Source organism: Janthinobacterium sp. HH102 (assembly GCF_001758625.2).
Lineage (GTDB): Bacteria > Pseudomonadota > Gammaproteobacteria > Burkholderiales > Burkholderiaceae_D > Janthinobacterium.
In genome coordinates, this window is record NZ_CP062062.1 from 1664554 (window position 1) to 1884609 (window position 220056).

Genomic DNA, 220056 nt, shown 5'->3' on the forward strand with positions numbered 1-220056 from the left:
CGTGGCCGTGACCAGGTAGCCCGCTTGCGGCACGCTCACGCCAAACGAGGCGGCCAGCATGGACGTGAGCGGCTGCACATAGTACAGACTGGCGACGAGCACGCCGGCGGACAGGGCGAACAACAGGATGCGGGTGGAGCTCAGCAGGGTGCTGGCGTCGACATTCGATGGTGCGGATTTCATGCGGTACAACTTTCTTGGAATGATGCTTTTGGATGAGCATGATAGCGGGGCTGCGCATTTCTTGCCGGGCGCGGCCGATTTTGTGACTGGACGCGAGCAAAAAAATCCCGGCGATCGTTGCCGACGGCCGGGAAAAGGGTATTTGGGGAAATACCGAGGAAGACAGTGAAGTTACTGCGCGCGCGCCAGCTCCGCATGCACTTGCGCCGTGATTTCATACGAGCGCAGGCGGTGCTGGTGCTCGAAGATTTGCGAGGTGATCATCAGTTCGTCGGCGCCCGTTTCGGCGATGAAGGCGGCCATTTTCGCCTTCACCGTGTCCGGCGCGCCGATGGCCGTGCAGGACAGGACGGAATCGAGCATGGCGCGTTCCTGCGGGCCCAGTTGCTCCAGGTAGCCGGGCACGGGCGGTTGCAGACGGGACGGGCGGCCCGTGCGCAGGTTGACGAATGCCTGTTGCATCGACGTGGCGCGCAAGTGCGCCTCGGCATCCGTGTCGGCGGCGAAGACGTTAAAGCCCAGCATCACGTACGGTTTTGCCAATTGCTTCGACGGCTTGAAGTGTTCGCGGTAATAGGCCACGGCTTGCATCATCATTTGCGGCGCGAAGTGCGAGGCGAACGCATACGGCAAGCCCAGGTGGGCGGCCAGCTGGGCGCCGAACAGGCTCGACCCGAGTATCCATACAGGCACTTTCGCGCCCTTGCCGGGCACGGCCAGCACGCGCTGGCGCGGCTCGTCGGACATATAGTCGATCAATTCCAGCACGTCCTGCGGAAACTGTTCCGCGTCGGACTGCAGGTCGCGGCGCAGGGCGCGCGCCGTCGTCTGGTCGGAGCCGGGCGCGCGGCCCAGGCCCAGGTCGATGCGGCCCGGGTGCAGCGCTTCCAGGGTGCCGAACTGTTCCGCGATGACCAGCGGCGAGTGGTTCGGCAGCATCACGCCGCCCGCGCCCACGCGGATGGTCTTGGTGCCGGCCGCCACATGGGCGATGACGACGGCCGTGGCGGCGCTGGCGATGCCGGGCATGCCGTGGTGTTCGGCCAGCCAGTAGCGGTTGTAGCCCCAGCGTTCGCCGTGCTGCGCCAGGTCCAGCGTGTTCTTGAACGACTGGCTGGCGTTGCTGCCTTCGGCGATGGGCGCGAGGTCGAGTATGGAAAATGGAATCATGGTAGCGATATCGGGACGTGGTGGAAAATCACAATGGACGATTTGTCTATCCCCTGACGACAATAGGGTCGGCCTTGAAAGCGGCAGGGATGACAGGCTGTGCACATGATAATGCGAATCGGGAATTTGCGTACTGATCGGTAAAAAACTCGTCACGACGGGAAACCGGTGTTGAGCAAACCTGGTAAATATTTGCAGACTGTGGAACTTTTGTTGCCAGTGCCAGTCTTAAGAATTCGCGTCTTAAGATTGTGAAACATCATGTATTGCAAGCAACTTGCCAAGCCCGACGGGCGCCAGCTGAGCCTGTACAGCCGGCGTCCCATCGTCGTCGCCGGCGTTGCACCGAGTCCCTTCCCCGAGCCGCAGGAGGCCAATCCGCACTTGCGCTGGCATCCCTTGCGCGGCGAATGGGTGGCGTATGCGGCTTACCGCCAGGGCCGCCCCTTCCTGCCGCCGGCCCGGTACAACCCGCTGGCGCCCACGCGCGATGCCGCGCAGCCGACGGAATTGCCTGCCGGCGACTACGATATCGCCGTCTTCGACAACCGCTTTCCCACCCTGGCGCCGCATGCCCATGATCCGCCCGACTTGACGGTCGCCACGGCGCCCGCCCGCGGCCATTGCGAAGTGGTGGTGTTCGCGCAGGATGCCGGCGCCTCGCTGGGCACGCTGGCGCCCGGCCACATCGCCTTGTTGCTGCAGGTGTGGGGGGAGCGCACGGCACAGCTGGCCAGCCGGCCAGGCATCGCGTACGTGCTGCCGTTCGAGAACCGCGGCGCGGAAGTGGGCGTGACCCTGCACCATCCGCATGGCCAGATCTATGCCTACCCCTTTGTGCCGCCCGTGCCGGCGCGCATGCTGGAGCAGGAACACGCATATTTCGCCAGCCATGGCCAGGCCCTGCTGGTGGACATGGCGCGGCGCGAAGCCGATGGCGGCGCGCGCCTGCTGTACCTGGGACCGGAGGCGATCGCCTTTGTGCCCGCCTGCGCCCGCTATCCGTATGAAGCGTGGGTGATGCCGCTGCAGCAGACGGACAGCTTCGCGGCCTTGTCGGCATTGCAGCGCGACGACCTGGCGCGCGCCCTCAAGACCGTGCTGCTGAAATACGACGGCTTGTGGCAGCGCGCCATGCCTTATCTGATGGCCTGGTACCAGGCGCCGCCGGACGGCCGCGCGCATCCGGAAACGCAGCTGCACGCACAGTTTTATCCGCCGTACCGCACGCGCGAACGGCTCAAATATCTGGCCGGCACCGAGCTGGCCGCCGGCATGTACGCCATGGATGCCCTGCCCGAGGAATCGGCGCGGCAGCTGCAGCAAGTGCGCGTGGCATGGGAAATGGCAGAGGAAATCGCATGAACTGGAATGTCGAACTGGAAATTGCGCACAAACTGGCGCAGATGCGTGGCTGGCTGGAACAGGAAAAGGCCGGCGCGTTGCGCCTGCGCGGCGTGGACTGGTTCGCCTGGGCCACGGCCGGCGCGTCGGGCAGCACCTGCCAGACGGCCGAGTGCGGCTGTGCAGAGGTGCTCGTCACGCGCGATGCGGCCTACATCCTGACCGATGCGGCCGAGGCGCAGCGGCTGCGCCAGGAAGAGGTGCGCGGCTGCTGGACCTGGCAAGTGACGCCGTGGATGCAGCCCCGGCTGGCCGAATTGCGCGAGCATTTCGTGCAGCATGCGGCGCAGGGGAGGCCCGTGCTGTGCGACCGGCCCGGGCTGCACGAGCGCTGCCTGCCCGTCGCCCTGCGCGAGGAGCGCTTGCCCTTGCTGGCGCCGGAACAGGCGCGCTACCGCGAAGTGGGGCGGCTGGCCTCCGCTGCCGCCAGCGAGGCGCTGCGCGCCGCGCGGCCCGATTGGAGCGAGCAGGAGCTGGCCGGCGCCTGCGCCCGCGCCCTGTGGTCGCGCGGCCTGCATGCCGTGTACGTGCTGGCGGCCGGCGCCGAGCGCTTCGAGCGCTACCGGCGCGCGCCGCCCGCTGCGTCGCCGCTGGGCGAACGGGCCGTGCTGGCGCTGTGCGCGCAAGGTTTCGGCCTGTGCGCCAGCCTGAGCCGCCAGCGCCGTTTCCGTCCCGCGCGCGACGGCATCGGCGAAGCCGACGCGGCCATCCTGGCGCTCGAAGCGGTGGCGCTCGATGCCTGCGTGGCGGGGCATGCGCTGAGCATGGTGTATCACGCGCTCGATAGCGCCTATGCCTATGCGGGCCAGCCCGATACGGTGCAGGAATTCCGGCAGGGCGGCATCGCCGGCTACCGCGCGCCCGAGGTGGCCGCCGGCGCGCATACGGAAATCGCCCTGAAGGACGGCATGGCCGTGGCCTTCCATCCCAGCCTGCCCGGCAGCATGGTGGAAGACACTTTCCTGCTCAGCGGCGGGCGCCTGCACAACCTGACTTGCGATCCCGACTGGCCGGCGGCAACGGTGCAGGGACGGCGGCGTCCGCTGACCCTGGAAGTGCAATGATCACCCCCGACGCGTATTTCGGCGCCGTCCCCGTGGTGGCGGCCTCGGCGCCCGGACGGGTCAACCTGCTGGGCGAGCATACGGACTACAACGATGGCTACATGCTGCCGTGCGCCACGCCGCAGCGCACGCGGGTGATGCTGGCGCTGGCCGCCGACGGGCACCACCAGTTCTATTCCGCCACCCTTGACGAACTCGTGCGTTTCGAGCGCCAGAGCGCCGCACCGCCCGGCTTTGGCCGCTACCTGGAAGGCTGCATACGCCTGCTCGAGGAGCGCGGCGTCGCGGTGCCGGCCGTGCGCGGCCATATCGATTCGGACGTGCCGCCGGGCGCCGGCCTGTCGAGCAGCGCCGCGCTGGAGATCGCCATGCTGCGCGCGCTGCGCCAGTTGCTGGGACTGCAGATCGATGACGTGTCGCTGGCGCTGATGGGGCAGCAGGCGGAAATCCGCTACGCGCAGGTCAATTGCGGCGTGATGGACCAAATGGCATGCAGTCTGGCCGACGAACATCACATGCTGCTGCTCGACGCACGCACCCTGCGCCATGAACTGCTGGCGCTGCCCCATGACAGCGAGGTGCTGGTCATCGACAGCGGCGTGCCGCGCACTCTGGCCGGCAGCGCCTACAACGTGCGGCGCGCCGAGTGCGAACAGGCGGCGCGCCTGCTGGGCGTGGCGGCACTGCGCGACGTGCGCGAGCCCTCCGTGGTGGAAGGCTTGCCCGAGCCGTACCGCCGCCGCGCGCGCCACGTGGTCAGCGAAAACCTGCGCGTGCTGCAGGCTTGCGGCCAGCATGGTCCCGTGCGCTTCGGCCAGCTGATGGCGCAGTCGCACGCCAGCCTGCGCGACGATTACGAGGTGTCGCTGCCGGTGCTCGATGCGCTGGTGGCGCTGCTGTCGGCGCAGTCGGCCGTGTACGGCGCGCGCCTGACGGGCGCCGGTTTTGGCGGCGCTTGCGTGGCCCTGTGCCGCAAGCAATGCGCGGCCAGCGCGGGGCGTACGGTGGTACAGCGCTTTAACGCTTTGGGACGCCACGCACGCATGCTGGTTCCGCTCGACTGAGCATGGTTTGATCCTGCTCATGCATCACCGCCCAAGCCCCATACGGCGGAACTTGCCCCATGCCGCATGCATCCAATTGGCATGCTCGATGACCATCTCTCCCCACCCCATACGAATGACGGCCTGGCCGGTACTGCCCTGCCTGGCGCGGGCGGCTTTGCCTATCCCCGTCCGCAGATGGTGCGCGAGAACTGGCAATCGCTGAACGGCGCCTGGCGTTTCACCTTCGACAATGAACGGCGCTACCGCCTGCCCGACGGCGGCATCGGCTGGACGCACGAGATCATCGTGCCGTTTCCGCCGGAATCGCAGGCCAGCGGCGTGGGCGACCGCGGTTTTCACCGCGTATGCTGGTATCAGCGCGACTTCCTGCTGCAGCCGGGCGGACCCTGCGTGCTGCTGCATTTCGGCGCCGTCGACTACCATGCCAAGGTCTGGCTGAACGGTCACGTGGTGGCCGAGCATGAGGGAGGCCACACGCCGTTTGTCGCCAACATCAGCCATGCCCTGCTGGCCGACGGGCCGCAGGTGCTGACGGTGCGCGTCGAGGACGATCCGCACGACCTGGCCAAGCCGCGCGGCAAGCAGGACTGGCAACTGCTGCCCCATTCCATCTGGTATCCGCGCACCACAGGCATCTGGCAAAGCGTGTGGATCGAGCGCGTGGCCACCACCTACATCGGCAAGCTGCGCTGGACGCCCGTGTTCGAGGGCTATGAAATCGGCTGCGACGTGTTCGCCATGGGCGAGCTGCACGACGATCTCATCGTGGGCGTGCGCATCTGGCATGGCGACAATCTGCTGGCCGACGACCAGTACAAGCTGATCGAAAACGAAGCGAGCCGCAAGATCGCCCTGTCCGATCCCGGCATCGACGATTCGCGCAACGAACTGCTGTGGAGCCCGGAGCGGCCCATCCTGCTCGATGCCGAAGTCACGCTGCGGCATGGCGACGCCTTGCTCGACACGGTCAGGTCGTACACGGCGCTGCGCTCGGTGGCGATCAACCGCGACCGCTTCATGCTCAATGGCCGGCCGTATCCGCTGCGCCTGGTGCTGGACCAGGGTTACTGGCCCGACACCCTGCTGGCGGCGCCTTCCGATGCGGCCTTGCGGCACGACGTGGAACTGGCCAAGGCCATGGGTTTCAACGGCGTGCGCAAGCACCAGAAGATCGAGGACCCGCGCTACCTGTACTGGGCCGACCGCCTGGGCTTGCTGGTGTGGGAAGAAATGCCGTCCACTTACCGTTTTTCCGGCAAGGCCATCACGCGCATGGTGCGCGAATGGACGGACGTGATCGAACGCGACTACAGCCACCCGTGTATTCTCGTCTGGGTGCCGTTCAACGAATCGTGGGGCGTGCCCAACCTGACGGCCATCCAGGCCCACCGCAACGCCGTCGAGGCGCTGTACCACCTGACGCGCACGCTCGATCCCACGCGGCCCGTGATCGGCAACGACGGCTGGGAAGCGTCGGCCACCGACATCCTCGGCATCCACGACTACGACTGCGATCCGGAACGCCTGCAGGCGCGCTATGCGATCAGCGATTCGGCCCGCACCACCTTGTTCGACCAGCGCCGCCCGGGCGGACGCATCCTCACGCTCGACGGTTTTCCGCACCGGGGCCAGCCCATCGTCCTCACGGAATTTGGCGGCATCGCCTTTGACCGGGAGCAGGGGGAAACCGATACCTGGGGCTATGCGCGCGTCGGGAACGAGGCGGCCTTCCTCGACCTGTACCGGCGCCTGATGACGGTCGTCAATACGGCGCAAATGTTCAGCGGCTTTTGCTACACGCAGTTCGCCGACACGTTCCAGGAAACCAATGGCCTGCTGACGGCGGACCGAACGCCGAAGGCCGCGCTGGAACTGCTCAGCGCGGCCACCCGCAATATCCGGCTCAATTGAACGCAAGCCGGGCCTGACAAGTTTCATCTGGTCCCTACATTAACAGGAGCAGGCATGGCCGATACCGATGGCGCGGCAGCGCCGTTTTTGACTTACTGGCAGGCGGGCTACGAGGGCGCCGACCACGTCACGCACGGCGGCCAGGCGCTGGACATGAACCGCGCCACGGGCCACCTGGACAGGGTGCGCGAAGACTATCTGCTGCTGCGCCAGTTCGGTATCCGCAGCGTGCGCGAAAGCATAGGCTGGCGCCTGGCCGAACGCGATGGCCGTTTCGATTTTTCCTGCATCGAGGAGCGCGCCGCCGTGGCGCGGGAACTGGGGCTGCAGGTCAACTGGACCTTCTGCCACTACGGCTGGCCGCCCGACGTCGACCTGTTCTCGCCGGACTTCGTGCCGCGCTTTGCCCGCTACTGCAGGGCGGCGGCGCAGTTTCTCGCGCCCTATGCGGGCAGCAAGCCCGTGTATTCGCCCGTCAACGAAATCTCGTTTACCAGCTGGGGTTTGTCGGTGCACATGTTCCAGTGCCTGAACATGCAGCGGCCGGACGCGGGTCATGAAGGCAAGCGGCAGCTGGTGCGCGCCACCGTGGCCGGCTGCGACGCCATCCGCGCCGTCAGCCCGCATGCGCGTTTCCTGCAATGCGATCCCCTGATCCACGTGATCGCGCCGCCGGGACGGCCGGACTGGGTCGACCAGGCGGCCGCCTGGCGCGCTTCGCAGTTCGAGGCCTGGGACATGCTGTGCGGCCGCCGGGCGCCGGAATTGGGCGGCGCACCGCGCTACCTGGACTTGATCGGCCTGAACTACTACCACAGCAACCAGTGGGAAAGCGGCAGCAACCTGCGCCTGTGGTGGCACCTGGGCGAGCCGCGCCGCATGCCCCTGTATCAGCTATTGCTGGAAGTGGGGCGGCGCTATGGGCGGCCGCTGCTGCTGGCGGAAACGAGCCACGTGGGCAGCGGGCGCGGCGCCTGGATACGCGACGTGGCCGCCGAGGCGGCGCTGGCCGTCCAGCATGGCGCGGACCTGCGCGGTATCTGCATCTATCCCGTCATCGACCGCCCCGACTGGGACGATGCCAGCCACTGGCACCGCAGCGGCTTGTGGGATGTCAGCCTGGAAGAGGCGGGAGGGGAGCGGCTGCGGCGCATCCTTTCGCCGCCTTACGCGGCGGCACTACGGCAGGCCCAGCGCCTGACCGCACACCTTTGTTCAACGTTTGCCCCGGCGGGGCAGAAAGGAACTGACATGCGAACCATTATCGTCTTTTCACACCTGCGCTGGAATTTCGTGTATCAGCGGCCGCAACAGCTGCTGTCGCGGCTGGCTCAGTTCTACCGCGTGGTCTTCATCGAGGAACCGGTCTGGCATGACGGGCCGGGCACGCTGGAGCTGTCCACCCCGGCGCCGAACGTGACCGTGTGCCAGCCCCGCACGGCCGTGCGGGCGCCCGGCTTTCACGACGACCAGCTGGCCGTGCTGCAACCGCTGCTGGCCCAGATCACGCCCGCCGACGACCCCATTGTCTGGTTCTATACGCCGATGGCGCTGCCGCTGCTGCCGGCCCTGCACGCGGGCCTGGTGGTGTATGACTGCATGGATGAACTGGCCGCATTCAAAAATGCTCCGCGACAATTACTGCAGCGCGAAACGGCCCTGCTGGCGCGCGCCGAACTGGTGTTCGCGGGCGGCCCCAGCCTGTTCGAGGCGAAACGCACGCGCCATGCGAACGTCCATTGCTTCGCCAGCAGCGTCGATACCGTGCACTTCGAACAGGCGCTGGACCGCCACAACGGCCATCCCGCGCAAGCGGAGATCGGACGTCCCAGGCTGGGCTATTACGGCGTGATCGACGAGCGTTTCGAGCCTGCCCTGGTGGCGGCGCTGGCCGATGCCCATCCCGACTGGCAAATCGTGCTCGTCGGCCCGATCCTCAAGATCGATCCGGCCAGCCTGCCGCAGCGGCAAAATATCCATTACCTGGGCCAGCAGCCGTACCAGGCGCTGCCGCACTTCCTGGCCGGCTGGGACGTGTGCCTGCTGCCCTTCGCCCGGAACGAGGCGACCCGCTTCATCAGTCCTACCAAGGTGCTGGAATACATGGCGGCGCAGTTGCCCATCGTTAGCACTTCGATCACCGACGTGGCCGTGCCGTATGGCGGCATCGTGGCCATCGCCGACACGCCCGATGCCTTTGTTGCCGCCTGCGAGGCGGCGCTGGCCGCGACGCCGGAGCAGCGCGCGGCCATGGCCGCCGGCATGCGCGCCATCGTCGAGGGTACCTCCTGGGATGCCACGGTCGAACAGATGCGCCACTTGCTCGACACGACGCCGCCGGCGCAGGGGGCCCGCCAGGCGGTGCCCGCCGTCAGCACGGCACAGGCTGCCGCACCGGGCGCCGGCGTCAACCTCCTGCATCCGCCCGGTGCGCCGCAAGCCGTGGCCTGCGCCATCATTGGTGCCGGCCCGACGGGCTTGAGCGCCGCCTATCACCTGGGCGCCGATACCTTGTTGCTGGACAAAAATGCCACGGTGGGCGGCTGGTGCCGCTCCATCGTCGACCGGGGGTTCACTTTCGACCATGCGGGCCACATCATGTTTTCCAACGATGACTATGTGCTCGACATGTACCGCACCTTGCTGGGCACCAACCTGCACTGGCAAAACCGCGAAGCCTGGGTGTACAGCAAGCAGGTCTACACGCGCTATCCTTTCCAGGGCGCGCTGTACGGCTTGCCGCCAGCCGTCATCAAGGAATGCATCATGGGAGCCATCGAGGCGCGCTACGGCAAGGCGCCTGCCGTGTCGGGCCATGCGGCGGCGGGGGCCTGCGCCGTGGAAGACTGCTGCGCCGACGGCGGCACGGGGCTGGAACAGGCGCACGATGCCGTGGCGGCACCGCCCCAGGCGGGGCTCAATTTCGAGCAGTTCATCCATCAGGTATGGGGCAGCGGCATCGCCCGCCATTTCGCCATTCCCTACAACAAGAAATTATGGACTGTACCGCTGGCCGAGATGGAAACGTCGTGGCTGGGCGGGCGGGTACCGTTGCCGAACCTGGAAGACATCATCGAGGGCGCGCTCGAACCGGTGGCCAGGCCGATGGGCCCGAATGCCCGCTTCGGCTATCCCTTGCGCGGTGGTTTCCAGGCATTGATGTCGGGCTTCCTGCCGCATCTGCAAGGCCAGCTGGAGCTCAACGCCGAGGTGGTGCAGATCCTGCCGCGCCAGCATGTAATCGTGCTGGCCGACGGCCGCCGCTTCCGCTACCAGCACTTGCTGAGCACCATGCTCTTGCCGGAACTGGTGCGCCTGAGCGGCGAGCAGGCGCCGCAGCAGGTACGGGCGGCGGCGCACGCCTTGCGGCATATTTCCGTGCGCTGCGTCAACCTGGGCGTGGCACGTGAAAACATCAGCGAGAAACACTGGATTTACTACCCGGAAGAGACGATATTCCACCGCATTTTCCTGCAAGGTAACGCCAGCCCCCACTGCAATGCGCCGGGCGGCTTTGGCTTGACGTGCGAGATCAGTTATTCGCCCTGGAAACCGTTGCCGCTGGATGGGCAAGCCCTGATCGACCGTTGCATGGCCGATTGCATCGCCGTGGGCTTGCTGCGCGACGACGACCGGCTGCTGGCTGCCAACCAGGTGGACATGCCTTACGCCTATGTCGTGTACGACCACGCGCGGGCCGCCAATGTGGCGCTGGTGAAGGCCTGGCTGGCCACGCAGGATATCGTGCTGGCGGGGCGCTACAGCGAATGGGAATACTACAATTCCGACCATGCCTTCCTGGCCGGGAAAAAAGCGGCGGAACAGATCGCCGGGCTGGCGGCCAGCCGGCGCAAGGTGAGCATGGTGGAATAGGCGCTTGCGCCGGGGGAGCCAGGAACGGCGCTCCCGGCGCAGGATGGATAGGCAAACAGGGAAAAGGCGCAAACAGGGAAAAGGCGCAAATGGGGAAAGGCAGGGAAAGGCGTAGACAAGAAAAGGCAACACGCAACAGGCGCAACAGGCAACAGGCAACAGGCAACAGGCAACAGGCAACAGGCAACAGGCAACAGGCAACAGGTAACAGGCAACAGGCAACAGGCAACAGGCAAGGCAGATGAAATTCAACAGGCAAGGCGGATGAAATACCGGCCTTGCCTGTCTCACAACGCTGGCGGCGCGGTGTCGCGCTGGCGTTCAGCGTCCGGAACGCCAGCCCCGGACGCTATCGCGCATGGCGACGCGGTATGCCTAGTAGCGCTGCAGCAAGCCGTTGACCACCTTGACGTGATCGCCGATCTGGTAGCTGGGCTGGGAGTTTTGCATGAGGGTTTGTGTGCTGCCGTCGTCCAGGCGCAGGGTGACCCGGTACTGCGTATTGCCCGAGGTGCTGCCCGCTGTGCCGGAACTGCCGGATTGCATGTCGCCGCTGCGCTGATCCATTCCGCGCGGCACTGGCTCGATCGACTGTACCGTGGCAGAGGCGATGCTGACACCCGTCTGGCTGCCGTCCATGTTCATGGCGTTATTGGCCGAGGAGGTACGCGTGTCGGCGCTGCCGGTGCCGGCATTGCTCATCGTGCTGCTGGTGCTGGTCCCGGTCCCGGTTCCGGTCGAAGTGCTGCCCGTCCCGGCCGTATTGCTGTAGCTTTCACCGCTGCGGCCATTCGTACTGCTCATGCCGGTGTTGTTCGGATTCGAATTGCAGGCGGCCAGCGTACACAGCAGGCCGGCCAGCGCCATGGTTTTTTTTGCTCTCATCTTGTTCTCCTCTTGGTCTGACAAAGTGGTAACCCGGTTTTCAGGGTGTGGCGGAGGTCAGCGTCAATGGCGCATGCCAGGCATGGCCGTAACTACTGCTAGTAAGAGAGCAGGGAAGGAAAGATGTTCGATCCTTGTTATTTCACATTGAGATACATCAAGCGCTTCAATTGTCGAGCTTGGTATAAAAGACATTCTTGTACGAATGTGCACAGCGTCAGCGCTGTCCCGCTGTCCTTCCCGCTGCTTATCTCAGGAGAATAAATGGCTTCCGATTCCACTAGCGTCAAGCTGATCAATGAGTTGGTGATTGCGGTGTATGGTGCGCCGGGCACGGCGAACGATATGCGCGCCCGCCATGCGCTGACCCAGGCCCTGCATGCCTTGACGAGGTTGTCACGGTCGGAGCAGTTGATGGAAATGCGGCGCGATGCGGCGCGCGCGGCGGGAGCGCACGGCCGGCGCGAGATGCATGCGGCCTTGCGCCGCATCGCCGGCCGGGCCGCGGCCGGGCAAGGCCAGTTGCCCCTGGCGCTGAGCGCCGGCGACGGCGCGGCGCCCTGATCAGCCGCGCGCCTTCTTCAGCGTGGCGGCGGCCATGCCGGGCCAGAGGAAGTACAGCGGCAGCACCACGGCCGTGGCGGCCGTGATATCGACCACCCAGTCGCTGACGGCGCCATGGCGGTAAGGCAGGAAACTCTGGATAAATTCGTCCAGCGCGCCCATGGCTGCCACCATCAGCACCGACAGCAGCGCCCGGCGGGCCATGCCGCCGGCCGTGCCGCTGAACAGGATCAGGGCCAGCACGCCATAGCCGAACGAGTGCAGCACGCCGCCCGATGCATATTGGCCCACGTCCGCGCGCACGCCGGGGATGTCGCCGATCAAAATCACCAGCACATACAACAGCAGGGCCGTGCGGTAGCGCAGGCGTTCGTAGCGGTCGGCAAAACAAAGTTCGGACAAGGCTGCAGGCATGATGCGTCAGGATGGGTGGAAAGGCAGTCACAATATCATGTGCGTGGCGGGGCACCGTGTTTTTGCGCAAGAGCTTGCCGGACAGGAAAAAAAAAGGCCCGCGGGGGCGCGGGCCAAAAACCCAAATGAAAGGGTCAAGAGTTGAGAGTTGCTCGGTACTTACCCTGTCGCGCGCCTTGCCGGCGCCCGCCACGGTCATGAAAGGGGAGTGGTGTGCCATGGCGGCACACCTGTCTGTAGTCAGGCATATCGGTTGCCTGTACAGCAGATGAAGCAAGTATAGGGGGCGAAAATGACGGGCTGATGACACGCCGCAACATTTTTTTGCGGCAGACAGAATGAACGGGTAGATTGTGAGAAATGGCAAGAATGGCCATGTTGCAGCAGCAATAGCAAAAAAAAAGCCCGCTGGTGAAAGCGGGCTTAAAACTATTTTCTTGGAGGAGAATAGTGGAGACAGGTGCATTATGCTGCGTCGCACGATATGTGTCTAATGATCTTTTTAGATATGCATTATTCTTTTTTGATATAACTCGCCTGTTTCACTCTTTCACGGCCACCGTGTAGTTGAGCGCCATGCGTCCGCCATCGACGTAGATGGTCTGGCCCGTCATGTAGGTGGCGTCGTCGCTGGCCAGGAAGGCGGCGATGCCGGCCACTTCTTCCGGCTCGCCGCAGCGGCCCAGCGGCGTGCGCGACAAAATCGTGTGGCGCGCCTGCGGGCTCGACAGCACTGCCTGCTTGGCCAGTTCCGTCAGGATGGTGCCCGGCCCGATGCCGTTCACGCGCACGCCGTGCGGCGCCAGGTTCAGGGCCATGACCTTGGTCAGCTGGTTGATGGCGCCTTTCGACACCACATACGGCACCTGGTTCGGGATCGCCAGCTCCGCATTCACGCTGGACATATTGATGATGCAGCCGCTGTTGCGCTTGACCATCTCGCGCGCCACGGCCTGGCCGCACAGGAACATCGATTTCAGGTTGATGCGCATGACCCGGTCGAAATCGTCTTCGCAGACGTCGAGGAAATCGGCCGCATGCGTGACGCCCGCATTGTTGACGAGGATATCGATGTGCCCGAACTGCGCCAGGGTTTCTTTCAGCATGGCATCGACGTCCGCTTTCTGGCTGACGTCGGCGCAAAAGAAGCGTGCCTGCGGGCCGAGGGCGGCGGCCGCCTGCGCGCCTTCTTCCTTGATGTCGACCAGCATCACTTGCGCCCCTTCGGCGATCAGGCGGGTGGCGCAAGCCAGGCCGATGCCTTGCGTGGCGCCCGTGACGATGGCGGTTTTATTGACTAATTTCATGTGTGCTCCTCGGCGGGTGGGGGCGCCGCCATGCTGCGGGGCCATGGCGGATTGTAATCCCTGGGCAGGAATCAGAGGAGGATGGGTTCGTTCGGCAACTGGTTGCCGCGCGTCCCATTGGCGGGGAAGTGGCTTTGCAGCAAGGTATTCAGCTGCTGCAAGGCATCGAGCGTGCTGTCGTGGTAATTGCCGTCCTTGAACCCTTTGGTCATGGTGCGGCACACGGCTTCCCACTGCTCCGGCGTCACGCGCCGGCCCACGTTGCGGTCGGCCACGATATCGACCTGGTGTTCGGCCAGGTTGATATAGATCAGCACGCCAACATTGTCTTCCGTATCCCACACGCCATATTGGGCGAACAGTTCGCGCGCCCGCTCGCGGTTGCTCACGCCGTGATAGGCCATGCCCGGCGTCAGGGCCGCTTCGACGATCAGGCGCACTTCGGCCCGGTGCATCGTTTCACCATCGGCAATCGCCGTTTCGATGGCTTTCAGGGTGCGCTCAGGAAAGGCTTGGCGCGCCGTCGCCGGCGTGCCCCGCAAATGTTTCAGGGCCCGTCCGCAGCGTTGTCCGAATGTCAGTTGTTTCGTCATTACCAATCTCCCGAGGCGCCGCCGCCGTCAAAACCGCCGCCGCCGCCACCGAAACCACCGCCGCCACCGCCACCGCCAAAACCACCGCCACCGCCGCCGAAGCCGCCACCGCGGTTGTTCAGCGCCTGGTTCAAGATGCTGCCCAGCACGACGCCCGTGGCGCCGCTGGACCAGTTGCTGCCGCGCTGCAGCCGGTTCGGCCCGCCACGCGAGCGGAACACGGTCACGAGCACAAGAAAGCCGAAGAACAGCAGCGGCAGCCAGAAGGTCATGCCGCCCGCTTCCACGGTCGCCGGGGCCTGTTTTTGCGCCGGTGCGGGAAATTGCTCCTGGTTCAGCAAGGTAGCGATGGCGCCAATGCCGGCCACCAGGCCGCCGTAATAGTCGTTTTGCTTGAAATGGGGGGCGATCACGTCTTGCAGGATGCGTTTCGATTGCGCATCGGTCAGCACGCCCTGCACGCCACGGCCCGCCTCGATGCGCAGGCGGCGCAAGGACGATGGGTTGTCCTTCGCCACCATCAGCAGCACGCCGTCATCGACGCCCTTGCGGCCCAGCTTCCAGGCATCCGTCACGCGGATGCTGTATTGCTCGATGGCTTCCGGTTCCGTGCTCTTGACCAGCAGCACGGCGATCTGGCTGCCCGTCTTGGCTTCGTAGTCGGCCAGCACGCCTTCCAGCGCCGCTTTCTGCTTGCCATCGAGCATGCCGGCGTTGTCCGTCACGCGCGCCGCCAGCGGCGGCACAGGCTGCAAGCCCTGCGCGCTGGCGGGCAAGGCTGTCCACAGCAGCAGCGCCGTCGCCAGCGCCGCCAGATAAGACCAGGCTTTCATCTTATTTGCCGAAGTTGACGGTCGGCGCGGTCGAAATGGCTTTTTCGTTTTCCACCGTGAACGAAGGCTTGACCTTGTAGCCGAAGATCATCGCCGTCAGGTTGTTCGGGAAGCTGCGCGCATGCACGTTGTAATCTTGCACGGCGGCGATGTAACGCTGGCGCGCCACGGTGATGCGGTTTTCCGTGCCTTCCAGCTGCGACTGCAAGTCGCGGAAGCTGGTGTCGGCTTTCAGATCAGGATATTTCTCGGACACCACCATCAGGCGCGACAGGGCCGACGACAGCTGGCCCTGCACCTGCTGGAATTTTTCGAAGGCGGCCGGGTCGTTCAGCACTTCGGGCGTGATCTGGAAACTGGTGGCGGCGGCGCGCGCCTTGGTCACCGCTTCCAGGGTTTCGCGCTCGTGCGTGGCATAGCCCTTGACGGTGTTGACCAGGTTGGGGATCAGGTCGGCGCGGCGCTGGTACTGGTTGACTACTTCGCCCCAGGCGGCCTTGGTGGCTTCGTCCTTGCTCTGGAAGTCGTTGTAGCCGCAGCCCGTCAGGATGCCGGCCAGGACGGTGACGCTCAGGGCCAGGCGCAGCCATTTGGTGAATTGATTGGTGATTTGCATGATGGGTTCCGTGCAGAGTAAAGGAGGTGGGGCAAATATACCTGAAACGGCCCGCCATGTCGGTTTAATAAGCGCCGGCCGCCGCCTCAGCCTGCCTTCCCTGGCCAGCGCCGCGTTACAATACGGGGTTTGCAACTGAATATAGAGAAGGTGTGCCGTGAATTTCATCAATAAATTATCCGCCGCATGGACGGCCAATAATTCCCTGCTGTGCGTGGGACTGGACCCCGACCTGGCGAAACTGCCGGCGGACCTGCGCGACTTGCCCGATGGAATCACCACCTTTTGCACGCGCATCATCGATGCCACGGCCGACCTGGCCTGCGCCTTCAAGCCGCAGATCGCCTATTTTGCCGCGCTGGGCGCGGAAAAGCAGCTGGAAGACATCTGCCGCTACGTGCGCGAAAATTACCCGCACATCCCGCTGATCCTCGACGCGAAACGGGGCGACATCGGCGCCACAGCCACGCAATACGCGCGCGAAGCGTTCGAACGCTACGGCGCTGACGCCGTCACCGTGAACCCCTACATGGGCGAGGACTCGCTCGATCCCTACCTGGCGTGGAAAGACCGCGGCGTGATCATCCTGTGCCGCACTTCGAACCCGGGCGGCTCGGACCTGCAATTCCTCGACACGGACGGCGAACCGCTGTACCAGCGCGTGGCGCGCCTGGTGGCCGAGAAATGGAACAAGAATGGCCAGTGCGCGCTCGTCGTCGGCGCCACCTTCCCTGAAGAGCTGGCGCAAGTGCGCGCCATCGTGGGCGACATGCCGCTGCTGGTGCCCGGCATCGGCGCCCAGGGCGGCGACATCGCCGCCACCGTCGGCGCTGGCCAGACGGCGAACGGCATGGGCATGATGATCAGCTCCTCGCGCGCCATCATCTACGCCACGCCGCAGGACGGCGAAGACTGGGCCGACGCGGCGCGCCGCGTGGCGATCGAAACGCGCGATGCGATCAATCAACACCGCGCAGCGTAGGTCGGATTAGCGGCGACGCCGCGTAATCCGACACTACCACGCTCGGGCCAACAATGTTGTCGGATTACGCTCTACGAGCTAATCCGACCTACGGCCGTATTGGTGGTTCAATGAGTAGGTCGGATTAGCGGCGTAGCCGCGTAATCCGACAATATCGGTAACGTCAACAATGTTGTCGGATTAGCGGGGCCTTGCCCCGCTAATCCGACCTACCCGGCTGGGCCGACGCGGCGCGCCGCGTGGCGATCGAAACGCGCGATGCGATCAATCAACACCGCGCAGCGTAGGTCGGATTAGCGGCGACGCCGCGTAATCCGACACCACCACGCTCGGGCCAACAATGTTGTCGGATTACGCTCTACGAGCTAATCCGACCTACGGCTAATCCGACCTACCCGGCCTGGTCCTTCAGTCGCGCATGGGCGCCACCATCTCCGCGTAATCGTACAGCTCGCCCAGAATCTCTTCCCCCCGCTCATCGACCGACTCCGACAGCAGGTCGATTTCCGTAAACAGCATCTCGATGGTGCGGGCGCCGCCGTCGCCGTCGAATAATCGGGCGGCGCGGTGCTGTTCCCAGCGCAGGCTTTCCGCCTCGCTCAGGGTTTGCGGGAAATTGCGGGCACGGTAGCGGAACAGCAATTCCTGCAGGCGCTCGTCGGCAAACGAGGGGCGGGCCGTGGCCAGCTTGGCCGGCGTTTCGCGACGCAAGGATTCGAGCAGGCGGCGGTCGTCGTTGCTGACGAAACCGTTGTACAAATCCTCATCCACGTCCAGGGCCGTATTGGCGCCCGGGCGCTGGAACACTTCGGCCCAGATGGCATCCATGTTCGGCGCCGCGGCGGCCAGCTGGGCGTTGATCTTCGCCGCATCCACGTCGATGCCCCATTGCGCGGCCATGGCCGGCGACAAGGTCTTTAAATTGCCGACCAACATGGGCGACTTGTTCAAATGGACGCTTTTCACGGGCAGGCGCGTCATCCCTTCGGGCATCGCTTCCTTGCGCGTGAACAAACGCGTGCGGATGGTGTCGGCGTCCAGCTCGAACAGTTCGCGCGGGTCGTAGGCGCAATCCCAGACGAGGATCTCGTTCTTGTTGCTCGGATGCGTGGCCAGCGGCCAGACGACGCCCAGGCAACCCCGTTCGGCGGGGAACATGCCCGACACGTGCAGGAAGGGCTGGCGCTCTCCGGCGGCCAGGTGCATGCCCATTTCGCTGGCGACCCTGTCCTTCTTGTGCAGGGCCAGGCAGAATTCGAACAGTTTCGGCTGCTTTTCGCGGATCAATCGTGCCAGGGCGATGGTGGCGCGCACGTCGGACAGCGCATCATGTGCCGCTTCGTGGGCCAGGCCATTGGCCTTGCTCAAGTGTTCCAGTTTGAAACTGGTCTGGCCATCGTCGCGCTTCGGCCATAGAATACCTTCCGGGCGCAGCGCGTGCGTCATGCGCACCACGTCGAGGATGTCCCAGCGGCCGCAATGGTTCTTCCATTCGCGCGCATACGGGTCGATCAGGTTGCGCCAGAACAGGAAGCGCGTGACTTCATCGTCGAAACGGATGGTGTTGTAGCCGACGCCGATGGTGCCCGGTTCCGAAAAGGCCGCTTCGATGGTGGCGGCGAACTGGTGTTCGGGCACGCCCAGCTGCAGACATTGCTGCGGCGTGATGCCCGTGATCAGGCACGATTGCGGGTCGGGCAGGAAATCATTTGCAGGCTGGCAATACAACATGATCGGTTCGCCGATCTCGTTGAGTTCGGCATCCGTGCGGATCGCGGCGAACTGGGCCGGGCGGTCGCGGCGCGGCTGGGCGCCAAAGGTTTCGTAGTCGTGCCAAAGAAAGGTCTGGTTAGTCATTGATGGTCGTAACTTAATGTTGCTGAATGGGTTATCCGGGCCGCTAAAAACAAGCCGCCGCTTCAGTTTTCTGAAAACCTGCCGATACTACACGAGAGGATGGTCATCATCGCGTTTCCCGCATGGTGGCATACATTGTCCGTTCAAGGAGGTCTATCGTGTCAATTCCCATCGCCGCAGGCGGCAATTCCACCCCTTCCGTGACTTCCGTCAGTCCGGGCGTTGCCGGCAAGGACGATAAAGTCCAGCAAAAGGACGGCGTCAACGCTGAAATGAGCGTGAATGACCGCAGCAAGCTGCAATTGAACGCGTCCATCATGCAGGCGTCGTTGAACGTGTCCATCGGTTCCGAGAATGAACCGCTGGCGCTGCTGTACAAGACGGCCATCACCAACATCAATGAAGCGCTGAAAGGCCAGTACGGCGACGATGCGATCCAGAACGCGGCGTCGCAGGACAACAGCGCCGAAGCGACGGCGAGCCGCATCGTCTCGCTGTCGACGGGGTTTTTTGACGCGTTCAAGAAACAGAATCCCGGCATGGACGACGATACGGCCCTGACCAAGTTCATGGATACCATCAGCGGCGGCATGGAAAAAGGCTTCAAGGAAGCGCGCGACATCCTGGGCGGCTTGAAAGTGCTGAACGGCGATATCGCCGGCAATATCGACAAGACGTATGAGCTGGTGCAGAAGGGCTATGCGGATTTCATCGCTGCGCACAGCAGCAAGAAGGATGATGCGGCCAAGCCGGATGCTGCCAAGCCGGCCGACAGCAAGGCTGCCTGAGCTACAGCATGACCCGGTTGCGGCCGCCGGCCTTCGCGCGATACAAAGCCGCGTCGGCCGCCGCGATCAGCGCTTCGTCGTCCTGTTCGGCCGCCAGGCTGGCCACGCCGAAGGAACCCGTGATGTGCGGCAGCGCGCTGCGCATATCGGCGAAGATGACGGCTTGCTGCATGCGTTCGCACAAGCGTTCGGCGACCCGCAAGGCCACGTGTTTGCTGGTATCGGGCAAGATCACCATCATTTCCTCGCCACCATAGCGCACGGCAAAATCCGTGGGCCGCAGGGCCGCGCCCAGCACTTGTGCGGCAATGCGCAGCGCCTGGTCGCCCGCCTGGTGGCCGTGCGTGTCGTTGAAACGCTTGAAATGGTCGAGGTCTATCATCACCAGCGACATCGGCGAGCCGCTGGCGTGGGCCGTGACTATCATGGTCGGCAATAAATCGGTGAGCCAGGCGCGGTTGTACAAGCCTGTCAAGCTGTCGACCATCGACATCTGGCGGTAGAACTCGCCCAGCTTCTGCCGGCGGCGCAGCAGGGCGTTGGCGGCGCGGATGCGGAAAGACAGCAGCCGCAGCAGGTTGCGCGCCAGGCCGTTCGATTGTTCGATCAATTCCCAGACGACGGCCGCGTCGATCACCAGCAAGTCGGTTTCTTCCAGGGCGGAAATGGCGGCCAGGTTGCTCGCTTCATCGAGCACCGATTGTTCGCCCACGCTTTCGCCGGGCAAGACCTTGCTGACGGTGCCGTCATCCATGCCCGTGTGGATGTCGGCGGCCACGGCCAGCGAACCGCGCAGGACGATATACAGGCTGGTGCCCTGTGTGTCGGCAATGGCTTCGCCCGCTTCGAGGCGCATGACGGGGCAGGGCGCCAGCATGGCGGCCGTCTGGCTATCCGCCCCATCGCGAAATAGCTGTAAATCGCCGATGTTGCAGCCTGAAGCGCCGAAGTTGCCGATCTGTTCCACAATCACACTTTCAAAAAGCCGGCGCGCGCGAGCAGGGGGCCGGTAGCTTCATGATAGCGTAAAGCGGCCTTGGCTGTAACGACAAAGGCTTGCTTGGTGTCACTTTCTGTGGGAAATACGACAATTATTTCATTGCCGTGTTAATAAGTTGAAATGCTTGCTGTTCTACTATGGATGTTGTCGCGCAGGAAGGTGGCTCCAGATGTGCAAAGGCAGCCTTGAACGGCTGCCTCAGTCTCTGGAAATCCTGCAGGAGGGGAGTTACTCGGCGGTTTCTTCCGCTTCGGCCGTATCGATCACGGCATTCTTGCCGGTGGCGTGGCGCTTGCTGTCTTGCAGGCGGCCCAGAGCGCTATCGATGGCGCGTTTCAGTTTGTCGGTGGCGCCGGCAACGGATTGATGCACGGTGGCGTTTTGTTCGGTCACGGCAATCGGTTGATAGCCAGCAACGCGTGCTTCCATGACGCAGCGGATATCGTCGGCGCCGCCTTTCGGGCCATTCGTGTCGCTGATATGGACTTCGATGCGGGTCAGGTTGTCGCGGAAGCGGCTCAGTGCGCTTTCAAGTACGGATTGCACATGTTCGTTCAGTCCAGCGGTGTTGGCGATGGTGCTGTCGGTATGAATATTGATTTGCATATGCTTACTCCTGTCAATTCAAAAAAAACCCATCTCAGGCGTGCTGCGGCCTGGTTGCTGCCTCATGCACATGACGTCTGTGCATGGAACTTATCTTACTCCTCTTTCCAGTATTTCAAGAGGGTGCGCACGATTAAGATGAGCTTAACCCTACACCCAGGTCAAGTTTCCTCGCGGAATCTTTTCAAGCCGGCGCCAGCTTTATCCATTGATGAGGCCGGCCGCGATATTGATCGACAGCCCCAGTACGACCAGGTTGAAGAAAAAGCTCAGCACGGATTGCCCCAGCACGATCTGCCGCATCAGCCGCGTCTGTACGGAAACGTCCGACGTTTGCACGGCTACGGCGATGGTGAAGGCGAAATACAGAAAATCCCAGTAATCGGGGTTTTGCTCGTCGTCGGGAAACTTCAGGGGGCGTACTGCGGGGTCGGCCTGGTAATACAGGTGGGCATAGTGGAAGCAGAACAGGGTGCCGACGAGGAACCAGGAACCGACCAGTGTCAGGATTGTCAAGCCGTAATGCAGCGCGCGCTCGTCGGGCGCCATGTCTTTCATCGAAGACAGTTGCGAGACGATGGCCACCAGGCTCATCACGGATGCGACGGACAGGGCCGACAGCACCGTGGTGGCCCGCTCATCCTGGCGCGCCGCCATCACCTTGACCTTGTGATGGTTGGCGCGCATCATCATCCAGGCCATCGTCGCCAGGTAGAACCAGACGGCGACATTCCACGCCGTCAGCAAACGCGTCATCTGTTGCCAGGAAGAGGGCAACAGCAGGCCGACCGCCACGCCGATGGCCGTGGCCATGCTCAGGTGGGGGCGGCTGCGGATGAAGCCGTGCAAGGGAAGCGTGATTTTCATGGTGCAAGTTCGTCAGTGGCAATAGCGCATCTTAGCCTTTAGTTTGCGGTCGCGGTGGGCGTCCTGGCGGCCGCTTCCTTTTCGTGGTGGGGGAAGCGGTCCATGCGCGACAGCACGGGGAACAGCACGGCCCACACGCCCGTCACGGCCAGGGTGGCGGCGCCCCCGAAGAGCACGGCGCGCACCAGGCCGAACCAGCCGGCCGTCAAGCCCGATTCGAATTCGCCCAGTTCGTTCGAGGCGCCGATGAAGACGGCGTTGACGGCGCTGACACGGCCGCGGATTTCGTCCGGCGTCTCGAACTGCACCAGCAGGTGGCGGATGTAGACGCTGACCATGTCGCCGGCGCCCATCAGGAACAGCGCCGCCAGGGCCAGCGGGAAATAGCTGGTGCTGCCCAGCACCAGGGTGCCCAGGCCGAAGACGGCCACACCGCCGAACATCCAGGCGCCCACCCGGCGCGTGATGGGAAAGAGGGCCAGCGCGATCGAGCACAGGGCGGCGCCGGCGCCGGGCGCCGTGCGCAGCAGGCCCAGTCCGCTGGGGCCGATATGCAGCACGTCGTGCGCGAGCGCCGGCAGCAGGGCCGTGGCGCCGCCGAACAGCACGGCGAACAGGTCGAGCGAAATGGCGCCCAGCACGATGGGTTTCGACCAGACGAAGCGCAAGCCTTCGAGCAAGGTATGCCAGCTGACGGGCTCGCGCTTGACCACTTGCGGCGCCGGCGTGGTGGCGCGCATCAGCAGCACGGACAGCACCAGCAAGGCCGACGAGATCAGATACACGACCTTGGGGCCGAAGTAATACAGCAGGCCGCCCAAGGTCGGTCCCAGGATGATGGCCACGTGCGAGCTCGACGAACTGAGCGCGAGGGCGCGGCTGAAGTGTTGCGTGGGCACCATGTTGACCAGCACGGCTTGCGTGGCCGGCATCATGAAGGCGCGCGCGCTGCCGAACAGCACCAGCACGGCGAACACGGGCCAGACGATGGAAATATTGCTTAACGTAAACGCCAGCAGGGCCAGCGCGCAGGCGAGCTGCGCCGTCAGGCACCAGGCGATGATGTTGCGGCGGTTGTAGCGGTCGGCCACGTGGCCGGCCGGTAAAATCAAGACGAGGAAGGGGGCGAACTGCGCCAGGCCGATCAGGCCCAGGTCGAACAGGCTGCCCGTGATCTGGTACACCTGCCAGCCGATGGCCACGCTTTGCATCTGCACGGCGACCGTGCCCAGCACGCGGGCGGACAGGTAACAGGCGAAGTTGCGGTGACGCAGGATACTGAAGCCGTTGCCGGCAGAAGCGAGAGACATGACATTTCCAGGAAACAGCGGGGTGGGGCGGGTGACGGCAGCGGATGCCGCGCCAGCAGCACCCCGCTGTCTGGATGCTTACTTGGCCAGGTCGGCTTCCGTCGTGAAAGCGTCGGCGTAGAACTCGTCGGCTGGCAGCCGGCACAATTGCACGAAATCGCGGTGGGCCGCATCGACCATCACGGGCGCGCCGCAGGCATACACCTGATATGCGGACATGTCGGGCAAGTCGGCGATGACGGCCTGGTGCACGAAGCCCGTGCGGCCGCGCCATTCGTCTTCCGGCAAGGCTTCCGAGACGACGGGCACATAGGTGAACTGCGGCAAGTCGGCGGCCCACTGGCGGCACAGCGCGTCCATGTACAGGTCGTGCGGACGGCGGCCGCCCCAGTACAGGGTGATCGGGCGCGTGGAGCGCTCGCTGATCATGTGCTCGACGATGGCTTTCAGCGGGGCAAAGCCCGTGCCCGAGGCCAGCAGCACGACGGGCTTGTCGGAGTCTTCGCGCAGGAAGAAGGTGCCCATCGGGCCTTCGAAGCGCAGGATGTCGCGCTCCTTCATCGTGCCGAACACCTGGTCGGTGAACAGGCCGCCCGGCAGGTGGCGGATGTGCAGGGTCACGGGACCGCCTTCGGCGGGCGCGCTGGCCATGCTGTAGCTGCGGCGTTTGTTGTCACGCAACATGATTTCGATATACTGTCCGGCGCGGTAGTTGAGGCGCTCGCTGGCCGGCAACTGCAGGGTCAGCACGACGACGTCGGGGGCGACCTTCTCGATGGTGGTCACGCGCGACGGCATTTTCTTGATCGGGTAGTCGCTGCTGCCCGCCACTTCGCGCGCTTCGATGACGAGGTCGGCTTCCGTGGTGGCGCAGCAGAACAGGGAAAAGCCGGCAGCTTCCTCTTCCGGCGTCAGGGCGCGCTGCTGGTGCGCCTTGTGCTGGACGGTGCCGGCAAGCACTTTGCCCTTGCACGAGCCGCAGGCGCCATTTTTACAGCCATACGGCAAGCCCACGCCGGCGCGTATCGCCGCCGCCAGCACGGTTTCGTCCGCTTCGCAGCTGAACTGGTGGCCGCTGGGCTGAACAGTAACTTGAAAAGTCATACAATCCTTGAGATGAAAAATATGTTAATGCACTCTTTGCGCAAGCCGGTGGGCCTGCCGCGCCTGCTGATCCTCGGTTGCGGCGACGTCGGCATGCGGCTGCTGCCCCTGCTGCGCGCGCGTTTTCGCGTCTTTGCCGTCACCAGCCAGCCGGCCCGCTGCGCGCAGCTGCGCGCGGCCGGCGCCGTGCCCATCGTGGCCAATCTCGACGACCGCGCCAGCCTGAAACGGCTGGCGGGACTGGCGCCGTACGTGGTGCACCTGGCGCCGCCCCTGTCGTCGGGCTTGCTGGACCGGCGCACGCGCAATCTGGCCGCCATTTTACCCGAGCATGCCCGCATGGTGTATGTGAGTACCAGCGGCGTGTACGGCGATTGCGGCGGCGCCTGGGTCGATGAAACGCGGCCTGTGGCGCCCGCCAATGCGCGCGCGAAGCGGCGCGTCGACGCCGAACAGGTCTTGCGTGGCTGGGGCGCGCGCCGCGGCGCCACGGTGGCCATCCTGCGCGTGCCGGGCATCTATGCGGAAGACCGCCTGCCCCTGAAACGTTTGCGCGAAGGCACGCCGGCCCTGGCCGCGGATGACGACGTGTACACCAACCATATCCATGCCGATGACCTGGCGCGCATCATCGAACGGGCCTTGTGGCATGGCAAGCCGGGACGCGTGTATCACGCCAGCGATGACAGCGAACTCAAAATGGCCGAGTATTTCGATGCCGTGGCCGATACGTTTGGGCTGCCGCGCCCGCCGCGCCTGCCCCGTGCCGAGCTGCGGCAAGTGGTCACGCCGATGCTGCTGTCGTTCATGTCCGAATCGCGCCGCCTGCACAATACGCGCATCAAGCGCGAGCTGGGCGTGCGCCTGCGCTACGCGCGCGTGGCCGATGCCTTGCAGGCGCTGGCAGCCGGCGGGGGCCGCATCGGGTAAAATGGCCGGTTATCTGCGCACTTTGCTGGGCCGGCGCGCAGCGCGCCGTTCCCGCGTTGCGCCACTCACTTAAGGAAGACAGCATGAGCACCCTCACTTACGAAGCATACCTGGACGAGGTCACCACCGTCCTGACGGAATTGTACGACCTCGATGACGATGCCGCCATCAAGCTGGTCGTGGCGGCGCAGGACGCCGAATTTTTTGTCCCGCACGATGCGCATGAGGAAATGCGTACCGTGGAGCAAGCCAAGAAAGATGCGGTCGCCCTGTTCGAGCGCAAGCAGAACCGTCAGCAAACGCAGGAAAAACAACAACAGCGCGTGCGTCAGCAAAAGAAATAAAAATGGCGTGCTGTGCCTCTGGCCGTCAGGTCGCGGGGCAGCACGGGCTGCGGCGCAACGCCGGGACCGTGCCATTTGATGCAGCGCAAACGTGTCATGGCGCGCTGGCGATATGGTGAGCAATGTCGTCACGCGTCCGGGCTCTTGTGGCGGGCTCGGCATCTACAATTAGCGCGACGCTGTTTCCCGTCAGCAGGAGCGAGCCATGCGAGCTACGAGTCACCCCAGCAAGGAGCAGGTCCGCGCGTATATGCGCCGGCGCGAACGTGCGCTGCAGCCGCCGCCGCCGCCCGATGAAATTCGCCGGCAACTGGCCTGGTGCCGCATCGACGATTTTTCATGCAACTGCCTTTTGGCCACCCCGGCCGGCGTGGTCGCGCAAGGCTGGCATTTATCGACGGAAATCGCTCGCCTGGGCGCCCTCATGGCGATTGCCTGGCTCATGCGCAGCGGCGTTCCTCATTGTAAAAATTGATGACTTGCAGCAAATTTTTCCGATTTGGGTTATCCTCTAGCACATTCCAAGTGCGTCAATTCTCTTCAATTATCACAATTTTGCTTTAAGTTACGCAAAAATCAACAATAGCGTGTATTATATTGTTTGTGGCGTAAAAGCCGCATAAGTGATGGCGCTTTTTAGTGTGTTTACCCTGAATTATAGCGAAAGAGGCATTCGGCTTCTTTTTGCTCTAATACAACAAGTACGGATTTTTGATCATGTCTCTCAAACAAATTACTTCTTTGCCTACCTACAACCCGAATCGCGTCCTCGATGCGATCATCGACAAGCTGCAACTGAAAAACGATGCCGCCTTGTCGCGAGCTCTGGAAGTGGCGCCACCTGTTATCAGCAAGATTCGTCACAACACCTTGCCGATCGGCGCCACGATCCTCATCCGCATGCATGAAATCAGCGATTTCAGCATTCGTGAACTGCGCGAGTTGATGGCTGCCTAAGAGCGCCTGACAGACGGCAAACTGAGAGGTGCCGTCTGGGTAAGTCAGGCTTGCCGCGTGCGGCAGCCACATCTGTTTTCCGCCGTTCTATTGCGGGTCGCGGTTCAGTACCGGACGATCGACATAGAAGCGCCCCAGTTCCAGGCCAGTCGAAGACGATTTGACCACCGCTGCGGTCAGAGAGGCCGGCGCGCTGGAAAACGCGGTGCTGGCAGCGCCCGTCGCGCGGCCCGAATACGCCGTCGCCTGCACGGCCGCACTGGAAAACGCCGTCTGCACGGCCCGGCCCGAGTAAGCGGTGGCCTGTACCGCGGCACTGGAAAATGCTGTTTGTACCGCGCGTCCCGAATACGCTGCCTGTACCGCACGTCCCGAATACGCCGCCTGTACGGCGCGCCCCGAATACGCCGTTTCTGCGCGGATATAATCTTCTCCGAACGTCTGCTCATACAACTGCTTCATGCGCTCGCCCACGCGATGGTGCGCCGCTTCGTCGTCTTCGCCGCGCAAGCCGATGTACGGAAAGTGATGGAGGAAGTAACCGAACACCTGCTCGCAGTCCGCCGCATATTTCAGGGTGTCGAGGATGTGGTAGTGCCAGAAAGTATCGACATCCATCAGTGGCGCCGTTTCTTCCTCCGGAAACTGTTTCATCAGGATCAGGAAGCGGCGGTATTCAAATTCCACCGCATTTGCCTTTTCCAGGCTCCATCCTTCGCCTGACTCCCGGTGCATCAGCTTGACCTTGATCGCGTCCAAATTCAAATCGGCAATTGCTTTGAAACTGTCGTTCGTATCCATGAATGTCCTTTTGTAAAGAGCGTTGTGGGAAATACGGTGAAACAAGGGAAGGCGGCGGGTGTGTACTCCTGGCAAGTAGTCGAGGAATGCCTGCCCATGGCGGGCGGGCGCTGAGTTGTTCAACATCAATATTGCATCTAATTACGAAATATGCAAGCTGAGCTTGCTTCATGCGGGCGGGCGCCGATCAACTGCTGGCCCGGCTTTCTTCCTGGTAGGGAAACGCGGTGGCGTCCGCGCCCAGCGGTACGCTGACGTGTACGCTCATGCCGGCGCCGGGGCTGCTTTCGATGTAGAAAGTGCCGCCCAGCAACTTGATGCGTTCCTCGATGCCCACCAGGCCAAACGAGCCCAGCTTGTTGCGCCCGTCGATGGCCGCGCCCACGCCGTTGTCGCTGATGCTCATCGATACCGTATCGCGGCACTTTTCCAGCTTGACATGCACGCGGCTGGCATTCGCATGCTGGGAAATATTGCTGAGCGACTCTTGCAGGATACGGAACAGGGCCGTCGCGCACTGGTCGCTGAGGCAAATGTCGCCATGGCTTTCATGCACTTCGCAGGCGATGCCCGTGCGCTGGCGAAATTGCGCCACCTGCCATTCGACGGCCGCATTCACGCCCAGGTCCAGCACGGTAGGGCGCAAGTCGTTGATGATCTGCCGCACGCTCTTGATGGTGGCGTCGATCTGCTCCAGGGTCGAGCGGGCGCGCGCGTTCAGGCGCGGGTGGCGGCGCTGCGTGCGCGAGGCCAGCATGTCCGCATCGATGCGCAGCACCAGCAGGTTTTGTCCCAGGTCGTCGTGGATTTCGCGCGCGATGCGCTTGCGCTCTTCTTCCTTGATCTGGTCGGCGTGGGCCGCCAGCCGGCGCAGTTTCTGGTGCGACAGCTGCAGGCGGATCTGGCTGGCGCGCAATTCCTCCGTCATGCCCGTCGCCATCTGGATGGCGCGCCGGCGCGACGACGCCAGCGTGTGGAACAGCATGTACAGCAGCATGGCGCTGGCAAAGCCGATCAGCAGGGCCAGCCATGGCAAGAAGGCGTCGAAGCGCGTATACAGGTCGCTCTTGCGCACGCTGAACAGCGCTTGCCAGACGCGGCCATTGTGTTCAATCAGCATCGTGCTGCTCAGGTAGCGGCCCGAACTGCCGGGCAGCCACCACGGCGCATGCATGCCCGCCGTCGTGCTGTCGAAGATGGGACGCATGTCGTGCGGCAAGTTCAGTGCTTCGCGCGCCTGGGGGCCGATATCGAACAGGGTCAGGCGCACGTTACGCACCGGCATGTCGGCCAGCGCGCTGCGCATCATTGTCACCAGGTCGTAGCCGATGCCGACGGAACCCTGGTAAGCGGCGCGCCGCTGCTCCACCGTATCGACCGGCATGCCGTAGCGGTACACGGGCAGGCGCATGGCCATGCCTGTCAATTGGGGCCGGCCTTCCATCGGCACGGGCACGCCGGAATTGCTGACCTGCCCGGAATCGCGCGACTGCGCCAGCATTTCCGCGATCAGGGGGCGCGCGGCGATGTCATTGCCATACTTTTCCGGGGCGCTGGCAATCGGCTCGATGTACACCAGCACGGAATAACGGGCGCGCGGGGCGGGTGGATGGATGGCAAACGCCGGATAGCCGTCGCGCCCGGGCGGATAGTCGCGCTGCATGGCCGCTTCGAAGGCGCTGCGCTGCGCGTCGTCGAGTTCCTGGCTGTAATTGAGATTCATCACGCCCGGGTAGTTCTGTTGCAGGGCAATGTTTGCCACATAGCGGTGGAATTGCTCCCGGCTCACGTGTTCGTTGGCGTGGAACAGGCTGGCCGTGCCGCGCAGCAGGTTGGCATACGACTTGACGCGCGATTCGATGTTTTTCCGCGTATTGCGGGCCAGATTGTCGAACAGCTCGCTGGCGTCGTTTTCGATCGACAGCGAGGCAGCCATGTAGAACAGCAAGCCCACCACCATCGACATCACGAAGCCGAGCAGCCAGAGCGGTCTTTTTTCAGCAGATAAGGGGTGTTCGCTGGCAGTAGAAGACATCGCCATCCGCATCAGGAAGAGGAATCGGGGGCCGCCTGGGCGACTGTGTTATACAAGCGCTATTGAAATTGCAAATTGCTCAATAGCTGCCTAATATACAAAATTATCGTGAATGTAGTCAACAGGCAATATTCTGGGGTGACATATGTTCTTGAAACGAAAAAAAACCGCCGCAGCGGTTTTTTTGTGGGTCGTCCGGCGCCTTATTTTGCGGGCTGCCAGCTGTCTTTCAGGGTGACGATGCGGTTGAAGACGGGCTTGCCAGGCTGGCTATCGACCCGGTCGGCCGCGAAGTAGCCGTGGCGCTCGAACTGGAAGCGCTGTTCCGGCTGGGCCAGTTCCGCGCCCGGTTCCAGCCACGCCTGCACCACTTCCTTGGCCAGCGGGTTCAGGGCCAGCTTGAAGTCCTTGCCGCCCGCGTCCGGCTGCGGGTCCGTAAACAGGCGGTCGTACAGGCGTACTTCGGCGGGAATCGCCGTCGGCGCGCTGACCCAGTGCATATTGCCCTTGACCTTGTAGTTGGCGCTGCCTTCCGTGCCAGACTTGCTGTCCGGGAAATAGTTGCAATGCACGGCGATGACCTTGCCTTCGGCATCCTTGTCAAAGCCCGTGCACTCGATCACATAGCCGTAGCGCAGGCGAACCTTGCTGCCCGGCTTGTCGTCGATGGGCGGATACAGGCGGAAATAGCCCTTGTTCGGCACTTCCATGAAGTCGTCTTCCTCGATCCACAGCTCGCGCGAGATGGGGAAGGTGCGCAAGCCCCGTTCCGGGAAGTGCGGGTGCACGGGCGCCGTGCACTCGACGCTCTCGTTTTCGGGGAAGTTGTCAATAATCAACTTCAGCGGACGCAGCACGGCCACCGTGCGCGGCGCCTTCGGGTCCAGGTCTTCGCGTAAACAGCCTTCGAGCACGCTATAGTCGATCCAGCCGTCGGATTTCGTCACCCCCGTGCGTTCGCACATCAATTGGATCGCTTCCGGCGTGTAGCCGCGGCGGCGCATGCCCACCAGGGTCGGCATGCGGGGGTCGTCCCAGCCGTCGACGATGTGTTCTTCCACCAGCTGGCGCAGCTTGCGCTTGCTGGTGACGATGTACGTCAGGTTCAGGCGCGAGAACTCGAACTGGCGCGGCACCGGTTGCTGGAAGAAGCCGCCGGCCGACAGGGTTTCCAGCAGCCAGTCGTAGAACGGACGGTGGTCCTGGAATTCCAGCGTGCAGATCGAATGCGTGATGTTTTCCAGCGCGTCCGAGATCGGGTGCGTGTAGTCGTACATCGGATAGATGCACCAGGCGTCGCCCGTGCGGTGGTGATGCGCGTGGCGGATGCGGTAGATGGCCGGGTCGCGCAAGTTCATGTTCGGCGAACTCATGGCATCTTCGCTCATCTTCGCGCGCAGGATGTGCTCGCCATCCTTGAACTGGCCCGCCTTCATGGCGCGGAACAGGGCCAGCGATTCGTCGCGCGGACGGTCGCGGAACGGCGAATTCTTGCCGGCCTGGCCGAAATTGCCCCGGTTGGCGGCCATGTCTTCGGCGCTCTGGCTGTCCACGTAGGCAAAGCCGGCCGTGATCAGGTACTCGGCCATCGCGTACAGCTGGTCGAAATAATCGCTCGCGTAGTGCAGGTGGCTCTGGCCATCGGCAGTCTTCGGCTCCCAGTCAAAGCCCAGCCATTTCACGCTGTCCATGATGGTGTCGACGTATTCCTGCTCTTCCTTGGCCGGATTGGTGTCGTCGAAGCGCAAGTTGCACTGGCCGGCGTAATCGCGCGCCAGGCCGAAGTTGACGCAGATCGACTTGGCGTGGCCCACGTGCAGGTAGCCGTTCGGCTCCGGCGGGAAACGCGTGATCACCTGGGGCAGGCCGGGACGCACGTGCGCGCCGGCAGCCAGGTCGGCTTCGATGATGTTACGCAAGAAATTGGGCGCCAGCGCTGGCGCGGCGGTATTCGGTTTATCGTTGCTCATTGATCAATGCGGAAGAGTGACAGTAAAAAGCATTTTACCGTACCGCAAGCGCTTTATAAGCACGTATTTGGCCCCATATCCCAGCATGCAAGCGACGCGGGCGCCGTTCTATAGGATAATTCGCCTTTAATTAGCAAACAAAACGTGACCCCGGAGCCATTTATGGAAAATTTGTATAACGTCCTCGGTGTCGCGCCCAATGCCAGCGACGATGAAATCAAGAAGGTTTACCGTTCGCTGGCCATGCGCTTCCACCCCGACCGCAACCAGGCCCCCGGCGCCGAGGCGCGCTTCAAGAGCGTCACCAAGGCGTATGAAATCCTGGCCGACCCGGCCAAGCGCGCCGAATACGACCAGAGCGTGAACCACCGCATCATCATCGATCCGGAAGCGGAAGCCTATGCCCTGTGGTGCGGCGTGTTCCGCCTTCACGGCACCGTGCTACCGGCCGATTGAGGGAGTCTCACATAACCTACTGCGCGTCGTGATTTGCGGCCTGCGATGCTCACCGTACTAAAGTACGGTTGCGCTTCTTAGGCCAACGGGGGCGCCGAGCCTCACTGCCGCTCGCTACGGTTCTGTGAGACGCGGTACAGTCCGGATGATTTTAAAAACAACAACAACGGCGCTTTTAATGTAACAGCGCCGCGCATCACATTGGAAAGCACAGCATGAGAAGAGTACACCCTGAATTCGCGTACCAGTCGCGCGAGCTGGAAGGCCAGATCGACGGCATCCTCGGCGACCCGCCGAACCGCAAGAACTACAAAAGCATGGTCGACGCACTGGTGAGCGAGTACGCGAGCGGCGGCGGCATCGAAGACGTGAACATGCTGGCCTTCGCGCTGGTCGATCACATCACCTTCAGCGACCCGAAGGGCTTGCTGGCCGAAAGCGAAGACTACGAGTTCGGCGACCCGGCCCGCGTGTTTTCCATGGCGACATGCGCCGCGCCGGAAGCGGCGAAGATGTACGCCGCCATCGAAGAAAGCTTCCCCGACCTGGCGCGTCAGGCCATCATCACGGCCTTCCTGCACAAGAATCCGCGCCTGTGGGACGACGACGACCAGTCGCTCGACCAGCTGGCTGCCAATGACGACGGCGACGACGAGCACGATGAAGACGAAGCCACCGACGATTTCGCCCAGATGTTTGACCAGGATGGAGATGACCATGGCCGATAACAAGCATGAACAAAAAAGCAACCTGCCCGCGCTGACGAAGCAGGTCACGGAATTGGTGCTGTCCGGTTCGCTGGGCCACGCCGAGCAGGCGTTTGCGGACGCGGCCGACCAGTACGGCGACCTGGCCGTGGTGGAAGTGCTGAGCGCCATCCCGCCGCAAGTGACGGCCCTGCACCTGGCCGGCTTCGACGGCGGCAAGATGTCGCTGGCCACCTTGCTGGTGCCGCCGAAAGCCTGGGCCGACAGCCTGGCCTTCATCGCCGCCACCTGGAGCGACGACCAGATCGAGGATGATCCGGAACGCATCGCCGAAGCGCTGTTCGCGCACATCCACGGCGTGGTGTTTTCCACCGACGACGCCGAGCGCCGCCGCGAGCTGCTGCTCGAAGCATCCGCCACCGACTGGGGCGCCACGGCGTTCGCCATTTTGTTCTCGATGGCGCCGAAGGAAATCCTCGAAGTGGCGGGAGAGATCGTCATCAAGGGACCGTACGTGACGGGCGTGACTTCGTCCGACAACGATATCGTGCCGCTGGCCATCGAACTGGCGCAAGCGAATGAAGACGGCTGGGACCGCTCGCTGTTCGAACTGTTCCCCGACTTCCGCCACAGCGCCGACCTGGCCGACGCGGAATACTCGGACGATCCGGATGAAGAACCGACCATGTTGCAGCGCAGTACCAAGGAATTGCTGTACCGTCTGCGCAAGCAAGTGCCGAGCACGCGCAGCGCGCCGCGTTCCAGCACGCGCCGCAGCCTGGGCACGGGCATCTTCTCGTAATGAAAGCAGGGAATCACTAATGCTGCCAGCAATTGTTGTAGAGAATCTTCCGCGCCTGGTGCGCGCCATCAAGCTGTTGCCGGGCGACCCGCGCGAAGACGCGGCGCTGAACCTGGCCGACGAATTGACGGGCATCACGGCCATGGTGGCCGAGAAGTTCACGAATGAACGCACGGCCGACGGCATCCAGAAGGCGCTGTACCTGACGGTGGGCGGCGTGTCGCTGGGCCTGGAGCAGGCCGTCACGCATGAAGGCGACCAGGCCGCCCTCGATTTCCTCGTCGAGCACGGCGCCGAGCACGCGTTCCAGGTGGGCTTTCGCCTGATCAAGGACCTGTCGCAGCTGCCCGAAGACGCCCTCGTCGGCGAATACGACCAGGACCCCGTCTACCTTGCGCGGCGCCTGCGCGAACTGTTCATCGATATTTGCCAGGCCGACCCGAACCAGAACTGGGCCGGCTATGAAAAGTATGCGTTGCAGTTGCAACAGCGCAAGGAAGTGCAAGCCGTCGTGCGCCTGGCCGGCTGGCTGCGCCGTCACCACGACAACGGCCCCGTCAGCGACAGCGACTTGAATGCCGAGGGTGTGATCGCCCTGGCCATCATCTTCGCCATCGAAGGCGGCGGGCGCATCGTCGCGCGCACGGGGCAAAAGGAGTTTGAACGCTTTGTGCGTTCCGTGCGCAAGAACAAGCCCGACTTCGAGGAAGGCTGGGCCGCCCTGGTAGCCAAGGTGCCCGTGCAGCACCATCCGGTGTTGCTCGACCGCATCGCTTCGTACCGCCGCAGCTGCACCGTGGTGCAGAAAATCCTCACGCGGGCCAGCATGAAGAGCCTGTTCGAGGACCTGGAGAATTACGCGGGTTCGGAGCTGGATGCGGATTATTCGTAATCCAACGCTGTTGTCGGATTACGCGGCGTGCCGCCGCTAATCCGACCTTGTATTATTCCCCTCATGCCGTTCGTGGTATTGCGAACGGTATCGACCGCTGTCAAAATCTTGGTAGGCATATCAAGACCGGGTAACTGGATGCCGTATCCGCCCTTAGGCCCCGAGCCAGCTCCGTAGATCTCGCACCAGTTACCCATCCTCCATGTCAAGATCGGACAGTATCTTTGGCACCGGCATGCCGGTTAGCCCGCATTTGCAAGGTAGATCGCAAGAGGACCACAGCATGTTTAATTTAGGAATCGACGTTGCCAAGGCCAAGCTCGACTGCGCGCTGCGCCTGCCCAACGGCAAGCATCGTAACAAGGTTGTCGAGAACAACCGTCAAGGATTCACCGCGCTCCACGCATGGCTGCTGAAGCATGCTGCCGGCAGCCCCAGGGTGTGCATGGAAGCGACGGGCACGTATTGGGAAGGGGTTGCCGAATATCTCGCTGGACTTGGCATGGTGGTCAGTGTCATCAATCCAGCCCAGATCAAGGCCTTCAGCGCTTCACGCCTGGTGCGCACCAAGACCGACAAGGTCGACGCACAGCTGATCGCCGACTTCGCCCATGAACGCCAGCCAGAGCCCTGGCAGGCGCCATCGCCGGCCGAGCAATCGCTGCGCGCGCTGGTGCTGCGCCTCGATGCCTTGCAAGCGATGCGCCAGCAGGAAAGCAACCGGCTTGAAGTGGCGCGCGCGGCGGTACGCCAGGGTATCGAGGATCATATTGCCTGGCTCGACGCCGAGATCAAGGCGCTGATCCTGGCGATCCGCCGTCATATCGATGACGACCCGGATTTACGCGGCAAGCGCGAATTGCTCGATAGCATCCCTGGCCTGGGCGAGCGCACGATTCCCGTGCTGCTGTCCTACTACGCCAATCCTGAGCGCTTCGACAGCGCCAAGCAGGCGGTGGCGTTTGCGGGCCTCGATCCGCGCCAGCACGAGTCAGGTTCCAGCGTGCGTGGCAAGCCACGCATGTCGAAGGTCGGCCACAGTTTCCTGCGCAAGGCACTGTACATGCCGGCCATGGTGGCAGTGCATAAGACGCCTTGGGGCAAGCGCTTCGGTCAGCGTCTGCGTGACGCCGGCAAAGCGCCCAAGCTGATCATCGGCGCCATGATGCGCAAGCTGGTGCACGTGGCATTCGGCGTGCTCAGGTCGGGAAAAATATTTGATCCGGCCTTGCACGCCGCTTGACGGGGATAACAGTATCTACGACGGCGCGCGTTCCGTAGGTCGGCTTAGCTGCGGCACAGCCGCAGCGTAAGCCGACATTGCAGCCTACGCTCCCCCTTCCAGCGCCGCTTCCTCGGCCAGCTTGACGAATGCCGCCACCAGCGGCGACGTCTCTTCTTCCCGTTGTGCCAATAACAGACTGGTCGTCGCCTGCGGGTCGGCGATGGGGCGGTAGCACACGCCATCCATGCGGATGCGGTCGAACGAGGCGGGCAGCACGGAAATGCCGCAGCCGGCCGCCACCAGGCCGATGATGGTCGATGCTTCGCCCGCTTCCTGCGTGACCTGGGGCACGAAGCCGGCGGCCTTGCACAGTCGAAAAATCTGCGGATAAATCCCCGTGCCCGCATCCCTGGGATACATGACAAAGCCTTCGCCCGCCATGTCGGCAATCGCGATGCTGTCCTTGGCCGCCAGCGCGTGGGCGACGGGCAGCACGAGGAACAGCGGGTCCTGGCGCAATTCGGTCAGGCGGATGTCGTCCGGGTACGTCGTTTCCGGCGGGCGCACGAAACCCAGGTCCATCGTCCTGCCCGAGATCGCTTCCAGTTGATGCAATGTCGCCATTTCATGCAAGGTCAAGGTGACGTGCGGGAATTGCTGGCGGTAGCGGTTGATGACGGTCGCGAAGTAGGGTGTGAACGGCGTGGAAAAGGTAAAACCGATGCGCAATTCGCCCGCTTCGCCCCGCTGTGCCCGGCGCGCCGTGACGGCCGCCTGTTCCGACAGGGCCAGGATGCGCCGCGCATCGTCGAGAAACAGCGCGCCTGCCTGCGTCAGCCGCACGGAGCGCTTGTTGCGCTCGAACAACTGCGCACCGAGTTCCGCTTCCAGCGCCTGGATTTGCTGGCTCAGCGGCGGCTGGCCGATGTGCAGGCGCTCGGCCGCGCGCGTGAAATGCAGCTCTTCGGCAACGGCGACAAAGTAACGGAGGTGGCGCAGTTCCATATAAGTAATATTTTAAAAGTATGAGTTGGGCCTTGAATATATATTGGACGATATGAGTTGGCAATCCTAAGATGAAGACTCGCTTCCTTTCCGAAACACGGCCATGTCTGATTCATCGCTTGCCTTTGCCCCCGCCGCCTCTTCCGCCATTCCGGTTTCTCCCGCCGCACCCGCGCCCCGCACGGCCATCGCCAAGGGCTCGATCGAATTCAAGCGCAGCAACCGCGCGCTGTTCTTTGGCGGCTTTTCCACCTTCAGCCTGCTGTATTGCATACAACCGCTGTTTCCGCTGCTGTCGCACCAGTTTCATCTGACGCCCGCGCAAAGCAGCTGGTCGCTGTCCGTGTCGAGCGGCTTGCTGGCCATCTCCTTGGTGCTGCTCAGTGCCGTCTCGGACCGGGTCGGGCGCAAGCCGCTGATGGTGGCATCGATGTTTTCCGCCGCGATATTGACGATCTTGTCCGCCTTCGCGCAGGATTATGCGCAACTGCTGGCCATCCGCGCCGCGCTGGGCATTGCCTTGGGCGGCATGCCGGCCGTGGCCATGGCTTACCTGGGCGAGGAAATCGAGGGGCCGTCGCTGGGACTGTCGATGGGCTTGTATATTGCAGGCAGCGCGTTTGGCGGCATGTCGGGACGCTTGATCGCTTCCATGCTCAGCGATTTCCTGTCGTGGCGCTGGGCCTTGGGCGTGCTGGGCGTGGCCGGCGTGCTGGCGGCGGCGGAATTCTGGCGCAGCCTGCCCGCGTCGAAGAATTTCGTGCCCACAACCCGAGGCTGGAATGCGCTGCCGCACGCGATCAAGCAACATTTTTCCGACCAGGGCTTGCCATGGCTGTTCTGCCTGGCTTTCGTGCTGATGGGCTGTTTCGTCAGCCTGTATAACTACATCGGCTACCGCCTGCTGGCCGCGCCATTTGGCTTGCGCCAGAGCACCGTCGGTTTGCTGGCCTTTCTGTACCTGATCGGCATCTTCAGTTCCGTGTGGGCGGGCCGCCTGGTGGACCGGCTGGGGCGCCGGGGCGTGCTGTGGATCATGCTGTCGGTGATGCTCAGTGGCATTGTATTGACCCTGTTCGACTCGCTGCCGCTGATCGTCATCGGCATGGCGCTGGCTACCTTCGGTTTCTTTGCCTCGCACTCGATCGCCAGCAGCTGGGTTAGCCGCCGCGCCCGCGCGCCGCAGGCGCTGGCCTCGGCCTTCTATCTGCTGTTCTATTATTTGGGGTCAAGCCTGATCGGTTCCGCCTCGGGCATGATGTGGGGCTTCGACGGCTGGACGGGCGTCATCATCATGCTGGGCGTATGCCTGGGCGGCGGCGTGCTGATCGCCTTGCGCCTGCGCCATCTGCAGCCGCTGGGCGCGCGCGAAGCGGTGGGCTGAGCCCGGCTATTTGGGGCAGTTGCCGATCATCGTTTCCCCCTGCTTGCCCGCGCGCGTGGTCACGCACAAGGTGCCCAGCGCGCTGGTGATTTTATACGTGCGGCTGCCCATGGCCTCATTCGCGCCCACTTCCTCGATTTTCGATGCCTCGTACCATTTCGGCGGCACGGCTGCGTAGGCTTCGGCAAAGCCTTGCTGCATGCGCTTGAAGGCGGTGTCGTCCAGTTTCTGTTCTCCCCGCTTCGGGAATTCCTTGCGTAAATCCTTGTCGATCTTGCCCACGTCGCGCTTGGCTTGCGCCAGGATATCGGCGGCGCTGGGCGCTGGCGGCGCCGTGATCGCTTCCGCCATTGCCGGTGCTGGCGCCGGCTCGGCGGCGGGCGGGGGCAGGGGGCGGCTGACGGGTGCCGGTATGGTTCGGCGCGGCACATGTTCAGCGGCCGGTTTTGCGCTGCGCAAGGCTATCGGCTTGGGCGGCGCAGGGGGCGTGTGGCGCAGCCAGGCGATGGCCGGGCCCTGCGGCAAGTGCTCGTCAACGGCAAGGCGGGGGCGCGACTGCAGGATCACATAGGCCAGCCCCGCGTGCAGCAGGACGATCAGCAGCAGGCCGGGAGCGCGGCGGGGCAGGGGTGGCAGCGAGGTCATGGAGGGCATGGTGGTTCAGGTACGCCAATGTATCTGAAGGATTTGATAATTATCTAGAATGTCACAAGCGCTTACAAAAAAGTGCACCATGGAAATTTCAACGCCATGGCGCGTGGCGGGGAACCTTGGGCCGGCCTGACGATCCAACTCTCGATACCATGGGAGGACAGATCATGATGCAGGTAAAGGAAGTGGCACGGCGCTTTGGCGCCATCGAACACGCGATCGGCCAGGCGGCCCAGTTGTGCGGCAAGCAGCAGGGCATGCCGATGGACTTGAAGGATTGCATCAATCAGCTGGACCAGCAAAAGAGCGCCGTGCGGCAAGCCATCGACACGCAGGACGATGCGCGCATCCGCCAAGCCGTCGACCAGATGGAATCGCTGGGCGACCGCGCCAAACGGGCGTGCGGCACGGCGACCAGCGTGACGCCGGAAATGAAGAGCGCCGTGCTCAAGGTCCACGATGAACTATCGGACCTGAAGCATCAGCTCCACTAGAACCTGGCTCCTGCGCGCTACATCTGCCGGAACAGATGGGCATATAAAGGGCTGACACGCAGTTGCGCCGGATGCTGGCGTAGGGTCAGCGACAGCTTGCCCGCCTCGTCGCGCACGGCCGTGGCGATGGCGCTGGCATTGACGATGGTGCCCCGGTGGATTTGCCAGAATTGTTGCGGGTCCAGCTGGGGCAAAAGTTCCTTCAGGCTCGTGCGTATCAGCGCTTCGCTGTCCTGGCACACGACGTTGATGTATTTGTCCAGCGCCTCGAAATACACGACGTCGGCCAGCGCGATCATGCGCACGCTGTTGCCTACGGCCGCCCGTATCATTTGCAGGCGCGGCGCGGGCGGCACCATGGCCTGCAACTGGGCCAGCAGTCGGGCCAGGTTGTCGTCGCTGGGGGCCGCTGTGACGGTTGCCACCACCGGCGCCGCCGCAGTGGCTGCCGCCGCTGCCGCCGCTGGCGTTGCTCTCCCGCTGGCGCCGGCGCTGTCGCGCAGGCGTTGCTGCAAGCGTTCCACCGTCTTGGCCAGGCGCGCATCGTTGACGGGTTTTAAGACGTAATCGGCGGCCGCGTGCTCGAAGGCGGCCAGCGCATATTCGTCGTAGGCGGTAACAAACACGATGTGAGGGAACGCGATGCCGTCCGGCCACTGTTCGGCCAGCTCTTCGGCCGCTTCCAGGCCCGTCTTGCCCGGCATCTTGATGTCGAGAAATAGAATGTCGGGCTGCAGCGCCAGGCCTTGCTGCAAGGCTTCCACGCCATTGGCGCAGGTGGCAACGATGTCGAGTTCCGGCCATAGCCGGCGCAGGGCATGCGCGAGGGCGGCGGCGAGTATGGGTTCGTCTTCGGCGATCAGGGCGCGCGGGGGGGAACTTGTCATGGCGTGGGGCTCGCGGTGGTGGAGTGTATCGGTAATTGAAGGCGGGCGATGACGCCTGCCGGTGTGTTGGGGGCCAGCGACAGGCTGGCGGCATCGCCATGCATGCCGTGCAGCCGTTCACGGATATTCGCCACGCCCAGCTGCGTGCCCTTGGTCTGGCCCGGATGGTCGAGGCCCAGACCATCGTCGCTGACGGTCAGCACCAGCGCGCCGCCGTCCGTTGACGCCTGCACGTGGATATGGCCGCCTTCTATCTTCGGTTCCAGGCCGTGCTGGATGGCATTTTCCACCAGCGGCTGCAGCAGCATGGGCGGCACCTTGATATTGCGCAAGGCCTCGGGCAAGTCCAGCGTAAAGCGTAAGCGCGCACCCATGCGTATCGACATCAGTCCCAGGTAGGCTTGCATCAGGGAAAACTCCTGCGCGAGGGTGGTGGACCCGGCGCGCGAGGAACTCAAGGTGGCGCGCAGATACTGGATCAGCTGGTCGAGCAGCAGCTGGGCGCGGTCCGGATCAAAGCTGATCAGGCCCTGCAGGTTGGCCAAGGTGTTGAACAGCATGTGCGGCTCGATCTGCGCCTGCAGCAGTTGCAGCTGCGCCTGCATGGCCTGGCGCGCCACGGATTCGGCGCGGGCCTTTTCCTCGGCGGCCACCATTTGCAGCCGGGCAATCTTTTCGCGGCTGGAGAAAAACAGCACGGCGCCGCCCGTGGCCAGCAGGGTGAACACGAGCGTGCCCATCATTTGCGTGGGCAACAGCTTGTCGAAGCCGCCCACGTCCACGCCCGTCAGCCAGCCGAACAGAACCAGGCCCAGCATTTGCGCCACGGGCACGGATAGCAGGATGATGAGCATGAAGGGCAGGAGTCTGGGCCGCTGGTCCGCACCCCATAAAGTCAGGCGCATGCCGTCGATCAGCAGGAATGCGATCGTGCCGATGCACATCGAGGCGATCAGGTTTTGTCCGAAATGGCTGCCCGGATTGAGGATGAAGGTAATGACCAGCGCGCAGATCGCGTTCAGCACCAGCGCATAGCGAGAGTCGAGCAGCATGCGGTAGTAGGGAAAGCGGCGTCTGGCGGGGGCGTCGGCGGAAGGGGCGTCTGAGTTCATGGAAGTGTCTGCTGGTAGCGATGGGGCATTGTGTGCCAGCGCAGGCCAGGGCGCAACAGGGCTGCGACGAAACGGGGCCGGCGCGTCGCCATTCGCAGCGTCGCGCCGCCAAACGGGGCCGCTTTACTTTTCGCGATGGGCGCGGGATAGTATGGCAAGACAGTCTTTGCTATAAAGGATTCCTCATGTGGCCCTATCCACGCACCCTGGCGCACCGCGGCGGCGGCACCCTGGCGCCTGAAAACACCCTGGCCGCCCTGCGCTGCGGCCTGGCCTACGGCTACCGCGCCGTGGAATTCGACGTCATGCTGGCGTCCGACGGCGTGCCCGTCGTCGTGCACGACCCCGAGCTGGGCCGCACGGTGGCCGGCAGCGGCCACGTCAACGATTACACGGCCGCACAGCTGGGAACGATGGAGGCGGGCGCCTGGTTCGGCCCGCAGTTTGCGGGCGAGGGCGTGCCCACGTTCGAGGCCGTGGCGGCGTATTGCAAGGCGCAGCACATCTGGATGAATATCGAGATCAAGCCGGCGCCCGGCTTCGACGTGCCGACGGGCGAGACGGTGGCGCAGGCCACGCGCGATTATTTTGCAAAGGAAATTGCTGAAGGAGAGTTATTGCCCTTGCTCTCGTCGTTCAGCATCGCCGCCCTGGAAGCGGCGCGCCAGGCGGCACCGGAACTGGCGCGCGGCTGGCTGGTCGAACGGATACCGGACGATTGGGCGCGCACGGTGAAGGAACTGGATGTGGTAGCGCTCCATTGCGACCACACGCAACTGACGCGCGCGCTGGCGCTGGCAGTCAAAGAGGAGGGATTGGGACTGTTCTGCTACACCGTCAACACGCCCGAACGGGCCAGTGAGCTGCTGGCCTGGGGCGTGGATGGGTTTTGCACGGACAGGATAGATTTGATCGGAGCGACGGAATAATGCGATGCATACTCAGCGGAAATCCGGGGGCAGTCCCTTCGGGAGTGGAATTTTCCCCATTGGAAAAAATTCCCCCGGACGGGTCTGACCCCAGCAGTTGTCCGGACCATGGTGTTGTCGGCTTACGCGCTTGCGCGCTAAGCCGACCTACGTTTCAAGCAGCTTAGAAAGTCACACGCATGCCGACGGTGACATTGCGCCCCGTCAAAGGCGCCGCATTCTTGATGAATGAAGTGTGGCTGTACGCCAGTTCGTTCGTCAGGTTGTTCGCCTTGATGTAGAACTGGGCCGGCGTCGTGCCGATGCGCGTGTCGTAGTTGGCGGACAGGTTCAGCATGTTGTAGCCCGGGGTTGCCGTTTCGAACGCGGCCACCTTGTCTTGCTTGCCCACACGGTAGAACTCGGCCACGCCGCTCCATGCCTGCCAGTTGGCATCGACCTTCACGCCAAAACGCTGGGCCGGAATGCGCGGCAAGTTGCCACCATTGTTGGCCAGCTTGGCCCGCACGTAGTCGCCGAACACGCTGGCGCCGAACATGGGGTTCAGTTGCTGGCGCACTTGCCCTTCCACGCCCGTGAACGTGGCGTCGCGCTGGGCGTACTGGATCAGCTGGAAGCCTTCATGGCTGTCCAGCGTGCTGCCGAAGATGTAGTTGTCGACCTTGTTGCGGTAGGCGCTGGCCGAGAAGGTCGTGGCGCCCGCATATTTGCGCAAGGTCAAGTCGATATTGTTCGACGTTTCCTTGCCCAGGTTTTGATTGCCCAGTTCATACGTGGCCGTGGCCATGTGCACGCCGTGCGCATACAGTTCCTCGGCGCTGGGCAGGCGGTGGGTGCGCGAAATGGTCGAACCGAGCGAATACTGGGGCGCGAATTTCCACACGGCGCCCAGCGAGACCGACGTGCCCTTGGCGCTGCGGTCCTGCAAGGTGGCGCTGTCGACCGCGATGTCTTGCCATTCGTGGCGCAAGCCCGCCTCGAAGCGCCATTGGTCGAGCTTGTATTCCTCCACGAGGAAGGCGGCGTGCTTCTTCGTGACCGTCGGCGCCACGTAGGCTTCCTCGCCCAGGGCGGAGAAATCGCGCTTCGACGTTTGCAGGCCGACCACGCCGCGCCAGCCGAAGACGGGATGGTGTTCCATTTCCAGGCGCGCGTCGTGGCCCTTGTTTTTAAATGTGGTGGCGATTTGCCTGCCTTCGATTTCATCGTGCTTGTAATCGGTAAACGACGCGCGCAGGCGCAGCTTGGCGAAGCCGGGCACGGGGTCGCGCAATTCGCCGCGCACATCCCAGCGCTCGCTCTTCAGTTTCACGTAGGGCACGCTTTCATGCTCGTGATCGTGGTCATGTTCCTCTTCGTCGCCGTGGCCGTGGCCTTCATGACCGCCGCAGTGCAGGTGGGTGCCATGCGGGTGGCAGCTCTCGAATTCATGGTTGTGGCCAGGCAAGCCGTATTCCGCATGCTGGCTGGTGAAGGCCAGGCCCAGGAAGCCGCGTTCACCCACCCACGACACGCCCACGCTGCCCGTGTCCGTCTTGTTGTAGCTGCCGGCCACTTTGGAGCCGCCTTCCCAGCCGCTGCCGACCTTGTATTCCTTCGCGTCGCGCTTGACGCCTTCCGCGTGGAAGGCGATGTTGCCGGAGCCGCCAGTCACTTCAAAGGCGCCCGCCTTGTCGCGCGCGGCCGAGTTGGCGCGTACTTCCGCGCTGCCTTCGAAGCCTTTGGCTGGCACGCGGGTGGGGATTTTCTTGTCGATCACATTGACGACGCCGCCGACTGCGCCGCCGCCGTAGGCCAGCGCGGACGGGCCGCGCAAGACTTCAATCTGTTCCGACAGCATCGGTTCGGCCGCGACGGCATGGTCGGGGCTGATGGTCGAGGCATCCTGCACTTCGGCACCGTCGGACAGGATCTTTACACGGGGGCCATCCATGCCGCGGATGATGGGGCGGCTGGCGCCGGCGCCGAAATGGCTGGACGTGATGCCGGGCTGGCCGGCCAGGGTTTCGCCCAGGGTCGCTTCGCGGGCGCGCACCAGTTCCTCGCCTTCCAGTACGGTCACGGGGGTGCTCATGTCGTCGCTGCCCAGGGCCAGCGCGCTGGCCGAAACGGTGACGGCAGGCAAGGTGGCTGCCTGTTGCGCCAGGGCGCTGGCGGGGGCGGCAAAGGCCAGCATGATGGCCAGCGCGAGGGGAGTGGGTTGGTGAGGACGGACGGACATGGGCACGAATTCCTTTATCAGCTATCGGTGTTGGCAGGGTTGGGGCAGCGCATGAACAGGAAATAGCCTGCCCTAAGATGATAATGATAACCCATTATCATTAATGTGTGGCAGTTTTTCCGGGCAGTAGATACAGGCGGATGGTGTATTCTGTCGGCTATGGAACGCACAACACGTCAAAAAACCGCTATTCAAGCCGCCATCGAGTCGGCCCAGCGCCCCCTGTCGGCGCAGGAAATCCTCGAACAGGCCAGCTTGCAGGTGACGCAACTGGGCATCGCCACCGTTTACCGCAACTTGAAGTCCTTGGTGCTGGAGGAAAAGGTGCACGTGGTGACCTTGCCGGGCGAAAACCCGCGCTACGAGTCGAACACGGCCGCCAATCACCACCATCACCATTTCCAGTGCACCACGTGTCAGCGCGTGTTCGATGTGCATGATTGCCCGGGCGACTTGAAGCGCATGGCGCCGCAAGGCTTTATTGTCGAGCGCCACGAACTGACCCTGTACGGCCGCTGCGCCGATTGCAATGCGGCCGCCGGCGCCAGTGCGGTCGCCGCCGGTGCCGCCCCGCACGCCTGCGCCAGCGGCCACGACCCGGCCTGAGCGGGCAGGCTGTCGATGTTGGCACGTGCGCAACAATGCCCGTGCCGGCCGTCAATGCCGCACCCCATATCACGTATAATCTTCCCTTTAAAGCTGCCGCCACTCTTTGCCAAAAAAACATGAAATCAACTGAAATCCGCGACAAGTTCCTCAAATTTTTCGAGTCCAAGGGCCATTCCATCGTCCGTTCCAGCTCCCTGGTGCCAGGCAACGATCCGACCTTGCTGTTGACGAACAGCGGCATGGTGCAGTTCAAGGATGTGTTTACGGGCACGGACAGCCGTCCGTACACGCGCGCCACCTCCGTGCAGCGCTGCGTGCGCGCCGGCGGCAAGCACAACGATCTGGAAAACGTCGGCTATACGGCGCGCCACCATACGTTCTTTGAAATGCTGGGCAATTTCAGCTTCGGCGACTATTTCAAGCGCGACGCGATCCAGTACGCGTGGGAACTGCTGACCAAGGTGTACGGCTTGCCTGCTGACAAGCTGACGGTCACCGTGTACATCGAAGATGACGAAGCGTACGACATCTGGGCCAAGGAAATCGGCGTGCCTGTCGAGCGCATCATCCGCATCGGCGACAACAAGGGTTCGCGCTACGCGTCCGACAATTTCTGGCAGATGGCTGATACGGGCCCATGCGGTCCATGTACGGAAATCTTCTACGACCACGGCGCCGACATTCCTGGCGGCCCGCCGGGCTCGCCTGACGAAGATGGCGACCGCTTCATTGAAATCTGGAACCTGGTGTTCATGCAGTTCAACCGCGACGAAGCGGGCGTCATGCACAAGCTGCCGAAGCCGTGCGTCGACACGGGCATGGGCATGGAGCGCCTGGCCGCCGTGCTGCAGCACGTGCATTCGAACTATGAAATCGACCTGTTCCAGCACCTGATCAAGGCTGCCGCGCGCGAAACGGGCGCCACGGACCTGGAAAACAAGTCGCTGCGCGTGATCGCCGACCACATCCGCGCCGCCGCCTTCATGATCGTCGACGGCATCATTCCGGGCAGCGAAGGCCGCGCGTATGTCTTGCGCCGCATCATCCGCCGCGCCCTGCGCCATGGCCACAAGCTGGGCCAGACGAAACCGTTCTTCTACAAGCTGGTGGCCGATCTCGCCATCGAGATGGGCGGCGCCTATCCCGAGCTGGAAGAAGCGAAGGACAACGTCGCCAACATGCTCAAGGCCGAGGAAGAGCGTTTCGGCGAAACCCTGGAAACGGGCATGAAAGTGCTGGAAGCGCAGCTGGCCAAGGATGCTACGGGCATCGACGGCGCCACCGCTTTTACTTTGTACGAAACCTACGGCTTCCCGCCGGACCTGACGGCCGACATCTGCCGCGAACGCAACATCACCTTCGACCAGGTGGGCTACGACGCAGCCCTGAAAGAAAGCCAGGAACTGTCGCGCAAGGGCGGCAAGACGCACAAGGACAGCAAGGTCGAGTACACGGGCGAGAAAAACAAATTCGTCGGCTACGACCAGTTGACGTTCAGCAGCAAAGTCGTCGCGCTGTACGCGGCCGGCACGCCCGTGCAGGAACTGAAAGCCGGTGAAGCGGGCATCGTCGTGCTCGACACCACGCCGTTCTACGCGGAATCGGGCGGCCAGGTGGGCGACCAGGGCGTGATCGCCTCGGGCGCGGGCAGCTTTGCCGTCAGCGATACGCTGAAAATCCAGGCCGACGTGTTCGGCCACCACGGCGTGCTCGAATCGGGTGTGCTGAAGGTGGGCGACGCTGTCTCGGCCGAAGTCGATACGGCCAAGCGCGCGCGCACCATCCGCAACCACTCGGCCACGCACCTGATGCACAAGGCCTTGCGCGAAGTGCTGGGCAGCCACGTGGCGCAAAAGGGTTCGCTGGTCGACCCAGATAAAACCCGTTTCGACTTCAGCCACAATGCGCCGATGACGGCGGAGCAGATCGCCGCCGTGGAAACGATCGTCAACAAGGAAATCCTGGAAAACCGCGCCACGCAAGCCCATTTGATGTCGTTTGACGATGCCGTCAAGCATGGCGCAATGGCACTGTTTGGCGAGAAGTACGGCGACGAAGTGCGCGTGCTCGACATCGGCAGCTCGAAAGAGCTGTGCGGCGGCGTCCACGTGCAGCGCACGGGCGACATCGGCCTGTTCAAGATCATCGGCGAAAGCGGCGTAGCCGCTGGCATCCGCCGCGTGGAAGCGGTGACGGGCGAGGGCGCGCTGGCGCTGGTGCAAACCATCAACCGCCGCCTCGTCGAAGCGGCCAGCGCCCTGAAGGCGCAGCCGGAAGAACTGACGGCCCGCATCGTCCAGGTGCAGGACCACGTGAAGGCGCTGGAAAAGGAACTGGCCGCGCTGAAATCGAAACTGGCGTCGGGCCAGGGCGATGAGCTGGTCACGCAAGCCGTCGATGTCAACGGCATCAAGGTGCTGGCGGCCGTGCTGGAAGGCGCCGACGTGGCCCGTCTGCGCGAAACCATGGACAAGCTGAAGGACAAGCTGAAAACGGCCGCCATCGTGCTGGCCAGCGTGGCCGACGGCAAGGTCAGCCTGATCGCCGGCGTGACGGCGGACGCGACTTCCAAGGTCAAAGCGGGCGAGCTGGTGAACTTCGTTGCACAGCAAGTGGGCGGAAAAGGCGGCGGACGCCCCGATATGGCGCAGGCTGGCGGCACCGATCCGAGCGGCCTGGCGAACGCCCTGGCCGGCGTGCCGGCCTGGGTCGGCGAACGCGCAAAATAAGGCGTAAGCTAGAAGGCATGCGGGGTTTTCGCCCCACAGCCCCTTGAAAACGGCCCGCAGACGGTGTTTGCGGGCCGTTTTGCCGTGTGGAATCTCGTTGTGACACCACAACAGCCGATGAACTATTTTGGTGCAGCGCGTCAATGCCCCTGATTTAGAGTAGTATGTCGAAAATCAGTACAACAAAACAATGGTGGGATATTGATGATGAGCGACACACTACTTGATACCGAGATTATGGAATTTCACAAAGAACTCGACGCGCGGGGCTTGAATTGCCCGTTGCCGATTCTGAAGGCGAAAAAGGCTTTGTCAGAGCTGCAGAGCGGGGAAGTGCTGCGCATCATGGCAACCGATCCCGGTTCCGTGCGCGACTTCCAGGCTTTCGCCAAGCAAACGGGCAATGCCCTGCTGTCGCACGTGCAGACGGGTACCGAATTCGTCTTCCTGATGCAACGCAAATAATTCTGCCAGCCGGGGCCGCCGTGGCGCGGCCTGGTTTTCCTTCCCGAACCAGCCCTTTTGCTGCCCTGCAGCGTAGCGGCGGACCCCCTTGAAATTCCCGAAGCTGGACAGTTTAGATGGATTGCTCTAACAAAAAATCGCACGATCGTGCTTAAATTCGGTTCAGGATTCAAATTTCTCTTATAATCGAACGCACAATCAGCACTTGATCCGTCATTTTTATAATTTCCCAAAGGCATAGCTATGAAAGTCTTGGTACCCGTCAAACGCGTGGTCGACTATAACGTCAAAGTCCGCGTCAAGAGTGACGGCACTGGCGTCGATACCGCCAACGTCAAAATGTCGATGAACCCTTTCGATGAGATCGCGCTGGAAGAAGCGATGCGCCTGAAAGAAGCCGGCAAGGTCACTGAAGTGGTCGCCATCTCCTGCGGCGTGACGCAGTGCCAGGAAACCCTGCGCACGGCCATGGCCATCGGCGCCGACCGCGGCATCCTGGTGGAAACGACGACCGACCTGGAACCGCTGGCCGTGGCCAAGCTGGTCAAGTCCCTGGCCGAGAAAGAACAGCCGCAACTGATCATCCTGGGCAAGCAGGCGATCGATGACGACAGCAACCAGACGGGCCAGATGCTCGCTGCCCTGCTGGGTTGGCCGCAAGCCACGTTCGCTTCGAAAGTCGTGCTGGAAGATGGCAAAGTCACCGTCACGCGCGAAGTCGACGGCGGCCTGGAAACCCTGGCATTGACCTTGCCAGCGATCATCACCACCGACCTGCGTCTGAACGAGCCACGCTATGTGACCTTGCCGAACATCATGAAGGCAAAGAAAAAGCCGCTCGAGACCGTCAAGCCGGAAGACCTGGGCGTCGATGTTGCGCCACGTCTGAAGACCCTGAAAGTCGTCGAGCCAGCCAAGCGCTCGGCCGGCATCAAGGTGCCGGACGTCGCCACCCTGGTCGCCAAGCTGCGTACCGAAGCCAAAGTCATCTAAGCGGCTTTGCCGTCACTCCAGAACAATTACAGGACATATCATGGTCGCATTAGTTATTGCTGAACACGACAACGCTACCTTAAAGGGCAGCACCCACCACACCGTGACCGCAGCTGCCCAGTGCGGCGGCGACGTGCACGTACTGGTCGCAGGTTCGAACGCCTCGGCTGCCGCCGCTGCCGCCGCGCAAATCGCCGGCGTGACGAAAGTCATCGTGGCCGACGCGCCATACTTTGCCGACGGCCTGGCCGAAAACGTGGCCGAGCAAGTGCTGGCCATCGCCGGCAACTACAGCCACATCCTGGCGCCAGCCACCGCCTACGGCAAGAACATCCTGCCGCGCGTGGCCGCCAAGCTGGACGTAGCGCAAATCTCGGAAATCACCAAGGTCGACTCGCCTGACACCTTCGAGCGCCCGATCTACGCCGGTAACGCCATTGCCACCGTGCAATCTGGCGACAAGGTCAAGGTCATCACCGTGCGTACCACCGGTTTCGACGCCGCTGCCGCCACCGGCGGTTCGGCTGCCACGGAAACCGTCGCTGCCGTTGGCGACAATGGCAAATCGGCCTTCGTGGGCCGCGAACTGGCCAAGTCCGACCGTCCTGAACTGACCGCCGCGAAAATCATCGTGTCGGGCGGCCGTGGCATGGGTTCGGCCGAGAACTTCCACATCCTGGAACCGCTGGCCGACAAGCTGGGCGCCGCTATGGGTGCTTCGCGCGCCGCCGTCGACGCCGGCTTCGTGCCGAACGACTGGCAAGTGGGCCAGACGGGCAAGATCGTCGCGCCATCGCTGTACATCGCCGTCGGTATCTCGGGCGCGATCCAGCATCTGGCCGGCATGAAAGACTCGAAAACCATCGTCGCCATCAACAAGGATCCGGAAGCGCCGATCTTTGCCGTGGCCGACTACGGCATCGTGGGCGATCTGTTCGAGATCGTGCCGCAACTGGTCAAAGAACTGGGCTAAGTCTTACCCATTCAGGTTTTGTATATCACGAAGCCACGCCGGCCCGCCCCACACGGCGAGCCGCGCGTGGCTTTTTTCTTGGAGAAATAGATGAGCTATCAAGCCCCGCTGAAAGACATGTTGTTCGTGATGAACGAACTGGCCGGCCTGGCCGAAATCCATACTTTGCCTGGCTGCGAAGACGCCACGCCCGACACGGCCGAAGCCGTGCTGGAAGAAAACGCCAAGTTCTGCGGCGGCGTGGTGGCCCCCTTGAACGGCCCCAGCGACAAGGAACCGAGCTTCTGGCACGACGGCCAGGTCACGACCTCGAAAGGCTTCAAGGAAGCGTTCAAGGCGTATGGCGAAGCGGGCTGGCAGGGCGTGCAGCATCCGACCGAGTTTGGCGGCCAGGGCTTGCCCAAGCTCTTGGCCACGCCCTGCATCGAAATGCTCAATTCGGCCAGCATCTCGTTTGCCCTGGTGGCCCTGCTGTCGGACGGCGCCATCGAAGCGCTGCTGACGGCCGGCAGTGACGCGCAAAAGGCCACGTATCTGGAAAACCTGGTCTCCGGCAAGTGGACGGGCACCATGAACCTGACTGAGCCGCAAGCGGGGTCCGACCTGGCCGCCGTGCGCACGCGCGCCGTGCCGCAGGACGATGGCACCTATAAAGTGTTCGGCACGAAGATTTTCATCACGTACGGCGAGCACGACATGGCGGAAAACATCGTCCACCTGGTGCTGGCCCGCACGCCGGACGCACCGGCCGGTGTGAAAGGCATTTCGCTGTTCATCGTGCCGAAATTCCTCGTCAATGCGGACGGCAGCCTCGGCGCGCGCAATGACGCGCACTGCGTGTCCATCGAGCACAAACTGGGCATCAAGGCCAGTCCCACGGCCGTGCTGCAGTTCGGCGACCACGGCGGCGCCATCGGCACCCTGGTGGGCGAGGAAAACCGCGGTCTCGAATACATGTTCATCATGATGAACGCGGCCCGCTTCGGCGTGGGCTTGCAAGGCATCGGCCTGGCCGAGCGCGCCTACCAGCAGGCCGTGGCGTTCGCCAAGGACCGCGTGCAGTCGCGCGACCTGGCCGGCTCGCCTGGTCCGGTCTCCATCATCCACCACCCGGACGTGCGCCGCATGCTGATGTCGATGCGCTCGCAGACGGAGGCGGCGCGCGCGCTGGCCTACGTGGGCGCGGCCATCAGCGACGTGGCGCACCACCATCCGGACGCCGACGTGCGCGCGGAAAGTCTGGCGACGTACGAATACCTGGTGCCCGTGATCAAGGGCTGGGCCACGGAAATGTCGCAGGACGTCACGCGCGACGGCGTGCAAGTGCACGGCGGCATGGGTTTCATCGAAGAGACGGGTGCCGCCCAGCATTACCGTGACGCCAAGATCCTGACGATCTACGAAGGCACGACGGCCATCCAGGCGAACGACCTCGTGGGCCGCAAGACGGTGCGCGACGGCGGCGCCGTGGCAAAAGCCATCATCGCCCAGGTGCGCGCTACGGAAGCCCAGCTGGGCGAACTGACCGGCGCCGACTTCCAGGCCATGCAGCGCCACCTGGCCGAAGGCAGCGCCGCGCTGGAAGCCGTGGTCGAGTATGTGGTGGCGAACATGAAGACGGACATCAAGGCCGTGTTCGCGGGCAGCGTGCCCTACCTGAAGCTGGCCGGCATCGTGCTGGGCGGCTGGCAAATGGCGCGCGCGGCCATCGTGGCGCAGCAAAAGCTGGGAGAGGGCAGCGGCGACGCATCGTTCTACAAGGCAAAAATCGCCACGGCCCGCTTCTTTGCCGACCACATCCTGTCTCAGGCACCGGGCTTGCGCGCCACCATCATCGACGGCAGCGCCGGCGTGATGGCCTTGTCGGAAGAGCAGTTTTAACCGGGGTCAGACCCCCCCCCCTCGTCCGCTAACGCCGAGTTTGACGTTGGCATTAGCGAGGGTCTGACCCCAGCAGTGTGCTGAAGGCCCGCAGAGGCAAAAAAAGCGCTGGAGATCGCTCTCCAGCGCTTTTTTTAACCACAAAGACAAATGCCGGGGTCAGACCCGCCGGGGGAATGTGCGCCAATGGCGCGCATTCCGATCCCACAGGGACTGACCCCAGATTTACTCTGCATTCTTAACGGCGGGCGATGCCGTTGCCGGAATTGCGTACCAAATCGCCAGCGGCCAGGCCAGGGTCCTGGTCAAACGCGAAGTCAGCTTTGGCGCCCGTTTCGTATTGCACGGTGACGGTCCAGGTCTTGGCGTTCTTCATGTGGCCTTCGACTTGCTTGCCCGCGTAGGCGCCGCCAGCGGCGCCGGCCAGGGTGGCCAGGTCCTTGCCGCGTCCGCCGCCGACCTGGCGGCCCAGCAGGGCGCCGGCCACGCCGCCGCCGATCATGCCCAGTGCGCCGCCTTCACCGGCTTTTTCAGTAACGTTGACTGCCAGTACCTTGCCGCAATCGGCGCAAATCTGATGCTGCGGCTGCTTGGAAGGCTGGCTGGCGTAGGAGTTGCCCGCCTTTTGCGCGGCCTTGGCATTGATGATGGCCTGGTCGTATTCGCCCTTGGCGTCGCGCAGGCATTGCATGCGGGCTTTCGAGCTGCTTTCTTCTGCGCACAATTTCTTGTCGTCCGCATAGCGGGTGTTGGCTTGCTTCGTGTCGTACGCGTATTGCGCCTTCGGCGACAGGTTTTGCGCGAAGGCGGATGTGCTGAACAGGGCCGTGACGGCGACTGCGAGGATGAGTGGGCGACGAATCATGATCTTCTCCTAGGGGGTGTTAAATGAGCCAGTAATGTCGGCATTGTGAATGCAGTATAGAGGAAAATCATGATTGCTTACCAACACTTACATGTGCGTGCGGGGCGACGGATTGATGTAATTTCCATGCGGAAATTAACCGTAGGCGCCGCCTGTGTACAGCAAGTCGAACAGGCGCGCCATGGTGGCGATCAGCACGCCCGCGCCTAGCATCAAGGTAGCGACCAGCACCACGGCCAGGGGCCAGCCCGTGTCCGACGCGCGGCTTGATGCGGCATTGTAGCGGGCGTCCCACTTGTCGTCCGGCATCAGGCCCAGCACCAGCGCTTCCAGGAAGCCGCCCAGGGCGGATAGGGTCAGCGGTAATATCTGATAAAACCAGTCCGCCTCGGGAAACAGCTGATGCAGCAGCGCGCTGGCGGGCAGGGCGGCCAGGTGTAGCCAGCCCCAGCGGTCTTTGGCGCCGTGCAGGTAGAAGCGGTGCGCGCCCAGCGTGCCCAGCAAAAAGGCCAGCAAGGTGGTGAATGCCTTGTTCTTGTGCGACTGTTGCAAAATGGTAGCGGTGGTCATGGGACTCCAGAGTTGCTCATCAGTAAAGATTGCCAGTATCGGTCATTGCCTCGCACAACGATAGCACTTTCCTGTGGCGTTTATGCAATGATTTCGCCTGAGTTCAAGCCATGGCCGGCACGATAGACGCAGACGCCTATTGCGTCTTCGGCCCTGACTGGTCATAATGTTTGATTAGCCCAAATTACACGCCCGTCATCATAACGCTTGCTGCCTGGCGGTAAAGCGCGCTATAATTTGCGGCTTTTTCCGCCTCAGCACACTTTTTGGAAATATTATGGTCGTTATTCGTTTAGCTCGTGGAGGCGCCAAGAAGCGCCCGTTCTTCAACATCGTCGCTACTGATTCGCGCAATCGCCGCGATGGTCGCTTCATTGAGCGTATCGGTTTTTACAACCCGATGGCGCAAGGTGGCGAAGTTCCACTGCGTATCACCGCAGACCGTCTGGCCTACTGGCAAGGCGTTGGCGCACAATTGTCGCCAACCGTTGCTCGCCTGGTAGCCAGCAACAACAAAGCAGCAGCTTAATTAGATCACTGGTTTGACGGTCAAGACTGCATCCGGGGTGAAAGTCCCCGATGACCTGGTACAGGTAGGCTATGTCTCCGGTGCTTATGGCATTGCTGGCGGGGTCAGGATCACTCCTTTCTCCGACGATGCGGATGCATTATTAAGCGTCAAAACCTGGTGGTTTGATAAACCGACCTTGCATGATGTTCAAGTCAGGCAAGCGAAGTTACACGGCGGCGACGTCGTGGCCCAGCTGGTGGGTGTGGTCGGGCGGGATGCCGCAGAAGCGCTGAAAGGCGTGTCTGTGCAAATTCCGCGTAGCCATTTCCCGACGCTGTCGGCCGATGAGTTTTATTGGTCCGATCTGATCGGACTGACAGTCGAGAATTTGCAAGGCGAGTGCCTCGGCACAGTGCACGACATGATGAGCAATGGTCCGCAGTCGATCTTGCGCGTTACGCCCGTCGCCAGTGCCGATGAGACCGTTGAAAAGGCGCCTGAGCGCCTGATCCCGTTTGTTGGCCAGTTTGTCATTAACGTTGACAAGGCTGCCAGCAAGATCACGGTCGACTGGGGCCTCGATTATTAAACCGCCTGCGCATGACTTTGCGCCGGGCAAACGTTGCAGGATGGTGAACGATGCAATTTGATGTCGTGACCCTGTTCCCGGAAATGTTTGCCGCGCTGACGCAGTCGGGTGTGACCCGGCGCGCCTTCGAGCAGGGGAAATGTGGCTTGTCCTTGTGGAATCCCCGTGATTTCACGACCGACAATCACCGTACCGTGGATGACCGCCCGTATGGCGGCGGCCCCGGCATGGTGATGATGGCCCGTCCCCTCGAAGCGACAATTAATGCCGCCAAGCAACGCCAGGCCGAATTGGGACTGGCGGCGCCCCGCGTGGTGTTCATGTCGCCGCAAGGCCGTCCGCTGACGCACGCGCGCGTCACGCAGCTGAAAGCCGAGCCTGGCCTGGTGATCCTGTGTGGCCGCTATGAAGCCGTGGACCAGCGTTTGCTGGACCGTTGCGTCGACGAGGAAATCAGCATGGGCGACTTCGTCCTGTCGGGCGGTGAATTGCCCGCCATGGCGCTGATGGATGCGGTGATCCGCCTGTTGCCCGGTGTCTTGAACACGGAGGCATCGGCCATCGAGGACAGCTTCGTCAATGGCTTGCTCGATTCGCCGCACTACACGCGGCCGGAAACATACGAAGGCATGGCCGTGCCGCCCGTCTTGATGGGTGGCAATCATGCCGAGATCGTCAAGTGGCGCCGCCAGCGCATGCTGGAAGCGACCGCGACAAAGCGGCCTGACCTGCTGGTCAGTGCGCGCGCCGCCGGCTTGCTCAGCAAGACCGACGAAAAATTCTTGGCCAGCCTGTAAGCCGTCTCCGGACGGCCGGCAGGGTGGCCAGTAGTGCCGGGCATGTTGCCCATATTGTGTTACCCATCCTCTACCGGGCGGATACTTGCTATCCACAGTGCGCCGGCATGATGGTTTTCGGAGTTATAAAAATGGACTTGATTCAACAATTAGAGCAGGAAGAAATTGCTCGTCTGGGTAAAACCATTCCTGAATTCGCACCAGGCGATACCGTTATCGTCAGCGTCAACGTAGTCGAAGGCACGCGCAAGCGCGCCCAGGCTTACGAAGGCGTCGTTATCTCCCGTCGTAACCGTGGCCTGAACTCGAACTTCATCGTTCGTAAGATCTCGTCCGGCGAAGGCGTTGAGCGTACGTTCCAACTGTACTCGCCGCTTATCGCTTCGATCGAAGTGAAACGCCGTGGTGATGTTCGCCGCGCCAAGCTGTACTATCTGCGTGAGCGTTCGGGTAAATCGGCGCGTATCAAAGAAAAATTGCCAAACCGCCGCGTTGTGGCGAAAGCAAGCGCGTAATATCAGCGTCTGCGTTGGGAAAAGGGGTACCGTATTGGTGCCCCTTTTTTTATTTAGAATTGCTAATGGGATAAGCTGCCATGGCCACCATCGCATTTGATCCAAAACAACTCGCCATCGATTCGATCGCCGGCGAGGCGGCGCTGGACGCCGTGCGCCTGACGCCGGACTGGCTGCGCCAGCGCCTGGCCGAACAGCCTGACTGGCAGCCCGAGATCACCCAGGATTTCCTCTCCGCCCGCGCCGTGCCCGTGCGCGCCGCCGTCCTCATTCCTCTGGTGCAGCGGCCGCAGGGCTTGACCATTTTGCTGACCATGCGCACGGACCACCTGAGCAGCCATGCGGGCCAGGTCAGCTTTCCCGGCGGTCGCAGCGAGCCGTTCGATGGCTCGCCCGTGGCCACGGCCTTGCGCGAAACGGAAGAAGAAGTGGGCCTGGCGCGCGAGCACATCGAAGTGCTGGGCTGCCTGCCCGACTACCTGACGGGCACGGGCTACCAGGTCACGCCCGTGGTGGGCCTGGTAACGCCGCCGTTCGAACTGCGCGCCGACCCGTCCGAAGTGGCGGAAATCTTCGAAGTGCCGCTGGCCTTCCTCATGGATGGCCTCAACCATCAGCGCCTGTCGGTGGAATTGCCGGGCGGACGGCGCTCGTTCTACGCCATGCCGTACGAGCGCTTCTACATTTGGGGCGCCACGGCCGGCATGCTGCGCAATCTGTTTCACCTGCTGCGCGCGTAAAATGGCGCCGCGCACGTAATAAGTTTGATTCCAGCACGGCACTGCGCTATCGTAGCGGGCATTGCGGTATTGCTGAAAAAGACAAAAAGGACGTTTGATGACATTTCTCTCCATACTTTGCGCATTGCTGATCGAGCAGCTCAAACCTTTGCGCGCGGACAATCCGATCTACGCCGAAATCAAGAGCCTGGCGATGCGCATGGAGACCTGGTTCAATGCCGGCCACGCCAGCCACGGCCGCATGGGCTGGTTCCTCATGATCGGCGCGCTGATGGTGCCGACGGCGGGCGTGTACTGGATCTTGCTCCACTACCAGCTGACCCTGCTGGCCTTTGCCTGGAACGTCCTCATCGTCTACCTGACCCTGGGCTTCCGTCATTACAGTCATTACTTCACCTCGATCCAGCTGGCCCTGAGCGCCGGCGACGAAGCGACGGCGCGCACCTTGCTGGCCGACTGGACCAAGCTTGACACGGTGGGCATGGAAGCGAGCGAGATCGCCCGCATCGCCGTGGAAAAAGCCCTGATCACCACGCACCGCAATGTGTTTGGCGTGTTCTTCTGGTTCCTCATGCCGCTGGGTCCTGCCTGCGCCGTGATGTACCGCGTGGCCGAATACCTGGCGCGCGCCTGGAACGAGCCCGAGCACATGCGCAATGAAGCGTTCGGCCAGTTCGCCGCGCGCGCCTTTTACTGGATCGACTGGATCCCCGTGCGCCTGACGGCCGTGGCGTTTGCCGTGGTCGGCAATTTCGAGGACGCCATCTACGCCTGGCGCAATTTCGCCCAGCGCTGGCAGGACGAGTCCATCGGCATCATCCTGACGGCCGGCGGCGGCGCCATGGGCGTACGCCTGGGCACGCCAGCGGAAACGGCCGCGCGCGTGCTCGTCACGCCCGACATGGCCGTCGACGACAGCGACAGCGAAAGCGATATCCTGCCGGGCGAAGAGCCGGGCGCGCGCGCCTTGCAGAGCACGGTGGGCCTCGTCTGGCGCGCCTTGCTGCTGTGGATGCTGTTGCTGCTGTTGATGTCGGGCGCCGTTTTCCTCGGCTGACGCGGGCGCACATGCGCCATCCATGCGCCTTGCGCGTGGAACAAGGTTAAAATAGGGGCTGGCGCGCAAGCGTGCCGGCCCCTGTTTGCATCGTCAGGGCACATCGAGGTAGAACCCAAGTCTTCTATAAGATATAATACTGGCTTACCGCAGCAAACGTAGTTGACTACCAGCCCGGCTTACCCGCCGGGGCCATTCACGCAATCCAGTCCCGACAAGCCACATGGCCGAGTTATCTCAAAAAACAGGGGAACTCTCAGACGAGTTCTTCATCCTTGGTCTCACCAGCAATGGCAAGCAATTCCGACCCAGCGATTGGGCCGAGCGCCTTTGCGGAGTGATGTCCTGTTTCAATCCCGACGGCGGCGGGCGCAATGCGCACCTCCAGTATTCGCCCTACGTGCGCCCGACCGTCGTCAATGGCGTCAAGTCGGTGGTGGTCAACACCAAGCTGCGCGAGATCGAGCCGATGGCGTTTCACTTCGTGCGCGAATTTGCCAAGGATAACGACCTGCAGATCGTCGAAGCCTGCTTCTTGCCGCCCCCAGAAGAAAAGTAAGACCGTTTCAATTGATTTGCCTCAAACCCGCCACGGCGGGCTGGCGTAGCGTGGACACTCTGCCTCAAACGGAGTGGCGACATGCGCATCGGCGACATCTGTACCCTGCACACCATCCATTGCCAGCGTGACACCAGCGTGCAAGACGCCGCGCTGCTGATGCGCCAGCACCACGTGGGCGACCTGATCGTGGCCGAACAGCCGAACGGCGAACGCGTCCCCATCGGCATCCTCACCGACCGCGATATCGTTATTTCCGTCATCGCCCTCGGTCTCGACCCCGCCAGCCTGCTGGTGGGCGACATCATGAGCGCGCAGCTGCTCACCGCCAGCGAAGACGAAGACGTCTACGACATCATCGAACGCATGCGCGTCAACGGCATCCGCCGCCTGCCCGTGGTCAACAGCCTGGGCGCGCTTTCCGGCGTCGTCAGCATCGACGACTTGCTGGCCTTCCTGGCCCAGGAAATGGCCGAGCTGGCGCGCATCAGCAGCGGCCAGCTGGTCCACGAAAAGCGCACCAGAAAGTAAGCGCGTATTGCGCAATTCCGGTCAAGCCACGGCTTGCTGAAAATGCTACAGTCGCTGCTCGTTCAACGGGAAGCGTTCATGCACTATCTGGCCAAGGCACTCTGGTATATCGAATCGCATTATGCGGACGATCTCTCGCTCGGCGATATCGCCCACGTGGGCGGCGCTTCGCCATGTCATTTGACGCGCGCGTTCGGCCTGGCCACGGGCCACTCCGTGATGCGCTATGTGCGGGCGCGCCGGCTCAGCGAGGCGGCGCGCGCGCTGGCCCAGGGCGCGCAAGACATCCTTGCCGTCGCCCTGGAGGCCGGCTACAGTTCCCATGAGGCATTTACGCGGGCCTTCCGCGACCAGTTCCACGTCACGCCGGAAACGGTGCGGGCCCAGCGCCACGTCGCCAACCTGGCGCTGGTGGACGCCATCAAAATGGATGTGGCGCCGGGCGTGCCTTTGGCGCCGCCCCGTTTCGAGCAGGGCCCCGCCTTGCTGGTGGCGGGCCTCGTTGAGCGGTATTGCGCGGAATCGTCTGCCGGCATTCCCGCCCTGTGGCAGCGCTTCCTGCCCCATGTGGCGCCCGGCCAGCTCGTGTATGGCGTGTGCTGCAACAATGACGACGCGGGCAATTTCGACTACCTGTGCGCCATGGCGGTGGCCGACTTTTCCCAGGCTCCCGACGGCTGGGCGCGGCTGCGCATCGCGCCGCAGCGCTACGCCGTGTTTCATCACCGCGGCCACATTTCCACCATCCGCGCCACCTGGCATACCGTGTGGAACGAGTGGCTGCCGCAGTCGGGGCTGGAAGTGGCCAACGCGCCCGACTTTGAACGCTACGACCGGCAATTCGATCCCGCCAGCGGCGTCGGTGGCGTGGAAATCTGGCTTCCCCTGAAAGCATGAGCATGCCCGATACCTTGTCTGCGCCCATCCTGTTCGCCGGCACCACCGCGCTGCGCCGTCGCCTGTCGCAAACCGCCGCCGCGCTGGCGGCGGGCCTGCCCCTGTACTGGGTGCTGGGACCGCAGCCGCTGGGCCCGCTGGCCTGGTGCGCGCCGTTGCCCGTGCTGTGGCTGGCCCTGCGCGCGTCGCGCCGCGATGCGGCCTGGATGACCTTCCTGGCCACCGTGCTGGGTCTGTCATACAACTTCAGTTATTTTCGCCTGCTCATGCCCTTGCCGGCCGTGCTGGCCGTGATCACCGTCAAGGCACTGCTGTGGCTGCTGGTAGTGCTGGCCACGCGGCGCCTCGTGCTGCGTTACCGGGCGTCGTGGACGGTGCTGGCGTACCCCGTGCTGTGGGTGGCTATCGATACCCTGATGGCGGCCTTGCTGCCCGATGGTAACTGGGGCAGCCTTGCGTATTCGCAAGCGGACAATGTTGCCATATTGCAGGTAGCGGCCCTGGCCGGCGTGCCTGGCCTGCTGTTTCTGCTGTGCCTGGCGCCGTCCGCGCTGGCCTTGCTGCTGGCCGGCGGACGTGCGTATGCACCAGCGGCGGGGGCAACGTTGCTGCTGCTGGCGGCTGCGTTTGGCGGTGGCGCCTGGCGCGTGCACGGCGCACCGGCAGCAAGCGGGCCACTGGCGGGACTGGTGGCCATCGACGACTTCATCGGCCCGGCCACGCCGCCGGCACGCGCGCAAGCCGTCTGGGACCAGTACGCGCGCCACGTGGTGCAACTGGCCGGGCAGGGCGCCAGGCTGGTGCTGTTGCCGGAAAAGATAGCCGTGCTGGCGCCCGCGCAGGCGGATGCCGTGCGGCAGCGTTTCCAGGCGCTGGCGCGCAGCACGGGGGCGTGGATTACCCTGGGTATCGGCGTGCAGGATGCTGCCGGCCGGCGCAACCTGGCCTGGCTGTTCGCGCCCGATGGCGCCGCGCCCGTCAGCTATCAAAAACATCACCTGGCGCCGCCCGAGCGCGATTTTCTTGCCGGCAGCGCGTATGCCGTGCAGCCGGTGGCGGGGCAAGCCATGGGCCTGGCCATCTGCAAGGACATGCATTTCGCGCCCCTGGGGCAGGCGTATGGCGCGGCCGGGGTGCAGGCGATGCTGGTGCCGGCCTGGGATTTTCAGCTGGACGGCTGGATGGGCGCGCGCATGACGGTGGTGCGCGGCGTGGAAAACGGTTATGCCGTGCTGCGCGCGGCGCGCGAGGGGGTACTGACGGTCAGCGACGCGTATGGCCGCGTGCTGGCGGAACGGGCCAGCAGCGCCATGCCGGGCAGCACCTTGCTGGCGCCGCTGCCGGCGCACCCGTCCGTCGCCACCTGGGCTGGCTGGCTGGGGCCGCTGTTCGGCTGGTTCTGCGTGGCACTGGGCGTGATGCTGCTGTGTGCGGGACGCCGCGCCATGCCTTCTTCCTGATGGGAAAAGTCAGATTTTGCTGCAATGCGCAAAAACGCATTGCGCAGCCCTTTTTATATTCTCCGTACGCAGGTCACATAATCGCCGCCGATTCATTCGCCATGGCCGTGCATATAATAGGCGTGATGGCGGCATATATATTGCACTGCAATAAATGGTGTTATCTGGTATTCGTGAAATGCGGCGATTGGTATTAATTGGTACTTAATTCAGCCACGAAGTCATACATATCGCCGCGGAAGTAGGAGCGGCAAAATTCCACGGCGCGGCCATCGCGCAAAAAGCCCAGCCTTTCCACCGACAAGCCCGCGTCGCCTTCCTCCGCCTGCAGCAGGCTGGCCTGCTCGCCCGTCAGCAACAGCGCGCTGAGGCGCTGCAGGGCGCGCACGGGCCGGTTGCCCGCCTGTTCCAGCGCGTCGTACATCGACACGTCGACGGCGTCGAGCGCCGGCAGGCAACTGGCGACGATGGTCGCGTATTCCAGGCACATCGGTATTTCGTCCGCATAGCGGATGCGGTGGAAGCGGTACACGGGCGCGCCCGGCGACAGCCGCAGGCGCAAGGCCTCTTCCGGCGTCACGGTGCCCTCTGCGCGCTTGAGCCACACACTGCGCGGCGTGCGTCCGCGCGCCCGCATGTCCTCCGAAAAAGAGGTCAGTTTGGCGAAGTTTTTCTCGATGCGCGTATTGATGAAATTGCCTGAGCCGGGGCGCCGCACCAGCAAGCCTTCGTTGACGAGGCCATCGATGGCCTTGCGCACGGTGATGCGCGAGACGGCCAGGTCGCTGGCCAGCTGGCGCTCGGCCGGCAGGGCTTCGTCGGGGCCGAGGATGCGCTTGTCGATCGCTTCGCGCAGCGCGCGCTGCAGTTGCTGGTACAGGGGCAGGCTACTCGTCTGCCCCAGGCCTTGCATGATGTGAGCCAGGGTTGTCATACGCTGAAGGTCTCCGTTACGGCGCGTTGCAGACGCGCTCTGTATCTGTTTTATGTCGCTGGATAATACCAAAAAAGACCGTTATAAAACCAATTTGAATTATCAGGGCGGCAATTTATGCCTGCCCTCGCTGGTATTTACCCCGCTCATACGGGCTACAAATTGATTTCGCTGAAGTGGTCTGTGTGATTCAAACAACGTTATAAAAAAAAAGTTGCAACTGGTAGTGTTCTGGTATTGGATAGTAGTATATTGGCGTTGAATTGGTTTTGTAAGTGGTTGTGCCGAAGGGTCTGCAGCATGCCGCAGTAGTAGGCGGGCTGGAAAGAAGACCTACGTTAAAAATGAAAAGGTTCCAATCCTGGAGCCTAAATCAAGGGGGAGTACATGAAACGCAATTTGACACCTGCAGCTGCCGTCGTGAAATCCGGTTCGCGTAGCCGTACGCCGATCGCTGCGGCCGTTGCCGTGATGGTCGCCGGTCTGGCCTTATCGGCGCAGGCGCAGGAAGCGCCGGCCGACGACGTGGCCACCGTGGTGACGGTGACCGGCGTGCGTGCCTCGCTGGAAAAATCGCTGAAGCAAAAACGTAATGCGGATTCCGTGGTGGAAGTGGTGACGGCCGAAGATATCGGCAAGATGCCTGACCGTAACGTGGCTGACGCGATCCAGCGCCTGCCAGGTGTGAATACCCAATCGTCTGCCGGTGGCGAAGGCGGCTTCGGCGAAAACGATCGCGTCAGCCTGCGCGGCACCAGCCCCAGCTTGCAGCAAACCCTGTTCAACGGCCACGCCATCAGCACCGGCGACTGGTTCGTGCTGAACCAATTCGGCGGCAACGTGGGCCGCAGCAGCAGTTTTTCCTTGCTGCCATCCGAGCTGGTGAGCTCGGTAGTGGTGAAAAAGAGCGCCACCGCTGATCTGGTGGAAGGTGGCGTGTCCGGTGCGATCGACGTGATCACGCGCCGCCCCCTGGAGTTCAAGAACAAGCTTACGGCTGAAGGCTCGATTCAGGCCAACTACAATGACCTGTCGGAGAAAACCCAGCCGCAATTCTCCGGTATGGTGAACTGGAAAAACGACGACAATACGCTGGGGATCATGGTGCAGGGTTTCTCGCAAAAGTCGGAAGTGCGTCGTGATGGCCAGGAAATCCTCGGTTACACGGCGATTTCGGCCGACAAGGCTGCTGCGCAGGCGCATCCTGAGCTGGTGGGCGTACTGGCCCCTACCTTCATAGGCGCGAGTTTCTTCCAGCAAAAGAAAACCCGCGAGGGTGGTGCGTTTGACATCGAGTTCAAGCCGAATAAGGATCTGACGCTGGATTTGAATGGATTCTATTCGCAATTGAAGGCGCCGCATTCGAATACCAACCACCTAGCCGCGCCGAGTGGCTCGATCAATGCGGGGATGGTGCCGACGTCCTACACGGTGCGCAATAATACGCTCGTGGCGGCGAACTTCACGAAGAATGCCGGTGAGGTCGACAATATTTATCGCCCGGACGCAGGCGGTGAAACGTACTATCTGGACTTCAACTTCAAGTACCGCGCCAGCAAGGACCTGACCTTCACCGGCAAGCTGGGCAAGACCCATGGCGTGGGCTACGACCGTGATGATGTGTACTACCAAAACAAGGTCGATGGCGGTATGAACTATGCGCTCAATGGCATGAGTCCGGCTACCGTTTCCTATCCGGGCGGCACGACCACGGCGCCATTGGGTACGGCGTGGATCGGTGGCGGGGAATCGCAGTCGGTCGACAAGGAACTGTATACCCAGATTGATGGCGAATTGCGCCTGTCGAGCGGCATTTGGGATTCCATCAAGTTTGGCGCACGCTTCACCGACCATAAACGTACCGCCGAGCACCCATTTGAAACGGGTCCTGGCGCGACAGGTCTGGACAGTGCCGGCCCCATCTGGAACGGTACGCAGTATCCGGGTAATTTCGCTTCCAACCTGGGCGGCAATTTGCCTACCAACTATTTCCGCTATGACGGCGATGCCCTGGCAAAATGGGCGGCGATTCCGGGCAACCGCAATCCTGACCGCGTCGCTCGCCACAACTGGCGCGATGAATTCAAGCTGCAGGAAAAAACCCAGGCAGTCTACGGTATGGCCAATCTGACCGGCGATAACTGGAGCGGTAACTTCGGCGTGCGCGCCGTCCATACCAAGCAGTCCACGACGGTGAATGCCAGCGGCGGTCCGATCACAGGTTCCGCATTTGGCGCCTACTCGCAAAACACTTATGATCGCAGCTATAACGACTTCCTGCCTAGCGCCAACATCAAGTTTGATGTCCGCAACGATCTCGTTGTGCGCGCGGCATTGGCCAAGACCATTGCGCGCCCTGACTATAGCGCGTTGGGCGGCGCCGTATCGCTGAATGAGGATTCCCTGAGTGGTACCAAGGGCAACATTAACCTCAATCCTGTGCGTTCGAACAATGCCGAAGTCAGCGCCGAGTGGTATTTCGCGCCAAAATCGGCGGTCTCGGCCGGCATCTTCTACATGGATTTGAATTCGATCGTGGCGCAACGTAACGTCAACGCCACCTATTTCAATACCAAGGTTGGTGCTGACAGGGTGTTCCAGGTGACCGAGTCCTACAACACCAAGGGCAAGAACAAGGGCGTCGAGTTGAGCTATCAGCAACCGGTGTTCGGTGATTTCGGCGTGCTGGCCAACTACACCTACGCCGACGGCAAGCTGAACGATGGCAGCGAATTGCTGAACGCGTCGAAAAACACCTATAACCTGACCGCTTTCTACGAAGCACACGGTTTTAGCGCGCGCCTGGCCTACAACTATCGCTCGGCCTACAAGGCCGGCGTGGACCGTGGCGCCAGCCAGCACGTCGACGACAGCAGCACGCTGGCAGGTTCGCTCAACTACAAGATCAACGAGCACTTCACGATCACGTTCGATGCGCTTAACCTGACCAACGAAACCATCAAGATGTACGCCGAAAACAAGGATCAGCCACGCGCGTTCTACAGCAATGGCCGTACCTTCTATCTGGGCCTGCGCGGCAAGCTGTAAGCAAGACGATCCGGCCTGATGCACCCGCGTCAGGCCCGGTCTTCCTCGGTCTTTCAAGGCAAGTTCCTGTTTCAGGGGCTTGCCTTTTTTTTCGGCGCTCCCGCTGATCTTTGTCGCTTTCTGCTGCACCCCGTCGTTTGCCGTCTGTACTCATCCATAAAACCGTCCCGCCAGCGCGGCGGGCATCCATAACGAGGAGTCTATGAACAGCCGTTTGCATCCCGTATTACATCCCATCGCCGCCGCCGCAGCCTTGCTGTCCATGAGCATGGCTGCCCAGGCGCAGCAAGCCCCCATGCAGGAAGTGGTCGTGACCGGCATCCGCGCCTCGCTGGAGCAATCGCTGAGCCAGAAGCGCAACAGCGATTCAGTGATCGACGTCGTCAGCGCGGAAGACATCGGCAAGTTGCCCGACAAGAACGTGGCTGACGCCGTGCAGCGTGTGCCTGGCGTCAACATTTCCTCGTCGGCCGGCGGCGAGGGCGGCTTCTCGGAAAATGACCGGGTCAGCATCCGCGGCACCAGCCCCAGCCTGACGCAAACGCTGATCAACGGCCACGCCGTGGGCACGGGCGACTGGTTTGTCACGGACCAGGTGGGCACCGTGGGGCGCAGCGTCAGCTTTGCCTTGCTGCCGTCGGAAATCGTCAGCCGCGTCACCGTGCAAAAGAGCGCGCAGGCGGACCTGGTGGAAGGCGGCGTGGCCGGCTCCATCAATATCGAGACGCGCAAGCCCCTCAGTTTCAAGCAGCCGTTCACGGCGGAATTGGCCGTGCAAGCCATCTATGCGGACTTGCCGGGCAAGACCGATCCGCAGATGAACGCCCTGTTTAACTGGAAGAACGAAGCGAAGACCATGGGCGTGCTGTTCCAGGTGTTTTCCGAGAAGCGCCACGAGCGCCGTGACGGACAGGAATTCTTCGGGTATGGCGCCATCGACGCCGGCAGCCCTGCCGCGCAGAAATATACGGAACTGGCGGGTGTGCTGGCGCCGCTGGGCATCAACTCGGCCCTGTTCGAACAGGTACGCAAGCGCCAGGGCGGCAGCATCGACCTGCAATTCAAGCCGACGTCTGATTTGATGCTGGACGTCAACGGCTTCTATTCCAAGCTGGACGCAGCCAATTACAACCGCAGCTTTTATAACCAGCCCGGCGCTAATCTGAATGCCGTCGATAATGACGGCAAGCATGTGGGCGTGATTCCCAGCGCGTTTACGGTCAAGAACAACACCCTGGTGGCAGCCGATTTTCCCGCGTCGCAATTTCCTGCCGCGAATGCCACCACGCCGTACAACGGTCAGCTGTATCCGGCCCTGGTGGACCAAATCTACCGCCCTGGCTCGAATTCGTCGACCGCGTATGTGGACTTCAACGGCAGCTACCGCGCCAGCGAGCGCCTGCGCATCACGGGCAGCCTCGGCTACACGCGCGGCATCGGCGAAACACCCGTCGACCTCGGCTATGAGGCGGGCTTGACCGGTGTGGGCGTGTCGTACCAGCTGAACGGCCTGTCGCCGGCCAGGCTGAATTTCCCCGGTCTCGATGTTTCAAAGTTATCGAATGCGGTAACGGCATCGGCCTGGGGTTCGCATGTGGAAACCCTGGACACGGAAAAATACGGCCAGGCCGATGGCGAGCTGAGCATGGATTATGGCGTGCTGGAATCGCTGAAGTTCGGCGCGCGCTACGCGGAACACCACCGCAATGTGTCATGGCCGGAAAACCGCAGCTGCGCCGTGTGCGACGGCACGACGAATGCGCCCTTGCCGACATGGAATGGCGGCACCTACCCGGGCGACTATGGCAAGGGCCTGGGCGGCAATGCGCAGGGACGCTACTGGCAGCTCGATCCGGCCGACCTGGTGGCGTGGGCCAACAAGTATGACAATACGGGCGGCCCGAATTCGCGCAACTGGCCGGCTGAACTGGACGTGAAGGAAAAGGATAGCGCGGCCTACATCATGGCCAACCTGGCAGGCAACAAGTGGCGCGGCAACGTGGGCGTACGCGTGGTACGCACGCAGCAGACGACGGTGACGAACGTGCCGGGCGGCGAGAACCCGATCGGCCAGGAAAACATCTTTGGCACCTACACGCCCACCGTCGTCAAGCACAGCTACACGGATGTGCTGCCGAGCGCGAACATCAAGTTTGACCTCAGCAAGGACCTGGTGGCCCGCGCGGCGGTGGCGAAAACCATGGCGCGCGCCGACTACAGCGCCCTGGTGGGCGCCGTCAACCTGAACGACCAGTTGCTGACGGGAACGGGCGGCAATCCGGATTTGAAACCGATACGCTCGACCAACTACGACGCCACCCTGGAATGGTACTTCGCGCCGAAAGCCATGCTGTCCGTGGGGGCCTTCTACATGGACATGAAATCGTACGTGACGTTTGGTACGGCGCCCGTGAGCTACTACAATAATACCTTCAAGAAATTCAACACCTATGTGATCCAGTCGCCGACGAATATCGGCGCCAAGAACAAGGGTGTGGAACTCAGTTACCAGCAGGGCTTGTGGGGCGGTTTCGGCGTGGTGGGCAATTACACCTATACGAATGGCAAGGCCGACGATGGCGCCGCCGTGGTCGGCAGCTCGCGCGGCACCTACAACCTGGAAGGCTATTACGAGGACGAGCGGCTGAGCGCGCGCCTGGCCTATACCTACCGCTCCAGCTTCCTGGCCGGCCTGTTCAGCAGCTCGCCTCAGTATGTGCATGGCGTGGGCAACCTGGCCGCATCGCTCAACTACAAGATCGACGAGCGCTATTCGCTGACCTTCGATGTGCTGAACCTGAACAATCCGGTGCTCAAGTATTACGGCGCCAACCAGGACCAGCCGACGGCCCTGTATTCGAACGGCCGTCAATTCTATTTTGGTCTGCGTGCCAAGTTGTAGTGGATAACGCCTGAGCAAACCTGCCGAGTGGCGGTTTGTTCAGGCGGCGTCATTTTTCAGGCCTTCCGCCACAAGCGGTGGGCCTGCTTTTTTATTTGGAATTGTTTGACCATGACTATTGCTTCTCAACGCTACCTCGCCCTCGACGTCCTGCGCGGCCTGACCGTCGCCCTGATGATCGTCGTTAATACGCCTGGCGACTGGGGCGCCGTGTATGCGCCTTTCCTGCATGCCGAATGGCATGGATTTACCCTCACGGACCTGGTCTTTCCCAGCTTTTTGTTTGTCGTCGGCAATGCGCTGGCCTTTGCGCTGGGCAAGTATGAATACCTGGGACACGGCGCCGTGCTGGCCCGGCTGTGCAAGCGCAGCGCGCAGATCTTTCTATTGGGCTTTTTGCTGTACTGGTTTCCCTTCTTCAAGATCGACGACGCGGGCCAGTTCGCCTGGTCGCCGTTGTCGCACACGCGTATTCCCGGTGTGCTGCAGCGTATCGCCGTGTGCTATCTGGCCGCCGCCCTGATCCTCCATTACGGGAAGACGCGCGGCGCGCTCGTCTTCAGCGCCTGCGCCTTGCTCGGCTACTGGGCCATCCTGGCCTGTTTTGGCGACTACAGCCTGCACGGCAATGCGCCGGCCAAGCTCGACCTGTTTCTGCTGGGCGACAGCCATTTGTACCATGGCGAAGGCATCGCCTTCGACCCGGAAGGCGTGCTGGGCACCTTGCCGTCCATCGTCAATGTGATTGCCGGCTACCTGGCGGGGAGCTTCGTGCGCCAGGCGGCGCCGACGCAATGGCGTTCCAGCCTGGTTCGGCTGGCCGTGGCCGGCGCCATGTGCGTGGCCGTGGCCCTGTGCTGGAATGAAGTGTTTCCGATCAATAAGAAGCTGTGGAGCAGCTCCTATGTGATGCTCGGTATCGGCCTGGACTTGCTGCTGCTGGCGCTGCTGATGTTCATCATTGACGTGCGCAAGATCACGGGCTGGACGTATTTTTTTGAGGTCTTCGGTAAGAACACCCTGTTCATCTACCTGGTGTCGGAAGTGCTGGTGATCATCGCGTTTACCGTGCGCATCGGCGGCGGCAACCTGTACCAGTGGCTGTACCAGCACTGGTTTACGGGCTGGGCGCCGGCGCGCGTTGGCTCGCTGCTGTTTGCCGTCAGCTTCATGCTGCTGTGCTGGCTGATTGCCTACGCCATGGACAAGCGCAAGATCTACATCAAGGTCTAAAATTTTAATTTCAGCCCGTAACGCGTGGCCAGGGCAGTGAAGAACAGCATCAGGGCGGTGACGGCGGCGGCATTCCACAGGCCGGCCGCGCCGCCCGTTTCCCAATACGGCCACCAGAAGCGCGGCAGGTGCAGCACGGCCGCCAGCTGCTGCCACAGGTCGGGCACGATGTAGGCGAACAGGGCATTGGTGCCGGCCGGCACGAGCACCACGGCCCAGGCGCGCCAGCGCCACACGTCGATGACGATGTAAAACACGAGGAACAAGGCCAGGATGAGGGCGCTGCACACGAGCGTGTAGGATTCCGTCGCGGCGATCTTGTTGATGTGGTGATACGGCCGCAGCAGCATGCCGGCCGCGAACATGCCCAGCGCGAACCACGCCATGAAGCGGATGCGCTGCCCATGGCGCAGGGCCGCGCCGCGCAGGAACAGCTGGCCCACCACGGTGCCGGCCAGTACATTGGCGGCCGTCGAACCGAGCACTTGCGGCACGTTGACGAAGGCGTTGACGCCTGCCGGCAGGAAATCGAGGCTGCCCGCCGTGCCGCCCATGTACAGCATGAGCAGCAGGGCGAACATGCCCATCAGGGCCGTGCCGCTGCCCCGGCACCCCAGGTACAGCAGGCTGCACAGCAGGTAGGACCAGCCTATCATGCCGAGGATGCCCCACCAGGACGGCTGCAGCCAGGTGCTGGAAAATTCGCTGTTCAGCTCTCCGCGGAACGTCGCCAGCAGGAACAGCATCAGCGCGCCGCCCACGGCCAGCTCCAGCTTGCCCGCGCCCTGGCGCCACAGCAGCATCATGGCCACGTAAAACAGCAGGAAATACAGGGCGTGCGGCAGCGGCGCCGCCTGCGCATCGTAGCGGTAGGCATTCGCCAGCACCACGCCGGCCAGCATCAGGCTGGCGGAGCGCCACAGCAGGCGTCCCAGCAGGGCGGGCGTGACGTGGCCGCAATGGCGCTGCAAGGCCAGCGGTATGGCCATGCCGACCATGAACAGGAAGCCGGGAAAGACCAGGTCGGGCAAGGTGATGCCGTCGGCGCGGGGCCCCGCGTGTTCGAGCCACCAGGCGATGCCGGGCATGCCGGCCAGATAGTTGACCCAGATCATGACGACGATCACGCAGCCGCGGAACGCATCCAGGCTGGTCAATCGTTCAGGTGCAGGTGCGGGAGCGGTGGCTGGCGGCATGGGTCAATGAAAAAAGGTCGAAAAAAAAGCAGCCCCGGCGTGAGCCGGGAACTGCCTTGCGCATGCTGGCGGGAACAGGAATTACTGTGCCGCTGCTGCCGGTGCCGCCGCTGCCGTGGCAGGACGGTTCAGCCACAGGATCCAGTAGCGGGCCAGATCGCCCACGCCGTCGCCGCCCTTGACCGTTTCCAGGACCTTGATGGCGTCATCTTTCTTGCCAGCCATGGCGTAGGAATAACCGAGGCGCAGCTTGGCGTCTTCAGGACGCTTCAGGCCGCCCTTGGCGATGCCTTTCTGGATCAGGTCGATACCTTTGTCGAACTGGTCCATCGTCACGAAGGCGTAGCCGAGGTTGATCAAGCCCGTGCCATCCTTGCTCTTCATGGCCGACGCTTCGCCGCTGGCGATGTTCTTCGCATCGTCGGCGGCAGCCTTGTTGGCCTGGTCGCGCAGTTTCTTGTGCTTGGCGGCATTCGCGCCCGTGCCCAGCACGCCTTTGGCAAAGCCCGCGTCCAGCACTTTTTTCGCTTCCGTCGGGAAGGCGTTCTGCAGAGCGATTTCAGCCATGTCGCTGTAATCTTGCGGCGGCATGGTGCCCACGGCCTTGAATTGCAGGCGCAGCACGTCGAGCGCGAAGCGGTCGGAATAGCCGGCCTTGCCTTGCGTGCGGCTCAGCAGATCGCTCCAGTAGTCATCCGACGGGTAGTAGCGCACCAGGTTTTCCATGGCGACCAGGTAGGTGGCCGGGTCCTTGCTTTTCGAACCCGTGTTGGCCAGCAATTGCAATTCTTCGATGGTCGGCGTCTTGCCCGCTTGCTGCTTGGCTGTCAGGTCGGCCATCAGTTCCTGTTTCGCGCGCGCGAAATCATTGCTGAAGTAGTAGGCGCGGATGATGTACGGGCGCATGGTGGTCACGTCGCCTGTTTCCGTTTGGTAACGGGTGAACCACTTGATGGCGTTCGGATAATCCTTGGCGTTGTAGTGGTAGTTGGCCAGCGCCTGGATGAAGTCGCCCTGGGCTTTCTTGTCCAGCTTGCCTGATTCGATGACCGCTTCCAGCGCCGTCATGGCCATCGGTGCATTGTTGGTGGTCGACGCCAGCGCCACGCGCAGGCGGTTCAGCACGAACGTTTCATACGGCGTCAGGGCGGGAATGGCGGCAGCCTGGTCGATGCGGCTTTGTACGTCGGCGTAGTTTTTCGCATCCATCGATGCCTTCACGGCAACCGGATCGAGCAGCTTGAACACTTCGGGACGTACCGAATCGGCTGGCGCGGCAGCGGCGGCGGCTGGCTTGGCATCCTGCGCGTGCGACAGGGCTGGCAGGACATTGAGGCCGATGGCGGCCAGGAGCAAGCTAAGACGGGCAAGACGGAATTGGGACATGGGTTATCCTTCAATCAATAACAAAAATACGCTCCGGTACTGGTTGCCGCAACAGGGTGCGGCGGCATTTGCCGGGGGCAGGGAATCTAAAAAAACACGTATTCTGCCATCCTGACCGCACAAGTCAAAGGGCGGCAGCATGGTAAACAACGGCTATTGTCACATAAACGGCTGGGCTGGAGCGCCAAACGTGCGCGCCAGGGCTTGCCCTTTTGCATCGAACAGCAGGCAGCGCTGCGGCGGCAGATGCAGGCGCATGGCGTCGCCCGCCTGGCGCAAGCCTTCCTCGGCCGGCAGCTTGACGGCCAGCATCTCGGTCACGCTCCGCATGCTGGCGTAAACGATGGCCACGTCGCCCAAGTATTCGACATGGCTGACGGTGGCGTCGACGACGTTGTTGTTCGCCGTCGCCCCATCCTGCAGGCTGACATGCTCGGCCCGCACGCCCAGGGTCAGCTGGTTGCCCGGCGCCACAGCGTCACCTTGCGCCTCGATGTCGATCACGGCGCCGCCAGGCAGACGCACGGCCACCGAGCCGGGGCCGCAGGCGACGGCCTCGCAGGCGATGAAGTTCATCTTCGGCGCGCCGAGGAAGCCGGCGACGAACAGGTTGCCGGGATTGTTATACAACTCGTGCGGACTGCCCACCTGCTCGATGCGCCCGCCGTTGAAGACGACGATGCGCTCGCCCAGGGTCATGGCTTCGACCTGGTCGTGCGTGACGTAGATCATGGTCGTCTTCAATTCCTGGTGCAGGCGCGAAATTTCCACGCGCATCTGCACGCGCAGCGAGGCATCGAGGTTCGACAGCGGTTCGTCGAACAGGAAGACCTTGGGCTTGCGCACGATGGCGCGGCCGATGGCCACGCGCTGGCGCTGGCCGCCCGACAGGTCCTTCGGCTTGCGTTTCAACAGTGGCGTGATCTGCAGGATGTCGGCCGCGCGCTCGACGGCGGCGCGCACCTCGGCCTTTTTATGTCCGGCCAGGGAGAGGGCGAAGGCCATGTTCTCGTACACCGTCATGTGCGGATACAGGGCGTAGCTCTGGAACACCATGGCCAGGCCCCGCTCGGCCGGCGCGATATCGTTGGCCAGCTGGCCGCCGATATGCAGCTCGCCGTCCGTGATGTCTTCCAGCCCGGCGATCATGCGCAGCAGGGTCGATTTGCCGCAGCCGGACGGCCCCACGAAGACGACGAATTCACCGTCGCGGATATCGAGGTCGATGCCGTGGATGACGGGGTGCTTGTCGTCGTACAGCTTGACGATATTCTTTAAAGCGATGTGTGCCATGGGTTGTGCGATTCCTAGCTGGCGCTGGCCGGCGCGGACGTGGCGCCGGCGTCAGACGGGTCGGAGGTATCCTTCGGGCCGATGCGCATGAAGCGCGACAGGATCAATACGGGCACGGCCGACACCAGCACCCACAGGAAAAAGGTCTTGTAGCCAAGCGCCGTCTGGATATCGCCGCTGATCATCTTGAACAGCACGAAGCCCAGCTGCATCACGCCGGTGGCGAACGCATAGTGGGCCGTCTGGTACTTGCCGACAGAAACCACCTGCATCATGAACAGGATCAGACCGACGAAGCCGAAGCCATAGCCGAACATCTCCACGCTGAGCGCGGCCGTGATCAGGGTCAGGTCGGTCGGTATGCTGTGGCTCAGGTAGTAAAAAACCAGGTTCGGCAAGTTCATGGCCAGGATCAGGAAAAACATGGCGCGCTTGAGGCCCAGCCACGACGTGAAGTAGCCGCCGCCTATGCTGCCCAGCAGGAAGGCCACGGTGCCGGCCGTGCCGTACACGGCGCCCACTTCCGTCGTCGACAGGCCCAGGCCGCCCAGCTCGCGCGCTTCACGCAGGAACAGCGGGCCGATGGTCTGCACTTGCGCCTCGCCCGCGCGGAACAGGATGATGAAGGCGATCATGCCCCAGATGCCGGGCTTTTTCAGGAAGTCCACCAGCACGTCCCACAAGGTGCGGCTGATGCCGGCCACGCTCTTGTCGGCCACGGCCGCGTTGCGCACCTGCGGCAGCGCCCACAGGTGGTAGGCGGCCAGCGACAGCATCATGGCGCCGATGATCAGGAAGATGACCGACCAGGCGGGCTGGATGCCGATTTTTTTCTCCAGGTAGCCGGCCAGGATCACCAGGCCGCCCAGCGAGATGAATTTGCCCGCGTTGAAGAAGGCGCCTTGCCAGCCCGCGTAGGCCGCCTGCTGCTTGTCCGACAGGCTGGCGATGTACAGGCCGTCGCAGACGATGTCGTGCGTGGACGAGGCCAGCGCGGCGACGAACAGCACGGCGACGCAGGCGGCAAACCACAGCGGCGTCTGCAGGGCCAGCGCGATCAGGCCCAGGCTCAGGCCGCCGAGGAACTGGAACAGCACCACCATGGTCTTCTTGCTCGACGCCAGTTCCAGGAAGGGGCTCCACAGCGACTTGAAGACCCAGGCAAAGCCGATCAGGCCAGTCCAGCGGGCGATCTGGTCGTTCGGCACGCCCATGCTCTTGAACATCAGGCCGGCCACCAGGGCCACGGCGTAGAACGGCAAGCCCTGGGCGAAGTACAAGGTGGGCACCCAGCTGATCGGGCTGCGTACTTTTTTGTTGATGTTGATGTTGGTGCTGATGCGCGTGTCGTGCATGGAGGCTTCCTTATCGAGAGACGTTTTCATTTGACTGCGCCGTCCATGCCGCGCATGAAGAAGCGTTGGGTAAACAGGAAGGCGAGCAGGGTCGGCACGATGGTGATCAATGTGCCGGCCGCGATCACGCGCGTGCTGCTGCCGAAGGTGCCGCGCAAATACAGCACGCCCACCGACAGCGGGAATTCATCGGGCTTGCTCATGACGATGGAAGGCCAGATGTACTCGTTCCACGATTCGACGGCCGTCAGGATGCCGACGGTGGCCAGCCATGGCGTAATCAGCGGCAGCATGATGCGGCTGAAGATGACCCACTCGGACGCGCCATCGACCCTCGCCACGTCGATCAGGTCTTGCGGCACTTCCTCGAACGCCTGCTTGAGCAGCAAGATGGCCACGGCCGTCACCACGTTGGGCAGGATCACGCCCGTGTAGGTGTCGACCAGGCTCATTTGCGTGATGGTGATGAAGTTGACGAGAAAGTTCACCTCCGACGGCAGCACCAGGGTGGCCAGGATCAGGCCGAACACGAGTTTGCGGCCACGGAATTTCAGGCGCGCCAGCGGATACGCGGCCAGGGAACACAGCAGCAGTTTCCAGAACACGGTAAACACGGCGATCAGCACGGAGTTCTTGAAGAACGACCAGATGGGAATCGCATTGAACACTTCGATGAAGTTGTCCAAAGACGGCGCCTGCGGCCAGAAGGTGGGCGGGAAGGCGAAGATATTGCCTTGCGTGGAAATGGCCGTCACCAGGGTCCACCAGAACGGGAAGACGCAGACGAGGGCGATCGCGCACAGCACGGCATAGTGGCCCAGTATGTGCAGGCGCTTTTTCAGGGGGCGGGAACGGGTTGTCATGGTCATTGCCCTGTCAGCGGTGCTTCGGTTTCAGATAGCGCAGGCACAGCAGGGCGATGGCGATGCAAAACAGCGAGACGACGAAGCTGGCCGCCAGCGCGCGCGGCAGTTTCAAGTGCTTCAAGCCCTGGTCATACGCGTAATACAGCGCCGTGAAAGTGGAATTCATCGGGCCGCCCTGGGTCAGCACGTCGACTTCCTGGTACGCCTTCAGGGCCGCCAGCACGGACAGGATGGAGCACAGCATGATGGTCGGGCGCAGCATCGGCACGGTGATCTTCCAGAAGCGCTGCCAGCGGCTGGCGCCGTCGAGCATGGCCGCTTCCTGCATGTCCGACGGTATCGATTGCAGGGCCGCCAGGTACATCACCATGTACCAGCCCAGGCCGCGCCACAGGGTGACGAACATCACGGCAAACAGGGCCAGGCTGTCGTTCGTCAGCCAGCCCACGGGCGCGTTCACCAGTTTTAACGTCATCATCACGTAATTGAGCGCGCCCTGTTCGTGGAACATGAAGCCCCACATGATGCCGACCACGGACACGGTGGTCACCACGGGCACGTAGAAGGCGGCGCGGAACAAACGGATGCCGGGCAGGCGGTTGTTCACCAGCACGGCCAGCGTGATGGCGCCCACCTGCACGAAGGGCACCATCAGCAAAAACATCAGCGAGTTTTTCAGGCCCGAGACGAACATCTCGTTGTTGAAAATGTAGCGGAAGTTATCGAGGCCGACGAAGCGCGTCTCGCGTATCAGGCTGTAGTCGGTGAAGGCCAGCACGGAGCCGTAGCCGACGGGCCAGAAGGAAAAGGCGGCCAGCAGCAGCAGGGCCGGGGCGAGGAACAACCAGGCTTGCACGGTATGGCGGTGGGCGAGTTTCATGGTGTCCTTAGTGGCGCGGCAGGGTGGCCAGCTTGCGGTTCCAGATGGCGACGGCCTGGTCCAGCGCCTGCTTCACGTCCTGCTTGCCCGTCACGCCCGCCTCGACGGCCTTCACCAGCGAGCGGCGCAGCTCGTCGTAGTCGTCGATGCCGGCCACGTACAGCGTGCGCGAGTGGCCCATCGACAGGGCGCCGGCGGCCACCGCTTTTTCGGCCGCGCCCGCGTTTTGCGGCGTGGACAGAAAAAACGGGTCGGCCGCTGCTTTCACGGTGGTGGGGAAGACGCTGGCCTGGCGCGCGAACGCCAGCTGGTTTTCGTCGTTCGTCAGGAAGCGCGCGAACTTGCCCACCGAGGGCAGCTGGCGCGCCGGCACGCCTTTCGGGATGGCGAAGTGCACCAGCCAGCCGCCGTCGGCGATGCCGGTGGGACCCAGCGGCGCAGGCGCCACGTCGGTGATGGCGTAGATATCTTTCGCGTCGCCGCGGATGCGCTGCATGGCCGTGGGCGGCGCCAGCAGCATGCCCAGGCGGCCGCCCTTGTAGGCGTCGATCACGGCGGGGAAATTGTCTTCGGCGAACAGGCTTTCCTTCAACAGGCCGCCGACCTTGTAGGTGTCGGCCAGTTTCTGCACCAGCGCCACGTGCTGCGGCGAATTGAAGACGGCGCGGTTGTCGGTGATGACGGCCAGGCCCTGCTGCATGAACAGGCCGTCGATCTTCGAGAGGGCAGGGGCGATGCCGGCCTTGCCCGTGCGTTGCGCGATCTGGCGCGCGAATGCCAGTTGCTCATCGAGGCTGGCGGGGCCGCGCGTGAGCCCGGCCTGTTTGAAAATGACGGTATTGAAGGCGATCACCGCGACATTGCTGTACATGGGAAAACCGTAGGTGCGGCCCTTGAAGCGCAAGTCGTCCAGGGCGCTGGGAATGTAGCTGGCGCGCGCAGGCGCGATCAGGCCATCGACTTGTGTGAGCAAGCCGTCGCGCGCAAATTCGTCGGCCCAGGGCACATTCAGGCTGACCAGCGCGGGCGGCGTGCCGGCCACGATGCGCGTGACCAGCTTGGTCTGGATGACGTCCCACGGGAAGTCGATCCATTCGATTTTGACACCGGGATTCTGCGCCTCATAGCGCGCCACCACCGCATGGAAATACGGCGTGAACTTGGGCTTCATGCTGAAGGTCCAGAATTCGATTTTCTCGGCAGCCCATGCCTGCGGCGCGAGCAGGCCCGCGCAGGCAAACACTGCCAACAGTCTCTTGATCATTATTATTATCCCTGCCAGTGGCCCCGCAAGTGCCGGGGTCGGACCCTCAGGGTCCGACCCCAGTCTTCGCTTTCGGGTTGGGTATTGCTTAGTTTGTTTTTGTTACTTTGCTCAAGTGACGCGGCGCATCCGGGTCCATGCCGCGCGCGGCCGACAGTTTTGCCGCCATCACATAGAAGGACTGGATGGCGACGATCGGGTCGAGATCGGGCGTGGCCGCCACGGGCAGGGTCAGGTCGCGTTCGGCCACGTCGGCGGGGGCCGCCAGTAGGACCTTGGCGCCGCGGCCGCGCATTTCCGTGGCCAGCTGCAGCAGGCCGGCCTGGGTCGGGCCGCGTGTGGCGAAAATCAGCAGCGGGTAGCCGTCTTCGATCAGGGCCATCGGGCCGTGCTTGATTTCGGCGCCGCTGAAGGCTTCGGCCTGCAGGGCCGAGGTTTCCTTGAATTTCAGAGCCGACTCCAGCGCCACGGGGAAGCTGATGCCGCGTCCGACGACCATGATGTTGCGGGCCGGCGCCAGCACGTCGATGGCGGGCGACCAGTCGACGCGGGTCGCTTCGAGCAGCGCTTCGGGCAGCGCTTCCAGCCCTCCCAGCAGCTCGGGATCGTTCTGCCACTGGGCCACCATGCGCGCACCGGCGACCAGGCTGGTGATGAAGCTCTTGGTGGCGGCGACGCTCTGTTCCTTGCCGGCGCGCAGGGGCATGGCCCATTCGGCGGCGTGCGCCAGCGGCGAATCGATGTCGTTGACGAGGGCCACGGTGGTGGCGCCGCCGTCGCGGAAGTAGCGGATCGGTTCGACCACGTCCGGGCTCTGGCCCGATTGCGAGATCGAGATGGCCAGGGTGTCGCGCGTCACCAGCGGCGATTTGTTCAGGGTCACGAGCGACATCGGCAGGGATGCCACGACGCGGCCCAGGCGCGCCATGATCAGGTAGGCGACGTAGTTGCAGGCGTGGTCGGAGCTGCCGCGCGCGATGGTCAGCGCGGTCGAGAACGAGGTGCTCCTCAATTTGCGGCCCAGTTCCGCGTAGCGTTCCGTGTCGCTGGCCAGTTGCAGGGCGACGCATTCGGCGGCGGAAACGGCTTCTTTAAGCATCATTGAGGTCACAGATTTCTCCTTCTATATACACAGCTTTGAGTTTGAGATCGCGATCGAGTACCACCAGATCGGCGTAAGTGCCGGGGGCCAGCCGGCCGCGTTCTTCCAGGCCCAGGTAATCGGCGGCATTGGTCGACACGCGCTTGGACGCGTCGGCCAGGTCCAGTCCCAGTCCCACCAGGTTGCGCAGCGCCTGGTCCAGGGTCAGGGTGCTGCCCGCCAGCGTGCCGTCGGGCAGGCGCACGCCGCCCATGCATTTCTGCACGGCGTGGCGGCCCAGCATGTATTCGCCGTCCGGCATGCCGGTGGCGGCGGTCGAATCGGTGACGCAGTACAGGCGCGGGATGGCGCGCAGGGCCACCTTGATGGCGCCCGGATGCACGTGCAGCAGGTCGGGAATCAGCTCCGCGTATTCGGCGTGCGCCAGGGCGGCGCCGACCATGCCCGGCTCGCGGTGATGCAGGCCGCTCATGGCGTTGAACAGGTGCGTAAAACCCATGGCGCCGTGTTCCAGTGCGGCCACGCCGTCTTCATAGGAGCCCAGCGTGTGGCCGATCTGCACGCGCACGCCGGCGTCGGCCAGGGCGCGCACCAGCTCCAGGTGGCCGGCGATTTCCGGCGCCACGGTGATGACGCGCAGCTTGGCCAGGGTTTGCAGGCGCTCGATTTCCGCCAGCGTGGCGGCGCGCGCGTAGTTCGGCTGCGCCCCGAGCTTGCCGGAATTGATGTACGGGCCTTCCAGGTGGGCGCCCAGCACGCGCGCCGTGTTCGGGCGGCGGTGCCTGGCGGCGATGCCGATGGCCGTCAAGGCCATGTCGATGTCTTCCGGCGGCGCCGTCATGGTGGTGGCCAGCAGGCTGGTGGTGCCGTGGCGCGCATGGATGGCCGCGATGGTGTAGACGGCTTCGCCGCCTTCCATGATGTCCTTGCCGGCGCCGCCGTGCACGTGCAGGTCGATGAAGCCGGGCAGAATATAGTCGTCGCTGTTGCCCGACGGGTGGACGGAATCACCGGTGATGCTGTCGACTTTTTCGCCGAAGGCGATGGCGCCGTGGATCCAGCCGCCGGGGGTAAGGATATTGCCTTTGATAGTGCTGCTCATCTGCGCGACTCCGCTACGAATTCATAATAATCACTGCGGCAATACGAGTGGGTCAGTTCCACCGCTGCGCCGTTGTCGAGATAACTGACACGGGTGATGTGCAGCATGGCTTCACCCGTCTTGATATTGGCCAGCTTGGCCTGTTCCGCCGTGGCGTTGACGGCGCGGATATGCTGCAGCGCGCGCATCGGGATGGTGCCGCGCGACTCCAGGTAGCCGTACAGCGAATCGGTCACCTGCTGCGGGTCCGGCATGTACAGTGCGGGGATGGTGGTCGTCTCGATCGCCATCACCACTTCGTCGGCCGTGCGCAGGCGGCGCAGGCGCGCCACCGGCATGTGCGGCGACAGTCCCAGCGACAGCAGTTCCAGCGGCGCGGCCGAGCCGATGTCGCGCTGCAGCCAGCGCGAGCCGGCCGTGAAGCCCCGCTGGCGCAACTCTTCCGAAAAGCTCGTCAGGCGCGACAGCGGCTGTTCCAGCTTGGGCGTGATGTAGGTGCCCGAGCCGCGCTTGCGCGTCAGCATGCCCCGGTCGCACAGCATGTCGATGGCCTTGCGCGCCGTGACGCGCGAAATTTCGAGGAGCTCCGACAGCACGCGCTCGGAAGGCAAGGCCTGGTTGGCGCGCCAGTCGCCGCTGGCGATGCCGTCCGACAGCATGTTCGCCAGCTGCATATAGAGCGGCGTGTCGCTGGCGGGATTCGGTTTGAAGGCGGACAGTTTGGCCAGCATGGTCATTGCTCCTGCAAGTGCTTGCGTATCAGGCGCAGACCGCCCGCGGCCGAGTCGCCCTGTGCCGGCACGACCAGTTGCAACAGTTCCGCCGGCAGGTAGCTCGACAAGGGCGCCGCCAGGCCGCCGCACAGTGCCACGGGCAAGGCGCCGGCCGGATCGAGCGCCCTGGCGATGAGGGCGATCTGCTGGCCCGCGTCGGTCAGGATGCTGCGCGCCACGGCATTGCTGGCCGCGTGTTCGAGCACCAGGCGCGCCAGTTGCGCGAAATTGGTCTGGCTGGCGGCGGCCAGCCACACTTGCATGGCGTCGCGCTGGCCGCCGCAGGCGTCGATGACGGCCGTGGCGAAGGCGCTGCCGGGCACGCGGCCGTCGACCACTTGCTGCGCATGGTTGATGGCGCGCATGCCGATCCAGGCGCCACCCGCTTCGTCGCCGGAAGGGAATCCCCAGCCGCCCACTTCATGGCGGCTGTCGTCCGCGTGCAGCACTTCGCCCACGCTGCCGGTGCCGATGGCAACGATGGCGCCCGGCTGGCCCGCATGCGCGCCCAGCAGGGTGGTCAGGGCATCCGATTCGAGTGCGACTGCGGCATAGCCGGGATTGTGTTCGACGAAGCTGGCGGCCCACTGCTTGTTGTGCACGCCGGCCAGGCCCAGGCCGATGGCCATGCGCTGCAAGGAGGGTTGTTCCAGGCCGGCCGTGCGGAAGGCCAGGGTGACGGCATGCGCCACGGAGGTCCACGCCCGTTCGATGCCCAGTCCCAGGCCGGATGGGCCGCTTTGACCCTGTGCCAGTTCCTGGCCGTCGAGGCGCGCCAGGCGTACGCGGGTACCGCTTCCCCCGCCATCGACGCCGATTATGTATTCGATCATGTTGTGCAGTCCCGCATTTGGTTGAGTGCGCCTGTCTCGGTTCTTTTATTTGTCGGGCGGCGAAAAAGCTGAAGGCACTATATTGTCGCCCCGATGGCTTGTCAACAGGTATTTAAGTGGTATTAACAAATGCGTTGCGCGATGACGCGCCATGCCCGAGGGTGTGATTGCAAGCGATTGTTAATAAAGGAGTTTTTGTGTTTCGTGAATGGTATTGAAATTGGCCTTGTTTAATGCCAATTTTTTCCAACTGGTCTGTTGTTGGCGATGCGGTATTGCTTGCATGCATGCTTGGCAAGGGGCGCCATGAAGAGTAAAGTCCGGCTTTTACACCTGAGTTGGAAGAGCATGATGAACGACAAGGCAGCAAAGAGCGAGTACTGGGACGACTGGCAGCAAGAGGCGCTGGCCGCCGGTGTGTCGGCGCCGCTGGCCGCGCTGGGCATGGAAATGATGCGCACGCACCGCAAGAACCGCTGGCCGAAGGATTTCCTGGGCCGCGAAAGCGATGGCCCGGTCATGATCGAAATGTGCCTGGAAGATGAGGCGGAAACGGAATTGTTCTTTATCGAGAACCTGTATCCCTACGATGCGGCGCTGATCGAAAAGACGCGCCGCCGTCTGTGCCTGCACTGATCGTACGCTGACGTGTGACTGGAACGGCCGCCTTGCGCGGCCGTTTTCACGTCAGTTACTGAATTTTTCGCTGCTCGTGGTGGCTCTGGCGCGCATGCGCAGGCTCAGCAGCACGATGGTGACCAGCAGCAGCGAATGTGTGCCCGGTTCATGCGAAGCGGGGGCGTGCAGGCTGGCGTCTTGCGACTGGAAACTGGCCAGGCGCGTGGCCAGGGTGGCGGGTGCCGCCTGGTAGCTGGCCTTCTGAACCGGCGCCGTGCCCGCCGCATGCGTGCTTCCAGCGGTCCAGAGCGACAGGGCCGCGCCCAGCAAGATCATTGTTCTCATCATATTCTTTATTTCCGCCGAGGGCTGTCAATCGATTACACATGGTCCCGCCGTATGCCGGCCCATGTACTGTCCTGTCCCCAGTTTGTATGCTTTCCGGCGTTGCTTATAGTGCACCGGAATGATATCTATTTATAAATTTCGTGTATTAAAACATAATAAAACAAAAATGCAAACGTCTTTTTGCAAATAAGTGCATGCGCTGCCTGTGCTTGCCGGGTGCGGTCTGTCTATTGCATAGGGGAAATGACGTGGCATTTTCATGGGGGAGTGTCATAATGGCCCAGGCATTTCCGCCCAGGCATGGAGTAGATGATGAGCAAGGCACAGGACAGCAAGAAAGAAGCCAAGAAAGAACCGGCCAAGACCATGAAGGAAAAGAAGGAAGCCAAGAAGGTCAAGAAAGAAGAGCGCAAGCGCTGATCATGCGCGTGCGCCGTTCATTGACGCGCCCGTGGCGTGCGCCGGCCCTGCTGGCGGCGTTCGCCCTGCTGGCCGTTGGCCTGCCCGTGTCCGGCGTGCTGGCGCAGCAAAAGCCGGCGCCGTCCACGTTCGGGCAGGTGGTGGGCAATGCCGTGCTGTGCATCGACCAGATCGACAACAAAGCTTTTTATGCGTATTTGCTGACGGCCTTCGGCCCCGCCTACAAGCATGAAGGGGGCGCCTACTGGTTCCGCACGGACGCCACCTTGTGGGGCGCGCCGATTACCGACGTGATCGTCAGCGACGACACCAGTCCCCTCGTCTTCATGGGCGTGGTGGCGGACGCGACGCCGGAAAAGCTGGAGCCGGCCATCCGCGGCTCCTCGGGCCTGCGCTTCAATAAACTCGACAATTCCGCCTTTCCTGTCCGTGGTTCAATGCCTGGCAGTAAAATCGTCTACTTCCGTAGCAAGGCGAAAGTCTATTGCGCCAAATACAAGCCGTTGCCGCCCGCCCGCACCCGCTGAGGGTCTCGGCTTGCCGCCGCGCATTTTGATTGTTTCATCCGCAGGGTCTCCATGTACACGCATTATTTCCAGCTCAAGCAATCGCCGTTTTCGATCGCGCCCGATCCGCGCTACCTGTTCATGAGCGAACGCCACCGCGAAGCGCTGGCGCATTTGCTGTATGGCGTGGGCAGCGGCGGCGGCTTCGTGCTGCTGACGGGCGAAATCGGCGCCGGCAAGACCACCGTGTGCCGCTGCTTCATGGAGCAGATTCCGGAAAACTGCCAGCTCGCGTATATCTTCAATCCGAAGCTGTCCGTCGAGGAATTGCTGCTGTCGATCTGCGAGGAATTCCGCATCGCCGTGGCGCCCGGCGTGGCCAGCGTGAAAGGCTATGTCGACGCCATCAATGCGCACCTGCTGGCCAGCCATGCGCAGGGCAAGAACAATGTGCTGATCATCGATGAAGCGCAAAACCTGTCCGCCGCCGTGCTCGAACAATTACGTTTGCTGACCAATCTGGAGACGAGCGAGCGCAAGCTGCTGCAGATCATCCTGATCGGCCAGCCGGAATTGCGCGCCATGCTGGCCCGGCCCGAGCTGGAGCAGCTGGCGCAGCGCGTGATCGCCCGTTATCACCTCGGTTCGCTGACGGAGGACGAGACGGCCAGCTATGTCCGCCACCGCCTGGCCGTGGCGGGCAGTACGGCGCAGACGCCGTTCGCGCCCCGTTTGATGGCGACCATCCATTCCTTGAGCAAGGGAGTGCCGCGCCGCATCAACCTGCTGTGCGACCGCGCGCTGCTGGGCGCTTACGTGGAAAACCAGCCGCAGGTGACGCGCCAGATATTGCGCCGTGCCGCCGAGGAAGTGTTTGCGGAAGAGGGCAAGCCGGCTGCCGGACGGGGCTTGCGCTGGCCGCACGTGGCCGCTGGCGTGCTGGCTGGTGCGCTGGTCACGGCCGCGCTGGCCTGGCATTTCATGCCACGCACGCCTGCCACAGTGGCCGTGGCGAAAGTGCCCGTCGTGGTGGCGTCGGCGGCGCCCGCTGCGACACCTGTCCCCGCGTCCGCGCCCGTCAGCGTGCCTGACCGCAACGCCGTGCTGCGCCAGCTGGCCAGCCTGTGGGGCGAGCAGTTGCCGGCCGGCGACGCTTGCCAGGCGGGCGCCCGCGCCGGCCTGCGCTGCCTGCACAGCCGGGGCGGCATCGCCGAGCTTCGCGTGCTGGACCGTCCCGCCATGCTGGCCTTGCGCGATGCGGGTGGCACTGAACAGCTGGCGCTGTTGACGCGTCTGCAGGATGATACCGCCACCTTGATGCTTGATGGCAAACAGCAAAGCCTGCCGCTGGCTCAGCTGGCGCAGCGCAGCGATGGCAGCTTCACGACCTTCTGGCGCGCTCCGCGCAGCTGGCGCGACGAAGTGCCGCTGGGCGCGCGCGGCGCCGACGTGGATTGGTTGGCGCAGCGGCTGGCGCAACAGCGGGGCTTGCCGGCGCCGGCCGCCAATCTGCCGCTCGATGCCGAGATGCAAAGCCAGCTGCGCGCTTTCCAGCAAAGCCAGAGCCTGCGGGCCGATGGCCTGGCGGGCCCGAAAACATATATACGCCTGATGCAGCTGGGTGACAATGCGGAGCCGCGCCTGAGCAGCGCGGCTCCTGCCGTGGCGGCGCCCGCTGCGACGGCGATGGTGGCGGGGAAATAAAGATGTCCTACATACTTGAAGCACTGAAAAAATCGCAGGCCGAGCGCCAACTGGGCGAGTTGCCCTCGATCCACGCACCGCAAGTGCAGCTGCACGATGCGGCCGCGTCCGGCGCTGGGCGGCGCGCGCCCGTCTGGCTGGCGCTGGGCGGCGTGACGGTGGCCGTGGCCGCCGCCCTGTTGTTCTGGCAGCCCTGGCAGGCAGGCACGGCTGCACCTGCGGCTGCACCTGCGGCTGCACCTGCGGCCGCTCCTGCCGTGCTGGCCCAGGCTGCGCCCGCGCCGCTGCCGGCAATCGTGCCGCCGGCAGTCCCTGTCCGTGTACCGGTATCCGCGCCGGCCCCCGTCACGCAAGTCACGCCCGTGCCGCCAGCGGCCACGGCCGCGCCCGTGCACCATGCCAGGCCTGTGGCGGAACCGAAGCAGGAAACGCCAGGCCAGGCGCTTCCCGTCGTCCCGGCTCCGGCTCCGGCCGTGCCGCCGCCGGCAGCCGAAGATGCCGTGCCCGGCATGCGCGACCTGCCCGAGCCGATACAGCGGCAAATCCCCCCGGTCGCCATCGGCGGCTATATCTATTCGAAGAATCCGGCGGACCGCCTGTTGCTGATCGACAAGGTCCTGCGCCACGAAGGCGAGGAACTGGCGCCCGGCCTGGTACTGGAAAAATTGCAGCCGAAAGCGGCCATCTTCAGTTTCAAGGGTTACCGCTACCGCGTGCCGTATTGAGTTGTTGTGCATCAAGGCCGGGCCCCCATAGCTGAACCATACTGGTTTGGCCTGGTCGAACCAGGGTCGCTGCGACCGTGTGCGCGGCCGGGGAGTTCCGATGATTGCTGCCGCAGCTGGTGAGGGTGCTTTTGATGCGCATGGCCTGGGTAACCTGGCGCGCATCGACCATATCGTCGTGCTGATGATGGAAAACCGTTCCTTTGATCACATGCTCGGCTACCTGAGCCTCGAAGGCGGGCGCGCCGATATCGATGGCTTGCAGGCCAGCCATGCCAACGTGCATGCGGGCGTCCGCTATCCCGTGCACCATTTGCGGCGCACGGCCTTTGGCCCGCAGCAAGACCCGTCGCATACGGGCACGTCGGTGGCGCAGCAATTGCAAAATAATAATGGCGGCTTTGTCGACGACTATGCGCAAACGCATCCGGGCGACCCCGACATCGACCTGGCAATGGGCTATTACAATGGGGCCGACCTGCCCATGTACGATTTCCTGGCACAGCAGTTCTGCGTCTGCGACCGCTGCTACAGCTCCGTTCCTGGCGCGACCTGGCCCAACCGCCTGTATGCGATCAGCGGCAAGGCGGCCGGCAGCCGCGACAGCAAGCGCGTGCCCCTGTACACGAACAAATCCTTCGTGCGCCACCTCGACCGCGCCCAGGTCAGCTGGAAATTTTATTCCGCCTGGAAGCCCTGGAGCCTGGCGCTGACGGACGACCATTACCGTTCGTCCGAGCTGTACGAACCGTTCGGATCGAGCGCGCTCCGCTATGGCTTCATCGGCGATGCGCTGGCGGGCGCCTTGCCCTCGGTCAGCTGGATCGATCCGCATTTCTTTGAAAACGACGACCACCCGCCGACCGATATCCGCGCCGGCCAGGCGCTGGTGGCGCAGGTCTACCAGGCCCTGTCGCGCGGCCCCGCCTGGGCGCGCACCTTGCTGATCCTCAGTTATGACGAGCACGGCGGCTTTTTCGACCATGTGCCGCCTGGCCCCGCCATCGACGACGACCCTGCGTTTCGTCAGTACGGTGTACGCGTGCCCATGCTGCTGGTGTCGCCGCTGATCGCGCCGGGCAGCGTCAGCCACGAGGTATACGATCACACGTCGATCATCAAAACCATCCTGCAGCGTTTTTGCCGCGCCGCCGATGGCAGCTTGCCCCCCATGGGCGCGCGCGTGGCGGCCGCCAGCGGTCTGGGCGCCGTGCTGACCCTGGCGCAAGCCCGCGCTGCACCCGCCGTGCCCGCCGCCGTCGTGGCGCAGCGCGCCGCCTGGGAGGCCGATGTGCGGGCGCAGGATTTCGCCCCCCCGACGCCCGCTTGCCAGTCTGATGGCGAGCTGGCCTCCGCTGCCGCCGTCCCCTTCCAGTCCGATGCCGAGGCGGGCGCGATCGCCGCCCACCGGCAATTGGCGCGCACGGCCAGGAATGCACATGCGCTAAATGGCAAAGCAGCGGGCAAAACAGCGGGTAAAACGGCGGGTAAAACGGCGGGCGCGGCAGCGCCGAAGTCGTCGGGACGGCGCCGTCGGCAAGGCGGCAAGCCGGCGCCTCTTGCCGACGGGAATGGCGAAAAACCTGGAGTCGCGTGACTTGGATGAAGAGCTGGACGATGCACCGGGTCTGCGCCGGCGGTCGCGCCCGTGGGGCTGCGTATAATCATTCCTTCTCAATCAAGGAGTGACCATGCACGATGCGATGCCCCCACACCCGGTACTCGGTGTGATCGGCCGTTCCGGCAGCGGCAAGACGACCCTGCTGGAATTTGTGGTGAAGGAACTGGCGGCGCGCGGCTTGCGCGTCAACCTAGTCAAGCACAGCCACCATGACCTGGCGCTGGAACCGCCGCAAAAGGACAGCGCCCGCCTGCGCATGGCGGGGGCGGCGGAGGTGCTGGTGGCGTCGCCGTATCGGTTTGCCATCGTGCATGAGCTGCGCGGGGCTCCTGAGCCGAGCCTGGCGCAGCAATTGGCCCGCATGGGGCCGGCAGACCTGACCCTGGTCGAGGGTTTCAAGACGGACCCGATTCCCAAGCTGGAAGTGTTCCGTCCGGAAGTAGGGCAGGCGCCCCTGTATCCGCATGACCCGCATGTGATCGCCGTCGCCTCCGACAGTCCGGCGCCGGCCGACTTGCGCGACGGCGTGCAATGGCTGGACTTGAATGCCCGCGAGCACGTGCTGGCCTGGTTGCTGCACAGGCTGGAAAAATAAGCTAAAGGTTTGCCGGCGGCATCCGTTAACAAGAGTAGAACCTCATTGGAGAAACGTATGGACGTCGGAAGCATTGCTCAACTGTCAACCACGATGGCGGAGACAGGCACGCGGCAAGCCGTTGGCTTGACTGTCCTGAAAAAAGCTCAGGATATCCAAAGCTCGACCGCCACCGCCTTGCTGGCAGCGTTGCCGCCGGTACAATCGGCGCCAAGTCTGCCGGCTCATCTCGGTAACCGCATCAACACGACAGCCTGAGCGCGGTCCCGCGGCGCCAGTCCGGCGCTCGCCATAGATACGCCCACACCACCGTCATCGACGGTGGCGCGTGGGCGTTTTTGTCTGTCGTTTCGCCATCCTTTTCGCCGTCCTCCCGTCTCCGTTCGCCATGACCCGGCCGATTCAGTAGAATGACGTCCATCACCTCGCGTTGTCCATCGTGCAGCCCGGGGCGTGCCCACTTTACTTTGACCCATGCAAGAGGAATCCCCATGAACAAACGTCAAGCTCTCATCGCCGCCGCCCTCGCGGGCCTCTGTGCCGGTACTTCCGTCAATGCGGCCGCCCACGATGGCCCCGCCCCGGGCGACAAGGAAAAATGCTATGGCGTGGCCAAGGCCGGGCAGAACGATTGCGCTTCTTCCGATGGCGCGCATTCCTGCGCGGGCCAGGCGGAGGCGGACAACTTGCCCACAGAATGGGCGTATGTTGCCAAGGGGACGTGCGAACAGGCGGGCGGTTCCGTCAAGCCCATCAAGGCCGGCAAGACGGCAAAGCCGGCCACGCAGCCGTAAGCGTCCGCCGCCTGCCCATGCCGCCGCCCATTCAGGCGCTTGCCGGCGTCGGCCTGCGCGCCGCGCACTACCGCGACTTTCTGGCGCGCCGGCCCCAGGTTGGCTGGCTGGAAGTGCACACTGAAAATTATCTGCAGCCGTCGGGCTGGGATAACCATGTGCTGCAGACTCTGCGTCAGGATTACCCCATCAGCCTGCATGGGGTGGGCCTCGGCCTGGGATCCGCGCGCGGCTTTTCCGAGAGTCATTTGCAGCGCGTGCGCGCCGTGGTCGAGCGTATCGAACCTTCCCTTGTGTCGGAACACCTGAGCTGGGGCGCCGTGGTGCAGCAGCAACTCAACGATCTGTTGCCGCTGGCCTTGAATGGCGCGGCCCTCGATTTACTGTGTGCAAGAGTGGGGAGGGTGCAGGATGTGCTGAAAAGGCCGATCTTGCTGGAGAATGTCTCCACTTGCCTGCGTTTTGCCGACGATGCCATGAGCGAGGCGCAATTCCTGGCGGAACTGGCGCGCCGCAGCGGTTGCGGGCTGCTGCTCGATATCAATAACCTGTATGTGAACCAGTGCAACCACGGCGAGGACGCCATGCTTGCGATGCAAGCCATCGCGCCGGGCAGCGTGGGCGAACTGCACCTGGGCGGCCATCTGCTGACGCCGCACGCCGTGATCGACCACCATGGCGCCGCCGTGGCCGATCCCGTCTGGGAGCTATATGCGGCCGCCTTGCAACGCTTTGGCGCCATTCCCACCCTCGTCGAATGGGACACGGATTTGCCGCCGCTCGATATCCTGCTGGGCGAAGCGGACAAGGCGCAAGCCATGCTGGCGCGCCATGCGCCGCAAACGCCATCATGGCAGGCAGCGTCGCCGCCGTCCCCGCCGCTACCCGCGTCGCTTGACGCGCTGGTCGCTGGCCAGCAGGCATTTGCCATAGCCTTGCTCGATACCGGGGCAACATTGCCATCGTTCGCCGGAGGGGCGGTGCCGCAGCGTTTCGCGCTGTACCGCGGCAACTTGAGCGCCACCTGGCGCCGTACCCTGGGCCACGCCTATCCCGTCGTGCTGGCGCTGGTGGGCGAGGATTTCTTTGGCGGCCTGGCGCGCGCGTATGGCCGGCAGATGCCATCCGATAGCGCCGATTTGAACCAGTTTGGCGCCCGTTTCGCCGATTTTCTGGCGGCTTTCCCGCCCGTGGCCGCATTGCCCTACCTGCCGGACATGGCACGCCTGGAATGGGCCTTGCACCTGGCCCATTACGCGGCCGATGCGCAAGCGCTGGCGCCCGAGTCGCTGGCCGCCCTGCATCCCGATCAGCTGGAAATGCGGCGTTTTACCTTGCATCCCGCTTGCACCTTGCTCGTGTCCGACTGGCAGGTGGCGGCCTTGTGGCAGGCGCATCAGGAGGAAGACGGTTCGGGGATGTTTCCGCAAGATCTGCAGGTGGCGAGCTGGGCGCTGGTCTGCCGGCCGCGCTGGAAAGCGCAGTTGCTGGTGCTCGATGCGGCTGCGCATGCCGCCTTGCAAGCCCTGCAGCAGGGGCAAACGTTCGGCGCCGCGCTCGATGCGGCGTTCGAGCTGGACCCGGCCTTCGACCTGACCGCGCACCTGCGCCAGTGGCTGGCGCATGCGGTCCTGGCAGCGTGACGGTTTATTCGAAGGCGCGCAGCAGTCGCGCTTCGCCCGTCTGATCGCGGTACAGGGCATTCGCGGCCAGGGTGGCATCCATCATGCGCGTGACTTGCTCTTCTTCAAAGCGGGCCAGTTCGGCCGTGGCCGCGACGAGGGCCAGTTGCAGCCTGGCGCGCGCGCTCTGGTACAGGCTGCTGGTGTATTTGTCTGTGTTACGCAGTAATTCTTCCGCGTTTTCTATTACCTGGCGCAAGTCGCCGATCAGGCGTTCCTGGCTGCGCGTACCTTGTTCGGGATGGTCCATGGCGCTTCCCTTCTGCAATCGATATTTATCTGACAATAACGACGTGTCGCAGCTTGACTTGGGCAGCCGGGCTGGCAGGAGTGCTGGCTGTACGCATGGGGCCGCTTTCGCGCCCCATGCCGGGGTCAGACAGGAGCGACGACCGTGATACGGATATCGCCCACACTGACGACCTGGCCGGCGCGGATCTTGGCGGTCTTGCGCAATTCCTTCTTGCCATCGACCTTTACCACGCCGCTATCGACCATGACCTTGCCTGCGCCACCGCTGTCGCACAAGCCGACCAGCTTGAGCAGCTGGTTCAGCTCGACGAACTCGGATGTTAAATCAAAGCTTACTTTTTGCATTGTATCCCTTATTGCAATGATGTGTTTTCAACACTTGATGACGACCTCAACTAATCCATAGTTTACCTGAAGCCGCCAGCAATGCAGGGTGTAAGTCAGCTTTTGTTGGGCCGCGTCATCTCCAGCGGCACGATCCATGCGCCGAATTGCTCTTCCGTCACAAAGCCCAGGGCCAGCGCCGCTTCCTTCAAGGTCGTGCCTTCGTGCTGGGCCTGCTTGGCGATTTGCGCCGCCTTGTCATAGCCGATGTGCGGCGCCAGCGCCGTGACCAGCATCAGGGAGCGTTCCATCAGTTCGGCGATGCGTGCGCGGTTCGGCGCGATGCCGTGGGCGCAATGCTCGTCGAAGCTGCGCATGCCGTCGCCGAGCAGGCGCGCGCTTTGCAGGAAGTTGTGTGCAATCAAGGGCTTGAAGACGTTCAACTCGAAATTGCCCGAGGCGCCGCCCACCGTGATGGCCACATCGTTGCCGAAGACCTGGCAGCACAGCATGGTCAGCGCTTCGCACTGGGTGGGATTGACCTTGCCCGGCATGATGGAGCTGCCCGGCTCGTTTTCGGGGATCGTGATTTCGCCGAGGCCGGAGCGGGGGCCGGACGCCATCCAGCGCACGTCGTTGGCGATTTTCATCAAGGCCGTGGCCAGGGTTTTGAAAGCGCCATGGGCGGCGACCAAGGCATCGTGGGCGGCCAGGGCGGCAAACTTGTTGCTGGCCGTTTCGAACGGCTGGCCCGTCAGGCGTGCCAGTTCGGCGGCGATGCGGCCGGCAAATTCCACATGGGCATTCAATCCCGTGCCCACGGCCGTGCCGCCGGCGGCCAGCTGCAGCAGCGGCGGCAACGCTGCCGTGATGATGTGCTCGGCAAAGTCCAGCTGCGCCACGTAGCCGGAAAATTCCTGCCCCAGGGTCAGCGGCGTCGCGTCCTGCAAATGTGTGCGGCCGATCTTGACGATGTCGGCAAACTCCGTGGCTTTCGCGTCCAGGGTGGCGCGCAGCTGGCGCAGCGGCGGCAAGACCGTGTTGGCGACGGCCAGCGCGGCCGCCACATGGATGGCGGTGGGGAAAATGTCGTTCGAGGACTGGCCCAGGTTGACGTCGTCGTTCGGGTGCAGCAGGCGCTCGGCGCCCCGCAAGCCGCCGATCAGCTCGGAGCCGCGGTTGGCCAGCACCTCGTTCATGTTCATATTGCTTTGCGTGCCGGACCCTGTTTGCCAGACGGCCAGCGGGAATTCTGCGTCATGCTTGCCGGCCAGCACTTCGTCGGCCGCCTGCGTGATGGCGATGGCTTTCTTGCCATCCAGTAATCCCAGGTCCAGGTTGACGTGGGCGGCCGCGCGCTTGACGGTGGCCAGGGCGGCGATCAGTTCGGGTGGCATCTTTTCCGTGGAGATATGGAAGTGCTCGAGCGAGCGCTGCGTTTGCGCTCCCCACAGCCGGTCGGCGGGTACGTCGATCGGGCCGAAACTGTCGCGTTCGATTCTGCTACTCATGGCATCCCTTTCATCGATGGAGGTGGATCGAGTGTACTCCAGACGTCAAAAAGGCACAGGATGATGCTGTATTGCATCATTTTTGCCCTGACCCATCTATATTTTTGCGATTTCCTGCCGTTAAAGACAGGCGAGTCCCCATTATTTATCCTGTTATCAAAGCGATCAGTCCATGCAGAGCAGCATCCTTCCCCGTTGGTCTTTGATCGCGTGCGCCGCCGCCAGCCTGGCCTTGCCGCCCGTCATGGCGGCCGAACTGGGCGACATGGCCGTCCTGTCGCACGTGGGCCAGCCCCTGCTGGCCGAGATCGAACTGACGGCCCTGGCGCCCGAGGAGGCCAATGGCGTGACCGTGCGCCTGGCTTCGCCCGATGTGTACCGCGGTGGCGGCATCGGCATGGACCCGGCCCTGCAGGCATTGACGATCAGCCCGCTGGAACGCGGTGGGCGCCACTATGTGCGCGTGAGCACCCGGCAAGCGATCCAGGCGGGGCATGTGCACCTGTATTTATTGCTGGGCAATGGCAGCGGCGCCGTCGTGCGCCTGGGCACCTTGTGGCTGACGCCGGCGCCGCCCGCCGCCGTACCCGCCAGTGCGCCAGTCCGGCCAGCTATTCCGTTGCCCGCGCCGGTCTCCACGCCTGTGCCGTTGCCACGCGCCGTACCCGTCGCGCCGTCGCCCGATGCCGCCGCGCTGGCGGCCCGCGCGCGGGCCGAGGGCCTCGTGCGTCCGGGGCGCGTGTTCGTGCCGCCGCCCGCCGCACCCAAACTGGCCGCCCCCGCGCTGCCGCGCCGCGCCGCAGCGCCCGTGGCCGCCTGCGCGCCGCAGGCGGAGACGGGGCAGGCAGCAGCGTGCGTGGGGCTGGACGAGAAAAACACGGCCCTGACTGAAAAGCTGGGCGAACTGGAAGGCAAGATCGGCGTCTTGCAAAAGGCGCTGGCCCTGCCTGCAGCCGCCGTGCCGCCCGCCGCCGCGCCGGCCGTGGCGGAAGCGCCCCATGCGAAACCGAAACCCCTGCACGCGGCGCCGGCAGTCGACAAGGAAAAGAAATCGGGCGGCATGCTGTGGCTCGGTATCGGCACCCTGGTCTTCCTGCTGCTGACGGCGCTTATCGTGTACATCGTGCGCAAGCGCAGGCAAGCGGCGGGTCCGGGCGCGCCGTCGAAATACTGGGTCTTGCTGCGCAAGCCGTTCGGCCGCAGGAAGAAGGATGTGCCCGTCTTGACGGAGGCGGTGGAAGAAGGGGCGGCGGCCGAACCGGAAACGGAGCCGTTCTCGCGTTAATGCTGCCGCAAGGCCGCCCACAATTTGATATAAAAAAAGATATTGAAAAAATACATGGAAACGCTTGCCAAGCACGTTGCCTGTTTCTTAAAGATGGTGCTATGATGAATTCAGTGGACTTGCTCTACGACAAAACAGCCCCAGCCTGGCGCAGTCACCAACGATAGTGTGGCGCGGCAAACCAGGTGTAGCGTTGCATAAACGCCTGGGTCTGGAAGCGGTTCGCGATGCCGACGATGTGCTCGCGAACGCCGGATGCAACCGGCAGCGAGGCGACGCCAGGAGATACCTGGGGCTCGCCTTCCAAATTCCCCCGCCTTGCCGTTTTGAGCGCCGCAGATGGCGCGCTCGCTGCCAGGGTGATAGACGTAAAAAAAGCACCCGCGGGTGCTTTTGTCGTTTCTGGCGCGGCAAGCTTCTTACATGCGGGCGCGCGAGCCTGGCATGGCGTTCGACAGCTGGGTCATCCACGGTTCCGTGATGGCGCGGATTTCGCGGTCATTGGCCAGGATTTGCTTGAGCAAGTCGATCTTGCGCAGGCGCGAGGCGCCGGCCAGGGCAGGCGCCTTGCCCGTCATGGTCGCGCTGGCGGCGCTGGCGCACTGGTTTTCCAGGGTATCCAAGCCATCCCAGTCGCTCGAACGTGCGGCCACGACCATTTGATTGGTCATTCCTGCAATATTTTCATACATCGAGAGAACGTCGTTGGAGGTCATGAGCACACCCGTAACTAGTGAATGGATTACCGCTTGTCTAGATTAACGGCGGGTCCAACGGGAACTTGAGGGTGTTTTTGAAAAAAAGTGAAAATAATTTGGATGTTTTTTTGCGGGCAGCCGGCATGCCCGCAAACCCGCATGCCTGCTCGGTTGGCGATGCGGGCAACGGCCAGCTTACTTGACGAGTTCTTCCAGGCCCGCGCTCAGTTCGGCAAGCGGCGGCATCCTGTCGACCAGCACGGAGGGCGGCAAACCGAGCGCTTCGGCCACCGCGTTGGGATAGCAGGCGATGATTTCTTCATTGCTCAGCTGGTTTTCATCGATGCGCGCGCGCCAGGCGGCCAGGTGGATGATGGCCGCCAGGCGGTTCAATGGTGGCTTGGCCAGCGGAGCGGGGAAGGCGGCGATGGCCTCGGCAAAGGCGGGCGGAAACTTCCAGCGGCGCGCCAGTTCGGCGCCCACCTGCGCATAATCGTAGCCCAGCGACACCCGCTCCGCGTCGAGCCGGCGCGCGTCGAGCGGCGGGGCGATCTTGTCGAGCTGCATTGCTTGCTCGGGCATGGCGGCATGGATCACCAGTTGTCCGATCGCATGCATCATGCCGATGGTGAAAGCCAGATCCTGGTTGTCGCCCGTCTGCTTCGCGATCCAGCGGGCAGATACGGCGCTGTGCAGGCTGTAGCGCCAGAACTGCGGCAAATTCAGGCCCGGCACGGCTTTGAAACCGCTGACGAGGCCCGAGCTGATGACGAGGGTGCGCACGGTCACAAAACCGAGCATCAGCACGGCATCTTCCACCGTGCCGATGCTGCGCGACACATGGTAATAGGCCGAGTTGGCCAGCCGCAGCAGCTTGGCGCTCAAGGCCGGGTCCGCTCCCAGCTTGCGCGCGATGTCTTCGGTGGCGATGGCGGGGTTGTCGAAACTGCGCACCAGTTCATCGACGATCTTCGGGGCGGCAGGCAGGGCGTGGGGATGCTGGAACAGCGCTTCCAGTTGCATGGCAATCTCCTTGGCGTTCGTGCGGTACGGGATGCGGTCGTGCCACTATATGCCGATTTTTTGTCCGCATGCAAAAAAGTTAGGGGATGCTTTTTCGCCCCAAAAAGGCAGGATTTTCAGGTTATGATTTTGGCTATTACATCGAAAGGATCGCCATGCACGGTTTGCGTTTTTCCTGGTCCCGGACGCCAGTCCAGGCCGCCATCATCCTCGCCTTGGCCGGCGTTTCGCTGACCGGTTTGCCCGCCCGGGCGCATGGCCAGCAAGGGGCCGCCAGCGCCGCCGCCCCCGCTGCCGCGAAGGCCTCGCCCGGTGACGATTTCTACGATTACGTGAATGGCGACTGGCTGCGCAGCACGGAAATTCCCGCCGACCGCAGCAGCTGGGGCTCGTTCGCCATCCTCGCCAACGCCACCAACGAGCGCATCATCGGCCTCGTCGAAGGTCTGGCGGCGGCGCCGCAGGCGGATGCATCGGCGCGCCAGGTCAGCGATTTTTACCGTTCCTGGATGGATGAAGCGGCTATCGAAGCGAAAGGCTGGGCGCCGATCAAGCCGCTGCTCAAGAAGATCGACGGCATACGCGACCAGGCAGGGCTGGCCCGCGCGCTGGGCGAGAGCCTGCGCGCCGACGTCGACCCGCTCAACGCCACCAATTTTTATACGGAAAACCTGTTCGGCCTGTGGGTCGCGCAAGACTTGAACGACACCACGCGCAATGTGGCCTACCTGCTGCAGGGCGGACTGGGCTTGCCCGACCGCGCGTTTTACCAGAGCGACAGCGCGCGCATGCAGGGCTTGCGCGCGGGCTACCAGGCGCATATTGCCGCCATGCTCAAGCAGGCCGGCTATCGCGATGCGCCGGCCCGCGCCGCGCGCGTGTTTGCGCTGGAACAGCAAATTGCCGCAAGTCACGCCAGCCGCGAGGATTCGGCCGATGTCGCCAAGGGCAACAATGCGTGGCGCGCCGCCGACTTCGCCAGCAAGGCGCCGGGACTCGACTGGAAAGCCTTTTTCCAGGCGGCAGGGCTGGGCCGGCAGAACGATTTCATCGTCTGGCATCCGACGGCCATGACGGGCAGCGCCGCGCTGGCGGCGAGCGTGCCGCTGGCCACGTGGAAGGATTTCCTCGCCTTCCACGCGATCAACCATTTCAGCACCATCTTGCCGAAGGCGGCCGCCGAACAGCGCTTCGCCTTCTATGGCAGCGCCCTGAGCGGCACGCCGCAGCAGTCGCTGCGCAGCAAGCGGGCGCTGGCCGCGACGAATGCGGCCCTGAGCGACGCCGTCGGCAAGCTGTACGTGGAACGCTATTTCCCGCCTGAATCGAAAGCCCGTGTGCAAGACATGGTGACGAATATCGTCGCCGCCTTCTCGCGCCGCATCGACAAGCTGGACTGGATGGCGCCGGCCACCAAGGCGCAGGCGCAGGAAAAACTCAAGACCCTGTACGTGGGCGTGGGCTACCCCGAACAGTGGGAAAGCTATGCGGGCTTGCGCGTGGTGCGCGGCGATGCGCTGGGCAATGTGCAGCGGGCGGAGCAGTTCCATTACCGGCAGGAACTGGCCAAGCTGGGCCAGTCGCCCGACCGCAAGGCCTGGGCCATGCCGGCGCAGCTGGTCAATGCCGTCAACTTGCCGCTGCAAAATGCGCTGAACTTTCCGGCCGCCATCCTGCAGCCGCCATTCTTCGACCCGCAAGCATCCGATGCGGCCAACTATGGCGGCATCGGCGCCACCATCGGCCACGAAATCAGCCACAGCTTCGACGATCAGGGCGCGCAGTTCGACGCCCAGGGCAAGCTGCGCGACTGGTGGACGCCGGCCGACCTGGCGCATTTCCAGGCGGCATCCAAGCAATTGGTGGAACAGTTCGCCGCCTACAAACCGTTCCCCGACCTGGCCGTGAATGGCCAGCTGACCCTGAGCGAAAACCTGGCCGACCTGGCCGGCGTGGCAGCGGCCTATGACGCGTTCACCTTGTCGCAGCAGGACAAGCCGGCGCAGGCGGGGGCGGACCGCGAATTCTTCATCGGCTACGGCGTCAGCTGGCGCAGCAAGGCGCGCGAAGCGGCGGCGCGCCAGCAAATCCTCACGGATGGCCATGCGCCGGCGCAATACCGCGCCGCCACCGTGCGCAACCTCGACGCCTGGTATCCGGCCTTCGACGTCAAGCCGGGGCAGCAGCTATACCTGGCGCCGGAACAGCGCGTGCGCGTCTGGTAGTCATTGACGGTGCCGGACGCGCAGCGCGCCGGCACCGTAAAATGGCGTGATTACTGATTGGAGCGCCATGAAGCCGACCCCACCGCAAGATCCCATCCACGCCATCACGGGCCGCACTCTGGCCCATTACGACGCCAGCGCCGAGCAGTTTTTCGAAGGCACGCGCGATCACGACGTCAGCCAGAACATCGCCGCGCTGCTGAACGCCATCGGCAAGCCCGCGCCGCTGGCCATCCTCGACCTCGGTTGCGGCCCCGGCCGCGACCTGAAGGCGTTCACGGCCCTGGGGCACCACGCGACGGGCGTCGACGGCTGCCCCCGTTTCGTCGGGATGGCGCGCGCCTACAGCGGCTGTACCGTGTGGCAGCAGGATTTCGTCGACCTCGACCTGCCCGCCGCACACTTCGACGGCGTGTTCGCGAATGCCGTACTGTTCCACGTGCCCAGCGCCGCCTTGCCCGGCGTGCTGCGCGCTTTGTACGCGTGCCTGAAACCGGGCGGCGTGCTGTTCAGCTCGAACCCGCGCGGGCAGAACGAGGAAGGCTGGAATGGCGCGCGCTACGGCAGCTACCATGACGAAGCGAGCTGGGCCGTGTACGTGCAGGCGGCCGGTTTTACCCTCGTCGAGCAGTACTACCGTCCGCCGGGCTTGCCGCGCGAACAGCAGCCGTGGCTGGCCACCGTCTGGCGTAAGCCAGCCTGATGGACGCATTTTGTATGAATTTGGGCATGTGTTAGGAACCGTACATAGTTTTTGCGGCCTCGGGCGTACTATGGATACATCGACACGCAGCAAGCAGTTTGCAACGGCGTGTGAGCCGCAGTACCGGCCCTTTGGGCTGGACAACAGATGTACCAACTACAGTGAGGATTTATCATGAACAAAGATCAAGTCGAAGGTAAACTGAAGGAAGTCGGCGGTAAAATCCAGGAAGCCGCTGGCAAAGTCGTCGGCAGCGAAGAACAGCAAGCCAAGGGCCTGGCAAACCAGGTCGAAGGCAAAGTGCAGAAGAAAGTTGGCGACGTCAAGGATGCAGTCGAAACTGTGACCCGCAAGCCATAATTTCTGCTCCAGCATAAAAAAACCGCCGCCTGTCGCAAGACAGGCGGCGGTTTTTTATTTGATGCAGCGCAAGTTTACTGTGCTGGCTGCATCAGGTTCTGCTTGAAGAACAGCTCGATTTTCTTGTACACGTGGCGCTGGCCCGCGCGCGACGAGATGCCGTGCTTGGCACCTGGATACGTCATCAGGTCGAATTGCACGCCGCGGTTGACCAGCGCGTCGATCAGTCGCGTGCTGTTGCTGAACAGGACGTTGTCGTCGGCCATGCCATGCACCAGCAGCAGCGGCGACTTCAGGCCGTCGAGGTGGGCGAACACGGTGCTGGCCTTGTAGCCGTCCACGTTTTCCTTCGGCATGCCGAGGAATTGTTCCGTGTAGTGGGTGTCGTACAGCGACCAGTCGGTCACGGGCGCCACCGACACGCCCATGGCGATCTTGTCGGACGCGGCCGACAGCAAACGCAGGGTCATGAAGCCGCCGTAGCTCCAGCCGAACACGCCGATGCGTTTAGGATCGACGAAGCTTTGCTTGCCCAGCCAGTCGATGCCCACCAGCTGGTCCGCCACTTCGGCCGCGCCCAGCTTGTGATAGATGGCGTCCGTGAACGCGCGCTCGCGGCGCGACGAGCCCCGGTTGTCGAGGCGGAAGACGACAAAGCCCTGCTGCGCCATGTACTGGTCGAAGTTGTTGCCCCAGCGGCGCGCCACGTGCTGCGAGTGCGGGCCGCCGTACGTCGACAGGTAGACGGGATAGCGCTTGCCCGCATCGAAGTTCGATGGCTTGACGATCGAATAGTGCAGGGTCTGGCCATCGTTGGCCTTCAGGGTGCCGTACTCCGTCGGCAGGTGGTCGGCCTTGTACTTGAAGTACGGGTGGCTGGCGTTGAGCGCGTTTTCTTCCAGCCAGCCCACCATGGCGCCGTCCGGGCGGCGGATGCTGACCTGCGGCGGCGTGGCCGGGTCGGAATACGTGTCGACGAAGACTTCGCCATTGCGCGAGAACGTCGTGTCGTGCCAGCCGTCCGCTTTCGTCACGCGCTGCGGCTTGTCGGCCGTGCTGCCGTCGAGGGCCAGGGCGTAGGTCTGCTTGTCGATCACGGCGTCGCGGTTCGACGACACGAACACTTTACCGGTTTTCTGGTTCACGGCCAGCACGCTGTCGATGCCCCACTCGCCGGAAGTGACGGGGTGCAGCAGCTTGCCGCTCATGTCGTACAGGTACAGATGGTTGCGGCCCGTGCGCTCGGACGACCACAGGAAGGTGCCGTTCGACAGGAAGCGCAGGTCGTCATGGATGCTGACCCAGGTTGTCGACGTTTCCGTCAGCAGGGTGCGCTGCGCCAACGTCGTGGCATCGACGGCGACCAGGTCCAGGGTCTTCTGATCGCGCGACTGGCGCTGGTAGACGAGCGACTTGCCGTCCGCGCTCCAGTCGGCGCGCACCAGGTAGATGTCCGGGTTCGTGCCCAGGTCCACCTGGCGCTGCACGCCCGTTTCCGGCGAGACGATCAGCAGCTGCACCAGCACGTTCGGGTCGCCCGCGGCCGGGTAGCGCTGTTCCACGACATCGGTGCGGTCGGCGAAGATTTCAAAGCGGCGCACGACGGGCACGGGCGCTTCGTCATAGCGTTTATACGCGATGGCGGAATCGTCCGGCGCCCAGTAGTAGCCGGTGCGCTGGCCCATTTCTTCCTGCGCCACGAATTCGGCTTCGCCGTTGCGGATCGTGCCCTTGCCGTCGGTGGTCAGCTGGCGTTCCTTGTCCGTCTTGAGGTCGATCACATGGATGTTCTGGTCGCGCACGAACGACACGTAGCGGCCTTTCGGCGAGATTTTCGGATCGAGCACATTGCCCTTGGCGACCAGGCGCGCCTTGTCCGGATGGGCCGCGTCGACCAGGTAGAGATTGCCGGCCAGCGGCACCAGCAGCTGCTTGCCATCGGGCGACCAGCTGTAGCTGAGAATGCCGTTCAGGCTGGCCGTGCGCTCGCGTTCGCGGCGCGCCTGCTCTTCGGGCGAAATCGTTTCATTCGGCACCAGTGCCTTCGAGTCGACCAGGCGGTGCGTGCTCTTGTCCTTGAGCTTGAATTCCCACAGGTCGAGCTGGAACTGGTTGTCGGCGCGGCCGCGCAGGAACGTGACGCGCTCGCCGTCGGGCGAGACCTTCAGGTTGCGCACGCCGGGGCCGGCCAGCGCCGGATCGGCGTGGATGCGTTCCAGGGTCAGCTTTTCAGCCGATGCGGGAACGCTGGCCATCGCGGCCAGAAAACAAAGAATAAAACGCATGGATGTCTCGGTAGTTGGAAGAAGAAGGGCACTGCATGTACAGGCGAGCTTGAGCGTTGCCTAAGCGTAAGACGATACCAGAGCGTGCCTGTTTATGCGATAGCGCCAGCCACGGAATAAACCGTTCATGGCCGTATTTACTTCGTCAAAAATGTCCAGCAGCCGCCCATTCCATGGCGCTTTGCCCCGTTCAGGCCAATATCGTGCCTTCGATTACCGTCAGGCATGCGCCGCCTATCCAGGCGTGGCCATCGCGGAAAGTCACGGACACGCGGCCGTCGCGCTGCAGGCACGTGCCCTGGCGGACCGTGTAGTCGGCGCCCGCCAGCAGGTGCGCGATGCAGGCGTTGGCGCTGCCCGTGACGGGGTCTTCGACCAGCGTGCCACACTCGCTGAGCAGCGCGCGCACTTCGTAGTCGGCCGGCCCGTCCGCCGCGTGCGGGCCGTACAGCGCCAGTCCGTCGGCGCCGCAGGCGGCCAGCAATGGCGTCAGCGCGGCGATGTCGGCGCGCACGGCCAGGCAGGCCGCGGCGCTGGCCAGCGGCACGCACAGCCAGCGGATGCCCATGTCGGCGACGGTGCCGCCCGCGGCCAGTTCTCCGCCCAGCGCCGTTTGCAGCAGCGGCAGCAGCGCGGGTTCGAGCGCGCGCGTGCTGCAGGGCGGTGCCTGGAACGCCAGCACGCCGCCGGCAGCCCGTTCTATCTGTACCAGGCCGACGCCGCATTCCTGCACGATGCGCGTGCCCTTGGGCTGCATGCCCGCATCAAGCAGGGCGTGCGCCGTGCCCAGCGTCGGGTGGCCGGCGAACGGGAATTCCATCTCGGGCGAAAAAATCCGCACGCGGTAATTGGCTGCCGGGTCGCGCGGCGCCAGCACGAAGGTGGTTTCCGACAAGCCCGTCCAGCGCGCGATGGCCTGCATCTGCGCGTCGTCGAGGCCATTCGCGTCGAGCACCACGGCCAGCGGATTGCCGAGGAATGGCACGCTGCTGAAGACATCGACTTGCTTGAAGGGGCGTTGTTGCGGCATGGTGTGCTCCTTGGGCATGGAGTGCTCCTTGTCTCAGGCTGCGCGCAGGCGCTGCAGCGACAGGCGGTTCAGATACCAGGTCAGCAGCACGGCGGCCACCGTCAAGCCCGTGACCAGACCGATCCAGAAGCCGGCGGCGGCCATCGGTTCGGCCGGCGACCAGATGAAGCCTTGCGGCGCCAGGCCCAGCACATAGCCGATCGGCAGCGAGAAGCCCCAGAAGGCCAGCAGCTGGATCAGCATCGGCTGGCGCGTTACCTTGTAGCCGCGGATGGCGCAGGAAGTGGCCACCTGCGTCGCGTCGGACAGCTGGAACAGGGCGGCGAACAGCAGCAGCTGCGCGCACAGTTCCTGCACTTGCGGGTCGGACGTGTAGGCTTGCGCGATCTGGTGGCGGAAGACGGTGATCAGGGTGGCCGAGACGATGGCCGCCGTCAGCGACATGGCCACGCCCACCCACGAAATGAAGCGCGCGCGGCGCAGATTGGCTTCGCCCACGGCATGGCCCACGCGCGTGACCAGCGCGATGCCGAAGGTGAGCGGCACCATGAAGACGACGGACGAGAAATTGAGGGCGATCTGGTGCGCCGACACCTGGATTACGCCGAAGCGCGCCACGAGCAGGCTGATGACGCCAAAGGCGCTCACTTCGGCAAAATACGTGACGCCGATGGGCAGGCCCAGGCGCAGCATGGGGCCGATTGACGACAGTTGCGGCCATTCCCAGTGCGTGAACGGATACGTGGCGTGATAGGCGGGGGCGATCCGGATCCACGCCAGCATGGCCAGCAGCATCATCCACACGCAGCAGGTGGTGGCCACGGCGCAGCCGACGCCGCCCAGTTTCGGCATGCCCCAGTGGCCGTAGATCAGCAGGTAGTTGACGAAAATATTCAGCGCCAGCGCGGCCAGCGCGATGACCATCACGGGCTTGGTCTGGTTGATGCTGGTGCTGTAGCCGTACAGCGCGCGGTAGGCGGCAAACGGCGGCAGCGCGCAGCTGATGATGTGCACGAACAGCTTGGCCTTGGACGCCACGGCCGGTTCCAGCATCAGGTGGTCGAATACCAGCGCCGCCATGTTCGTCAGCAGGCATGCGACCAGGCCGACCAGCAGCGCCTTCCACAGCGACTGGCGCACGATGTGCGGCACGCGGTCGTGGCGCGCCGCGCCGATTTCATGCGCCACCAAGGTATTGATCGCCATCATGATGCCGCTCACCGTCACCAGTACGATGGACCAGATGGCCGCGCCCAGCGACACGGCCGCCAGTTCCTCGGGATTCGTGTGCCCCGTCATCGCCACGTCGGCCGCGCCCATGCCGACGGTGGCCAGCTGGCCGATCAGGATGGGCCAGGCCAGTTTCCACAGCGACGAGACTTCAGTGCGGATGGCGGGCAGGGTGAACGAGGTAGTGTGTGGCATGGTCTGCAAGCTTGACTAAACACAAGATTCTACCGGCATTCGCCCTGCTTGTCCGCCGGGGCGCCCCGGCGGCCGGACCGGCACGGTAATCATTTGTTACAGCTAAGTGGGCCAGTCGCGGATAGACTGCGCGCTCTATTTGGCAAAATGACCAAATAGTCAACCGCAGTACCCTGACTATGGAGCAAGACCATGCTGAGACATACCCTGAACTGCGCCCTGTTGCTGGGCGCCGCCATGACGGCCGAACTGGCCGGCGCCGGCGAACTGACCCTGTATTCGCGCGACGATTATCACGGCCGCTCACAGACCGTGCGCGACGCCGTCGCCGACCTGGAAGATCTGCGTTTCAACGACACGACGCAAAGCATCCGCGTGCGCTCGGGCCGCTGGGAAGCGTGCGAGGACGCCGATTTCCGCGGCGCCTGCTTCCTGCTCGAGGCGGGCGAGTATCCGTCGCTGGACGGCCAGGCCAACAAGATCACGTCGCTGCGCGAAGTGCGCGGCGGCTGGGACGGCCATCGGGGCCGCGACCGTGACGGTGAGCGCGACCGGGGACGCGACTGGGACGGCCGCCGTGACCGCGAGCGCGGCCATTTGCCCGGGCGCTCGCTGGGCGGCGAGCTGACCTTTTATACGCGCGACGATTTCGCCGGCCGCAGCTTGAGCGTGAGCAACGCTTCGGCCGATTTGCGCGAGCGCGATTTCAATGACACGGTGCAAAGCGTGCGCGTGCGATCCGGCTATTGGGAAGTGTGCGAAGACGTGGGCTTCCGTGGCCGCTGCCGCACCTTGGCGCCGGGCGAGTACGCGAGCCTTGAACGCATGAGCAACCGCATCTCGTCGGTGCGCGAAGTGCGCTGACGCGGGGCAGGAAGTACGCGAAGTGGCAATAACAGGCCCGCAGGGGCCTGTTATTGCTTTTGGTAACAATTTATTGTGCTTTTCGCATACTTTGTTACACCGTTTTTTCTGTGGATGGCTACACTGACATCAGTTGTCATGTCGATCACTTACACTTTTGCCGCCACCGGAGACCGCCCCATGAATCGCCCGTTCGCCTTTGCTCTGCTGTGTGCCAGTTCGCTGTTTGTCCACCTCGCGGCGCAGGCCGGCGAGATCCGCCTGTACACCGATGACAATTTCAAGGGCAGGGTGGTGGTCTTGCGCGATACGACGGACGACTTGTCGCGCGTTAATTTCAATGACACCGTCTCGAGCATCCAGGTCGATTCGGGCAGCTGGGAAGTGTGCACGCATGCCGATTTCAAGGGCGATTGCAAGACGCTGGAACGGGGCGACTACCGCTCGATGCCGGGCATGAACGATAAAATCTCGTCTGTGCGGGAAACCGGCGCCGGGCAGGGCAGCGGCAGCGGCAGCGGCGGTGGACGCCGCGCGGCGCTGGAGTTGTTCGCCGACGGCGGCCAGCGCGGCGCGTCGGCCGGCGTGAACTCGGACCGCGACGACCTGGTCGACATCAGCTTCAACGACCGCGCCAGCAGCGCGCGTGTCGAATATGGCTACTGGCAGTTGTGCAGCGATTCCAACTACCGTGGCAGCTGCCGCGTGTTCGGGCCTGGCAGCCACGATGACCTGGGCAGCCTGAATGGACGCGTGTCGTCGGCGCGCCTGGTCGATCCGCGCGAAGAGAATCGTCCGCAAAATGACGAGGGCCTGGTGGTGCTGTATGGCCGCGCTTTTCTGAAGGGACCAGGGCTGCAGGTGAACCGCGACGTCAGCGACCTGGTGCGCCTGAACTTCAACGACCAGGCCGCATCCCTCGCCATCAACGAGGGTACTTGGGAAGTCTGCACGGACTCGCAGTTCAACGGCAGCTGCGAGCGCATGGGGCCGGGCAAGTATGAAGTGCTGAACACGACGCTCGACAAGCGTATTTCCTCGCTGCGCCGGCTGTACTGAACGCATGACCGGGCCTTCCGCATGGCCTTGTATTTGTTACACTAGCATCCTGGCGCAACCGCCAGGCAAATCATCACCAAAGAATGAAGAATGGAGTTAATCATGACGGGCCCTTTCAAACACACGCTGGCATGCGCGGCGACCTTGCTGCTCTCGCTGGGGGCTCATGCGGCCGCCCATGCAGGCGATATCACCCTGTTCGAAGACGTTGATCTGCGTGGCCGCGCAGTGAACCTGCGCGAGACGACGGACGATTTGTCGCGCTTTGGGTTCAACGACAAGGTGTCGAGCATCCTGGTGCGTTCGGGCACGTGGGATGTGTGTACCGATGCCGGTTTTCGCGGCAATTGCCGTACCCTGGGACCGGGCGAATACCGTTCGATGCCGGGCATGAACGACGCCATCAGTTCGGTGCGCGAGTCGGGGCGCGGCGATGGCAACAATCCAGGACGCCCGGGACGCGATCCCGACCGGGGCCATGGCGGCTATGGCCGTGGCGGCACCCTGGAAGTGTATTCGGGCGCGGGCCAGAATGGCGGCTCGGCGCGCCTGAACCGCGACACGGACGATTTCGTCAATATCGGTTTCAACGACCGCACCACCAGCATCGTCGTCTATAACGGTTACTGGCAGCTGTGCAGCGATTCGAACTACAACGGCGTGTGCCGCATCTTCGGCCCTGGCCGCCACGACGACCTGGGACGCGGCCTCGATGGGCGCGTCTCGTCGGCGCGCATGGTTGACGAGCGCGAGGCGCGCCGCCAGCAGCAGTACGATAATCAGTACCAGCGGCCGCAGTACGACCAGCCCCAGTATCCGCAATACCAGCAGCCGCAGTACCAGCAGCGCGGCGCCGTCCTGCTGTTCCCCGAAGCGGGCATGCGCGGCGAACCGCTGGCGCTGGACCGCAATGCGGAAGACCTGGTGCGCTACAACTTCAACGACCGCGCCTCGTCCATCGTCGTCAACGAGGGCCAGTGGGAAGTGTGCAGCGATTCGAACTTCCATGGCCGCTGCGAAGTGATCGGGCCGGGCGAATATGGCCGCCTGAACAGCATGGAAAACCAGATTTCCTCGCTGCGCCGCGTACGCTGATCCCGTCCTGACGTCGTGCTGACAGACCGCCTGCCGGGTTGATCCCGCCAGGCGGTTTTTACATTCGCTGCCGTGCGCTGACATTTGCTTGCCCTTTGTTACACTCGCCGCCTGCCGCCTGGTCTACACTGGCGAAAATGTCATCAGTATTGGAGTTGTCATGGTTCGATCTTTCCGGCCAGCGCTGTTGTGCGCCGCCACCTTCCTCGCCCCCCTTGCCGCATCCGCGGGCGAAATCACCCTGTTCGAAGATGCCGGTTTCCGCGGCCGCCCCGTGACCCTGCGTTCCGACACGGGCGACCTGTCGCGCATGGGCTTTAACGACAAGACCTCGAGCATCATCGTGCGCTCGGGCACCTGGGAAGTGTGCAAGGACGCCAATTACCGTGGCAATTGCCGTACCTTCGGACCTGGCCGCTACGGCAGCATGCCGGGCATGAACGACGCCGTTTCCTCCGTGCGCGAAGTGGGCCGTCCTGGCCATGGCGGCGGCGACCACCGGCCTTACCCGCCGCGTCCGGAGCGTCCTCACCCCGGCTATCCCGGCCACGGCGGCGGCCACCGTCCCGACATGAATGGCGCCGTGCTGCTGTTCCCCGACGCGGGCATGCGCGGGCGGCCCGTGCGCCTGGACCGCGAAGTGCGCGACTTGAGCCGCTATGGCTTCAATGACCGTGCCGAATCGGTCGTCGTCAATTACGGCCGCTGGGAATTCTGCGTCGATGCCAACTTCCGCGGCCGCTGCGTGGTGATGGGACCGGGCAGCTATGGCCGCCTGCACGGTGGCCTCGACCGCCGCATTTCCTCGGTGCGCCGCGTGCGCTGATCCCGCTGCCGGGCGGCGTTGTATCGTGCACACGCTGCCCAGCGACTAATTCGTGTACTCTTCCATCAGGCAGTTCAACCATGGGGAGCAGGCACGGTGGAATACAAGGACTACTACAAGGAGCTTGGCGTCGAGAAGACGGCGTCCGAGGCCGAGATCAAGAAGGCGTACCGCAAGCTGGTACGCAAATACCATCCCGACGTGAGCAAGGAACCGGACGCCGACAAGCGCACCAAGGCCCTCAACGAGGCCTACGGCGTGCTGGGCGACGCGGAAAAGCGCGCCGCCTACGATGAACTGGGCCGTAACCAGGGCGCGCAGGGCCAGCCCTTCCGGCCGCCGCCGGACTGGGGTTCGGGCTACGAATCATCGGGCACCGACGACAGCGACTTCTTTGCCGACCTGTTCGCCCACGTGGGCGGGCGCCGCCGCGCCGGCGGCAGTTTCCAGATGCAGGGCGAAGACAGCCACGCCGCCATCACCATCGACCTGCAGGACAGCTACCAGGGCGCCAGGCGCCACATCGTCATGCGCGTGCCCGAAGCGGATGCGCAGGGCCACGTGGTGACGCGCGAGCGCACCCTGGAAGTGACGATACCGAAAGGCGTCACGGAAGGACAGCAGCTGCGCATGAAGGGGCAGGGCAATCCCGGCAGCGGCGGCGCGCCCGCCGGCGACTTGTACCTGGAAATCCGCTTCCGGCCCGACGCGCGCTACAAGGTGGAAGGGCGCGACGTGTTCGAGACGGTGCCCGTTACGCCGTGGGAAGCGGCGCTGGGCGGCGAGATCGACGTGCCCACGCCATCGGGCACCGTGACCGTCACCGTGCCGCCCAATTCGCAGACGGGGCGCAAGCTGCGTCTGAAGGGGCGCGGCATTCCCGCCGCCCAGCCGGGCGACCTGTATCTGCTGCTGGAAGTGGTGCTGCCGCCGGCGAACGATGACAAGGCGCGCGAACTGTATGCAACCATGGCGCGCGAGATGGCTTTCAATCCGCGCCAGAAGCTGGGAGGATAAATCATGACAAACAAGGTAATTGGCGAATTGCTCGAAGATCGTGCCCTGAGCCTGGAAGAACTGGCGCGCGCCTGCGCGGTGGAACCGGACTGGGTGGTGCAGCATGTGCAGACGGGCGTGCTGCTTCGGGACGGCCCGCCGGCGGGCCAGCTGACGGCCTGGCGCTTCACCAGCCTGGACCTGGTGCGCGCGCGCCGCCTGCACGAAATCGAATCCGTGTTCGACGCGAACGCGGACCTGGCCGCGCTGGTGGTCGATCTATCGGAAGAAGTGGCGCGCCTGCGCCGCCGCCTGCACGTGCTGGGCGTCGAGTAGCTTTTATTTACTCAGGCTCGCCGTGCCGCTGCACGGTGATCCTGCCGATATAAAACTGCCCATCGACGACGACCCGGTGCGGGATGCCGGCCACGTCGAAGCCGGGACCGCCGTCTTCCATCCACTCCTGGGCCAGCGAGTCGAACTGCTGCGGCGTCATGCGCAGCATCTGCGCCGTGATGACGAAGCGCGCGCCTGGTTTTTGCTTGTTGACGAAGTCGTCGATGCCGGCCATGTGAATCTCTTCAAGGTTGTGTCTGAAATCGGGGTCAGACCCCCGGACACGTTGGTACTGAGCTTTGCGTTGGCGGTGTTGAGGGTCTGACCCCAGTAGTTGTTTAGGGCTTGCCCCCGCATGATACCCGTCCGCGCGTTCTTCTAGAAGCCCTGCACCAGCAGCGGCAACTGCTCCGCAAACCGCTCCGTCAGCCACTTGCCCGCCTGGCCCGGCGGCGTGTCGGCGCGCTGGATCAGGTAAATCGGATAATTCTCGCCATTGTCGACGGCCAGCGGCAGGTGCACCAGCCGTCCTTCCGTCAAATCCTCGCGCACCATCGCTTCGGGCATGTTGCCCCAGCCCAGGCCCGCGCGCAGCAGCGCGTGTTTTGACCCCAGGTCGCCCAGGCGCCAGTTGCGCAATCCCAGCACGCCGAAATCCTGGCCCTCCGTCAGCACGCTGCGGTCGCTGAGCACCAGCTGCACGTGTTCGCGCGCCACGCTGGAAGGAATCGGGCCGGCCAGCTGCGCCAGCGCGTGGCTGGGCGCGGCCACGGGAATCAGGCGCACGTGGCCGACGGCCAGGCGCTCGAAGACGCTGGCCGTGGCCGTCATCCAGCCGCCGAGGCCGATGTGGCAGCTGCCATCCATCACCAGCTGCGCCACAGCGCCCATGGCTTCGATGCGCAGGCGCAGGGCGACGGTGGGAAACTGCGCCTGGAACGCCTCGAGCACGCGCACCAGCACGCAGGTGGGGAACATCACGTCGACCACCACCGATACTTCCGCCTCCAGCCCGCCGGCCAGCGCCTTGGCGCGCGCACGCATGCCGTCGACCTTCAGGGCCACGGCGCGCGCGTCGGCCAGCAGGGCGCGGCCCGCGTCCGTCAGTGTGGGCTTGCGCTTGCCGCGGTCGAGCAGCACCACATTCAGTTGTTCTTCCAGGTTGGCGATGGTGTAGCTGATCACCGACTGTGTGCGGTGCAGCTGGCGCGCCGCGTGGGCGAAGCCGCCCGCATCGATGACGGCGACGAACACGCGCAACTGGTCGAGCGAAGGCTGGCCTGGTTCTCTCATGATGATTTCCTATCTAAAAATTCGATGCTAACCATTTATATTTACATGGTTTTCTCGATGGTAGACCCGAACTATGCTGTATGCAAGGGCTGCGATACGGCCCATCCCGTCACCCGTTTTCCCAGGAGCACTTCATGAGCAAGGTTTTATACATCAATAGCAGCGTGCGCAACAGCGGTTCCCTGTCGCGTCAATTGTCCGGCGAATTCGTCGCGAAATTGGCCGCGCAAGGCGCCAGTGTCGTCGAGCGCGACCTGTCCGCGCAACCGGTGCCGCACCTGACGGAAGAGGTGATGGGCGCCTTCTTCACGCCGGCCGACCAGCGCAGCGCCCAGGCGGCAGCGGCCGTGCAATTGTCCGATACCCTCGTCGACGAATTGCTGGCCGCCGACGTGCTGGTGCTGGCCGCGCCCATGTACAACTTTTCCGTGCCATCGACCCTGAAGGCGTGGATCGACCACGTGGCGCGCGCGGGCCGCACTTTCCAGTACACGGCAACGGGCCCCGTCGGCCTGGCCACGGGCAAGAAAGCATATATTTTTACGGCCAGCGGCGGTGTCTACAGCGAAGGCCCGGGTGCCGCGTATGACTACCTGAGCACCTATCTGCGCACGGCGCTGGGCTTCATCGGCATCACCGACATCGAGTTCGTGCAAGCGGAAGGCGTGGCCATGGGCGAGGATGCCGTCGCCAGCGCGATCACCAAGGGCCGCGCCTCGATCGAGGCCCTGGCGGCCTGAGTCTGGCTCTTCTCTAGTTCCAACGGGGGATTGCCAATCTGCCATGGTTGACATAAGCTTGCCGGCGGCACGCCCCGTGCCAGGCCGGCGAGCCGTTCGCCATGAAAGTCCCTCATGCACAAGTTGGCAAGCGCAATACTGTTCGGCTGTTCCCTGTTTTCGGCAGGCATGGCGCTGGCGCAGACCGCGCCCGCCGCACCGCCTGCGCCGCCCCACGTGGGCCGCCACGCCGCCACGCACGAGGATCTCCGCGCCATCGAGCAAGTCGTCGCCGACTTCCAGGCGGCCCTGATCGCCAAGGATGTCAAGCTGCTGTCGTCGCTGATGCTGCACACGAATATCCTGTTCGCCTCGCCGGCCGACGATGCTTTCATCAAGAACATGCGCGACACGACGGACGTCCACTTCGACGGCGTCGGGGCGGGTGGCTACGCCGCTTTCGCCAACTTCATCAAGCGCGAACCGCAGCGCACGGAAGAAAAATTCTACAACGTCAAGATCACCCAGGACCGCCATGTGGCGTGGGTCAACTTCGACTACGAATTCCTCGTCGGCGGCAAATTGTCGAACTATGGCGCGGAAGCGTGGCAGATGGTCAAGCGCGACGGCGACTGGAAAATCCTCAGCGTCGTCTGGTCCATGCATCCCGCCGCCGAGGCAGGAAAATAGCCGCCCGCCATGCCGCGTCAGTCGCGCGGCAGCGCGCGGATTTCCACCGTGCCCCCTGCGTTCAGTACGGGGTTTCCGATCAACAATTTTTTTGCATCGTCTATACTTTCAGCTTGCACACGTAGATAGCCTGACAAGTGTGGCGTGACCGCTCTGGCCTGGCCTGAGCGGTGCACGCAGATGCCGGGCCCGATGGAGCTGCCACCGCAGAAGCGGCCACTGGCCCTGAGCATGGCGAAGTAGTCTTCCCAGGCGGACGTGGCGACGTCCATCGGTGTTTCCGTGTCGTCATGCATGAAGATGATGTAGTCATTCATCCTTTTTCTCCTGTGCCGCGTGATAAAAAGAGAGCTGAATTGAGTATCCTGAGCAATCGCGAGCGCATGGTTTTACCCTCACCGCGTCAGTCCGTAGAGACAAGCTGTCCGGCCATGTCATTTTTGGAGCGCACATCGTGCCGATAAAGTATGTTGATTTTTATGAGGTGAATTACACGGCAGAGCGCTTGCGGGGCTGCAAGCTATGGGGCGCGTACGTCGCCATCTATGCCCCTTCGCCCAACCCCATGCACCGGGTGAACCTGGTGAAAAAGCGCCGGGTGTCGGCCGACCATCAGTTTACAACGGAAGCCGATGCCATGGCGGAAGCGGGCGAGGCGGCCGTCAAACTGGTCGAGCGGCGCCAGCGCCGCTATGTCTTCCACCCCTGATGCCACTGCGCGGTATCCTGCAGCGCGCGCCAGGGCAGGATGTGCACGCGGCCCGAATGCACGGCTTCCAGTTCCACGTGCGTGGCCGGTTCATCCGGCGTGGCCGGGGCGCACAGCTTGATGACGAGAAAATGTTTTTCCTTGTTGACGGGCGTGACGGCGGTCCATTTGCTGTTGAGTAACTTGTTCGGACGCAAGTTATTGCGATTGACAAGGTGCATGGCGGTCTCCGGATTGGCGTGATGGCGATGTTGCCATTATCATGCAACTTCCTGCCACGCACGAGGACCGCCATGAAACGCCAGCTGCACTTGCTCGTCATTGACCCGCAAAACGATTTTTGCGACTTGCCTGCCACCTGGCTGCCGCCCGATGCGGCGCCTGCACTGGCCGTGCCCGGCGCCCACGCCGACATGCTGCGCGTGGCGCAGCTGATCCGCGAAGGGGGGAGCGGCTTGACGCAGATCAGCGTAACGCTTGACGCCCACCACCGCTACGACATCGCCCACCCCGCCTTCTGGCGCACGGGCGATGGCGGCGCCGTGCCGCCGTTTACGCAGATCAGCGCCCAGCAAGTGCGCGACCGCCTGTTCTTGCCCGCCGCCAGCGGCGCCTTGCCGCGCGCGCTGGCTTACCTCGATGCCTTGCAGCAGGCGGGACGCTACCAGCTGATGGTGTGGCCCGTGCACTGCGAGATCGGCAGCTGGGGCCAGAATATCCACGCGGCCGTGCGCGCCGCCTACAACGCCTGGGAAGTGGCCAACTTGCAAGTGGTGGCCAAGCTGAGCAAGGGTTCCAATCCGTGGACCGAGCATTACTCGGCCGTCATGGCGGAAGTGCCCGATGCGCAGGATGCAGCCACCCAGCTCAACCGTGCATTCCTCGACACCTTGCTGCCGGCGCAGCAACTCTACATCTGCGGCGAAGCGGGCAGCCATTGTGTCAAAGCCAGCACCGAGCACATCGCCGATTACCTGGAAGCGCAGCAAGGCAAGGCGGCCCTGTCGCGCCTGGTCTTGCTGACGGACTGCATGAGCCCCGTCACGGGCTTTGCCGCGCAGCAGCGCGACTTCCTTGCCGCCATGCATGAGCGCGGCGCGCGGCTGGCCACATCCACCGAGGTCGTGCCTGAATTGCTGGCCAACGCAGGCGATTGATGCTTTCCTGCAAGCGAACCCTGCTGAAATGCTTGCGGTGGCGTACTATTCTGGCTTCAGGAAGTTGGAGAAAACACACATGACCCCGATAGTGCGCAGTTTGCTGGAAACCGATCTGTATAAATTTACAATGTGGCAAGCCTTGCTGCACGGTCATCCGAATACCCATACCGAATACGAATTTGTCTGCCGCAACGCCACTGCCTTTCCCCTGGCCGAACTGAAGGGCGAGCTGGAAGAACAGCTCGACCACCTGTGTTCGATGTCGTTTGCCGACGACGAGCTGGCCTATTTGCGCACCTTGCGTTTCATGAAGAGCGATTTCGTCGATTTTTTGACGGTGTTCCGCTTCCAGAGAAAATTCATCGACGTCAGCACGGACGGCGACACCCTGATCGTGCATGCGGCCGGGCCGCAGGTGCACGTGATGGGTTTCGAGATTTTCGTACTGTACATCATCAACGAACTGTATTTCCGCCGCTTCGACCTCGATGCGGCCATGCGCGAAGGGCGCCACCGCCTGGGCTTGAAAGTGGCGGCCGTCAAGGAATTCGGCAAGCTGCCGAGGCGCAAGCATCCGTTTGAATTTTCCGATTTCGGCGTGCGCCGGCGTTTTTCCGGTGCCTGGCATGACGAGGTGGTGCAACGGCTGGCGCGCGAAGTGCCCGAATACTTCAAGGGCACGTCGAATGTCTACCTGGCGAAAAAGCTCGGCATCGTGCCGATCGGCACCATGGCGCATGAATACATGCAGTCGTTCCAGTCCTTCGGCGTGCGCCTGCGCGACTTTCAAAAGGCGGCACTGGAAGACTGGGTGCAGGAATACCGCGGCGACCTGGGCATCGCCCTGACGGACGTGGTCGGCATGGATGCCTTTTTGGCCGACTTCGACCTGTATTTCGCCAAGCTGTTCGACGGCTTGCGCCACGATTCGGGCGACCCCGTCGAGTGGGGCGAGAAGGCGTTGGCCCACTATGCGGCCCTGCGCATCGACGCCAACACCAAGCGCCTCGTGTTTTCCGACGGCCTGGACCTGGACAAGGCGTTTGCCCTGTACCAGCACTTCGCCGACCGCATCATGACGGGCTTTGGCATCGGTACCAATCTCACCAACGACGTCGGTTTGACGCCGCTCAACATCGTCATGAAACTGGTGCGCTGCAATGGCCAGTCCGTGGCGAAATTGTCGGATTCCCCGGGCAAGACCCTGTGCAAGGATGAAACCTTCCTCGCGTATCTGCGGCAGGTGTTCCATCATCCTGCCGTCTAAGCTGCGCCCAGCCGCCTATGCGTGGCGTAGGTCGGATTAGCGGGGCCGCCGAGGCGCGGCAAAGCCGCGCGTAATCGAACAACTGCGCGGACAACTGCGCGGACAACTTCGCGGCCAACTTCGCGGCCAAGTCCGCCGACAAACTCGCCGACAAGCTGGGCGGGCAGACGGCGTGCCGTGTGCAACCCCCGGCTTAAAACCCCGTCACCACCGTGTTCATGTGCTCGACCTGGGGCGGGGCGGCAAAGAATTCGCCCACCAGGCCGCGCCAGGCCTGGAAGTCGTCGCTGCCGCGGAAATGCACGGTATGGTCTTCCAGGGTCGTCCAGCCGACCACCAGGCGGTAGGCGTCGCCGTTTTCGATCGAGCGCTCCAGGCGCATCGATTCGCAGCCGCGCGCGCGCTGGAACAGGGGGACGGCTTTCGCTACAGCCGCTTCGAAGGCTTCATGCGTGGCCGATTTGATCTGGATGTGGGCAATTTCAAAAATCATGGCAATTTCCGCTGTGGAATGAAGGAACGGTGATCTTGCCATAATTTCGCCGTGCAGGGGAGGGCGTCAGCCCGCCAGCGCCGGTGTGCCTGCATCGGCGCGCCGGCTGCCCGCGTGGCTGGCCGTGCGCTGTTCGATGTCGCAGCCATTGCATGCCTGCACGATGGCGTGCGCGCGTTCCTGCTCCTGCGGATCGCGGACGGCGACAATGAGGCGCACCATGCCGCGAAACGCCGTCTTGCCGTAGTTACGCCGGTACATATGGTTGTCGCCGCCGAACAGGGCGTTGATCGCGCGTTCCAGCCGGCTGGTCATGGTGTCGCGGTTGCCGACCGTAAAATTGCCCTGCACGGGGCCGGCCTCGTCGTCGCCCGCGTCCAGTTGCACGGCGTGAGGAGGAAAGCCTTCGGCCAGCAAGCGGATGCGGGCGCGCTCCGCATCGGGGAAATGGTCGAAGATACGTATCAGCGTGCTGCCGCCGCTGTTTGTGCTGCTGTCCATGGCCCGGCCTTTCAAGGAGGTGTACCTGATTTGACCGGCGAGCCTGTAAAAAATTCTGCCTCAGCCTGTAAAATCCTCGATCAAGGCGCAAAAGTTTGATAAATATCCAGTATGGCTACCAAGTCGCGCTAAGATACGTCTTGCGGAATCAATCTTTCATAGGAGAACTAAATGGCAGCGAAGAAAATTCTGTTTTTGACCGGCGATTTTGCAGAAGATTATGAAACGATGGTGCCGTTCCAGGCCCTGCTGATGCTCGGCCATGCCGTGCACGCCGTCTGTCCCGGCAAGAAGAGCGGCGAGACGATCAAGACGGCCATCCACGATTTCGAGGGCGACCAGACCTACACGGAAAAACCGGGCCACCTGTTCACCTTGAACGCCAGCTTCGACGAGATCGACCCGGCCGACTATGACGCCGTGATGATCGCCGGCGGCCGCGCGCCCGAATACCTGCGCCTGAACGACAAAGTCATCGCCGCCGTGCGCCATTTCGCCGAGGCGGGCAAGCCCGTCGCCGCCGTCTGCCACGGCGCGCAATTGCTGGCCGCCGCCGACGTCATCCGCGGCAAGCGCATTTCCGCCTATCCCGCCTGCGCGCCGGAAGTGAAACTGGCGGGCGGCACGTATGCCGACATCGCCGTCACGGACGCCGTCACCGATGGCCAGTTCGTCACCGCGCCCGCCTGGCCCGCGCATCCGGCGTGGCTGGCGCAGTTCGTCAAGCTGCTCGGTACCGAGATCCGTTTGTAACCTTTACCTGCCCGGCAGGCCGCAGCGTTCGCCGGGCGCACCACTTTTCAGATTCGAGTTCTTCATGCATGCGCCGCGCAGTCAACCTTCCCGCAAACAACTTCCAGCGTCGCGCTGGCGCCAGCGCCGTCTGGCGCAAGCCGCATCGGGCCTGAGCGCCGCGCAGGAGCGCCAGCTGGCCACCCTGCATGACATTTCCACCTTGCTGGCGGGACAGCACGCCATCGATGCGCTGTGCCGCGGCTTCCTGCGCCACGTAATGCAGTTCGCGCAAGCCGAAGGCGGTACCGTGCGCATCCTCGATCCGCAGCACGATACCGTGCACATCATCGTGCACGAAGGCATTTCCGACGCGATGGTGGAAGAGGAACACTGTATCCGCAACAACGATTGCCTGTGCGGCGCGGCCGTGGCGCAGGGCGTGATCCAGATCCGCGATTTCCGCCAGGTCGAAGCGCTGCAGCGCTACCGTTGCCAGGACGAAGGCTTTATCGCCATCGCCGTCTTTCCCATCCTCGCGCGCGACCAGGTGGTGGGCAGCTTTTCGCTGCACTTTGCGCAGCCGCAAGCCGTGCAGGCGCAGCAGCAGGGCTGGCTGGAGACGCTGGGCCAGAGCCTGGGCATCGCCATCGAAAACCAGCGCCTGATCGCGCGCGAAAAGGAATTTGCCGTGGCGCGCGAACGCAGCCTGCTGGCCGAGGGCTTGCACGACAGCATCGCGCAAAGCCTGAACTTCATCAGCCTGCAAGTGCAGATGCTCGACGATTCCGTGCGCCGGGGCCAGCTCGACGAGGCGGCCGAAGTGCTGCCGCTGATGCGCATGGGCGTCGAACAAAGCTACCAGGACGTGCGCGAATTGCTCGTCAATTTCCGCACGCGCTGGCATGGCAGCGACCTCGAAAGCAAACTCAGCGAAGTGCTGGCCAAGTTCGAGCTGCAGACGGGTGTCGCAGGCACCCTGGAGATGAGCGGCAATGGCGCGCCGCTGGCGCCCGAGCAGCAGTTGCAGATCCTGTTCATCGTGCAGGAAGCGCTGTCGAATATCCGCAAGCATGCGCAGGCGAGCAATGTGGCGCTGCGCGTGGAAAACGGGCGCGATTTTGCGCTGCAGGTGCGCGACGATGGCGAAGGCTTTGCCGCCAACCTGCGCGACAAGAAAACGGAATTGCAGATCGGCTTGCGTATCATGCAGGAGCGGGCCGAGCGGCTCGGTGCGCAATTTGCCATCGACAGCACGCCCGGCGGCGGCACGACGATCTCGCTGGCCTTGCCGGCGGCGCGGCGCCAGGCCGCGTAACAGATGATTCCGAATCTATTCCCGCTATTTATCAGGCTAAAGAAACAAACATAGTGAACGCACCAATCAAAATCCTGCTGGTCGACGACCACACCTTGCTGCGCAGCGGCGTCAAGCTGCTGCTGCAGCGCAATCCTCAATTCCAGGTGGTGGGCGAGGCATCGAACGGGCTCGACGGCGTGCGCCTGACGGCCGAACTGCGGCCCGACGTGGTGCTGATGGACTTGAACATGCCCGGCGTGACGGGCGTCGAGGCGCTGCAGCTGATCTTGCAGGACATGCCGCAGATGGTCGTGCTGATGCTGACCGTGTCGGAAAACGCGGCCGACCTGGGCGCGGCCCTGCGCGCAGGCGCACGCGGCTACTTGCTGAAAAATATAGAAGCCGAGCAGCTGGGCCAGGCCATCTGCCGTGCCGCTGCCGGCGAATCCGTGATTGCCGACGCCATGACGGCCAAGCTCGTGTCACAGTTCCGCGCGGGGCAGAACGCGCCCCAGGCCGACTACGACAAATTGACGCCGCGCGAACGCGAAGCCATGGCCTGCCTGGCGCAAGGGCTGAGCAACAAGGAAATCGCGCGCCAGCTGGACGTGGCCGAAAGCACGGTGAAAATCCACGTGCAAAACATCCTCAAAAAGCTTAAGCTCAGCAGCCGCGTGCAGATCGCCGTGTATGCGGTCGAGCGCGAACTCGGTAAATAGAGATCAAGCAAAGCGCAAATACCGTGCCAAAAAGCCACAAGGAATGCGCGATTGTTTGATCTGCATGGCGTTCCGGCCTAGACAACCCTAGTTCCTTTGACGTATGGCCTTGACCGTGCCTGCGCATTACACTCTTAGTCATTCGCTAATCTAATAAGAGAGTGTCATGCATAAGGTCAACGTCGATGGCTTGCTGTCGAGCCAGGCTCTGTTCCGCCATATTTCCCCTTCGCAATTAGAGCAATTGCGCCAGGATGTCGTGCGTGTCGAAGTGGAAAAAGGCAAAGTGTTGTTCCGCAAGGGCGAAGTGGCGGAAGGCGCCTACGTGGTGGTCTTCGGCCTCGTCAAGCTCAGCGTGTTTTCCATGGAAGGGACGGACAAGGTCCTGGAATTGATCCGTCCGGGTCAGAGCTTCGGCGAAGCCATGATTTTCCTCGATGAACCATACCCGTTCTGCGCCGAAGCGCTCGAACATTGTCTGCTGCTGCGCATCCCGCCGCACGCGCTGCTGCGCCTGCTGGACCAGTCGCCCCGCATCGCGCGTCAGATGATGAACAGCCTGTCGCACCACCTGATGGGTTTCATCCGCAACGTGGAGCGCTGCTCCGTGCAGAACGCCACCCAGCGCGTGGTCGAGTATCTGTTGCAGGCATCGGACCAGCAGCGGTCGAACGAAGTCAAGCTGGACCTGAAGAAGAGCTTATTGGCATCGTTTTTGAACCTGGCGCCCGCCACCCTGTCGCGCGTGCTGCACCAGCTGACGGACTTGCACCTGATTAAAGTCAGCGGTTCGCTGATCCAGATCCAGCCCGATGCCTTGAAGACGTACCGCCACGGCTCCGCCGCGGCCATGCTGAACTAAGCTTTTTCAGCAGGCAAGGTCAGCCGCCAGAACAGCAGGGCGAGCAAGCTGACCGCCGCGCCCAGCGCGCATACCCCATGCCAGCCCGCCAGCGCATACACGCTGGTGGCGGCAATCGCACCGAGTCCGCTTCCCACCGCATAAAACAGCATGTAGCACGCCACCAAGCGGCTGTGCGCGTCGCTGTCCTGCTTGAAAATCAGGCTCTGGTTCGTCACGTGGATGGCCTGGCCCGCCAGGTCCAGCGCGATGATGCCGATGACCAGGGGCCACAGGGCCGCGCCGGCAAAACTGAGCGGCAGCCATGCGGCCAGCAGCAACAGCAGGGCCGCGCCCGTCGTCCACTGCGCGCGTCCGCCATCAGCCAGCGCCCCCGCACGCGCCGCGCCCAGCGCACCGATCACGCCCACTAACCCGAAGGCGCCGATGGCCGCATGGCCATAGCCTTGCGCCGTCAAGGGCAATACGAGCGCGCTCCAGAAGATATTGAAGACCGCAAACATCAGCAGGGCCAGCATGCCGCGCACGCGCAGCACCTTGTTGTGCAGCAGCATGTCCGCCATCGAGGCGAGCAGGGCGCCGTAGGCCAGCTTGTGATCGGATGGCTGCACCGGCGGCAGCTTGCGCCACAGCAGCATCAGCAGGGCGCAGGCGATGGCCGCCGACACAAAATACACGGCGCGCCAGTCTGCCAGGTCCGCCACCACGCCGGACAGGGTACGCGCCAGCAGCAAGCCGATCACCACGCCGCCCTGCGCCATGCCGACGACCTTGCCCCGCTCATGGCTGGCCGCCGCGCTGGCCGCATAGGCGATCAAGCCTTGCGTCATGGCCGTGCCCAGCAAGCCCACCAGCAGCATGCCGCCCAGCAAGGCTGCCGTGGAACGGGCGCAGCCCAGCGCCGCCAGCGAGACGGCAAGCAAGCCCAGCTGGAACAGGGTCAGCCGGCGCCGGTTCAGCATGTCGCCCAAGGGAACCAGCAGCAGCAGGGCCAGCGCGCAGCCGAGCTGCGTGGCCGTGATGACCATGCCGCTGGCGGCTTCCGTCATGCCGAACTCGTGCGCCAGGGTGGCGAGCAAAGGCTGGGCGTAATACACATTGGCCACGCTGAGGCCTGCCGCACAGGCAAATAGCCAGACGAGAGGGGAAGGAAGTGCTGCTGTGATGGGGGTGGTCGTGTCGCGCATGGGCTTGCCTATAAGTGGTTGCAAATTAAAACCAGTTGGAGTCTACGGTGATTAGTTTTAAAATGCAACCACTCAATCAAGGAGAGACTCCGTGGCCAAGCGCAAGAGCCTGAAAACTGACCCCTGTCCCGTGGCGCGCGCGCTCGACGCGATCGGCGAGCGCTGGTCGCTCTTGATCGTGCGCGACGCCTTCGACGGCATGCGCCGGTTCGGGGAGTTCCAGAAAAGCCTGGGCGTGGCAAAGAACATCCTGGCCGACCGCCTGCATACCCTGGTGGAAGAGGGCATCTTTACGGTCGCGCCCGCCTCGGACGGCACGGCCTACCAGGAATATGTGCTCACGCCCAAGGGCCTGGCCCTGTTTCCCGTCGTCGTCGGCTTGCGCCAGTGGAGCGAGGCGCAATTGTTTGAACCAGGCGAGGCCCATTCCACCCTGCTGCAGCGCGGTTCAGGCTTGCCCGTGCGCCGCATCGACGTGCTGGCCGAGGATGGCCGCGTGCTGCAGGCGGGCGATACCGTCGTGCAGAAGGTAGGGTCGCCATGAGCCGCACGGTGGCCGTCATCGGCGGCGGTATCACGGGCGTCACCACGGCGTACGCGCTGGCGAAACGGGGCGTCGCTGTCACCCTGATCGAGCGCCACCGCTATGCCGCCATGGAAACGTCGTATGCGAATGGCGGGCAATTGTCGGCCTCGCACGCGGAAGTGTGGAACCACAAGGCGACGATCTGGAACGCGCTGAAATGGATGACGCGACGCGATGCGCCGCTGCTGCTCAATCCGACTCCCGGCTGGCACAAGCTGAGCTGGTTTGCGGAATTTCTTGCCGCCATGCCGGATTACGAGCGCAACACCGTCGCCACGGCGCGCATGGCGATTGCCGCGCGCGCACATCTGTTTGCCTGGGCGGAAGAAGAGAAGATAGCGTTCGATCACCGCCGCGCCGGCATCCTGCATGTGTACCGCGACCGGCGCGGCTTCGAGCGGGCGGCCGGCGTGTCGCGCCTGCTGGCGCAGGCAGGATTGGAACGGCGCGCCGTCACGCGCCAAGAAATGCGCGCCATCGAACCTGCCTTGCACGGTGATTTTTACGGCGGTTACTACACGGACAGCGACTCCACGGGCGACATCCACAAATTCACCAGCGGCCTGGCTGAAGCCTGCGTGCGCCTGGGCGTGGCCTGCCGCTATGGTGCACAGGTCACCGCGCTGGCGCGCGAACATGGCAAGGTGCGTGTCTCCATGGACGAAGACAGCGCCGTGTTCGATGCCGTCGTCGTCTGCGCGGGCACGGCCAGCCGCGCCATGGCGGCAATGCTGGGCGACCACGTGAATGTGTATCCCGTGAAAGGCTATTCGATTACCGTGCAGCTCGATGACGGCGCCAGCCGCGCCGCGGCGCCGTGCGTCAGCCTGCTCGACGATGCGACCAAGCTGGTCAGCAGCCGCCTGGGCGAGGACCGGCTCAGAGTGGCGGGTACGGCGGAATTCAATGGCGTTAATTACGACATCCGCGCCGACCGCATCCGCCCGCTATTGGAATGGGTCGAGCAGTGCTTTCCCGGTGTGAATACGCGCAAGGTCGTGCCGTGGGCGGGCTTGCGCCCCATGCTGCCGGCCATGCTGCCGAAAGTGGGGCCAGGCAAGGCACCGGGCGTGTATTACAACACGGGCCACGGCCACCTGGGCTGGACCCTGGCGGCCGCGACGGCGGAGATGGTGGCAGAGGCGGTCGCGCCTAGTTCTTCGGCAGCAGATCGCTGAGCGCGGCGCGGCCCTTGACGGTGAGGAAGGGGCCGACCTTGCTGTAGGGCAGTAAAAAATCGTTTTCGCAGCCGCTGCCGTTCGAGTCTTCCCAGAACGATACGCCTTCCGGCTTCAAGGACAGGTGGAAGCGGCCGTGGCCGTCGTAATCCGTGCCCTTGCATTCGGCGTCGATTGTCACACCCTTGAACAGGGCCTGGCGCAATCGGTCCGGCAGTTCGGCCTTGTCGTCGCCATCGCTGGCGCTGGCGCCAAACCAGTTCCACACGTCCGTTTCCTGGCCCGTCTTCACGTCCCAGGTGCGAAACTTGATGGAGATGCCATTGGCGCCATAGCCGGCCGCCCAGCGGTAGAATTTTATCGTCACCCAGCGCGGCGACCAGTAGGTGGGCTCGGCATACACTTCGTCTTCCGTCGTGAAGCCGCTGCGGCCCAGGTATTCGCGGCGCGTGGCATAAAAGTCTTCCAGGTCTTTCTTGTTCTTCGCCAGCACGGCGCGCAGCTGCGTATTGATTTTCGCGATGCCGTCGCCGGGCGCCATCAATTCCACGGTGATGGTGTCGCCCACTTGCAGGTTGCGGTATTGCTTGCCTTCGAAGGCGATGGCTTTGCTGACCTTGGTGTTGGGAAAGTCTTCCAGCGCCAGGTTGTAGGCGTCGCTGGCGCAGGATGGATGCTCGCGGTCGCCCGCCGCTTCCAGCAGGGTCAAGGCCAAGGGCAGGGTCTTGCCGCTTTTCGGATCGGTCCAGGTGCCGGTGAGCTTGCCGCCTTGCGGCGCACCCAGGCGCCACGTGCCCGTGGTGTCACCCTTGGCGTCGGACTCGCTCCAGTCGCTCTTGCCGTTCGCCATGGACAGCATGATCGGTGTCTTGTAGCGCGTGTAGTAGTAATTGCCGCTGCGGTCAGATCCTTGCGTGGGACTGGGCTGGTTGAAGCAGGCGACGATACTGGCCTTGCCCAGAGTGCCTTGCCACACCCCTTGCACGGGCGGCTCGGCCGCCATGGCGGAATTCAGGGCGGGCAGGGTCAGACATATCAACAAAAAGCGGCGCATCGGATTTTCCTGTGATTGGCGATGGCCGATTCTACATGGCCACCGCCTGGAAATGCCGCACGCCAACTTTTACGCTTGTTTTTCCTGCGCCACCACGGCCATTGCCGCGCCCAGGTATTGCACCATGGCCCCGTCGACGAAGCTGCCTTCCATCAGACGCGGTTCCTGCTGGTGCGCCTGGCGGAATTTCAGCTGCGTGGCCGGGTTCGTGCCCGCATACGAACGGAACAGGTCCAGCCACTGCCGTGCCAGCTGCAGCACGGCCGGGTCGGTGGGCGGCGTGCGCGCATCGATGGCGGCGCGCACGGCGGCGATCAGGGCCGGCCACTCGCCCGAGCGCTTGCCGTAGTTGGCGAGTAAATACGCATATTCCTGCTCATCGAGGAAAGGCTTGTACAGCGCCATGCGCGAGGCGTTGAAGGCGGCGAGGATGAACTGCATCAGTTCCGCATCGATGCTGGTCGTGGCCTGCATTGATGGCTCCTGCGCATGCATGTCGTTCAGGCGCGCGAACAGGCCAGGGTGGGCGCCCGTGTCGCGCACCAGCTTGACCATCCATTCCGTGGCCAGCGCCTGTGCTCGCGCGTCGCCGGGGCCGGCGCCCGTGGCCTGCAGTGCGCGCACTCTGGCCACCAGCGCCTTCCATTCCTGTTCCACGGCCGTATCGGACAGCAGCGGCAATTGCTGCAGTTCTTCTTGGGTAAAGTATTTGTCGTACATCGTCATCAACTCCATAGTGGTAAGCCACTCGGCCAGTTCCGGCGCCTGTCCCTGCGCCAGTTGCGCCTGCAGGGTGCGCAGGCGCTCGCGCAGGGTGGAAGCTTGCGCGATCTGGCGCTCCAGCATGGCGATTTGCCGTGCCACGATGGAATGCAAAGGCAGGTCCCGGCCGGCGAGGGCGTTGGCGATATCGGCCAGCGAAAGCCCGAACTTGCGCAGCGCCATGATCCGGTGCAACCGGTCCATGTCGCTGTGCTGGTACAGGCGGTAGCCGGCTTGCGTGCGCGCCGAAGGCGAGAGCAGGCCGATGCTGTCGTAGTGGTGCAGGGTGCGGATGGTCAGGCCCGTTAGCCTGGCCAGTTCACCGATTTTCAGCAGCATCGTCTTCTCCTTGTCTTCAGTGCGTGCTATCACGATGGCGCCTGACGTTACGTCAGGGTCAAGCAGGAATGTAGCAGAGGAGCCGAAAAAATCGGAAAAAGAATCCGTTGACCTTCATTTTTTTGTACGGTATATTTATAAAACCGAATGACGGCAGCAGCTAAAGTATGGGGTTCGGGCCAGGCGGCATGGTGGCATGATCGTTGTGCGCCGCAGCAAGACGCGCCACTGGCAGGGCTGGAAAGACAATCCGCGCAGACGGATTTTTTTCACAGTTGGTTTGTACGTTAAATATAATATGCCGCCGGCAAGATCCGGACGGCGAGAGAGACGACCATGATGAAAAGTATCGTTTGCGATACGCCCGGCAGTTTGCGCATGGAGCAGCGTCCCGTGCCCGTGCCCGCCGAGGGCGAAGTGCTGCTGCGTATACGCCGCGTCGGCATCTGCGGCACCGACATGCATATCTTCCGCGGCACCCAGCCTTTCCTCAGCTATCCGCGCGTGATGGGCCATGAATTGTCCGGCCATATCCACAGCGCGCCGGCCGGCTCGCGCCTGGCCGTGGGCGACCAGGTCTACGTGATGCCCTACCTGTCCTGCGGTACTTGCGTGGCCTGCCGCCAGGGCAAGACCAACTGCTGCACCCGCATCGAAGTGCTGGGCGTGCACCGCGACGGCGGCATGACCGAATATCTGGCGCTGCCCGAGCGCTTCGTCTTCAAGACGGAAGGCATCTCGCTCGACGACGCGGCCATGATCGAATTTCTCGCCATCGGCGCGCATGCCGTCAAGCGCGGTGCGGTCGATGCGGCCAAGCGCGTGCTGGTGGTAGGCGCCGGCCCGATCGGCATGGCCGTGATGCTGTTCGCGTCGTTGAAAGGCGCCGACGTGACGGTGCTCGACGGCCGCGCCGACCGCCTGCAGTTTTGCCGCGACGCGCTGGGCATCGCCCGCACGGTGCAGCTGGGCGACGGCGACAAGGAGCTGCTGTCGGACGCAACAGGCGGCGAATTCTTCGACGTGGTGTTTGACGCCACCGGCAATATCGCCGCCATGGAGCGGGGCCTGGATTTCGTCGCCCATGGCGGCTCCTATGTGCTGGTATCGATCGTGCGCGACCGCCTGTCCTTTTCCGACCCTGAATTCCACAAGCGCGAAACGACCTTGCTGGGCAGCCGCAATGCCACCGTCGACGATTTCGAGGAGGTGGTGGCGGCCATGAAGGCGGGGAAAGTACCCACCGCGCTGCTCAATACCCACCGCACCACGCTCGACGAATTTACGGGCGTGCTCGATCGCTGGATGCAGCCCGAGGCGGGCGTCATCAAGGCCATCGTCGAGGTCTGAGATGAGCGATCTCAACCCCATACTTCAATTTGGCACCAGCCGCTTCCTGCAGGCGCACGCCGACCTGTTCGTCAGCGAAGCGGCCAGCCTCGGCGAGGCGCTGGGCCAGATCACCATCGTGCAAACGACCGGCAGCGCGCAGGGCGCGGCGCGGGTGGCGGCGTTTCGCCGGCCCGGCGGCTATCCCGTGCGCATCCGCGGCTGGCAGGACGGCGCGCAAGTCGATGAAGAGCGCCGCGCCCACGCCGTCACGCAGGCGTGGCAAGCGGGCAGCGACTGGCGGCAGGTGCGCGATGCGGCCGTCGCCGCGCGCGTGATCTTGTCGAATACGGGCGACACGGGCTACCAGCTGGACGAATCCGATCACGCCGGCATGCTCGACGGCGATACCGTCCCCGCCAGCTTTCCCGCCAAGCTGCTGGTGCTGCTGCACGGGCGCTTCCTGGCCGGCGCCGCGCCCCTCTCGATTTTTCCGTGCGAACTGGTGGCCGACAACGGTCATGTACTGCGCCAGGTGATCGTGACATTGGCGCGGCAGTGGCGCTGCGATGCCGCGTTCATCGGCTACCTGGAAACGGGCTGCCTGTGGATCAATTCCCTGGTCGACCGCATCGTTTCGGAACCGATCGAACCGGCAGGCGCCGTGGCCGAGCCCTATGCGCTGTGGGCCATCGAGGCGCAGGAAGGCATGCTGCTGCCGTGCCGCCACCGGCAAGTGGTGCTCACAAACAGCCTGCGCGAGTATGAACAGCGCAAGCTGTTTTTGCTCAACCTCGGTCACACGTATCTGGCGCAGCTGTGGATGGAGCGGGGCAGCCCGGCCGGCATGACGGTGCGCGAAGCGATGGACGATGGCGCCATGCGCGCCGGGCTGGAAGCCGTGTGGCAGGAGGAAGTGCTGCCCGTATTTGCCGCCATGGGGGCGCCGCACGGCGACGCCGCGCTGGCCTACGTGGCGCAGGTCAGGGAACGCTTTTGCAATCCCTTCCTCGCGCACCGCCTGGCCGACATCGCCCAGCACCACGCCGGCAAGATCGCGCGCCGCGTGGCGCCCGTGGCGGCGCTGGCGCGGCAGCTCTGTCCCGCGCTGGGGCAGCCGCGCCTGCGCGCCATGCTGGCGCCGGGAGCGCAGCCATGAACGCCGCCGTCACCGCAGTTGTTTCTTTTTTTGCATGCCGATCCAATCCGATATCGACTAAAATGGCCCACTCATCCACTTTACCTTTCGCTGGCATAGCGCGTTCATTCATCCATGTCCAAACCCGCCACCGTCTTCAAGCGCAGTACCAATCTGCTGTTGCAATTTCTCGCCGAGAATGTCGCAGTGGGCGAGATGCTGCCGACGGAGCAGTTCCTGACCACCATCTGCCAGGGCAGCCGCACGGCGGTCCGCAGCGCGATCGCCTACCTGTCGACGCGGCGGCTGATCGCCAGCCCGGCGGACCGGCGCCTGCTGCGCAAACCCATACCGGGCGACTACTTCGATATCTCCGAATTGCAGTCGGGGGCCGAGCGCATCCAGCAAGTGCTGATGGAGCGCGTGTACCAGCGCGACATGCCGCCCGGCGCGGAATTTTCGGAAGCGGAACTGGCGCGCGAGGCGGGCGCCAGTACCGTCAGCGTGCGCGAATTCCTGATCGGCTTTTCGCGCTTCGGCCTGATCGAGAAGAAGCCGCGCGGCGGCTGGCGCCTGTGCGCGTTCGACCGCTCGTTCGCCACCGAACTGGCGGACATGCGGCGCATGTTCGAGATGGCGGCCGTGGAGCAGTTTGCGCACCTGCCGCATGGCGACCCCGCGTATGCGGAACTGGCGCGGCTGATCACGCAGCACGAGAAGCTGGCGGCCAGGATAGACACGCGCCACAACGCCTTTCCGGCGCTGGACCGCGAGTTCCACACCTTTTTGATTGGCCTGCTGAACAACCGCTTCGCGCAGGGCTTCTACGATATCGTCTCGTTTGTCTTCCACTATCACTACCAGTGGGACAAGGGCGAGGAAAAGGGCCGCAACCAGTACGCGGTGCAGGAGCATCTGGCGATCCTGCGCGCGCTGGCGGAGCACGACATACCGAAGGCGCTCGAGTGCATGCGTTCGCACCTCGATTCCTCGCGCCGCACCATGCTGTCCTCGATAGGCACGCGGGAAAAACTGAGCCAGCCGGACGCCTAGCCGCCTTTGCCGGGGAGGGTGCGCCATGAGCCTCGCTTCCCGGCCTGCCAGCCTGCTCCTGATGTCGCCCGAGGATAACTGCCTGATCGCGAGGACGGCATTGGCTAGCGGCGACGTCGTCGCCATCGACGGCCTGCCCGTCACCCTGGCGCAAGACATCCAGATCGGCCACAAGGTGGCGCGCCGCGCGCTGGCCGTGGGCGACAAGGTGCTGCGCTACGGCGCCCTGATCGGCAGCATCACGGCTCCCGTCGCCATCGGCGAGCATATCCACACGCACAACCTGGCAAGCGACTACATCCCCACGTTTACCCTGGGCCAGGACGGCCACCATTTCCTGCACAAGGACGACCAAGCATGAACGCTCCCGTAACGACACCCGCCCTGTCGGGCTACCTGCGCGCCGATGGCCGCAAGGGCATCCGCAATATCGTGGTGGTGGCCTATATGGTCGAATGCGCGCACCACGTGGCGCGCCTGATGGTCAACGCCTTTCCCGGCCAGCCCGTGCACCTGATCGGCTTTACGGGCTGCTTCCCCAACGAATACGCGGACCAGGTGATGCGCCGCCTGCTGACGCACCCGAACGTGGGCGCCGTGCTGCTGGTGTCTCTCGGCTGCGAAGGCTTCAACAAATATGGCCTCTCCAGCGCCGTGGCCGACAGCGACCGCCCCGTGCACACGATCACCATCCAGGAAAACAGCGGTACGCGCCCCAGCGTGAGCAGCGGCGTCGAATGGATAGGCTGGGCTCTCGATCACCTGGCGCGGCAGGAGCGCGTGCCGATGGGGATCGAGGAACTGGTCGTCGCCACCATCTGCGGCGGCTCCGACAGCACCAGCGGCATCAGTGCCAACCCGGCCGTCGGTGTCGCCTTCGACACGCTGATCGCGGCCGGCAGTCCCTGCATCTTCGAGGAGACGGGCGAACTGGTGGGCTGCGAATACCACATGCAGCGGCGCGCCGTCAGCCCGGAGCTGGGCAACGCCATCGTCGACACCGTGGTCAAGGCCGCGCGCTACTACACCATCATGGGCCATGGCAGCTTCTCGCCGGGGAACGCCGATGGCGGCCTCACCACGCAGGAAGAAAAATCGCTGGGCGCCTACGCCAAGAGCGGCTCCTCGCCCATCGTCGGCATTCTGAAACCGGGCGACCAGCCGGCCGGCGGCGGCCTGTATTTGCTCGACGTGGTACCGGACGGCGAGCCGCGCTTCGGTTTCCCGAACGTGTCGGACAACGCGGAAATCGTCGAGCTTATTTCCTGCGGCGCCCACATCACCTTGTTCACGACCGGACGCGGCTCCGTGGTGGGCTCGGCGATTTCGCCCGTCATCAAGGTGTGCGCCAATCCGCAAACCTTCGAGCGCCTGGCCGACGACATGGATATCAACGCCGGCAAGATCCTCACGGGCGCAGCCACCTTGGAAGAAGTGGGCGCGGAGATCGTCGCCGCCGTGCTGAACGTGGCCAACGGAGAACTGAGCCGCTCGGAAGACCTGGGCCACCAGGAGTTCGTGCTGACCTATAAACAATTCGACGCGGTGGGGCCAGGCTGCTTCCCCTTGCGCGCTGCTTGAGGACCGGGTTCATGGATGTCACACAATTGCGCAGCTTGCCGCGTGGCGGCCTCTCGCTGCCCTGCATCGGCATGGGCTGCGCGCCGCTCGGCGGTTTGTACCAGCCGGTCAGCGACGCGCAGGCGCGCGCCACCCTCGATGGCGCCTGGGACGCGGGCGTGCGCTTCTTCGACACGGCGCCGTTCTATGGTTATACCCAGTCCGAACACCGTCTCGGCGCGGCGCTGCGCGAGCGGCCCCGCAACGAGTTCGTGATCAGCACCAAGGTGGGACGGCTGATGCGGCCCGACCCCTGCGTGCGTCCCGGCGACGACGGCTTTGCCGCGCCGCTGCCGTTCCGCCCCCATTACGACTACACGTATGACGGCGTGCTGCGTTCGCACGACGACAGCCTGCAGCGATTGGGGCTCGAGCGCATCGATATCCTGTTCGTGCACGATATCGGCACGGCCACGCATGGCGAACGCGAGCAGCAATACTGGCGCCAGCTGACCGAGGGTGGGGGCTTTCGTGCGCTGGACCAGCTGCGCGCCGGCGGCCAGGTGAAGGCCGTGGGCCTCGGCGTCAACGAATGCGAGATCGTGCTGCGGGCGATGGCGGAATTCGACCTCGACTGCACCCTGCTGGCCGGCCGCTATACCTTGCTGGAACAGGCTTCGCTGTCGCCATTGCTGGACCTGTGCGTGGAACGCGGCAACGCCATCGTGATCGGCGGCCCGTTCAACTCGGGCGTGCTGGCAGGGAACGGCAAATTCAATTATGCCGATGCGCCGGCCGCGATACTCCAGCGCGTGGCGCTGCTCGACGCCATCTGCCGCGCATTCAACGTGCCGCTGCAGGCCGCCGCCCTGCAGTTTCCGCTCGCGCATCCGGCCGTCGCATCCTGCATCCCGGGCGGCCAGGACCTGGCGCAGCTGCGGCAAAACCTCGACTGGTTCGCCGCGCCCTTGCCGGACGCCTTGTGGACGGCCTTGCAGGAAGCAGGCCTGATCGATGCGCGCGCACCCGTGCCCAAGGGAGCAGCATGATGCGCATCGACGCCCACCAGCACTGCTGGCAACTGGCCGCGCGCGGCGGCAACTGGCCGCCGCCATCCCTGGCCGCCATCCACCGCGATTTCGCGCCCGCCGACCTGGCGCCCCTGCTGGCCGAATATGGCATCGCTGGAACGGTGCTGGTGCAGTCGCTGCCATCGTCCGCCGATACCGATTACCTGCTGGCGCTGGCGGAAAAGACCAGCTTTATCCGTGCCGTCGTGGGCTGGACCGATTTGCAGGCCAAAGACGCACCGGCGGCGATTGCCCGCCTGGCATCGCACGGCAAGCTCAAAGGCCTGCGCCCGATGCTGCAGGACCTCGACGACGATCAATGGATCGCCAATCCGGCGCTGAGGCCAGCGTTGACGGCCATGGCGGCACACGGCTTGCGCTTTGACGCGCTGGTGCTGCCGCGCCATTTGCCCGCGCTGCTGCAATGCGCGCGCGATTTTCCAGCGCTCCCCGTCGTGATCGACCATGCGGCCAAGCCGCCGATCGCCGATGCCGCCTTCGGCCACTGGCGCGAACACATGGCGCAGCTGGCGGCGCTGCCGAATGTGCATTGCAAGCTGTCCGGGCTGGTGACGGAAGCGCGGCCCGGCTGGCGCGTCAACGATTTGCAGCCGTATGTGGCGCATGTGCTGGACGTGTTCGGCCCCCGGCGCGTGATATGGGGCAGCGACTGGCCGGTAGTCGACCTGGCCGGCGGCTATGCGGCCTGGCTGCTGGCGAGCGAAGCGCTGCTGTCGCATCTCGATCAGCAGGACAGGGACGATATTTTCGGCCTTAATGCATGCCGCTTTTATGGGCTTAAATGAGGTGGCTGGCTTGTCGGCTTACGCCGTTCCGGCTAAGCCGACCTACGAAACACCTCGATGCCAACTGTAGGTTGGCTTAGCCGGTACGGCGTAAGCCAACAAAAAGGAGCTGAAATGCAAAGAATGGGCATGGTCATCGGCATCGCGCCGGACCGCATCGCGGAATACAAGACCCTGCACGCCGCCGTCTGGCCGCAGGTGCTGGCCAGACTGACGGCGGCGCATGTCGGCAATTATTCGATCTTTTTGCGCGAACCGGAAAACCTGTTGTTCGGTTACTGGGAATACCACGGCGAGGATTTTGAAGCCGACATGGCGGCCATCGCCGCCGACCCGGAAACGCAGCGCTGGTGGACCTTTTGCGCCCCCTGCCAGCAGCCGCTGGCCTCGCGCGCCGAGGGCGAGCACTGGGCGATGATGGAGCAGGTTTTTTACCTTGCTTAGCAAGAATCCGGGGTCAGACCCGCCGGGTCTGACCCCAGCACTTAAGGTGTTGGGTTAAAAAAATAAAAGGAGACAACATGACCGCCAGACTACAAGGAAAAATCGCCCTGCTCACCGCCGCCGGCCAGGGCATCGGCCGGGCCACGGCCGAAGCGTTCGTGCGCGAAGGCGCGACCGTGATCGCCACCGATATCAACCAGGCCCAGCTCGACGCGCTGAAGGAAGTGACGGGCTGCGCCATCCGCCTGCTCGACGTGACCGATGGCGCGGCGATCACCGCGCTGGCCGGCGAGATCGGTCCCGTCGATATCCTGTTCAACTGCGCCGGCTTCGTCGATGGCGGCACCATCCTCGATTGCGACGATGCGGCCTGGGACCGTTCCTTCGACATCAACGCCCGTTCCATGTACCGGCTGATGCGCGCCGTGCTGCCCGGGATGCTGGCCAGGGGCGCCGGCTCCATCGTCAATATGTCGTCGGTGGCGTCGAGCGTGAAGGGCGCGCCGAACCGTTTTATCTACGGCACTTCGAAGGCGGCCGTGGTGGGCATGACCAAGGCGGTGGCCGCCGATTTCGTCACGCGCGGCATCCGCTGCAATGCGATCTGCCCCGGCACCATCGAATCGCCCTCGCTGAAGGAACGCATTGCCGCCCAGGCGGCAGCGACGGGCGTGAGTATCGATGAAGTGCAAGCCGCTTTCGTGGCGCGCCAGCCGATGGGACGAGTGGGCCGGGCAGAGGAAATCGCCGCCCTGGCCGTGTATCTGGCTTCCGACGAATCCGCCTTTACCACCGGCATGACTCACGTCATTGATGGCGGCTGGTCCAACTGATTACTACAACGAGAGAACCACATGAAACTGATGCGTTATGGCGCCAAGGGCGCTGAAAAACCTGCCTTGATCGATGCTGACGGCGCCGTGCGCGACCTGTCCGGCGTGCTGCCCGATATTACGGCCGCGACCCTGGGCAAGGATGGCCTGGCGGCCCTGGCCGCCATCGACATCGCCAGCCTGCCGGTGGTGGCCAACCCCGGCCGCATCGCGCCGCCGTGGCAGGGCGTGGGCAAGTTTTTATGCGTGGGCCTGAACTATGCCGACCATGCGGCTGAATCGGGCATGGCCGTGCCGGCTGAGCCGGTGCTGTTCATGAAGGCCACCAGCGCCATCGTCGGCGCCAACGATGCCGTGGTGATGCCGCAGGACTCGCAGAAAAGCGACTGGGAAGTGGAGCTGGGCGTGGTAATCGGCACCACCGCGCGCTATGTGAGCGAAGCGGAGGCGCTGTCGCACGTGGCCGGCTACTGCGTGGTGAACGATTTGTCCGAACGCGAATACCAATTGGAGCGCGGCGGCCAGTGGGACAAGGGCAAGGGCTGCGATACCTTCGGCCCGATCGGCCCCTGGCTGGTGACCGCCGATGAAGTAGCGGACCCGCAAAACCTGGGCCTGTGGCTGGAAGTGAACGGCAAGCGCGTCCAGGACGGCAATACCCAAACGATGGTCTTCGGCGTGGCGAATCTGGTCAGCTATATCAGCCGCTTCATGACCTTGTACCCGGGCGACATCATCAGCACCGGCACGCCGCCGGGCGTGGGCATGGGGCAGAAACCGTCGGCCGTGTACCTGAAACCGGGCGACACCATGCGCCTGGGGATCGATGGTCTCGGTGAGCAGAACCAGACCGTGCATGCCTGGAATCCGCAACTGATCGACAGTTAAACGAGTAGCAGACCGGCGCGCCGCCAAGGTGCTCAGACATCGGCGCGCCGGCCTATGGCAGTGGAGTGGAGGAGACACACCATGAATCAATCCGAAGAGATACTGGCCTTGAACAAGGTCAGCAAGCGCTTTCCCGGCGTGCTGGCCCTGGACAACGTCAGTTTCAGCCTGCGCAAGGGTGAGGCGCATGCGCTGTGCGGCGAAAACGGCGCCGGCAAGTCCACCCTGATGAAGGTGATGAGCGGCGTGTACCAGGCCGACGAGGGGGAACTGGTCTACAAGGGCAAGGTGTGCAGCTTTGCCAGCAGCGTGGATGCGGAGGCGGCCGGCATCGCCATCATCCACCAGGAACTGAACCTGATCCCGCACCTGAGCGTGGCGGAGAATATTTTCCTCGCGCGCGAACCGGTACGCGGCATTTTCATCGACCGCAAGAAGATGCGCGCCGATGCGCAGGCGCTGCTGGACCGTTTAAAACTGCGCATCGACCCGCGCCAGCTGGTGAAAAACCTGTCCTGCGCCCAGCAGCAGATGGTGGAAATCGCCAAGGCGCTGTCGCTCAATACGGAAGTGCTGATCATGGACGAGCCCACGTCCTCGCTGACGGAAAGCGAGACGGGCCAGCTGTTCGACATCATCAATGAACTCAAGCGCAACGGCGTGAGCGTGGTCTACATCTCGCACCGCCTGGAAGAGATGCAGCACATCATCGACAGAGTGACGGTGCTGCGCGACGGCAAATTCGTCTGCACCGACGATTTTGCCAGCACCACCCTGGATGCCATCGTGGCCAGGATGGTGGGCCGCACCCTCGATGAAAAATTTCCCGACCGCGTCTCGACGCCGACGGCTGAAGTGCTGCTGCGCGTGAGCGATTTGCACCGCAAGGATGTCTTCGGCCCGCTGAGCTTTGATTTGCGGCGCGGCGAGATCCTCGGCTTTTCCGGCCTGATGGGCGCGGGCCGCACGGAAGTGGCGCGCGCCATCTTCGGCGCCGACCCGCTCACCAGCGGCGCCATCCACCTGGGCGACGTGGCGGTGACGATCACCAGTCCCATCGACGCCATCGGGCACGGCATCGCCTACCTGTCGGAAGACCGCAAGAGCCACGGCCTGGCGATCCGCATGTCGGTGGCGGCCAACCTGACCCTGACGAATGTGTCGGCGCTGGCCAACCGATTCGGCTTCATCGATTTCGCCAGGGAAGAGGCGGTGGCGCAGCAGTACATCGCGGCGCTGGGCATCAAGACGCCGACCTCGAAACAGATCGCGCGCAACCTCTCGGGCGGCAACCAGCAAAAGATCGTCATCAGCAAATGGCTGTACCGCGAATCGAAAATCATCTTCTTCGACGAACCCACGCGCGGCATCGACGTGGGGGCCAAGTTCGCCATCTACCAGCTGCTCGACAAGCTAGCGTCGGAAGGCATCGGCGTGGTGCTGATCACGTCCGAGCTGCCCGAGATCATGGGCATGACGGACCGCGTGGCCGTGTTCCATGAAGGGCGCATCAGCGGCATCGTCAATACGCGCGAGTCGTCGCAGGAAGAGATCATGCAGCTGGCGTCGGGGCGCGTCGTCGCTCCAATCCCTGGCCAGGCGGCAGTCCACTAAAAACAGAAAGCTTAAAAAAATGAACAAAGAACTGATCCAAAAATTCGCCGCGCTGGGCAGTCTGTCGCTGTTGCTGCTGGTGTTTTCCCTGACCAGCAACGCCTTTTTCTCCGTCAGCAACGGCATGAGCGTGGCCTTGCAAGTCACGTCGATCGCCTACCTGGGCATAGCCGCCACCTGCGTCATCATCACGGGCGGCATCGACCTCAGTTCCGGCTCCGTGCTGGCGCTGGCCGGCGTGGCCGCCGCGCTGCTGGTGAAAAGCGGCGTGCCCGTGCCGGTCGCCATGCTGGGCGGCGTCGTGGTGGGCGCCATGTGCGGCGCCGTCAACGGCTTTTGCATCACGCAGCTGAAACTGCCGCCCTTTATCGCCACGCTCGGCATGATGCTGATCGCACGGGGCCTGGCGCTGCAGGTGACGGGCGCGCGCGCCATTTCCGGTCTGGGCGAGTCGTTCGGCGAACTGGGCAACGGCGTGCTGTGGCGCATCGAGCGCGACACGGGCGGCACGTTTCCCGAAGTCGTGTTTCCCGGCATTCCGTATCCCGTGGTGCTGATGGTGGTGATCGCCGTGGCCGTGTCCATCATGCTCAGCCGCACCACCTTCGGCCGGCATATCTATGCCGTTGGCTCGAATGCGGAAGCGGCGCGCCTGTCGGGCGTGAAGGTGGGCCGCGTGACCCTGCTGGTGTATACCCTGTCCGGCGCCTTGTCGGGCCTGACGGGCTGCGTGCTGATGTCGCGCCTGGTGACGGCGCAGCCGAACGAAGGCGTGATGTATGAACTCGATGCGATCGCCAGCGCCGTGATCGGCGGCGCCTCGCTGATCGGCGGCATCGGCACCATTTCCGGCACCGTCATCGGCTCCTTCGTCATCGGCATCCTGCGCAACGGCTTGAACATGAACGGGGTATCGAGCTTTATCCAGCAAATCATTATCGGACTGGTCATCCTGCTGACCGTCTGGATCGATCAGAAGCGCAACCGCGCCTGAAGCAGCAAGCAGCACGCCATGAAGTCAATCCACCAAATCTATAATTAAATGAGGACGACAATGAACACCTTCAAAGCCTTCAACACCGTCTTGCTCGGTCTGTTGACCGCAGCCTCTGCCCTGAGCGCCAGCGCTGCCTTGGCCGCCCCGGGCGAGATCGCCGTGATCGTCAAGACGACCAATTCCAACTACTGGCAAAACGTCAGGAAGGGCGCCACGGCCAGCGCCGCCGATGCCAAGGGCTACAGCCTGACCTTCCAGGGACCGGCCTCGGAATCGGCCATCGCCGACCAGGTCAGCATGGTGGAAAACGCCGTCACGCGCAAGGTGGCCGGCATCGTGCTGGCCGCGTCGGACCCGGACGCGCTGGTGCCGGCCCTGAAGAAGGCGTGGGAAGCGAAGATTCCCGTGGTTCTGATCGATTCGCTGGTGGCCGACAGCGGCAAGCGCTATTACCAGTCCTTCCTGTCGACCGACAATGAAGCGGCCGGCGAGCAAAGCGCCAAGGCCCTCATTTCGCAGGTCGGCAAGACGGGCAAGATCGCCGTGATGTCGTACGTGGCGGGCGCCGGTTCCGAGACGGGCAGGGTGGGCGGCTTCAAGCGCTATATCGAAAAGAACTCGCAGCTGCAGATCGTCGGCACGTATTACTCGCAGTCGCAGATGGCCACGGCGCTGAACCAGACGACCGACGTGCTGGCCTCGAATCCGGACTTGAAGGGCATCTTCGGCGCCAACGAGCCGACGGCCGTGGGCATGGGCCGCGCCATCGCCCAGGCGGGCAAGGCCGGCAAGGTGATCGCCGTGGGCTTCGACGGCAATGAAGACCTGAAAAACTTCGTCAAGGACGGCACCCTGTATGCGACCGCCGTGCAGGGTTCGTACTCGATGGGTGCGCTGGGCGTGAAAACCCTGGTCAGCCTGATCGAGGGCAAGAAGGTCGCGCCGTTCGTCAACACGGGCGTGGTGATCGTCACCAAGGCCAATGTCGATCTGCCGGAAGCGAAGAACGTTTTATATTGAGCCTCAGCTGATCGTCAGGCGCTGCTTCAATTCCTTGAGCAATCGTGGCATGGCGGGACCACGTCGGCTTGCTATGTGGTTCGTCGGCTTATGCCGTTCCGGCTAAGCCGACCTACCCGACCTGCGCGTGCATCGCGTGGAACGTAGGTCGGCTTGGCGCGCAAGCGCGTAAGCCGACATCGCGCCATGCGCCGCCAGGATCACGTGGGCTTGCTATTTGTTTTGTCGGCTTACGCCGTTCCGGCTAAGCCGACCTACCCGGCCCGCCCGGCCTGCGCATGCATCGTGGCGTAGAGTAGGTCGGCTTAGCGCGCAAGCGCGTAAGCCGACATCGCGTCATGCGCAGCCAGGGCCATGTCTATTTGTTTTGTCGGCTTACGCCGTTCCGGCTAAGCCGACCTACCCGGCCCACCCGGCCTGCGCATGCATCGTGGCGTAGAGTAGGTCGGCTTGGCGCGCAAGCGCGTAAGCCGACATCGCGCCATGCGCAGCCAGCACCATGTGGCTTGCTATTCGGCCTTGCGGCGCTCCTGCGCCCGCTGCCATTCGAGGCCCGGGCGGTCGACGCGGAATTGCAGCAAGCGGCCCTGCACCACTTCCGTCACGTAGGCCGTGCGGCCATCGGGGCCGCCGAAGGTGATGTTGCTGGGCTTGGCGCCGGGCACGCTGATCTCGCGCAGGATGCGCCCTTGCGGCGACAATTTCACCACCGTGCCCTTACCGTAGCGCGTCACGTACAGGTTGCCGTCGACGTCCACGCGCATGCCGTCCATGCCGAAATCGTCGAACTTGATCAGCAATCGCTTGCCGCTCAGGCTGCCGTCCGCGGCGATGTCGTACATCCAGATATTGCGCTGCACGCTTTCATTCACATACAAAATCTTGCCGTCGGGGCTCACTTCGATGCCGTTGGCCGTGCCCATCGTGTCGAGCGCCAGCATGACCGTGCCGTCGGCCGCGATGCGCCATACGCGGCCCGTGTTTTCTTTCCAGTTCGGATCGCTCGCATACAGCACGTCGTCGGCCGTGATGGCGATGTCGTTCGGCTGCGTCATGCGCGGCTCGCGCGCGTGGATGGTCAGCGCGCGTGTGGCCGGGTCGACCAGGTAGATCGTGTGTTCCATGTAGTCGGCCAAATACATCTGGCCGCGGCTGCCGAAGCGGATGCCGTTGGCGATGCTGGTGCCGGGCAGGGTCAGGTACACCTCGCCAATGCCGCCGGGGCTGACCTTGCCGATGGTTTGCTGGCGCGCAAAGTTGACGGCATAGATATTGCCATCCGCATCGACGGCCGGGCCTTCGATGCCCTTGGTAAAGGAATGCGCGGGCGTGAAAGTGGTGGCGAGGAACAGCGCCTCGTGCGCGGGCTGGCTGGCGCAGGCGGACAGGCTGGCCAGCGCTACGGCCAGCACGGCGGCGCGCAGCGACGGCAGGGCGGTTCGGAAATCGGGCATCATTGTTCTCTTGTAGCAAAGGTGGCGTATGTTACCCGACGCGCGCCAGCCGGAGCGCCATGCTACGCCTCACCTCAGGCGGCCACGACGACGAGGTCGGGGAAGTCGTCCTGCCAGCCTTCCCACTCGTCTTGCAGATGGGCGTGCATGCCGGCGCGCTCCTGCGCTTGCTCAAAGGTATCCGCGCTGGTCAGCAGGAAGCGGGCGATGGCGCGCAGGGTGGCCGGATCGGCCTGGATGGTCACGTCGGAACAGGGCAGCGGACGTTCGGCGGCCTCGTCTTGCAGGTAGCAGTGCAGCGATAAATGTGGGGTCATGGATGTCAATGGTCGATGAGGGCGCCCAGTATGGCGTGCGCGAGCAGCCCGGCGCGCGCGGCCGCTTGTTCCCTGAGCGAGTGGCCAACGCGCATGATGCCATGCGCGGGACCCGGCGGCTAGCGCACACGCGAAGTCGCGCAAGGTGAACGAGCAGCAATTGACGCCGGACGGTCGGAATAGAAAAAGATGCACGACAGGACGGCGCAATGGCTGGCTTGAGGCGTATGATGGAAATACGGATGTGGTTGCCGCAAGGCAGTGCGACGGGCATGGGGCGCACATCTTGCAGGTTTTTTTCGTGTTTTTGGCAGCAATGACAACGAGGAGACATCATGGACAAACCCGAATTCATCCTGGCCGCGAAAGCCATGGAAACTCTGGAGATGTATCAGACCTTCTACGGCCATTCGCAGGAATACCAGGCGCACCAGCAGGAAGTGCTGAAACTGCTGCGCCACAAGGGCGCATCGCTGCTGGTGTCGGAACATGGCCCGGCGAAGTTCCTGCTGGCCTTTGCCGATGCGCTGGAAGCGGCCAGCTTGCCGGGCGAGTATGTGCCGCTCAGCCGCAGGTGAGGCGAGCCTGTCCCGGTGGGATGCCGCTTTCTGCCGGGATAGTCCCTAGCCGCCGTTCCCTCTGCCATTCAGCGCCACCCTGGGCAGGCGCACGGTAAATACCGTGCCGGATTCCAGGCTCGACTCGGCGCCGATGGTGCCGCCGTGTGCGCTGGCGATTTCACGCGCGATAAACAGACCCAGGCCGATACTGGTGGCGTTGGGTGCCTTGTGATCGTCGGAAATGGCCAGCTGCACCAGGGGATCGAAAATGCTCTTCAGCGAGCTTTCCGGGATCTGGCGGCCGAAATTTTTCACCTGCACCACGGCCGTATCGGCATCGCCGCAGGCCGTGATGGTCACCGGCTGGTCGTCGGTGCGATATTGCGCGGCATTATTGAGCAAATTGGAAAACAGCTGGGCCAGGCGGGCCGCATCGAAGTCGCCGATCATCTCGCCCGTGGTGCTCAGCTCGAATTTGCACTGCGGGTGGGCGGCCGAGTCATCTTCGACGGCCGTCTTGCAGATTTCCCCCAGATCGCCCAAGGTGGGTGAAATGGGCATGCGTCCCCCCAGCTGTGTCCTGGCGAATTCCAGCAGATCGTTCACCATGGTTGTCATGGTCGCTGCGCTGCGGGCGACCCGCGCACCGATCTGTACCGTGGAAGACGAGCTCGCGCTTGGCCTGCTCAGCAGCGCACCGGCCATCGTCATCGTGCTCAGCGGACTGCGCAGATCGTGGCTGAGGATGGCGAGAAAGGTATTGCGGGTCCGGTCGCTCTGCTGCGAATAGCGTATGGCCGATTCCTGCAGCGCCTGGTCTATCGCTTCATTGAAGCGCAAGATGTCTTGCGTCGCCGTTTTCGTCGTCACCGATACCTGTGCCATCCACAGGCGCAGGACGCTGGCCCGCATCGCGCGAAATTCCGCCGTCAGCTGCGGCAGCGTGAAGCCGATCTGCTGGCGCAGCGAGCCATGCGTGGCGGCTGCCGTCTCCTTGCCCGTGATTTCCGACACGCCCGTGGTCGATTTCTTTTTTCGCTGCGCCGCGCTTTCGATGACATCCATGTCGCGCACAATGGTTTCCAGCATCTGTTTCGCATGATCGCGCAATTCGGCCTTCGAAATGGCGTTGCCCGGAATAGGAAGCGACCTGGCGAAAAGTTCCCACTCTTCCAGGATCGGCTCCAGATGGCCGGTAATAAAGCGCGATAATTTCACTGTGGACCGATGTGTTGATGGAAGAGGAGCCAGTGTACGCTGTTGCGGTGAGGGATGGGGGATCGGGTTCTGCTCCGGGTGCCGTATGCAGGCAGAGTCGCTCAGGCAGAAGCATCCGGCAGGCTGTGCGCCGGCAGAATGAGGCGGCCCCTGGTTTTAACGGTGCCGGGCGGCGTCCAGGCTAGCAGATCGCTCCATACATCGCTTTTCCCGTACGTAAATCGAGTCCGAAATAGCATGCGTATCCCGCCTCTTTTGTATGAACGCAGCTAATGTCCCCCCTGCGCCGCTCCCGGTAGTCTGCCGAGGAACTGCATGCCTGTTCCTGTTTCACATCGGGGCCGAGCCGGGCAAACAGTTCCCGCGCCAATTCCCCTTTGACCATGATTGCCACTTTCCGGTCGTTTCGCGTGGGCGGCAGCATTTCGGACAGCGTTCCGCCATAGATCTGATAGTCACCCCGCAAGGGGCGTGGTTCACCAGTCCATGCCGGCGGCTTGTCCGCAGCTTGGGAAGGTAAGAATACAGCGAGCGCCATGGCGCAGCATGCAAGCCGAGTATGCATCAGAGCTCTCCGATATAGCACTCACCGATGCCATGGCCGAGGGGAGACGTGGCCCAGCAAGTGTCATGGTGACTTTTTTATATCATGTTTGTTACCAAGTGTGAGTATGTCGCTGCCTATTTCGTGCACACTTTGCCGGATATCAAACCGGGAGTGTATCCATGACCAGGTCACGCAGCTTGCCGCCACGATTGCTGGGAGCGGGCTTCCGGGGATTTTCCTTGCTGCCGCTGGCGATCTCATTTGTCGTGCTCGTGTGCCTGTCGCTCCTGGCGACCCAGTTATGGATGACCTTGCGTGCACGCGAGGTGCAATTGAATGAAGCGGGCCGTGAAAGCGCCAACCTGGCGCAATCTGTTGCCCAGCATGCCTATGACACCATCAAGGAGGCCGATACGGTGCTGGTCGGTCTGGTGGAGCGGCTGGAGGCGGACGGTGTCTCCGACCTTGAACTGGCCCGTCTCCATAAATTGCTGGTCACCCGCGTAGCCGAGCTGCGGCAGCTGCACGGCATCTTCGTCTATGCCAGGGATGGCAGCTGGCTCGTGAACTCTCAGAAAACTTTGTTGAGTAATCTGAATAATTCCGATCGAGATTATTTCAACTACCATCGAACGCATGATGATCGGGGGCCTTATGTCGGCCCGCCCGTGCGCAGCAAATCGACGGGGGACTGGATCGTCACGGTATCGCGGCGGATCAATTTGCCTGACGGCAGCTTTGGCGGCGTGGCGCTGGCGACGATCGATATGCATTATTTCAGGCAGTTTTATGAACGTTTTTCAATAGGAGAAAAAGGCGCCATTTTCATCGCGAATGGAAAAGGCATTCTTTTATTGCGAAGGCCGTTCGATGAAAGCATGCTGGGGCGCGATCTTTCGCAGTTTCCTTTATTTCATGATTATTTGCCCAAGAGTCCCGTTGGCACGGCCGTGATCAAGTCGCGGGTCGATGGCGTAACGCGTATCAACAGCTACCGAAGAATCGAGGAATACCCGCTGGTGGTCTCTGCCGCCTTGTCGCAGGAAGAAGTGCTCGCCGAGTGGCGTCTCGACATGATTTTGCAAAACGCGGTGGGTGGCGTACTGGTACTGCTGATTGCCTTCATCGGCTACCGCGTGGTGCGGCAAATCGATTTGCGGGTCAAGAGCGAGGCGGGTTTGCTGGAGGCGCGTAACGAGCTGGAGTTGATCAATGAAACCCTGGCCCGCCTTGCCAGCCAGGATGGGCTGACGGGACTGGCGAACCGGCGCCACTTCGACCAGTCGCTGCTTGCCGAATTCAGCCGTGCGCAGCGTGAAGGCAGCGCCATGGGACTGGTGCTGATCGATGTCGATTTCTTCAAGCAATACAACGATATCTATGGCCATGTGGCCGGCGACGAGTGCCTGAGAAAACTCGGCAAGGTGGTGGCTTACAGCATGCGCCGGCCGGGCGACCTTGCGGCGCGCTATGGCGGCGAGGAAATGGTCATTTTATTGCCGGGGACGGATCTGCCGGGCGCCTTGACGGTGGCGGAAGACGTCCGCCAGGCCGTGCAATCGCTGGGAATCGAGCATCGTGGCAATCCTCTTGGCGTGGTGACGGCCAGCGTCGGTGTGGCGGCGTTGATGCCGACGTACCTGAAAAACCAGGCGGTGGAGCTGGTTGAACTCGCGGATAAGGCACTGTACAAGGCCAAGGCAGCGGGGAGAAACCGGGTCTGCCATGCGTCAGCTTGCGATCATGCCGATCAGGCTGCGACGGCTTTGGCGTTTCGATAGCCATTGTTGAAGGCTGATGGCGCTGCGTCGGGTTTGCCCTGCGCTGCACGTGCGCCAGCCTTGTCCATGTACAATCGGCAACATCCGGATCGACGTGTCCGCCTCTTCATTCTGGAGTACGCTTGCAGGGACTGGAAGTCGTGCAGGATTGGCTGGGCTAAGGCTCCGGTCACCCCACGCGATCTAGCAAATCGATCCAGCAATGCTTTTGCCACTGCGCAAGTTAAAGCCGAAGTGACACCTATAGCCGTCATGATCCCGGAGACAGGAAACATTTTCCTTGTCGCGCTGCCGATAGCCTTTCTCCAAACTGCAGCGCTCTTTCGAATCCGGAGCCATCGAGTCAAACATGTCCCTGGCAACGGCCCCCGTGACCATGAAAGAAATCTTGCTGTCATGCGGTGTGGGCGGCTGTTGCTCGCCCAAGGTATTCGAATAAATCAGATAAGCCCCTTTGAACTGTTTGTATTCGCCCCAGTCGCTGCTGCCGCCTGCATAGGCCAGCGAGAATACGGTGATGGCGCCGAAGGCCACAGCCCACAGTTTTTTCATATCAGGCTCTCAGTTCCAGATGGAAATGATGGTCGTGATTTTTGAATGGTGTCACGAATGGAATGCCGGTATCGTTAAACAGCACCCTGCGCACACTGGCATGGGCCCGAAAAAGTGCGATGAGCTTTGCCGTCGCGGCTTGATCGTAGTCTTTGTCGTACCAATAAACAGGGAGTTGAAGGCCGTCCCTGCGCAGTGGACGAATGTCTACCTCCAGGCCGGATTTGTGCGTTGAGTGTTCCCCGTAGGCGGTGCCGTTAGCCAGACTGATGTTGCCAATCCCGAATTGCCGGTCATCGACCGCTTGCCATTCGCGTTCCACATACAGGAGCGCCATCATCATGTTTGGATGCGCGTACTGGCCCGCGCCCCTGCCCGGGGTGCCATAGACGTAATACCCTGCGTCTTCCGGAGCCTGGGGCAGGATGAAAAACCCGCGCTTGTCTCTGGGTTGAACTTCAAGCATGGTCGACTCCGCTAGGCGCAACGGTGGGGGAGTTGGTATTGTTTCGCATTTCTTTCCGCCTGGAATTGCGGGATCGCAAACAATGGCAAGCCGGAGCCAGGTTTGTTCCTTGCTCTCGGCGGCGCGTGCGCCAGCCTCGTCCATGTACAATCGGCAACATCCGGATCGACGTATCCGCCTCTTCATTGCGGAGTACGCCCGAAGGTGACACCAACATTGCAAACCTGGCTGCTGGCCTGGGGGAACCCTTCACCTGCGTCGGCCTGGGACTGCGCGATGCCCGCCATGCGGGGCTGTGGTGGCGTTCCGCGCTGTGGTGCGTGGCGGTCGTGGCGCTGTGGCTGGGACTGTATAGCAGCTTCGGCCGTTTTTTTGTCGAGCTGAGCGCCATGCTGGCGCTGGTGTCCGTTACCGGCTTGCTGGGCCTGGGCGTGATGAATGGCGTCGGGGCACTGGCCTACGGGCCGGCCACCGTCACGCAGATGGGCAATATCGCTGGCGGCCTGGGCAGCGCCGCCAAAGCCTTGCTGTCGATCGGCCAGATCGCCCTGGCGCTGCTGGCGCTGGCTGCATTTTTCTATGTGATGGTCTTTGTCGTCGGCGCCATCGGCACGGTGCGCGTGCCGCTGCGCTGGTTGTTGCTGGAGCGCGCCAAGGCCGTTGTGGCGCGCCGCTATGCCACGTGGCAAGCGCCGGCCGGCCTGGTGCATGCGCCGCGCGCCCCACCTGACGGCGGCGCCTGTTGCTGCTGCTCTCCCTGCTGATCCCCGTGTGGGCCATGTGCGTGCTGATCGCGTACTTGCTGGCCTGGAACGTCCAGATGATCTACGGAGCGGCGGCCGCAGAGGTACTTGGCGCGGAACAGCAAGCGGCATTGCGCCGCGAACAGCGTCCGGCGATTGTTGCCCTGGGCCTGCTGTTGTGCTTGCTGATGCTCGTGCCGGTTCTCAATTTATTGGTGCCAGCCTTGCTGTGCACCAGCGTGTGCCACTTGCAGCGCCGCGGCTGGCGCGCAAGGGACACATCAATCAATGTGGAGTAAAAAGGAGTGAACATGAGTGAACATGCAAGTCGCGGCACCTTGGAGCGCGCCATTGAAATTGCCGCCGCCACCCATGCCGGCCAGACGGACAAGGGTGGCGCGCCGTACATTTTTCACCCCTTGCGCGTGATGCTGCGCGTCGCTCCCGGCGCCCAGCAAATCGTCGCCGTGCTGCATGACGTGGTGGAAGACAGCGATGGCAAAGTCACCTTCGATGACCTGGCGCGCGAAGGATTTTCCCAGGAAGTCATCGACGGCGTGCGCGCCGTGACCAAGATCGAAGGCGAGTTGTATGAAGATTTCATCGCCCGCGCGGCCTTGAACCCGGTCGGCAAGGCCGTCAAACTGGCTGATCTGGCTGAGAATAGCAATCTGTCGAGGATAGGGGAGCCGACGCAGAAGGATCTGGAGAGGATGGAGAAATATCGGAGGGCGATCGGGTATTTGCGGGGGGACGTTTTTTAGTTTCAAGGTGGCGCGGCGCACCTTTGCGCATCATCAATATCTTGGCTTCAAGTAGCGGGAACACCCGAAAACGATCCCATCAGTGTATGGATGTTTGATTCTACGCAATGCCCAGAAAATGCATAACGGCAAAAATCGTCATGTGCGCATGTTTTTTTGCGAGCGAAGGGGCGAGCTCTGCCAACTACATCGGCGCGTGACATGCTCCGTGAGATGTACGGGAGCATCACCTGGCGCCATTTGCTTTGAGCTGAGCGCTGAGGTTTTACATTCAGGAGTGCGCATGCTGGAATTGCAGCCCATGGATAGACGCGGCTACTTTAATCTTCCGCAAAGGCCGGAAGGCGCGGGTTACTACACCTATGGAACACCGCCCAATGGTGCCGGCCAGTATGCTCATCCCAAGTTGCTTTCGCTGCTATTCTTGGTTGAACATCAATGGCAGGGCATCGATAGCCGGAAAATTGGTTTTGGGAATATCAGCCTGGCTGATGGAACTCCCTACAGTGAACATAAAGGTCATCGAAGCGGAAAAGACGTCGACGTCCGATTGCTTCGCAAAGACAAAATGGAGAGCGCTGTAACAAGGTTTGACACGTACTACGACCGCGATGCAACGGCACAGCTGATCCGCATATTTTTTGAATTCAGCTTTGTCCAGGTTATCTTTTTTAATGACCCCACCATCCCCCGGATAAGACCACTGATACGCCACGACGACCATTTTCATGTCACGATCAAGTAGCGGGCAGATGACATGAAACGTCTTCTCGCTGTTTTTCTTCTCTTTGTTTTGGCTACGGCCATGGCCCAATCCGCCCCCCAATGGCTATTTTCTTATCAGCCATTCAAAGGCCGCTATGCGATTTATGGCGGAAGCCTGAGCGATCCACAGCCGCCGACCAGGAAAGACAAGCGCGTCGCGTTCTGGATCGACGGCAAGGCGGCGAAACAGCTATTTGATGTGATGGGCCCCGACTTGCGCAACGCGTGCGGTGTGGATGGCGAATATCGCCTGCGCCAGCGGGCGGAAGTGAGCTGCTCATACCATCCCCGTGATGGCCATCACTGCGACTTCGGCTTTGACCTGCTGACCGGGCGCAGCATCGGCGGCGCCATATGCTGAAACGCGTCAGTCTGATACTTGCCACTATGCTGTGCTTGCTGCTGGCGCATCAGGTCCGGGCCGTCTGGCAGTTTGTACAGAAGGATTTTTCAGGTTCGTACGCGATCTATGGCGCATATCTCGACGATGCAGTGGCCCCGGTTGCGGGCGATACCAAAGTCGCGTTTCGCTTGACGGGCACCGCCGCAAAAGACCTGTTCGAAGCCATCGGTCCGGATATGCGCGATGGCTGCGCCGATCCGCAAATACGCATTCGTAATCGTGACATGCTGCTGTGCCGATATCGATCAAAGGATGGCTATCGCTGTGATTTTGGGTTTGATTTGTCGACGGGCTTGAGTATTGGGGGAACGGTGGGTGGGGCGGTGTGCGGGGAGTAGCGAGGGTCAGGCCCGGCATACGCCCACAGCCTGAACAGCTAAGGTTGTTGTTAGGAAAAACCGCCTGCGGCGCAAAAGCCAGTCAGACGAATCGGAGAGGGTTGCGCTTGCAAGCGCAACCCGGTTTTGCGGCGCCGAGCTGCGCTCGCCGAAGGCCCCGCATAACCCCCGCGCCCGTACCGGACGCGGATTCGACGCCCGCGTTCTGCATGCATGGAATAAATAAAAAGGGCCTCCCCGCCAAAATGGGGAAGCCCTTTTATTTATTCAGTGGTGGAGACGGCGGGAATCGAACCTACCGTAAACTTAGATTTCTTAGGCATCTGGAAGGTTTTGCTGGCAAAATGCAGACAATCAACCCGCAACGGCAGCTATCGGCCAAAAGCGGACATTGACGCTAACGAGAGTCTAACTTTGGCTTTCGCTGAGATTTGGGTTTTGGTAGTGGCAGTTCCGCCGTGGTGCGCTGTGCAAGCTGTACTAGCCATTCTCGTTCATCCCATAGTTCACCGCTGATTAAATAGTACGGCTTGGCCTGCGGGTAGGGAGGCGCCTCCTGTAGGGTGCCGAGTTTGCTGATCCAAGCCCGGCCAGCCTCCGTTGGCTTGATGAAAAGACGGTCGTCTGCGACGATGGCGAACATTTTGCCATCGCAATACACACCGTACTCGCCAAACATCTTTTTCGCGCTGAGGCTACCCGCGCCCGCCATCTGGTCAAGCAGAAAATCCACCGTACCTTGTTGTGATGCCATGTTGTCCTCCGTTTGAAAGAACAGTGTAGCGCACTGGCCAGGAGCGGCCGGCGCGGCTAAACTATGGTCATTAATTTTTTTGCATGAAGTATTTTCCCATGACACGTGAGCATATTATTCACCGCGGCATCTGCATCGCCACCCTGGCCGCCGGCCAGTCCGTCGAAATTCATTGCGCACCTGGCCACACTGCCATCCGCGAACAGGCCGACGGCTGGTGGCTGTATTTTGTCGATGAAGACGGCAAGGTCGACGGCTACGACAGCCCGTTCGCCAGCCACGCCGAAGCGCTTTGGGCGGCCAAGGCCGCAGCCGAGTTCAGCACGCAATGAAGGTCAGCCCCTGGGCCTTCCTGGGCTTGCCGAAAGCGCCCGTGCCGGAAGCTGAAAGTGCGGAGTACGGTGCCTGCCGCGCCGAACTGGAGGGCAAGCGCCTAGTCTTGCGCGTAGCGAAAACCACGCCGACGAAAACCGGCCAGTTCGTCACCGTCTGGAAGCGCCCCCATCCCGACGCCGAGATCGCCCCGCTGGACGAAGCGGACCCCGTTGATGTCGTCATCATCGCCGTTAGCAACGGCGCGCGGCACGGCTTTTTTATCTTTTCTCGCGCCGTGCTGATCGAGCGCGGCGTGATGTCGCGTACCGGCCAGGGCGGCAAGCGCGCGCTGCGCGTGTATCCACCCTGGTGCGCGCCAGAATCGGTGCAGGCGCAGCGCACGCAGCGCTGGCAGGCAGTATGGTTTGTGGACGTTGGTGATCAGCTAAGCCTCATTCGTATCCTCGAAACTTAATGCCGTACGCGAAGTTTCCTAGCAGTTGTTCAGCGAGTAGTTTTATGCCCAGCTCCAAACATCGCCTCAAGGGAGGCATGCTTGTACTGACTTAACGTGGACATGTTTGCTTCTGTCAATGTAATTTGCACCTTCAAGAAGTCTGCCTTTGGAAATAGGTAGTATGAATCTGCCTTCTGGTTTTGAAGATCAAGAAGTACTGCGAGCACGAAGTCACACCTTGACTCTTCATCCATGCGCACGCGCCAGCGGGGGAGGGCCGTTTTCTCATAAAGACAACGCGCGATAGCTATTTTTAGTAATGTTTCCCCGTTCAGCAAAAAGGTATTTCGGGACGGGCCTTTCTCCAACCCGACGCCCGCACCGATTATCAATGCCTTGATTTGCTCATGCGTAGCTGCCCGAACATTGCCGACAACCGCGCGCGTAGCTATAAACTTGCAAATGTTGGTCGGGGGAAGCCCTGCGAGGGTGTAGGCCTCTAGCATGGTGCCAAAGTAATAAGCGAACATCTGCGCGCCGGGAAGTGTATCGTCCTGATCTATTAGCGTGGTTGTCACCTTTCCATGTTTCTCATATAACTTGCGTAGCATTGCCAAGAGCTCTTCTTTTGGAATCGGAGCGAGACGACGTTTGCGCTCTTGCTGCGCTTTACGGAAAAGGGTAACTGGAATGAGGGGAGGGAAGACACCGATTCTTTGTATCCACATCGACGTTGGATTTTCGATGTGTCGCTTTCGGAGCTTAAATGATGCTCTGTTGTAGATGATGTTGCCTATGTATTTTTCATTTGTAAGCACGTCCCGAACGCAGTCGCGAGTCCAAGCGCGCCCACATTCGCGAGGCGCCTCCATTGCATTCAGTAAGAAAGCAATTTCGCTTTCACTCAGCTTCTCCAGTACGTACCAGTCGTAGACCCCTCGAAGAATCTCAAGTTCATCGCTTGGGCCAGGGACGAGGAGTACACGGTCTGTAGGATGGCTCTTTCTCTCGCCAAATCCCAGTGCCGGCTTGGCTTTGCCGCTTGCGCTGATTGGAATTCGGCGCAATCCAAATCCCGCTCGCCCACCTTGTTTAAACCCCATTTCTACAAACCGACATTGCGCTGCAAAAACCTTGGACGAGAGTTCTCTGCTGTACTCGGCAGCCATGGCACGCTTTACGCTCTTAATTATGGACGAAATCGAAGATCCGTTATTCTCGAAATCTTCCGCACAATAGACGATGGCGACCCCTGCGCGCCGGCATATGTATTCGTAGTAGGCGCTTTCGTCTAGGTCTTGGAACCGTCCCCAGCGGCTAATGTCATAGGCAAGAATCGATTGAAATGGCGCTACGCCACTCTGTACGTCCTCGATCAGGCAACGCAGGCCCGGGCGTGAAGAAAAATCGAGCCCACTCCTGCCCTCGTCGGCGTATGTCCTAATGATATCTATGCCATGGCGCTCCGCGTAGTCGGAAATGCAATGTAGCTGATGTGAGACAGAATGATTTTGATTGTCTGTAGACATGCGGACGTACACCGCAGCTGTTGGCTTTGCACCAGTTAACAGTGCCTTTGGAACGTGTACTGCAGCTTTGCGTCGCATGTAATTCCTCTATAGGCGGTGCCAAGTAAAGCGAGCTTTTGGCCCTTGCTTGATACGGATCAATACCTGGACCCTCTCCTATTGCATTCTAGCGATATGGGGAGGCTGCTATGTTCGATAATGCCACTGAAAAAACGTTACGACTAATTGCCGCTGGGGTGCATTTGAAAAAAATGCATGGACTGGAGTTCGCACTTCTTGTACTGATAGATGCGGGGCTTCGTGAGGGCGTCGCAAGAGCTGCTTTACAAGATGAACGGGTTTGCTTAGGTACGGCCTTGGAGTTGAAATATTTCCAAAGTGACGATATTCACCCGGAATGAAATACAACCTATTGTAGTGTCGCACGATTCAAGCAGCAGGTTCCTTTTTCTCTAGCCGGTGGTCTTCGCCGTAAGGTGCCCAATTGCGTGGTCATACAGTTGGGAAAGGAGTAATCTCCTGTGTAGTCATTTTTACCATTTACAAAGTGCGTTCGTGCAAAGGATATTTAAGATGAAAATCGCTGTATTCAGCTCCCAACCATATGATCGCCGTTTTCTCAATGAGAAAGCAGATCAACGTGATGCTCGTGATGCCGTGGAGATGCGTTTTCACACTGAATCCTTGTCACTGCAGTCAGTGGCTCTTGCTCAAGGTTGCAAGGCAATCTGCGTTTTTGTAAACGATGTGCTTGACGCGGAAGTATTGCATGCTCTTGCTCACATTGGCGTGCGCGCGATATTGCTGCGTTGTGCAGGTTTCAATAATCTCGACACGGAAGCCGCACGGCATTTGGACTTTTTCGTCGCGCGCGTACCGGCATATTCTCCGGAGGCAGTGGCTGAGCATGCTTTGGCACTCACTCTTACATTGAATCGCCGAACTCACCGCGCATATGCGCGGGTACGCGAAGGCAATTTTGCACTTGATGGTCTCCTTGGGAGCAATCTGCATGGGAAGACCGTTGGCATCATCGGTACAGGAAAAATTGGCTTGGCGACAGCCAAGATTTTTAATGGTTTTGGCTGCCGTTTACTGGGATTTGATCCCTATCCGTCTCCAGAGTTTGAGGCCATTGGTGAGATGGTCGCATTATCTGACCTTCTTGCTGAATCGGACATGGTCTCACTGCACTGTCCACTCACTCTTGATACCCATCACTTGATAAATGCAGATACGCTAGATCTGATGAAAGAGGGGGCCATGTTGATCAATACGTCGCGTGGTGCTCTCATCGATACGCAGGCAGTAATCGATGCGCTAAAGTCGCGCCAATTGGGGGCTTTGGCGATTGACGTGTACGAACAAGAAAGCAATCTCTTCTTCGAAGATCGCTCCGACGACATCATTACGGATGATGTTTTTCAGCGCCTAATGACGTTCCCGAACGTTCTTGTTACCGGACATCAAGGTTTCTTTACCATTGAAGCCATGCGTGAGATTGCATCGACAACATTTGAAAACTTGTCGGCATATCAGCTTGGCGCCGAATGCTCGAATCTCGTGCCTGGAACACATTAATGGATGTTACCTGGCCTGTGTTTTCCGTCCGCTTTGGGGCGTTTCCCGCCCCTCAGTCAGGATAGGTAATGTTGCATGACAGGCAGCCGATAGTCTTAATCCTTAAAGACCGAACACAATTTCCGCTTTTGATCCGGCCGTCTGATCTGCATCCGGCATCCACCGTCCGTACACCCGCGCAATCATTGTCCAGTCCGCATGCCCCATCTGCTTTGCAACCCACATAGGGTGCTCCCCTGCTGACAGCATCATGCTGGCGTAGGTGTGCCGCGTCTGATAAGGGTTGCGATACCGCACGCCAGCGTTTTGCAGAATGCCGGTCCATAGTGTCTTGCGGATCGGCTGGTCACCCTCCCAGCGCCGCTCCAGGCGTGGATTTTGAAAGACTTCCTCGCCCTTGGCCCAAGTGAAGGCCTTTTGTTCCTGCAACGCGTGCATGGCGCGTTCCAGCAGCTTGACTTCGCGGCGGCCGGCGTTCGTTTTCGTGCTTTCTGCCACTTTGGAATGCTGGGTGAGGGCTCGCGTTACCATCACCACTCCACGCACGAAGTCCACATCGGCCCAATCCAGGGCCACCAGTTCGGACGTGCGCAGGCCGGTCCAGAAGGCAAACTGCAACAGGTTACGTCCCTGGCCGGTTGCCTGAGCAAGAATCGCTGCCTGTTCCTCCTTCGTGAACGGGTCGATATCGTCCTTCGACTGCGGCGCCTCGACCTTGGAATAGCACCAGCGCGCCAGAGGGTTCACCTCGATCAACTCGTCCTCTATCGCGTCGTCCAGTGCCTTGCGCAGCACGCTCTGGATATTGGCCATGGTCTTGTTGGTCGCGCTCATGGGCTCCAGCTTCGCCCGCACGTCCTTCTTGCGCAGCGCCGACAGCATGATGGTGCCGAACCAGGGGATCAGCTGGCCAACGACGATCTTGCGATAGCCGTTGTATGTGCTGGCCTTGAGGTGTTTTTTTTGCCTGTCGAGCCACTTATCCAGAAACGCCTCGATGGTCTGCACGTCGCCGACCTGGTCGGCAAACTTGGCGGCATTGGACGATTGCGGAAAGGTGGCCGTGTAGTCAAAGCTGTTGGTGGCAATCGCGTGCAGGATCGCCGCTCGATGGTTCTCGGCCCGTTTCAGGTTAGCGGAAGTGGGCTTGAGCGCGATCCTTTCCCGGCACCTGGTGCCGCGATACATGAAGGTGATTTCGATGCTGCTTTCCGATGCAGCTTTAACACCTCGCCCGTCTCTACCCATGATTCATACCCTTTCACGTCAATTAAAATTCGATTGTCTGGCGCTTTGATCCAGACGGCGTCCTTCGGCCAGATCCCGTCCCGGATCTTTGTTCTGATCGCGTCGGGCGTGTAACCCGACTCGGTGGAGAACTTCGGTATGGTCATGTAGCGAAGCATTTCTTTTTCCTATTCTTGGAATCGGTTTGTACCGCCAAAGCAAACGCTTCAGCCTCCGTGTATTGCGGCACCTCAGCGCCTGGCTTACGGTAATCTCGCAGTCGACAAAATTCCTTGTAGTCCGCTTCCTCGGCCGGGGAGGGCGCTGTCATGCTGGACACCCGATAGGCGCGGTTGCTTTCTTGACCGCCTCGATGGCGCCCAGCGGCACGGCCCGGAACATGCCCGGCCACTGGTGGTCCAACTCGACCCACGCATGCAGCTCGCCATTGCCCACGTCGCGGCGCAGGTCGTTGACGGTGCCGACCTGGTAGCCTTCATCGGTATCGAATGTCACGCGGTCGCCCAGGGCGATTTGCCGCGGCGAATCGGTTAGGGTGGTCAGCATTGCGGTGCTCCTTTCAGTTTGGCGGTAACGCCGCACACGCCGTAGCGGTCGATGGCGGCGTCGATCACGTCGCCGCTGGATGCGGCAATCTCAAAAAATTCAAAACGTTCGGTTTGCGTGCGAACGATCACGGCATAAGTGCTCATGTGCCATTTCCTTCTTGTGGTGGGTTGTCGGGGACGATCAGCCGGGGCCACGGGCAGGCGTTGACGGCCGCCCAGGCGGCAATCAGGGCTGTTTTTGCCTCGTCGGGCAGGTCAGGTATGGGCGCCCCTGGCGGCGTGGCCGGGGCAGGGCGGTCGGGGTGCGTACAGTTATTTACACGAGTCCGAGGAACGGCAACCCCAACAGCCACCCCGCGCCCGCCTGTGGCCTGTACCGGCGTCCATGTATGGCGCACGGACTTGAAGACCACGCCGATCAGGTCGCTGCAGCGCACGCCGTAGGGCGTGATGCGCTGGGTTTCGCCATAGCGGCCGATGACGGTCTTTTCGTCCTTGGCCAGCGTGACGACCAGTTCCTTGCGCGGCACCAGGGCGCCGCCCTGGGCGCGCAGGTATTCGGCCCAGCAGGCGCGCTTTTCGCCGTCAATCTTTTGCACGGCGTCCCAGGCGCGGCGCATGGCGGCCGGGGCTTCGTTGAGCATGCTTTCCTCGATGCGGCGCAGTTCGCGCCACACGGTGACGGGGGCACCGCCCCATTGCTGGAATTGACGGATGCCCCAGCACGCCGCCCAGGACTCGACGCGCGCCGATGGCGTCAGCTCGACATCGCCTTCGGTGTCGGCCGTGACGACATAGCCTTCTTTCGTCTTGTGCTCGGCTACGCCGTCGATGTTCTTGGCCACGTACTTGGCGATGTAGCCGGCGGCGCTGCCCTTGGCCCAGTCGATGCGCTTCACGTCCAGGCGGCGTGCGAAGGCGCCCGGTTCGCCACGGTCGACGCGCCAGGCGTAGCGCTTCATGATGCGGATGGCACGACCGGCCACGTCCTGCAGGTGGGGCGTCTTGTATTTCGCGGTAGGACGCACGAACAGCAGCAGATGCCAATGCGGGCATCCATCGTGATGGGGTTCGGCGATGCGAAAGCCGTACAGGCCGATGCCCCGGCGCGCCAGCGCGGAGCGGCACAGCGACGTCATCTTGCCCAGGTAGGCATTCGCCTCGCGCGGCGTGGAACCGTCGAACTTGTCGTTTGCCTTGCCGCTGTGCTGCATGGCGTGGAAGCGCGATGGGCACGTCCAGGTGATGAAAATACCCTGGTCGCCGCACTCGCGGGCGATCTGCTCAAAGCCGTTGATGCGCAACATCAGCTCGCCACGCCGGATGGCCTTGTTGGCGGTCGTTTTCTCGGCCAGCTCGGCGATGCTGAATTGTTGGCCGTTTTCGTTTTGCACCAGGGTGGCCGCCAGTGCTGCCGCGTTGCGGCGGTTCTGCGCCAGGCGCGACAGCACGGCGTCGTTGCTGGCGTAGGGCTCGCCGCGATAGTTCACATAGCCCAGGCGGATATTGCCGGCCTCGAAGGCGCGCTTGACCCGCTTGCGCAGTTGGCGGCGCCACCAGCGGGCGTCCACCAGGCGGGCGATGGTGTCGGTCTGCTCGTCGAACTCGGGCAGCTCGATGCCATACGAGGCGCACTCATCGGCCATGATCTGCTGGGCGTGCGTGTCGGAAATGGCGGTCCACAGCATTTTCACGACGCCGGCCGCCGCGCGTTCGGCGGTGGCCACGATGTCGGCGTCGCTCTGCGACAGGTCGACGCCGGCCGGCACGTACTGTTCGGCGAAATCGCGCACAAAGCTGGTAGCGATGGACTCATAGATTTTGTACCAGGAGGACCAGGCCATCTTGGCCATCGCGGCCGTGATGACGCGGTTGCGCCATTTGAACGGAATGCGGGCCAGTTCGGGCGCGAACTGCGCGGATCGCAAGAATGCTTCGTGACGCTGGGCGTCAGGCAGCAGGATTTGTTTAGATTGCATTCAACAGTCTTTCGTACACACGGATAGCGGCAGAGGTGGCGGCGCGCAGCTCGATGCGCTCTTCCTCGGTAAATGAGTGAATCGGCGATTCCCAGCGGTCGGCGTCCAAGCCGGCGGCGATCAGCACGGAGCGGCGCGCGCCGCGCGGCGACAATCCCCAGGCCTGAGCCATGAAGGGCGCCAGGTTGCGCGGCTTGATGCTGCGTAGCTGTGCCTTGGCTTCGGCTATGGCGGCCAGCGCATGCCCGGCGCCTGGTGGCGTCGGCATATCCTTGTCGCGCGCGGCCAGAATCTCGGCGGCAGGCTGGAAGGACAGGTGATTGTCAATAAGGGACGCCGGCATGGTTTAGTCCTTGATGGCGCCGATGGCCCGCAAAACGTCAGGGGTAATGACGATCAGGAGCGATAGCAGCCAGATGCCGCAGGTTTTGGCCAGGCGCAGCATCAGCGTGCCCCTTCCTTTGCTAAATACTTGGCCCAGTAAGTCAGCGTGCGCGACGAGCTTGTGCATTGCACGACGCCCGATTCGCTGGCGAACAGGTAGCGCAGCTCGATGGGCAAGCCACCTACCAGGGTGCGCTGGCTGTCTGGCAAGAAGAAGCCGCCATGCTGCAGCGCGTGCAGATCGCTGATGATGAAGGTGAGATTGGCCGAGCCATAGGCGTGATAGGTTTTGACGATCTCGCGGATATAAGCGGACAGCGCCTCGATGTCGGCACCAGTGCAGGCTTGCAGCAGGAAGCAGGTCGGCGCCACCGGCACGAGGCATTTTTGCAGGGTCGGGCGGGCGGCGCCCGGCGCCAGGGAGTTGTCGGCATGACTGGTGGCGTGCAGCGTGGTTTCCATCGGTTTCCTTATTTTTGGTTGAACGAATCCCGCACGCTCAAAAAGGAGCGCAGCAGGGCACAGCAAAAGACGGGAGTTACAGCAGCCGGGTTACGGCGGTGCGAGGATGGCCATGATGTTCATCAGCAGCCTGCTGTCAGGTCAAAGGCCAGCTGATTGGTGGCCGCCGTGCGCGCATGCTGGGACAGAGGGATGCGGATATCCGGCTTGGGCATGGCGGACAGCGAGAGTGTGCGCAGCACTTCCAGGCCCGCCACGAAAGAGTGCCCGCAGTCCGGGTTCTGGCACATATAGGTGATTTCCTTGAACATGGCGGACATCGTGCGGCTTTTGACAGCACGGACGGTGTATTCGCAATGCGGGCAGGGCAGGCCGATGACTCTCATTTCAGCTTTCTTTCCACTTGGTACAGGGCGCGACCGCGACCCGTCATGTTTTTCGACTGCTTGCGTAAGCGCGACTTGACGAGCCATTCGGCCGCTTGCTCGATACTTACCAGCCCTTGCCGTTGACGAACGACTTCTAGCGCTGCAAGTTCTTCGTCATTGATATGAATTTCGTGATCGGGCATGTTCGGCAGCTTTTCAGTTACTCAAAAGTTACTATTCAGGGACTCGGTTTAAGCACTGCGACGCTGTACGCTGTCGATGTCGTCAGTAGCAATGGCGGCAAGGGCTTCACGCATGACGATCTGGCGTACCAAAACGGCTAATTCTTCACCCTGATAATTGGCGATCGAAGTAACGAGTTGGTGCTCATAATCGTCCAGGCGCAGCGCGACTGTATGTTTGCGGATACGTTTTGCATCGGGGTACATGGGCCTGCTCCTGTGCAGTTAAGCGTGATGGACAACGGACAATTGGACGAGTTCGGCTTCGTAAGAGTTCAGGCCACGCAGCAGCATCAAGCGCATGAAAGACGCTCTTGAACGAGAGTCTTGTTGAGCAAACTTTTCTACGCGCTCAATCTCAGGAGGGAGCAAGCGAATCGGGATTGGTTGCGAAAGTGGGTTCTTCGGCTGCCGCGTCACTGGGGCGATAGTTGTCATAAGGTATGATTTGTATACGTCACATGGTAATGACGTAAATATAGTGCGAAAAACCGCACTTGTAAAGTAAAAGGTGAGAAATTGCGTGAAATTATTGGAGTGCGTCTTAAGGCTGAGCGTGAACGACTTGGCTATAACCAGGCTGATTTTGCGGCTGTTGGTGGGGCGTCAAAGCGTACGCAGATCGATTGGGAGCAAGGGAAGCAAGTTCCAAACGCGGAATTTCTCGCTGCTGTTTCGGCAATTGGAGTTGATGTGCTCTATGTTGTAACGGGCCAATTTACACCAGGGAACTTGAGCGCGGACGAGAGTGAAGTTGTCGCTGGATACCGCAAGATGGATATTCGCGGAAAGGCTGGCGTGCTTGGCTTAATCGGCGGAATGAACCAGCCGCAAAACCTTGTGCAGCCAGTGCACCATGGTGATATTGGACAAAATATCTACGGCAATATCACTGGGCCAAATACAGTAAAAATGCCCAATAAGAGTAAAAAGAAACCCATTTGATGGGGTGTTTTTCCTCACCAATAGTCAGTGAGAGAGGGCTTCATTTTGTGAAAAATGTTGTTAAATTGAAATTATAAGTTGTAAAGATGTGGATTTCGGAATGGATAGACCAGAATTTAGCGGCGATGTTGGGCAGAATGTCTTTGGGAATATTGTTGAAGCTCCCCGGCTGAACAATGTAGTTACACTGCACTTGGGGGCAGAAAAAATTGACGTTGAATTAATTACCGATTTCCAACGCCGTCGTATCAATGCACTGGTGAAAGACCTGTCCGCACTTACGGGCGACCATCCCTTGGACGTGTACAGAATCATCATTACAGACTTCGGTTTAAAGAAGATCAAGGAGCTACCACTTGAGAGGTACTCGGAAGTAAAAAATCTACTGGAGACCTGGATAAAAGATGCCAAGTCTGCCGATATTCCGGCAGACCAAGGCGAACCACCGTCAGAAATTCCTGTATTGCCGCGACCTGTTGTGGGAGGCAATGCTGATAATGCCTGCCCTGTATGTGAGGAGCGGGCCGCTAACATCGGCAAACTTCAACGAACTGCAAGGGTACGATTGATTTTGCTTAGCATGTCTTTAGCTGCGTGCGGCTGGCTACTATACAAGTCTCCTGCAAGCGGGGAGTCAAGCACTTCTTCCTTAGATAGTAAGTGCTACATTGCCGGAAAATCCTACTCGATAGGGCATATTGAAAAATCTAGGGGAAGCGTCCCCGTTGAGTGCGTCGGCGCGACTGGCGACATGCCAGCATTGTGGCTTCCCGCTAATCGAGGGCATTAACGACGGCAGATGCATTGTTTGCGGCGTAGCACTTCCTGATAGTTGAAATGCGTGAGCTGTGTGCTTAGCGCGGTTGCAATGGTTTCCGGATCAGCAGCCGCCAAAATTTTATGCCATATTTCTTTGGAGCGTACTTGGTCAGATAGCCCCAGTATCTGCCGATGAATATGGTTCCGAATTTCGTTTTCCTGGCGTTCTACTTCTTCTAAATTTCTGGTGATCATGACACTCTCCAATATTGATGCTTTTGATGAATTAACTGGCCGAATTTTTGCAAAACTGTACGAAAATTTCCCGAAACCAATCTTTCTGGACGCGAGAAAATTTGTTGAAGGTGGCGAAGCTGCATGCTTCAATGCTGACAGCTTCACAGGTGCCGAAGTGACTCCTCCGGCAGAGGCATTTATCAACACCGCCACATGGTTGGTGCAAGAGGGATACATTTCCGTACGCCCCAATAGCAAGACAGCCACAGGCTTCTCAGATGCGGTACTTTCCGAAAAAGGTTTGACCGCCCTCAAAGCTGTCCCCGACAGTCTGGTCAGCCGCGTTACCTTGGGCGAGAGATTGGTGCAATCAGTGAAGGCCGGGACTATGGAGACACTCAAAGGTGTAACAAATGAAGTATTGAGCGTCCTGATAAAGTCTGTGACCCTCCCGTAGTTCGTCACGCCTGCGCTTTGGAAGCCGTTTCCGCCGGCCTCCATGGCTCCTCGCTGTTCTCCCGAATGATTTCGCGCACCTCCTTGATGTGCTCCCACGCCAGTTTTGCCGCTCGCTTGGCGCCGCTCTTGCTTTTGTAAAGATGCTCCAAGGTCTTGAGCGTGCCCGTGGTGCCGGCCTGTTCCTGCCCCGCTTTTTTCTTCTTCGCCGCCACATCCTTCCACTTGGCCACCACGCCCGTGATGCCTTCGTCCGGGTCTTTCTCTTCCTCGCGCTCGGCCTCGACTGCTTCCGTTTTCGTTTCAAACTCTACGCGCGTGGTAAAACCGTTGCCGCCCAAGCTGTGCGTGACCTTGACCGATAGCCATTCGGTGGCGTCAATCTCGGGCTTGAAGCCTTGTACGGTCACGGGCGATTGCGGGAATACGGCCGGGTTGCCCAGCGCTAAGTTCATTTCAAAGGTAGCCAGGCCGCGCAGGATGCGCTGCCATTCAGCCACGGCGGCTGCGCGCGCGTCCGTCTCGTTGGCGAACGTGGTGCGCAGGCGCTTGCTGTTGCCTGGCACGCCGGCCACCACGCTGCGGCGGCGCGCGTAGCGCTCGTCGTGCCAGAAGGCGCGCACGCCCGTGTAGGCGTCGCTTTCGGCGCTGTGGTAGCGGTGGCCGTCTCCCAGGGCGCGTGTGATGGGGATGACGGGCAACGCCTTGCCGCTGGCGGTGCGGCTCTGGTTGATGGGGATGAAGAGCAAGGTGTCGTTCTTGACGGTGGCCACCGCGTCGTATTTCCTGCCCAGCCGGCGCAGGAAGGCCGCATCGCTTTCGTGGGTCTGGTCGATGTGCTCGATGGCGGTATCGCGCAGGCGCGCCGATACGCCCGACGCCAGCTCGTTACGGAAGGCAATCGCCTCGATGATGGCGCCCAGGGTGGTTTTGTGAAAGCTGTGTTCCTGCTGCTGCTTGAACGTGTCGATCAGGTTGGCCGACCTGGCGCGCAGGGTGATGGTATCGGGCGCGCCGCTGTGCTCGACTTCGTCCACGGTGAACTTGCCCATATCCACCAAGCCGGACGACTGCCAGCCCAGCGCCAGGGCGATCTGCGCGCCGCGCGGCGGCAGGGCCAGTTTGCCGTCGCTGTCATCCAGGGAAATGTCGAGCTGGTCGCTCTCGTCGCCACGGCACAGGGTCAAGGTCAGATTAATCAGCCGCGGCGAGACGATGGCCGTCAAATCCTTGTCCTCGATGCTGACCTTGAAGGCGGGGATATGCTCGCTCATTTGAACTTGTCCGCCGCACTGCCGATGGCGCCGCTGATGCCGCCGCCGATCTTGTCTTTCATTTCGCTGACCACGCCGCCGTATTTCGAGGTGATGCCGCCGACCACATTGCCCACCACGCTGCCCACGGCATTTTTGGCCGCGCCCGCGATGCTGCTGGTCATGCCGTCGATGCTGAGCATGTTTTTCAGGTCGCCGATGTCGCCCAGGCCGACCATGGCCAGCACGCCGTCGTCGTCGCGCTTGAGGGCAATCGAGAACTCGACGCGGCGCGCGCCGCCGCTGCCGTCCAGTATGGTGCGCCCCTCGGTCATGCTGGTGATGCGGTAGGAGCCGAGAATACGGCCCGTGCCCTGGATCAGAATCCACGATTTACCGGTGTCGGCCATCATACGCAGTGCATCGAGCGAGTATAGGGAGCCGGTCAGTTCCGGCGCCACCCAGCCTGACAAGGTAATGGTGTCGTCGCCTGGCCCTACGTACTGGTGCGCGTCACGCAGGCCCACGCGCGCCGTGCTGGCGTGCTTCCATTCGGTTTGCCGCTGCAGCTCGTGATAGGCCAGAGTCGGCAGGCTGAAAACGAACATTCCTAAAATCATCATCATGGTGTGCTTCTTTCTTAATCGTGGTCGCGCAGGGACGAGCGGATGCGTGCCGCCTTTTCGCGGTCGCGCTGATCGAGCGCCACGCTTACCGCGCGCGCGATGGCCTGGGGATCGGTACCGGCCTGCACGTGGAAGGTGATTTCGATTTTGTCGCCCTGAATCGTCATGCCGGCGCCGAACCCGCCTTGTGACAGCGGGGCGCGCGTGTCGAAGGCGCTGGCGGGTAACGCCGTGGCCGTGCCGATGGCGATGCCGGCGCCCAGTTGCGTCAGGCGCTGCGCCAAGCTGGATACCTTGGCAATCGGTGCGCCCTCGCTGCGGTCCAGACCTACGGCCAGGCCCTGCATGGTGTAGTCGCCGAGCTGGGCAAACACACGGCTCGGGCTGTGAATCCCCAGCTTTTCCTTGAACCAGGCAATGGTGCTTGAACCGGCATTGCTGATGGCGTCCTTGACGGCGCCCATGGAACCGGTGATGCCGTTGACCAGGCCGCGCAGGATGTTGGCGCCGAACTCGGTGAACTGGGCCGGCAACTTGATGCCGAACCAGCTCAGCACGCCCGCGAAGGCCTGGTAAAACACGCCGACCGGCGACCAGTTGATAATCAGGGCGCTGATACCCGCCAGGCCGCCGGCACACGTCGCCTTTAGCTGCGGCCACACGCCGGCAAAGAACGTCTTGACCGGCTCCCAGCATTGATAGATGACGTTCAAGCTGCTGGTGATGCCGCTGGCCATGCGGCGCAGCAGGCCGCTGCCGAAGTCGCTGAACCTGGCGGGCAGCGCAACGCCGAACCAGCCCAGCACGCCCGCGAAGGCGCGATAGAACAGGCCGAGCGGCGACCAGTTGACGATCAGGCCACTGACGCCGCCAATGCCGCCGGCAAACGCGGTCTTGACGTGCGACCAGACGCCGGTAAAGAATCCCTTGATTGGCTCCCAGTATTTATAGATCAGGAAGGCGGCGCCAGCGATGACCGTGATGGCGATGCCAATCGGGGTCATCAAAAGTGCGCGGCCCAGCCACAGCACGGCGCGGCCCGCCCACATGAAGGCGCCGCCCAGGCCGCGCAGGATGGGCGTGAGCACGCCGCCCGTCACGCCCATCTTGGCGAACATGACGTGCAGCATGGCATACGGGCCGATCATGGCGGCGATGCCCAGCATCAGCGGGCCAAGCACCAGCAGCATGCCGGCCAGCACGGCAAAGGCGGTAATCATGACCTTGGCCACGGTCGGGTTGCGTTCCATGAAGCCGTTCAGACGCTGCACGGCGCTAATCGCCATCTCCAGCCCCTGTGCGTACAGCGGCAGGATTTTCTCGCCCATGGTGAGCTTGAGGTTGGCTAATTTTGACTGCGCTTCCAGTTCCTTGCCGGCGGCCGAGTCGCGCCCCAGCTTTTCCAGCCGGCCGATATCGGCGGCGCCACGGTTGAGCTTTTCATTCTTGTGGATTTGCCCGCGCTGCAGGTACATCTGCGAATACAGGTTCGACGCGGTGCGGTTCGAAAAGATGCTGCCGATGGCGTCGAGCACCTGATTCTTGTCTTTGATGCCTTTCTTGGCCAGTTGCGGCAACAGCACCTTTTCCAGCCATTCGAACTGGTTTTCGCGGAATAGCTCGGAACCCAGCAGTGCGCCCGGATTGAGGAAGGAAAGTTGTCCCGCTTTATCATGCGTGACCTTGCTTTTGTCGCCGATCAAGCCAAATTCTTCCAGTTTCTTGGCCGAGCGTTTGGTGGTGCGGCCCTGATACAAGTTCTGGTAGGCGCTCATCAGGGACGTGCCGACGCGGTTGCCGCTCATTTCCTGCACCAGCGGTTCCATCTGGTAGTAAAAGGCGTCATCTTTCAAGCCCTTGGCCGCGATGCCGCCCGTCTTGATCATGTTCAGCCACTCATTCGGGCCGACGCGCCCGCCCGTGGCCGTGATGACCTGCTGCACGATATTGGCCTGGGCTTCGAACTTTTCCTTGCTTTCCAGGCCGCCGCGCAGCTCGATGACCTTGAGCATGTCCATGAACTTGCGTTCGTTGTCGGCGCCTTCGGCCTCGCCAAAGAATGCATGATTGGCAAACTTCATCTTGGCCAGGGTAGGGGCGACCATTTCCGCGTGATGCACGTCGGCAAACGCGCTCATGCCGTCGCGCATGAGCTGCAGGTTGTCGAGCTGGCTGGTGCCGTAGGTTTTCATGTTGCGCGCGAAGGCGACGGCCTCGGCTGATACCTTGTCGCCCAAGCCCAGAGCGTTGACCCTGCCTACTTCCGTTTGATAGTGCTTGGCCTCGTTCAGCCCCTTGACGACGGGCGCGCCGATGACGGCGCCCGTGGCGGTGGCGCCAGCGCCGGCCATGGCCAGGTTGCCCGCCTTGTTGCGCAGCTTGTCGGCATGCTGGGTGGCGTTGGTGACGCGCTGCTGCTTGGCGGCGGACGCGGCCAGGCGCTTTTGTTGCGAGGCCAGTTCAACGTTCGTCAACTGGATACTGTTTTTTAGCCATTCCTGCGCCTTGCCCAACTGGCGCGTGTCGATGCCTGCGTCTTTCAGGCTGGTGCGCAGGACGCGGAATTGCTGGCTCTGTTCTCGGCCTTTCAGCGTCAAGGCCTGCGTGACCTTCGTCGCCGCCTTCAAATCACGCGTCATGGCGCGTGTAGGAGACTCGGTCTGTTTTATGCTTGCGGCCAGCTCTTTTACTTTTTTTTGAGCTTCTCTCAGCTCAACCCCCGTTGTTCGAATGCCGCTATGCAGTTCACGGAATTTGCCCAGGTTTCTCTGCTGGGTGTTCAGCTCGCGCAGGCGGTCGCTGGTGGCCTTCAGCGCTTTGGCCGTATCGCTGGAACCGCCCATGATTTTTTTCAGCGGGCCGGTAATCTTGTCCAGTGCCGCAAATACCACCTGTAATTTCAGATCCCGACCAGCCATCTATTCCGCTCCGCTTCGCTGCCGGGCGCGTTCGCGCCAGGCCATCAGTTCATCAATCGTAAAATCGTCCATCGCTGCCGGCGTCCAGTGGAAGACGCCGGCAATGTCGGCCATGGCGTCTTCTACTTCGCCGGGGATACCGAAAGGCGATCGGCTTTGCTCGCCAAAAAACCGGCAACCTCGGCGCCCACGGCCAGCAGGTCAGCCGGGTCCATGTTGGCGATGTCGTGCGCGGTCAGGGTCGGCTCAGTGATACGCGGCAGCACGATCTGCAAGGCCGACACGTTCAGGTTGGCCAGCTCGATCAGGGAAATGCCGCGCAGGGCGCCCGCCTTGGGCTTGCGTACGGTGAGCGAGGTGATGAAGGTATCGCCGCGCTTGATCGGGTCGTCCAGCTCGATGACGGCTTGGTTTTGGGTATCGTTGTTCATGCTGTGTTCCTTGTGGTGGTGTGATTAAAAAAGGGGATTACAGGCCGATGGCCTTGCGGATGGCCGCGTTGGTGTCGCCGCCGCCGAAGTTCTCGGTGCCGCTCATGAAGTCCAGTTCGATGACGGTGGCGCCGTCGATCATCAGCTTGTAATAGCTGCAGGCCATGGTGTATTTGTGGGTGGTGTCATCGCCCATCTTGGCCGCGCCCATATCGATTTCCTTGTAGCGGCCGCGCACGACCACTTCGACGGCGGCAACCGTGCCGTCATCGTCTTCCTGGTAGGCGCCGGCAAAGCGCAGTTGCACGGCGCCGTGCGCATGCGCGCCGTACTGTTTCAGGGCTTCGGCGATCAGGCCGCCGGCGCTCCATTCCAGCGACAGCGCCTCGTTGCCGAAGTCCACGGACACGGGGCCGCTCATGCCGCCTGCGCGGTACTCTTCCATCTTGCGGCTCAGTTTCGGCAAGGTGACTTCGGGCACCATACCCATGAAGGAGACGCCGTTCTGGAACAAGTTAAAATTTTTCAGTTTGCGGGGCAGGCCCATAATTTCTCCAGTATTTCAATGCGCCCGCGCTGGCGCGGGCAGGGTGGTGATGGCGATTACGCGGCGATGCGCGAGGCAAAGTCGGCGAGGTAACGGTCGGTAATACGCTGCTGGAATTTCAGGTTTTCCAGCGGCGGCACGGGTGTGTAGTCGTAATCGATGGCCAGCTTGCCGTCTTTCAGCGCCGTCTTGTCGTTGTACTGCTCGTCATACCAGGCATGGCCGTCGATGATGTAGCCCTGCAATTTCAAGTCGCGGAACTTGGCGTTGATGCTTTCCAGCAGGTCACGCACCAAGGACGGGTGCAAGGGCACGTCGACGTAGGCGAAGTGCGCCTCGGCGATGCTGTCGGCCAGCACCTGGGCCGTGCGCGTGTAGCTCTCAAAGTAGAAGAAGCCGCCCGGTTCCTCGCAGGTACGCGAACCCCAAAAACGGTAACCGCCCATGTTAATCAGGGTGGTCACTTCCTTGGCGTTGAGCACGCCGGCATCGGTGGCCGGGTCTTGCAGGTCGAAAAACACGTCCTTGGTGATGCCGGTGGGGCCGTTGACGACCACATTCGACAGCGTTTTGTGCCAGCCCGTTTCTTCGTCAATCTTGGCGCGCAAACCCATGGCGTAGGCCACGGCGGACATACTGGCCTCGGCGTCCGTGGCGGTATCCCAGTTCACGAAATCCGGCCAGATCATCATCACTTCGCGTTGGCCGAACTGGCCGCGATAGGCGATGGCCGCCGGGACGGTGGCGCAGCCATAGGCCGACGCATACACGAAACCGCGCAGGCGCTGTGCCACGCTGGCCAGGGCATTGGTGACAGCCTGGGTGTCCAGCCCCGGCGCGCCCAGGATGCGCGGTTTCACGCCCAGTTTGCTTTGCGCCGCCAGCAGTGCCTTGGCGCCCAGGTACTTGCCGTCCGGCGACACGCCGCCCACGGCATTGGTGGTGGTTTCCGCTTCCGTTTCGCCTTCTGCCACGCGCACCACGACCGTCAGGGGCTTGGTCTGTGCGGCAATCGCTTCAAGCGCGCGGTACAAGGTGCCGGTCTTGCCGGCCTTGCCCATGGCGGCCAGCACGTTGGTGACGAGCACGGGCGTGTCGAGCGGGAAGGCGGCCGGGTCGGCATCGTCGGCCGTGGCGATCAGGCCCAGCACAGCCGTGGAGACGGTGCGGATGGGGCGCGAACCCTCGTTGATTTCGATGACGCGCACGCCATGGTGGTAGTCGGTGGCCATAGGGCTCTCCTGGTGAGTGGTGAATGGGGCGTTACTGGGGGGATGCCATGCCGGCGGTATCATCGAAAGCGCGCCGCGCTTCGCCGGACAGGGTGGCGGCGATGCGCGCGTATTCGGCGTTGACGGCCGCTTGTAGCGCCTCGATGTCCTGCGCGGCGGCAACCGTCGGGCAGATGGTGATGTCGAGCAGCCAGGCGCGCGCCGTGGCGATGGCTTGCGCGGTGGCCGCGTCGCCGCTGGCCATGGCGGCAAAGCCGATGCCGGCCAGGCGGTTGAGGATGCCGTCACGGCGCGCGCGAACGGTATCGAGGTAGGCGGCGCACACTTGCACGTAGGGAATGGGAGGGGCCGGCGTGGTGCGCAACGTCCCGTTGACAAACTTGAACGATCCGCCGGATGCGCGGGCGTTATGGGCGGCCAGGTGGTCAGCTTCGGATACCTCAAACACATCGGACGGGATGTCCTGGTACTCGATGCAGGTAGGGTAAAAGAATCCGGTGCTCGGTGAATATCTGACGGGCATGATTAATTTCCAAAGGCAAGGTAGGATGGGGTAATGCCGCCGGAAAGCGCATTCCCGTTGTAGGTGTACAGGCGGCAGCCCGTTCTTGTCTTCATACCGACGTTGATGTTTGTGGGCATACTGGACCCGCTTCCGCCTTGCCCTTCATATCCAGGGAAGACGTGAGAACACGCGTTTGGAAACGGAATCGGGAAGATGACGTCGACATAGCCGGATGCCGGTGTCTGCGCGCCGCCGCCCAGCTGAAAAATCATGCCGCTGGGTAATAGCTGGTAGCCGCTCGAAGACAACATCGCCGCAAAGTCGGCATTGCGCCACAGCTCGGCGGTCGATTCGATGACTTGCCAGGTTTTTGGCGCGGTCGCCATGAGTGTCAGGAATTGCCCAGGTTTGATGGTGATGCTCGGCACACTGCCGACATCAAATCCAATGCTCACGCCTGGCGCGGCAAGAATGGTGCCGCTATTGAACAGCCCGAAGAACTTGACGCACTTGCCGGAATTATTCGGAATGCCAAGCGCTACGGGGTCGGGAATGGTGATGGCCTTGCCCGCAGTCGGGAAGTACAGGGCGCAGCCCATATCCTCGGCGGTGAGCGAACGGCTTTCAGTGACGTCGGCATAGCGAACCATGTTTCCTTGTGCGCGCTGCACAAAGTCGGCATTGACCAGCTTGCTCGACGCGTCGAACTTCGGCAGTGTCGCCACTTCCTTCATGCTGTATTGCGGATGCGGATCTGCCGCCGCTGCGTGCTTGGCCAGTTGCTGGTCGCCATAGGAGCGTGCGCTGGTGTCCTGTTGATCGACATAGGCGACCTTGGCCAGCAGCGGGTGCGGGTCAAGAGCCGCCTGATGCTTGGCCAGTTGCTGGTCGCCATAGGCGCGCGCGCTGGTGTCCTGCTGATCGACATAGGCGACCTTGGCCAGGAGCGGGTGCGGGTCAAGAGCCGCCTGATGCTTGGCCAGTTGCTGATCGCCATAGGTGCGTGCGCTGGTGTCCTGCTGATCGACGTAGGTGACTTTTGCCAGCAGCGGGTGCGGGTCGGCGGCCGCCTGGTGCTTGGCCAGTTGCTGATCACCATAGGTGCGTGCGCTGGTGTCCTGCTGATCGACGTAGGTGACTTTTGCCAGCAGCGGGTGCGGGTCGACAGCGGCCAGATGCTTGGCCAGTTGCGCGTCGCTGTAGGCGCGCACAGTAATGTCCTGGTCATCGACATACTTGCGCGTGGCCAGAACGATGGACGGGTCGATTTTTAGCTCGATAGCGGCCGTGCTGGCGACGATCAGTACGATACGCACCACCTGCATGCGGCCGCTACCTTCCGCCATCAGTGGCTTGTAGCTGGGCGGGCAGTTGGCCACGGCGCACAGGTCGCCCGCCTCGTCATAAATGCCGAGTTCGCGCATCCACCAGCCGCCCACGTTCTCGGGTAAGACTTGCTCGGCAATGATCTGGCTGGTGTTGTCCGGGTCTTTGTCCAACTTGTTCAGGTCGGCGCGGTGCACCTCGCGCACAAGCGCCTTTTGTCCTCGGTCGGGAACCGGTAGGGTGCCGTTGCCGTCACCTACGCCCATTTTTTTGAGTTTCAGGGTTTGGCCCAGGGCGATAGCATTGGCCAGCTTGGCCTCGCCCACCTGCGTCAGAATTGCGAAATATGTGCTCATGGATAGATGGTCATGGTGTCGATGGTATGGGATGCGCCGGCCTGCAACAGCGTGCCGCGCACTTCGATGGTTTCCGCGATCCACGGATACACGGTCATGACGTCGCCGTGGTAAGCGGCAACGCCGGTGTAAACCTTGCCGCGAGTTTCCAGATACAGCGCCAGGCCCGTCATGTGACGGCTAACGGGTTTGGCGTCGGCAATCAGGCGCTCCATTTCCTGAAACATGGCGTCCGTGATGCCCGTGTCCAGCACGCCCACGTCGAGGCGGAAAGTACCCGGCACGCCCGGTGGCGTCGTTTGCCACCATTCGGTAATGCGGATCAGATAGCCCAGGGACTCGACCACGCGGCGCACGGCGGCAATCGTGCCCTTGTGCTTGTGGATGAAATAGGACGCCTTGATGGTGCCGCGCTTGGTCGACTCGGGCCAGGCGTCATCCCAGCGGTCGACGGAACAGGCCCAGGCCAGAAATGGCAGCAAGTTGACCGGGCAGCGGTCGACGCTCCACAGGTCGCGCAGCGGCACGGGCACGTTGACCAGCTCGGCGCAGGCCACGGCAATGGCACGCTCCAGCGCCGTGGTGTTGGGCGGCAGGGTCGGCATGGTCTTATTCATCGAGCACCACGACATTGAGCTTGATGGCCGTGCAGCACGCGGCCTGGGTGGCGTTCAGTTCGATGTCGGCCGCCGGGCTGGTCAAGATGACCTTGCGCACGCCTTCGACGTGGACGGCGGCGCTGCAGGCGGATCGATAGATGCTGTGACCCAGCGGGCGGCGCGGCTGCGACACGCGCACGGCGTTGGCGTGCGCGGCGTCCAGCAGAATCGGCACTTCCGGGCCGACTCCAATAAACAGGGTGGCCTCGATCTGGTAGTCGATGACCTGGGCGGCTTGTACCGTCAGGCGGTCGCCCAGGGGGCGCACGTCCTCGGCGTTGAGCGCGCGCGCCACGGTGGCCAAGAGTTCGGCGCTGGCGATGCCGGTGTCGTTGTTGGCCAGCACCGTGACGATGACGTGCGCCGGCGCGGGGCTGGTGGCGCTCGCGTCCTTGACGCGGCCGTCGCTGCTGCGGGCGTGGAATTCGTAGGAGGCTTTCGGGCCGGCCACGGACAAGCCGTCCGGCGCTTCCTGGATGCGCAGGCGATAGGCGTCGTTATCTTCCATGACGGCGGCCACGGGCGGCAGGGCGTTGGGATTGGCCGGCGTGATGGTCAGGCGCGCCACATTGACGTTGGCGCCCAGCTGGTCCAGGTCGCCGTCGAGGGCAAACGCCAGCATGACGGCCTTGCCTGCCTCGTTGACGCGGTTGCGCAGGATGGTTTCTTGATACGCGTTCTCTTCCAGCAGCTTGGTAGCCGGTTCCGATTCCAGCTCCAACAGGGCCGTGACGGCGGCGCGTTCGGTTTCCGGCAGCAGGCTGACCAGGTGCGCTTTGCGGCTGGCGAGGATGGTTTCGAAGTCCAGCACTTCCACCACACTGGGCGCCGGCAATTGGGTCAGATCGATGGGTGTGCTCATACGATGCCGCCTTGCTTGACGGGTACGGCCATGGTGATCGCCTGGCCATTGGCCGTGCCATCGAGCAGCAGCGCGATGGCGCCGTCCGTGTCGCGCGTCAGTTGCACGCTGGTGAGCTGCAAACGCGGCTCCCAGCGGCGCAGGGCAAAGGCAGTGGCCGCGTAGATGCGCAATTGCGTCGCGCTGTTCAGGGGCTGGTCGATCAGCTCGGGCACTTCGGAGCCATAGCGGCGGCGCCGGATGCGTGAACCCATGGGCGTGGTGAGAATGTCGGTGACCGACTGGCGCAGGTGGCCCAGGCCCGTCAGGCTGCGCCCGGTGGCGGCGTGCATGCCCATCATGATTGCGGCCCGCCCGACTGGTCGCCGCCGGCCCTGACGCCGCCGTGCGGGTGCTTGGCCAGGCTGATGGCACCGGCCAGCACGTCCTCGCTGGCTTTGATCGTGCCTTGCACGGCCATGGCCACGCCGCCGGCGGCGCCGGCCTTGGCGTTCACGCCGCCGTTCAGGGCTGTGGCGCCGTTGACGGTGGCCGCCTGCATGACGATCAGGTTTTTCATGACGGTCAGGTCGCCCGTGCAGATGGTGCTGGGGGCGTTCGACGTCACCTTGTCGGCGGTGATGATGGCGGTGCCGCCGGGGAGTAGGGCCGTCAGGGCATGGGCCGCGTGGTCGTACTGCACTACGGCGCCGTCGGGGTAATGCGTGGTGTGGATGCTGTCGCTGGACTCGGGCGCGTCAAATGCCTGCGAGTACAGGGCTGGCAGGATGATGCCGCGCGTCAGGTCGCCGCCAGGGGAGAAGACGATCACTTGTTCGCCCACGGTGGGCGCCGACCAGGTGCGCGTGCTGCCGGCGCGCGGCGTGGCCCAGTTCAGCCATTCGGTGGTGAGTGTCGGCCCGAGCCGCACGCGCGCTTTGGCCCCTTTGACCTCGGCGATGGTGCCCAGGCGGATCAGGTTTTGCAGCAAGCGGAGGAGGTCGGACAGGTCGGCGTTCATGCAGTGCATGTTGCCGAAGTCCGCGTGCGGATGCACGCGGGGGCGGGTTGATATATGGGTTAATGACCAGAGATATTAAATGTGCCACTTCATATTTGGTGTCATTGATTTTACGAATAATCAACGCCAATTTTCATATTTAATTTTAAATATACTGTAAACATATTTTCATATCAATCGCTGATCTCGAAAATGGAACAGGCTTTTTCTATTGTTTTTTGACCCATTCCTTTAATGCTGGATAAATTCTTCGATGTTATTTTTCCAAAGGTTATTCTTAGTTTATATATTTCCTTCGCCACTGCTCTATTTACATTTAATTGAACTTCAATTTCATCTATTGTTGCGTCATTTATATTCTTTTTTCCGGGCGATGAAGCTGTGGAATTTTGAATTTCTAGGATGTCTGCCACAACTAGATACATGTGAAATACAGCTTTGGTTGCCTCAATTTGGCTAACTTTTGCATGCACTCCCTTGTTTGAAATTTTGTTAACTTTCTCTAACCATGCACCTAAAAAGTCAACATGAACTTTAGCAAGATCTTTGTTGGTGTCTGATGGAATGGATTGATCCATAAATGCCCAAAGGCGATTCACATAGTTAGTCGGTCCAAGGGCGCGGCCGTTATGTTTTTTATCGCTTGGAGGATAGAGCGCGTCAGCAAGAGTCTCAATTAATCGACGACAAGTCGTAAGTGCTTGTGACCACTCTTCCTCCTTAGAGGATGCAACGGACTTAAACGCTTGCATAAGCTGTTCGGTGAGGGCAGGGTTTAAGTCTAATAGTTTGTCATCAACAGCATTTTTCAGAATGTCAAAACAATTTTTAACTGTTCCTGAAAATTTTAATTCATTGAATATTTCTGATGCAAAAGAATGGGCGATCCGTTTAACATAATTAATGTGGTCCTGTAAATTATTTTTATAATATACACTATCATTTCCAATTTTCATTCTAACAAGGTCTGCATATCGCTCTTCAATGAATCCGATATTGACATAGCCGCCGCCACTTTCAGTGGCTTTAATGTTTAATTCTTCATTTCGGTAGTGTATTTTTCTTGTGAGATTTAGGTTTGTTAATTTTTCAATTATGTCGTTGTACTTCTTTGTACTTTCGACGGACTTTTTATCAATGGTTTTATCTGTGTAAAAATCCAGTAGTTCCTTCAGTATTCTTGTGTATCTGGGGTCTCCTAGCTGAATGGCGCACCATGCAACAACATCTGATCTTTCTATAAGTGTGCTAGCACGCGCTAGTTTTTGAATGCCAGATAGAAGTGAACCTTTTTGAGATTCCAGATCTTTTAAGCAACCGTCGATTAATCGCAACGCTTCATCTTTTTGTGTCATATAAGTAACATTTCAAAAATTTCGTATCGAGAATACGTTATGTGGAAGTGTTTTTTTGTCACTAAAATTAGAGTTATCCACTTTCATGATCCGTAATTTTAACGAGCTACATCTGCACAGGAGAATTGCAGTTGGTACACCGTACGCTCTAACTTATCTGATAACAGGTGTCTGAGCCAGTTTTATTTGGCTGTTCTCAATGTTGCTCTAAATGATACAGCAGTGATTGAAGGACAGAAGTCTGATCTAGATTGCTCAATCCCAATAGTGGTCGCTTTGGGTACTCGTAGTGTGGCCCGCTCTTTGTAACGCGCTCCATCCGCCCGAACTGATGCACACGCGCCACGCGCGCCACCCAGCCAAAGAAGCCGACCTCGATCTGGTCGCCGGTCGCCTTCACTTTCAGGTGCTTGGCGGTGCGAATCTTGGTGAACATCGCCGCCTTCTGCCGTTTGATGCGTCCATTCTTCCCCTTGAATTCCTTACGCCGCTTGCGCGCGGGGTAGGCCGTGCCGTCCGGTCCCTGCTGCGCCTTGATGCGCTGCGCCTGGCTGCGGCGCAGGTCGACGGCGACCTTGTGATTGATGGCGCGGCGCTGGGCCGGCTGCAGCTTGGCCAGCAGGGCGCCGGCCCAGGTTGCCAAAGTGTGCAGGTTGTCGCTCATGGCGTCGCCTCGGGCGTGCGCCATTCGGCCAGCAGGGTGTCGCCGTCGTACAGCTTCCAGAACTCGTCCGCGTAGGCCGGCATGTGCTGTATCTCGGCCAGGTGCTTGATGTCCAGGCGGCCCGCCTCGCCGGTCTTGACGGCGACGCGCTCGGTCAGGTCCAGCTTGATGGAAATGTCGACCGTTTCATGGTTATTAAAATCCACCTCGAAGGCGATACCGTGCTTGCGCGTTTCCTCGTTGGCCATCAGGTCGAGCTGGTGGACTTTGAGCCAGGCGATCAGGGCCACCATGATGGCGTCGGCGTCGCCCGCGTAATCGGTCACGATCAAGTTGAGCTTGAAACGGTATTCGAAGGAGAGGGAGGCGGTGGCACTCGCCACCACATTGCCCTCGTCGGCGAAGACCAGCAAGCGGTCGGGGTCGCGCTGCAGGTCAGGGATGGCGGCGGCCAGGTGCTGGCGCAGGCTATTCGGTTTGTACATGGTAGGTGTCGCGGATCAGATTGTAGGCGTCGATACAGGCGTTCAGCTGGCGGGTGGCGTCGTCGCCATCGCCGGCAATGGCGTCAAGAGCTGCCGCAGTCGCCGGGTCAAGTTCGGCGCGCGCTTCAATCCGATGGCCTGCGGCAGCGGTGGAATCTGTAACTGCGGCACACTGGCCGCTGGCGACGGGGATTGACAGGCGCACAGCGCCGCTGCGCACGCCATCGTTAAAACGGTCACGTTCAGTTTTCGCATGGGTTTGTTCCTGGGTGAGGTGGTCGGCGCGCTGCGCCAAGGCGGCGCCGGCGGCGCGCTCCAGCGTCAGCACGCGGGCGGTGGCCTGGGCCAGCGCGATGGCGGCGGTGGTTTTGCTGGTGGCGGCCGCCCGCTGCAGTGATGCGATGACGGCGTCCTTGCGCCAGCCCTGCGCCGTCCAGCCCGCGATGGCGCCGCACAGGAGAACAACGGCCAGCGGGCGCCAAGTGCTCGCGGTCACATGGCCACCCGTTCCTTGATCCAGCCGAACAGGAACCGGCGCTGGGTCTTGTTGGCCTCGGTGATTTCCAGGTAGCGCGCCGCTTGCAGGCCGTTCAGGGCGCGCAGCAGCACGGTGGCGCCGTCCTGGCCGCGCCATGTCAGGAAGGATGCAAGAGCGCCCAGCGACTGCGTACCCAGGCGGCCGTCGACGAACAGGGCGGGGTAGCGCGCGCCCGTGTCATTAAAACCGTTCAGCCAGCGCTGCAGGAACTCGGCCGCGCGGTGCGGCCCCATGTTCACGCCCGTGTCGATCACTTCGGCGCCGATGCCGGCATGGATGGCCAGCACCTGGTCGAACTTCGGTTTCGTGATGTAGCGCGCCATGTAGATGGCGCGGGCCACCTCCACGGGCAAGTCGCGCATCGGCCCCGTATAGCCGTTGGCGCGCGCCACGGCGACAGTGATGCCGTAATTGGTTTCGCCGCCCTTGTCTTGCGGGTCGTTCACATAACCGCCTTCGGCGCGCAGGATGGCGTCGATAACGCGGGCGATGAGTGGATTGTCGGTGGTCGCCATCAGTGTTCCTTCGCGTCTTTGACCAGCTCGGCGATGTCCTTGTCGCTGCGGCGCTGGAACCACAGGGCCACGGCGCGCGATACCCACCAGCCTGGGGCGCCCACGATCAGGTCGATGGCGCTGGCGTTGACCATGGCGCCGATGGCCGGAAGCTGGGCGCACAGCAGCTGGTACACAGTGCCGCCCAGCAGGCACGAGAACACGCCGGCGCAGGCCAGGCGGGCGACGAATTCGCCCTTGTTGAAGGTGCCGTCGGCATTCAGCGGCGGCAGCACGATGTACAGCATGGCCGCGCCGACCATGCCCAGCGCCGCCTTGAAGCCGTACAGTTTGACCAGGGTGGCGAAACCACCAAACGATTCTGCGGACATTGCTTGTTTCTCCATGATGAGGATAAGTAGAGGTGTTGTTAAAAAAGTTAGTCCCATAGCTGCACAAGATCGGCAACGGCGGCCACGCTGGCGGTAGGTTCCGGCAGGGTGACGACCAGGCCAGCCGGCAGCACGGCGCCGTGGCGCGCCAGCGCGGGATTCATTTCCAGGGTGTGTTCGACGTATCCCGCGCCGTCGCCCAGGTAGCGCCACACCAGGGCGTCTACCGTGTCGTGCTGCTGCGTGCGTACCTGCATCAGATCAATTCCACGGTCAGATGCGTGCGCCCGACCATATCGGCGATGGCCCATTGCGCATTGCGCCGCTGCGCGCCGGGCGCCTCGTCCAGCCATTCCATGCTTTTCTTGTCGCTGACGGACGTGGCCGTGCTGTCGTAATCGCGGTAACGCTCGATCAGATCGGCCTTTGCCGTGCTGTAGACGGCGCGCCGGTACTGCGCCAACAAGCGGGACTCGCGGTTGATGCGCGTGGTCGGCACGTCCACCAGGGCGGCGATGCCTGCTTGCGCATGCATGCCTTGCCAGTCGGCCAGCTCGCGGTTGACCTGCAGGATGGCATCGACCACGGCTTGCACCAGGCGGGCGTCGGTGACGGTGCCATCCAGGCGCATGGCGTCGCGCATTTCGGCCAGGTTGACGTCGGGAAACCAGCCGTCGTTCTCGATGATGCCGGCGGCCGGTGCCGGCGGCGCAGGCGTGCTGCCGGGCGGGATGGACGGAGGGAGGGCCATGAAGGACATACGGGGCGCTTTCAAAATGGGGCGGTGGACGGGGTTCATCAGGTCAAAGGTTTGGCCAGAATCCCCCCGTGCCGCCGTGCTGCGGGGGATGCTCTTTACGTGGAACCTGCCGCGCGCTTGAGGCGCCGCTCCAGCCGTTCCATATCTTTCTTGACGCCGCACGACTCCGACAGGGCGCGCGCGCGTTTCAACTGGCCCATGGCGTTTTCCGCTTGCGGCACCAGCGCCGGTGCGATGTCCGTGTCGTCGGCCTGATCGAGCACGGCGATCAGGGCCAGGCCGATGGCCTTGTGCAGCTTGGCGCGCGCCTGGTCTGGCGCGTCGCTGCCGGCCGTCAACTGTTCGACGGTGCCCAGCACCTGGGCCGCATGCTGAGGATCGCTGGCCAGCTTGCCGTGCAGGAAGCCCTCGGCAAACTCGTCCAGCATCAGGGTGGCGATGTCGCGGCTGTAGGTGTCGGGCAGGGTGAATTTGTGCGCCAGGGCGTATTCGGCCATGACCAGGGCGCGCGCGTACTCGCCCGTGTCGATGTGCCACACCAGCAGGGTGGCGAAGACGTCATCCTGCGCGCCCTTGCCGCCGGCCAGCACGCCGTCGATCCATTGCGCGTAATCCGGCAGCAAGGTGGCCTTGACTTCGATCTTGCGTTCGACCGACTGAATGGACTTCAAGCGCCGGCGGTCGTCGGCCAGCTTGTAGAGCATCAGCTCATAGGCCGTGCCGGTGGTGACGCCTTGCGGCGCGGCGGCGCCGGCCGTGCGCTCGGCCAGCATGCGCGCGCGGTGGCGCAGGGCAGGGGATTGGTTGGCCATCACTTGTCTTTCAGCTCGATGTTTTCCACCAGCGCGGCCAGGCCCAGGTCCTCGATCACGTAGGCGTCGTTGGACGACTCGTAATTTTCGATGCGGTCGCGCTTTGGTTCGTCGAACACGCGGCGGCGGCGCGCGCCGTCCTGGAAGTAGATCGACAGATTGTCGAAGCGCGTGATGAGGATCGCGTTGTCCGGGAAGTAGGGCACGCGCGCTGCCGGCAAGCCGCCGATGCGTTTTTGGCTGATGATGATGTCGGCCGCCAGCGTTTCCGTGGGCGCCTGCTTTGTGTTCACCAGCGGGAAGTACTTGTCGTTCAGCAGCTTGCGCCCGACGATGGCCACCAGATTGGTGTCTTCCTGATACCACGGGTCCAGCAGGTTGACGGCGTCCGCCACGGCCGCGTCCAGGTTGGCATAGTCGGCGCCGTCCACGTCGCCGATGATGACCTTGCCCGGCATGCCAGTGGCCACCAGGCCCAGCACGCGCTCGGGCGCCTGCTCGCGCAGGTGCTGCAGCCAGCCTTTATTGACGTCTTGCAGCAGCGGATTGGCGGCCAGGTCGGTGTTGGCCATGACTTTCACGCCATTGAAGCCGATGACGATGCGGTCGAGCGCCTGGCGCGTCAGGATGGCATTGGCGACGCGCGATTGAAAGTCCTGAAACTTGGCCCAGGCGTCCAGCTTGGCATAGCTCAAATGCGTGTCGAAGTTGGTTTGTTCGCAGCGGTACTTCGTGCTGTCCATGGTGGACAGGTCGCGCGTTTCGCGTTCCTTGTCCTTGGTGTTGGTGCGGCTGGCAATCGGGCCGGAGACGCCCAGGCCCAGCTTTTCGCCTTCCTGCTCGCCCACGCCGATGATGTTCACTTTCGACAGGAACTCGCTCGATTCCTGCATCTTGTTTTCCAGCTTTTGCTGCACGCTGGGCGTGACGCTGAAGGTCTTGGCCACGTTGTCCGTGTCGTTCAGCTGGCCCAGGCGGGTTTCGTATTGGCCAAAGACCTGGCGCGTTTGCTTTTTCATGAATCAGTGCTCCGTTGTTGAATGGGGGAAGAAAGGGCGAGGGCGCTTAAAACTCGGTCTGCACGGCGCCGTCGTTGCCGGTGGCGGCCGGGCGGCGCGGGCCGTTGCCGGGCGCCTCGTCCATCTGCGCCTTGAAGGCGGCCAGCTCGTCCTGCGTGGCCTTCAATGCAGTTTCGGTCGCGTCGATGCGCTTCGCGGCGTCCGCGTAGTTGTCGTTGGCGGTGACGACGTGGCCGGCCAGCGCCTCGACGGCTTCGCTGATGTCGGCGAACTGCGCGGCGTCGGTGCCGGATTTGTTGGAGAAGCGCGACAGCAGGTTTTTCACGGCGTCGGCCAGCTTGGTGCCCTGCGGCTCGTCAAATTCCAGCGTCACCTCGATGGCAGAAGTAAACAGGTTGGCGCTTTGCTGCTTGCGGCTGGCCGAGAATTTCAGCGCCTCGGTGCCCAGGCTGGCGGGGCTGTCGGTGACGCCCAGGCCGACCAGGTAGGGCTGCGACGAGTCGGCAAAATCCGGTTGGATTTCCAAACTGGTGTACAGCTTCTGTTTCGCCTTGTTGATGGCCATCAGTTCCGGCGTGGGTTCGATCTGCGCGAACAGGGCCAGTTTCTTGCCGTTGTCCGTGTCCACTTCCTCGGCTTTCACCGCGATCACGTCGCCGTAAGCCTTGAACTGGCTGTCGGGCAGGATGCCGCGAATGTGCTCCAGCCAGATGCGCGCGCCGTAGGTTTTCGGGTTGTAGGTGGCGGCGATTTGCTCGATGGTGGCGCGGTCGATGTTGCGGCCGTCCGTGGTAGCGCCTTCGGTGGCGACGCGGAAGAATTTCGATGGTTTGGACATGGTGGGCGTTCTCGGTTGATCGGATAACGCCATGGTCAACGTCTTGGCGCCGCGATTCAATGCGGTGCGGGTTGCTATGGGCCATAGCGACTTTTGCCTTTCCCCACTCCGCGCGCGCGCGGCCTACGCTGGCGGCATGCTGACAATCGAGAAAAAAAGCGAACAAACGGCCGACGAGAAAATCGCCGAACTGGCCGTGCCCGAATCCGAGCCGCGCCGTGCCGCGCGCGCCCTGTACTGGAAGGGCTGGCGCATTTCGTCCATCGCCCGCCACCTGGGGATCAAGCGCAGCACCATCAATAGCTGGAAGCTGCGCGACGAGTGGGACAAGGCGCAGGCCATCGAGCACGTCGAGGCAGCGGCCGAACTGCGCCTGGTGAAGCTGATCGAAAAAGAGGTCAAGAGCGGAAGCGATTACAAGGAAATCGATCTGCTGATGCGTGCCATCGTGCAGGCGGCGCGCGTGCGCCGCTATGAGCAGCCGGGCGGCAACGAGGTGGACTTGAACCCGAAGCTGGCGAATCGCAACGCCGGGCCGAAGAAGAAGCCGACGCGCAACGATTTCAGCGAAGAGCAGAAAATCCAGCTGCTCGATGCCTTCCAGGATTCGCTCTTCGATTATCAAAAGGTCTGGTATCGCAACGGCGACCAGCGCACCCGCGCCATTTTGAAGTCGCGCCAGATCGGCGCCACCTGGTATTTCGCCCGCGAGGCGCTGGCCGACGCCATGGAAACGGGCCGCAATCAAATCTTCCTGTCCGCCTCCAAGAGCCAGGCCCACGTCTTCAAGCAATACATCGTGCAATTTGCGCGCGAGGCGGCCGGCATCGAGCTGACGGGCGATCCCATCGTGCTGCCGAACGGCGCGCATCTGTACTTCCTGGGCACCAATGCGCGCACGGCGCAGGGCTACCACGGCAATTTCTACTTCGATGAATTCTTCTGGACGCAGAATTTCCAGGAGTTGAACAAAGTGGCCTCGGGCATGGCCATCCACAAGAAGTGGCGCAAGACGTATTTTTCCACGCCATCCTCGACCACGCACCAGGCCTATCCATTCTGGACGGGTGAGCTGTTCAACAAGCGCCGCGCCAAGGCCGACCAGGTCAACATCGACGTGAGCCATGGCCGCCTGTCGTCGGGCTTTACGGGCGAGGACAAAATCTGGCGCCAGATCGTCACCATCCTGGACGCCGAGCGCGGCGGCTGCAACCTGTTCGACATCGACGAGCTGCGCAACTTCGAATACAGCCCGGACCAGTTCGACAATCTGCTGATGTGCAACTTTATCGACGACTCGGCCTCGGTCTTCCCGCTGGCCGAGCTGCAGCGCTGCATGGTCGATTCGTGGGTGGAGTGGGACGACTACAAGCCCTTGCTGGGCCTGCGCCCGTTCGGTAACCGGCCCGTGTGGATCGGCTACGACCCGGCCTTGAACGGCGACAGCGCCGGCTGCGTGGTGCTGGCGCCGCCGATGACGGCTGGCGGCAAGTTCCGCATCCTGGAGCGCCACCAGTGGCGTGGGCAGAGTTTCGAAGACCACGCCGACGCCATCCGCCAGATGACGCAGCGCTACAACGTCGAATACATCGGCATCGACACGACCGGCATGGGCATCGGCGTGCTGCCCATCGTGCGCGGCTTCTTCCCGGCCGTCACGGCCCTGAATTACTCGCCCGAAGTCAAAACCCGCATGGTCTTGAAGGCCAAAAACATCATCAGCAAGGGCCGGCTGGAATTCGACGCCGGCTGGACGGACATCGCGCAATCGTTCATGGCCATCCACAAGACCCTGACCCCAAGCGGGCGGCACGTCACCTATGTGGCCGGCCGTAGCGACGAAACCGGCCACGCCGATCTGGCGTGGGCCTGCATGCATGCCCTCGATCACGAGCCCTTCGAAGGCACCACCGACAACCACCAATCTTTCATGGAGATTTATTCTTGAGAAAAGCACGACACTTGCGCGCGCGCGGCCGGCAGGCCGGGAGCGCACCACCAGCGGCCACTGCGCCGGCCGCCGCCGGCATCGAGGCGTTTTCCTTCGGCGACCCCACGCCCGTGCTGGAGCACGCCGATATCCTCGACTGCTTCGAATGCTGGAAGAACGGGCACTGGTATGAGCCGCCCGTCAACCTGGCGGGCCTGGCCAAGTCCTTCAATGCCGGCGTGCACCACAGCAGCGCCATCCACTTCAAGGCCAACGTGCTCGCGTCCACCCTGATTCCCAGCAAGTATTTGTCGCGCGATGCTTTTAAACGCATGGCCCTGGACTTCCTGACGTTTGGCAATGCCTACTTGGAAGACCGCCCCAGTCGCAGCGGCAAGGCGCTGGCGTACCAGCATGCGCTGGCCAAGTACATGCGGCGCGGCGTCGACCTGGACACGTATTTCTTCGTGAACGGCTACCAGGCCGTGCACCAGTTCGACAAGGGCCGCGTCTTCCACCTGATGGAACCGGATGTGAACCAGGAGCTATACGGCGTGCCGCAGTACCTGAGCGCGCTGCAATCGGCCTGGCTCAACGAGGCGGCCACCTTGTTCCGCCGCAAGTACTACAAGAACGGCTCGCACGCCGGTTTCGTGTTCTACATGACGGACGCGGCGGCGAACACGCAGGACGTGGACAACCTGCGTCAGGCCATGCGCGACAGCAAGGGGCCGGGTAACTTTCGCAACCTGTTCATGTACGCGCCGAACGGCAAGAAGGACGGCATCCAGATTTTGCCGGTGTCGGACGTGGCCGCCAAGGACGAGTTTTTCAACATCAAGAGCGTGACCCGCGACGACCAACTGGCCGCGCACCGCGTGCCGCCGCAGCTCATGGGCATCCTGCCGAACAATGCCGGCGGCTTCGGCGCCGTCGAACCGGCCGCGCGCGTTTTCGCACGCAATGAGCTGGTGCCGCTGCAGGCGCAGTTCATGGCGATCAACGAGTGGGCCGGCGTGGAAGTGGTGCGCTTCGCCCCGTATGACCTGGGCCTGGGCAAGGAGACTGCGCAATGAGCGATCATATCGACAACACGGACAAGATCATCTTCGCCGAAGTGGCGCGCGGCCTGGCCGCTGTGCGGCGGCGGCCTGGCCTGGAGGCGCACGGCTGCTGCCACTACTGCGACGAGGCGCTGGTGCCCGCGCGGCTGTTCTGCAATGTGGATTGCCGCGACGATTACGAGAAGGAGCAGGCGGCCAAGGCGCGCGCCGGCCGCGTAGGATGACCGGCACGCCGTGACAGCCGGCAGGGCGGGGCCGCGACAGCCCAGCCGCGCCGGAGCGCCCCAGCCACCGCACAAGCCGCCCACGAGGCGGCTTTTTCACGCCCCGACGAATGATGTTGCACCAGATGCAAGAAAAAAGCCCATTTCGGCCCGGCGCGCGCAGTTGTCCCCCCTCCACACCTGCCCGCTATATAGGGCTCTTTTGACTCAAATTTGCGCCATGGCCGAAGGCGCATGAGGACTGGCGCGGCGGGGCGAAGAGGGGGCATGCGATTTGACGCATTTTGACGCACTTTGAGCGGTTTTTGGTGCGGGTGGTGGGCCACGCGGGAACAGCGTTGTTTTCGCGCTGCGCCGCGCCCTGGCGCGGTTCTGGCCGCTATATTGACGTCTTTGTTCTGAGCATCATTCATCTTCATGCCCCGCATCATTGCCGAGTATTGCGACCTCAAGAACTTTTGATATACTGTATTTATATACAGTACTTTATTCAGGTGTCACAATGATTGTAAAAATGTTAAAGATGCGCCTTGCCGGTGTGGAGGTGCCCAAGCGACGGCTGCATGACCGCTACAACTCAGCACGGCCCGGAACGTTGGAAGTCGTCGAAACGACAGACCAGGGCTTGCACCGTTTGGTCAAACTGGCCCGCTTCACTTATGGCGAAAGCGGAAACCACGTTGACACACTTTTCGATGTGAATTTGCTTTGGTATCGGGATGGGCGCATGGTGTTGTCAGGGTTTGAGCGCAGCAAAAAAGATATGCAATTTTGCGACTATGCGCAGTCCTGGCTGTGTTTTGTCGGGACGGAGCCGCCGCCAGTGCCAGAAGGCAGGTAGAATAAATTGCATGTGCGCCGACTATACCCCCAGCCGTAGCGATCAGATCGAACAGCATTTCGCTGTCCGCTCCCCTCAATTTGATTTGCCGCCGGAAGCTTGGCCAGGCTACATGGCACCGATCATTCGCGCGTCGCACGACGTGCCCGGTGAGCTGGAAGTCGCTCCGGCATGTTTCGGGATAGTGCCCCATTGGGCCGATATGAAGCTGGCGCGCCAGACCTACAACGCCCGCACCGAAACCGTGGCGCAGAAGCCATCCTTCCGCAATGCCTGGAAGCGTAAACAGTTCTGCATTATCCCTGCAGATAATTTCTTTGAACCTTGCTATGAGACTGGAAAGCCGGTTCGCTGGCGCATCGAGCGCGCAGATGGAATGCCGGCCGCCATCGCCGGGATATGGGAATTCCGGCCGCAAGATTTGCTGTTGTCGTTCTCGATGCTGACGATAAATGCCGATGGCCACCCGCTCATGCAGCGTTTCCACAAGCCGGATGATGAAAAGCGGATGGTGATGATCCTCGACCCGGACCAGTATCACGGCTGGCTCGATGGTTCCCTTGTGAGCCAAGAGGATTTGTTCCAGCAGTATCCAGCAGAACGCCTAATAGCTGTAGCTGATCCGCTTCCGCCGCGTGTGAAAAAATGAACACGCGCTGGGCGCTTGCGAGCTAGGGGCCGGTCAGACAATCGGACAAAAGCTTAACAGCTTTGTGCTTCAACGCAGTGCAAATTTCACCACGCCAGTTCTATAAAAGCAGAGGTCGTGTCCAAATGTCAGTCTTGATTGCCGCTCTGGACTACGGCTCTGGCTGTGCAGTGTGCAACATTCGATCTGGCCTCAAAATCAGCGAAGCCGCCAGGTTCACAGGTTGACCAAGCTATGTTGTTTCTCCTTTCGGCGCGCCTTAAAACCACCCTTACCGCCACGGACATGTCAATGTTATGGCGACGCATGTAGAGGATGGCATGTAGAGATCCTAATCGTTCTTCCATATCGATGGCTGAATTGACGATCGACTCGGAAAGAGCGTCAATTCTGCGTTCGTTCGCGGGGTCTGGGGATAAAAAAACAATATTCATTTTTTCATCTCTCGCTTTATATCTAGAAGTACTAACATCACGAGAAACTGACGTTAGAGAGTCGGTTGAGACTCCTTCGGCCAGGAAGTGGATTTGCCATCTTATGGCACAAGTGCAACCACTCCGCCTGTTTCTATGAGCTGACATGCTAACGCAGAAGCTTCGATCCGTGCCGCATGCTCCGATTTAAATACACTTGGCGTTGGGATTTCAACAATAGGGGAATACTGAATCCCTGCATGAGCGGTTAAGAGGACCATGCCCTGATACATGCCGTTCACTTTCCTGTAGGCAACTATCTGGTACTCATAGTCACCATGTTGCAATTTTTGGTCATTTCCCATTTACGCCTCCGCTATGAAAGATGTTGGGTAGTCAATTTCGAATTTGTATTTTAGAGCATTTTTTGAAATTGAAAAGCACACTACAGTCAGCAACTAATATGCGTTTTGGTCCAGTGGAAACCAATGACATTATTTCATTTTTTGCATGTTTTTCTGAAAGTTATGTATAATCTCAATCAGGCAATCTTATCCTCAGTCCTCACCCCTGACTGTTCAAAATTTCAGCCGCCTTGAACTTGCCGGCTCAATATGTGTCCTTACATTTGGATGCATCAGAACGAACGGCAGGTGCTGTATGGCAAACCAACTCTACCCCTTGCGAATCATGATTGTTGATGACAATCGTGATGCCGCCGATCTTGTCGCGGAATTTCTTGTGATGTGTGGCCATGAGGCTGTCCCGGTATATGGCGGCGCCGAGGCACTGCAGACGGCCGATAGTTTTATCCCTGATGTGGTCTTCCTTGATTTGGGAATGCCTGGTGTGAACGGCTTGGAGGTCGCCTCCACCCTCCGGCAGGCGTCTCGCTTCCAGCACATCAAAATGATTGCCCTTACTGCGTGGAGTGATGACGTCACTCGGATGCAGACTAAGGCCGTGGGTTTCGATCATCATTTGGTCAAGCCGGCAGACTTGGACGACATACTCGGACTGTTGAGTGTCGGCGCTTGAGCGTCGGAATCGTCTGGCCTGGTAACATCGAATTGACTCTTTGCTCACTAAGTCAGCGAATGAACTTACTTCGCCGCCCCGCTGACATGGGATAGCGAAGGCGAGCGTTGTTTCTTATGTGCGTGGTGAGGTATTGTTAACGTGCCGATGCCAGATCAGGGTACGAGGCGTGTACACAGAAAAAAAGGCTGTCATTTTGTTGTCATTCCCAGGCTAAAACAGCCCAAAAACAACCCAAATAATGGCAGCCTTCTTCTTGCTAACTACTTGATTCTAAAGAATTCAGTGGTGGAGACGGCGGGAATCGAACCCGCGTCCGCAAGCACTCCACAGACAGTTCTACATACTTAGCACTATCATTTAATTTAACTCAGCCAGCACGGATGTGCACGTTATGGGCAAGCGAGTTACCTATTATTTAGTCGGACGCTAAGTAACCCAGCATACGACGAGTCCCTGTAAATGACTCTAGAGCTTTTGACGGCCCACCCCAGGGACGAGGTGTTCTAGAGCTAACAGCGATTAAGCTGCCAGTGCGTACGAGTTATCGTTTGCAGTTAAGTTTTTTCAGGTTGTATTTACGAGGTAGCCCGCCCTCGGTATGCCCTGCACTGCTTTGCAACCCACGTCGAAACCAGGTCGTCCCCACAGAACCTTCATTGTAGCGCAATCTTCACACTCTTGCATGATGCATTCGCAGTAATGGATAGAAGGCCAGGCAGATGCAGTATCAAGCCATCAAGCCGCCAGCTGCCGCTCCTGCGCCGCCTTCACCACAGTACTCACCAGCTCGAGCAACGCTTGCGGCGTATCGAGCAAATGGTCGGCGTTCCAGTGCTGCGGCTCGACGGGGCCGCAGTAGCCCCAGGCGCAGGCGACCGTGCGCATGCCGGCGGCGCGGCCGGCCTGGATGTCGCGCAGGTCGTCGCCCACGTACCAGCAGTCTTCCGGCGCCAGGTCCAGGCGGCGGGCCGCTTCGAGCAGGGGGGCGGGGTGCGGTTTCGGGTACGCCATGGTGTCGCCCGAGATCACGCAGCCGGCGCCGCCCAGGCCGATCTGGCCCACCAGCGGGTCGGTGAAGCGGGCGGCCTTGTTGGTGACCACGCCCCAGGCCAGGCCCAGGGCGCTCAAGCCTTCCAGCATGGCGGGGATGCCGTCGAATAAACGGCTTTCCACGGCCAGGGCCGCTTCGTAATTGTTCAGGAAACCGTCTTTCAGCGCTTCGTATCCGCTTTCGCCCGGTTGGACGCCATACGATGCGCCTATCATGCCGCGCGCGCCGGCCGAGGCCGTGGGGCGCAGGATGTCATACGGAGTCGGCGCCAGGCCGGCGCGCGCGCGCAGCAGGTTGATGGCCGCCGCCAGGTCGGGCGCGGTGTCGGCCAGGGTGCCGTCGAGGTCGAACAGGATGGCGCGCGGGGCTGGCAGATGGTCAGTGATCATGGCGGGCAAAGTGTGTCAAGTGGGAATGAAAAATGGCGGCCGCAGCCGCCTTGTATTGTGCGTGATGGTTACAGCGGCCGGGTGCAGGCCACCAGATAATTGACGCTGGTATCGCTATTAAGTGAGTAAATCTTGGTCAGCGGATTGTAGCCCATGCCGCGCATGCTGTTGACGTCCAGGCCGGCACTGCGCAGGTATTGCGACAGTTCGGCCGGGGTGATGAATTTGTCATAGTCGTGCGTGCCTTTCGGCAGCAGACGCAGCAGGTATTCGGCGCCCAGGATGGCGAACAGATACGCTTTCGGGTTGCGGTTCAGGGTCGACAGGAAAACGTGGCCGCCCGGTTTCACCAGGGTGGCGCAAGCCTTGACGATGGCGGCGGGGTCCGGCACGTGCTCGAGCATTTCCATGCACGTCACGACGTCGTACTGGCCCGGCTCTTCCGCGGCCATGGCTTCGGCGGCGATCAGCTTGTAGCGTACCTTGGCACCGGATTCCAGGCTGTGCAGGTCGGCAACTTTCAATGCCTTGTCGGACAGGTCGATGCCCGTCACGTCGGCGCCCTTGCGGGCCATCGATTCGGCCAGGATGCCGCCGCCGCAGCCGATGTCGATCACGCGTTTGCCGGCCAGCGGCACTTTCGCGTTGATCCATTCCAGGCGCAGGGGATTAATTTCGTGCAGGGGACGAAACTCGGAAGTGGGGTCCCACCAGCGGTGGGCCAGCTCACTGAATTTTTGGATTTCGAGAGGGTCGGCGTTCATAGGTCGAATAATAGCGGCAATTTTACAATTGGGCAGCCACGGACGAAAAAAAACCCCGCCGTGGCGGGGTTTTTCAGCTGTTCTTGACTTGCGCGATGATTTGCGCCGAGTCGAGGGGGCAGCTATTACTTGTTGCGGGTACCAACAACTTCGATTTCCACGCGACGGTTTTTCGCACGGCCTTCGGCAGTTTTGTTATCAGCAACAGGTTGTTTTTCGCCTTTGCCTTCGGTGTACACGCGGTTGCTTTCAACGCCTTTGGTAACCAGGTAGGCTTTGACAGCATCAGCACGACGTACCGACAGTTTTTGGTTGTAAGCATCGGTGCCGACGGAGTCGGTGTGACCCACAGCGATGATGACTTCCAGGTTGATGCCGCCCAGTTGTGCGGTCAGCTCGTCCAGCTTGGCTTTGCCTTCTGGCTTCAGCGTAGCTTTGTCGAAATCGAAGAATGCATCAGCGGCGAAGCTGACTTTTTCCGAGGTAGGAGCAACGACGACTGGCACTGGCACGACTGGTGCTGGTGCTGGTGCAGGTACGACTGGCGCTGGAGGTGCTACGCATTTGCCGTCTTGCAGGGTTTCTGGCTCTACGCACAGTGGTACGTCGCAACCTGGCACTGCGTCAGCAGGTGTCCAGTAGCCGGTGCGCCAGCACAGGCCGAATGGGTCACGCACGATCACGCCGCGGGCATCTTGCACGTAAGCGCTTTTTGGGCTTGGTGCTTGGATGTCAGTGGTAACTGGCGCGAATGGTGGGGAGGTTGGGGTTTGGGCCGAAGCCGAGCCAGCAATCACTGCGGATGCAGCGAAAAACAGCGTTACAAATTTATTCATTCTTTTTTCCTTTCGGGGGGTGATATCCGCAGAACAACACTGCGCTACTGGTGCTACGTGCCAAGATTTTATCATGTAGACCATATGCGCTCGTTTCAGATTGCGAAACTAGCAATTAACTTCCCAGTCATTTTGCCACACGCATCAGGGGCGCACGACCGTGGTTAAATCAAAGCTTGCCCGATTTTAGACCGTGCGTTGTTTTTGCGCAACGAAAATGCCCATTTGTAACGCATCTGTAACAATTGATCGCTTTTCTTGCCACTTTTAAGGGCAGGTGTCTTGAACTGACATTGCCGTTGTGCATTATCGGCAGGGCAACATGCACGACCCCGGTGCAAACTGCCAATGTTGCTGGTCTGGCCAATTTGTACAGGTAGCTGGGCGCGCATGCTAAAATCGTGCGCTTGACTGTTAAGAGTGCCGGGCAAATGCCCACGGCGGCACTGCATGGCCAGCACGTACCCTTGCGGTACCCGTACTGGCCTTGCCGCCAGCCCGCCGATTTGTTTTGGCACTCTGCGACATGGAAGCCGGGCCACGCCAGCAGCGCGCGGCGCGGCGTCCACGACGACAGCCACCCAGGATATGCAGTATTGCGTCATACATTGCGTAACAGATAAGTTAACCACAGCCTGAGATCAGTCGAACCGCCAATGGATCAATTCGCAAAAGAAACAATTCCTATTTCCCTCGAAGAAGAGATGCGCAAGAGCTACCTCGATTACGCCATGAGCGTGATCGTCGGTCGCGCCTTGCCCGATGCGCGCGATGGCTTGAAGCCAGTGCACCGCCGCGTCTTGTTCGCGATGCATGAAATGAATAACGTGTGGAACCGCCCTTACGTCAAGTGCGCCCGCGTGGTCGGCGAAACCATGGGTAAATACCATCCCCACGGCGATGCCTCGATCTACGACACACTGGTGCGCATGGCGCAGGATTTCTCGCTGCGCTACATGCTCGTCGATGGCCAGGGCAACTTCGGTTCCGTCGACGGCGACGGCGCCGCGGCGATGCGTTACACCGAGTGCCGCCTCGACAAGATCGCCGGCGAGCTGCTGGCCGATATCGACAAGGACACCGTCGACTTCCAGCCCAACTACGACGGCAAGGAAAAGGAACCGACGGTCTTGCCGACGCGTATCCCGAACCTGCTGATCAATGGCTCGTCCGGTATTGCCGTCGGCATGGCGACGAACATTCCGCCACACAACATCACCGAAGTCATCGACGGCGCGCTGCACGTGCTGCGCAATCCCGAGTGCACGATCGATGAATTGATCGAGCTGATCCCGGCGCCGGACTTCCCGACGGCCGGCATCATCTATGGCGTGTCCGGCGTGCGCGACGGCTACCGCACGGGCCGCGGCCGCGTCGTCATGCGCGCCAAGACCCACTTCGAGGAATACGGCAAGGATGGTGGCCGCATCGCCATCATCGTCGACGAGCTGCCATTCCAGGTCAACAAGAAATCCTTGCTGGAACGTATCGCTGAAAACGTGCGCGACAAGAAGCTCGACGGCATTTCCGACATCCGCGACGAATCCGACAAGTCGGGCATGCGCGTGGTGATCGAGCTGAAGCGGGGCGAAGTGCCGGAAGTGGTGCTCAACAACCTGTACAAGCAGACCCAGTTGCAAGACACCTTCGGCATGAACATGGTGGCCCTGGTCGATGGTCAGCCGAAGCTGCTGAACCTCAAGCAGATGCTACAATGCTTCCTGTCGCACCGCCGCGAAGTGGTCACGCGCCGCACCGTGTTCGAACTGCGCAAGGCGCGCGAACGCGGTCACGTGCTCGAAGGCCTGGCGGTCGCGCTGGCCAACATCGATGACTTCATCGCCATCATCAAGGCCGCGCCGACGCCGCCTATCGCCAAGGTCGAACTGATGGCCAAGGCCTGGGATTCGTCCGTCGTGCGCGAAATGCTGGCCCGTACGGGCGACGGCACGACGCCGGGCGGAGTCGATGCCTACCGTCCGGAAAACCTGCCGAAACACTACGGCATGCAGACGGATGGCCTGTACAAGCTGTCGGACGACCAGGCGCAGGAAATTCTGCAGATGCGCCTGCAGCGCCTGACCGGCCTGGAGCAGGACAAGATCGTCAACGAGTACAAGGACGTGATGGAACATATCGCCGACTTGCTCGACATCCTGGCCAAGCCGGAACGCGTCACCGTCATCATTACCGATGAAATGACCCTGGCGAAGAACGAATACGGCGCCGGCAACAAGGACGTGCGCCGCTCGCAGATCGAGCTGAACGCGACCGACCTGGAAACGGAAGACCTGATCACGCCGCAGGACATGGTCGTGACCCTGTCGCACACCGGCTACATGAAGGCCCAGCCGATCACCGAATACCGCGCGCAGAAGCGCGGCGGACGCGGCAAGCAGGCCATGGCGACCAAAGAGGAAGACTGGATCGACCAGCTGTTCATCGCCAACACGCACGACTACATCCTGTGCTTCTCGGATCGCGGCCGCATGTACTGGCTGAAGGTGTGGGAAGTGCCGCAAGGCTCGCGCAACTCGCGCGGCAAGCCGATCGTCAACATGTTCCCGCTGCAGGACAACGAAAAGATCACCGTGATCCTGCCGCTGTCGGGCGAGAACCGCACGTTCCCGGAAGACCATTACGTGTTCATGTCGACCAGCCTCGGTACCGTCAAGAAGACGCCGCTGAAGGACTTCAGCAATCCACGCAAGGCCGGCATCATCGCGGTCGACCTGGACGACGGCGACTTCCTGATCGGCGCGGCGCTGACGGACGGCCAGCACGACGTGATGCTGTTCTCCGATTCGGGCAAGGCAGTGCGCTTCGACGAAAACGATGTGCGTCCGATGGGCCGCACGGCGCGCGGCGTGCGCGGCATGAACCTGGAAGAAGGCCAGCACGTGATCGCCCTGCTGGTGGCCGAGAACGAGCAGCAGTCGGTGCTGACGGCCACGGAAAACGGTTACGGCAAGCGTACGCCGATCACCGAATACACGCGCCATGGCCGTGGCACGAAAGGCATGATCGCCATCCAGACCAGCGAGCGCAACGGTAAAGTGGTTGCCGCGACCCTGGTCGATGCCAGCGATGAAATCATGCTGATCACCACCGGCGGCGTCTTGATCCGCACCCGCGTGTCGGAAATCCGCGAGATGGGCCGCGCGACACAGGGCGTGACCCTGATCGCCGTGGAAGACGGCACCAAGCTGTCCGGCCTGCAGCGCGTGGTGGAAACGGATATCGACGAAGTCGAGCTGACGACGGAGGCGGGCACGGATGCCGCACCGGCAGCGGCCGAACCAGCCGATCCTGTCGACCCGGCCCAGCCGGAGTAAGATGATTGGGGCTCTTTCGGGAGCCCCAATTGCTATTGGCGCGTCTTTTCGTGGTGCTGCCAGCAGAATTTCGTAGGTCGGCTTAGCCCGTCGGGCGTAAGCCGACATGCATCCGGCAGTGCCCTTTTACCAGTCATTCAACATCCCGCATGTCATGAGAAAAATCGTCGCCACCTTCTTCGCCGCGTTTTCGCTGGCCTTCCTTGCGACCCTGCCGGCCCTGGCCCAGAGCACGCAAGCCACACCCGCGCGCCAGGCGGCGCCAAGCCCCGCCATGAAAGTGGCCGTGCGGCGCATGCTCGACGCGATGCAGTTCCCGCAACTGACGCGCAGCATCTTCGACCAGATGCTGCAATCTGTGCCCGCCATGATCCGCCAGTCGGCGCAGCAGCAAATCAACAGCAACCCGAAACTGGACGAGCAGCGCAAGGCGCGCGCGCTGGCCAGCGCCGAGGAAGAAATCCCCCTGGCCATCGCCACCCTGACGCAGGTACTGGCCGACCCGACCCTGATCGACGAGCTGGGCGACGAAATGGTGCCCCTGTATGCGCGTTTTTACACGGTGCCGGAAGTCGAGCAGCTGACGGCCTTCTACAAGACGCCGCTGGGCCGCAAGATGCTGGCCACCATGCCGCAGCTGTCGGCCGAATCGATGGCCATCAGCCAGCGCGTGCTGATCCCCCGCGTGAACGCCGTGCTTGATCAGGTCATGCGGGCGGCCACGCAGTCGCCCCAATAATTCTCATTTTCGCCAAGGACTGTATCGTGACCCATCAAGCCTTAAGCCCTATTTACAACTTCTCCGCCGGCCCCGCCGTCCTGCCCAAGGAAGTGCTGGCGCAAGCGGCCGCCGAGATGCAGGACTGGCACGGCAGCGGCATGTCGGTGATGGAAATGAGCCACCGTGGTCCCGAATTCATCTCCATTTACAAGCAGGCCGTGGCCGACCTGCGCGAGCTGCTGGCCGTGCCCGAGAACTACAAAATCCTGTTCCTGCAGGGCGGCGGCCTGGGCGAGAACGCCATCATCCCGATGAACCTCGTGGGCCTGGCCGCGCAGCAGCCGGCCACCGTCGACTTCGTGCACACGGGCTCGTGGTCGGGCAAGTCGATCCAGGAAGCGGCCAAGTATGCCAATGTGAACGTGGCCGCGTCCTCGAAGGCTGCCCGTTTCACTGGCGTGCCGCCCGTCGCCGAATGGAAGCTGACGCCAGGCGCCGCCTACCTGCACATCTGCACCAATGAAACCATCGACGGCGTGGAGTTCCAGCAGGCGCCAAGCGTGCCGCCAGGCACCACTATCGTGGCCGACATGTCCTCGCACATTTTGTCGCGCGTGATCGACGTGTCGCAATACGGCGTGATCTTCGGCGGCGCGCAGAAAAATATCGGCCCGGCCGGCCTGACCCTGGTCATCGTGCGCGAAGACTTGCTGGGCAAGGCGCTGCCGATCTGCCCGTCGGCTTTCGACTGGACCATCGTGGCCGAACATGAGTCGATGTACAACACGCCGCCCACCTACGGCATCTATATCGCCGGCCTGGTTTTCCAGTGGCTCAAACGCCAGGGTGGCGTTGCAGCCATGGAACAGCGTAATATTGAGAAAGCGGCGCTGCTGTACGCGGCGCTCGACGCGGACGACTTCTACCAAAACCGGGTCGACCCCGCATACCGTTCGCGCATGACCATCCCGTTCTATCTGCGCGATGAAAGTCTGAACGACGCATTCCTGGCCGGCGCCAAGCAGCGCGGCCTGCTGCAACTGAAGGGCCACAAGTCCGTCGGCGGCATGCGTGCATCGATCTATAACGCGATGCCGATCGAGGGCGTGCAAGCCCTGGTCACCTATTTGAACGAGTTTGCCGGACGCTGAGTCGCTTAACCGACCGCGCCGGCCCGCCGCCGGCGCAGGCCGCGCGGCCATGATTGAAGTACAGCTGACGAAACAAACCATCCATGACCGATAAATTGAAACCGCTGCGCGAACAGATCGATGCGATCGACGCGCAAATCCTCGAACTGCTGAACCGCCGCGCGCAAATCGCCCAGCAGGTGGGCCACGTGAAGGCCGAGACGCAGGCGCCCGTTTTCCGTCCCGAGCGCGAAGCGCAGGTGCTGCGCGGCGTGGCCGAGCGTAATCCCGGCCCCATGGGCAACCGCGAAGTGCAGACCATCTTCCGCGAAATCATGTCGTCCTGCCGCTCGCTGGAAAAGCGCGTGACCGTGGCCTACCTTGGCCCGGCCGGCACCTTCAGCGAACAGGCCGTGTATCAGCAGTTCGGCAGCGCCGTCGAAGGCTTGCCGTGCGCGTCCATCGATGAAGTATTCCGTTCCGCCGAGGCGGGAACGGCGGACTTTGGCGTCGTGCCGATCGAAAATTCCTCGGAAGGCGCCGTCAACCGCACGCTCGACATGATGCTGCAGACTAGCCTCATCATCAGCGGTGAAGTCGCCATTGCCGTGCACCACAGCCTGATGACGAAGAGCGGCAACATGGATGGCGTCACCGCCATCTGCGCCCATTCGCAGGCGCTGGCGCAGTGCCAGGTCTGGCTGAACCAGAACTACCCGCACATCGAGCGCCGCGCCGTGGCCTCGAATGCCGAGGCGGCCCGCATGGCCGGCGAAGACGGCACGGTGGCAGCGATTGCCAGCGAACTGGCCGGCGCGCAGTACAAGCTGGGCGTGGTCAAGGGCCATATCCAGGACGACCCGCACAACCGCACGCGCTTTGCCGTCGTGGGCACCTTGCAGACGGCGCCGTCGGGCAAGGACCAGACCTCGCTGGTGCTGGCCGTGCCGAACAAAGCGGGCGCCGTGTACCAGCTGCTGGCGCCCCTGGCCAAGCACGGCGTGTCGATGACGCGCTTCGAGTCGCGCCCGGCGCGCATGGGCAGCTGGGAGTATTATTTCTATGTCGACGTGGAGGGCCACGTGCACGACGCGGCCGTCGCCCAGGCGCTGGCCGAGCTGCAGAGCAATGCGGCGTTTTTCAAGGTGCTGGGGTCGTATCCGGTCAGTTTGTGACTTCGTTGACTGGTGTCGGATTACGCTGCGCTAATCCGACCTACGGTAAGCTGTAGGTTGGGTTAGCGCAGCGTAACCCAACAAACAACCACGGTAAGCCGTAGCTTGGGTTAGCGCAGCGTAACCCAACAACAGCCACCAGCCTAATCATTCACCAACTTTTAAAGAACACCATGTCTAAAAATATCGGTCCAGAATACGTCCGCGCCATCGCCCCTTATCAGAGCGGCAAACCGATCGCGGAAGTTGCGCGCGAATTCGGCCTCGACGAGGCAGCCATCGTCAAGCTGGCGTCGAATGAAAACCCGTACGGCATGCCGGAATCGGCGAAGCAGGCGATGATCGCCGCCATCGATGACCTGGGCCGCTACCCGGACGCCAACGGCTTCGACTTGAAAGCCGTGCTGTCGAAGCGCTACGACGTGCCGGCCGACTGGATCACCCTGGGCAACGGCAGCAACGACATCCTGGAAATCGCCGCGCACGCCTTCGTGCAGCATGGCCAATCCGTCGTCTACTCGCAGTACTCGTTTGCCGTGTACGCGCTGGCCACGCAAGGCCTGGGTGCGCGCCACATCGTCGTGCCGGCGCAAGCCTACGGCCATGACCTCGACGCGATGGCTGCGGCGATTGCCGACGACACGCGTCTGGTCTTCATCGCCAACCCGAACAACCCGACCGGCACCTTCCTGTCAGCCGCGCAGCTGGAAGCCTTCCTGCAGAAAGTGCCGGCGCATGTCGTCGTCGTGCTCGACGAAGCCTACAACGAATTCCTGTCGGCCGACGACCAGTACGAGTCGACGGCGTGGGTGCGCCAGTATCCGAACCTGGTGGTGTCGCGCACCTTGTCGAAGGCGTATGGCCTGGCCGGCCTGCGCATAGGCTTTGCCATCGCCCAGCCGGTGCTGACGGACCTGATGAACCGCATCCGCCAGCCGTTCAACGTCAACTCGCTGGCGCAGGCCGCCGCGATCGCCGCCCTGAACGACAAGGCATTCCTCGAGCAAAGCGCGCGCAACAACGCGGCCGGCTACCAGCAGTTCACGGAGGCGTTTGATGCCCTGGGCCTGGAATACGTGCCGTCGCACGGCAATTTCGTGCTGGTGAAGGTGGGCGACGATGATGAAGCGGGCGCGCGCGTCAACCTGGCATTGCTCAAGCAGGGCGTGATCGTGCGTCCGGTCGGCAGCTATGGCTTGCCGCAATGGCTGCGCATTTCCATCGGCCTGCCGCAGGAAAACGCCATCCTCATCGCCGCGCTGACGAAAGCGCTGGCCTGACGATATGATGACGCCTGCACTGAACAAGGTAGTCATCTTTGGCGTGGGCCTGATCGGCGGTTCGTTCGCGCGCGCCTTGAAACATGCGGGCGCGGTCGGCACGGTGGTCGGCATGGGCCGCTCGCCGGCCTCGATGGCGCGCGCGTTGGAGCTGGGCATCATCGACGAGATCGGCGGCGACATGGCTGATGCCTTGCTTGGCGCCGACCTGGTGCTGGTTGCCGCGCCCGTGGCGCAGACGGGCGCCATCCTCTCGTCCATCGCGCCGCATCTGCAGCCCGGCACCATCGTCACCGACGCGGGCAGCACGAAAAGCGACGTGGTGGCGGCCGCGCGCGCGGCCCTGGGGGGCAAGGTGGCGCAATTCGTGCCCGGCCACCCGATCGCGGGACGCGAGACGAACGGCCCCGATGCGGCCATCGTCGATCTGTATCAAGGCAAGAAAGTGGTGCTCACGCCGCTGGCGGAAAATAGCGCCGCCGATGTGGAGCGGGTGGCGGCCGCGTGGCGCGCCTGCGGCGCCATCCTGCACACCTTGAGCCCCGAAGAACATGACAAGGTGTTTGCCGCCGTCAGCCACCTGCCGCATCTGCTGGCCTTTGCGCTGGTCGACGACATCGCCAAGAAACCGCACGCGGGCCTGCTGTTCCAATACGCGGCCAGCGGCTTTCGCGACTTTACGCGCATCGCCGGCTCATCGCCGGAAATGTGGCGCGACATCAGCCTGGCCAACCAGCCGGCGCTGCTGCATGAACTGGACGCCTACCTGGCGCAGTTGACGACCTTGCGCGCCCACCTGGCCACGCACGACGGCGCCGCCATCGAGGGCGTGTATGCGAACGCCCAGCACGCGCGCCAGCAATGGATCGAGGCGATCGAAACGGCGGAAGTACCGGCCGCGCCCACACGATAAATACTCAAGGATTCCAGCATGACCCAGACCAAGCACTACCCCCACCATATCGATCTGAAGCCGGTGATGCACGCCGAAGGCACGGTGCGCTTGCCCGGCTCGAAAAGCATTTCCAACCGCGTGCTGCTGCTGGCCGCGCTGGCCAAGGGCACGACGAAGATCATCGACCTGCTCGCCTCCGACGACACCTTCGTCATGCTGACTGCCCTGACGTCGCTGGGCGTCAAATGGACGCAGGATGAATTGACGGGCGATCCGGCCACCGCCCACCAGGTGCACCACGTGGAAGGCTGCGGCGGCGTGTTCCCGCACCACGAGGCGGACCTGTTCATGGGGAACGCCGGCACGGCGATCCGCCCGCTGACGGCGGCGCTGGCCGTGATCGGCGGCGACTACACCTTGCACGGCGTGTCGCGCATGCACGAGCGCCCGATCGGCGACCTGGTCGACGCGCTGAACGCCGTCGGCACGCAGATCGAGTACACGGGCGAGCAGGGCTTCCCGCCGCTGCGCATCCGCCGCGGCCACATCCACGCGCAACGCATCGCCGTGCGCGGCAACGTGTCGAGCCAGTTCCTGACGGCCCTGCTGATGGTGGCGCCGCTGATGGCGCGCGACCATGCCGTGACCATCGATGTCACGGGCGAGCTCATTTCGAAGCCGTATATCGAGATCACCCTGAACCTGATGCGCCGTTTCGGCGTGACCGTCGAGCATGACGGCTGGCAGTCGTTCACCGTGCAGCCGGGCCAGCAGTATCAAAGCCCGGGCACGATCCACGTGGAAGGCGATGCCTCGTCGGCCTCGTATTTCCTGGCGGCCGGCGCCATCGGCGGCGGTCCCGTGCGCGTGGAAGGCGTGGGGCGCGACAGCATCCAGGGCGACGTGCGTTTCGTCGAAGCCTTGCAGCAGATGGGCGCGACCATCACCATGGGCGAGAACTGGATCGAGGCGCGTTCGAACGGCGTGCTGAAAGCCGTCGACATGGACTTTAACCATATTCCCGACGCGGCCATGACGATCGCCGTGGCCGCCCTGTACGCGGACGGTACCTCGACCTTGCGCAATATCGCCAGCTGGCGGGTGAAGGAAACGGACCGCCTGGCCGCCATGGCGACGGAATTGCGCAAACTCGGCGCCGAAGTGGAAGAGGGCGCCGATTACCTGCGCGTGACGCCGCCGGCCGAAATCCAGGCAGCGACCATCGACACGTATGACGACCACCGCATGGCCATGTGCTTCTCGCTCGCTTCGCTGGACGGCGCCGCGCGCCGCGGCAACGAGATGCGCATCAACGACCCGAAATGCGTGGCCAAGACCTTCCCCGAGTATTTCGCCGCCTTCGCGGGGATTGCCAAAGATACTCTTATTTAACCGAAATCCGGGGTCAGACCCTCTCCACCCGCAACGCCAGTTCAGGCGTTGACGCAAGCGGGGGTCTGACCCCAGCCCTTTTGGGTTTAGTTTTTTTAAAGTGACAAAATAATGCCAACATCCACCATCCCAGTCATCGCCATCGACGGCCCCACCGCTTCAGGCAAGGGCACGGTGGCGCACCGCGTGGCCGACAAGCTGGGCTTTCATTACCTGGACTCGGGCGCGCTGTACCGCCTGACGGCCTTGAGCGCGCTGCGCCGCGGCACGGACTTGCGCGACGAGCACGCGCTGGCCAAGCTGGCCGAGCACTTGCCTTGCCACTTCGCCAATGGCGAGATCCTGCTGGCGCAGGAAAATGTCACCGAGCAGATCCGTGCCGAAGAGGTGGGCAACACGGCGTCGAAAATTGCCGTATTGCCAACTGTGCGCCATGCTCTGGTCAGCTTGCAGCTGGGTTTTCGCAAGACGCCGGGCCTTGTGGCCGACGGGCGCGACATGGGCACGGTGATCTTCCCGCATGCCCAATTGAAGGTCTTCCTCACGGCCAGCGTCGAGGCGCGCGCGCAACGGCGCTACAAGCAATTGATAGACAAGGGTTTTTCTGCTAATATGGAAGACCTTCTGATGGATTTGCAGGCGCGGGACGAACGTGATACTCACCGTGCGATTGCGCCGCTGGTCCCCGCGGAAGGGGCGCATGTCCTCGATACGTCGGCAATGACGGCAGATGATGCCGTTGAAACCGTGTTGAAATGGTATGCAGCTGCAGCAAAATAGTGTGATTTCTATGCTATGTGGTGCCCGTTGACGGCTCCTGGCCTGTCCGGGTGTGTCAAAAACCTAACCCAGTTTAAGTCGCATCGTGCGATCTCTGCTGGATAACCTGTGTGAACCCTATGTCTACTGTTACAACTAACGAATCTACCGGTATGGAAAGTTTTGCTGCGCTCTTCGAGGAATCGTTGTCGCGTCAAGATATGCGCTCCGGCGAAGTTATTTCCGCTGAAGTCGTGCGCCTCGACCACAATTTCGTGATCGTGAACGCTGGCCTCAAATCCGAAGCATTCATCCCTGTCGAAGAATTCAAGAACGACCACGGCGAACTGGAAGTCAAAGTTGGTGACTTCGTTTCCGTGGCGATCGAATCGCTGGAAAACGGTTTCGGCGATACCATCCTGTCGCGCGATAAAGCCAAGCGTCTGGCTTCGTGGCTGGCTCTGGAAAAAGCGATGGAATCGGGCGAAATCGTCGTCGGTACCGTCAATGGTAAAGTCAAAGGCGGTCTGACCGTGTTGACCAACGGCATCCGCGCATTCCTGCCGGGCTCGCTGGTTGATACCCGTCCTGTCAAAGACACCACCCCATTCGAAGGCAAAACCCTCGAATTCAAAGTGATCAAGCTCGATCGCAAGCGTAACAACGTGGTTCTGTCCCGCCGCGCCGTCATCGAAGCTTCGATGGGCGAAGAGCGTCAGAAACTGATGGAAACGCTGAAAGAAGGCACGGTCGTGACCGGCGTCGTCAAAAATATCACCGACTACGGCGCGTTCGTGGATCTGGGCGGTATCGATGGCCTGCTGCACATCACCGACCTGGCATGGCGCCGTGTACGTCACCCGTCGGAAGTACTGACGGTTGGCCAGGAAATCACCGCCAAGGTCCTGAAATACGATCAAGAGAAAAACCGTGTTTCGCTGGGTGTGAAACAACTGGGCGACGATCCTTGGACCGGTCTGTCCCGTCGTTACCCACAAAGCACCCGTCTGTTCGGTAAAGTAACGAACCTGACCGACTACGGCGCGTTCGTTGAAGTGGAACAGGGTATCGAAGGTCTGGTACACGTTTCCGAAATGGACTGGACGAACAAAAACGTTGCTCCTAACAAAGTTGTCCAACTGGGCGACGAAGTAGAAGTAATGGTTCTGGAAATCGACGAAGAGCGTCGTCGTATTTCGCTGGGCATGAAACAGTGCAAAGCCAATCCATGGGATGACTTCGGTGTTACCCATAAGAAAGGTGACAAAGTCCGCGGCGCGATCAAATCGATCACCGACTTCGGCGTGTTCATCGGCCTGGCCGGCAACATCGACGGTCTGGTGCACCTGTCCGACCTGTCCTGGACCGAAACCGGCGAAGAAGCCGTGCGTCGCTTCAAGAAAGGTGACGAACTGGAAGCCATCGTTCTGGCCATCGACGTTGAGCGCGAGCGCGTTTCCCTGGGCGTCAAGCAACTGGAAGGTGACCCATTCAACAACTTCGCAGCCATGAACGACAAAGGTTCGCTGGTCACCGGTACCGTTAAATCGGTTGAGCCTAAAGGCGCCGTGATCCAACTGTCCGAAGAAGTTGAAGGCTACCTGCGCGCTTCCGAAATCTCGCGCGACCGCGTTGAAGATGCTGGTACGCACCTGAAAGTCGGCGACACCGTCGAAGCGATGGTGTTGAACATCGACCGCAAAGCCCGTGGTATCCAACTGTCGATCAAAGCGAAAGACAACGTTGAAACCCAGGAAGCCATGCAGAAGATGGCAGCTACCGACAACAACGCAGCTTCGGGCACCACCAGCCTGGGCGCCTTGTTGAAAGCTAAGTTCGATAACAAGAACTAAGACTGCGGATACGGCAGATGACAAAGTCCGAGCTGATCAACCGCCTCGCTGAGCGTTATTCTCAGCTGGTGGCGAAGGATGCGGAGTATGCCGTCAAGACCATTCTCGATGCGATGACCAACGCCCTGGCGACCGGTCAGCGTATCGAGATCCGCGGTTTTGGCAGTTTTGCCCTGAACAGCAGGCCCCCGCGCATCGGCCGCAACCCGAAATCCGGCGACAAGGTGATGGTTCCTGAAAAACGGGTACCCCACTTCAAACCGGGCAAACAGTTGCGCGAGCGGGTGGACGCGATGGTCGGGCAACCGATCATCGAGGATTAATCGTCTGCTGGAAGGCGACATAAAGAGCGGCGTCCTTGGATGCCGCTTTTTTTTGTTAATATGCTGTAGAGCACTGCTCAAACCTACTGCGCGTCGCGCTTTGCGGCCGGCGATGCTCACCGTACTTCAGTACGGTTGCGCTTCTCGGCCACAAATCGCTGCCGCTCGCTACGGTTTGATCAGCACTCTACGTTTGTGCCATGTGGTACGGGCATTTTTTTGTTCACTCTGGACCTATCGATGAAAATCATCTCCACCATCGTTGGCTGTGTTCTTTTCGTCCTGTTCTTCAGTTTTGCGCTGAAGAATGCGCAGGTTGTCGACCTGCATGTTTTCCTCAATTATGAAATTCGCGGCCCCCTGGTCCTGATGCTGCTGGGCTTTTTTGTCGCCGGCGCCAGCCTGGGCGTACTGGCGCTGACGCCGACCGTGTTCCGTCACCGCCGCGAAGCGAACAAGCAAAAGACCACCATTGCCGCGCTGCAGACCGTTGGCGTGGCCAGCAATGTCCAGCCGCAACCGGACAGCGTGAGCGCGCAGTAAGCGGCGCCGTCGCTCCTATCTCTCTTACTCGAATAAAAACAATCGCATGGATTTTGAACTCTGGTGGCTCTTGGGTATCCCGATGTTTTTCGCGCTGGGCTGGATCGCCGCGCGCGTGGACATTCATCAACTGGTGTCGGAATCGCGCAGCCTGCCGCGCAATTACTTCAAGGGCTTGAATTTCCTGCTCAACGAGCAGCATGACAAGGCCATCGACGCCTTCATCGAAGTCGTCAAGCTGGACCCGGAATCGGCCGATATGCACTTTGCGCTGGGCAACCTGTTCCGCCGCCGCGGCGAAACGGAGCGCGCCATCCGCGTGCACCAGAACTTGCTGGCCCGTCCGGACTTGCCGCTGGAACAGCAGGGCCACGCCGCCTACGAGCTGGGCATGGATTACCTGAAAGCAGGTCTGCTGGACCGCGCCGAAGAAACCTTCAACAGCCTGGTCGACACGCAATATGCGGCCCAGGCGCGCCGCGCGCTGCTGGAAATCTACCAGCGCGAAAAGGAATGGCCACGCGCCATCGAAGCGGCCGTGGGCTTGCAGGAATCGGGTGCCGGCGCGCGCCAGAAGGAAATCGCCCAGTTCTATTGCGAACTGGCGCATGACGCCCTCGTGCACATGAAGCCGGACGACGCCATGCCGCTGCTGGAAAAAGCCTTGCAGACGGACCGCAAGAGCGTGCGCGCCACCATCCTGACGGGCGACGTGCTGCTGGCGCGCGGCGACGTGGAAGGCGCGCTGACCACCTGGCGCCGCGTGGAACAGCAAAGCGTGCCGCACGTGGCCCTGGTCGCGCAGCGCCTGATGGATGGCTACACCAAGCTGGGCCGTGCACAGGAAGGCGTCAACCTGCTGCGTTCCTACCTGGAAGAGGCATCGTCGATCGACCTGATCGAAGTCGTCTTCAAGGCCGTTATCGAGCTCGACGGCGTGGAAGCGGCGAAGCAGCTGGTCAGCGCCGAGCTGCGCCGCACGCCGACCCTGCTGGGCCTCGACAAACTGCTGGAAGCGCGCATGATGGACGCCCCGGCCGCCATCTGGTCCGAGCTGTCGATGGTGAAAAACCTCGTGCACGGCTACACGCAGAAGCTGGCCCGCTACCAGTGCAGCCACTGCGGCTTCAAGGCACGCCAGTTCTATTGGCACTGCCCTGGCTGCAACAAGTGGGAAACGTATCCACCGCGCCGCACAGAAGAACTTAACGTCATGAACTGATTCGTACACGTCACCTTGCCCTGAGCAATGTGGCGTGTACTTCTATGTAAGACCTGCTTTTTATCCATACGGTACATCCATGAAAATCACTATTATCGGCACCGGCTATGTTGGCCTCGTGACCGGCGCCTGCCTGGCGGAGCTGGGCAACGACGTCTTTTGCCTCGACCTGGACGCACAGAAGGTAGCCTTGCTCAACAGCGGCGGCATCCCCATCCATGAACCGGGCCTGGAAGAAGTCGTGGCGCGCAACCGCGCCGCCGGACGCATGACCTTTTCCACCGACGTCGAAGCGGCCGCCGCGCACGGCGCGATGCAATTCATCGCCGTCGGCACGCCGCCCGATGAAGACGGCTCGGCCGACCTGCAATATGTGCTGGCCGCCGCGCGCGGCATCGGCAAGTACATGACGGACTTCAAGGTCATCGTCGACAAGTCGACCGTGCCCGTCGGCACGGCCGAAAAAGTGCGCGCCGCCATCCAGGGCGAACTCGACGCGCGCGGCGTGGCCGCCACGTTCTCGGTGGCATCGAACCCCGAATTCCTCAAGGAAGGCGCGGCCGTCGAAGACTTCATGCGCCCCGATCGCATCGTCATCGGCGTCGACGCCACGCCGGACGGCGAACGCGCGCGCGAATTGCTGAAAAGCCTGTACGCGCCGTTCAACCGCAACCACGAACGCACTTACTGGATGGATGTGCGCTCGGCCGAATTCACGAAATATGCGGCCAACGCCATGCTGGCCACGCGCATCTCGTTCATGAATGAACTGGCGAACCTGGCCGACAAGGTGGGCGTCGATATCGAAGCCGTGCGCCACGGCATCGGTTCCGACCCGCGCATCGGCCACAGCTTCCTGTATGCGGGCTGCGGCTATGGCGGTTCCTGCTTCCCGAAAGACGTGCAGGCGCTCGAGCGCACGGCACGCGGCCACGGCCAGGAATTGCTGATCCTGCGCGCCGTCGAAGCCGTCAACGACCAGCAGAAGCAGGTGCTGGGACGCAAAGTGGTCACTCGCTTCGGCGAAGATCTGACGGGCCGGCATTTCGCCGTGTGGGGCCTGGCCTTCAAGCCGAATACGGACGACATGCGCGAAGCATCGGCCCGCGTGCTGCTGGCCGACTTGCTGGGACGCGGCGCCACGGTGGCCGTGTACGACCCCGTCGCCATGGCCGAGGCGCGCCGCGTGCTGCAACTGGACTTGACGCCGGCGCAATTGGCGAAGGTGCGCTTTGCCGACAGCCCGAAGGATGCGCTGCAGGACGCCGATGCGCTGGTCATCGTGACCGAGTGGAAAGCCTTCCGCAGCCCCGACTTCGAGCAGGTCAAGGCGCGCCTGAAGCAGGCAGTGATCTTTGACGGACGCAATCTGTTCGAGCCGGCCGTCATGGCCGAGAACGGCATCGAATACCACGGGATCGGTCGCTCGATCCTGACGCGCGCATGAGCGCCCAGGAGGTAGTCGCCTTGACGGCGCCGGCCGCGCTGGCCCAGGTACGCCTGCTGGTGGTGGGCGATGTGATGCTGGACCGCTACTGGTTCGGCGATGTCAGCCGTATTTCGCCGGAAGCGCCCGTGCCCATCGTGCGCATCGAGAAGCGCGAAGAGCGCCTAGGCGGCGCGGCCAACGTGGCGCGCAACGCGGCCGCGCTGGGAGCGAAGACGAGCTTGCTGGGCGTGGTCGGCGACGACGAGGCGGGCAGCCAGGTCGAACGCCTGCTCGAAGGCGGCGGCATCCACAGCTATCTGCAGCGCGATGCGGCCATTTCCACCATCATCAAGCTGCGCGTGATCGGCCGCCAGCAGCAGATGCTGCGCATCGACTTCGAGGATGCACCGAGCGATACCGTGCTGCGCGACAAGCTCAAGCAATTCAATGCCCTCTTGCCGCACTACGACGTGGTGATCCTGTCGGACTACGCCAAGGGCAGCCTGGTGAACGTGGCCGAGATGATCAAGGCGGCTCGGGCGGCCGGCAAGATCGTCATGGTCGACCCGAAAGGCGATGATTTCAGCCGCTATACGGGAGCGTCAGTGCTCACTCCGAACAAGTCGGAACTGCGCCGCGTGATCGGCAACTGGAGCACGGAAGAGCAGCTCACGGAACGCGCGCAGCAGATGCGCGCGCAGCTGGGCCTGGACGCCTTGCTGCTGACCCGTTCCGAGGAAGGCATGAGCTTGTACACGGCCGACGAGGTGCTGCACATGCCCACCGATGCGCGCGAAGTGTTCGACGTCTCGGGCGCCGGCGACACGGTGATCGCCACCATGGCGGCCATGCTGGGCGCCGGCATGGGCCTGGGCGACGCAGTGCGCACGGCCAACCGGGCCGGCGGCATCGTCGTCGGCAAGCTGGGCACGGCCACCGTCACCCGCGACGAGCTGTTCTCCCAATAACCATGCTGTACCACCTGCGCCGGAGCGTTTGATCTGGCGCAGGTTTTCCCATCCTTCCGCCGTCCCGTCTTGTCAACCGTATCACGTCCCAGCCGTTAAAGCCGTTAAGGCGCTGCTCTTCCCTTGCGTTCGAGTCATCTTGAAACCACACCACGGAGAGATACCCATGTTCAAAAAAATACTGCTGGCCATCGCCACCTTGATCGCGACGATGGGCTTTGCCTTTGCCCAGGTCGATGTCAACAAGGCGGACCAGGCGGCACTCGACAGCGTCAAGGGCATCGGCCCCGTGACGTCGAAAGCCATCATCGACGAGCGTGCCAAGGGCGGCGCCTTCAAGGATTGGGCCGATTTTGAAAGCCGCGTGAAGGGCATCGGTCCGAAAAGTTCCGTGAAGTTGTCGGAAGCGGGCTTGCAAGTGAATGGCCAGGCCAAGTCCGGCGCGCCGGCGGCACCCGCTCCGGCGGCGAAAGCTGCCCCGGCAAAAAAGGAAGCTGCTGTGAAGGAAGTTGCAGCGAAAGAAGCCGCACCGAAGCCAGCTGCTGCGACCGACACCGCTGCGGCGCCAGCCAAGACAGCCGCTGAAGCGAAAAAAGAAGCTGCTGCCGCGAAGAAAGAAGCCAAGGCTGCCGCCGCTGCCGCCAAGAAAGAAGCTGCCGCCGCGCCTGCCGCTGCAGCGGCCGATGCCGCTCCCGTGAAAACGGCTGCCGAAGCGAAGAAGGAAGCTGCCGCTGCCAAGAAAGAAGCGAAGGCTGCTGCCGCTGCCGCGAAGAAAGAAGCGAAACTGGCTGCCGCCGAGGCGAAGAAAGCGGAAGCCGAGAAAAAATAAGCGTTTTGTCGTAAAGCGTGTTGCGTGGTGGTGCCGCGCAGCACGAGAAGAAAACCCCGCGTGGTACCGGCCGCGCGGGGTTTTTTTTATGCACCTACAGCTGCGATTCGATCGGCAGCCAGCGCATCACGGACACCAGCAGGCGGCGCCAGAAGCCGGACTCCGGATCGTGCGTCCACACCTTGGCGGGCTGTTCGGTGGCGTCGGACCAGCGCAGGGCGCCGTTGTCGAGGAACAATCGATAGCTGGTGTCGCTCGCCGTCGAATGCAGGAACAGCGCGCGCATGTCGGCCGCCAGCGCGGCATCGTCGAACAGCACGCCCATTTCCGTATTCAGCTGGGCCGAGCGGGGATCGAGGTTGAAGGAACCGACGAAGCCCCGCTGGCCGTCGACCACCACGGCCTTGGTATGCAGGCTGGCGCGGCTCGACCCCATCAGACTGATGCGCTTGCGGTGCTGGGTCTTCAATTCAAACAGGGCGACGCCGCCATCGAGCAGCGCCTGGCGGTAGCGCGCATAGCCCGCATGCACGAGGGCCACATCGGTGGCGGCCAGCGAGTTGGTCAGCACCTGGACCTGGACGCCGGCCGCCACCTTGTCGGCCAGCATCGTGCTCAACGCCGCGCCGGGCACGAAGTAGGGCGAGGTCAGCAGCGCTTCCCCGCGCGCGTCCGTCAGCAGCGGCAGCAGGCTGTGCATGAGCCAGTGCTCGCTGCGCTGCAAACTGGCCACGGGCGCGGCTTTTTCCGGCGGGTCCGACAGCACCTGCACTTGCCCGCTCCAGTGCAGGCGCAGCCGGCCATCAAGGTGGGCCTGCAGCTGGCCCGCATCGGTCAGCTGCTGGAGGTAGGGGGAAGCGCCCACTTCGCCCGTGAGCGTATCGAGGCGCGCACGCACAGCCTGCAGTTCCGGCGCGCGCGCGTCCTTGCCGGCGTGCAAGGCGCGTATGGGGAGGACGGCGCGGCTGTTCCAGAAGCGGTCGAAGATGTCGCTCGTCTGCTGCACGGCGGGTCCCACCAGCAGCAAGTCGGCATCCTGGAAATTGACTTGCTCGGCGGCATCAAAATATTCATCGCCGATATTGCGCCCGCCGACGAGGGCCACCCTGCCGTCGACGATCCAGGCCTTGTTGTGCATGCGCCGGTTCAGGCTGACGGCGCGCAAGGCCATTTCCACGGCGCGCCACCAGATGCCGTCGCGGTTGCGGCTTGGATTGAAGATGCGCACGTCGATCAGCGGATGGCTGTCGAGCGCGAGGATGGCCGCGTCCTGGCCCCGTGCGTTGATGTCGTCGAGCAGCACGCGCACGCGTACGCCGCGGTCAGCCGCGCGCAGCAGTTCGCGCACCAGCAGGCGTCCCGTGACGTCGTTATGCCAGATGTAGTATTGCAGGTCGATGCTGCGGCCCGCTTCGCGCGCGCTCAGGGCGCGCAGGGCAAACGCTTCCAGGTTGTCGTCGATCAGGGCCGTGCCGCTGTGGCCCGGGCGTTGTGCCAACTGCGGCGCCAGCACGCGGTCGAGCAGGGTGGCATCCGTCGCCACGGGCAAGGCCGTTCCCGGCGCGCCCAGCGAACGTTCGGCGAAGCGCCCGTAGCTGTACAGGGCAGCGATGCTGAGCACGGCAAACAAGGTGGCCAGCAGCAGCAATTTGACGAGCATGCTGCGCACCGTCAACGGACCGCGCACATGCTGCGGCGTGCGGGATGGAGGGCGGTCTGGCGCATGCGTGCCTTTCGTGAACGGGGGAGTGGCCGATTGTAGCAGTTTCTACAATGCACGATTTTCGACCTGGAACATCCTTGCCTGCCGTCAAAAATGCGAGAATGGCCAACTCAATCAATCATCGGGAGACGGCGGCATGGCAGGGATTGTGACGGCAATGACGGCAATGACGGCAGCCATGCTGTCGGCGAGTGTGGCGGCGGCGCCGGGCGCCGACCCGGCGCAGCAGCAGATACGGCAGGTGGTGGCCGACATCTCGCCGCAGCGCATCGAGGCGCATGTGCGCAAGCTGGTCAGTTTCGGGACGCGCCACACCATGTCCGATACCGTGTCCGACACGCGCGGCATCGGCGCGGCCCGGCGCTGGATCAAGGCCGAGCTGGAGCGCTGCGGCGCGCAGGCGGGCGGACGACTGCAGGTGGCGTTCGACAGCCATGTGGCGCCCGTGTCGAAACGCATTGCGCGGCCGACGGAAATCGTCAACGTGGTGGCGACCTTGCCGGGCAGCCAGCCGCAGTCGGCCGGGCGCATCTATGTCGTCAGCGGCCATTATGATACGCGCGCCACCGACGTGATGGATGCGCAGGGCGACGCGCCCGGCGCCAACGATGACGCCTCGGGCACGGCGGCCGTGATCGAGATGGCCTGCGCGATGGCGCGCCACCAGTTCGACGCCACGCTCGTCTTCATGGCCGTGGCGGCCGAGGAACAGGGGCTGCTCGGTTCCGGTCACTGGGCGCAGCAGGCAAAGTTGAACAAGCTCAACATCGCCGGCATGCTCAATAACGACATCATCGGCAGTTCGCGCGCGGAAGACGGCACGGTCGATGGCGGCCAGGTGCGCCTGTTTGCCGAGGGTATCCCGGCCGTCAAGGAGATGAGCGACGGCGTGCGCGCCCTGGTGGCGACGGGCGGCGAAAACGATTCCCTCTCGCGCCAGCTGGCGCGCCATGTGAAGCAGGTGGGCGAGCGCTACGTGCCCGGTTTCAAGGTCAACGTCATCCAGCGCGCCGACCGCTACCTGCGCGGCGGCGACCATATGCCGTTTCTGGCACAAGGCTACGCGGCGCTGCGTTTCACGGAACCGCACGAGGATTTTGCTCACCAGCACCAGGATGTGCGCGTGGAAAATGGCGTGCAGTACGGCGACTTGCCGCAATTCGTCGACTATGACTACTTGGCGAAAGTGGCGCGCGTGAATGCGGCGGCGCTCGCTTCGCTGGCCCTGGCGCCGGCCGCGCCCGCCGGCGTGCAGGTGCGCACGGCCCAGCTGGAAAACGCCACCACGCTGTTGTGGCAGCCGAATACGGAGCCGGACCTGGCCGGCTACCGCATCGTCTGGCGCGCCACGACGGCCGACCAGTGGCAGGGCGCGCAGGATGTGGGCAATGTCACCGAGGCCAAGGTCAAGCTATCGAAAGACAGCTATTTCTTTGGCGTCCAGGCCATCGACCGCGACGGCAATGTCAGCGTGGCCACGTATCCCATGCCCTTGCGCTGATCACGAGCCGACGGGCAGGCGCGCAAGAAAACCGTGAATCTGGGAAACGACGGCCGCGCCTTCGCCCACGGCGGCAGCGACGCGCTTGGTGGAACCGGCGCGCACGTCGCCGATGGCGAACACGCCCGGCACGCTCGTTTCCAGCGCGGCCCGTTCCGGCAAGTCCGGAGGCGGGTAGGCTAAATGCGCGCCGTGGCCATGGGCGCGGCATTCGGCGCGCGTGACGTCGAAGCCCGTGCGGATAAAACCCTGCTCGTCGACGGCCACGGCGCAGTCGTGCAGCCAGTCCGTGTTCGGATCGGCGCCGACAAACAGGAATACGCGGCGCACGGTGCAATCGCACTCCTTGCCCGTCTGGTTGTTGCGCCAGCGCACCTCCGTCAAGCCGTCGTCGTCGCCTTCGAGGGCGATGATTTCCGTGTGCGTGTGCAAGGTGATATTGGGCGTGGCGGCGATGCGCTCGATCAAATAGCTCGACATGCTGGCCGCCAGTCCCTCGCCGCGGATCACCATGTGGACCTTTGCGGCGTGGCTTGAGAGAAACACGGCGGCCTGGCCGGCCGAGTTGCCGCCGCCCACCAGGATGATTTCTTCCTGCCGGCACAGCTTGGCTTCGATGGGCGAGGCCCAGTAATACACGCCCCGTCCCTCATACGTTTTCAGGTTGGCCAGCGAGGGGCGGCGGTAGCGCGCGCCGCACGACAGCACCACCGTGCGGGCGCGCACCTGCGTGCCGTCGCACAGCTTGACGCGCAGGGGCCAGCTGTCGCACAGCAAGTTGGCGGCGCTGGCCGGGGTGGCGATCTCGACGCCGAACTTTTGCGCCTGCACGTAGGCGCGTCCTGCCAGTGCGCGGCCAGAAATTCCGGTGGGAAAGCCCAAATAATTTTCGATACGCGCGCTGGCGCCCGCCTGGCCGCCGTACGCGCGCTGCTCGAGCGCCAGCACCGATAGCCCTTCCGAGGCCGCATACACGGCCGTGGCCAGGCCGGCGGGACCGGCGCCCACCACCAGCACGTCGAAGATCTTGTCGCCGGACAAATCGGGCAGCATGCCCAGGCAGCGTCCCAGTTCCGCATTGCCGGGATTCTTCATGATCTTGCCGTCCGGACAGACCACCAGCGGCCATTCCTGCGGCGTGGGCTGGTAGCGCTGGGCCAGCGTGGCGGCCGCCGCATCGGTGGCCGGATCGAGCACCGTGTGCGGATGGCCATTGCTCGATAAAAAGCTTTGCAGGTGGAACAGATTACCATTGCCGCGCGGGCCCACCAGCACGGGGCCGCCCGAATTCGATTCGATCAGCGCCACGCGGCGCAGGATCAGGGCGCGCACGATGCGTTCACCCATCTCCGCCTCGGCCACGATCAGCGCGCGCAAGGATTCCGAACTGATGTCGAGCAATTCCACCTCGCCCACGGCGCTGCCGTTGACGAGGGTGGGGCGGCCGGACAATTGCGCCACCTCGGCAATGAAGTGGCCGACGCCCACTTCGCGCAGCACGGACGCCTGCCCCAGCACTTCGTGGCGCGTGATGCTGACCCGCCCGGACAGTATCACCAGCATGCCGAAGCTGCTGCTGCCCGCTTCGAACAGCGTTTCGCCGTCGGCAAAGCGCCGCCGCGTGCCGTAGCGCTGCAAGCGCTGCAGTTCGAGCGCATTGAAGACGGGCGAGATCTGGTGGCTGCGGCCCTGCAAGTCGAGCGTGGCGAACTGGACGGGATCGTCCTGCGTCGTTTCGGGAATGAATTCGGGTGTGCTGCTGGCCATGGCGAGTCCGTTCGGAGGCTGAATAAGCAAATAACAAAAATAACTAACAGTGGCGAGTCTAGCGCATGCGGCGCGCGCCTGCCGCAATACCCCTTGCGCACGCCCGGAAATGGCGGGGCGGCAGGCGCCATGCGGCCAATGGCGGCGCAGCCGCGCACGCACGCGGGCCCGAATGCCGCCGCCGATCAGCGATACGCCGTCCAGCATCTCATATTAGAATGGGTCTTTGTTGAATCTACTCAAACAGACACGATGGCTTACAAGACACTTGAAGATACGATAGGCAATACCCCGCTGGTGCAACTGACGCGCTTGCCGGGTGCCGATGCGCTCGCGCGCAACAACGTCATCCTGGGCAAGCTGGAAGGCAACAATCCGGCCGGCTCCGTGAAGGACCGCGCGGCCATGTCCATGCTCAAGCGCGCTGAAGAGCGCGGCGTTATCAAGCCCGGCGATACCCTGATCGAGGCGACCAGCGGCAATACGGGCATCGCGCTGGCCATGGCCGCCGCCTTGCGCGGTTACAAGATGCTGTTGCTGATGCCCGACAATCTGAGCGTGGAGCGCCGCCAGAGCATGGCCGCCTACGGCGCCGACATTTTATTGACGCCGAAGACGGGCGGCATGGAGTATGCGCGCGACCTGGCCGAGCAGATGCAGAAGGATGGCCGCGGCGTCATCCTCGACCAGTTCGCCAACGAAGACAATTCGCGCGCCCACTATGAAAGCACGGGGCCGGAAATCTGGCGCGATACCAATGGCCAGGTCACGCACTTCGTCAGCGCCATGGGCACGACGGGCACAATCATGGGCGTGTCGCGCTATTTGAAGGAGCAAAATCCCGCCATCCAGATCATCGGTGCCCAGCCCGAGGAAGGCTCGCAGATTCCCGGCATCCGCAAATGGCCGGAAGCATATTTGCCGAAAATCTACGACAAATCGCGCGTCGACCAGGTGGAGTACGTGAGCCAGGGCGTGGCCGAGCGCATGGCGCGCAGCCTGGCGGCGGAAGAGGGCTTGTTTTGCGGCATCTCGGCAGCCGGTGCGTGCGAAATCGCGCTGCGCATCTCGCAAACGGTGGAAAACGCGACCATCGTGTTCGTCGTCTGCGACCGTGGCGACAGATATCTGTCCACAGGTGTTTTTCCTGCGTAACGGGGAAGGATGTGAAGTGAGGTCGGCCAGAACGGCCTGAGAACTGCTGGAAATACCCCCTCCCCATGGCGGGGAGGGAAAACCTGCGAACTGGCAGGATCAGCCTTGTGGCGTTTCGCCTTCTTTTGGCTTGAATTGCTTGTCGCTGATGCGGAATTTGTTACGACGGTCACCCATCAGGTAACGCAGGTCGCGGATGCTCAGGTCGCTGACTTCGTGCATGCGGATCAGCAGCGATGCGCCGACCGGCAGGCGGTGGTGGCGAATTTTACTGATGACCGGTGGCGCCACTTCCAGCGCGCGGGACAAGGCTGCGTCGTTTTTCAGGCGCAGGTTTTCGATCAGGGTATCGAGCAGTCTGTTTGGGTTGTACTGGAGCAGATCGTCGGAGTCCGAATCGCTGTTCATATCAATGCCGACTTGGTTTGTCATGATGTTATTGTTCCTTCTGTAGTTGCACTGCAAAGTAAAAAACACTCGGAGCTCGCTCTTGCTGCGTTCATGTTCATTCTTTACTAAAAGGAACGAATTCACACACGGTACGATCCGGGATACAGTTTTTCATGATATATACACAATTGTACAACAGGATTCAATTTCAGGCGGGAAAGCCCGCTAATCTTGCTTTGTACAGAACCGGTGTTGTCTAGCTGCAACACCTATTTATTCTTTATTATGCTCTATGATAGAGCAAAAATTGTACTTTGACAAAAGTTAAGTATAAAACCACTACTGCATCCCGTGCCGCACAAAGGCTGGCGAGCGAGGCTGGCACATGTTATCGGCCCCACCATAGACCTGTTTGCCGGTCGCTTCAACATCGCTTACGCTTTCTTACAAGTAATATTATAACTTTACACTGACTTTCGGTTAGCGTGCGCGCACTTGACTGATGGCCTTGCCCAGGTCAATCACTGACATGGCATAAAAATAACTTCTGTTGTACTGAGTTATAGCAAAGAAGTTATTGGTTGCCAAGTGATACTCAGTTGCTTCTGAACCATTTTGTAAATCGATCAAGCCAAACAACATGTTCTGGGGCGTGGCCACGACGGTACTCACGCCGGCTTCCTGCAATTCTCCCAGCCGGTATTTGGCTTGCAAGCCCTGGCCGACGAACTTTTCCCACGTGCGGCTGGCCGACACGGTGACGGGATACGTGCTGATGGCCGGGTCGTCGCGCCGCCAGCCATGTTCGACGAGGAAATGCGCGACGCTGCCGATGGCGTCGGCCGTGGAATTACGCAGGTCGATATGGCCATCGCCATCGAAGTCCACCGCATATTTCATGATGCTGCTGGGCATGAATTGAGGCAGGCCGATGGCGCCCGCATACGAGCCGAGCAGGGTCAAGGGATCGATGCCATCCTTGCGCGCGTACAACAGCGCGTTTTCCAGTTCTCCCTTGAAAAATTCCATGCGCGCGGCGCGGGTCGGGCTGTCCGGATAGGAAAACGCCAGGGTCGTCAGCGCGTCGAGCACGCGGAAACGGCCCGTATTGCGTCCGTACACGGTTTCCACGCCGATGATGCCGACGATGATCTCGGCCGGCACGCCATATTCGCGCTCGGCGCGCGCCAGCGCTTCCGCATTCTCTTCCCAGAATTTCACGCCCGCATTGATGCGCACCGGCTCGATGAAGCGGGCGCTGTACGCTTGCCAGTTCTTCGGCTTGCCGGGCGGCGCCGGCTTCATCAGCTGCACGGTCGACTCGACATAGCGCACCTTGCCGATCAGGGTATCGAGCCCGGCGCGGTCAAAGCCATGCTTGGCGGACATGTCGTCGAGGAAGGCGCGTACTTCTTTCCAGTTGGCATAGTCGACAAACTCGCCTTCGAAGTCGAATTTTGCCGGTGCTTTCTTGGCTGTCGCCTTGGCGGGCGGGGCCTTGGCCGCGCGCACGGCGCGGGCGCGGTCGGCAGCGGAAATATGGCTGTTTTCCCCAGCGTGCGCGGTCGTCAGGCACAGGGGAAGGGAGAGGAGCAGGGACAGGGCGGAGGTTTTGATCGGTAACAAGGAGCGTCTCATCGGCATTGGGTTAACAGGCGGCGCAAGCTGCGCCGCGCGCGGAGTTGTTCGTCTGGGTGGGCATTACCATACTTCATCGCGGCATAGATTGCCAGAAACTGTGCGGTGGCGGTGTGCGCCTCTTGTGTGGCCTTGCCTGCGGCCAACCGTGCAGCATAACCGTGCGGACCTTCATGCGGCGCACGGCTGTAGCCGCGCCGCGCCTGCTGGCGGCAAAATTGTGCGTACAGGGCGTCGAGCGGATCGCCTTGCCGCGCCTGCCGCCACCAGACCAGTCCACCGGCCACGGCGGACAGCAGGGCCAGCACGGCGCAAGCGCATGCCAGCTGCTTCGCTGGCAAGTTTTTCAAGTGATCGAGCATGGCGCGCTGGCGTTGCGGCGTGGTGTCGAGTACCCAGCTGCTCCAGGCGTGCTCGGCCTGCTGCCATTGCTGGCGCCAGGCGGCAAGCGCACCTTGCGCGCCGCCGTCGAGGCCGGCCAGGGCGCGCCACGCCGTCAGCGGCGACGGGGGCGGCGGCAGGGCGGCGTCAAGGTTGCGCTCCGTGCGCAGGGGCGCGACGGCGCCCGTGGGATCGATGCGCACCCAGCCCCGGCCCGCCAGCCACACTTCGCTCCAGGCATGGGCGTCGGACTGGCGCACCGTCAGGCTGGCGCCGTCACTGTTGCGTGCGCCGCCCTGGTAACCTGTGACGACGCGGGCGGGAATGCCCATGGCGCGCATCAGCACGACGAAGCTGCCCGCGTAGTGTTCGCAAAAGCCCGCCTGCGTGCGAAACAGGAAGTCGTCGACGCCATGCTTGCCCAGCAGCGGCGGCTGCAGGGTGTAGCGGAAGGGCGCGCGGCGGAAGTGCTCGAGCACGGCGGCGACGGCGTCGGCGGGCACCAGCGCGTGCGCGCCGCTGCCGCGCAGGGCGCGGGCCCAGGCCACGCTGCGCGGATTGCTGCCAGCGGGCAAGGCCAGCCATGGCTGTTGCTGCGCGGCCGACAAGCCGGCCTGCAGCCGGTAGCGCGCTTGGGAACTGGCGCGGTAACGCGCGGTCGAAGTAATGGGCTGTATGGTCAGCACTTCCAGCGCCGACGACACGACATACGGGTTGCCGGGCAAGCGTTCGATGCTGCGCGGCACGTCAAGCGCGAAGATGCGCCGCTGGCCGCTCGCCTGCAAGGTGACTTCGTATTGGCTGGGCTGGCCTTGCAGCGCGATGTCGATGCGGCTGTCGCTGGCAGGCGCGCGCCCCTTTGCCCCCCTGCGCGTCCAGGTGGCGCCGTCGAAGTCGCCCAGCACCACGCCGCGCCAATACAGCTGGTCTTGCGGCGGGAGCGGCGTGCTGAAACGGGCCGTAAAGACAGGTTCGCTTGACAGGACCAGCGAGGCGATGGCGCCCGGCTGCATGCTGTCGGACAAGCCCGTGCGTGCCTGCGCGTCTTCTGGTGCGGCGCCCCACAGGGGGCCGTCGACGCGCGGCACGGCAAGAAACATGACGGCCGACAGGGGGACGGCCAGTGCCAGCATGCGCCCCAGCAAATTTAACCGTTGCGCCAGGCGGGGCTGCACGGCGCCGTACTGGGCCGACAGCAGGGCGGCCAGCAGGACGATGACGGTGGCCAGCATCCAGGCAGCGCTGAGGATGCCTTGCGTATGGAAAAAGTTCGCCAGCAGAAGGAAAAAACTGAGGAAGACGAAGACGAAGATGTCGCGCCGGCCATGCATTTCCAGCGACTTCAAGGCCAGCAGCAAGGCCAGCATGGCCACGCCGGGATCGCGTCCCAGCACGGTGCCATAGCTGGCGTAGACGCCGGCAATGCCGAGCAGGGCCAGCGGCGCAAGCAGGGTTAGCTGCGGCTGGCGCCTGCCCCGCACGGTAATGACGGCGCGCCACAGCAGCAGGGCGGCGCTTGCCATCGACAGCCATGGGGGCAGGTGCAGCGCGTGCGGCGCCAGCACCATGGCGGCCGCCAGTAACAGCAGCACAATGTCGGCTTTCTCGCGCGGCAAGCTGTTGAACCAGCGGATCATGTTGACTCCTTGCTGGGAGGTAAGTCGTGCAGGGCCAGCGCGCGCAGGCAGGCGTCGCGGTGGCTGGCGCCCAAGGCCGGCGCCAAGGTCAGCGCGCCCAGGCGCAAGCCATATGGCAAGCCCGTGCGTTCCGCCTGCAGCACCCAGGCGGCCAGGCGCGACAGGCGCGCTTCCGGCGCCAGCGCGTGCAGCGAGGCGTGCTCGAACACGATGCTGCCATGGGATGCGCCTGCCGGCGCGCCGGCGGCAGGCTGGAATTGCTTGCTGAATACGTGCTCGCCGTCGTGGCGGGCGATCTGGCGCCAGGCCAGGCGGTGCAAGGGATCGCCTGGCCGGTAGGCGCGCACGCCGGCCAGTTCCAGGGGGCCATCGGGCGGGTCTGGCTGCCGTGCCTGCCTTGTCTGCCGCACCGTGAAGGCAGGCAAGGGCAGCGGCGGCGCGCCCTGTTCTGGCTGCGGATACACGAGCACGCGCGCGTCGGGCTGCCAGTGGCACCATGCCACAAACAGGCCCAGCGGAAAACTGCCGGACAGGCGCACGGAGGGCGCATCGAGCCAGCCGCGTTGCCGCGCCGTTACGACGATGCTGACGGCCGTTTCCCCGTGGGCGGCGATGTCGGCCAGGCTGGGCGCTGCCTCTACACCGCTGATGGCAAGGTGGATCGCATGGCGCGGGCGCGCGCTGCGGTTGATCAGGCGCAAGGTGAACAAGGCGTGGCTGCCCGCGAACACGGGGCTGCCCGGCGTGGCGGCCAGCGCCAGGCCCGCCAGGTTGCGGCTGGCAAACAGCATGTCGGCGATGGCGCAGGCGGCGGCGAAATACGTGAGCGCATAACCGAGGCCCAGGCGGTAATTGACGGCGGCGATCCACAGCGCCAGCAGCAGCGCGGCAAACGCCAGGCCCGCGCGCGAAGGGCGGATGTGCACGCGCTGCGCGCCCAGCCAGGGACGCGCCGGCAGCCAAGAGATATTGCGCCAGCGCATGCCGCTCAGACGGGAATGCTCAACAGCATGTGCTGCAGCAGCGCGCGGCTATCCAGCGAGCCTTGCGCCGCATGCAGGCGGTGGGCGCAGACGGGCAGCAGCACGGCTTGCACATCGTCGGGCGTGACGTGGTCGCGTCCGGCCAGCGCGGCCCAGGCGCGCGCCGCCTGCAGCAGGGCCAGCGCGGCGCGCGGGCTCAGGCCATCGGCAAACACGCCCGGCGCGCGCGTGGCATGCACGAGGGCCAGCACGTAGTCGACGACGGCGGCCGAGGCGTGGATGGCGCGCAGGCCCGCTTGCGCCTGCAGCAATTCTTCCGCGTTCATGACGGCAGGCAAGGTGTGCAGCATGGCGCGGCGGTCGGCGCCCAGCAGCAACGCCCTTTCCGCGGCCGCATCGGGGTAGCCCAGGGTGACGCACATGAGAAAACGGTCGAGCTGCGATTCTGGCAGGGGGAAGGTGCCCAGCTGGTGCGCGCAGTTCTGCGTGGCGATGACGAAAAACGGCTGCGGCAGCGCATGCGTGACGCCGTCGAGCGTCACTTGCCGCTCCTCCATCGCTTCGAGCAGGCCCGATTGCGTCTTCGGCGTGGCGCGGTTGATCTCGTCGGCCAGCAGCACTTGCGTGAACAGGGGGCCGGGATGAAAGAGGAAGCTGCCGCTGCCCCGGTCATACACGCTCATGCCGGCCACATCGGCGGGCAGCAGGTCGCTGGTGAATTGCTGGCGCTTCCATTGCAGGCCCAGCGAGATGGCCAGCGCATGGGCCAGGGTTGTCTTGCCCACGCCGGGCACGTCTTCGATCAGCAGGTGGCCGCCGGCCAGCACGCAGGCGAGGGCCTGGCGGATCTGCAAGTGTTTGCCGACGAGAACTTCGCCGATCTGCTGTGCGGCCTGGTGTATTTTCGAAAACATGCTATTTCTATCACAGTAAGTCGGATTATTTAATTTACAATCGCTTTGGCCAGGTCAAACCGCGCCGCCCGCCCGTTGCGCGCACGTGGTAGATTAGAGAGGCAGCAAGGACGGCAAGGGCGGCACAGACCAGCCAGTGATTTTATGCGAGAACGCGCAGGGCGAACAGGAATGCCATGCAGTGTTCCCGGAGAATGGACAGAGACAGAGGTAACCAGTACAGCGCATGAGCACAGCCATTTATACCCATCCCGATTGCCAGCGCCATGAAATGGGCGACTGGCACCCAGAATCACCGGCCCGCTTGCAGGCCATCAACGATCAATTGATCCTCGCGCACATCAGCGACCTGGTCGAGCACCGTGACGGCGTGCGCGCGCAATTGTCCGATATCGAGCGCAACCACAGTGCCACGGCCATCGGCCTGGTGCGCGACAATGTACCGCAGGAGGGCGATTACTATCCGCTCGACGGCGACACCCTGCTCAACGCGCACAGCTACGAGGCGGCACTGGCTGCGGCCGGCTCGGCCGTGGCAGCCACGGATGCCGTCATCGATGGCGAGATCAGCAACGCCTTCTGCGCGATCCGCCCACCCGGCCACCATGCGCGGCCCAGCGAACCGATGGGTTTCTGCCTGTTCAATAATGTCGCCATCGCCGCCAAGCATGCGCTCGACGTGCGTGGCCTCGAGCGCGTCGCCATCGTCGACTTCGACGTGCACCATGGCAATGGCACGGCCGAGTCCGTGGCGCACGACCCGCGCATCCTGATGGTGAGTTTTTTCCAGCACCCGTTCTATCCGTACAGCGATGTCGAATCCTACACCGACACGCGCGTCAACGTGCCCGTGCCGGCCCGCTCGAAGGGCGATGCCGTGCGCCAGCTGGTGCTCGACCACTGGCTGCCGGCGCTGCACCGGCAACAGCCGCAGATGATTTTCATTTCCGCCGGTTTCGATGCCCACCGCGAAGACGACGTGGGCGGCATGGGCCTGGTGGAGGCCGACTACACATGGATGACGCAGCAGATGATGGCCGTGGCCCATCAGTATGGCAAGGGCCGCATCGTCAGCTGTCTCGAAGGGGGCTACAACCTGTCGTCCCTGGGCCGCAGCGTGGCGGCGCACGTGAAGGCGCTGGCGGAACTGTAACGGCGCAACGCACTACAGCAGGGTGGGACGGCGGCTGGAATGCGTGTGGCGGTGGGTCTGATAGTCGAGCGCGTCGCCGGCCATGAAGCGGCGCCATGCTTGCGTGTAGACAAGCGATGATTTATCCGCATCGAAGCTGTCGAGCTGCAACATGTCGCGGTGGTGCTTGATTTCATTGACCAGTTGGTCATACAGCATTTGCAAGCCATAACTGTCGGCGCTCTGACGTTTCAAGCGCTCCTCGAGCTGCGCCACTTGCCCCTGCAGCTGCCGGCATTCCTTCTTCCAGTCATTGCGCGGCACGCGCTTGGGCGCCATGCCAGTGTGTTCCATCATCATATCGAGCTATCCCATCGCCTGTCTCCGTGCGCCTGTGCCAGCCAGTCCGGAAAACATTGCTTTTCATTTAAGAGGCGATATTAGAGCATACTTTTTTGTTTCTTTCAGTAAATATAAAAGTCCTTGTAGAAATATTTGACCCGGTTCCCGCGCGCGTATCACTGGCGCAGCGCCGCCTTCTTGGGTGGTGCCGGGGCGGCTTCCGCCATGTTGCCGTCATCGGCATACGTGAGGGTCAGCAGGGTATTGTCGTCCCAGTTCACGTCATGCAGCGGCGGCACGTAGCGCTGGCGGTCTTCCGTGATGCGGATATCCAGCGTGCGCTCGCCCGAGCGCGCCTGCACGGCAAGCAGCTTGCGGAATACGGGAAACGGCACGTGGATCAGCGACGAGTGGCAAGGCCCGCCCGCCAGACGGAACAGGTTGCGCCGCACAAACGGCAGGTCATCCTGCTCGACGGCCCAGCGGATTTCGCATTCCAGACGCAAGTCGCCCAGGCGGCGCACGTTCTGGGGCAGGCCTGGCGTGTGAATGTCGGCGCGCCAGCGCACGGTGTCGCGCTTCTTGTTGCTGACCAGGTCGGCATTTGCATCGTAGGCGGTCTTGTCGCGCGTCAAGGTGAAACCGCCGTCCGCTGCCAGCGGTACGGGGATGGACAGATTGTCGGCCGACAGGTGCAGGGTCACGCCTTCGAGCCTGGCCTTCGGCGTGGCGGGGATCAGCATGAAGCGCAGCGGCGCGCCTGGCGCCAGGCGCTGGTGGTCGGCGTACGCATCGAGTCCCTTGAGCATGGTGCGGTAGGGGCGCAGGTCGGGATCGCGCGTGCCTTGCACGTCGACAATCTGTTGTATTTCCTGGTTCGCTGCGTCGCCTGGCGCCGCCGCTTGTTCCTGGGCCATGGCGGACAGCAGACAGGCGCTAAGGGGGACGAGGAGGAGAAAACGGGGAAGATGCATGGAAGGCGTGCCAGGTTGTACTTGCAATAGGGAAACCGGCCAGGCTGGACGGACTGCGGATCTTATCATTCGTGTAACTGCCAAATTATCACCAATTGTCTCGTTCGCGTCGCACGGCTGGCGCTGGCGGCGGAAAATGGGACGTCGCGGCGGCAACCACGTAAAATAGCGGATTGACCGAACGATTTTGAAAGCAAGAGCATGGCGATACAATGGTACCCAGGACACATGAACGCGGCCCGCAAGAAAGCGGCCGAAACCATGGAAAACACCGATCTGGTGATTGAAGTGGTGGACGCGCGCCTGCCGGCAGCCAGCTGCAATCCCATGGTGGACGAGCTGCGCCTGTTCCGCCAGCGCCCTTGCCTGAAAATCCTCAACAAGACCGACCTGGCCGACCCTGCCGCCACCGCCGCCTGGGTGGCCTATTTCAATGCCCAGGAAGGCGTGACCGCGTATGCGATGACGACCAAGAAGCCGGGCGACGTGGCGCGCATC

At 62.5% G+C, this 220056-nt stretch carries 232 protein-coding genes and 1 other RNA gene (2 of these 233 cut by a window edge); 123 read left to right on the forward strand and 110 right to left on the reverse strand.

The genetic code is table 11. The features are described 5' to 3' along the window. Both JAB4_RS07460 and JAB4_RS07465 read right to left on the reverse strand, forming a co-directional pair. Positions 1 to 183, reverse strand: the 5' end (the start) of a protein-coding gene (locus JAB4_RS07460) for an MFS transporter (RefSeq protein ID WP_070218147.1). 1032 nt of this gene lie to the left of the window's left edge; the window shows 183 of its 1215 coding nt (coding positions 1-183); it begins with the start codon at positions 181 to 183; its stop codon lies beyond the left edge, outside the window. 171 nt (positions 184 to 354) lie between these two features. Next, the gene (locus JAB4_RS07465) at positions 355 to 1353 is read right to left on the reverse strand and encodes an LLM class flavin-dependent oxidoreductase (RefSeq protein ID WP_070218146.1); all 999 of its coding nucleotides are present in this window, start codon (positions 1351 to 1353) and stop codon (positions 355 to 357) included. 261 nt (positions 1354 to 1614) lie between these two features. Here JAB4_RS07465 and galT point away from each other — a divergent pair, with 261 nt between their 5' ends. From galT to JAB4_RS07490, 5 genes are all read left to right on the forward strand, one after another. Then, the gene (gene galT / locus JAB4_RS07470) at positions 1615 to 2718 is read left to right on the forward strand and encodes a galactose-1-phosphate uridylyltransferase (RefSeq protein ID WP_070218145.1); all 1104 of its coding nucleotides are present in this window, start codon (positions 1615 to 1617) and stop codon (positions 2716 to 2718) included. Continuing rightward, positions 2715 to 3821 (forward strand): M24 family metallopeptidase, encoded by a 1107-nt coding sequence (locus JAB4_RS07475; protein ID WP_070218144.1) that lies wholly within the window; start codon positions 2715 to 2717, stop codon positions 3819 to 3821. The genes galT and JAB4_RS07475 overlap by 4 nt, the downstream gene beginning before the upstream one ends. After that, complete coding sequence (galK, locus tag JAB4_RS07480) at positions 3818 to 4885, forward strand: galactokinase (RefSeq protein WP_070218143.1); 1068 nt, start codon at positions 3818 to 3820, stop codon at positions 4883 to 4885. The genes JAB4_RS07475 and galK overlap by 4 nt, the downstream gene beginning before the upstream one ends. A 66-nt stretch (positions 4886 to 4951) precedes the next feature. Next, positions 4952 to 6799: a glycoside hydrolase family 2 TIM barrel-domain containing protein gene (locus tag JAB4_RS07485; protein ID WP_306798468.1), complete on the forward strand. Its 1848-nt coding sequence runs from the start codon at positions 4952 to 4954 to the stop codon at positions 6797 to 6799. Between the two features lie 54 nt (positions 6800 to 6853). Continuing rightward, positions 6854 to 10672, forward strand: a complete 3819-nt coding sequence (locus tag JAB4_RS07490; RefSeq protein ID WP_070218142.1) for an NAD(P)-binding protein — start codon at positions 6854 to 6856, stop codon at positions 10670 to 10672. A 375-nt stretch (positions 10673 to 11047) separates the two neighbouring features. Here the strand turns inward: JAB4_RS07490 and JAB4_RS07495 are convergent, their stop codons facing one another. Next, positions 11048 to 11557, reverse strand: coding sequence for a hypothetical protein (locus JAB4_RS07495; RefSeq protein ID WP_139143856.1), 510 nt, complete (start codon positions 11555 to 11557; stop codon positions 11048 to 11050). A 264-nt stretch (positions 11558 to 11821) separates the two neighbouring features. Here JAB4_RS07495 and JAB4_RS07500 point away from each other — a divergent pair, with 264 nt between their 5' ends. Then, on the forward strand, positions 11822 to 12121 hold the full coding sequence (locus JAB4_RS07500) for a hypothetical protein (RefSeq protein ID WP_070218140.1): 300 nt from the start codon (positions 11822 to 11824) through the stop codon (positions 12119 to 12121). Here the strand turns inward: JAB4_RS07500 and JAB4_RS07505 are convergent, their stop codons facing one another. From JAB4_RS07505 to JAB4_RS07525, 5 genes are all read right to left on the reverse strand, one after another. After that, complete coding sequence (locus tag JAB4_RS07505) at positions 12122 to 12535, reverse strand: VanZ family protein (RefSeq protein WP_070218139.1); 414 nt, start codon at positions 12533 to 12535, stop codon at positions 12122 to 12124. A gap of 542 nt (positions 12536 to 13077) precedes the next feature. Then, a complete protein-coding gene (locus tag JAB4_RS07510) occupies positions 13078 to 13842 on the reverse strand; it encodes an SDR family oxidoreductase (RefSeq protein ID WP_035825332.1) in 765 nt (254 codons plus the stop codon). 71 nt (positions 13843 to 13913) lie between these two features. After that, positions 13914 to 14435, reverse strand: a complete 522-nt coding sequence (locus JAB4_RS07515; protein ID WP_070218138.1) for a TPM domain-containing protein — start codon at positions 14433 to 14435, stop codon at positions 13914 to 13916. Further along, a complete protein-coding gene (locus tag JAB4_RS07520) occupies positions 14435 to 15268 on the reverse strand; it encodes a TPM domain-containing protein (RefSeq protein ID WP_070308543.1) in 834 nt (277 codons plus the stop codon). The genes JAB4_RS07515 and JAB4_RS07520 overlap by 1 nt, the downstream gene beginning before the upstream one ends. Before the next feature lies 1 nt (position 15269). Further along, positions 15270 to 15884: a LemA family protein gene (locus JAB4_RS07525; protein ID WP_070221362.1), complete on the reverse strand. Its 615-nt coding sequence runs from the start codon at positions 15882 to 15884 to the stop codon at positions 15270 to 15272. Between the two features lie 157 nt (positions 15885 to 16041). On the opposite strand from JAB4_RS07525, the gene pyrF reads away from it, so the two are divergent. Continuing rightward, complete coding sequence (gene pyrF / locus JAB4_RS07530; protein ID WP_070221363.1) at positions 16042 to 16866, forward strand: orotidine-5'-phosphate decarboxylase; 825 nt, start codon at positions 16042 to 16044, stop codon at positions 16864 to 16866. 408 nt (positions 16867 to 17274) lie between these two features. Here pyrF and sbcB read toward each other — a convergent pair whose 3' ends face one another. Further along, on the reverse strand, positions 17275 to 18723 hold the full coding sequence (gene sbcB, locus JAB4_RS07535; RefSeq protein WP_070221364.1) for an exodeoxyribonuclease I: 1449 nt from the start codon (positions 18721 to 18723) through the stop codon (positions 17275 to 17277). Positions 18724 to 18881: 158 nt separating this feature from the next. Here sbcB and JAB4_RS07540 point away from each other — a divergent pair, with 158 nt between their 5' ends. Then, positions 18882 to 19511: a DUF5610 domain-containing protein gene (locus JAB4_RS07540; protein ID WP_227742112.1), complete on the forward strand. Its 630-nt coding sequence runs from the start codon at positions 18882 to 18884 to the stop codon at positions 19509 to 19511. A gap of 1 nt (position 19512) precedes the next feature. On the opposite strand, the gene JAB4_RS07545 is transcribed toward JAB4_RS07540, so the two are convergent. From JAB4_RS07545 to JAB4_RS07565, 5 genes are all read right to left on the reverse strand, one after another. After that, on the reverse strand, positions 19513 to 20478 hold the full coding sequence (locus tag JAB4_RS07545) for a GGDEF domain-containing protein (protein WP_070221379.1): 966 nt from the start codon (positions 20476 to 20478) through the stop codon (positions 19513 to 19515). A 261-nt stretch (positions 20479 to 20739) separates the two neighbouring features. Then, positions 20740 to 21117 carry an HPF/RaiA family ribosome-associated protein gene (locus JAB4_RS07550; protein ID WP_070221366.1) on the reverse strand — a complete coding sequence of 126 codons (378 nt, stop codon included), beginning with the start codon at positions 21115 to 21117 and terminating at the stop codon, positions 20740 to 20742. Positions 21118 to 21318: 201 nt separating this feature from the next. Next, entirely contained in the window at positions 21319 to 21984 is a 666-nt protein-coding gene (locus JAB4_RS07555; RefSeq protein WP_070221367.1) for a DUF1345 domain-containing protein, read from the reverse strand. A 38-nt stretch (positions 21985 to 22022) separates the two neighbouring features. Next, positions 22023 to 23294, reverse strand: a complete 1272-nt coding sequence (locus JAB4_RS07560) for an MFS transporter (protein WP_070221368.1) — start codon at positions 23292 to 23294, stop codon at positions 22023 to 22025. 78 nt (positions 23295 to 23372) lie between these two features. Then, entirely contained in the window at positions 23373 to 24398 is a 1026-nt protein-coding gene (locus JAB4_RS07565) for a CDP-6-deoxy-delta-3,4-glucoseen reductase (RefSeq protein ID WP_070221369.1), read from the reverse strand. Between the two features lie 12 nt (positions 24399 to 24410). Here JAB4_RS07565 and JAB4_RS07570 point away from each other — a divergent pair, with 12 nt between their 5' ends. From JAB4_RS07570 to JAB4_RS07585, 4 genes are all read left to right on the forward strand, one after another. Continuing rightward, positions 24411 to 25328 (forward strand): SDR family oxidoreductase, encoded by a 918-nt coding sequence (locus JAB4_RS07570; protein WP_070221370.1) that lies wholly within the window; start codon positions 24411 to 24413, stop codon positions 25326 to 25328. A gap of 83 nt (positions 25329 to 25411) precedes the next feature. After that, complete coding sequence (locus JAB4_RS07575) at positions 25412 to 25672, forward strand: hypothetical protein (RefSeq protein WP_070221371.1); 261 nt, start codon at positions 25412 to 25414, stop codon at positions 25670 to 25672. 205 nt (positions 25673 to 25877) lie between these two features. Further along, positions 25878 to 26147, forward strand: coding sequence for a hypothetical protein (locus JAB4_RS07580; RefSeq protein ID WP_070221372.1), 270 nt, complete (start codon positions 25878 to 25880; stop codon positions 26145 to 26147). 242 nt (positions 26148 to 26389) lie between these two features. Next, complete coding sequence (locus JAB4_RS07585) at positions 26390 to 26629, forward strand: hypothetical protein (RefSeq protein ID WP_029496207.1); 240 nt, start codon at positions 26390 to 26392, stop codon at positions 26627 to 26629. A gap of 87 nt (positions 26630 to 26716) precedes the next feature. On the opposite strand, the gene JAB4_RS07590 is transcribed toward JAB4_RS07585, so the two are convergent. The 3 genes from JAB4_RS07590 to JAB4_RS07600 form a co-directional block, all read right to left on the reverse strand. Further along, positions 26717 to 27556, reverse strand: a complete 840-nt coding sequence (locus tag JAB4_RS07590) for a hypothetical protein (protein ID WP_343216245.1) — start codon at positions 27554 to 27556, stop codon at positions 26717 to 26719. Between the two features lie 61 nt (positions 27557 to 27617). Then, entirely contained in the window at positions 27618 to 29465 is a 1848-nt protein-coding gene (locus JAB4_RS07595; RefSeq protein WP_227742113.1) for a CHASE domain-containing protein, read from the reverse strand. 203 nt (positions 29466 to 29668) lie between these two features. Continuing rightward, on the reverse strand, positions 29669 to 31435 hold the full coding sequence (locus tag JAB4_RS07600) for a glutamine--tRNA ligase/YqeY domain fusion protein (RefSeq protein WP_070221375.1): 1767 nt from the start codon (positions 31433 to 31435) through the stop codon (positions 29669 to 29671). Between the two features lie 162 nt (positions 31436 to 31597). Between JAB4_RS07600 and JAB4_RS07605 the strand changes: the two genes are divergently transcribed. From JAB4_RS07605 to JAB4_RS07625, 5 genes are all read left to right on the forward strand, one after another. Next, positions 31598 to 31891 (forward strand): DnaJ domain-containing protein, encoded by a 294-nt coding sequence (locus JAB4_RS07605; RefSeq protein ID WP_010395442.1) that lies wholly within the window; start codon positions 31598 to 31600, stop codon positions 31889 to 31891. A 215-nt stretch (positions 31892 to 32106) separates the two neighbouring features. Beyond that, entirely contained in the window at positions 32107 to 32619 is a 513-nt protein-coding gene (locus JAB4_RS07610) for a hypothetical protein (RefSeq protein ID WP_070221376.1), read from the forward strand. Beyond that, positions 32609 to 33400, forward strand: coding sequence for a hypothetical protein (locus JAB4_RS07615; protein WP_070221377.1), 792 nt, complete (start codon positions 32609 to 32611; stop codon positions 33398 to 33400). Before JAB4_RS07610 ends, JAB4_RS07615 begins: the two co-directional genes overlap by 11 nt. A 19-nt stretch (positions 33401 to 33419) precedes the next feature. Continuing rightward, positions 33420 to 34292 carry a hypothetical protein gene (locus tag JAB4_RS07620; RefSeq protein WP_070221378.1) on the forward strand — a complete coding sequence of 291 codons (873 nt, stop codon included), beginning with the start codon at positions 33420 to 33422 and terminating at the stop codon, positions 34290 to 34292. A 283-nt stretch (positions 34293 to 34575) separates the two neighbouring features. Then, the gene (locus tag JAB4_RS07625) at positions 34576 to 35535 is read left to right on the forward strand and encodes an IS110 family transposase (protein ID WP_083289991.1); all 960 of its coding nucleotides are present in this window, start codon (positions 34576 to 34578) and stop codon (positions 35533 to 35535) included. 84 nt (positions 35536 to 35619) lie between these two features. Here the strand turns inward: JAB4_RS07625 and JAB4_RS07630 are convergent, their stop codons facing one another. Next, positions 35620 to 36522, reverse strand: coding sequence for a LysR family transcriptional regulator (locus JAB4_RS07630; RefSeq protein ID WP_070221868.1), 903 nt, complete (start codon positions 36520 to 36522; stop codon positions 35620 to 35622). A gap of 103 nt (positions 36523 to 36625) precedes the next feature. Here JAB4_RS07630 and JAB4_RS07635 point away from each other — a divergent pair, with 103 nt between their 5' ends. Then, on the forward strand, positions 36626 to 37906 hold the full coding sequence (locus JAB4_RS07635) for an MFS transporter (protein WP_227742114.1): 1281 nt from the start codon (positions 36626 to 36628) through the stop codon (positions 37904 to 37906). Between the two features lie 6 nt (positions 37907 to 37912). Here JAB4_RS07635 and JAB4_RS07640 read toward each other — a convergent pair whose 3' ends face one another. Next, a complete protein-coding gene (locus JAB4_RS07640) occupies positions 37913 to 38560 on the reverse strand; it encodes a hypothetical protein (RefSeq protein WP_070221867.1) in 648 nt (215 codons plus the stop codon). Between the two features lie 164 nt (positions 38561 to 38724). Here JAB4_RS07640 and JAB4_RS07645 point away from each other — a divergent pair, with 164 nt between their 5' ends. Continuing rightward, positions 38725 to 39051, forward strand: coding sequence for a hypothetical protein (locus JAB4_RS07645; RefSeq protein WP_070221866.1), 327 nt, complete (start codon positions 38725 to 38727; stop codon positions 39049 to 39051). A 17-nt stretch (positions 39052 to 39068) separates the two neighbouring features. Here JAB4_RS07645 and JAB4_RS07650 read toward each other — a convergent pair whose 3' ends face one another. Both JAB4_RS07650 and JAB4_RS07655 read right to left on the reverse strand, forming a co-directional pair. After that, a complete protein-coding gene (locus tag JAB4_RS07650) occupies positions 39069 to 39938 on the reverse strand; it encodes a LytTR family DNA-binding domain-containing protein (protein ID WP_070221865.1) in 870 nt (289 codons plus the stop codon). Beyond that, positions 39935 to 41050, reverse strand: a complete 1116-nt coding sequence (locus JAB4_RS07655) for a histidine kinase (RefSeq protein ID WP_070221864.1) — start codon at positions 41048 to 41050, stop codon at positions 39935 to 39937. The genes JAB4_RS07650 and JAB4_RS07655 overlap by 4 nt, the downstream gene beginning before the upstream one ends. 185 nt (positions 41051 to 41235) lie before the next feature. Here JAB4_RS07655 and ugpQ point away from each other — a divergent pair, with 185 nt between their 5' ends. Next, positions 41236 to 41979: a glycerophosphodiester phosphodiesterase gene (ugpQ, locus tag JAB4_RS07660; RefSeq protein ID WP_070221863.1), complete on the forward strand. Its 744-nt coding sequence runs from the start codon at positions 41236 to 41238 to the stop codon at positions 41977 to 41979. Positions 41980 to 42142: 163 nt separating this feature from the next. Here the strand turns inward: ugpQ and JAB4_RS07665 are convergent, their stop codons facing one another. After that, positions 42143 to 44200: a TonB-dependent receptor gene (locus tag JAB4_RS07665; protein WP_070221862.1), complete on the reverse strand. Its 2058-nt coding sequence runs from the start codon at positions 44198 to 44200 to the stop codon at positions 42143 to 42145. A 159-nt stretch (positions 44201 to 44359) separates the two neighbouring features. Between JAB4_RS07665 and JAB4_RS07670 the strand changes: the two genes are divergently transcribed. From JAB4_RS07670 to JAB4_RS07695, 6 genes are all read left to right on the forward strand, one after another. Beyond that, the gene (locus JAB4_RS07670) at positions 44360 to 44806 is read left to right on the forward strand and encodes a transcriptional repressor (protein WP_070221861.1); all 447 of its coding nucleotides are present in this window, start codon (positions 44360 to 44362) and stop codon (positions 44804 to 44806) included. A 119-nt stretch (positions 44807 to 44925) separates the two neighbouring features. After that, complete coding sequence (gene alaS / locus JAB4_RS07675) at positions 44926 to 47538, forward strand: alanine--tRNA ligase (protein ID WP_070221860.1); 2613 nt, start codon at positions 44926 to 44928, stop codon at positions 47536 to 47538. 237 nt (positions 47539 to 47775) lie between these two features. Next, positions 47776 to 48003, forward strand: a complete 228-nt coding sequence (locus tag JAB4_RS07680) for a sulfurtransferase TusA family protein (protein ID WP_010395510.1) — start codon at positions 47776 to 47778, stop codon at positions 48001 to 48003. Positions 48004 to 48246: 243 nt separating this feature from the next. Next, the gene (locus tag JAB4_RS07685; protein ID WP_070221859.1) at positions 48247 to 48996 is read left to right on the forward strand and encodes an electron transfer flavoprotein subunit beta/FixA family protein; all 750 of its coding nucleotides are present in this window, start codon (positions 48247 to 48249) and stop codon (positions 48994 to 48996) included. Between the two features lie 40 nt (positions 48997 to 49036). Continuing rightward, a complete protein-coding gene (locus JAB4_RS07690; RefSeq protein WP_070221858.1) occupies positions 49037 to 49969 on the forward strand; it encodes an FAD-binding protein in 933 nt (310 codons plus the stop codon). Between the two features lie 90 nt (positions 49970 to 50059). Then, complete coding sequence (locus tag JAB4_RS07695) at positions 50060 to 51850, forward strand: acyl-CoA dehydrogenase (RefSeq protein WP_070221857.1); 1791 nt, start codon at positions 50060 to 50062, stop codon at positions 51848 to 51850. A gap of 238 nt (positions 51851 to 52088) precedes the next feature. Here JAB4_RS07695 and JAB4_RS07700 read toward each other — a convergent pair whose 3' ends face one another. Then, positions 52089 to 52715, reverse strand: coding sequence for a glycine zipper 2TM domain-containing protein (locus tag JAB4_RS07700; RefSeq protein ID WP_070221856.1), 627 nt, complete (start codon positions 52713 to 52715; stop codon positions 52089 to 52091). A gap of 135 nt (positions 52716 to 52850) precedes the next feature. After that, positions 52851 to 53285, reverse strand: a complete 435-nt coding sequence (locus JAB4_RS07705) for an NINE protein (RefSeq protein ID WP_070221855.1) — start codon at positions 53283 to 53285, stop codon at positions 52851 to 52853. Between the two features lie 277 nt (positions 53286 to 53562). On the opposite strand from JAB4_RS07705, the gene rpsP reads away from it, so the two are divergent. The 10 genes from rpsP (at position 53563) to JAB4_RS07755 (ending at position 60941) form a co-directional block, all read left to right on the forward strand. Then, on the forward strand, positions 53563 to 53814 hold the full coding sequence (rpsP, locus tag JAB4_RS07710) for a 30S ribosomal protein S16 (protein ID WP_010395524.1): 252 nt from the start codon (positions 53563 to 53565) through the stop codon (positions 53812 to 53814). A gap of 13 nt (positions 53815 to 53827) precedes the next feature. Beyond that, the gene (gene rimM, locus JAB4_RS07715; RefSeq protein ID WP_070221854.1) at positions 53828 to 54385 is read left to right on the forward strand and encodes a ribosome maturation factor RimM; all 558 of its coding nucleotides are present in this window, start codon (positions 53828 to 53830) and stop codon (positions 54383 to 54385) included. A 50-nt stretch (positions 54386 to 54435) separates the two neighbouring features. Continuing rightward, entirely contained in the window at positions 54436 to 55182 is a 747-nt protein-coding gene (gene trmD / locus JAB4_RS07720; protein ID WP_070221853.1) for a tRNA (guanosine(37)-N1)-methyltransferase TrmD, read from the forward strand. A 131-nt stretch (positions 55183 to 55313) separates the two neighbouring features. Further along, entirely contained in the window at positions 55314 to 55697 is a 384-nt protein-coding gene (gene rplS, locus JAB4_RS07725) for a 50S ribosomal protein L19 (protein WP_010395528.1), read from the forward strand. An 80-nt stretch (positions 55698 to 55777) separates the two neighbouring features. Then, positions 55778 to 56437 carry a CoA pyrophosphatase gene (locus JAB4_RS07730; protein ID WP_070221852.1) on the forward strand — a complete coding sequence of 220 codons (660 nt, stop codon included), beginning with the start codon at positions 55778 to 55780 and terminating at the stop codon, positions 56435 to 56437. A 97-nt stretch (positions 56438 to 56534) separates the two neighbouring features. After that, complete coding sequence (locus JAB4_RS07735; RefSeq protein ID WP_070221851.1) at positions 56535 to 57494, forward strand: CobD/CbiB family protein; 960 nt, start codon at positions 56535 to 56537, stop codon at positions 57492 to 57494. 223 nt (positions 57495 to 57717) lie between these two features. Then, the gene (locus JAB4_RS07740) at positions 57718 to 58053 is read left to right on the forward strand and encodes a DUF3579 domain-containing protein (protein ID WP_070221850.1); all 336 of its coding nucleotides are present in this window, start codon (positions 57718 to 57720) and stop codon (positions 58051 to 58053) included. 81 nt (positions 58054 to 58134) lie between these two features. Further along, positions 58135 to 58584: a CBS domain-containing protein gene (locus tag JAB4_RS07745; RefSeq protein ID WP_070221849.1), complete on the forward strand. Its 450-nt coding sequence runs from the start codon at positions 58135 to 58137 to the stop codon at positions 58582 to 58584. A 78-nt stretch (positions 58585 to 58662) separates the two neighbouring features. Next, entirely contained in the window at positions 58663 to 59481 is an 819-nt protein-coding gene (locus tag JAB4_RS07750) for an AraC family transcriptional regulator (RefSeq protein ID WP_070221848.1), read from the forward strand. Then, entirely contained in the window at positions 59478 to 60941 is a 1464-nt protein-coding gene (locus tag JAB4_RS07755) for a carbon-nitrogen hydrolase family protein (RefSeq protein WP_083287161.1), read from the forward strand. The genes JAB4_RS07750 and JAB4_RS07755 overlap by 4 nt, the downstream gene beginning before the upstream one ends. A 193-nt stretch (positions 60942 to 61134) precedes the next feature. Here the strand turns inward: JAB4_RS07755 and JAB4_RS07760 are convergent, their stop codons facing one another. Next, positions 61135 to 61875, reverse strand: coding sequence for a GntR family transcriptional regulator (locus JAB4_RS07760; protein WP_070221847.1), 741 nt, complete (start codon positions 61873 to 61875; stop codon positions 61135 to 61137). 387 nt (positions 61876 to 62262) lie between these two features. Here JAB4_RS07760 and JAB4_RS07765 point away from each other — a divergent pair, with 387 nt between their 5' ends. From JAB4_RS07765 to JAB4_RS07775, 3 genes are all read left to right on the forward strand, one after another. Further along, positions 62263 to 64923: a TonB-dependent receptor gene (locus JAB4_RS07765; RefSeq protein ID WP_070221846.1), complete on the forward strand. Its 2661-nt coding sequence runs from the start codon at positions 62263 to 62265 to the stop codon at positions 64921 to 64923. 202 nt (positions 64924 to 65125) lie between these two features. After that, positions 65126 to 67825, forward strand: a complete 2700-nt coding sequence (locus tag JAB4_RS07770) for a TonB-dependent receptor (protein ID WP_070221845.1) — start codon at positions 65126 to 65128, stop codon at positions 67823 to 67825. A 111-nt stretch (positions 67826 to 67936) separates the two neighbouring features. Further along, positions 67937 to 69058, forward strand: a complete 1122-nt coding sequence (locus tag JAB4_RS07775; protein WP_070221844.1) for a heparan-alpha-glucosaminide N-acetyltransferase domain-containing protein — start codon at positions 67937 to 67939, stop codon at positions 69056 to 69058. Here the strand turns inward: JAB4_RS07775 and JAB4_RS07780 are convergent. From JAB4_RS07780 to JAB4_RS07830, 11 genes are all read right to left on the reverse strand, one after another. Beyond that, positions 69055 to 70254, reverse strand: a complete 1200-nt coding sequence (locus JAB4_RS07780) for a DUF5009 domain-containing protein (protein WP_083287162.1) — start codon at positions 70252 to 70254, stop codon at positions 69055 to 69057. The two genes, JAB4_RS07775 and JAB4_RS07780, sit on opposite strands and share 4 nt — an antisense overlap. A gap of 81 nt (positions 70255 to 70335) precedes the next feature. Beyond that, positions 70336 to 71640 (reverse strand): hypothetical protein, encoded by a 1305-nt coding sequence (locus JAB4_RS07785; protein WP_070221842.1) that lies wholly within the window; start codon positions 71638 to 71640, stop codon positions 70336 to 70338. Positions 71641 to 71799: 159 nt separating this feature from the next. Beyond that, on the reverse strand, positions 71800 to 72933 hold the full coding sequence (gene ugpC, locus JAB4_RS07790) for a sn-glycerol-3-phosphate ABC transporter ATP-binding protein UgpC (RefSeq protein ID WP_070221841.1): 1134 nt from the start codon (positions 72931 to 72933) through the stop codon (positions 71800 to 71802). 14 nt (positions 72934 to 72947) lie between these two features. Next, a complete protein-coding gene (locus JAB4_RS07795) occupies positions 72948 to 74288 on the reverse strand; it encodes an MFS transporter (RefSeq protein WP_070221840.1) in 1341 nt (446 codons plus the stop codon). A gap of 26 nt (positions 74289 to 74314) precedes the next feature. Beyond that, positions 74315 to 75151, reverse strand: coding sequence for a carbohydrate ABC transporter permease (locus JAB4_RS07800; protein ID WP_070221877.1), 837 nt, complete (start codon positions 75149 to 75151; stop codon positions 74315 to 74317). Positions 75152 to 75164: 13 nt separating this feature from the next. Next, the gene (locus JAB4_RS07805) at positions 75165 to 76034 is read right to left on the reverse strand and encodes a sugar ABC transporter permease (RefSeq protein ID WP_070221839.1); all 870 of its coding nucleotides are present in this window, start codon (positions 76032 to 76034) and stop codon (positions 75165 to 75167) included. Positions 76035 to 76041: 7 nt separating this feature from the next. Next, entirely contained in the window at positions 76042 to 77298 is a 1257-nt protein-coding gene (locus JAB4_RS07810) for an extracellular solute-binding protein (protein WP_070221838.1), read from the reverse strand. Between the two features lie 88 nt (positions 77299 to 77386). Then, complete coding sequence (locus JAB4_RS07815; RefSeq protein WP_070221837.1) at positions 77387 to 78400, reverse strand: SIS domain-containing protein; 1014 nt, start codon at positions 78398 to 78400, stop codon at positions 77387 to 77389. Beyond that, a complete protein-coding gene (gene nagA / locus JAB4_RS07820) occupies positions 78390 to 79502 on the reverse strand; it encodes an N-acetylglucosamine-6-phosphate deacetylase (protein WP_070221836.1) in 1113 nt (370 codons plus the stop codon). The genes JAB4_RS07815 and nagA overlap by 11 nt, the downstream gene beginning before the upstream one ends. Further along, a complete protein-coding gene (locus JAB4_RS07825) occupies positions 79499 to 80233 on the reverse strand; it encodes a GntR family transcriptional regulator (RefSeq protein WP_070221876.1) in 735 nt (244 codons plus the stop codon). Before JAB4_RS07825 ends, nagA begins: the two co-directional genes overlap by 4 nt. A gap of 2 nt (positions 80234 to 80235) precedes the next feature. Then, a complete protein-coding gene (locus JAB4_RS07830; RefSeq protein ID WP_070221835.1) occupies positions 80236 to 81108 on the reverse strand; it encodes a BadF/BadG/BcrA/BcrD ATPase family protein in 873 nt (290 codons plus the stop codon). Between the two features lie 348 nt (positions 81109 to 81456). On the opposite strand from JAB4_RS07830, the gene JAB4_RS07835 reads away from it, so the two are divergent. Next, on the forward strand, positions 81457 to 81744 hold the full coding sequence (locus JAB4_RS07835) for a hypothetical protein (RefSeq protein WP_034759823.1): 288 nt from the start codon (positions 81457 to 81459) through the stop codon (positions 81742 to 81744). A 51-nt stretch (positions 81745 to 81795) separates the two neighbouring features. Here JAB4_RS07835 and JAB4_RS07840 read toward each other — a convergent pair whose 3' ends face one another. Beyond that, positions 81796 to 82074, reverse strand: a complete 279-nt coding sequence (locus tag JAB4_RS07840; protein WP_139143662.1) for a hypothetical protein — start codon at positions 82072 to 82074, stop codon at positions 81796 to 81798. A gap of 422 nt (positions 82075 to 82496) precedes the next feature. Here JAB4_RS07840 and JAB4_RS07845 point away from each other — a divergent pair, with 422 nt between their 5' ends. From JAB4_RS07845 to JAB4_RS07880, 8 genes are all read left to right on the forward strand, one after another. Beyond that, positions 82497 to 83021, forward strand: coding sequence for a hypothetical protein (locus tag JAB4_RS07845; RefSeq protein WP_070221833.1), 525 nt, complete (start codon positions 82497 to 82499; stop codon positions 83019 to 83021). 51 nt (positions 83022 to 83072) lie between these two features. Then, complete coding sequence (locus JAB4_RS07850; protein ID WP_070221832.1) at positions 83073 to 84704, forward strand: ExeA family protein; 1632 nt, start codon at positions 83073 to 83075, stop codon at positions 84702 to 84704. A 2-nt stretch (positions 84705 to 84706) separates the two neighbouring features. Then, a complete protein-coding gene (locus tag JAB4_RS07855) occupies positions 84707 to 85429 on the forward strand; it encodes a general secretion pathway protein GspB (protein WP_070221831.1) in 723 nt (240 codons plus the stop codon). A gap of 100 nt (positions 85430 to 85529) precedes the next feature. Continuing rightward, entirely contained in the window at positions 85530 to 87026 is a 1497-nt protein-coding gene (locus tag JAB4_RS07860; protein WP_070221830.1) for an alkaline phosphatase family protein, read from the forward strand. Between the two features lie 94 nt (positions 87027 to 87120). Next, positions 87121 to 87645, forward strand: coding sequence for a molybdopterin-guanine dinucleotide biosynthesis protein B (gene mobB, locus JAB4_RS07865; protein WP_070221829.1), 525 nt, complete (start codon positions 87121 to 87123; stop codon positions 87643 to 87645). A 57-nt stretch (positions 87646 to 87702) separates the two neighbouring features. Then, positions 87703 to 87903: a YjfB family protein gene (locus tag JAB4_RS07870; RefSeq protein ID WP_034781856.1), complete on the forward strand. Its 201-nt coding sequence runs from the start codon at positions 87703 to 87705 to the stop codon at positions 87901 to 87903. Between the two features lie 233 nt (positions 87904 to 88136). Further along, positions 88137 to 88439: a DUF2282 domain-containing protein gene (locus JAB4_RS07875; RefSeq protein ID WP_070221828.1), complete on the forward strand. Its 303-nt coding sequence runs from the start codon at positions 88137 to 88139 to the stop codon at positions 88437 to 88439. 17 nt (positions 88440 to 88456) lie between these two features. Continuing rightward, positions 88457 to 90082 carry a DUF692 family multinuclear iron-containing protein gene (locus JAB4_RS07880; RefSeq protein ID WP_070221827.1) on the forward strand — a complete coding sequence of 542 codons (1626 nt, stop codon included), beginning with the start codon at positions 88457 to 88459 and terminating at the stop codon, positions 90080 to 90082. Positions 90083 to 90086: 4 nt separating this feature from the next. Here the strand turns inward: JAB4_RS07880 and JAB4_RS07885 are convergent, their stop codons facing one another. The 3 genes from JAB4_RS07885 to fumC form a co-directional block, all read right to left on the reverse strand. Next, positions 90087 to 90371: a hypothetical protein gene (locus JAB4_RS07885; RefSeq protein ID WP_070221826.1), complete on the reverse strand. Its 285-nt coding sequence runs from the start codon at positions 90369 to 90371 to the stop codon at positions 90087 to 90089. A 125-nt stretch (positions 90372 to 90496) separates the two neighbouring features. Next, complete coding sequence (locus JAB4_RS07890; RefSeq protein ID WP_035825476.1) at positions 90497 to 90718, reverse strand: RNA-binding S4 domain-containing protein; 222 nt, start codon at positions 90716 to 90718, stop codon at positions 90497 to 90499. Positions 90719 to 90813: 95 nt separating this feature from the next. Next, the gene (gene fumC, locus JAB4_RS07895) at positions 90814 to 92208 is read right to left on the reverse strand and encodes a class II fumarate hydratase (RefSeq protein WP_070221825.1); all 1395 of its coding nucleotides are present in this window, start codon (positions 92206 to 92208) and stop codon (positions 90814 to 90816) included. 172 nt (positions 92209 to 92380) lie between these two features. Here fumC and JAB4_RS07900 point away from each other — a divergent pair, with 172 nt between their 5' ends. Beyond that, positions 92381 to 93493, forward strand: a complete 1113-nt coding sequence (locus JAB4_RS07900) for a hypothetical protein (protein WP_139143663.1) — start codon at positions 92381 to 92383, stop codon at positions 93491 to 93493. Between the two features lie 419 nt (positions 93494 to 93912). On the opposite strand, the gene JAB4_RS07905 is transcribed toward JAB4_RS07900, so the two are convergent. Both JAB4_RS07905 and JAB4_RS07910 read right to left on the reverse strand, forming a co-directional pair. Further along, entirely contained in the window at positions 93913 to 94164 is a 252-nt protein-coding gene (locus JAB4_RS07905) for a flagellar protein FliT (protein ID WP_306532587.1), read from the reverse strand. Between the two features lie 222 nt (positions 94165 to 94386). Continuing rightward, positions 94387 to 95214 carry an HDOD domain-containing protein gene (locus JAB4_RS07910; RefSeq protein ID WP_070221822.1) on the reverse strand — a complete coding sequence of 276 codons (828 nt, stop codon included), beginning with the start codon at positions 95212 to 95214 and terminating at the stop codon, positions 94387 to 94389. Between the two features lie 155 nt (positions 95215 to 95369). Between JAB4_RS07910 and JAB4_RS07915 the strand changes: the two genes are divergently transcribed. The 3 genes from JAB4_RS07915 (at position 95370) to JAB4_RS07925 (ending at position 98502) form a co-directional block, all read left to right on the forward strand. Beyond that, positions 95370 to 97439 carry a M13 family metallopeptidase gene (locus tag JAB4_RS07915; RefSeq protein ID WP_070221875.1) on the forward strand — a complete coding sequence of 690 codons (2070 nt, stop codon included), beginning with the start codon at positions 95370 to 95372 and terminating at the stop codon, positions 97437 to 97439. Positions 97440 to 97506: 67 nt separating this feature from the next. Then, positions 97507 to 98142 (forward strand): class I SAM-dependent methyltransferase, encoded by a 636-nt coding sequence (locus JAB4_RS07920; RefSeq protein WP_070221821.1) that lies wholly within the window; start codon positions 97507 to 97509, stop codon positions 98140 to 98142. 174 nt (positions 98143 to 98316) lie between these two features. Further along, positions 98317 to 98502, forward strand: coding sequence for a CsbD family protein (locus JAB4_RS07925; RefSeq protein ID WP_034759763.1), 186 nt, complete (start codon positions 98317 to 98319; stop codon positions 98500 to 98502). Between the two features lie 74 nt (positions 98503 to 98576). Here the strand turns inward: JAB4_RS07925 and JAB4_RS07930 are convergent, their stop codons facing one another. The 3 genes from JAB4_RS07930 to JAB4_RS07940 form a co-directional block, all read right to left on the reverse strand. Then, the gene (locus JAB4_RS07930) at positions 98577 to 100787 is read right to left on the reverse strand and encodes a S9 family peptidase (protein ID WP_070221820.1); all 2211 of its coding nucleotides are present in this window, start codon (positions 100785 to 100787) and stop codon (positions 98577 to 98579) included. A gap of 190 nt (positions 100788 to 100977) precedes the next feature. Further along, positions 100978 to 101835 (reverse strand): PhzF family phenazine biosynthesis protein, encoded by an 858-nt coding sequence (locus JAB4_RS07935; RefSeq protein WP_227742115.1) that lies wholly within the window; start codon positions 101833 to 101835, stop codon positions 100978 to 100980. A 15-nt stretch (positions 101836 to 101850) separates the two neighbouring features. Further along, positions 101851 to 103242 carry an MATE family efflux transporter gene (locus tag JAB4_RS07940; protein ID WP_070221819.1) on the reverse strand — a complete coding sequence of 464 codons (1392 nt, stop codon included), beginning with the start codon at positions 103240 to 103242 and terminating at the stop codon, positions 101851 to 101853. A 192-nt stretch (positions 103243 to 103434) separates the two neighbouring features. On the opposite strand from JAB4_RS07940, the gene JAB4_RS07945 reads away from it, so the two are divergent. The 6 genes from JAB4_RS07945 (at position 103435) to JAB4_RS07970 (ending at position 108418) form a co-directional block, all read left to right on the forward strand. After that, entirely contained in the window at positions 103435 to 104106 is a 672-nt protein-coding gene (locus JAB4_RS07945) for a beta/gamma crystallin family protein (protein ID WP_083287163.1), read from the forward strand. Positions 104107 to 104286: 180 nt separating this feature from the next. Then, the gene (locus tag JAB4_RS07950; RefSeq protein ID WP_070221818.1) at positions 104287 to 105165 is read left to right on the forward strand and encodes a beta/gamma crystallin-related protein; all 879 of its coding nucleotides are present in this window, start codon (positions 104287 to 104289) and stop codon (positions 105163 to 105165) included. 102 nt (positions 105166 to 105267) lie between these two features. Further along, positions 105268 to 106260 carry a beta/gamma crystallin-related protein gene (locus JAB4_RS07955; RefSeq protein WP_070221817.1) on the forward strand — a complete coding sequence of 331 codons (993 nt, stop codon included), beginning with the start codon at positions 105268 to 105270 and terminating at the stop codon, positions 106258 to 106260. Between the two features lie 160 nt (positions 106261 to 106420). Then, positions 106421 to 107086: a beta/gamma crystallin-related protein gene (locus JAB4_RS07960; protein ID WP_070221816.1), complete on the forward strand. Its 666-nt coding sequence runs from the start codon at positions 106421 to 106423 to the stop codon at positions 107084 to 107086. Positions 107087 to 107182: 96 nt separating this feature from the next. Further along, a complete protein-coding gene (locus JAB4_RS07965; RefSeq protein ID WP_070221815.1) occupies positions 107183 to 108103 on the forward strand; it encodes a DnaJ C-terminal domain-containing protein in 921 nt (306 codons plus the stop codon). A gap of 3 nt (positions 108104 to 108106) precedes the next feature. After that, entirely contained in the window at positions 108107 to 108418 is a 312-nt protein-coding gene (locus JAB4_RS07970; RefSeq protein WP_070221814.1) for a MerR family transcriptional regulator, read from the forward strand. Between the two features lie 7 nt (positions 108419 to 108425). Here the strand turns inward: JAB4_RS07970 and JAB4_RS07975 are convergent, their stop codons facing one another. Together JAB4_RS07975 and JAB4_RS07980 are read right to left on the reverse strand one after the other, a co-directional pair. Continuing rightward, on the reverse strand, positions 108426 to 108653 hold the full coding sequence (locus JAB4_RS07975) for a hypothetical protein (RefSeq protein WP_070221813.1): 228 nt from the start codon (positions 108651 to 108653) through the stop codon (positions 108426 to 108428). Between the two features lie 143 nt (positions 108654 to 108796). Next, entirely contained in the window at positions 108797 to 109711 is a 915-nt protein-coding gene (locus JAB4_RS07980) for a LysR family transcriptional regulator (protein WP_083287166.1), read from the reverse strand. Between the two features lie 134 nt (positions 109712 to 109845). On the opposite strand from JAB4_RS07980, the gene JAB4_RS07985 reads away from it, so the two are divergent. Together JAB4_RS07985 and JAB4_RS07990 are read left to right on the forward strand one after the other, a co-directional pair. Beyond that, the gene (locus JAB4_RS07985) at positions 109846 to 110451 is read left to right on the forward strand and encodes an FMN-dependent NADH-azoreductase (protein WP_070221811.1); all 606 of its coding nucleotides are present in this window, start codon (positions 109846 to 109848) and stop codon (positions 110449 to 110451) included. A gap of 114 nt (positions 110452 to 110565) precedes the next feature. Continuing rightward, entirely contained in the window at positions 110566 to 111120 is a 555-nt protein-coding gene (locus tag JAB4_RS07990) for a nuclear transport factor 2 family protein (protein WP_070221810.1), read from the forward strand. 17 nt (positions 111121 to 111137) lie between these two features. Here the strand turns inward: JAB4_RS07990 and JAB4_RS07995 are convergent, their stop codons facing one another. Next, positions 111138 to 111437 carry a hypothetical protein gene (locus JAB4_RS07995; RefSeq protein ID WP_070221809.1) on the reverse strand — a complete coding sequence of 100 codons (300 nt, stop codon included), beginning with the start codon at positions 111435 to 111437 and terminating at the stop codon, positions 111138 to 111140. Between the two features lie 137 nt (positions 111438 to 111574). On the opposite strand from JAB4_RS07995, the gene JAB4_RS08000 reads away from it, so the two are divergent. Then, positions 111575 to 111829: a hypothetical protein gene (locus JAB4_RS08000; RefSeq protein ID WP_070221808.1), complete on the forward strand. Its 255-nt coding sequence runs from the start codon at positions 111575 to 111577 to the stop codon at positions 111827 to 111829. Here the strand turns inward: JAB4_RS08000 and JAB4_RS08005 are convergent. Further along, a complete protein-coding gene (locus tag JAB4_RS08005; RefSeq protein ID WP_070221807.1) occupies positions 111811 to 112050 on the reverse strand; it encodes a TIGR02450 family Trp-rich protein in 240 nt (79 codons plus the stop codon). The genes JAB4_RS08000 and JAB4_RS08005 overlap by 19 nt on opposite strands. A 72-nt stretch (positions 112051 to 112122) precedes the next feature. On the opposite strand from JAB4_RS08005, the gene JAB4_RS08010 reads away from it, so the two are divergent. Together JAB4_RS08010 and pncB are read left to right on the forward strand one after the other, a co-directional pair. Further along, positions 112123 to 112986 carry a cysteine hydrolase gene (locus tag JAB4_RS08010; RefSeq protein ID WP_070221806.1) on the forward strand — a complete coding sequence of 288 codons (864 nt, stop codon included), beginning with the start codon at positions 112123 to 112125 and terminating at the stop codon, positions 112984 to 112986. Positions 112987 to 113065: 79 nt separating this feature from the next. Beyond that, positions 113066 to 114256 carry a nicotinate phosphoribosyltransferase gene (gene pncB / locus JAB4_RS08015; RefSeq protein WP_070221805.1) on the forward strand — a complete coding sequence of 397 codons (1191 nt, stop codon included), beginning with the start codon at positions 113066 to 113068 and terminating at the stop codon, positions 114254 to 114256. A 193-nt stretch (positions 114257 to 114449) separates the two neighbouring features. Here pncB and JAB4_RS08020 read toward each other — a convergent pair whose 3' ends face one another. Continuing rightward, positions 114450 to 114749 (reverse strand): antibiotic biosynthesis monooxygenase family protein, encoded by a 300-nt coding sequence (locus JAB4_RS08020; RefSeq protein ID WP_070221804.1) that lies wholly within the window; start codon positions 114747 to 114749, stop codon positions 114450 to 114452. A 66-nt stretch (positions 114750 to 114815) separates the two neighbouring features. Next, complete coding sequence (locus JAB4_RS08025) at positions 114816 to 115250, reverse strand: hypothetical protein (RefSeq protein ID WP_070221803.1); 435 nt, start codon at positions 115248 to 115250, stop codon at positions 114816 to 114818. A gap of 171 nt (positions 115251 to 115421) precedes the next feature. Between JAB4_RS08025 and JAB4_RS08030 the strand changes: the two genes are divergently transcribed. The 4 genes from JAB4_RS08030 (at position 115422) to JAB4_RS08045 (ending at position 118863) form a co-directional block, all read left to right on the forward strand. Continuing rightward, positions 115422 to 116003, forward strand: coding sequence for a DJ-1/PfpI family protein (locus JAB4_RS08030; protein ID WP_070221802.1), 582 nt, complete (start codon positions 115422 to 115424; stop codon positions 116001 to 116003). 64 nt (positions 116004 to 116067) lie between these two features. Next, a complete protein-coding gene (locus JAB4_RS08035) occupies positions 116068 to 117300 on the forward strand; it encodes a GAF domain-containing protein (RefSeq protein WP_070221801.1) in 1233 nt (410 codons plus the stop codon). Positions 117301 to 117353: 53 nt separating this feature from the next. Beyond that, complete coding sequence (locus tag JAB4_RS08040; protein WP_175444754.1) at positions 117354 to 118001, forward strand: response regulator; 648 nt, start codon at positions 117354 to 117356, stop codon at positions 117999 to 118001. A 166-nt stretch (positions 118002 to 118167) separates the two neighbouring features. Then, complete coding sequence (locus JAB4_RS08045) at positions 118168 to 118863, forward strand: Crp/Fnr family transcriptional regulator (protein ID WP_070221800.1); 696 nt, start codon at positions 118168 to 118170, stop codon at positions 118861 to 118863. Here the strand turns inward: JAB4_RS08045 and JAB4_RS08050 are convergent. After that, the gene (locus tag JAB4_RS08050; protein WP_070221799.1) at positions 118860 to 120050 is read right to left on the reverse strand and encodes an MFS transporter; all 1191 of its coding nucleotides are present in this window, start codon (positions 120048 to 120050) and stop codon (positions 118860 to 118862) included. The two genes, JAB4_RS08045 and JAB4_RS08050, sit on opposite strands and share 4 nt — an antisense overlap. A gap of 91 nt (positions 120051 to 120141) precedes the next feature. Between JAB4_RS08050 and JAB4_RS08055 the strand changes: the two genes are divergently transcribed. Further along, positions 120142 to 120594, forward strand: a complete 453-nt coding sequence (locus JAB4_RS08055; protein ID WP_070221798.1) for a helix-turn-helix domain-containing protein — start codon at positions 120142 to 120144, stop codon at positions 120592 to 120594. Further along, on the forward strand, positions 120591 to 121814 hold the full coding sequence (locus JAB4_RS08060) for a D-amino acid dehydrogenase (RefSeq protein ID WP_070221797.1): 1224 nt from the start codon (positions 120591 to 120593) through the stop codon (positions 121812 to 121814). The genes JAB4_RS08055 and JAB4_RS08060 overlap by 4 nt, the downstream gene beginning before the upstream one ends. Here JAB4_RS08060 and JAB4_RS08065 read toward each other — a convergent pair. Together JAB4_RS08065 and JAB4_RS08070 are read right to left on the reverse strand one after the other, a co-directional pair. Beyond that, a complete protein-coding gene (locus tag JAB4_RS08065) occupies positions 121789 to 122868 on the reverse strand; it encodes a hypothetical protein (protein WP_070221796.1) in 1080 nt (359 codons plus the stop codon). The genes JAB4_RS08060 and JAB4_RS08065 overlap by 26 nt on opposite strands. A 69-nt stretch (positions 122869 to 122937) precedes the next feature. Then, positions 122938 to 123969, reverse strand: coding sequence for a MerR family transcriptional regulator (locus tag JAB4_RS08070; RefSeq protein ID WP_070221795.1), 1032 nt, complete (start codon positions 123967 to 123969; stop codon positions 122938 to 122940). Between the two features lie 339 nt (positions 123970 to 124308). Between JAB4_RS08070 and JAB4_RS08075 the strand changes: the two genes are divergently transcribed. From JAB4_RS08075 to JAB4_RS08135, 13 genes are all read left to right on the forward strand, one after another. Beyond that, positions 124309 to 125319 carry a zinc-binding alcohol dehydrogenase family protein gene (locus JAB4_RS08075; RefSeq protein WP_070221871.1) on the forward strand — a complete coding sequence of 337 codons (1011 nt, stop codon included), beginning with the start codon at positions 124309 to 124311 and terminating at the stop codon, positions 125317 to 125319. Between the two features lies 1 nt (position 125320). Continuing rightward, positions 125321 to 126457, forward strand: coding sequence for a D-mannonate oxidoreductase (locus tag JAB4_RS08080; protein ID WP_070221794.1), 1137 nt, complete (start codon positions 125321 to 125323; stop codon positions 126455 to 126457). Between the two features lie 114 nt (positions 126458 to 126571). Further along, positions 126572 to 127489 (forward strand): GntR family transcriptional regulator, encoded by a 918-nt coding sequence (locus JAB4_RS08085; protein WP_070221793.1) that lies wholly within the window; start codon positions 126572 to 126574, stop codon positions 127487 to 127489. 25 nt (positions 127490 to 127514) lie between these two features. Beyond that, a complete protein-coding gene (locus JAB4_RS08090) occupies positions 127515 to 127850 on the forward strand; it encodes a UxaA family hydrolase (RefSeq protein WP_070221792.1) in 336 nt (111 codons plus the stop codon). Then, a complete protein-coding gene (locus JAB4_RS08095) occupies positions 127847 to 129070 on the forward strand; it encodes a UxaA family hydrolase (RefSeq protein ID WP_070221791.1) in 1224 nt (407 codons plus the stop codon). The genes JAB4_RS08090 and JAB4_RS08095 overlap by 4 nt, the downstream gene beginning before the upstream one ends. 11 nt (positions 129071 to 129081) lie before the next feature. Continuing rightward, positions 129082 to 130098 carry an aldo/keto reductase gene (locus JAB4_RS08100; protein ID WP_070221790.1) on the forward strand — a complete coding sequence of 339 codons (1017 nt, stop codon included), beginning with the start codon at positions 129082 to 129084 and terminating at the stop codon, positions 130096 to 130098. Continuing rightward, a complete protein-coding gene (locus JAB4_RS08105) occupies positions 130095 to 130925 on the forward strand; it encodes an amidohydrolase family protein (protein WP_217494564.1) in 831 nt (276 codons plus the stop codon). The genes JAB4_RS08100 and JAB4_RS08105 overlap by 4 nt, the downstream gene beginning before the upstream one ends. A gap of 114 nt (positions 130926 to 131039) precedes the next feature. Next, a complete protein-coding gene (locus JAB4_RS08110) occupies positions 131040 to 131369 on the forward strand; it encodes an L-rhamnose mutarotase (protein WP_070221789.1) in 330 nt (109 codons plus the stop codon). A 77-nt stretch (positions 131370 to 131446) separates the two neighbouring features. After that, positions 131447 to 132202: an SDR family oxidoreductase gene (locus JAB4_RS08115; RefSeq protein WP_070221788.1), complete on the forward strand. Its 756-nt coding sequence runs from the start codon at positions 131447 to 131449 to the stop codon at positions 132200 to 132202. Positions 132203 to 132223: 21 nt separating this feature from the next. Next, positions 132224 to 133090 (forward strand): fumarylacetoacetate hydrolase family protein, encoded by an 867-nt coding sequence (locus JAB4_RS08120; protein ID WP_070221787.1) that lies wholly within the window; start codon positions 132224 to 132226, stop codon positions 133088 to 133090. Between the two features lie 81 nt (positions 133091 to 133171). Next, positions 133172 to 134704: a sugar ABC transporter ATP-binding protein gene (locus JAB4_RS08125; protein ID WP_227742116.1), complete on the forward strand. Its 1533-nt coding sequence runs from the start codon at positions 133172 to 133174 to the stop codon at positions 134702 to 134704. 19 nt (positions 134705 to 134723) lie between these two features. Then, on the forward strand, positions 134724 to 135698 hold the full coding sequence (locus JAB4_RS08130; RefSeq protein ID WP_034759656.1) for an ABC transporter permease: 975 nt from the start codon (positions 134724 to 134726) through the stop codon (positions 135696 to 135698). Positions 135699 to 135758: 60 nt separating this feature from the next. Continuing rightward, positions 135759 to 136721: an ABC transporter substrate-binding protein gene (locus JAB4_RS08135; RefSeq protein ID WP_070221785.1), complete on the forward strand. Its 963-nt coding sequence runs from the start codon at positions 135759 to 135761 to the stop codon at positions 136719 to 136721. A gap of 509 nt (positions 136722 to 137230) precedes the next feature. Here the strand turns inward: JAB4_RS08135 and JAB4_RS08140 are convergent. Both JAB4_RS08140 and JAB4_RS08145 read right to left on the reverse strand, forming a co-directional pair. After that, complete coding sequence (locus JAB4_RS08140; protein ID WP_227742117.1) at positions 137231 to 138178, reverse strand: SMP-30/gluconolactonase/LRE family protein; 948 nt, start codon at positions 138176 to 138178, stop codon at positions 137231 to 137233. 71 nt (positions 138179 to 138249) lie between these two features. Beyond that, positions 138250 to 138492, reverse strand: coding sequence for a hypothetical protein (locus JAB4_RS08145; protein WP_070221784.1), 243 nt, complete (start codon positions 138490 to 138492; stop codon positions 138250 to 138252). Positions 138493 to 138827: 335 nt separating this feature from the next. Here JAB4_RS08145 and JAB4_RS08150 point away from each other — a divergent pair, with 335 nt between their 5' ends. Then, positions 138828 to 139070 carry a hypothetical protein gene (locus JAB4_RS08150; protein ID WP_070221783.1) on the forward strand — a complete coding sequence of 81 codons (243 nt, stop codon included), beginning with the start codon at positions 138828 to 138830 and terminating at the stop codon, positions 139068 to 139070. A 45-nt stretch (positions 139071 to 139115) separates the two neighbouring features. Here the strand turns inward: JAB4_RS08150 and JAB4_RS08155 are convergent, their stop codons facing one another. Together JAB4_RS08155 and JAB4_RS08160 are read right to left on the reverse strand one after the other, a co-directional pair. Continuing rightward, a complete protein-coding gene (locus JAB4_RS08155) occupies positions 139116 to 140270 on the reverse strand; it encodes a HAMP domain-containing sensor histidine kinase (RefSeq protein WP_070221782.1) in 1155 nt (384 codons plus the stop codon). A 181-nt stretch (positions 140271 to 140451) separates the two neighbouring features. Further along, a complete protein-coding gene (locus tag JAB4_RS08160) occupies positions 140452 to 140808 on the reverse strand; it encodes a hypothetical protein (RefSeq protein WP_070308442.1) in 357 nt (118 codons plus the stop codon). 188 nt (positions 140809 to 140996) lie between these two features. Between JAB4_RS08160 and JAB4_RS08165 the strand changes: the two genes are divergently transcribed. Further along, positions 140997 to 142598 (forward strand): sensor domain-containing diguanylate cyclase, encoded by a 1602-nt coding sequence (locus JAB4_RS08165; protein WP_070221781.1) that lies wholly within the window; start codon positions 140997 to 140999, stop codon positions 142596 to 142598. Between the two features lie 183 nt (positions 142599 to 142781). Here the strand turns inward: JAB4_RS08165 and JAB4_RS08170 are convergent, their stop codons facing one another. Further along, positions 142782 to 143150 carry a hypothetical protein gene (locus JAB4_RS08170; RefSeq protein ID WP_070221780.1) on the reverse strand — a complete coding sequence of 123 codons (369 nt, stop codon included), beginning with the start codon at positions 143148 to 143150 and terminating at the stop codon, positions 142782 to 142784. Between the two features lies 1 nt (position 143151). Next, a complete protein-coding gene (locus JAB4_RS08175; RefSeq protein ID WP_139143665.1) occupies positions 143152 to 143616 on the reverse strand; it encodes a penicillin-insensitive murein endopeptidase in 465 nt (154 codons plus the stop codon). A gap of 185 nt (positions 143617 to 143801) precedes the next feature. Between JAB4_RS08175 and JAB4_RS08180 the strand changes: the two genes are divergently transcribed. The 6 genes from JAB4_RS08180 (at position 143802) to JAB4_RS08205 (ending at position 146629) form a co-directional block, all read left to right on the forward strand. Beyond that, a complete protein-coding gene (locus JAB4_RS08180; RefSeq protein WP_070221778.1) occupies positions 143802 to 144380 on the forward strand; it encodes a hypothetical protein in 579 nt (192 codons plus the stop codon). Continuing rightward, positions 144359 to 144658, forward strand: coding sequence for an EI24 domain-containing protein (locus JAB4_RS08185; protein WP_070221777.1), 300 nt, complete (start codon positions 144359 to 144361; stop codon positions 144656 to 144658). The genes JAB4_RS08180 and JAB4_RS08185 overlap by 22 nt, the downstream gene beginning before the upstream one ends. A gap of 12 nt (positions 144659 to 144670) precedes the next feature. Further along, positions 144671 to 145123, forward strand: coding sequence for an HD domain-containing protein (locus tag JAB4_RS08190; protein WP_070221776.1), 453 nt, complete (start codon positions 144671 to 144673; stop codon positions 145121 to 145123). A gap of 283 nt (positions 145124 to 145406) precedes the next feature. Continuing rightward, positions 145407 to 145868 (forward strand): penicillin-insensitive murein endopeptidase, encoded by a 462-nt coding sequence (locus tag JAB4_RS08195; protein ID WP_070221775.1) that lies wholly within the window; start codon positions 145407 to 145409, stop codon positions 145866 to 145868. Positions 145869 to 145880: 12 nt separating this feature from the next. Further along, entirely contained in the window at positions 145881 to 146249 is a 369-nt protein-coding gene (locus JAB4_RS08200) for a hypothetical protein (RefSeq protein WP_070221774.1), read from the forward strand. Further along, complete coding sequence (locus JAB4_RS08205; protein WP_083287169.1) at positions 146243 to 146629, forward strand: hypothetical protein; 387 nt, start codon at positions 146243 to 146245, stop codon at positions 146627 to 146629. Before JAB4_RS08200 ends, JAB4_RS08205 begins: the two co-directional genes overlap by 7 nt. A 397-nt stretch (positions 146630 to 147026) precedes the next feature. Here the strand turns inward: JAB4_RS08205 and JAB4_RS08210 are convergent, their stop codons facing one another. Continuing rightward, positions 147027 to 147383 carry a TfoX/Sxy family protein gene (locus JAB4_RS08210; protein ID WP_070221772.1) on the reverse strand — a complete coding sequence of 119 codons (357 nt, stop codon included), beginning with the start codon at positions 147381 to 147383 and terminating at the stop codon, positions 147027 to 147029. A 98-nt stretch (positions 147384 to 147481) separates the two neighbouring features. On the opposite strand from JAB4_RS08210, the gene JAB4_RS08215 reads away from it, so the two are divergent. Both JAB4_RS08215 and JAB4_RS08220 read left to right on the forward strand, forming a co-directional pair. Then, positions 147482 to 147715 carry a hypothetical protein gene (locus tag JAB4_RS08215; protein ID WP_070221771.1) on the forward strand — a complete coding sequence of 78 codons (234 nt, stop codon included), beginning with the start codon at positions 147482 to 147484 and terminating at the stop codon, positions 147713 to 147715. Beyond that, entirely contained in the window at positions 147712 to 148173 is a 462-nt protein-coding gene (locus JAB4_RS08220) for a MepB family protein (protein WP_070221770.1), read from the forward strand. The genes JAB4_RS08215 and JAB4_RS08220 overlap by 4 nt, the downstream gene beginning before the upstream one ends. 29 nt (positions 148174 to 148202) lie before the next feature. On the opposite strand, the gene JAB4_RS08225 is transcribed toward JAB4_RS08220, so the two are convergent. Continuing rightward, positions 148203 to 149762 carry a recombinase family protein gene (locus tag JAB4_RS08225; protein ID WP_070221769.1) on the reverse strand — a complete coding sequence of 520 codons (1560 nt, stop codon included), beginning with the start codon at positions 149760 to 149762 and terminating at the stop codon, positions 148203 to 148205. 110 nt (positions 149763 to 149872) lie between these two features. On the opposite strand from JAB4_RS08225, the gene JAB4_RS08230 reads away from it, so the two are divergent. Together JAB4_RS08230 and JAB4_RS08235 are read left to right on the forward strand one after the other, a co-directional pair. Then, positions 149873 to 150085: a hypothetical protein gene (locus JAB4_RS08230; RefSeq protein WP_139143666.1), complete on the forward strand. Its 213-nt coding sequence runs from the start codon at positions 149873 to 149875 to the stop codon at positions 150083 to 150085. Positions 150086 to 150257: 172 nt separating this feature from the next. Further along, positions 150258 to 151265 (forward strand): 2-hydroxyacid dehydrogenase, encoded by a 1008-nt coding sequence (locus JAB4_RS08235; protein ID WP_070221768.1) that lies wholly within the window; start codon positions 150258 to 150260, stop codon positions 151263 to 151265. 102 nt (positions 151266 to 151367) lie between these two features. On the opposite strand, the gene JAB4_RS08240 is transcribed toward JAB4_RS08235, so the two are convergent. From JAB4_RS08240 to JAB4_RS08280, 9 genes are all read right to left on the reverse strand, one after another. Beyond that, on the reverse strand, positions 151368 to 152513 hold the full coding sequence (locus tag JAB4_RS08240; RefSeq protein WP_070221767.1) for a DUF3596 domain-containing protein: 1146 nt from the start codon (positions 152511 to 152513) through the stop codon (positions 151368 to 151370). A gap of 306 nt (positions 152514 to 152819) precedes the next feature. Further along, the gene (locus tag JAB4_RS08245; protein WP_070221766.1) at positions 152820 to 153059 is read right to left on the reverse strand and encodes a hypothetical protein; all 240 of its coding nucleotides are present in this window, start codon (positions 153057 to 153059) and stop codon (positions 152820 to 152822) included. Next, entirely contained in the window at positions 153053 to 153205 is a 153-nt protein-coding gene (locus tag JAB4_RS08250) for a hypothetical protein (protein ID WP_175444755.1), read from the reverse strand. The genes JAB4_RS08245 and JAB4_RS08250 overlap by 7 nt, the downstream gene beginning before the upstream one ends. Next, entirely contained in the window at positions 153202 to 155040 is a 1839-nt protein-coding gene (locus JAB4_RS08255; RefSeq protein WP_083287170.1) for a replication endonuclease, read from the reverse strand. The genes JAB4_RS08250 and JAB4_RS08255 overlap by 4 nt, the downstream gene beginning before the upstream one ends. Then, complete coding sequence (locus JAB4_RS30630; protein ID WP_035820917.1) at positions 155030 to 155383, reverse strand: hypothetical protein; 354 nt, start codon at positions 155381 to 155383, stop codon at positions 155030 to 155032. The genes JAB4_RS08255 and JAB4_RS30630 overlap by 11 nt, the downstream gene beginning before the upstream one ends. A 101-nt stretch (positions 155384 to 155484) precedes the next feature. Continuing rightward, positions 155485 to 155886 carry a hypothetical protein gene (locus tag JAB4_RS08265; protein ID WP_070221765.1) on the reverse strand — a complete coding sequence of 134 codons (402 nt, stop codon included), beginning with the start codon at positions 155884 to 155886 and terminating at the stop codon, positions 155485 to 155487. Between the two features lie 122 nt (positions 155887 to 156008). After that, on the reverse strand, positions 156009 to 156272 hold the full coding sequence (locus tag JAB4_RS08270) for an ogr/Delta-like zinc finger family protein (RefSeq protein WP_070221764.1): 264 nt from the start codon (positions 156270 to 156272) through the stop codon (positions 156009 to 156011). Beyond that, positions 156269 to 156457: a hypothetical protein gene (locus tag JAB4_RS08275; RefSeq protein ID WP_070221763.1), complete on the reverse strand. Its 189-nt coding sequence runs from the start codon at positions 156455 to 156457 to the stop codon at positions 156269 to 156271. The genes JAB4_RS08270 and JAB4_RS08275 overlap by 4 nt, the downstream gene beginning before the upstream one ends. A gap of 48 nt (positions 156458 to 156505) precedes the next feature. Beyond that, positions 156506 to 156703 carry a hypothetical protein gene (locus tag JAB4_RS08280; RefSeq protein ID WP_070221762.1) on the reverse strand — a complete coding sequence of 66 codons (198 nt, stop codon included), beginning with the start codon at positions 156701 to 156703 and terminating at the stop codon, positions 156506 to 156508. 312 nt (positions 156704 to 157015) lie between these two features. On the opposite strand from JAB4_RS08280, the gene JAB4_RS08285 reads away from it, so the two are divergent. Both JAB4_RS08285 and JAB4_RS08290 read left to right on the forward strand, forming a co-directional pair. Further along, entirely contained in the window at positions 157016 to 157441 is a 426-nt protein-coding gene (locus JAB4_RS08285; RefSeq protein ID WP_083287171.1) for a helix-turn-helix transcriptional regulator, read from the forward strand. A 100-nt stretch (positions 157442 to 157541) separates the two neighbouring features. Next, positions 157542 to 158231, forward strand: a complete 690-nt coding sequence (locus JAB4_RS08290; protein ID WP_139143667.1) for a hypothetical protein — start codon at positions 157542 to 157544, stop codon at positions 158229 to 158231. Here JAB4_RS08290 and JAB4_RS08295 read toward each other — a convergent pair. After that, entirely contained in the window at positions 158228 to 158455 is a 228-nt protein-coding gene (locus JAB4_RS08295; protein ID WP_139143668.1) for a hypothetical protein, read from the reverse strand. The genes JAB4_RS08290 and JAB4_RS08295 overlap by 4 nt on opposite strands. Between JAB4_RS08295 and JAB4_RS08300 the strand changes: the two genes are divergently transcribed. Next, positions 158454 to 158894 (forward strand): hypothetical protein, encoded by a 441-nt coding sequence (locus JAB4_RS08300; protein WP_070221761.1) that lies wholly within the window; start codon positions 158454 to 158456, stop codon positions 158892 to 158894. The two genes, JAB4_RS08295 and JAB4_RS08300, sit on opposite strands and share 2 nt — an antisense overlap. Before the next feature lie 4 nt (positions 158895 to 158898). On the opposite strand, the gene JAB4_RS08305 is transcribed toward JAB4_RS08300, so the two are convergent. From JAB4_RS08305 to JAB4_RS08315, 3 genes are read right to left on the reverse strand one after another with little or no spacing between them, the layout of a single operon-like run. Further along, a complete protein-coding gene (locus JAB4_RS08305; RefSeq protein ID WP_070221760.1) occupies positions 158899 to 160167 on the reverse strand; it encodes a phage late control D family protein in 1269 nt (422 codons plus the stop codon). After that, complete coding sequence (locus tag JAB4_RS08310; RefSeq protein ID WP_070221759.1) at positions 160164 to 160772, reverse strand: phage tail protein; 609 nt, start codon at positions 160770 to 160772, stop codon at positions 160164 to 160166. Before JAB4_RS08310 ends, JAB4_RS08305 begins: the two co-directional genes overlap by 4 nt. Before the next feature lie 14 nt (positions 160773 to 160786). Then, positions 160787 to 163411, reverse strand: coding sequence for a phage tail protein (locus JAB4_RS08315; RefSeq protein ID WP_139143669.1), 2625 nt, complete (start codon positions 163409 to 163411; stop codon positions 160787 to 160789). 99 nt (positions 163412 to 163510) lie between these two features. Here JAB4_RS08315 and JAB4_RS08320 point away from each other — a divergent pair, with 99 nt between their 5' ends. Continuing rightward, on the forward strand, positions 163511 to 163669 hold the full coding sequence (locus JAB4_RS08320; protein WP_175444756.1) for a hypothetical protein: 159 nt from the start codon (positions 163511 to 163513) through the stop codon (positions 163667 to 163669). A gap of 21 nt (positions 163670 to 163690) precedes the next feature. Here the strand turns inward: JAB4_RS08320 and JAB4_RS08325 are convergent, their stop codons facing one another. From JAB4_RS08325 to JAB4_RS08425, 21 genes are all read right to left on the reverse strand, one after another. Continuing rightward, entirely contained in the window at positions 163691 to 163804 is a 114-nt protein-coding gene (locus JAB4_RS08325) for a GpE family phage tail protein (protein ID WP_071650277.1), read from the reverse strand. 8 nt (positions 163805 to 163812) lie between these two features. After that, positions 163813 to 164121, reverse strand: a complete 309-nt coding sequence (locus tag JAB4_RS08330) for a phage tail assembly protein (protein WP_070224313.1) — start codon at positions 164119 to 164121, stop codon at positions 163813 to 163815. A 37-nt stretch (positions 164122 to 164158) separates the two neighbouring features. Continuing rightward, positions 164159 to 164668, reverse strand: a complete 510-nt coding sequence (locus JAB4_RS08335; protein ID WP_070308444.1) for a phage major tail tube protein — start codon at positions 164666 to 164668, stop codon at positions 164159 to 164161. A gap of 56 nt (positions 164669 to 164724) precedes the next feature. After that, positions 164725 to 165900, reverse strand: a complete 1176-nt coding sequence (locus tag JAB4_RS08340) for a phage tail sheath protein (RefSeq protein WP_070224679.1) — start codon at positions 165898 to 165900, stop codon at positions 164725 to 164727. A 31-nt stretch (positions 165901 to 165931) separates the two neighbouring features. Continuing rightward, positions 165932 to 166423: a hypothetical protein gene (locus JAB4_RS08345; RefSeq protein ID WP_070224678.1), complete on the reverse strand. Its 492-nt coding sequence runs from the start codon at positions 166421 to 166423 to the stop codon at positions 165932 to 165934. Positions 166424 to 166425: 2 nt separating this feature from the next. Further along, a complete protein-coding gene (locus tag JAB4_RS08350; protein WP_070300345.1) occupies positions 166426 to 168087 on the reverse strand; it encodes a phage tail protein in 1662 nt (553 codons plus the stop codon). Continuing rightward, positions 168084 to 168704: a phage tail protein I gene (locus tag JAB4_RS08355; RefSeq protein WP_175444757.1), complete on the reverse strand. Its 621-nt coding sequence runs from the start codon at positions 168702 to 168704 to the stop codon at positions 168084 to 168086. The genes JAB4_RS08350 and JAB4_RS08355 overlap by 4 nt, the downstream gene beginning before the upstream one ends. Next, positions 168697 to 169608 (reverse strand): baseplate J/gp47 family protein, encoded by a 912-nt coding sequence (locus tag JAB4_RS08360; RefSeq protein WP_070224676.1) that lies wholly within the window; start codon positions 169606 to 169608, stop codon positions 168697 to 168699. The genes JAB4_RS08355 and JAB4_RS08360 overlap by 8 nt, the downstream gene beginning before the upstream one ends. Further along, on the reverse strand, positions 169605 to 169949 hold the full coding sequence (locus JAB4_RS08365) for a GPW/gp25 family protein (RefSeq protein ID WP_070224675.1): 345 nt from the start codon (positions 169947 to 169949) through the stop codon (positions 169605 to 169607). The genes JAB4_RS08360 and JAB4_RS08365 overlap by 4 nt, the downstream gene beginning before the upstream one ends. Then, the gene (locus JAB4_RS08370; RefSeq protein WP_227742118.1) at positions 169946 to 170617 is read right to left on the reverse strand and encodes a phage baseplate assembly protein V; all 672 of its coding nucleotides are present in this window, start codon (positions 170615 to 170617) and stop codon (positions 169946 to 169948) included. The genes JAB4_RS08365 and JAB4_RS08370 overlap by 4 nt, the downstream gene beginning before the upstream one ends. Before the next feature lie 164 nt (positions 170618 to 170781). Beyond that, the gene (locus JAB4_RS08375) at positions 170782 to 171963 is read right to left on the reverse strand and encodes a DNA uptake protein (RefSeq protein ID WP_071650295.1); all 1182 of its coding nucleotides are present in this window, start codon (positions 171961 to 171963) and stop codon (positions 170782 to 170784) included. Positions 171964 to 172159: 196 nt separating this feature from the next. Beyond that, positions 172160 to 172627 carry a phage virion morphogenesis protein gene (locus tag JAB4_RS08380; RefSeq protein WP_070224681.1) on the reverse strand — a complete coding sequence of 156 codons (468 nt, stop codon included), beginning with the start codon at positions 172625 to 172627 and terminating at the stop codon, positions 172160 to 172162. After that, positions 172624 to 173112 (reverse strand): phage tail protein, encoded by a 489-nt coding sequence (locus JAB4_RS08385; protein WP_070224674.1) that lies wholly within the window; start codon positions 173110 to 173112, stop codon positions 172624 to 172626. The genes JAB4_RS08380 and JAB4_RS08385 overlap by 4 nt, the downstream gene beginning before the upstream one ends. Then, on the reverse strand, positions 173096 to 173608 hold the full coding sequence (locus JAB4_RS08390) for a lysis system i-spanin subunit Rz (RefSeq protein ID WP_070224673.1): 513 nt from the start codon (positions 173606 to 173608) through the stop codon (positions 173096 to 173098). Before JAB4_RS08390 ends, JAB4_RS08385 begins: the two co-directional genes overlap by 17 nt. Beyond that, a complete protein-coding gene (locus tag JAB4_RS08395; RefSeq protein ID WP_070224672.1) occupies positions 173605 to 174165 on the reverse strand; it encodes a glycosyl hydrolase 108 family protein in 561 nt (186 codons plus the stop codon). Before JAB4_RS08395 ends, JAB4_RS08390 begins: the two co-directional genes overlap by 4 nt. Beyond that, positions 174165 to 174536 carry a hypothetical protein gene (locus JAB4_RS08400; RefSeq protein ID WP_070224671.1) on the reverse strand — a complete coding sequence of 124 codons (372 nt, stop codon included), beginning with the start codon at positions 174534 to 174536 and terminating at the stop codon, positions 174165 to 174167. The genes JAB4_RS08395 and JAB4_RS08400 overlap by 1 nt, the downstream gene beginning before the upstream one ends. A gap of 47 nt (positions 174537 to 174583) precedes the next feature. Then, positions 174584 to 174793, reverse strand: a complete 210-nt coding sequence (locus JAB4_RS08405; RefSeq protein ID WP_070224670.1) for a tail protein X — start codon at positions 174791 to 174793, stop codon at positions 174584 to 174586. Further along, a complete protein-coding gene (locus JAB4_RS08410) occupies positions 174793 to 175296 on the reverse strand; it encodes a head completion/stabilization protein (protein ID WP_070224669.1) in 504 nt (167 codons plus the stop codon). Before JAB4_RS08410 ends, JAB4_RS08405 begins: the two co-directional genes overlap by 1 nt. Before the next feature lie 95 nt (positions 175297 to 175391). Then, a complete protein-coding gene (gpM, locus tag JAB4_RS08415) occupies positions 175392 to 176108 on the reverse strand; it encodes a phage terminase small subunit (protein WP_070300284.1) in 717 nt (238 codons plus the stop codon). Continuing rightward, complete coding sequence (locus JAB4_RS08420; RefSeq protein ID WP_070308445.1) at positions 176108 to 177127, reverse strand: phage major capsid protein, P2 family; 1020 nt, start codon at positions 177125 to 177127, stop codon at positions 176108 to 176110. Before JAB4_RS08420 ends, gpM begins: the two co-directional genes overlap by 1 nt. Positions 177128 to 177173: 46 nt before the next feature. Beyond that, the gene (locus JAB4_RS08425; RefSeq protein ID WP_070219388.1) at positions 177174 to 177965 is read right to left on the reverse strand and encodes a GPO family capsid scaffolding protein; all 792 of its coding nucleotides are present in this window, start codon (positions 177963 to 177965) and stop codon (positions 177174 to 177176) included. A 136-nt stretch (positions 177966 to 178101) separates the two neighbouring features. On the opposite strand from JAB4_RS08425, the gene JAB4_RS08430 reads away from it, so the two are divergent. The 5 genes from JAB4_RS08430 (at position 178102) to JAB4_RS08450 (ending at position 182673) form a co-directional block, all read left to right on the forward strand. Further along, positions 178102 to 179913 (forward strand): terminase ATPase subunit family protein, encoded by a 1812-nt coding sequence (locus JAB4_RS08430; RefSeq protein ID WP_070219420.1) that lies wholly within the window; start codon positions 178102 to 178104, stop codon positions 179911 to 179913. After that, positions 179910 to 180971: a phage portal protein gene (locus JAB4_RS08435; protein WP_070308446.1), complete on the forward strand. Its 1062-nt coding sequence runs from the start codon at positions 179910 to 179912 to the stop codon at positions 180969 to 180971. The genes JAB4_RS08430 and JAB4_RS08435 overlap by 4 nt, the downstream gene beginning before the upstream one ends. Beyond that, on the forward strand, positions 180968 to 181183 hold the full coding sequence (locus JAB4_RS08440) for a hypothetical protein (protein WP_070219390.1): 216 nt from the start codon (positions 180968 to 180970) through the stop codon (positions 181181 to 181183). Before JAB4_RS08435 ends, JAB4_RS08440 begins: the two co-directional genes overlap by 4 nt. A 502-nt stretch (positions 181184 to 181685) precedes the next feature. After that, positions 181686 to 182024, forward strand: coding sequence for a hypothetical protein (locus JAB4_RS08445; RefSeq protein ID WP_139143670.1), 339 nt, complete (start codon positions 181686 to 181688; stop codon positions 182022 to 182024). 10 nt (positions 182025 to 182034) lie between these two features. After that, the gene (locus JAB4_RS08450) at positions 182035 to 182673 is read left to right on the forward strand and encodes an SOS response-associated peptidase family protein (RefSeq protein ID WP_070219392.1); all 639 of its coding nucleotides are present in this window, start codon (positions 182035 to 182037) and stop codon (positions 182671 to 182673) included. A gap of 535 nt (positions 182674 to 183208) precedes the next feature. Here the strand turns inward: JAB4_RS08450 and JAB4_RS08455 are convergent. Continuing rightward, positions 183209 to 183451, reverse strand: a complete 243-nt coding sequence (locus JAB4_RS08455; RefSeq protein ID WP_139143671.1) for a hypothetical protein — start codon at positions 183449 to 183451, stop codon at positions 183209 to 183211. Positions 183452 to 183746: 295 nt separating this feature from the next. Here JAB4_RS08455 and JAB4_RS08460 point away from each other — a divergent pair, with 295 nt between their 5' ends. After that, positions 183747 to 184124, forward strand: a complete 378-nt coding sequence (locus tag JAB4_RS08460) for a response regulator (RefSeq protein WP_070219393.1) — start codon at positions 183747 to 183749, stop codon at positions 184122 to 184124. Between the two features lie 286 nt (positions 184125 to 184410). Here the strand turns inward: JAB4_RS08460 and ssrA are convergent. From ssrA to ompA, 4 genes are all read right to left on the reverse strand, one after another. Further along, positions 184411 to 184771, reverse strand: a transfer-messenger RNA (tmRNA) gene (ssrA, locus tag JAB4_RS08465). Positions 184772 to 184862: 91 nt separating this feature from the next. Further along, the gene (locus tag JAB4_RS08470; RefSeq protein WP_070219421.1) at positions 184863 to 185567 is read right to left on the reverse strand and encodes an HAD-IA family hydrolase; all 705 of its coding nucleotides are present in this window, start codon (positions 185565 to 185567) and stop codon (positions 184863 to 184865) included. A 68-nt stretch (positions 185568 to 185635) separates the two neighbouring features. Next, positions 185636 to 186331 (reverse strand): bifunctional 2-polyprenyl-6-hydroxyphenol methylase/3-demethylubiquinol 3-O-methyltransferase UbiG, encoded by a 696-nt coding sequence (gene ubiG / locus JAB4_RS08475; RefSeq protein WP_070219394.1) that lies wholly within the window; start codon positions 186329 to 186331, stop codon positions 185636 to 185638. Between the two features lie 125 nt (positions 186332 to 186456). Next, positions 186457 to 187167 (reverse strand): outer membrane protein OmpA, encoded by a 711-nt coding sequence (gene ompA / locus JAB4_RS08480; protein ID WP_070219395.1) that lies wholly within the window; start codon positions 187165 to 187167, stop codon positions 186457 to 186459. A 656-nt stretch (positions 187168 to 187823) separates the two neighbouring features. Here ompA and gyrA point away from each other — a divergent pair. The 15 genes from gyrA to JAB4_RS08555 all read left to right on the forward strand — a co-directional run bounded on the left by gyrA (position 187824) and on the right by JAB4_RS08555 (position 205021). After that, a complete protein-coding gene (gene gyrA, locus JAB4_RS08485) occupies positions 187824 to 190502 on the forward strand; it encodes a DNA gyrase subunit A (protein WP_070219396.1) in 2679 nt (892 codons plus the stop codon). 154 nt (positions 190503 to 190656) lie between these two features. After that, positions 190657 to 191241: a DUF2059 domain-containing protein gene (locus JAB4_RS08490; RefSeq protein ID WP_070219422.1), complete on the forward strand. Its 585-nt coding sequence runs from the start codon at positions 190657 to 190659 to the stop codon at positions 191239 to 191241. A gap of 26 nt (positions 191242 to 191267) precedes the next feature. Further along, positions 191268 to 192374: a 3-phosphoserine/phosphohydroxythreonine transaminase gene (gene serC, locus JAB4_RS08495; protein WP_227742119.1), complete on the forward strand. Its 1107-nt coding sequence runs from the start codon at positions 191268 to 191270 to the stop codon at positions 192372 to 192374. A gap of 83 nt (positions 192375 to 192457) precedes the next feature. Then, positions 192458 to 193528: a prephenate dehydratase gene (gene pheA / locus JAB4_RS08500; RefSeq protein WP_070219397.1), complete on the forward strand. Its 1071-nt coding sequence runs from the start codon at positions 192458 to 192460 to the stop codon at positions 193526 to 193528. Positions 193529 to 193701: 173 nt separating this feature from the next. Beyond that, positions 193702 to 194808 (forward strand): histidinol-phosphate transaminase, encoded by a 1107-nt coding sequence (hisC, locus tag JAB4_RS08505; RefSeq protein WP_070219398.1) that lies wholly within the window; start codon positions 193702 to 193704, stop codon positions 194806 to 194808. 4 nt (positions 194809 to 194812) lie between these two features. Next, positions 194813 to 195721 carry a prephenate dehydrogenase/arogenate dehydrogenase family protein gene (locus JAB4_RS08510; protein WP_070219399.1) on the forward strand — a complete coding sequence of 303 codons (909 nt, stop codon included), beginning with the start codon at positions 194813 to 194815 and terminating at the stop codon, positions 195719 to 195721. An 18-nt stretch (positions 195722 to 195739) separates the two neighbouring features. Next, complete coding sequence (aroA, locus tag JAB4_RS08515) at positions 195740 to 197095, forward strand: 3-phosphoshikimate 1-carboxyvinyltransferase (RefSeq protein ID WP_034751802.1); 1356 nt, start codon at positions 195740 to 195742, stop codon at positions 197093 to 197095. 111 nt (positions 197096 to 197206) lie between these two features. After that, positions 197207 to 197875 carry a (d)CMP kinase gene (gene cmk, locus JAB4_RS08520; RefSeq protein WP_070219400.1) on the forward strand — a complete coding sequence of 223 codons (669 nt, stop codon included), beginning with the start codon at positions 197207 to 197209 and terminating at the stop codon, positions 197873 to 197875. A gap of 119 nt (positions 197876 to 197994) precedes the next feature. Then, the gene (gene rpsA / locus JAB4_RS08525) at positions 197995 to 199707 is read left to right on the forward strand and encodes a 30S ribosomal protein S1 (RefSeq protein WP_071650172.1); all 1713 of its coding nucleotides are present in this window, start codon (positions 197995 to 197997) and stop codon (positions 199705 to 199707) included. A 17-nt stretch (positions 199708 to 199724) separates the two neighbouring features. Then, on the forward strand, positions 199725 to 200030 hold the full coding sequence (locus tag JAB4_RS08530) for an integration host factor subunit beta (protein WP_008446215.1): 306 nt from the start codon (positions 199725 to 199727) through the stop codon (positions 200028 to 200030). Positions 200031 to 200270: 240 nt separating this feature from the next. Beyond that, on the forward strand, positions 200271 to 200573 hold the full coding sequence (locus tag JAB4_RS08535) for a LapA family protein (protein ID WP_029496228.1): 303 nt from the start codon (positions 200271 to 200273) through the stop codon (positions 200571 to 200573). Between the two features lie 46 nt (positions 200574 to 200619). Beyond that, positions 200620 to 201795 carry a lipopolysaccharide assembly protein LapB gene (gene lapB / locus JAB4_RS08540; protein ID WP_070219401.1) on the forward strand — a complete coding sequence of 392 codons (1176 nt, stop codon included), beginning with the start codon at positions 200620 to 200622 and terminating at the stop codon, positions 201793 to 201795. 79 nt (positions 201796 to 201874) lie between these two features. Beyond that, positions 201875 to 203242, forward strand: a complete 1368-nt coding sequence (locus JAB4_RS08545) for a UDP-glucose/GDP-mannose dehydrogenase family protein (protein WP_070219402.1) — start codon at positions 201875 to 201877, stop codon at positions 203240 to 203242. Continuing rightward, positions 203239 to 204192, forward strand: coding sequence for a D-glycero-beta-D-manno-heptose-7-phosphate kinase (gene rfaE1, locus JAB4_RS08550; protein WP_070219403.1), 954 nt, complete (start codon positions 203239 to 203241; stop codon positions 204190 to 204192). Before JAB4_RS08545 ends, rfaE1 begins: the two co-directional genes overlap by 4 nt. Positions 204193 to 204358: 166 nt before the next feature. After that, positions 204359 to 205021, forward strand: a complete 663-nt coding sequence (locus tag JAB4_RS08555) for a helix-hairpin-helix domain-containing protein (RefSeq protein WP_070219404.1) — start codon at positions 204359 to 204361, stop codon at positions 205019 to 205021. A gap of 94 nt (positions 205022 to 205115) precedes the next feature. On the opposite strand, the gene JAB4_RS08560 is transcribed toward JAB4_RS08555, so the two are convergent. Next, positions 205116 to 206681, reverse strand: a complete 1566-nt coding sequence (locus tag JAB4_RS08560; protein WP_070219424.1) for a phospholipase D family protein — start codon at positions 206679 to 206681, stop codon at positions 205116 to 205118. A gap of 199 nt (positions 206682 to 206880) precedes the next feature. Between JAB4_RS08560 and JAB4_RS08565 the strand changes: the two genes are divergently transcribed. Then, positions 206881 to 208245, forward strand: coding sequence for a M28 family metallopeptidase (locus JAB4_RS08565; RefSeq protein ID WP_070219405.1), 1365 nt, complete (start codon positions 206881 to 206883; stop codon positions 208243 to 208245). Here JAB4_RS08565 and JAB4_RS08570 read toward each other — a convergent pair whose 3' ends face one another. Further along, complete coding sequence (locus tag JAB4_RS08570; protein ID WP_070219406.1) at positions 208246 to 210012, reverse strand: FAD-dependent oxidoreductase; 1767 nt, start codon at positions 210010 to 210012, stop codon at positions 208246 to 208248. 252 nt (positions 210013 to 210264) lie between these two features. On the opposite strand from JAB4_RS08570, the gene cysM reads away from it, so the two are divergent. Next, a complete protein-coding gene (gene cysM, locus JAB4_RS08575; protein WP_035825682.1) occupies positions 210265 to 211167 on the forward strand; it encodes a cysteine synthase CysM in 903 nt (300 codons plus the stop codon). Between the two features lie 99 nt (positions 211168 to 211266). Here the strand turns inward: cysM and JAB4_RS08580 are convergent, their stop codons facing one another. From JAB4_RS08580 to JAB4_RS08600, 5 genes are all read right to left on the reverse strand, one after another. Then, positions 211267 to 211599, reverse strand: coding sequence for a hypothetical protein (locus tag JAB4_RS08580; protein WP_034751784.1), 333 nt, complete (start codon positions 211597 to 211599; stop codon positions 211267 to 211269). A 438-nt stretch (positions 211600 to 212037) separates the two neighbouring features. Continuing rightward, a complete protein-coding gene (gene mltB / locus JAB4_RS08585) occupies positions 212038 to 213183 on the reverse strand; it encodes a lytic murein transglycosylase B (RefSeq protein ID WP_227742120.1) in 1146 nt (381 codons plus the stop codon). Positions 213184 to 213191: 8 nt separating this feature from the next. Beyond that, positions 213192 to 215213: a DUF3488 and transglutaminase-like domain-containing protein gene (locus tag JAB4_RS08590; protein WP_070219408.1), complete on the reverse strand. Its 2022-nt coding sequence runs from the start codon at positions 215211 to 215213 to the stop codon at positions 213192 to 213194. Further along, positions 215210 to 216196 (reverse strand): DUF58 domain-containing protein, encoded by a 987-nt coding sequence (locus JAB4_RS08595; protein WP_070219409.1) that lies wholly within the window; start codon positions 216194 to 216196, stop codon positions 215210 to 215212. The genes JAB4_RS08590 and JAB4_RS08595 overlap by 4 nt, the downstream gene beginning before the upstream one ends. Before the next feature lie 5 nt (positions 216197 to 216201). After that, positions 216202 to 217110, reverse strand: a complete 909-nt coding sequence (locus JAB4_RS08600; protein WP_070219410.1) for an AAA family ATPase — start codon at positions 217108 to 217110, stop codon at positions 216202 to 216204. 226 nt (positions 217111 to 217336) lie between these two features. On the opposite strand from JAB4_RS08600, the gene JAB4_RS08605 reads away from it, so the two are divergent. Beyond that, positions 217337 to 218263 (forward strand): histone deacetylase family protein, encoded by a 927-nt coding sequence (locus tag JAB4_RS08605; RefSeq protein WP_070219411.1) that lies wholly within the window; start codon positions 217337 to 217339, stop codon positions 218261 to 218263. Positions 218264 to 218275: 12 nt separating this feature from the next. Here the strand turns inward: JAB4_RS08605 and JAB4_RS08610 are convergent, their stop codons facing one another. Together JAB4_RS08610 and JAB4_RS08615 are read right to left on the reverse strand one after the other, a co-directional pair. Further along, positions 218276 to 218602, reverse strand: a complete 327-nt coding sequence (locus JAB4_RS08610; protein ID WP_070219412.1) for a hypothetical protein — start codon at positions 218600 to 218602, stop codon at positions 218276 to 218278. 158 nt (positions 218603 to 218760) lie between these two features. Then, positions 218761 to 219501: a hypothetical protein gene (locus tag JAB4_RS08615; protein WP_070219413.1), complete on the reverse strand. Its 741-nt coding sequence runs from the start codon at positions 219499 to 219501 to the stop codon at positions 218761 to 218763. Positions 219502 to 219759: 258 nt separating this feature from the next. Between JAB4_RS08615 and ylqF the strand changes: the two genes are divergently transcribed. Further along, positions 219760 to 220056, forward strand: partial view of a ribosome biogenesis GTPase YlqF gene (gene ylqF, locus JAB4_RS08620; protein ID WP_071650173.1) — the 5' portion only. 651 nt of this gene lie beyond the right edge of the window; only the first 297 of its 948 coding nucleotides appear in the window; its start codon is at positions 219760 to 219762; its stop codon lies beyond the right edge, outside the window.

What these genes read in the sequence shown, in the direction of transcription:
- JAB4_RS07690 (WP_070221858.1), top strand. Translation starts at nt 49,037, where the DNA reads ATGGTCGCATTAGTTATTGCTGAACACGACAACGCTACCTTAAAGGGC.
- JAB4_RS08235 (WP_070221768.1), top strand. Translation starts at nt 150,258, where the DNA reads ATGAAAATCGCTGTATTCAGCTCCCAACCATATGATCGCCGTTTTCTC.
- JAB4_RS07860 (WP_070221830.1), top strand. Translation starts at nt 85,530, where the DNA reads ATGATTGCTGCCGCAGCTGGTGAGGGTGCTTTTGATGCGCATGGCCTG.
- JAB4_RS07560 (WP_070221368.1), bottom strand. Translation starts at nt 23,294, where the DNA reads ATGTCTCTCGCTTCTGCCGGCAACGGCTTCAGTATCCTGCGTCACCGC.
- JAB4_RS08370 (WP_227742118.1), bottom strand. Translation starts at nt 170,617, where the DNA reads ATGCACTGCATGAACGCCGACCTGTCCGACCTCCTCCGCTTGCTGCAA.
- pncB (WP_070221805.1), top strand. Translation starts at nt 113,066, where the DNA reads ATGACCCCGATAGTGCGCAGTTTGCTGGAAACCGATCTGTATAAATTT.
- JAB4_RS07955 (WP_070221817.1), top strand. Translation starts at nt 105,268, where the DNA reads ATGACGGGCCCTTTCAAACACACGCTGGCATGCGCGGCGACCTTGCTG.
- JAB4_RS07515 (WP_070218138.1), bottom strand. Translation starts at nt 14,435, where the DNA reads ATGACGAAACAACTGACATTCGGACAACGCTGCGGACGGGCCCTGAAA.
- trmD (WP_070221853.1), top strand. Translation starts at nt 54,436, where the DNA reads ATGCAATTTGATGTCGTGACCCTGTTCCCGGAAATGTTTGCCGCGCTG.
- JAB4_RS08200 (WP_070221774.1), top strand. Translation starts at nt 145,881, where the DNA reads ATGAAACGTCTTCTCGCTGTTTTTCTTCTCTTTGTTTTGGCTACGGCC.
- pheA (WP_070219397.1), top strand. Translation starts at nt 192,458, where the DNA reads ATGACCGATAAATTGAAACCGCTGCGCGAACAGATCGATGCGATCGAC.
- JAB4_RS08160 (WP_070308442.1), bottom strand. Translation starts at nt 140,808, where the DNA reads ATGGCGCTCGCTGTATTCTTACCTTCCCAAGCTGCGGACAAGCCGCCG.
- JAB4_RS08230 (WP_139143666.1), top strand. Translation starts at nt 149,873, where the DNA reads ATGTTCGATAATGCCACTGAAAAAACGTTACGACTAATTGCCGCTGGG.
- JAB4_RS08490 (WP_070219422.1), top strand. Translation starts at nt 190,657, where the DNA reads ATGAGAAAAATCGTCGCCACCTTCTTCGCCGCGTTTTCGCTGGCCTTC.
- JAB4_RS07655 (WP_070221864.1), bottom strand. Translation starts at nt 41,050, where the DNA reads ATGAACTCAGACGCCCCTTCCGCCGACGCCCCCGCCAGACGCCGCTTT.
- JAB4_RS08400 (WP_070224671.1), bottom strand. Translation starts at nt 174,536, where the DNA reads ATGTCCGCAGAATCGTTTGGTGGTTTCGCCACCCTGGTCAAACTGTAC.
- JAB4_RS08265 (WP_070221765.1), bottom strand. Translation starts at nt 155,886, where the DNA reads ATGGAAACCACGCTGCACGCCACCAGTCATGCCGACAACTCCCTGGCG.
- JAB4_RS07575 (WP_070221371.1), top strand. Translation starts at nt 25,412, where the DNA reads ATGAGCACCCTCACTTACGAAGCATACCTGGACGAGGTCACCACCGTC.
- JAB4_RS08090 (WP_070221792.1), top strand. Translation starts at nt 127,515, where the DNA reads ATGAGCCTCGCTTCCCGGCCTGCCAGCCTGCTCCTGATGTCGCCCGAG.
- JAB4_RS08305 (WP_070221760.1), bottom strand. Translation starts at nt 160,167, where the DNA reads ATGAGCGAGCATATCCCCGCCTTCAAGGTCAGCATCGAGGACAAGGAT.
- JAB4_RS07505 (WP_070218139.1), bottom strand. Translation starts at nt 12,535, where the DNA reads ATGCCTGCAGCCTTGTCCGAACTTTGTTTTGCCGACCGCTACGAACGC.
- JAB4_RS08590 (WP_070219408.1), bottom strand. Translation starts at nt 215,213, where the DNA reads ATGATCCGCTGGTTCAACAGCTTGCCGCGCGAGAAAGCCGACATTGTG.
- JAB4_RS08280 (WP_070221762.1), bottom strand. Translation starts at nt 156,703, where the DNA reads ATGTACCCCGATGCAAAACGTATCCGCAAACATACAGTCGCGCTGCGC.
- JAB4_RS07855 (WP_070221831.1), top strand. Translation starts at nt 84,707, where the DNA reads ATGTCCTACATACTTGAAGCACTGAAAAAATCGCAGGCCGAGCGCCAA.
- JAB4_RS07700 (WP_070221856.1), bottom strand. Translation starts at nt 52,715, where the DNA reads ATGATTCGTCGCCCACTCATCCTCGCAGTCGCCGTCACGGCCCTGTTC.
- JAB4_RS08065 (WP_070221796.1), bottom strand. Translation starts at nt 122,868, where the DNA reads ATGCGCCGCTTTTTGTTGATATGTCTGACCCTGCCCGCCCTGAATTCC.
- JAB4_RS07975 (WP_070221813.1), bottom strand. Translation starts at nt 108,653, where the DNA reads ATGGCCGGCATCGACGACTTCGTCAACAAGCAAAAACCAGGCGCGCGC.
- JAB4_RS08610 (WP_070219412.1), bottom strand. Translation starts at nt 218,602, where the DNA reads ATGATGATGGAACACACTGGCATGGCGCCCAAGCGCGTGCCGCGCAAT.
- JAB4_RS08075 (WP_070221871.1), top strand. Translation starts at nt 124,309, where the DNA reads ATGAAAAGTATCGTTTGCGATACGCCCGGCAGTTTGCGCATGGAGCAG.
- JAB4_RS08430 (WP_070219420.1), top strand. Translation starts at nt 178,102, where the DNA reads ATGCTGACAATCGAGAAAAAAAGCGAACAAACGGCCGACGAGAAAATC.
- JAB4_RS08100 (WP_070221790.1), top strand. Translation starts at nt 129,082, where the DNA reads ATGGATGTCACACAATTGCGCAGCTTGCCGCGTGGCGGCCTCTCGCTG.
- JAB4_RS07615 (WP_070221377.1), top strand. Translation starts at nt 32,609, where the DNA reads ATGGCCGATAACAAGCATGAACAAAAAAGCAACCTGCCCGCGCTGACG.
- JAB4_RS07850 (WP_070221832.1), top strand. Translation starts at nt 83,073, where the DNA reads ATGTACACGCATTATTTCCAGCTCAAGCAATCGCCGTTTTCGATCGCG.
- JAB4_RS08195 (WP_070221775.1), top strand. Translation starts at nt 145,407, where the DNA reads ATGCTGGAATTGCAGCCCATGGATAGACGCGGCTACTTTAATCTTCCG.
- gpM (WP_070300284.1), bottom strand. Translation starts at nt 176,108, where the DNA reads ATGGCCAACCAATCCCCTGCCCTGCGCCACCGCGCGCGCATGCTGGCC.
- JAB4_RS08530 (WP_008446215.1), top strand. Translation starts at nt 199,725, where the DNA reads ATGACAAAGTCCGAGCTGATCAACCGCCTCGCTGAGCGTTATTCTCAG.
- JAB4_RS07870 (WP_034781856.1), top strand. Translation starts at nt 87,703, where the DNA reads ATGGACGTCGGAAGCATTGCTCAACTGTCAACCACGATGGCGGAGACA.
- JAB4_RS07585 (WP_029496207.1), top strand. Translation starts at nt 26,390, where the DNA reads ATGTCTCTCAAACAAATTACTTCTTTGCCTACCTACAACCCGAATCGC.
- JAB4_RS08440 (WP_070219390.1), top strand. Translation starts at nt 180,968, where the DNA reads ATGAGCGATCATATCGACAACACGGACAAGATCATCTTCGCCGAAGTG.
- JAB4_RS07835 (WP_034759823.1), top strand. Translation starts at nt 81,457, where the DNA reads ATGATGAACGACAAGGCAGCAAAGAGCGAGTACTGGGACGACTGGCAG.
- JAB4_RS07940 (WP_070221819.1), bottom strand. Translation starts at nt 103,242, where the DNA reads ATGCCACACACTACCTCGTTCACCCTGCCCGCCATCCGCACTGAAGTC.
- JAB4_RS08450 (WP_070219392.1), top strand. Translation starts at nt 182,035, where the DNA reads ATGTGCGCCGACTATACCCCCAGCCGTAGCGATCAGATCGAACAGCAT.
- JAB4_RS07905 (WP_306532587.1), bottom strand. Translation starts at nt 94,164, where the DNA reads ATGACCAATCAAATGGTCGTGGCCGCACGTTCGAGCGACTGGGATGGC.
- JAB4_RS07665 (WP_070221862.1), bottom strand. Translation starts at nt 44,200, where the DNA reads ATGTCCGTCCGTCCTCACCAACCCACTCCCCTCGCGCTGGCCATCATG.
- JAB4_RS08050 (WP_070221799.1), bottom strand. Translation starts at nt 120,050, where the DNA reads ATGCGCGACACGACCACCCCCATCACAGCAGCACTTCCTTCCCCTCTC.
- JAB4_RS08110 (WP_070221789.1), top strand. Translation starts at nt 131,040, where the DNA reads ATGCAAAGAATGGGCATGGTCATCGGCATCGCGCCGGACCGCATCGCG.
- rfaE1 (WP_070219403.1), top strand. Translation starts at nt 203,239, where the DNA reads ATGAGCGCCCAGGAGGTAGTCGCCTTGACGGCGCCGGCCGCGCTGGCC.
- JAB4_RS08240 (WP_070221767.1), bottom strand. Translation starts at nt 152,513, where the DNA reads ATGGGTAGAGACGGGCGAGGTGTTAAAGCTGCATCGGAAAGCAGCATC.
- JAB4_RS08365 (WP_070224675.1), bottom strand. Translation starts at nt 169,949, where the DNA reads ATGATGGGCATGCACGCCGCCACCGGGCGCAGCCTGACGGGCCTGGGC.
- JAB4_RS07845 (WP_070221833.1), top strand. Translation starts at nt 82,497, where the DNA reads ATGCGCGTGCGCCGTTCATTGACGCGCCCGTGGCGTGCGCCGGCCCTG.
- galK (WP_070218143.1), top strand. Translation starts at nt 3,818, where the DNA reads ATGATCACCCCCGACGCGTATTTCGGCGCCGTCCCCGTGGTGGCGGCC.
- JAB4_RS08080 (WP_070221794.1), top strand. Translation starts at nt 125,321, where the DNA reads ATGAGCGATCTCAACCCCATACTTCAATTTGGCACCAGCCGCTTCCTG.
- JAB4_RS08410 (WP_070224669.1), bottom strand. Translation starts at nt 175,296, where the DNA reads ATGTCCTTCATGGCCCTCCCTCCGTCCATCCCGCCCGGCAGCACGCCT.
- JAB4_RS08145 (WP_070221784.1), bottom strand. Translation starts at nt 138,492, where the DNA reads ATGACCCCACATTTATCGCTGCACTGCTACCTGCAAGACGAGGCCGCC.
- JAB4_RS08425 (WP_070219388.1), bottom strand. Translation starts at nt 177,965, where the DNA reads ATGTCCAAACCATCGAAATTCTTCCGCGTCGCCACCGAAGGCGCTACC.
- JAB4_RS07485 (WP_306798468.1), top strand. Translation starts at nt 4,952, where the DNA reads ATGCATCCAATTGGCATGCTCGATGACCATCTCTCCCCACCCCATACG.
- JAB4_RS08380 (WP_070224681.1), bottom strand. Translation starts at nt 172,627, where the DNA reads ATGAGCGACAACCTGCACACTTTGGCAACCTGGGCCGGCGCCCTGCTG.
- JAB4_RS08005 (WP_070221807.1), bottom strand. Translation starts at nt 112,050, where the DNA reads ATGCACCTTGTCAATCGCAATAACTTGCGTCCGAACAAGTTACTCAAC.
- cmk (WP_070219400.1), top strand. Translation starts at nt 197,207, where the DNA reads ATGCCAACATCCACCATCCCAGTCATCGCCATCGACGGCCCCACCGCT.
- JAB4_RS07670 (WP_070221861.1), top strand. Translation starts at nt 44,360, where the DNA reads ATGGAACGCACAACACGTCAAAAAACCGCTATTCAAGCCGCCATCGAG.
- JAB4_RS08545 (WP_070219402.1), top strand. Translation starts at nt 201,875, where the DNA reads ATGAAAATCACTATTATCGGCACCGGCTATGTTGGCCTCGTGACCGGC.
- rpsP (WP_010395524.1), top strand. Translation starts at nt 53,563, where the DNA reads ATGGTCGTTATTCGTTTAGCTCGTGGAGGCGCCAAGAAGCGCCCGTTC.
- JAB4_RS08560 (WP_070219424.1), bottom strand. Translation starts at nt 206,681, where the DNA reads ATGCTCGTCAAATTGCTGCTGCTGGCCACCTTGTTTGCCGTGCTCAGC.
- JAB4_RS07760 (WP_070221847.1), bottom strand. Translation starts at nt 61,875, where the DNA reads ATGACAACCCTGGCTCACATCATGCAAGGCCTGGGGCAGACGAGTAGC.
- JAB4_RS08115 (WP_070221788.1), top strand. Translation starts at nt 131,447, where the DNA reads ATGACCGCCAGACTACAAGGAAAAATCGCCCTGCTCACCGCCGCCGGC.
- JAB4_RS07610 (WP_070221376.1), top strand. Translation starts at nt 32,107, where the DNA reads ATGAGAAGAGTACACCCTGAATTCGCGTACCAGTCGCGCGAGCTGGAA.
- JAB4_RS08270 (WP_070221764.1), bottom strand. Translation starts at nt 156,272, where the DNA reads ATGAGAGTCATCGGCCTGCCCTGCCCGCATTGCGAATACACCGTCCGT.
- JAB4_RS08460 (WP_070219393.1), top strand. Translation starts at nt 183,747, where the DNA reads ATGGCAAACCAACTCTACCCCTTGCGAATCATGATTGTTGATGACAAT.
- JAB4_RS07495 (WP_139143856.1), bottom strand. Translation starts at nt 11,557, where the DNA reads ATGAGAGCAAAAAAAACCATGGCGCTGGCCGGCCTGCTGTGTACGCTG.
- JAB4_RS07830 (WP_070221835.1), bottom strand. Translation starts at nt 81,108, where the DNA reads ATGATCGAATACATAATCGGCGTCGATGGCGGGGGAAGCGGTACCCGC.
- JAB4_RS07640 (WP_070221867.1), bottom strand. Translation starts at nt 38,560, where the DNA reads ATGCCCTCCATGACCTCGCTGCCACCCCTGCCCCGCCGCGCTCCCGGC.
- JAB4_RS07520 (WP_070308543.1), bottom strand. Translation starts at nt 15,268, where the DNA reads ATGAAAGCCTGGTCTTATCTGGCGGCGCTGGCGACGGCGCTGCTGCTG.
- fumC (WP_070221825.1), bottom strand. Translation starts at nt 92,208, where the DNA reads ATGAGTAGCAGAATCGAACGCGACAGTTTCGGCCCGATCGACGTACCC.
- rplS (WP_010395528.1), top strand. Translation starts at nt 55,314, where the DNA reads ATGGACTTGATTCAACAATTAGAGCAGGAAGAAATTGCTCGTCTGGGT.
- JAB4_RS08310 (WP_070221759.1), bottom strand. Translation starts at nt 160,772, where the DNA reads ATGATGATGATTTTAGGAATGTTCGTTTTCAGCCTGCCGACTCTGGCC.
- JAB4_RS08595 (WP_070219409.1), bottom strand. Translation starts at nt 216,196, where the DNA reads ATGCGCTGGCGCAATATCTCTTGGCTGCCGGCGCGTCCCTGGCTGGGC.
- JAB4_RS08025 (WP_070221803.1), bottom strand. Translation starts at nt 115,250, where the DNA reads ATGGACAGCAGCACAAACAGCGGCGGCAGCACGCTGATACGTATCTTC.
- alaS (WP_070221860.1), top strand. Translation starts at nt 44,926, where the DNA reads ATGAAATCAACTGAAATCCGCGACAAGTTCCTCAAATTTTTCGAGTCC.
- nagA (WP_070221836.1), bottom strand. Translation starts at nt 79,502, where the DNA reads ATGAGCAGCACTATCAAAGGCAATATCCTTACCCCCGGCGGCTGGATC.
- JAB4_RS07695 (WP_070221857.1), top strand. Translation starts at nt 50,060, where the DNA reads ATGAGCTATCAAGCCCCGCTGAAAGACATGTTGTTCGTGATGAACGAA.
- JAB4_RS07630 (WP_070221868.1), bottom strand. Translation starts at nt 36,522, where the DNA reads ATGGAACTGCGCCACCTCCGTTACTTTGTCGCCGTTGCCGAAGAGCTG.
- JAB4_RS08580 (WP_034751784.1), bottom strand. Translation starts at nt 211,599, where the DNA reads ATGACAAACCAAGTCGGCATTGATATGAACAGCGATTCGGACTCCGAC.
- JAB4_RS08105 (WP_217494564.1), top strand. Translation starts at nt 130,095, where the DNA reads ATGATGCGCATCGACGCCCACCAGCACTGCTGGCAACTGGCCGCGCGC.
- JAB4_RS07990 (WP_070221810.1), top strand. Translation starts at nt 110,566, where the DNA reads ATGCACAAGTTGGCAAGCGCAATACTGTTCGGCTGTTCCCTGTTTTCG.
- JAB4_RS08060 (WP_070221797.1), top strand. Translation starts at nt 120,591, where the DNA reads ATGAGCCGCACGGTGGCCGTCATCGGCGGCGGTATCACGGGCGTCACC.
- JAB4_RS07500 (WP_070218140.1), top strand. Translation starts at nt 11,822, where the DNA reads ATGGCTTCCGATTCCACTAGCGTCAAGCTGATCAATGAGTTGGTGATT.
- JAB4_RS07980 (WP_083287166.1), bottom strand. Translation starts at nt 109,711, where the DNA reads ATGAGAGAACCAGGCCAGCCTTCGCTCGACCAGTTGCGCGTGTTCGTC.
- JAB4_RS08355 (WP_175444757.1), bottom strand. Translation starts at nt 168,704, where the DNA reads ATGAATAAGACCATGCCGACCCTGCCGCCCAACACCACGGCGCTGGAG.
- JAB4_RS07825 (WP_070221876.1), bottom strand. Translation starts at nt 80,233, where the DNA reads ATGCTGGCCAAACTGTCCGCCTTCAAACCGAATCCCGCCAGCGACACG.
- JAB4_RS08455 (WP_139143671.1), bottom strand. Translation starts at nt 183,451, where the DNA reads ATGGGAAATGACCAAAAATTGCAACATGGTGACTATGAGTACCAGATA.
- JAB4_RS08205 (WP_083287169.1), top strand. Translation starts at nt 146,243, where the DNA reads ATGCTGAAACGCGTCAGTCTGATACTTGCCACTATGCTGTGCTTGCTG.
- JAB4_RS08165 (WP_070221781.1), top strand. Translation starts at nt 140,997, where the DNA reads ATGACCAGGTCACGCAGCTTGCCGCCACGATTGCTGGGAGCGGGCTTC.
- JAB4_RS07885 (WP_070221826.1), bottom strand. Translation starts at nt 90,371, where the DNA reads ATGGACCATCCCGAACAAGGTACGCGCAGCCAGGAACGCCTGATCGGC.
- JAB4_RS08120 (WP_070221787.1), top strand. Translation starts at nt 132,224, where the DNA reads ATGAAACTGATGCGTTATGGCGCCAAGGGCGCTGAAAAACCTGCCTTG.
- JAB4_RS08030 (WP_070221802.1), top strand. Translation starts at nt 115,422, where the DNA reads ATGGCAGCGAAGAAAATTCTGTTTTTGACCGGCGATTTTGCAGAAGAT.
- JAB4_RS08250 (WP_175444755.1), bottom strand. Translation starts at nt 153,205, where the DNA reads ATGAGCACTTATGCCGTGATCGTTCGCACGCAAACCGAACGTTTTGAA.
- JAB4_RS08095 (WP_070221791.1), top strand. Translation starts at nt 127,847, where the DNA reads ATGAACGCTCCCGTAACGACACCCGCCCTGTCGGGCTACCTGCGCGCC.
- JAB4_RS08150 (WP_070221783.1), top strand. Translation starts at nt 138,828, where the DNA reads ATGGACAAACCCGAATTCATCCTGGCCGCGAAAGCCATGGAAACTCTG.
- JAB4_RS07755 (WP_083287161.1), top strand. Translation starts at nt 59,478, where the DNA reads ATGAGCATGCCCGATACCTTGTCTGCGCCCATCCTGTTCGCCGGCACC.
- JAB4_RS07685 (WP_070221859.1), top strand. Translation starts at nt 48,247, where the DNA reads ATGAAAGTCTTGGTACCCGTCAAACGCGTGGTCGACTATAACGTCAAA.
- JAB4_RS07645 (WP_070221866.1), top strand. Translation starts at nt 38,725, where the DNA reads ATGATGCAGGTAAAGGAAGTGGCACGGCGCTTTGGCGCCATCGAACAC.
- JAB4_RS07920 (WP_070221821.1), top strand. Translation starts at nt 97,507, where the DNA reads ATGAAGCCGACCCCACCGCAAGATCCCATCCACGCCATCACGGGCCGC.
- JAB4_RS08555 (WP_070219404.1), top strand. Translation starts at nt 204,359, where the DNA reads ATGTTCAAAAAAATACTGCTGGCCATCGCCACCTTGATCGCGACGATG.
- JAB4_RS07635 (WP_227742114.1), top strand. Translation starts at nt 36,626, where the DNA reads ATGTCTGATTCATCGCTTGCCTTTGCCCCCGCCGCCTCTTCCGCCATT.
- JAB4_RS07510 (WP_035825332.1), bottom strand. Translation starts at nt 13,842, where the DNA reads ATGAAATTAGTCAATAAAACCGCCATCGTCACGGGCGCCACGCAAGGC.
- JAB4_RS07805 (WP_070221839.1), bottom strand. Translation starts at nt 76,034, where the DNA reads ATGAAACTCGCCCACCGCCATACCGTGCAAGCCTGGTTGTTCCTCGCC.
- JAB4_RS08225 (WP_070221769.1), bottom strand. Translation starts at nt 149,762, where the DNA reads ATGCGACGCAAAGCTGCAGTACACGTTCCAAAGGCACTGTTAACTGGT.
- mobB (WP_070221829.1), top strand. Translation starts at nt 87,121, where the DNA reads ATGCACGATGCGATGCCCCCACACCCGGTACTCGGTGTGATCGGCCGT.
- JAB4_RS08290 (WP_139143667.1), top strand. Translation starts at nt 157,542, where the DNA reads ATGGATAGACCAGAATTTAGCGGCGATGTTGGGCAGAATGTCTTTGGG.
- JAB4_RS07570 (WP_070221370.1), top strand. Translation starts at nt 24,411, where the DNA reads ATGAAAAATATGTTAATGCACTCTTTGCGCAAGCCGGTGGGCCTGCCG.
- JAB4_RS07550 (WP_070221366.1), bottom strand. Translation starts at nt 21,117, where the DNA reads ATGCAAATCAATATTCATACCGACAGCACCATCGCCAACACCGCTGGA.
- lapB (WP_070219401.1), top strand. Translation starts at nt 200,620, where the DNA reads ATGGATTTTGAACTCTGGTGGCTCTTGGGTATCCCGATGTTTTTCGCG.
- JAB4_RS08330 (WP_070224313.1), bottom strand. Translation starts at nt 164,121, where the DNA reads ATGAACAACGATACCCAAAACCAAGCCGTCATCGAGCTGGACGACCCG.
- JAB4_RS07795 (WP_070221840.1), bottom strand. Translation starts at nt 74,288, where the DNA reads ATGCACGACACGCGCATCAGCACCAACATCAACATCAACAAAAAAGTA.
- JAB4_RS07915 (WP_070221875.1), top strand. Translation starts at nt 95,370, where the DNA reads ATGCACGGTTTGCGTTTTTCCTGGTCCCGGACGCCAGTCCAGGCCGCC.
- JAB4_RS07925 (WP_034759763.1), top strand. Translation starts at nt 98,317, where the DNA reads ATGAACAAAGATCAAGTCGAAGGTAAACTGAAGGAAGTCGGCGGTAAA.
- JAB4_RS08420 (WP_070308445.1), bottom strand. Translation starts at nt 177,127, where the DNA reads ATGAAAAAGCAAACGCGCCAGGTCTTTGGCCAATACGAAACCCGCCTG.
- JAB4_RS07735 (WP_070221851.1), top strand. Translation starts at nt 56,535, where the DNA reads ATGACATTTCTCTCCATACTTTGCGCATTGCTGATCGAGCAGCTCAAA.
- JAB4_RS08125 (WP_227742116.1), top strand. Translation starts at nt 133,172, where the DNA reads ATGAATCAATCCGAAGAGATACTGGCCTTGAACAAGGTCAGCAAGCGC.
- JAB4_RS07620 (WP_070221378.1), top strand. Translation starts at nt 33,420, where the DNA reads ATGCTGCCAGCAATTGTTGTAGAGAATCTTCCGCGCCTGGTGCGCGCC.
- JAB4_RS08360 (WP_070224676.1), bottom strand. Translation starts at nt 169,608, where the DNA reads ATGAGCACACCCATCGATCTGACCCAATTGCCGGCGCCCAGTGTGGTG.
- JAB4_RS08570 (WP_070219406.1), bottom strand. Translation starts at nt 210,012, where the DNA reads ATGGCCAGCAGCACACCCGAATTCATTCCCGAAACGACGCAGGACGAT.
- JAB4_RS08325 (WP_071650277.1), bottom strand. Translation starts at nt 163,804, where the DNA reads ATGGCCGACATTGCCGGCGTCTTCCACTGGACGCCGGCAGCGATGGAC.
- JAB4_RS07960 (WP_070221816.1), top strand. Translation starts at nt 106,421, where the DNA reads ATGGTTCGATCTTTCCGGCCAGCGCTGTTGTGCGCCGCCACCTTCCTC.
- JAB4_RS08300 (WP_070221761.1), top strand. Translation starts at nt 158,454, where the DNA reads ATGACACTCTCCAATATTGATGCTTTTGATGAATTAACTGGCCGAATT.
- JAB4_RS08385 (WP_070224674.1), bottom strand. Translation starts at nt 173,112, where the DNA reads ATGTACAAACCGAATAGCCTGCGCCAGCACCTGGCCGCCGCCATCCCT.
- JAB4_RS08345 (WP_070224678.1), bottom strand. Translation starts at nt 166,423, where the DNA reads ATGCCCGTCAGATATTCACCGAGCACCGGATTCTTTTACCCTACCTGC.
- JAB4_RS07770 (WP_070221845.1), top strand. Translation starts at nt 65,126, where the DNA reads ATGAACAGCCGTTTGCATCCCGTATTACATCCCATCGCCGCCGCCGCA.
- sbcB (WP_070221364.1), bottom strand. Translation starts at nt 18,723, where the DNA reads ATGACTAACCAGACCTTTCTTTGGCACGACTACGAAACCTTTGGCGCC.
- JAB4_RS07555 (WP_070221367.1), bottom strand. Translation starts at nt 21,984, where the DNA reads ATGAAAATCACGCTTCCCTTGCACGGCTTCATCCGCAGCCGCCCCCAC.
- JAB4_RS07785 (WP_070221842.1), bottom strand. Translation starts at nt 71,640, where the DNA reads ATGTCCCAATTCCGTCTTGCCCGTCTTAGCTTGCTCCTGGCCGCCATC.
- JAB4_RS08565 (WP_070219405.1), top strand. Translation starts at nt 206,881, where the DNA reads ATGGCAGGGATTGTGACGGCAATGACGGCAATGACGGCAGCCATGCTG.
- JAB4_RS07910 (WP_070221822.1), bottom strand. Translation starts at nt 95,214, where the DNA reads ATGCAACTGGAAGCGCTGTTCCAGCATCCCCACGCCCTGCCTGCCGCC.
- JAB4_RS07890 (WP_035825476.1), bottom strand. Translation starts at nt 90,718, where the DNA reads ATGCAAAAAGTAAGCTTTGATTTAACATCCGAGTTCGTCGAGCTGAAC.
- JAB4_RS08220 (WP_070221770.1), top strand. Translation starts at nt 147,712, where the DNA reads ATGAAGGTCAGCCCCTGGGCCTTCCTGGGCTTGCCGAAAGCGCCCGTG.
- JAB4_RS08320 (WP_175444756.1), top strand. Translation starts at nt 163,511, where the DNA reads ATGCAGTTCACGGAATTTGCCCAGGTTTCTCTGCTGGGTGTTCAGCTC.
- JAB4_RS07800 (WP_070221877.1), bottom strand. Translation starts at nt 75,151, where the DNA reads ATGACAACCCGTTCCCGCCCCCTGAAAAAGCGCCTGCACATACTGGGC.
- JAB4_RS08130 (WP_034759656.1), top strand. Translation starts at nt 134,724, where the DNA reads ATGAACAAAGAACTGATCCAAAAATTCGCCGCGCTGGGCAGTCTGTCG.
- ompA (WP_070219395.1), bottom strand. Translation starts at nt 187,167, where the DNA reads ATGAATAAATTTGTAACGCTGTTTTTCGCTGCATCCGCAGTGATTGCT.
- ugpQ (WP_070221863.1), top strand. Translation starts at nt 41,236, where the DNA reads ATGTGGCCCTATCCACGCACCCTGGCGCACCGCGGCGGCGGCACCCTG.
- JAB4_RS07900 (WP_139143663.1), top strand. Translation starts at nt 92,381, where the DNA reads ATGCAGAGCAGCATCCTTCCCCGTTGGTCTTTGATCGCGTGCGCCGCC.
- JAB4_RS07985 (WP_070221811.1), top strand. Translation starts at nt 109,846, where the DNA reads ATGAGCAAGGTTTTATACATCAATAGCAGCGTGCGCAACAGCGGTTCC.
- JAB4_RS08395 (WP_070224672.1), bottom strand. Translation starts at nt 174,165, where the DNA reads ATGGCGACCACCGACAATCCACTCATCGCCCGCGTTATCGACGCCATC.
- JAB4_RS07950 (WP_070221818.1), top strand. Translation starts at nt 104,287, where the DNA reads ATGAATCGCCCGTTCGCCTTTGCTCTGCTGTGTGCCAGTTCGCTGTTT.
- JAB4_RS08510 (WP_070219399.1), top strand. Translation starts at nt 194,813, where the DNA reads ATGATGACGCCTGCACTGAACAAGGTAGTCATCTTTGGCGTGGGCCTG.
- JAB4_RS07600 (WP_070221375.1), bottom strand. Translation starts at nt 31,435, where the DNA reads ATGAGCAACGATAAACCGAATACCGCCGCGCCAGCGCTGGCGCCCAAT.
- JAB4_RS07605 (WP_010395442.1), top strand. Translation starts at nt 31,598, where the DNA reads ATGGAAAATTTGTATAACGTCCTCGGTGTCGCGCCCAATGCCAGCGAC.
- JAB4_RS08045 (WP_070221800.1), top strand. Translation starts at nt 118,168, where the DNA reads ATGCATAAGGTCAACGTCGATGGCTTGCTGTCGAGCCAGGCTCTGTTC.
- JAB4_RS08215 (WP_070221771.1), top strand. Translation starts at nt 147,482, where the DNA reads ATGACACGTGAGCATATTATTCACCGCGGCATCTGCATCGCCACCCTG.
- JAB4_RS07465 (WP_070218146.1), bottom strand. Translation starts at nt 1,353, where the DNA reads ATGATTCCATTTTCCATACTCGACCTCGCGCCCATCGCCGAAGGCAGC.
- JAB4_RS08275 (WP_070221763.1), bottom strand. Translation starts at nt 156,457, where the DNA reads ATGCCCGATCACGAAATTCATATCAATGACGAAGAACTTGCAGCGCTA.
- JAB4_RS08340 (WP_070224679.1), bottom strand. Translation starts at nt 165,900, where the DNA reads ATGGCCACCGACTACCACCATGGCGTGCGCGTCATCGAAATCAACGAG.
- JAB4_RS07625 (WP_083289991.1), top strand. Translation starts at nt 34,576, where the DNA reads ATGTTTAATTTAGGAATCGACGTTGCCAAGGCCAAGCTCGACTGCGCG.
- JAB4_RS08350 (WP_070300345.1), bottom strand. Translation starts at nt 168,087, where the DNA reads ATGAGCACATATTTCGCAATTCTGACGCAGGTGGGCGAGGCCAAGCTG.
- JAB4_RS08140 (WP_227742117.1), bottom strand. Translation starts at nt 138,178, where the DNA reads ATGATGCCCGATTTCCGAACCGCCCTGCCGTCGCTGCGCGCCGCCGTG.
- JAB4_RS07475 (WP_070218144.1), top strand. Translation starts at nt 2,715, where the DNA reads ATGAACTGGAATGTCGAACTGGAAATTGCGCACAAACTGGCGCAGATG.
- JAB4_RS08535 (WP_029496228.1), top strand. Translation starts at nt 200,271, where the DNA reads ATGAAAATCATCTCCACCATCGTTGGCTGTGTTCTTTTCGTCCTGTTC.
- JAB4_RS08020 (WP_070221804.1), bottom strand. Translation starts at nt 114,749, where the DNA reads ATGATTTTTGAAATTGCCCACATCCAGATCAAATCGGCCACGCATGAA.
- JAB4_RS07970 (WP_070221814.1), top strand. Translation starts at nt 108,107, where the DNA reads ATGACAAACAAGGTAATTGGCGAATTGCTCGAAGATCGTGCCCTGAGC.
- JAB4_RS07840 (WP_139143662.1), bottom strand. Translation starts at nt 82,074, where the DNA reads ATGATGAGAACAATGATCTTGCTGGGCGCGGCCCTGTCGCTCTGGACC.
- JAB4_RS07810 (WP_070221838.1), bottom strand. Translation starts at nt 77,298, where the DNA reads ATGATCAAGAGACTGTTGGCAGTGTTTGCCTGCGCGGGCCTGCTCGCG.
- JAB4_RS08295 (WP_139143668.1), bottom strand. Translation starts at nt 158,455, where the DNA reads ATGATCACCAGAAATTTAGAAGAAGTAGAACGCCAGGAAAACGAAATT.
- JAB4_RS08245 (WP_070221766.1), bottom strand. Translation starts at nt 153,059, where the DNA reads ATGCTGACCACCCTAACCGATTCGCCGCGGCAAATCGCCCTGGGCGAC.
- JAB4_RS07595 (WP_227742113.1), bottom strand. Translation starts at nt 29,465, where the DNA reads ATGTCTTCTACTGCCAGCGAACACCCCTTATCTGCTGAAAAAAGACCG.
- hisC (WP_070219398.1), top strand. Translation starts at nt 193,702, where the DNA reads ATGTCTAAAAATATCGGTCCAGAATACGTCCGCGCCATCGCCCCTTAT.
- JAB4_RS07930 (WP_070221820.1), bottom strand. Translation starts at nt 100,787, where the DNA reads ATGCGTTTTATTCTTTGTTTTCTGGCCGCGATGGCCAGCGTTCCCGCA.
- JAB4_RS07590 (WP_343216245.1), bottom strand. Translation starts at nt 27,556, where the DNA reads ATGTTGAACAACTCAGCGCCCGCCCGCCATGGGCAGGCATTCCTCGAC.
- galT (WP_070218145.1), top strand. Translation starts at nt 1,615, where the DNA reads ATGTATTGCAAGCAACTTGCCAAGCCCGACGGGCGCCAGCTGAGCCTG.
- JAB4_RS08135 (WP_070221785.1), top strand. Translation starts at nt 135,759, where the DNA reads ATGAACACCTTCAAAGCCTTCAACACCGTCTTGCTCGGTCTGTTGACC.
- JAB4_RS07875 (WP_070221828.1), top strand. Translation starts at nt 88,137, where the DNA reads ATGAACAAACGTCAAGCTCTCATCGCCGCCGCCCTCGCGGGCCTCTGT.
- JAB4_RS07780 (WP_083287162.1), bottom strand. Translation starts at nt 70,254, where the DNA reads ATGCCGCCAGCCACCGCTCCCGCACCTGCACCTGAACGATTGACCAGC.
- JAB4_RS07580 (WP_070221372.1), top strand. Translation starts at nt 25,878, where the DNA reads ATGCGAGCTACGAGTCACCCCAGCAAGGAGCAGGTCCGCGCGTATATG.
- JAB4_RS08035 (WP_070221801.1), top strand. Translation starts at nt 116,068, where the DNA reads ATGCATGCGCCGCGCAGTCAACCTTCCCGCAAACAACTTCCAGCGTCG.
- JAB4_RS08255 (WP_083287170.1), bottom strand. Translation starts at nt 155,040, where the DNA reads ATGCAATCTAAACAAATCCTGCTGCCTGACGCCCAGCGTCACGAAGCA.
- JAB4_RS07650 (WP_070221865.1), bottom strand. Translation starts at nt 39,938, where the DNA reads ATGACAAGTTCCCCCCCGCGCGCCCTGATCGCCGAAGACGAACCCATA.
- JAB4_RS08605 (WP_070219411.1), top strand. Translation starts at nt 217,337, where the DNA reads ATGAGCACAGCCATTTATACCCATCCCGATTGCCAGCGCCATGAAATG.
- JAB4_RS07815 (WP_070221837.1), bottom strand. Translation starts at nt 78,400, where the DNA reads ATGATGCTTAAAGAAGCCGTTTCCGCCGCCGAATGCGTCGCCCTGCAA.
- JAB4_RS07880 (WP_070221827.1), top strand. Translation starts at nt 88,457, where the DNA reads ATGCCGCCGCCCATTCAGGCGCTTGCCGGCGTCGGCCTGCGCGCCGCG.
- JAB4_RS07775 (WP_070221844.1), top strand. Translation starts at nt 67,937, where the DNA reads ATGACTATTGCTTCTCAACGCTACCTCGCCCTCGACGTCCTGCGCGGC.
- rpsA (WP_071650172.1), top strand. Translation starts at nt 197,995, where the DNA reads ATGTCTACTGTTACAACTAACGAATCTACCGGTATGGAAAGTTTTGCT.
- JAB4_RS07490 (WP_070218142.1), top strand. Translation starts at nt 6,854, where the DNA reads ATGGCCGATACCGATGGCGCGGCAGCGCCGTTTTTGACTTACTGGCAG.
- cysM (WP_035825682.1), top strand. Translation starts at nt 210,265, where the DNA reads ATGGCTTACAAGACACTTGAAGATACGATAGGCAATACCCCGCTGGTG.
- JAB4_RS30630 (WP_035820917.1), bottom strand. Translation starts at nt 155,383, where the DNA reads ATGCCGGCGTCCCTTATTGACAATCACCTGTCCTTCCAGCCTGCCGCC.
- JAB4_RS07935 (WP_227742115.1), bottom strand. Translation starts at nt 101,835, where the DNA reads ATGCCCAAGGAGCACACCATGCCGCAACAACGCCCCTTCAAGCAAGTC.
- JAB4_RS07740 (WP_070221850.1), top strand. Translation starts at nt 57,718, where the DNA reads ATGGCCGAGTTATCTCAAAAAACAGGGGAACTCTCAGACGAGTTCTTC.
- JAB4_RS08375 (WP_071650295.1), bottom strand. Translation starts at nt 171,963, where the DNA reads ATGACACAAAAAGATGAAGCGTTGCGATTAATCGACGGTTGCTTAAAA.
- JAB4_RS08190 (WP_070221776.1), top strand. Translation starts at nt 144,671, where the DNA reads ATGAGTGAACATGCAAGTCGCGGCACCTTGGAGCGCGCCATTGAAATT.
- JAB4_RS07525 (WP_070221362.1), bottom strand. Translation starts at nt 15,884, where the DNA reads ATGCAAATCACCAATCAATTCACCAAATGGCTGCGCCTGGCCCTGAGC.
- JAB4_RS08445 (WP_139143670.1), top strand. Translation starts at nt 181,686, where the DNA reads ATGATTGTAAAAATGTTAAAGATGCGCCTTGCCGGTGTGGAGGTGCCC.
- JAB4_RS08470 (WP_070219421.1), bottom strand. Translation starts at nt 185,567, where the DNA reads ATGATCACTGACCATCTGCCAGCCCCGCGCGCCATCCTGTTCGACCTC.
- JAB4_RS07995 (WP_070221809.1), bottom strand. Translation starts at nt 111,437, where the DNA reads ATGAATGACTACATCATCTTCATGCATGACGACACGGAAACACCGATG.
- JAB4_RS08085 (WP_070221793.1), top strand. Translation starts at nt 126,572, where the DNA reads ATGTCCAAACCCGCCACCGTCTTCAAGCGCAGTACCAATCTGCTGTTG.
- JAB4_RS07680 (WP_010395510.1), top strand. Translation starts at nt 47,776, where the DNA reads ATGGAATTTCACAAAGAACTCGACGCGCGGGGCTTGAATTGCCCGTTG.
- JAB4_RS07730 (WP_070221852.1), top strand. Translation starts at nt 55,778, where the DNA reads ATGGCCACCATCGCATTTGATCCAAAACAACTCGCCATCGATTCGATC.
- JAB4_RS08175 (WP_139143665.1), bottom strand. Translation starts at nt 143,616, where the DNA reads ATGCTTGAAGTTCAACCCAGAGACAAGCGCGGGTTTTTCATCCTGCCC.
- ugpC (WP_070221841.1), bottom strand. Translation starts at nt 72,933, where the DNA reads ATGGCACACATCGCTTTAAAGAATATCGTCAAGCTGTACGACGACAAG.
- JAB4_RS08600 (WP_070219410.1), bottom strand. Translation starts at nt 217,110, where the DNA reads ATGTTTTCGAAAATACACCAGGCCGCACAGCAGATCGGCGAAGTTCTC.
- JAB4_RS07945 (WP_083287163.1), top strand. Translation starts at nt 103,435, where the DNA reads ATGCTGAGACATACCCTGAACTGCGCCCTGTTGCTGGGCGCCGCCATG.
- JAB4_RS08070 (WP_070221795.1), bottom strand. Translation starts at nt 123,969, where the DNA reads ATGCTGCTGAAAATCGGTGAACTGGCCAGGCTAACGGGCCTGACCATC.
- JAB4_RS07565 (WP_070221369.1), bottom strand. Translation starts at nt 24,398, where the DNA reads ATGACTTTTCAAGTTACTGTTCAGCCCAGCGGCCACCAGTTCAGCTGC.
- JAB4_RS08170 (WP_070221780.1), bottom strand. Translation starts at nt 143,150, where the DNA reads ATGAAAAAACTGTGGGCTGTGGCCTTCGGCGCCATCACCGTATTCTCG.
- JAB4_RS08010 (WP_070221806.1), top strand. Translation starts at nt 112,123, where the DNA reads ATGAAACGCCAGCTGCACTTGCTCGTCATTGACCCGCAAAACGATTTT.
- ubiG (WP_070219394.1), bottom strand. Translation starts at nt 186,331, where the DNA reads ATGAACGCCGACCCTCTCGAAATCCAAAAATTCAGTGAGCTGGCCCAC.
- JAB4_RS07765 (WP_070221846.1), top strand. Translation starts at nt 62,263, where the DNA reads ATGAAACGCAATTTGACACCTGCAGCTGCCGTCGTGAAATCCGGTTCG.
- JAB4_RS07750 (WP_070221848.1), top strand. Translation starts at nt 58,663, where the DNA reads ATGCACTATCTGGCCAAGGCACTCTGGTATATCGAATCGCATTATGCG.
- gyrA (WP_070219396.1), top strand. Translation starts at nt 187,824, where the DNA reads ATGGATCAATTCGCAAAAGAAACAATTCCTATTTCCCTCGAAGAAGAG.
- JAB4_RS08615 (WP_070219413.1), bottom strand. Translation starts at nt 219,501, where the DNA reads ATGGCCCAGGAACAAGCGGCGGCGCCAGGCGACGCAGCGAACCAGGAA.
- JAB4_RS08335 (WP_070308444.1), bottom strand. Translation starts at nt 164,668, where the DNA reads ATGGGCCTGCCCCGCAAACTGAAAAATTTTAACTTGTTCCAGAACGGC.
- JAB4_RS08315 (WP_139143669.1), bottom strand. Translation starts at nt 163,411, where the DNA reads ATGACGCGTGATTTGAAGGCGGCGACGAAGGTCACGCAGGCCTTGACG.
- JAB4_RS07705 (WP_070221855.1), bottom strand. Translation starts at nt 53,285, where the DNA reads ATGACCACCGCTACCATTTTGCAACAGTCGCACAAGAACAAGGCATTC.
- aroA (WP_034751802.1), top strand. Translation starts at nt 195,740, where the DNA reads ATGACCCAGACCAAGCACTACCCCCACCATATCGATCTGAAGCCGGTG.
- JAB4_RS08405 (WP_070224670.1), bottom strand. Translation starts at nt 174,793, where the DNA reads ATGCAGGTACGCACGCAGCAGCACGACACGGTAGACGCCCTGGTGTGG.
- JAB4_RS08210 (WP_070221772.1), bottom strand. Translation starts at nt 147,383, where the DNA reads ATGGCATCACAACAAGGTACGGTGGATTTTCTGCTTGACCAGATGGCG.
- JAB4_RS07745 (WP_070221849.1), top strand. Translation starts at nt 58,135, where the DNA reads ATGCGCATCGGCGACATCTGTACCCTGCACACCATCCATTGCCAGCGT.